The organism is Micrococcus sp. iso_239 (assembly GCF_056173395.1).
The window spans coordinates 2,369,460-2,541,901 of the sequence record NZ_CM149672.1 but is presented as its reverse complement, the minus strand read 5'-3'; the positions used below and the strand labels follow the sequence as shown (position 1 = coordinate 2,541,901).

159 protein-coding genes, 2 pseudogenes and 2 CRISPR repeat arrays (1 of these 163 only partly in view) are annotated in these 172,442 nt (G+C 72.5%); of the genes and pseudogenes, 100 read left to right on the top strand and 61 right to left on the bottom strand.

The genetic code is table 11. The features are described 5' to 3' along the window. The first annotated feature begins 342 nt into the window (after positions 1-342). The 8 genes from rpmH to AC0VX2_RS11840 all read left to right on the top strand — a co-directional run bounded on the left by rpmH (position 343) and on the right by AC0VX2_RS11840 (position 8,361). Positions 343-480, top strand: coding sequence for a 50S ribosomal protein L34 (gene rpmH, locus AC0VX2_RS11875; protein WP_002856443.1), 138 nt, complete (start codon positions 343-345; stop codon positions 478-480). Between the two features lie 28 nt (positions 481-508). Continuing rightward, complete coding sequence (gene rnpA / locus AC0VX2_RS11870; RefSeq protein WP_412959263.1) at positions 509-907, top strand: ribonuclease P protein component; 399 nt, start codon at positions 509-511, stop codon at positions 905-907. Continuing rightward, on the top strand, positions 908-1,276 hold the full coding sequence (gene yidD, locus AC0VX2_RS11865) for a membrane protein insertion efficiency factor YidD (protein ID WP_002856440.1): 369 nt from the start codon (positions 908-910) through the stop codon (positions 1,274-1,276). A 5-nt stretch (positions 1,277-1,281) separates the two neighbouring features. Further along, entirely contained in the window at positions 1,282-2,280 is a 999-nt protein-coding gene (gene yidC, locus AC0VX2_RS11860; protein WP_336638724.1) for a membrane protein insertase YidC, read from the top strand. A gap of 2 nt (positions 2,281-2,282) precedes the next feature. Next, positions 2,283-2,867: a Jag family protein gene (locus tag AC0VX2_RS11855; protein ID WP_271437979.1), complete on the top strand. Its 585-nt coding sequence runs from the start codon at positions 2,283-2,285 to the stop codon at positions 2,865-2,867. Further along, positions 2,860-3,585 carry a 16S rRNA (guanine(527)-N(7))-methyltransferase RsmG gene (gene rsmG / locus AC0VX2_RS11850; RefSeq protein WP_366365863.1) on the top strand — a complete coding sequence of 242 codons (726 nt, stop codon included), beginning with the start codon at positions 2,860-2,862 and terminating at the stop codon, positions 3,583-3,585. The genes AC0VX2_RS11855 and rsmG overlap by 8 nt, the downstream gene beginning before the upstream one ends. A gap of 74 nt (positions 3,586-3,659) precedes the next feature. Continuing rightward, on the top strand, positions 3,660-4,604 hold the full coding sequence (locus tag AC0VX2_RS11845; protein ID WP_049145027.1) for a ParA family protein: 945 nt from the start codon (positions 3,660-3,662) through the stop codon (positions 4,602-4,604). 2,380 nt (positions 4,605-6,984) lie between these two features. After that, positions 6,985-8,361 (top strand): ParB/RepB/Spo0J family partition protein, encoded by a 1,377-nt coding sequence (locus AC0VX2_RS11840; RefSeq protein ID WP_083325294.1) that lies wholly within the window; start codon positions 6,985-6,987, stop codon positions 8,359-8,361. A gap of 117 nt (positions 8,362-8,478) precedes the next feature. Here AC0VX2_RS11840 and trxA read toward each other — a convergent pair whose 3' ends face one another. From trxA to AC0VX2_RS11815, 5 genes are all read right to left on the bottom strand, one after another. Further along, on the bottom strand, positions 8,479-8,868 hold the full coding sequence (trxA, locus tag AC0VX2_RS11835; RefSeq protein ID WP_327036762.1) for a thioredoxin: 390 nt from the start codon (positions 8,866-8,868) through the stop codon (positions 8,479-8,481). Positions 8,869-8,899: 31 nt separating this feature from the next. Continuing rightward, a complete protein-coding gene (trxB, locus tag AC0VX2_RS11830; RefSeq protein WP_036337321.1) occupies positions 8,900-9,901 on the bottom strand; it encodes a thioredoxin-disulfide reductase in 1,002 nt (333 codons plus the stop codon). A gap of 147 nt (positions 9,902-10,048) precedes the next feature. Further along, positions 10,049-12,175, bottom strand: a complete 2,127-nt coding sequence (locus AC0VX2_RS11825; RefSeq protein ID WP_356964443.1) for a hypothetical protein — start codon at positions 12,173-12,175, stop codon at positions 10,049-10,051. Positions 12,176-12,240: 65 nt separating this feature from the next. Then, positions 12,241-14,085, bottom strand: a complete 1,845-nt coding sequence (gene murJ, locus AC0VX2_RS11820) for a murein biosynthesis integral membrane protein MurJ (RefSeq protein WP_101965676.1) — start codon at positions 14,083-14,085, stop codon at positions 12,241-12,243. A 46-nt stretch (positions 14,086-14,131) separates the two neighbouring features. Then, on the bottom strand, positions 14,132-14,743 hold the full coding sequence (locus AC0VX2_RS11815; protein WP_010079786.1) for an NUDIX hydrolase: 612 nt from the start codon (positions 14,741-14,743) through the stop codon (positions 14,132-14,134). 65 nt (positions 14,744-14,808) lie between these two features. Here AC0VX2_RS11815 and AC0VX2_RS11810 point away from each other — a divergent pair, with 65 nt between their 5' ends. The 3 genes from AC0VX2_RS11810 (at position 14,809) to AC0VX2_RS11800 (ending at position 18,894) form a co-directional block, all read left to right on the top strand. Continuing rightward, entirely contained in the window at positions 14,809-16,260 is a 1,452-nt protein-coding gene (locus AC0VX2_RS11810) for a CCA tRNA nucleotidyltransferase (RefSeq protein WP_475432593.1), read from the top strand. Between the two features lie 52 nt (positions 16,261-16,312). Further along, positions 16,313-16,612: a DUF7218 family protein gene (locus AC0VX2_RS11805; protein ID WP_144819836.1), complete on the top strand. Its 300-nt coding sequence runs from the start codon at positions 16,313-16,315 to the stop codon at positions 16,610-16,612. Between the two features lie 143 nt (positions 16,613-16,755). After that, a complete protein-coding gene (locus AC0VX2_RS11800) occupies positions 16,756-18,894 on the top strand; it encodes an acyltransferase family protein (protein WP_475432592.1) in 2,139 nt (712 codons plus the stop codon). 105 nt (positions 18,895-18,999) lie between these two features. Here AC0VX2_RS11800 and AC0VX2_RS11795 read toward each other — a convergent pair whose 3' ends face one another. After that, positions 19,000-20,085, bottom strand: a complete 1,086-nt coding sequence (locus tag AC0VX2_RS11795; RefSeq protein ID WP_010079791.1) for an inositol-3-phosphate synthase — start codon at positions 20,083-20,085, stop codon at positions 19,000-19,002. Positions 20,086-20,253: 168 nt separating this feature from the next. Between AC0VX2_RS11795 and AC0VX2_RS11790 the strand changes: the two genes are divergently transcribed. After that, positions 20,254-21,777 (top strand): glycosyltransferase family 87 protein, encoded by a 1,524-nt coding sequence (locus AC0VX2_RS11790; protein ID WP_363734826.1) that lies wholly within the window; start codon positions 20,254-20,256, stop codon positions 21,775-21,777. Here the strand turns inward: AC0VX2_RS11790 and AC0VX2_RS11785 are convergent. Continuing rightward, positions 21,768-22,106, bottom strand: coding sequence for a hypothetical protein (locus AC0VX2_RS11785; protein ID WP_228070598.1), 339 nt, complete (start codon positions 22,104-22,106; stop codon positions 21,768-21,770). The two genes, AC0VX2_RS11790 and AC0VX2_RS11785, sit on opposite strands and share 10 nt — an antisense overlap. A 106-nt stretch (positions 22,107-22,212) precedes the next feature. On the opposite strand from AC0VX2_RS11785, the gene AC0VX2_RS11780 reads away from it, so the two are divergent. Further along, positions 22,213-23,700, top strand: a complete 1,488-nt coding sequence (locus AC0VX2_RS11780; protein WP_363734824.1) for a M18 family aminopeptidase — start codon at positions 22,213-22,215, stop codon at positions 23,698-23,700. A 69-nt stretch (positions 23,701-23,769) separates the two neighbouring features. Here AC0VX2_RS11780 and AC0VX2_RS11775 read toward each other — a convergent pair whose 3' ends face one another. Continuing rightward, a complete protein-coding gene (locus AC0VX2_RS11775) occupies positions 23,770-24,339 on the bottom strand; it encodes a hypothetical protein (RefSeq protein WP_185194600.1) in 570 nt (189 codons plus the stop codon). A gap of 344 nt (positions 24,340-24,683) precedes the next feature. On the opposite strand from AC0VX2_RS11775, the gene rpsF reads away from it, so the two are divergent. The 5 genes from rpsF to AC0VX2_RS11750 all read left to right on the top strand — a co-directional run bounded on the left by rpsF (position 24,684) and on the right by AC0VX2_RS11750 (position 28,008). Then, complete coding sequence (rpsF, locus tag AC0VX2_RS11770) at positions 24,684-24,989, top strand: 30S ribosomal protein S6 (protein WP_185194599.1); 306 nt, start codon at positions 24,684-24,686, stop codon at positions 24,987-24,989. Between the two features lie 132 nt (positions 24,990-25,121). Next, the gene (locus AC0VX2_RS11765; protein WP_185194598.1) at positions 25,122-25,721 is read left to right on the top strand and encodes a single-stranded DNA-binding protein; all 600 of its coding nucleotides are present in this window, start codon (positions 25,122-25,124) and stop codon (positions 25,719-25,721) included. A 230-nt stretch (positions 25,722-25,951) separates the two neighbouring features. Continuing rightward, positions 25,952-26,191, top strand: a complete 240-nt coding sequence (rpsR, locus tag AC0VX2_RS11760) for a 30S ribosomal protein S18 (protein ID WP_002857788.1) — start codon at positions 25,952-25,954, stop codon at positions 26,189-26,191. Positions 26,192-26,219: 28 nt separating this feature from the next. Further along, positions 26,220-26,681 carry a 50S ribosomal protein L9 gene (gene rplI / locus AC0VX2_RS11755; RefSeq protein WP_095353501.1) on the top strand — a complete coding sequence of 154 codons (462 nt, stop codon included), beginning with the start codon at positions 26,220-26,222 and terminating at the stop codon, positions 26,679-26,681. Between the two features lie 103 nt (positions 26,682-26,784). Further along, positions 26,785-28,008: an MFS transporter gene (locus AC0VX2_RS11750; RefSeq protein ID WP_336643933.1), complete on the top strand. Its 1,224-nt coding sequence runs from the start codon at positions 26,785-26,787 to the stop codon at positions 28,006-28,008. Between the two features lie 40 nt (positions 28,009-28,048). Here AC0VX2_RS11750 and AC0VX2_RS11745 read toward each other — a convergent pair whose 3' ends face one another. Both AC0VX2_RS11745 and AC0VX2_RS11740 read right to left on the bottom strand, forming a co-directional pair. Next, positions 28,049-29,164 carry a succinylglutamate desuccinylase/aspartoacylase family protein gene (locus AC0VX2_RS11745; protein WP_185194596.1) on the bottom strand — a complete coding sequence of 372 codons (1,116 nt, stop codon included), beginning with the start codon at positions 29,162-29,164 and terminating at the stop codon, positions 28,049-28,051. Then, positions 29,161-29,694, bottom strand: a complete 534-nt coding sequence (locus tag AC0VX2_RS11740; RefSeq protein ID WP_251393485.1) for an ATP-dependent zinc protease family protein — start codon at positions 29,692-29,694, stop codon at positions 29,161-29,163. Before AC0VX2_RS11740 ends, AC0VX2_RS11745 begins: the two co-directional genes overlap by 4 nt. Before the next feature lie 27 nt (positions 29,695-29,721). On the opposite strand from AC0VX2_RS11740, the gene rimK reads away from it, so the two are divergent. Next, positions 29,722-30,957 (top strand): 30S ribosomal protein S6--L-glutamate ligase, encoded by a 1,236-nt coding sequence (rimK, locus tag AC0VX2_RS11735; protein ID WP_123243984.1) that lies wholly within the window; start codon positions 29,722-29,724, stop codon positions 30,955-30,957. 15 nt (positions 30,958-30,972) lie between these two features. On the opposite strand, the gene AC0VX2_RS11730 is transcribed toward rimK, so the two are convergent. Further along, positions 30,973-32,199, bottom strand: coding sequence for an acyl-CoA dehydrogenase family protein (locus AC0VX2_RS11730; protein WP_123243983.1), 1,227 nt, complete (start codon positions 32,197-32,199; stop codon positions 30,973-30,975). A 25-nt stretch (positions 32,200-32,224) separates the two neighbouring features. Next, on the bottom strand, positions 32,225-33,400 hold the full coding sequence (locus tag AC0VX2_RS11725) for a CaiB/BaiF CoA transferase family protein (RefSeq protein ID WP_123243982.1): 1,176 nt from the start codon (positions 33,398-33,400) through the stop codon (positions 32,225-32,227). 732 nt (positions 33,401-34,132) lie between these two features. Here AC0VX2_RS11725 and dnaB point away from each other — a divergent pair. The 5 genes from dnaB to AC0VX2_RS11700 all read left to right on the top strand — a co-directional run bounded on the left by dnaB (position 34,133) and on the right by AC0VX2_RS11700 (position 39,980). Continuing rightward, positions 34,133-35,521, top strand: coding sequence for a replicative DNA helicase (gene dnaB, locus AC0VX2_RS11720; protein WP_010079804.1), 1,389 nt, complete (start codon positions 34,133-34,135; stop codon positions 35,519-35,521). Between the two features lie 23 nt (positions 35,522-35,544). Further along, entirely contained in the window at positions 35,545-36,834 is a 1,290-nt protein-coding gene (locus AC0VX2_RS11715) for a hypothetical protein (protein WP_475432591.1), read from the top strand. Between the two features lie 92 nt (positions 36,835-36,926). Then, positions 36,927-38,213 carry an ISL3 family transposase gene (locus AC0VX2_RS11710; protein ID WP_355505385.1) on the top strand — a complete coding sequence of 429 codons (1,287 nt, stop codon included), beginning with the start codon at positions 36,927-36,929 and terminating at the stop codon, positions 38,211-38,213. Between the two features lie 335 nt (positions 38,214-38,548). Continuing rightward, a complete protein-coding gene (locus tag AC0VX2_RS11705) occupies positions 38,549-39,388 on the top strand; it encodes a GIY-YIG nuclease family protein (RefSeq protein WP_123243981.1) in 840 nt (279 codons plus the stop codon). Positions 39,389-39,443: 55 nt separating this feature from the next. Further along, the gene (locus AC0VX2_RS11700) at positions 39,444-39,980 is read left to right on the top strand and encodes a hypothetical protein (RefSeq protein WP_070708744.1); all 537 of its coding nucleotides are present in this window, start codon (positions 39,444-39,446) and stop codon (positions 39,978-39,980) included. A gap of 200 nt (positions 39,981-40,180) precedes the next feature. Here AC0VX2_RS11700 and glpK read toward each other — a convergent pair whose 3' ends face one another. The 3 genes from glpK to AC0VX2_RS11685 form a co-directional block, all read right to left on the bottom strand. Continuing rightward, a complete protein-coding gene (gene glpK / locus AC0VX2_RS11695) occupies positions 40,181-41,713 on the bottom strand; it encodes a glycerol kinase GlpK (protein ID WP_049145088.1) in 1,533 nt (510 codons plus the stop codon). A 94-nt stretch (positions 41,714-41,807) separates the two neighbouring features. After that, positions 41,808-42,530 carry an MIP/aquaporin family protein gene (locus tag AC0VX2_RS11690; protein ID WP_010079813.1) on the bottom strand — a complete coding sequence of 241 codons (723 nt, stop codon included), beginning with the start codon at positions 42,528-42,530 and terminating at the stop codon, positions 41,808-41,810. Continuing rightward, on the bottom strand, positions 42,508-44,283 hold the full coding sequence (locus tag AC0VX2_RS11685; protein ID WP_044659370.1) for a glycerol-3-phosphate dehydrogenase/oxidase: 1,776 nt from the start codon (positions 44,281-44,283) through the stop codon (positions 42,508-42,510). Before AC0VX2_RS11685 ends, AC0VX2_RS11690 begins: the two co-directional genes overlap by 23 nt. Positions 44,284-44,575: 292 nt before the next feature. Here AC0VX2_RS11685 and AC0VX2_RS11680 point away from each other — a divergent pair, with 292 nt between their 5' ends. Further along, positions 44,576-45,025, top strand: a complete 450-nt coding sequence (locus AC0VX2_RS11680; protein WP_070708974.1) for a hypothetical protein — start codon at positions 44,576-44,578, stop codon at positions 45,023-45,025. Between the two features lie 65 nt (positions 45,026-45,090). Here AC0VX2_RS11680 and AC0VX2_RS11675 read toward each other — a convergent pair whose 3' ends face one another. Then, complete coding sequence (locus AC0VX2_RS11675) at positions 45,091-46,233, bottom strand: GNAT family N-acetyltransferase (RefSeq protein ID WP_070708968.1); 1,143 nt, start codon at positions 46,231-46,233, stop codon at positions 45,091-45,093. A gap of 110 nt (positions 46,234-46,343) precedes the next feature. On the opposite strand from AC0VX2_RS11675, the pseudogene AC0VX2_RS11670 reads away from it, so the two are divergent. The 11 genes and pseudogenes from AC0VX2_RS11670 to AC0VX2_RS11620 form a co-directional block, all read left to right on the top strand. Then, positions 46,344-46,691, top strand: a pseudogene (locus AC0VX2_RS11670) (GNAT family N-acetyltransferase); the annotation flags it as partial. Next, entirely contained in the window at positions 46,688-47,908 is a 1,221-nt protein-coding gene (locus tag AC0VX2_RS11665; RefSeq protein WP_070708969.1) for a Fic family protein, read from the top strand. The pseudogene AC0VX2_RS11670 and the gene AC0VX2_RS11665, both read left to right, overlap by 4 nt. Before the next feature lie 329 nt (positions 47,909-48,237). Then, the gene (locus tag AC0VX2_RS11660; protein WP_020621622.1) at positions 48,238-48,498 is read left to right on the top strand and encodes an alpha/beta fold hydrolase; all 261 of its coding nucleotides are present in this window, start codon (positions 48,238-48,240) and stop codon (positions 48,496-48,498) included. Positions 48,499-48,521: 23 nt separating this feature from the next. Continuing rightward, positions 48,522-49,118: a DinB family protein gene (locus tag AC0VX2_RS11655; RefSeq protein WP_020621621.1), complete on the top strand. Its 597-nt coding sequence runs from the start codon at positions 48,522-48,524 to the stop codon at positions 49,116-49,118. A gap of 43 nt (positions 49,119-49,161) precedes the next feature. Further along, positions 49,162-50,028, top strand: a complete 867-nt coding sequence (locus AC0VX2_RS11650) for an 8-oxoguanine DNA glycosylase OGG fold protein (protein ID WP_145993066.1) — start codon at positions 49,162-49,164, stop codon at positions 50,026-50,028. A 39-nt stretch (positions 50,029-50,067) separates the two neighbouring features. Next, entirely contained in the window at positions 50,068-50,217 is a 150-nt protein-coding gene (locus AC0VX2_RS11645) for a hypothetical protein (RefSeq protein WP_216880094.1), read from the top strand. A 102-nt stretch (positions 50,218-50,319) separates the two neighbouring features. Continuing rightward, positions 50,320-51,327: a GIY-YIG nuclease family protein gene (locus tag AC0VX2_RS11640; RefSeq protein WP_070708970.1), complete on the top strand. Its 1,008-nt coding sequence runs from the start codon at positions 50,320-50,322 to the stop codon at positions 51,325-51,327. A 268-nt stretch (positions 51,328-51,595) separates the two neighbouring features. Beyond that, positions 51,596-52,303 carry a GntR family transcriptional regulator gene (locus AC0VX2_RS11635; protein WP_069941227.1) on the top strand — a complete coding sequence of 236 codons (708 nt, stop codon included), beginning with the start codon at positions 51,596-51,598 and terminating at the stop codon, positions 52,301-52,303. Further along, positions 52,300-52,662 carry a CidA/LrgA family protein gene (locus AC0VX2_RS11630; protein WP_036315546.1) on the top strand — a complete coding sequence of 121 codons (363 nt, stop codon included), beginning with the start codon at positions 52,300-52,302 and terminating at the stop codon, positions 52,660-52,662. The genes AC0VX2_RS11635 and AC0VX2_RS11630 overlap by 4 nt, the downstream gene beginning before the upstream one ends. Further along, positions 52,659-53,393 carry an LrgB family protein gene (locus tag AC0VX2_RS11625; protein ID WP_036315548.1) on the top strand — a complete coding sequence of 245 codons (735 nt, stop codon included), beginning with the start codon at positions 52,659-52,661 and terminating at the stop codon, positions 53,391-53,393. The genes AC0VX2_RS11630 and AC0VX2_RS11625 overlap by 4 nt, the downstream gene beginning before the upstream one ends. Positions 53,394-53,570: 177 nt before the next feature. Continuing rightward, a complete protein-coding gene (locus AC0VX2_RS11620) occupies positions 53,571-54,323 on the top strand; it encodes a metal-dependent hydrolase (RefSeq protein WP_036315551.1) in 753 nt (250 codons plus the stop codon). A 28-nt stretch (positions 54,324-54,351) separates the two neighbouring features. On the opposite strand, the gene AC0VX2_RS11615 is transcribed toward AC0VX2_RS11620, so the two are convergent. Then, positions 54,352-54,927 carry a DUF6226 family protein gene (locus AC0VX2_RS11615; RefSeq protein ID WP_051995268.1) on the bottom strand — a complete coding sequence of 192 codons (576 nt, stop codon included), beginning with the start codon at positions 54,925-54,927 and terminating at the stop codon, positions 54,352-54,354. 7 nt (positions 54,928-54,934) lie between these two features. Further along, positions 54,935-56,437 (bottom strand): long-chain-fatty-acid--CoA ligase, encoded by a 1,503-nt coding sequence (locus tag AC0VX2_RS11610; RefSeq protein WP_070708971.1) that lies wholly within the window; start codon positions 56,435-56,437, stop codon positions 54,935-54,937. Between the two features lie 265 nt (positions 56,438-56,702). Between AC0VX2_RS11610 and AC0VX2_RS11605 the strand changes: the two genes are divergently transcribed. Then, the gene (locus AC0VX2_RS11605) at positions 56,703-57,764 is read left to right on the top strand and encodes a zinc-binding dehydrogenase (RefSeq protein ID WP_020625207.1); all 1,062 of its coding nucleotides are present in this window, start codon (positions 56,703-56,705) and stop codon (positions 57,762-57,764) included. Positions 57,765-57,808: 44 nt separating this feature from the next. Here the strand turns inward: AC0VX2_RS11605 and AC0VX2_RS11600 are convergent, their stop codons facing one another. Next, on the bottom strand, positions 57,809-58,036 hold the full coding sequence (locus AC0VX2_RS11600) for a sulfurtransferase TusA family protein (protein WP_002855519.1): 228 nt from the start codon (positions 58,034-58,036) through the stop codon (positions 57,809-57,811). 52 nt (positions 58,037-58,088) lie between these two features. After that, complete coding sequence (locus AC0VX2_RS11595; RefSeq protein WP_020627049.1) at positions 58,089-59,216, bottom strand: YeeE/YedE family protein; 1,128 nt, start codon at positions 59,214-59,216, stop codon at positions 58,089-58,091. A 167-nt stretch (positions 59,217-59,383) separates the two neighbouring features. Between AC0VX2_RS11595 and AC0VX2_RS11590 the strand changes: the two genes are divergently transcribed. The 6 genes from AC0VX2_RS11590 to AC0VX2_RS11565 all read left to right on the top strand — a co-directional run bounded on the left by AC0VX2_RS11590 (position 59,384) and on the right by AC0VX2_RS11565 (position 64,040). Continuing rightward, positions 59,384-60,109 (top strand): transcriptional regulator, encoded by a 726-nt coding sequence (locus AC0VX2_RS11590; protein ID WP_396729881.1) that lies wholly within the window; start codon positions 59,384-59,386, stop codon positions 60,107-60,109. Between the two features lie 139 nt (positions 60,110-60,248). Then, on the top strand, positions 60,249-60,434 hold the full coding sequence (locus AC0VX2_RS11585) for a hypothetical protein (RefSeq protein ID WP_260840458.1): 186 nt from the start codon (positions 60,249-60,251) through the stop codon (positions 60,432-60,434). A 6-nt stretch (positions 60,435-60,440) separates the two neighbouring features. Beyond that, entirely contained in the window at positions 60,441-61,793 is a 1,353-nt protein-coding gene (locus tag AC0VX2_RS11580; protein WP_396729878.1) for an alanine/glycine:cation symporter family protein, read from the top strand. A 98-nt stretch (positions 61,794-61,891) separates the two neighbouring features. Next, complete coding sequence (locus AC0VX2_RS11575; protein ID WP_010079843.1) at positions 61,892-62,482, top strand: DinB family protein; 591 nt, start codon at positions 61,892-61,894, stop codon at positions 62,480-62,482. A gap of 11 nt (positions 62,483-62,493) precedes the next feature. Beyond that, positions 62,494-63,021, top strand: a complete 528-nt coding sequence (locus AC0VX2_RS11570) for a hypothetical protein (protein WP_020627046.1) — start codon at positions 62,494-62,496, stop codon at positions 63,019-63,021. A gap of 188 nt (positions 63,022-63,209) precedes the next feature. Next, positions 63,210-64,040: an alpha/beta fold hydrolase gene (locus AC0VX2_RS11565; protein WP_020627045.1), complete on the top strand. Its 831-nt coding sequence runs from the start codon at positions 63,210-63,212 to the stop codon at positions 64,038-64,040. 7 nt (positions 64,041-64,047) lie between these two features. On the opposite strand, the gene AC0VX2_RS11560 is transcribed toward AC0VX2_RS11565, so the two are convergent. Continuing rightward, the gene (locus AC0VX2_RS11560) at positions 64,048-64,785 is read right to left on the bottom strand and encodes a Pr6Pr family membrane protein (RefSeq protein ID WP_475432590.1); all 738 of its coding nucleotides are present in this window, start codon (positions 64,783-64,785) and stop codon (positions 64,048-64,050) included. Between the two features lie 104 nt (positions 64,786-64,889). On the opposite strand from AC0VX2_RS11560, the gene AC0VX2_RS11555 reads away from it, so the two are divergent. After that, entirely contained in the window at positions 64,890-65,339 is a 450-nt protein-coding gene (locus AC0VX2_RS11555) for an SRPBCC family protein (protein ID WP_020627043.1), read from the top strand. Between the two features lie 45 nt (positions 65,340-65,384). On the opposite strand, the gene AC0VX2_RS11550 is transcribed toward AC0VX2_RS11555, so the two are convergent. Then, positions 65,385-67,133 carry an ABC-F family ATP-binding cassette domain-containing protein gene (locus tag AC0VX2_RS11550; protein WP_020627042.1) on the bottom strand — a complete coding sequence of 583 codons (1,749 nt, stop codon included), beginning with the start codon at positions 67,131-67,133 and terminating at the stop codon, positions 65,385-65,387. A gap of 61 nt (positions 67,134-67,194) precedes the next feature. On the opposite strand from AC0VX2_RS11550, the gene AC0VX2_RS11545 reads away from it, so the two are divergent. The 9 genes from AC0VX2_RS11545 to cas2 all read left to right on the top strand — a co-directional run bounded on the left by AC0VX2_RS11545 (position 67,195) and on the right by cas2 (position 80,353). Then, positions 67,195-68,367 carry a cystathionine gamma-lyase gene (locus AC0VX2_RS11545; RefSeq protein ID WP_144819800.1) on the top strand — a complete coding sequence of 391 codons (1,173 nt, stop codon included), beginning with the start codon at positions 67,195-67,197 and terminating at the stop codon, positions 68,365-68,367. 81 nt (positions 68,368-68,448) lie between these two features. Further along, the gene (locus AC0VX2_RS11540; RefSeq protein WP_144819801.1) at positions 68,449-70,080 is read left to right on the top strand and encodes an amidohydrolase; all 1,632 of its coding nucleotides are present in this window, start codon (positions 68,449-68,451) and stop codon (positions 70,078-70,080) included. A gap of 233 nt (positions 70,081-70,313) precedes the next feature. Further along, complete coding sequence (locus tag AC0VX2_RS11535) at positions 70,314-71,234, top strand: SDR family oxidoreductase (RefSeq protein WP_101965897.1); 921 nt, start codon at positions 70,314-70,316, stop codon at positions 71,232-71,234. A gap of 556 nt (positions 71,235-71,790) precedes the next feature. After that, complete coding sequence (gene cas7g / locus AC0VX2_RS11530) at positions 71,791-73,035, top strand: type I-G CRISPR-associated RAMP protein Csb1/Cas7g (RefSeq protein ID WP_078025320.1); 1,245 nt, start codon at positions 71,791-71,793, stop codon at positions 73,033-73,035. A 2-nt stretch (positions 73,036-73,037) separates the two neighbouring features. Continuing rightward, entirely contained in the window at positions 73,038-74,603 is a 1,566-nt protein-coding gene (gene csb2 / locus AC0VX2_RS11525) for a type I-G CRISPR-associated protein Csb2 (RefSeq protein ID WP_144819802.1), read from the top strand. After that, positions 74,600-77,416, top strand: a complete 2,817-nt coding sequence (cas3g, locus tag AC0VX2_RS11520; protein WP_020627957.1) for a type I-G CRISPR-associated helicase/endonuclease Cas3g — start codon at positions 74,600-74,602, stop codon at positions 77,414-77,416. The genes csb2 and cas3g overlap by 4 nt, the downstream gene beginning before the upstream one ends. A gap of 2 nt (positions 77,417-77,418) precedes the next feature. After that, positions 77,419-78,432, top strand: coding sequence for a hypothetical protein (locus tag AC0VX2_RS11515; RefSeq protein WP_043282298.1), 1,014 nt, complete (start codon positions 77,419-77,421; stop codon positions 78,430-78,432). After that, on the top strand, positions 78,429-80,051 hold the full coding sequence (locus tag AC0VX2_RS11510) for a CRISPR-associated endonuclease Cas4/Cas1 (protein WP_041105070.1): 1,623 nt from the start codon (positions 78,429-78,431) through the stop codon (positions 80,049-80,051). Before AC0VX2_RS11515 ends, AC0VX2_RS11510 begins: the two co-directional genes overlap by 4 nt. Beyond that, entirely contained in the window at positions 79,961-80,353 is a 393-nt protein-coding gene (gene cas2 / locus AC0VX2_RS11505) for a CRISPR-associated endonuclease Cas2 (protein ID WP_230594528.1), read from the top strand. The genes AC0VX2_RS11510 and cas2 overlap by 91 nt, the downstream gene beginning before the upstream one ends. Before the next feature lie 193 nt (positions 80,354-80,546). Continuing rightward, positions 80,547-81,021: a CRISPR direct-repeat array (repeat unit 36 nt; unit sequence GTCTCCGCTCCTGTGGGGAGCGGACTTCGTTGAGGC). 182 nt (positions 81,022-81,203) lie between these two features. Here cas2 and istB read toward each other — a convergent pair. The 5 genes from istB to AC0VX2_RS11480 all read right to left on the bottom strand — a co-directional run bounded on the left by istB (position 81,204) and on the right by AC0VX2_RS11480 (position 88,275). After that, positions 81,204-81,989 carry an IS21-like element helper ATPase IstB gene (gene istB / locus AC0VX2_RS11500; protein WP_010078636.1) on the bottom strand — a complete coding sequence of 262 codons (786 nt, stop codon included), beginning with the start codon at positions 81,987-81,989 and terminating at the stop codon, positions 81,204-81,206. After that, complete coding sequence (locus AC0VX2_RS11495; RefSeq protein WP_031943827.1) at positions 81,986-83,509, bottom strand: IS21-like element ISMlu14 family transposase; 1,524 nt, start codon at positions 83,507-83,509, stop codon at positions 81,986-81,988. The genes istB and AC0VX2_RS11495 overlap by 4 nt, the downstream gene beginning before the upstream one ends. Before the next feature lie 274 nt (positions 83,510-83,783). Further along, positions 83,784-84,823: a CRISPR direct-repeat array (repeat unit 36 nt; unit sequence GTCTCCGCTCCTGTGGGGAGCGGACTTCGTTGAGGC). A gap of 476 nt (positions 84,824-85,299) precedes the next feature. Further along, positions 85,300-86,001: a ZIP family metal transporter gene (locus tag AC0VX2_RS11490; protein ID WP_036334456.1), complete on the bottom strand. Its 702-nt coding sequence runs from the start codon at positions 85,999-86,001 to the stop codon at positions 85,300-85,302. Positions 86,002-86,308: 307 nt separating this feature from the next. Beyond that, a complete protein-coding gene (locus tag AC0VX2_RS11485; RefSeq protein ID WP_144819769.1) occupies positions 86,309-87,292 on the bottom strand; it encodes a C-terminal binding protein in 984 nt (327 codons plus the stop codon). 11 nt (positions 87,293-87,303) lie between these two features. Then, positions 87,304-88,275 carry an Lrp/AsnC family transcriptional regulator gene (locus AC0VX2_RS11480; RefSeq protein ID WP_144819768.1) on the bottom strand — a complete coding sequence of 324 codons (972 nt, stop codon included), beginning with the start codon at positions 88,273-88,275 and terminating at the stop codon, positions 87,304-87,306. A 248-nt stretch (positions 88,276-88,523) separates the two neighbouring features. On the opposite strand from AC0VX2_RS11480, the gene AC0VX2_RS11475 reads away from it, so the two are divergent. From AC0VX2_RS11475 to AC0VX2_RS11455, 5 genes are all read left to right on the top strand, one after another. Next, on the top strand, positions 88,524-89,186 hold the full coding sequence (locus AC0VX2_RS11475) for an MFS transporter (protein WP_396729500.1): 663 nt from the start codon (positions 88,524-88,526) through the stop codon (positions 89,184-89,186). 75 nt (positions 89,187-89,261) lie between these two features. Next, positions 89,262-89,876 carry an MFS transporter gene (locus AC0VX2_RS11470; RefSeq protein ID WP_222119664.1) on the top strand — a complete coding sequence of 205 codons (615 nt, stop codon included), beginning with the start codon at positions 89,262-89,264 and terminating at the stop codon, positions 89,874-89,876. Positions 89,877-89,894: 18 nt separating this feature from the next. Beyond that, a complete protein-coding gene (locus tag AC0VX2_RS11465; RefSeq protein ID WP_101967780.1) occupies positions 89,895-91,583 on the top strand; it encodes an amidohydrolase in 1,689 nt (562 codons plus the stop codon). Between the two features lie 33 nt (positions 91,584-91,616). Then, entirely contained in the window at positions 91,617-93,284 is a 1,668-nt protein-coding gene (locus AC0VX2_RS11460; RefSeq protein WP_247298380.1) for a thiamine pyrophosphate-binding protein, read from the top strand. Then, a complete protein-coding gene (locus tag AC0VX2_RS11455; RefSeq protein WP_144819765.1) occupies positions 93,281-94,864 on the top strand; it encodes a zinc-binding metallopeptidase family protein in 1,584 nt (527 codons plus the stop codon). Before AC0VX2_RS11460 ends, AC0VX2_RS11455 begins: the two co-directional genes overlap by 4 nt. Before the next feature lie 186 nt (positions 94,865-95,050). Here the strand turns inward: AC0VX2_RS11455 and trpB are convergent, their stop codons facing one another. Then, positions 95,051-96,352 (bottom strand): tryptophan synthase subunit beta, encoded by a 1,302-nt coding sequence (gene trpB / locus AC0VX2_RS11450; protein ID WP_222115549.1) that lies wholly within the window; start codon positions 96,350-96,352, stop codon positions 95,051-95,053. Positions 96,353-96,600: 248 nt separating this feature from the next. Between trpB and AC0VX2_RS11445 the strand changes: the two genes are divergently transcribed. Together AC0VX2_RS11445 and AC0VX2_RS11440 are read left to right on the top strand one after the other, a co-directional pair. Beyond that, complete coding sequence (locus tag AC0VX2_RS11445) at positions 96,601-97,176, top strand: hypothetical protein (RefSeq protein ID WP_069941221.1); 576 nt, start codon at positions 96,601-96,603, stop codon at positions 97,174-97,176. Between the two features lie 245 nt (positions 97,177-97,421). Next, a complete protein-coding gene (locus tag AC0VX2_RS11440; protein ID WP_170080054.1) occupies positions 97,422-97,802 on the top strand; it encodes a hypothetical protein in 381 nt (126 codons plus the stop codon). Positions 97,803-98,430: 628 nt separating this feature from the next. Here the strand turns inward: AC0VX2_RS11440 and AC0VX2_RS11435 are convergent. After that, positions 98,431-98,607 (bottom strand): annotated as a pseudogene (locus tag AC0VX2_RS11435) (hypothetical protein); the annotation flags it as partial. Between the two features lie 41 nt (positions 98,608-98,648). On the opposite strand from AC0VX2_RS11435, the gene AC0VX2_RS11430 reads away from it, so the two are divergent. Together AC0VX2_RS11430 and AC0VX2_RS11425 are read left to right on the top strand one after the other, a co-directional pair. Continuing rightward, positions 98,649-99,212: a GNAT family N-acetyltransferase gene (locus tag AC0VX2_RS11430; RefSeq protein WP_101965895.1), complete on the top strand. Its 564-nt coding sequence runs from the start codon at positions 98,649-98,651 to the stop codon at positions 99,210-99,212. Between the two features lie 17 nt (positions 99,213-99,229). Further along, positions 99,230-100,261 carry a DMT family transporter gene (locus AC0VX2_RS11425; RefSeq protein ID WP_101965894.1) on the top strand — a complete coding sequence of 344 codons (1,032 nt, stop codon included), beginning with the start codon at positions 99,230-99,232 and terminating at the stop codon, positions 100,259-100,261. Between the two features lie 39 nt (positions 100,262-100,300). Here AC0VX2_RS11425 and AC0VX2_RS11420 read toward each other — a convergent pair whose 3' ends face one another. Continuing rightward, positions 100,301-101,536, bottom strand: coding sequence for an MFS transporter (locus tag AC0VX2_RS11420; RefSeq protein WP_101965893.1), 1,236 nt, complete (start codon positions 101,534-101,536; stop codon positions 100,301-100,303). Between the two features lie 24 nt (positions 101,537-101,560). Between AC0VX2_RS11420 and AC0VX2_RS11415 the strand changes: the two genes are divergently transcribed. Continuing rightward, a complete protein-coding gene (locus AC0VX2_RS11415; protein WP_101965892.1) occupies positions 101,561-102,070 on the top strand; it encodes a MarR family winged helix-turn-helix transcriptional regulator in 510 nt (169 codons plus the stop codon). Between the two features lie 15 nt (positions 102,071-102,085). Here AC0VX2_RS11415 and AC0VX2_RS11410 read toward each other — a convergent pair whose 3' ends face one another. Continuing rightward, complete coding sequence (locus AC0VX2_RS11410; protein WP_101965891.1) at positions 102,086-102,904, bottom strand: spermidine synthase; 819 nt, start codon at positions 102,902-102,904, stop codon at positions 102,086-102,088. Positions 102,905-102,939: 35 nt separating this feature from the next. Between AC0VX2_RS11410 and AC0VX2_RS11405 the strand changes: the two genes are divergently transcribed. Beyond that, on the top strand, positions 102,940-103,194 hold the full coding sequence (locus tag AC0VX2_RS11405) for a glutaredoxin family protein (protein ID WP_020624868.1): 255 nt from the start codon (positions 102,940-102,942) through the stop codon (positions 103,192-103,194). Positions 103,195-103,267: 73 nt separating this feature from the next. Beyond that, the gene (locus tag AC0VX2_RS11400; protein ID WP_060973835.1) at positions 103,268-103,747 is read left to right on the top strand and encodes an SRPBCC family protein; all 480 of its coding nucleotides are present in this window, start codon (positions 103,268-103,270) and stop codon (positions 103,745-103,747) included. A gap of 42 nt (positions 103,748-103,789) precedes the next feature. Here AC0VX2_RS11400 and AC0VX2_RS11395 read toward each other — a convergent pair whose 3' ends face one another. Both AC0VX2_RS11395 and AC0VX2_RS11390 read right to left on the bottom strand, forming a co-directional pair. After that, positions 103,790-104,869: an ABC transporter ATP-binding protein gene (locus AC0VX2_RS11395; RefSeq protein ID WP_020624545.1), complete on the bottom strand. Its 1,080-nt coding sequence runs from the start codon at positions 104,867-104,869 to the stop codon at positions 103,790-103,792. 83 nt (positions 104,870-104,952) lie between these two features. After that, positions 104,953-105,972, bottom strand: a complete 1,020-nt coding sequence (locus AC0VX2_RS11390; protein ID WP_020624544.1) for a LacI family DNA-binding transcriptional regulator — start codon at positions 105,970-105,972, stop codon at positions 104,953-104,955. 340 nt (positions 105,973-106,312) lie between these two features. Here AC0VX2_RS11390 and AC0VX2_RS11385 point away from each other — a divergent pair, with 340 nt between their 5' ends. The 3 genes from AC0VX2_RS11385 to AC0VX2_RS11375 all read left to right on the top strand — a co-directional run bounded on the left by AC0VX2_RS11385 (position 106,313) and on the right by AC0VX2_RS11375 (position 110,374). Further along, positions 106,313-107,635 carry a sugar ABC transporter substrate-binding protein gene (locus AC0VX2_RS11385; RefSeq protein ID WP_044659341.1) on the top strand — a complete coding sequence of 441 codons (1,323 nt, stop codon included), beginning with the start codon at positions 106,313-106,315 and terminating at the stop codon, positions 107,633-107,635. A gap of 118 nt (positions 107,636-107,753) precedes the next feature. Beyond that, on the top strand, positions 107,754-109,391 hold the full coding sequence (locus tag AC0VX2_RS11380; protein WP_020624872.1) for an ABC transporter permease subunit: 1,638 nt from the start codon (positions 107,754-107,756) through the stop codon (positions 109,389-109,391). 62 nt (positions 109,392-109,453) lie between these two features. Then, positions 109,454-110,374 carry a sugar ABC transporter permease gene (locus AC0VX2_RS11375; RefSeq protein WP_041104154.1) on the top strand — a complete coding sequence of 307 codons (921 nt, stop codon included), beginning with the start codon at positions 109,454-109,456 and terminating at the stop codon, positions 110,372-110,374. 40 nt (positions 110,375-110,414) lie between these two features. On the opposite strand, the gene AC0VX2_RS11370 is transcribed toward AC0VX2_RS11375, so the two are convergent. Beyond that, complete coding sequence (locus tag AC0VX2_RS11370; protein ID WP_020624874.1) at positions 110,415-111,713, bottom strand: fatty acid desaturase family protein; 1,299 nt, start codon at positions 111,711-111,713, stop codon at positions 110,415-110,417. A 67-nt stretch (positions 111,714-111,780) separates the two neighbouring features. Further along, positions 111,781-112,833, bottom strand: a complete 1,053-nt coding sequence (locus tag AC0VX2_RS11365; protein ID WP_020624875.1) for a ferredoxin reductase — start codon at positions 112,831-112,833, stop codon at positions 111,781-111,783. A 90-nt stretch (positions 112,834-112,923) separates the two neighbouring features. On the opposite strand from AC0VX2_RS11365, the gene AC0VX2_RS11360 reads away from it, so the two are divergent. The 4 genes from AC0VX2_RS11360 to AC0VX2_RS11345 all read left to right on the top strand — a co-directional run bounded on the left by AC0VX2_RS11360 (position 112,924) and on the right by AC0VX2_RS11345 (position 116,328). Beyond that, positions 112,924-114,153: a PucR family transcriptional regulator gene (locus AC0VX2_RS11360; protein ID WP_020624876.1), complete on the top strand. Its 1,230-nt coding sequence runs from the start codon at positions 112,924-112,926 to the stop codon at positions 114,151-114,153. A 99-nt stretch (positions 114,154-114,252) separates the two neighbouring features. Continuing rightward, positions 114,253-114,597, top strand: a complete 345-nt coding sequence (locus AC0VX2_RS11355) for a DUF8129 domain-containing protein (RefSeq protein ID WP_010079880.1) — start codon at positions 114,253-114,255, stop codon at positions 114,595-114,597. Between the two features lie 267 nt (positions 114,598-114,864). After that, positions 114,865-115,980, top strand: coding sequence for a type I restriction endonuclease (locus AC0VX2_RS11350; protein WP_036314529.1), 1,116 nt, complete (start codon positions 114,865-114,867; stop codon positions 115,978-115,980). A 135-nt stretch (positions 115,981-116,115) separates the two neighbouring features. Continuing rightward, complete coding sequence (locus tag AC0VX2_RS11345) at positions 116,116-116,328, top strand: hypothetical protein (protein WP_010079881.1); 213 nt, start codon at positions 116,116-116,118, stop codon at positions 116,326-116,328. 35 nt (positions 116,329-116,363) lie between these two features. Here the strand turns inward: AC0VX2_RS11345 and AC0VX2_RS11340 are convergent, their stop codons facing one another. Next, on the bottom strand, positions 116,364-116,909 hold the full coding sequence (locus AC0VX2_RS11340) for a GNAT family N-acetyltransferase (RefSeq protein ID WP_020624710.1): 546 nt from the start codon (positions 116,907-116,909) through the stop codon (positions 116,364-116,366). A gap of 72 nt (positions 116,910-116,981) precedes the next feature. Here AC0VX2_RS11340 and AC0VX2_RS11335 point away from each other — a divergent pair, with 72 nt between their 5' ends. Continuing rightward, positions 116,982-117,491, top strand: coding sequence for a GNAT family N-acetyltransferase (locus tag AC0VX2_RS11335; RefSeq protein WP_044659331.1), 510 nt, complete (start codon positions 116,982-116,984; stop codon positions 117,489-117,491). Here AC0VX2_RS11335 and AC0VX2_RS11330 read toward each other — a convergent pair. Further along, positions 117,481-118,170, bottom strand: a complete 690-nt coding sequence (locus AC0VX2_RS11330) for a M23 family metallopeptidase (protein ID WP_020624712.1) — start codon at positions 118,168-118,170, stop codon at positions 117,481-117,483. The genes AC0VX2_RS11335 and AC0VX2_RS11330 overlap by 11 nt on opposite strands. A gap of 12 nt (positions 118,171-118,182) precedes the next feature. Next, positions 118,183-119,445 (bottom strand): NAD(P)/FAD-dependent oxidoreductase, encoded by a 1,263-nt coding sequence (locus tag AC0VX2_RS11325; protein WP_020624713.1) that lies wholly within the window; start codon positions 119,443-119,445, stop codon positions 118,183-118,185. Positions 119,446-119,519: 74 nt separating this feature from the next. On the opposite strand from AC0VX2_RS11325, the gene AC0VX2_RS11320 reads away from it, so the two are divergent. After that, positions 119,520-120,287, top strand: a complete 768-nt coding sequence (locus tag AC0VX2_RS11320) for a sulfite exporter TauE/SafE family protein (RefSeq protein WP_020624714.1) — start codon at positions 119,520-119,522, stop codon at positions 120,285-120,287. Between the two features lie 21 nt (positions 120,288-120,308). Here the strand turns inward: AC0VX2_RS11320 and AC0VX2_RS11315 are convergent, their stop codons facing one another. Next, positions 120,309-120,917, bottom strand: coding sequence for a TetR/AcrR family transcriptional regulator (locus tag AC0VX2_RS11315; RefSeq protein ID WP_020624715.1), 609 nt, complete (start codon positions 120,915-120,917; stop codon positions 120,309-120,311). 72 nt (positions 120,918-120,989) lie between these two features. On the opposite strand from AC0VX2_RS11315, the gene AC0VX2_RS11310 reads away from it, so the two are divergent. From AC0VX2_RS11310 to AC0VX2_RS11300, 3 genes are read left to right on the top strand one after another with little or no spacing between them, the layout of a single operon-like run. Beyond that, positions 120,990-121,775: an ATP-binding cassette domain-containing protein gene (locus AC0VX2_RS11310; protein ID WP_043279211.1), complete on the top strand. Its 786-nt coding sequence runs from the start codon at positions 120,990-120,992 to the stop codon at positions 121,773-121,775. Continuing rightward, positions 121,775-124,234, top strand: a complete 2,460-nt coding sequence (locus AC0VX2_RS11305; RefSeq protein WP_020624717.1) for a YhgE/Pip family protein — start codon at positions 121,775-121,777, stop codon at positions 124,232-124,234. Before AC0VX2_RS11310 ends, AC0VX2_RS11305 begins: the two co-directional genes overlap by 1 nt. 6 nt (positions 124,235-124,240) lie before the next feature. Then, positions 124,241-124,801, top strand: a complete 561-nt coding sequence (locus tag AC0VX2_RS11300) for a GNAT family N-acetyltransferase (RefSeq protein ID WP_020624718.1) — start codon at positions 124,241-124,243, stop codon at positions 124,799-124,801. Positions 124,802-124,813: 12 nt separating this feature from the next. On the opposite strand, the gene AC0VX2_RS11295 is transcribed toward AC0VX2_RS11300, so the two are convergent. Together AC0VX2_RS11295 and AC0VX2_RS11290 are read right to left on the bottom strand one after the other, a co-directional pair. Beyond that, on the bottom strand, positions 124,814-125,344 hold the full coding sequence (locus AC0VX2_RS11295; protein ID WP_020624719.1) for an SgcJ/EcaC family oxidoreductase: 531 nt from the start codon (positions 125,342-125,344) through the stop codon (positions 124,814-124,816). A 29-nt stretch (positions 125,345-125,373) separates the two neighbouring features. Continuing rightward, the gene (locus AC0VX2_RS11290) at positions 125,374-125,514 is read right to left on the bottom strand and encodes a hypothetical protein (RefSeq protein ID WP_017488522.1); all 141 of its coding nucleotides are present in this window, start codon (positions 125,512-125,514) and stop codon (positions 125,374-125,376) included. A gap of 311 nt (positions 125,515-125,825) precedes the next feature. Between AC0VX2_RS11290 and AC0VX2_RS11285 the strand changes: the two genes are divergently transcribed. The 3 genes from AC0VX2_RS11285 to AC0VX2_RS11275 are packed head-to-tail and all read left to right on the top strand — an operon-like array spanning position 125,826 to position 127,989. After that, the gene (locus AC0VX2_RS11285; RefSeq protein WP_020624720.1) at positions 125,826-127,076 is read left to right on the top strand and encodes a polysaccharide deacetylase family protein; all 1,251 of its coding nucleotides are present in this window, start codon (positions 125,826-125,828) and stop codon (positions 127,074-127,076) included. Between the two features lie 10 nt (positions 127,077-127,086). Then, positions 127,087-127,641, top strand: a complete 555-nt coding sequence (locus AC0VX2_RS11280; protein WP_020624721.1) for a TIGR03086 family metal-binding protein — start codon at positions 127,087-127,089, stop codon at positions 127,639-127,641. Between the two features lie 39 nt (positions 127,642-127,680). Then, complete coding sequence (locus AC0VX2_RS11275; protein WP_036314546.1) at positions 127,681-127,989, top strand: hypothetical protein; 309 nt, start codon at positions 127,681-127,683, stop codon at positions 127,987-127,989. 17 nt (positions 127,990-128,006) lie between these two features. Here AC0VX2_RS11275 and AC0VX2_RS11270 read toward each other — a convergent pair whose 3' ends face one another. The 4 genes from AC0VX2_RS11270 to AC0VX2_RS11255 form a co-directional block, all read right to left on the bottom strand. Then, a complete protein-coding gene (locus tag AC0VX2_RS11270) occupies positions 128,007-128,804 on the bottom strand; it encodes a TVP38/TMEM64 family protein (RefSeq protein WP_020624722.1) in 798 nt (265 codons plus the stop codon). 162 nt (positions 128,805-128,966) lie between these two features. Beyond that, positions 128,967-129,809, bottom strand: coding sequence for a GTP pyrophosphokinase (locus AC0VX2_RS11265; protein WP_036314511.1), 843 nt, complete (start codon positions 129,807-129,809; stop codon positions 128,967-128,969). A gap of 65 nt (positions 129,810-129,874) precedes the next feature. Continuing rightward, entirely contained in the window at positions 129,875-130,330 is a 456-nt protein-coding gene (locus tag AC0VX2_RS11260) for an acyl-CoA thioesterase (RefSeq protein ID WP_060974353.1), read from the bottom strand. Next, positions 130,327-131,790, bottom strand: a complete 1,464-nt coding sequence (locus AC0VX2_RS11255; RefSeq protein WP_239074307.1) for an FAD-binding oxidoreductase — start codon at positions 131,788-131,790, stop codon at positions 130,327-130,329. Before AC0VX2_RS11255 ends, AC0VX2_RS11260 begins: the two co-directional genes overlap by 4 nt. 86 nt (positions 131,791-131,876) lie before the next feature. On the opposite strand from AC0VX2_RS11255, the gene AC0VX2_RS11250 reads away from it, so the two are divergent. The 3 genes from AC0VX2_RS11250 to AC0VX2_RS11240 all read left to right on the top strand — a co-directional run bounded on the left by AC0VX2_RS11250 (position 131,877) and on the right by AC0VX2_RS11240 (position 134,816). After that, a complete protein-coding gene (locus AC0VX2_RS11250) occupies positions 131,877-132,539 on the top strand; it encodes a GNAT family N-acetyltransferase (RefSeq protein ID WP_020622112.1) in 663 nt (220 codons plus the stop codon). A 1-nt stretch (position 132,540) separates the two neighbouring features. Next, positions 132,541-133,911, top strand: a complete 1,371-nt coding sequence (gene glsA, locus AC0VX2_RS11245) for a glutaminase A (RefSeq protein WP_020622111.1) — start codon at positions 132,541-132,543, stop codon at positions 133,909-133,911. A 125-nt stretch (positions 133,912-134,036) separates the two neighbouring features. Continuing rightward, positions 134,037-134,816, top strand: a complete 780-nt coding sequence (locus tag AC0VX2_RS11240; protein ID WP_100058928.1) for a Pr6Pr family membrane protein — start codon at positions 134,037-134,039, stop codon at positions 134,814-134,816. 123 nt (positions 134,817-134,939) lie between these two features. Here the strand turns inward: AC0VX2_RS11240 and AC0VX2_RS11235 are convergent, their stop codons facing one another. From AC0VX2_RS11235 to AC0VX2_RS11210, 6 genes are all read right to left on the bottom strand, one after another. Continuing rightward, a complete protein-coding gene (locus AC0VX2_RS11235; protein ID WP_041104097.1) occupies positions 134,940-135,605 on the bottom strand; it encodes an SDR family oxidoreductase in 666 nt (221 codons plus the stop codon). Positions 135,606-135,703: 98 nt separating this feature from the next. After that, the gene (locus AC0VX2_RS11230) at positions 135,704-136,759 is read right to left on the bottom strand and encodes a siderophore-interacting protein (protein ID WP_041104096.1); all 1,056 of its coding nucleotides are present in this window, start codon (positions 136,757-136,759) and stop codon (positions 135,704-135,706) included. After that, positions 136,756-137,625, bottom strand: coding sequence for an ABC transporter ATP-binding protein (locus AC0VX2_RS11225; protein WP_101965884.1), 870 nt, complete (start codon positions 137,623-137,625; stop codon positions 136,756-136,758). Before AC0VX2_RS11225 ends, AC0VX2_RS11230 begins: the two co-directional genes overlap by 4 nt. After that, complete coding sequence (locus tag AC0VX2_RS11220; RefSeq protein ID WP_078025656.1) at positions 137,622-138,692, bottom strand: FecCD family ABC transporter permease; 1,071 nt, start codon at positions 138,690-138,692, stop codon at positions 137,622-137,624. The genes AC0VX2_RS11225 and AC0VX2_RS11220 overlap by 4 nt, the downstream gene beginning before the upstream one ends. Then, complete coding sequence (locus tag AC0VX2_RS11215; protein WP_078025657.1) at positions 138,689-139,744, bottom strand: FecCD family ABC transporter permease; 1,056 nt, start codon at positions 139,742-139,744, stop codon at positions 138,689-138,691. Before AC0VX2_RS11215 ends, AC0VX2_RS11220 begins: the two co-directional genes overlap by 4 nt. A gap of 9 nt (positions 139,745-139,753) precedes the next feature. Then, on the bottom strand, positions 139,754-140,830 hold the full coding sequence (locus AC0VX2_RS11210) for an iron-siderophore ABC transporter substrate-binding protein (protein ID WP_101965883.1): 1,077 nt from the start codon (positions 140,828-140,830) through the stop codon (positions 139,754-139,756). A gap of 202 nt (positions 140,831-141,032) precedes the next feature. Here AC0VX2_RS11210 and AC0VX2_RS11205 point away from each other — a divergent pair, with 202 nt between their 5' ends. The 4 genes from AC0VX2_RS11205 (at position 141,033) to AC0VX2_RS11190 (ending at position 145,076) form a co-directional block, all read left to right on the top strand. Beyond that, positions 141,033-141,776 (top strand): ubiquinone/menaquinone biosynthesis methyltransferase, encoded by a 744-nt coding sequence (locus tag AC0VX2_RS11205; RefSeq protein ID WP_101965882.1) that lies wholly within the window; start codon positions 141,033-141,035, stop codon positions 141,774-141,776. Between the two features lie 331 nt (positions 141,777-142,107). Continuing rightward, positions 142,108-142,836, top strand: coding sequence for a response regulator transcription factor (locus AC0VX2_RS11200; RefSeq protein WP_029248286.1), 729 nt, complete (start codon positions 142,108-142,110; stop codon positions 142,834-142,836). A 94-nt stretch (positions 142,837-142,930) separates the two neighbouring features. Then, entirely contained in the window at positions 142,931-144,508 is a 1,578-nt protein-coding gene (locus AC0VX2_RS11195; RefSeq protein ID WP_240756365.1) for a HAMP domain-containing sensor histidine kinase, read from the top strand. A gap of 142 nt (positions 144,509-144,650) precedes the next feature. After that, a complete protein-coding gene (locus AC0VX2_RS11190) occupies positions 144,651-145,076 on the top strand; it encodes a WGxxGxxG family protein (RefSeq protein ID WP_101965881.1) in 426 nt (141 codons plus the stop codon). Positions 145,077-145,170: 94 nt separating this feature from the next. Here the strand turns inward: AC0VX2_RS11190 and AC0VX2_RS11185 are convergent, their stop codons facing one another. Then, the gene (locus tag AC0VX2_RS11185; RefSeq protein ID WP_101965880.1) at positions 145,171-146,094 is read right to left on the bottom strand and encodes an ArgP/LysG family DNA-binding transcriptional regulator; all 924 of its coding nucleotides are present in this window, start codon (positions 146,092-146,094) and stop codon (positions 145,171-145,173) included. Positions 146,095-146,163: 69 nt separating this feature from the next. Here AC0VX2_RS11185 and AC0VX2_RS11180 point away from each other — a divergent pair, with 69 nt between their 5' ends. The 5 genes from AC0VX2_RS11180 to AC0VX2_RS11160 all read left to right on the top strand — a co-directional run bounded on the left by AC0VX2_RS11180 (position 146,164) and on the right by AC0VX2_RS11160 (position 151,720). Next, entirely contained in the window at positions 146,164-147,000 is an 837-nt protein-coding gene (locus AC0VX2_RS11180) for a LysE/ArgO family amino acid transporter (protein WP_363798743.1), read from the top strand. A 25-nt stretch (positions 147,001-147,025) separates the two neighbouring features. Further along, positions 147,026-147,496 (top strand): NUDIX hydrolase, encoded by a 471-nt coding sequence (locus AC0VX2_RS11175; protein ID WP_145950888.1) that lies wholly within the window; start codon positions 147,026-147,028, stop codon positions 147,494-147,496. Between the two features lie 58 nt (positions 147,497-147,554). Beyond that, positions 147,555-149,417 (top strand): ABC transporter ATP-binding protein, encoded by a 1,863-nt coding sequence (locus AC0VX2_RS11170; protein WP_101965878.1) that lies wholly within the window; start codon positions 147,555-147,557, stop codon positions 149,415-149,417. 178 nt (positions 149,418-149,595) lie between these two features. Further along, positions 149,596-150,591, top strand: a complete 996-nt coding sequence (locus AC0VX2_RS11165) for a hypothetical protein (RefSeq protein ID WP_049147022.1) — start codon at positions 149,596-149,598, stop codon at positions 150,589-150,591. A 118-nt stretch (positions 150,592-150,709) separates the two neighbouring features. After that, positions 150,710-151,720, top strand: a complete 1,011-nt coding sequence (locus tag AC0VX2_RS11160) for a bile acid:sodium symporter family protein (RefSeq protein WP_020625623.1) — start codon at positions 150,710-150,712, stop codon at positions 151,718-151,720. Positions 151,721-151,878: 158 nt separating this feature from the next. Here the strand turns inward: AC0VX2_RS11160 and AC0VX2_RS11155 are convergent, their stop codons facing one another. Then, positions 151,879-154,413 (bottom strand): FtsX-like permease family protein, encoded by a 2,535-nt coding sequence (locus AC0VX2_RS11155; RefSeq protein ID WP_020625622.1) that lies wholly within the window; start codon positions 154,411-154,413, stop codon positions 151,879-151,881. Between the two features lie 2 nt (positions 154,414-154,415). Beyond that, positions 154,416-155,258 carry an ABC transporter ATP-binding protein gene (locus AC0VX2_RS11150; RefSeq protein ID WP_475432589.1) on the bottom strand — a complete coding sequence of 281 codons (843 nt, stop codon included), beginning with the start codon at positions 155,256-155,258 and terminating at the stop codon, positions 154,416-154,418. A gap of 165 nt (positions 155,259-155,423) precedes the next feature. Here AC0VX2_RS11150 and AC0VX2_RS11145 point away from each other — a divergent pair, with 165 nt between their 5' ends. Further along, positions 155,424-155,999, top strand: a complete 576-nt coding sequence (locus tag AC0VX2_RS11145) for a TetR/AcrR family transcriptional regulator (protein ID WP_020625620.1) — start codon at positions 155,424-155,426, stop codon at positions 155,997-155,999. 13 nt (positions 156,000-156,012) lie between these two features. Here AC0VX2_RS11145 and AC0VX2_RS11140 read toward each other — a convergent pair whose 3' ends face one another. The 3 genes from AC0VX2_RS11140 to AC0VX2_RS11130 all read right to left on the bottom strand — a co-directional run bounded on the left by AC0VX2_RS11140 (position 156,013) and on the right by AC0VX2_RS11130 (position 158,724). Further along, the gene (locus AC0VX2_RS11140; RefSeq protein WP_020625619.1) at positions 156,013-156,279 is read right to left on the bottom strand and encodes a hypothetical protein; all 267 of its coding nucleotides are present in this window, start codon (positions 156,277-156,279) and stop codon (positions 156,013-156,015) included. Between the two features lie 370 nt (positions 156,280-156,649). Continuing rightward, positions 156,650-157,342, bottom strand: coding sequence for a response regulator (locus tag AC0VX2_RS11135; protein WP_020625618.1), 693 nt, complete (start codon positions 157,340-157,342; stop codon positions 156,650-156,652). Positions 157,343-157,380: 38 nt separating this feature from the next. Further along, on the bottom strand, positions 157,381-158,724 hold the full coding sequence (locus AC0VX2_RS11130; RefSeq protein WP_063189408.1) for a sensor histidine kinase: 1,344 nt from the start codon (positions 158,722-158,724) through the stop codon (positions 157,381-157,383). A gap of 129 nt (positions 158,725-158,853) precedes the next feature. On the opposite strand from AC0VX2_RS11130, the gene AC0VX2_RS11125 reads away from it, so the two are divergent. Next, complete coding sequence (locus AC0VX2_RS11125) at positions 158,854-159,861, top strand: IS481 family transposase (RefSeq protein ID WP_136940067.1); 1,008 nt, start codon at positions 158,854-158,856, stop codon at positions 159,859-159,861. A gap of 51 nt (positions 159,862-159,912) precedes the next feature. On the opposite strand, the gene AC0VX2_RS11120 is transcribed toward AC0VX2_RS11125, so the two are convergent. After that, entirely contained in the window at positions 159,913-161,067 is a 1,155-nt protein-coding gene (locus tag AC0VX2_RS11120; RefSeq protein WP_144820120.1) for a nitronate monooxygenase, read from the bottom strand. A gap of 81 nt (positions 161,068-161,148) precedes the next feature. On the opposite strand from AC0VX2_RS11120, the gene AC0VX2_RS11115 reads away from it, so the two are divergent. The 3 genes from AC0VX2_RS11115 to AC0VX2_RS11105 all read left to right on the top strand — a co-directional run bounded on the left by AC0VX2_RS11115 (position 161,149) and on the right by AC0VX2_RS11105 (position 164,902). Further along, on the top strand, positions 161,149-162,603 hold the full coding sequence (locus AC0VX2_RS11115) for an L-lactate permease (protein ID WP_020623967.1): 1,455 nt from the start codon (positions 161,149-161,151) through the stop codon (positions 162,601-162,603). A 287-nt stretch (positions 162,604-162,890) separates the two neighbouring features. Continuing rightward, positions 162,891-163,556, top strand: a complete 666-nt coding sequence (locus AC0VX2_RS11110) for a response regulator transcription factor (protein WP_036382382.1) — start codon at positions 162,891-162,893, stop codon at positions 163,554-163,556. Continuing rightward, positions 163,553-164,902 carry a sensor histidine kinase gene (locus tag AC0VX2_RS11105; RefSeq protein ID WP_020623969.1) on the top strand — a complete coding sequence of 450 codons (1,350 nt, stop codon included), beginning with the start codon at positions 163,553-163,555 and terminating at the stop codon, positions 164,900-164,902. The genes AC0VX2_RS11110 and AC0VX2_RS11105 overlap by 4 nt, the downstream gene beginning before the upstream one ends. Before the next feature lie 128 nt (positions 164,903-165,030). Here the strand turns inward: AC0VX2_RS11105 and AC0VX2_RS11100 are convergent, their stop codons facing one another. After that, entirely contained in the window at positions 165,031-168,408 is a 3,378-nt protein-coding gene (locus AC0VX2_RS11100; RefSeq protein ID WP_020628176.1) for a beta-phosphoglucomutase family hydrolase, read from the bottom strand. Between the two features lie 286 nt (positions 168,409-168,694). Between AC0VX2_RS11100 and AC0VX2_RS11095 the strand changes: the two genes are divergently transcribed. Then, positions 168,695-169,285 (top strand): hypothetical protein, encoded by a 591-nt coding sequence (locus AC0VX2_RS11095; protein WP_036316210.1) that lies wholly within the window; start codon positions 168,695-168,697, stop codon positions 169,283-169,285. 16 nt (positions 169,286-169,301) lie between these two features. Here the strand turns inward: AC0VX2_RS11095 and rlmC are convergent, their stop codons facing one another. Together rlmC and AC0VX2_RS11085 are read right to left on the bottom strand one after the other, a co-directional pair. Beyond that, positions 169,302-170,513: a 23S rRNA (uracil(747)-C(5))-methyltransferase RlmC gene (gene rlmC / locus AC0VX2_RS11090; protein WP_043282587.1), complete on the bottom strand. Its 1,212-nt coding sequence runs from the start codon at positions 170,511-170,513 to the stop codon at positions 169,302-169,304. Positions 170,514-170,523: 10 nt separating this feature from the next. Then, positions 170,524-171,132, bottom strand: a complete 609-nt coding sequence (locus AC0VX2_RS11085; RefSeq protein ID WP_020628173.1) for a HEAT repeat domain-containing protein — start codon at positions 171,130-171,132, stop codon at positions 170,524-170,526. 120 nt (positions 171,133-171,252) lie between these two features. Here AC0VX2_RS11085 and AC0VX2_RS11080 point away from each other — a divergent pair, with 120 nt between their 5' ends. Then, positions 171,253-172,227 (top strand): acyl-CoA thioesterase, encoded by a 975-nt coding sequence (locus AC0VX2_RS11080; RefSeq protein ID WP_036316197.1) that lies wholly within the window; start codon positions 171,253-171,255, stop codon positions 172,225-172,227. A gap of 24 nt (positions 172,228-172,251) precedes the next feature. Further along, on the top strand, positions 172,252-172,442 hold the start of the coding sequence (locus AC0VX2_RS11075; protein ID WP_036339371.1) for a phospholipase D-like domain-containing protein. 1,078 nt of this gene lie beyond the right edge of the window; only the first 191 of its 1,269 coding nucleotides appear in the window; it begins with the start codon at positions 172,252-172,254; the stop codon falls past the right edge of the window.

Genomic DNA, 172,442 nt, shown 5'->3' with positions numbered 1-172,442 from the left:
GGAGGCTTCCTTTCCTGGGACAGACGTCCCCGAGGACGGGGGCGGCTGCGCGAGACGGACGACGGTGCTCGGAGTCTAACGGTTGTCCACAGGGTTGTGCACAGACGGTGGACAACCCCTATCATCCTGTGGACGACCGTCCCGGGCGCCCACGGGCGTCCGGGATCCGCGCGCACCCGTTTGACCCCTGCGTACCCCGGCCACTAGAGTCGTCTGGTCCCCCGGGTGTCGGTTGATCGTGCCCGCCGGGGATTTCATGTCAGAGCCTCACCGGTCCTTCCCCCTGGTCCACCTGCTCAGGTCGACGGTCGAAGGCACACAACACGTCGTGGAGAGATCACAGTGACCAAGCGCACGTTCCAGCCCAACAACCGCCGTCGTGCCCGCAAGCACGGCTTCCGTGCCCGCATGCGCACCCGCGCCGGCCGCGCCATCCTGTCCGCTCGCCGCGGCAAGAACCGCGCCGAGCTGTCCGCCTGAGGACCTCGGTCCAGGGACGGCGCGCCCCGTGCTGCCCCGTGACCGTCGCGTCCGCACGCCCGCGGAGTTCCGTCACCTCGGTCGCACCGGCACCCGCGCGGGTCGGCGCACCGTCGTGGTGAGCGTCGCCACGGACCCCGACCAGACCCGGTCCACGTCGCCGAGCGCCCCTCGGCCGCGGGCCGGGTTCGTCGTGTCCAAGGCCGTGGGGAACGCGGTGACCCGCAACCGGGTGAAGCGGCGGCTGCGCGCCGTCGTCGCGGATCAGATGCGCCTGCCTCCGCTGCGCGACCTGCCGGTTCTGGTGCAGGTCCGCGTGCTGCCGGCCGCCGCCGAGGCGGACTACGCGCTGCTGCGCCGCGAGACCGTCGGCGCGCTCGGCAAGGCCCTGAAGCCGCACCTGCCCGCCGCCTCGGAGCACGCGTAGATGACCGTCACGCCCTCGCCCTTCGTCGTGCTCGAGCCCTCCCGTGAGTGGGGGCCGCTGCGCGCGCTGCCGTCCGCCCTGCTGGCGGGCCTGCTCACGGTCTATCGGGCCGTGGTCTCCCCGCTGTACGGACCCGTGTGCCGGTTCTTCCCCAGCTGCTCCGCCTACGGGCTGGAGGCCGTGCACGTGCACGGCGCGGTGAAGGGGTCGTGGCTCGCCGCGCGGCGCATCGGCCGGTGCCATCCCTGGAACGACGGCGGCGTGGACCCGGTCCCGCCCGGGCACCGACGCTGGCCGCCGGGCCGGCAGCCGCGCATCCTCGCCCTGAACCACCCTCCCATCCCACCTGATCTCCCGCAGGAGGATTGACCCCCATGTTCGAAGCCATCCTCTCCCCGTTCCGCTGGCTGATGTCCTGGCTGCTCGGGGCGTTCCACAGCATCCTGGAGTTCGCGGGCCTGCCCGCGGACTCCGGCTGGACGTGGGCCCTGTCCATCCTCCTGCTGGTGGTGCTCATCCGCACCCTGCTGATCCCGCTGTTCGTCAAGCAGATCAAGGCGCAGCGCGCCATGCAGGCCATCCAGCCCGAGCTGCAGAAGCTGCAGGCCAAGTACAAGGGCAAGAAGGACCAGCTCTCCCGCCAGGCCATGGCCATGGAGCAGCAGGCGCTCATGAAGGAGCACAAGGCGAACCCGTTCGCCGCCTGCCTGCCGCTGCTGATCCAGATGCCGTTCTTCTTCGCGCTGTACCAGGTGCTGATCGGCGCCCGCGGCGCGGCCGAGCGCGGCGAGGCCATGGACGCCCTGTCCGCGGACCAGATCCGCTCCTTCGAGGGCTCCACGATCTTCGGCGCCCGCATGTCGGACACCTTCATGAACTCGCTCGGCGCGCCGGGCAGCACGCCCGTGATCGTCACGGCGATCGTGCTGATCCTGCTCATGTCGGGCTCGATGTTCTACATGCAGAAGATGCTCATGACGAAGAACATGACGCAGCAGGCCCTCACCGGCCCGATGATGCAGACGCAGCAGATCATGCTCTACGCCATGCCCCTGATCTTCGGCATCGGCGGCATCAACTTCCCGATCGGCGTGCTCCTGTACTGGACCTACTCCAACTTCTGGGCCGTCGGCCAGCAGTGGTGGATCATCCGCAACAACCCGACCCCGGGCTCCCTCGCCGAGAAGGAGCTCAACGAGCGCCGCGCCGCCAAGGGCCTGCCCCCCGTGGGCCAGAAGGTGTCGAACGCCGAGGCCACGCCTTCGTCCGCGCACACCCAGGCGGGCCGCGGCGGTGCCGTGCTGAACGGTGAGGTCGTCCGCCAGTCGGGTCAGCGTCTCCAGCCCCAGCGCAAGAACCGCAGGAGGAAGTGAGCATGTCCGCCGAGAACGTGACCCCGGCCCCCGAGGCCGAGGACGCCGTCGTCGAGACCCCCGCGGGCCAGGGCTCCCGCGTCGAGGAGCAGGACGGTGCCGCCGTCTCGGAGGCGGTGCGCCGTCTCGAGGAGGAGGGCGACGTCGCCGCGGACTACGTCGAGGAGCTGCTCGACATCGCGGACCTGGACGGGGACATCGACATCGAGGTCCGCGACGGGCGCACGTACGTGTCCGTCGTCTCCGAGGACCACGACGAGCGCCTGGACGGCCTCGTCGGCCCCGACGGCCGCACCCTGGAGGCCCTGCAGGAGCTCGTCCGGCTGGCCGTGCTCGCCGCCACCGGGCACCGCTCCCGGCTGATCCTGGACGTCTGCGGGCACCGGGAGCGCCGCAACGTCGCCCTGCGCACCGCCGCCCAGGCGGCCGCCGAGCGCGTCCGCGCCGGCGAGGGTTCCGTGCACCTCGAGCCCATGGGCGCGTACGAGCGCAAGATCGTCCACGACGTCGTCGCGGACGCCGGCCTGACCTCCGAGTCGGAGGGCGAGGGCGCCCGCCGGCACGTGGTCATCTCCGCCGATGACTGAGCAGGGTTCGGCCTACGAGCGGCGCCCCGGGCTGGATCCACAGGACCGGGGCGAGCGCCCCGCGCCCGTGGGGCAGCCAGCACCGCCGCTGACCGATGCGCTGCGGCCGGCCGCCGTCGAGCTGTTCGGCGAGGCACTCCCCCGGGCCGAGGCGTACGTGGCCCACCTGGCGGACACCGGCATCGAGTGGGGCCTGATCGGCCCGCGCGAGGCGCCCCGTCTCTGGGAGCGCCACGTCCTGAACTGCGCCGTGGTCGAGGAGCTCCTCCCGCAGGGCGCGCTCGTGGCCGACGTCGGCTCCGGCGCGGGCCTGCCCGGCCTGTGCCTCGCGCTCGCCCGCCCCGACTGCCAGTTCCTGCTCATCGAACCGCTCGAGCGACGCGTGGAGTGGCTGGACATGGTGGTCGCCGACCTCGGCCTGGAGAACGTGGACGTGATCCGTGGCCGCGCCGAGCAGGTCTCCGGGAACCTGGACGTCGACGTCGTGACCGCCCGCGCCGTGTCCGCGCTGAAGACCCTCGTGCCCCTGACCATGCCGATGCTGCAGGGCACCGGGGAGCTGCTGGCGATCAAGGGCCGCTCCGCGGCCGACGAGATCGCCGCCGCCCGCAAGGTCCTGCGCAAGTATGGTGGTGCCGAGCCCGAGATCCTCACGGTGGGCGAGGGCCTGCTGCCCGAGACCACCACCGTCGTGCGCATCAGCGCGCGTCCCCGCTGACCCCTCCCCCACCGGGACGGGACGGGCCGGGCGGCAGCAGATCCGCACACCCGCGACCCAGGAGGTAGAGCCGCATGGCGCAGGAGCAGGAGAGCCGGGGTGGGGCCTGGAGGGCCCTGCGCCAGAAGTGGACCGGCCGGACCGCCGAGAAGGGCGGCGCCGACGCCGAGGAGCCCGCGCGGCTTCAGCGGCGCCGTCTGACGCGCCCCGACCGCACCCGCGTGTTCACGACGTCCAACCAGAAGGGCGGCGTCGGCAAGACGACGACGACGGTCAACCTGGCCGCGGCCCTCGCCCGCGCGGGCATGCGGGTGATGGTGGTGGACATCGACCCGCAGGGCAATGCGTCCACCGCGCTGAACATCCCCCACACCGGAGACGTCGCCTCCGTGTACGACGTGCTCCTGGGCGAGATGGAGATCCAGGACGTCGTGCAGGACGCCCCGGACGTGGACGGCCTGCAGGTGGTGCCCGCGACGATCGACCTGGCCGGTGCCGAGATCGAGCTGGTCTCGCTGGTGGCCCGCGAACAGCGACTGTCTCGGGCGCTGGAGGCGTACACCGCCTGGCGCGAGGAGGACGGCCAGGAGCGGCTGGACTACGTGTTCATCGACTGCCCGCCATCCCTGGGCCTGCTGACGGTCAACGCGTTCGTGGCGGCTGAGGAGGTGCTCATCCCGATCCAGGCCGAGTACTACGCCCTCGAGGGCCTCTCCCAGCTGCTCAAGAACGTGCAGATGATCCAGAAACACCTGAACCCGCGCCTCCAGGTGAGCACCATCCTGCTGACGATGTTCGACGCGCGGACCAACCTCGCCGTGCAGGTGGCGGAGGAGGTCCGGACGCACTTCCCGGAGCAGCTGCTGAACACCGCGATCCCCCGCAACGTCCGCATCTCCGAGGCCCCCAGCTATCAGCAGACGGTGCTGACTTACGACCCGGCCTCAGCCGGCGCCGTGGCGTACCGGGAGGCGGCCGCGGAGATCGCCGGCCGCGGTGCGCCGGCCGTGAAGGGCTGACGCGCAGGCGGTCTGCTGCGGTCGTCGCCGGGCTGCGCTGCTGACGACGACGAAGCCCGCCGGAGGGAGTGATCCCCCGGCGGGTTTCGTCGTGAGTGATTGCGGCCCCCAAAGATGTGGGATGGTAAGACAAGCGGAATCGCTGGGCATGTCGAAAGTTCGTGTTTCACGTGAAACGACGGTCTCCGTGGGGCGAGCGTGGTGCCGCCTCGGCGGGACGACGGGGAGGGGTGTCCGTGGTCGACCGCCTCCGTCTGACACGCTCCCGTCTCCTCTCCTGGGCCGGCCCCTCCGCCGCGTCGGCCAGGCACACCTGTCGCAGGGCGTGGGGGCGGCCGCAGGCGGCGACACACGAGCTCACGGGGCGGGGTGTACGGCACGGTCGCGGGGCGGCGACGGAGGCTGTGCGGGCCGGCGGTGCACCCTGCGTTGAAGTGCTCCTCGGGAGCTGCGCGATGCGTGGGGAACGTCCTGGCCGCCGGGCGTGGCCGTGCAGGGCTCGGTCCGTCCCCGCTCCCCTCCCCCACGATCAGCCCTCCTCGCGGTCGGTGAAGTGCAGGGAATGGGGAGCGAGAGCGGAGCTCGAGCCGTGGTGTGGCCGAGGGGTGCGGGCCGGTCGGTCGTCAGCGTGTGCGAGAGCAGACGTCAGCGGCGTGGTGGAGTGCTGTGCTTCGTCTGAGTAGAACGGGCCGGATGGCGGCGCCTGATGGACAGTTCTGCTGTGCAGTCCTGTGTGCAGAGTAGGAGAGACTCCGGCGAGGTGGGGCGGCCGCAGGCCCCGATGTATACAAAGACAAGTATATGAGCTGGCAAGTTGCGGAGTCAGCCGTGTCTGCCCGCGATTGTTGATGTTGATATGTGGACAAGATCTGTGGACTAGGAGACGTCAAGGAAGCGCGGTCATGGATTCATCGGAGGTGTCGACGGACTCCGGTGAGTTCGCTGCTGCGTCCGACGCCGAGGCACGGGTCGGCGTGTGAACGGGAACGCGGGTGTGGTCCCCTTCCCCGGGGATCTTGCGGGGTCTCGGTCTGAGACGGGGTAATGCGCTGAGTCTTCGTGATCGTGTGACGAGGCGGGAGTCAGGGCGTCGAGTGATGGAGCGGTCGCCGGAGGTTTCACGTGAAACACCGGGTTCCCCTGGCGATCCCCGAGGGAAGCCACGCGCGCAAGGGCCGACGAGGTGAAGCCCCGGTTCCCCATGAGACGGCCCTTAGATCCTCGTGGACGGTCTGGGCTGCCATAATGAATGGATCCAGAACGTTGGATGGGAAACTTGTCTTGTCACGGTATTTGTCGTCCGGTGCTTGGCTTGAGCACGGAGCTGTACGCCCAACGGGAGAAAGTCGGTGCATGGTGCGCTGGCATGGGACTCGCCGTCCGGTGTTCCCTCCGAGTCTGCGCCGTGCGTTTCACGTGAAACAGAACGACCGCGTGTCTGTGCTCGACGCATCCGCGTTAGTACGTCAGCGTCGCGTGGAGTCTGAATGTCGAACGCACGTCACGCGCCCTGTGGACGCGTGCATTGGGGTGCACCCGCGGGTGGGCCGACTTCCGTGGCATGCGAGATCAGTCGACACCTCCAACGGAACGTTTCACGTGAAACGAGCCTCGGGTGAGGGGGCCGTGCCGCGACATCACCACTTCGGGCTATCCAAGGCACACGCGATCAGTGCCGCCCATGCGGTGACCGAGAACGACACAACAAGATAACACCGGTTCGTAAGGAGCAGTTACGTCAACGATCGGGGGCCCCGTCCGTGTTCTCTGCGGCACAGTCATTCGTGTTTCACGTGAAACACGGTCGGCGACGCAACGTTCGATTCGTGGGCTGCGCGGGTGTGAGGAAGCACTGAACACAAGGCGACGAGAAGTCCGAGCTCGGCCGTTCGGTGATTCAAGTGTCCACACCATACCGCAGGGGAGTGGAGCGTTGCTTCGCTACTGGTCCGCCATTTTCCAACCGATGACGCGCAATAAATATCCTGCGGCTAGCCAGCATATTTGAATACCGTACGCATTGGACGGTTGATCGGCCCCGGGACACCGAGAACACAAGCAGCTACAACTGTGATTCGTCAACTGCCGACTGGCCGGCTGAGGGATCGCGTTTCACGTGAAACGGGTGGACCTTACGAGAAACCACGAGAGAGTCCTGAGGGATTGCAGCCGCACCCTCCTGGAGCCCCCAACTCAGAGTGTTCCACGTGAAACACTCACTCTCGCGGCAGACGTCCACGCGCACGCCCCCGCCCCCTCGCGTGGCCACCAACAGTCGGGGCCAGTGCAACGTGCGGGGTCTCCTCGCGCCGCCCGGAATCATCGAGATCAGACCGCTCACCTACACTGATCGCAGACCCACTCACTGCAGGAGGACCCGTTGAAGACGAGCCGTCGAGGAGGCCTGGGGCGAGGCCTCGGCGCCCTGATCCAGAGCACTGTAGAAGTCCCGGAAGAGAACGCCGAGACATCCTCCTCCCCGAAGGACTCTCGGATGCCCGCGAAGAGTGGCCCGGAGGCCGCCGCGGCAGCGGAGAGCACGACGACATCGACGCGCAGCACCGCGACAACCAAGACGTCAGGGGAGTCCACTGAGCCGGACCCGTCGGGGCCGCAGCGAAAGACCACGGCCCGCCCACCGCAGGCCGCGAAATCAACTCCCGCGACTGGCCGGAACGCCTCGCCCGGCACTCAGACAGGGGCCACCTCGTCGAAGCGTGCCTCTCGACCCGCGCAGCGTCCCGTCGACGTCTTCTTCTCCGCCGACTCCGAGGACGCACCTGCGGCGCGATCCACCAAGGGGCGCCCGGCCATGCCGACGGTGAAGGCGCCCAGCAAGCGCGCCACCGCCGCGGCGTCGTCGAGGGAGGAACCGGTGGACACGACCGCGGAGTCCGTCGCGACCGTGGGGATCGTATCAGCGGACATCGCGGTCCTGCGGGAGATCCCGGTGGGGGACATCCACCCGAACCCGCGGCAGCCGCGTGAGGTGTTCGACGAGGACCACATGGCGGAACTGGTCACCTCGATCCGCGAAGTCGGCATCCTGCAGCCGATCGTCGTGCGCGAGGTGGACGGCCCCACCCCCTATGAGCTGATCATGGGCGAGCGCCGGTGGCGCGCCACCCAGAAGGCCGGCCTGGACACCATCCCGGCCATCGTCCGCCAGACCCCGGACCAGGACCTCCTGCGGGACGCTCTGCTGGAGAACCTGCACCGCTCCCAGCTGAACCCGCTCGAAGAGGCCGCCGCCTACCAGCAGCTGATGGAGGACTTCGCCTGCACGCAGGAGGAGCTGTCCCAGCGCATCGGCCGCTCCCGTCCGCAGATCTCCAACACGCTCCGACTGCTCAAGCTGCCGCCCCTCGTGCAGCGCCGCGTGGCCGCCGGCACGCTCTCGGCCGGCCATGCTCGCGCGCTGCTCGGTCTCACGGACCCGTCGGACATGGAGCGTCTGGCGCAGCGGATCCAGTCCGAGGGCTTGTCCGTCCGGGCCACGGAGGAGGCTGTCGCGCAGCTGCAGGGCGGGCTCCGGCCGGGCCGCACGCCGCAGCGCAGCACGGACGACGCCCGCCACGAGCGCCTGGACCACTACGCCAGCGCGCTCACCAGCCGCCTGGACACCGCCGTGAAGATCACCCTCGGCGCGCGCAAGGGACGCATCGCCATCGACTTCACCACCGTGGAGGACCTGAACCGCATCATGGACCTCATCCAGGGCGGTCAGGACGGCAAGGGGAAGGGCAAGAAGTCCTGATCCGGAGCTCCCGCGGACGGCGTCCACGGGCACCCGCCGCTGGTCCTGGAGATCGACGCACGACGGCCCCGCCACCCTCTCGGGTGACGGGGCCGTCGTGGTGAGTGGGGGAGGGGCTCAGCCGAGCAGGGCCGAGAACTCCTTCTCCAGCGCGGCCTTGGGCTTGGCGCCCACGGACTCGGCGACCTTCTCGCCGTTCTGGAAGCCCACGACGAGCGGGATGGAGGTGACGCCGTAGCGCGCGGCGATGGCCGGGTTCTCGTCCACGTTGAGCTTGGCGATCACGGCCTTGCCCTCGTGCTCCACGGCCATGTCCTCCAGGACAGGCCCGAGCATGCGGCACGGGCCGCACCACTCGGCCCAGAAGTCCACGAGGACGGGCAGCTCGGACTGGAGGACCTTCTGGTCGAAGTCGGCGTCGGTGACGGTGATGGTGCTCATGGCAGCCTCCTGGGGGTTGTTCTGTGTCTGACGGGGGTGGACAGGGGTGTTATCGACATGACTCATGACGCTCGGTCAGGGGTGATGAGTCAGTGGCTCATGCCGGAACCGCGTCCGACTCCGGGCCGGCCGGCGCGGCCTCCTCCACGTCGGCCACGGTCGCGAGGTAGTGCTCCACGTCCTGGGCGGCCACGCAGCCCGAGCCGGCGGCGGTGATGGCCTGGCGGTAGGTGTGGTCCGTGACGTCGCCGGCGGCGAAGACGCCCGGCTGGGAGGTCCGCGAGGACGGATGGTCGATGCGGATGGTGCCGTGCTCCGTGAGCTCCACCTGGCCCTGCACCAGGTCCGTGCGCGGGTCCTGGCCGATGGCCACGAACAGGCCGGTCACGTCCAGCGTGGACGCCTCGCCGGTGCGGGTGTCCCGCAGGCGGAGGGTGTTGACCTTGTCGTCACCCGTCACCTCCGTGACCTCGGTGTTCCAGCGGAACTCGATCTTCTCGTTCTCCATGGCACGGTGGGCCATCACCTTGGAGGCGCGCAGCTCGTCCTTGCGGACCAGCACGGTCACCTTGGACGCGAACTTCGTGAGGAACAGGGCCTCCTCCATGGCGGAGTCGCCGCCGCCCACGACCGCGATCTCCTGCTCGCGGAAGAAGAAGCCGTCGCACGTGGCGCACCAGCTGACGCCGTGGCCGGAGAGGCGCTCCTCGCCGGGAACGCCGAGCTTCCGGTAGGCGGAGCCGGTCGTGAGGATGACCGCGTGGGTGCGCAGCTGGGTGCCGTCGCCGAGTGTGAGCACCTTGGGGTTCGACGTCAGGTCGGCCTGCACGACGTCGTCGTAGACCACCTCCGTGTTGAACCGGCGGGCCTGGGCCTCGAGGTTCGCCATCAGCTCGGGCCCCTGCACACCCTCCGGGAAGCCCGGAAAGTTCTCCACCTCGGTGGTGTTCATCAGCTCGCCGCCCGCGGTCACCGCCCCGGCCACGAGGACGGGGGAGAGGTCGGCGCGGGCGGTGTAGATCGCCGCGGTGTATCCGGCGGGGCCGGATCCGACGATCACGACGTTGTGGACGCTCTGGTCCTGGGCGGTGGGGGCCACGGGTTCCTCCAGTGGATCGGGGTGGTGGACGCTCCTCCAGGACAACGGCGGAGCCACGGGCGGGTATTCCGCGGTGTCGGGCCGCGGTGCAGCGACGTCCGGCGACGGCGGCCGGAAGGTCCGGCGCGCCGTCGCCTGGGCGCGGGGTCAGCGGACGGCGATCTCGCCGAGGCGCAGGCCGAACGGGAGGTCCGACGTCGTGCCCTCCAGCTGGGGCAGCGAGGTGAGGCTGACGATCACGTACTCGGCCTCGGCCTCGGTGCCCTCGAACGGCACTGGGATGGAGACGGTGTCCTGGTCGAAGGTGCCGTTGCCGATCTCCTGGGCGTTCGCGCCCTCGGGGGAGTCGGCGATGTAGGCGAACCAGGCGCCACCGGTGGCCCCCGTGCTCTGCAGGGTCACCTCGTTCACCTCGGTGCGCTCCTCGAGCTGGACCACGAGGTTCATGCTCTCCACATAGCCGCCGAAGTTCGGCCGTGCGTAGGCGAAGGTGCGCCACACGGTGGTGGGGTCGCCGTCGATGAGGTTGCTCAGGTCCGCGTCGTGCTCGGCCTCGTGCTCCGGCAGGTCCGGCACCGAGCGCAGGGCCTGGACGGGCTGCGGGGCGGCCGCGGCGCTCTCGCTGGTCGGGGTGGGGGAGGGGCTGGTGCTCTCCGACGGCGACGGGGTGTCCGATGCGGACTCGGACGACGCAGACTCAGACTCGGACGACGCGGCCTGCGGGGCCGGCCCGCCGCGCAGGTTCTGGGCCAGCAGCACCCCGCCCACGACGAGTGCGGCGAGCAGGCCGACCACGAGGACCAGAGCCAGCGGACCGCCGCCGCGCGTGCGGCCGTTGCCGTCGCCCGGGTCGGCCACCGTGGCGCCGTCACCACTCCCGGTGGTGGCCGGGGCGGCCAGGACATCCGGAGCCGCGGCGGCGGACGTCGAACCGGCAGCCGCCGCGGTGGCCCCCGTTGCGGCCCCGGCAGCCACCGGCGCCGCCGTGCCGCGGGACTCCTCGTGGACGGGCGGCGCGGACTCGGCCGCGATCGTTCGGCGGGGGACGGGTCGCTGGCGCCGCACGGGGATCGCCTCGGTGTCCGGGGCGACCGGCTCCGGCGCGTCGGTCTTCTCGGCCGCCACGGGCTCGACGGGCTCGACGGGCTCGGTGGGCGGCGTGGCCCCGTCGGCATCGGCGTCGGTGGCCTGCGCGGCGGCGGCCCCCGCCGCGACAGCCGGGAGTGCGGCGGTGCCCGCCTGGGCCTCGCGCTTCTCAGCCTCGCGCTCCGCGGCCTCGCGTTCCTGGGCCGCGCGCTTCTCAGCCTCGCGCTCCGCGGCCTCCCGGGCGCGCTCCTCCTCGGCACGACGGCGGGCCTCGGCCCGGCGCTCGAGCTCGCGGCGCTCGGCCTCCTCCCGCTCCGCGGCCAGCCGGGCCTGCTCGGCCTCCCGCTCGCGCGCGGCCCGCTCCTCAGCCTCCTGCTCCGCCTGGCGACGGGCGCGCTCGGCCTCGGCGCGGCGCTCCTCCTCGGCACGCTCCTCCGCCTCCCGACGCTCGCGTTCTGCACGCTCGGCGGCCTCCTTGCGCTCCCGCTCGGCCCGCTCCGCGGCCTCCCGTTCGGCGCGTGCCTTCTCCTCGGCCTCCTTGCGCTCGCGTTCTGCACGCTCGGCGGCCTCCCGCTCCGCGCGCTCGCGCTCCTCCTGCTGCTTCCGGGTGGCGGCGTCCGCCGCGGCCAGGGCCGACGCCCCGGCGGCCGCCTTCGCCGCGGTGCCGTCGGAGGGACGGACCCGCTCGGCGAGGCGCTCGGAGAGGCGGTTCAGGAACCCGGGACGACGCTGGGCCTCGTCCTCGTCCGCGCGGAGCCGGCGGTCGAGGTCGGTGTAGTACGCCTCGTCGTCGTCGTAGGCGTGGGGGTCTCCGGTCCGCGACTCGCCGAACAGCTCGGAGCCGAGGCTGTCCGTCTGGAACGGCTCCACGTACAGCTCCTGCGGGTACGCCAGACCCAGCAGGACGTCCGGGTCGGGGTCCCCGCCGGCGATCAGGTACGTGCGGCCCTCGGACAGCCCCAGGTCGAGCACCTGCACGTCGTCGGTGCGCTCGCCCGTGGCCAGCTCCCGCGCGGACGAGGCCACCTGCGTGGCGTTCTCACGTGAGGCCACGAGCACGGTGACGCGGCGGTTGAGCACCTGGTCCGTGCCCAGGAACACCATGTCCTGGTCCGCGGACGTCACCACGTGCTGGGTGATGCGATAGCGGCCGCCCAGGACGGCGCCGACGGCGATGGGCTGGGGCACGGGCTCTTCTCCTGACGACGGGGTCGGAATCCGATGATACGTGGCGTGGCCGTCGCGGCCAGAGATCAGCCGACGCGCAGCAGACGACCCAGCGCCGGCACGCGGGCGACGAGCGGCCGGAGGGCGTCGTCCAGCTCGGGGAACCGCATGGCCCGCAGCACCATCAGGTACACCGGACCCATCGCCACGGCGGCCACCGCGCACGTGAGCAGCGCCGTCCCGATGGAGTTCCACGCGAACCCGCCGGTGTACCCGCCCAGCAGCCACACGACGACGACGCCCGCGGCCGCCGCGGCCAGCGCGGCCAGGCCGGTCTGGACGTGGGCACGCAGCACGGATGCGAGGCCGTAGTCCCCGAACCGGCGCACGGTGAGCACATGGGTCAGGACGAACTGGTACACGTACGAGACGGACGAGGCGACCGCGACCCACAGGGCCATGGACCACAGCGGCAGCAGCATCGCGCCCGCCCACGAGAGCAGCAGCATCAGGAGCGAGCCGCTGACCTGGACCACCATCGGCACCTTGGCGTCCTCGGCGGCGTAGAACACGCGCAGCAGGTAGAAGGAGCCCGAGCGGAACGGGATGGACAGCGCCAGCGCGAGCAGGACCGAGCCCACCGCGACGCCGGCCACCATCGCCGTCTCGGCCGTCGAGCCGAAGACGCGGCCCAGGGGGCCCGCCAGGACCACCACGCCGGCGAGGCAGAACATCAGCGGCACGGTGAACGCGCGCAGACCCTGCGCCGTCGTGCGCCGCACCGCGGACATGTCCTGGCGGCCCATGGCGCGGGCCAGCCGGTTGAAGAGCACGGTGGCCAGGGAGAGCACGAACACCGAATGGGGCAGCACGGCCATCAGCATCGCCATGTTGTACGCGGCCACACCGGGGATGGCCGCCTGCGCCATCTCGGCGCTCCAGGTCTCCGTGCCCGGGATGCGCAGCTCGCCGCGGTCGCGGGCCTCCGTGGCGGAGGTGACGTACCGCTGGCACAGCAGGAGCACCACGTTCGTGGCGACCATCGTGACCAGGGTGTACCCGGCGATCCGGCCGGTGTCCCGCAGGCCGATGCCCTTCCAGCCGAACCTCGGGCGCAGGCCCAGGCCGAGCCCGCGCAGCGGCAGGAAGAGGATCACGGCCTGCAGCACGACGCCCAGGGTGTGGCCGCCGGCCAGCACGACCGTCTGTGCGCTCGTCCACCCGGCGAGGTCGTCCCCGGCCCGGTACGCCCCGAACATGCCCAGGTACAGCACGATCGCGCCGATCGCGACGACGTTGTTCAGTACCGGCGCCCACATGTAGGCGCCGAAGCGCCCGTTGGCGTTGAGCACCTGCCCCACCAGCGCGTACATGCCGTAGAAGAACACCTGGGGCAGACACCACAGGGCGAACACGGTGGCCATCTCGAGCTTCTCCGGCGACCAGCCGCGGGTCAGGGCCGTCATGAGCGGGGCTGCCGCCAGCATGACCACCACCGTGCCGGCGAGCATCACGAGCGTGCCGAGCGTCATCAGGCGGGAGGTGTAGTCCGCGCCCCGGTCGGCGTCGCGGGCGTGCTTGATCAGCTGCGGCACGAGCACGACGTTGAACACGCCGCCCACCAGGAGCAGGTAGATCACGTTCGGCAGGGAGTTGGCGATCTCGAAGATGTCGGCCATGTCCGCGGACAGGCCGATCGCCACCGTCACCAGCGTCGCACGGACGAGGCCCAGCACGCGGGAGAGGAGCGTGCCGGAGGCCATGATCGCGGTGGACCGGCCGGCGCGGCGCTCGCCCTCGGGGGTCTCGTCCGCGGGGTCCACGGCGGCCGGATCCGTGGCGGGGGCGGGGTCCGTCGTCGTCGGCTCCTCGTCGGCGACGCCGGCGTGGGCGGGGTCCTGCGCTCGGCGCGGGGCGGGTCTGCTGCTCAAGGGTCACCCAATCGTGGTCGGAAGGCCCCGTGCCGGGGGCGGTGGATCAGGGGCGGGGGCCCCGGGCACCGCCCGGGGGGAAGTGCTGGTCGACCACCTGGCGGGCCAGGTCGACGATCCGGCGCTCGTTGGCGAAGGAGAGGCGGCGCGCGACGTCCTCGAGGCGCACCCACGCGACGTCCACGGCCTCGTGGTCCGGGTCGTTCTCCGTGGTCAGCTCGCCGCCCGTGGCGCGCAGCAGGAAGTGGTGCACGGTCTTGTGGACGCGGTGCCGGGCGACTGTGAACCAGTAGTCGATCGCGCCGAGCGGCTCGAGGATGTGGCCGGCGATCCCGGTCTCCTCCTCCACCTCGCGCACGGCCGCCTGCCGGTGGTCCTCCTCGCCCTCGGGATGGCCCTTGGGCAGGCACCACTCGAGCCGGCCACCGCGGTTGTAGCGGGCGATCACGGCCACCTCGAGGCCGCCGTCATGCTCGCGGACGATGACGCCGCCGGCGGAGACCTCCTCCACCGTGGGCAGGGAGGCGGCTGCGGCGGAACGGGGTCCCGCGGGGGCCGAGGTGACGGGGCGCAGAGGCGGCTGCGGCCGGCGACGCCACGCCCCCAGCGCGGAGGGCAGGGGGGCGCCCCGGTGCGCGGAGGGATCGGGGCGGGTCATGCCGTCAACTCTAGCCCGGCCCGCGCGGGCCCGTGCCGGGACCGTCTGGCACCCTTGTAGGCATCATGGATCTGACCACCGCCACCCACGCGCTGCCCCCCGGCTTCCCCGCGGACGCCACCCTGCCCGCCGTCGTCGTGGAGCTGGGGCGGAGGTTCGAGGCCGCCGGCCACGAGCTCTCCCTGGTGGGCGGCCCGGTCCGCGACCTCTTCCTGGGGCGGCCGTCGCTGGACCTCGACTTCACCACGGACGCCGACCCGGACGCGTCCGAGGCCGTCGGCGCCGGCTGGGCGGACGCCACGTGGGACGTGGGGCGGCGGTTCGGGACCATCGGCTTCCGCAAGGCCGGCTGGCAGCTCGAGGTCACCACCTACCGGGCCGAGCAGTACGACCCGGCCAGCCGCAAGCCGCAGGTGGCCTTCGGCGACAGCCTCGAGGACGACCTGCTGCGCCGCGACTTCACCGTCAACGCCATGGCCCTGCGCCTGCCCGCCCTCGAGCTCGTGGACCCCTTCGGTGGCATGCAGGACCTGCACGCCGGCGTGCTGCGCACCCCCGGCACCCCCGAGGACTCCTTCTCCGACGACCCGCTGCGCATGATGCGCGCCGCCCGCTTCGCCTCCCAGCTCGGCTTCGCCGTGGCCCCCGAGGTGGAGGAGGCCATGACCGCGATGGCCGAGCGGATCACGATCATCTCCGCCGAACGCGTCCGCGAGGAGCTCGTCAAGCTCGTCTGCGGGGCGCACCCGCGCGCCGGCCTCGACCTGCTCGTACGCACCGGCCTGGCCGACCACGTCCTGCCCGAGCTGCCCGCCCTGCAGCTCGAGTCGGACGAGCACCACCGGCACAAGGACGTCTACGCCCACTCCCTGACCGTGCTGGAGCAGGCCATGGAGCTGGAGGGCGAGTACTCGCCGTCGACCCCCGACCCCGTGCTGCGCCTGGCGGCGCTGCTGCACGACGTCGGCAAGCCGGCCACACGCCGCTTCGAGCAGGGCGGGGCCGTCACCTTCCGGCACCACGAGACCGTGGGCGCCAAGCTCGTCCGCAAGCGGCTGCGTGCCCTGAAGTTCGACAACGACACCATCAAGGCGGTGGCCCGTCTGGTGGAGCTGCACATGCGGTTCTACGGCTACGGCGACGCCGGCTGGACCAACTCCGCCGTCCGCCGGTACGCCCACGACGCCGGCGACCTGCTGCCCCGCCTGCACGCGCTGACCCGCTCGGACGTGACCACCCGCAACCGGCGCAAGGCCGAGCGGCTGGCCCACGCGTACGACGACCTCGAGCGGCGCATCGCCGAGATCGCCGAGGCCGAGGAGCTCGCCGCCGTGCGGCCGGATCTGGACGGGCAGCAGATCATGGCGCTGCTGGGGATCCGCCCGGGCCCGGTGGTGGGGCGGGCGTACACCCACCTGCTCGAGTGGCGCCTCGACGAGGGCCCGCACGAGCAGGCCGTGGCCGAGGCGGAGCTGCGGCGCTGGTGGGCCGAGCAGCCGGAGGCCCAGCAGGACTGAGGCGGCGCGGCGGACCTTCCACCCGTCGTCGGGCCGGGACCACACTGGCCGCATGGCTGAGAAGAAGACCGAGAAGAACGGCGCCCCCATGGGCCCCGGCACCTCCAGCATCAAGGACCCCGAGGTCTACGAGGCGCTGCGCCGCGAGGGCGCGAGCGAGGAGAAGGCCGCGCGGATCGCCAACGCGTCCGCCCGGGACGGCCGGGACGAGGTCGCCGAGCGCGGCGGCGAGGCCGGCTCCTACGAGGACTGGACCAAGGACGAGCTCGCGAAGCGGGCCCGCGAGCTCGACATCGAGGGCCGCTCCACCATGACCAAGGACGAGCTCATCGAGGCGCTGCGGAACCACTGACCGGCGCCCGCCCCCCGCTTCCGGGGCGGAAATCGGTGCTTTGGGAGTGGAATACCGCCGGAAACCGCCCCCAACGCGGTGGGGTGGGCGGGGATAGCCGGAGGCTTTGGCCCATCCAGGTCGGGATGGAATGATCGACCGCTGTGAGTTCCGACCAGCGCACCGCGCCCGTGCCCCGCCATGCCCTGTCGCCCCAGGACGGCGTGCCCGCCGTCAAGGTCGGCACGCGGGTCAGCCGCGGCCCCGGCCGGGTGACCGCCCTCGACGGGCTGCGGGGGATCGCGGTGCTCGCCGTGCTCGTCTTCCACGCCTGGCCCACCTTCCTGCGCGGCGGGTTCGTGGGCGTGGACATGTTCTTCGTGCTCTCCGGCTTCCTCATCACCACCGGCCTGGTCCGCGGTGTGGACGCGGGCCGGGGCGTGGCGCTGGGCACCTTCTGGATGAAGCGCGTCCGACGACTCATCCCGGCCATGCTGATGGCGCTCGTGGGCACCACCGCGCTCGCGTGGCTGGCGGTGGACGAGTTCCCCGCGGGCCTGGGTCGCCAATGGTTCGGCGCCCTGACCTACACCAGCAACTGGGTGATGATCCTGGAGGGCGGGGACTACTTCAACCGCGCCTCGCCGCCCCTGTTCGAGCACCTGTGGTCCCTGGCGATCGAGGAGCAGTTCTACATCCTCTGGCCCCTGCTCCTCTGGGGGCTGCTCCTGCTCACCTGGCCGCCGCGCAGCACGGTGAACTCGGGGCGGGTGGCGGACCGACGTCGCATCCTGGTGGTCGCGGTCGCGGCCGTGGCCTCCGCGGCGTGGATGGCCTGGGGCTCGTGGCACGGGTTCGAGCAGGCCCGCCTCTACTTCGGCACGGACACCCACGCCTTCGGCCTGCTGTTCGGCGCGTGCGTGGCGATCGGCCTGGCCCATGTGCCCCGGCCCGAGCACGGCGGCCCCGAGCCGCGGACCTCGGCCACGCGGGTGGCTGTCGCGTGGGGCGCCGTCGCGGTGCTCGCGGCGGGCTTCGCCCTGGTCGACGGCGGCCACGCGAGCACGTACCGCGGAGTGCTGGCGGGCCTGTCCGCCGTCGTCGCGTTCATCGTCTGGCACGTGGTGCAGGGCGACCGGCGCGACTCGCTCTCTCGCGCGCTGGGCAACGGGTTCCTGCGCTGGTGGGGGCGCCGCTCCTACGCCGCGTACCTGTGGCACTGGCCGCTGCTCGTGATCATGCGCGTGATGGTGCCCGTGGACGCCCCCGGGTGGGTCGAGCCCGTGGCCGCCGGCGCGATCCTGCTGCTGACCGCCCTGATCGCCGACCTGAGCACCCGGCTGATCGAGGAGCCCATCCTCCACGAGGGGTTCAGGGGTGCCTTCGGTCGCTGGGGCGCAGCCGCTCGGCGGGCGTTCACGGGCGGGGCCGGGCCGATCGGCCGGCTCGCGGCCGCCGCCACGGCGCTGGGGCTCGTGGCCGTCCCCGCGGCGGCCGTGGCCGCCGTGGTGCACTCGCCCGCGCAGACCCAGCTCGAGCAGGACATCGCCCAGGCGGAGGAGTCCCTCAAGGCCGCCCAGGCGGCGCAGCAGGCGGCCCGCGAGTCCCGCGCGGCGGAGCAGTCGAAGCGGGCCGAGGCGTCGGCCTCGGCCTCGCCCGGCTCGGCCGCCCCCGGGGACGCGGAGGGCTCCGCCGGTGCGACGTCCTCGCCCGGGTCGTCCGCCGAGCCGTCCGGGCTCGGGCTCGGCGACCCGGCCGTCACGCGCCCCACGTACTCCAAGGAGCAGCTCACCGCGGCCCTGCCGCCGTCCGAGCTCGGCCCGGACGTCACCCTGATCGGCGACTCCGTCTCGCTCTCGGCCGCGCCCACGCTCCTGGAGCAGCTGCCGGGGATGCTGCTGGAGGCGGAGGTGGGCTACCAGATCTGGGACGCCGCGGACGAGATCGAGAAGCTCAAGGCGGACGGCCAGCTGAGCGACGTCGTCGTGGTGGCCCTGGGCGCCAACGGCACCACCCATCGGGGCGACTGGGAGAAGATCCTGGCGGCCGTCGGCGAGGACCGGCTGCTCGTGCTCGTGGTGCCGCACGGCCCGATGGACTGGATCGCGGACGTGCAGGTGCAGATGGAGGCGCAGGCCAAGGCCCACCCGGACCGGATCGTCCTGGCGGACTGGGACGCCGCGGCGAAGCAGCACGTCACGGACTTCTCCGCCGACGGCGTGCACCCCCGCGCCGACGGCCAGGCCATGTACGCCCAGCTCGTCCGGCTCACCATCGAGGACCGGCTCGGCACGCGGCGCTGAGCGCGGTGGCCGGGGCGGCACGCGCCCCCACGACGACGCCGGCCCGTCACCTCCACGGGGAAGGTGACGGGCCGGCGTCGTGCGCGGTCCGCGGGACCGGGCGGGTCAGCGCTCGATGTCGCCGCGGATGAAGGCCTCCACGAGCTCGTGCGCCGCGTCGTCGTTGTGCTGCACGGGCGGGGACTTCATGAAGTAGGACGAGGCCGAGAGGATCGGGCCGCCGATGCCGCGGTCCAGGGCGATCTTCGCGGCGCGCACGGCGTCGATGATCACGCCGGCCGAGTTGGGGGAGTCCCACACCTCGAGCTTGTACTCGAGCGAGACCGGGGCGTCGCCGAAGTTGCGGCCCTCGAGGCGCACGAACGCCCACTTGCGGTCGTCGAGCCAGGCCACGTAGTCGGACGGGCCGATGTGCACGTCCTTCTCGCCCAGCTGCGCGGAGGTGTTGGAGGTGACGGCCTGCGTCTTGGAGATCTTCTTGGACTCCAGGCGCTCGCGCTCGAGCATGTTCTTGAAGTCCATGTTGCCGCCCACGTTGAGCTGGTAGGTGCGGTCCAGGGTGACGCCGCGGTCCTCGAACAGCTTGGCCATCACGCGGTGGGTGATGGTGGCGCCGATCTGGGACTTGATGTCGTCGCCCACGATCGGCACGCCCGCGGCGGTGAACTTCTCGGCCCACTCCGGGGTGCCGGCGATGAACACGGGCAGGGCGTTCACGAACGCGACGCCGGCGTCGATCGCGGCCTGGGCGTAGTGCTCTGTGGCCCGCTGCGAGCCGACGGGCAGGTAGCAGACCAGCACGTCCACCTCCGCGTCGCGGAGGGCCTGGGCCACGTCCACGGGCTCGGCCTCCGACTCCTCGATGGTCTCGGCGTAGTACTTGCCGAGGCCGTCCAGGGTGGGGCCGCGCTGGACGGTGACGTCCGCGTGGGGCACGTCCGCGATCTTGATGGTGTTGTTCTCGGAGGCGGTGATGGCCTCGGACAGGTCCAGGCCGACCTTCTTCGCGTCCACGTCGAACGCGGCCACGAACTCGAGGTCCGACACGTGGTAGTCGCCGAACTGCACGTGCATCAGGCCTGGGACCGTGTCCGTGGCCTTCGCCTCGCGGTAGTACTCCACACCCTGGATGAGGGATGTTGCGCAGTTGCCCACGCCGGCGATGGCGACGCGGATGGGATTGGTGGCCACGGTCTGGTTCTCTCCTCGACTGTCCGGAACGGGTGCGGGCACGCGGCGCGCGCAGGGGGGCCCACACCGTTCGGCGGGGCGCTCACCCGGGGATCAACCCCGCCAGTCTACGACCGACGACGGCGGCCCCGCCCGTCCGGTGTCCGGGCGGCTTCCTAGGATGGGGGCATGAGACCGGCCCCCGCGAATGCCGCGACCCCCAGCGAGCCGCCTACTCACGCCGCGGACGGCGCCCCGTGCGACGCCGTGGCCGACCCGGGTGCCCCCGCCGGGCGTTCCGCTGACAGCGCACCGTCCGGGACCCTGCCCGCCCCCGGCGAGCGCGGCGGACGCTTCCAGCTCGCCGGCGGCCTCGCGGCGAACGGCCCCGGACGGGGGACCGGCTCCTGGGCCGGGCCCGTGGCGCTGACGGGGCTGCTGGTGGCTCTGGCCGCCGTCGTGACCGTGCTGCAGAAGTCGCCGTGCCTGCTGCACGGCTGGGGCGCCCCGGACGTCTACTACGCGGGCTGCTATTCGGACTGGGCCGCGCTCTACGGCGGGCGCGGGTTCGCGGCGGGCCCGTGGGCGCCGTTCCGGGCGGGCTCCACGTTCGAGTACCCCGTGCTGATGTCCGTCGTGGGCTCGGTGGCGGCCTGGATCACGCAGGCGCTGCCGTTCTCGCCGGAGCAGGGCACGGTGGTGTTCTGGCTCGTGAACTTCGGGTTCGTGGTGGTGCTGTGGGCCGTCGTCGCGGTGCTGACCGTCCGGATGGCGGGGCGCCGGTGGACGGACGGGCTCATGGTGGCCGTGGCCCCGGGGATCGTGCTGGCCGGCACCATCAACTGGGACCTGTGGGCCGTGGCCCTGCTGGCGTGCGGCATGTACGCGTGGTCGCGCGGCCGGTCCCTGACGGCGGGGGTGCTCTTCGGCCTCGGCGCGGCCATGAAGCTGTATCCGCTGCTGATCCTGGGGCCGCTGCTGATCCTGGCGGTGCGCTCGCGGCGGTGGCGGCCGTTCCTGCTCGCGGCCGGGGGCACGGTGGCGGCGTGGGCGGCGGTCAACGTGCCGCTCATGGCGGTGAACTTCCAGGCGTGGTCCGTGTTCTTCACCTTCTCCGGCGAGCGCGGGCCGGGCCTGTCCAGCGTGTGGCACGCGTGGGACGTGACCGCCGCGCAGGCCGGGTGGGCGTTCGTGCCGGAGGGCTCCCTCACCCTGCTGGCCTACGGCACCTTCGCGGTGTGCTGCCTCGGGATCTTCGTGCTCGGCGTGCGGGTGCGGCACACCCCGCGGCTGGCCCAGCTGACGTTCCTGGTGGTGGCGGCGTTCGTGCTCACCAACAAGGTGTACTCACCGCAGTTCGTGGTCTGGCTGATCCCGCTCCTGGCGCTCGCCCTGCCGCGCTGGCGGGACTTCTGGGTGTGGCAGACGGTGGAGGCGCTGCACTTCTTCGCCGTGTGGATGTACCTGGCCAAGGGGGTGGCCGAGACCCCGCCGCAGCACTCCATGGACGACTCCGTCTACGTGGCCGCGATCCTCGCGCACATGCTCGCGGTGCTGTGGCTGTGCGGGCGCGTCGTGTGGGAGATGCTGCACCCGGCGGAGGACCTCGTGAAGCGCGACCACGGCGGCCACCCGGACACCGACCCGCTCGCCGGCGCGTACGCCGGCCCGGCCCGGGGGCGCTCAGGCCAGCCGGCCGCGGTTCAGGCGTAGTCCCAGCGGTGGATCGGGCAGTCCGGGGACGACGGCGGCGTGCTCGTCCCCGCCTCGGCGGCGCCGCCCTCGCGGGGTGGCGGGCAGACGCACTGCGCCCCGGAGGCGGCCGTGGCCGCCTTCATCTGTTCGCGCCAGATCACGTGGGGGTCGGTGGCCGGGTCCGCGGCCGCGCCGGGGTGCGCCGGACGCGCGGCGCCGTCGTCGTGGGCGTCGTGGGCGGGGGCGCGGGCCGCGTCCCCGTCCCGGGTGAAGCCCATCCGCACGATGGCCCAGCCGCCCACGGTCCACGCCACCAGGAGGAAGACCCCCACGGCGACGGCGATCATGATGTCCACGGCGGGCTCCTCCTGCGCTGACGGGCGGGCGATGCGGCCGGGGCCGCTTTCGGGCCAGGGTAGTCGGACGGATGGTGGGGCGCGGTACGGTCGGGGCATGACCCCCGTGACCCGTGACACCGCCGCCGAGCTGCCCGCCCACCTGCGGGACCTGGCCGAGTTCGTGACCGCCTCGCCCTCCAGCTACCACGCCGCGGAGGAGGTCGCACGCCGCCTGGAGGCCGTCGGCTTCACCCGTCTGGATGAGACGGCCGACTTCCCGGCGGCCCCGGGCGGCTACGTGGTGGTGCGCGACGGCGCGGCGGTGGCCTGGATCGTGCCGATGGGTGCCGGGGCGCTGGGCCGCCACGAGGGTGCTGAGGCGCGCGCGGCCGGGCCGGACGAGGCGGGGCAGAGCGCCGGCGTCGTGCCGGTGTTCCGCGTGCTCGGCGCACACACGGACTCGCCGGGGTTCAAGATCAAGCCGAACCCGGCCACCGTGACGGCCGACGGCTGGGTGCAGGCCGGCGTCGAGGTGTACGGCGGCCCGCTGCTGAACTCGTGGCTGGACCGTGAGCTGCGGTTCGCCGGGCGTCTCGCCCTCGACGACGGCACGCAGGTGCTCGCCGCGACCGGGCCCGTGGGGCGCATCCCGCAGCTGGCCATCCACCTGGACCGCGAGGTCAACGAGGGGCTGACGCTGAAGCGGCAGCGGCACACGAACCCCGTCGTGGGGGCGCTCGCCCCGCGCGGCGAGGGCGCCGGCGAGGCGGAGGCCGACGGTCTGGCCGCCCGCGTGCCCGGTGACGTACTGACCGCGCTCGCGGCCGCCGCCGGCGTGGACCCGGCCGCGGTGCGCGGGCACGACGTCGTGGTGGCCGACGCCCAGGCGCCCGGACTCTTCGGGCTGGCGGGCGAGTTCTTCGCGTCGGGCCGGCTGGACAACCTGAGCTCGGTGCACGCGGGCCTCGTGGCGCTCGAGGAGCTGGCGCGCGAGCACGGTGGCGCCGAGGGGGCGATCGCGTACGAGGGGACCGTCGCGGGCGGGGTGGCCGGTGAGGCGGCCGGCGCCCCGGTGATCCCGCTGCTCGCCGCGTTCGACCACGAGGAGCTGGGGTCGGCGTCGCGGTCCGGGGCGGCCGGGCCGCTGCTCGAGGAGGTCATGGGGCGCGTGCTCGAGGCGCTCGGCGTGGCCGGGCAGGGCCGAGCGCGGGCGATCGCGGGGTCCTGGCTGCTGTCCGCGGACGCCGGCCACCTGGTGCACCCGAACTACGCCGAGCGGCACGATCCCGTGAACCACCCGCGCGTGAACCACGGCCCGCTGCTGAAGATCAACGCCAACCAGCGCTACGCCACCGACGCGGGGGGAGAGGCCGCGTTCGCCCGCTGGTGCGGCGTGGCGGGGGTGCCGTTCCAGGAGTTCGTCTCGAACAACGACGTCCCCTGCGGCTCCACCATCGGCCCGATCTCGGCGACCCGCCTGGGCATCCGGACCGTGGACGTGGGCCTGGGCCTGCTGTCCATGCACTCGGCGCGCGAGATGTGCGGCGTGCGGGACGTGGAGCACCTGACGGCGGCCGTGCGGGAGTTCTTCCGCGGGGTGTGAGGCGCGGCGGGGGATGACGGCTGCCACGTGCGGCGTGCGCGGGGCTGCGTCAGCCGGCGGGGCCCGGGGTCACAGCGTCCGAAAGCCGCCGATCTGGACCAAGGTCTCGCCGTTCACGACGGCGGAGCCGCGCCCGTTGACCGACACGCCGGCGAGGGTCGTGCTGCAGTTGCTGTACCACCCGATGAGCGGCAGGGTGATGGTGCCAGAGACGGGGGCGGGTACCGGGGTGAGGAGCCTGCTGACGTAGCGGTAGTACTGGATGCCGTTGTAGGTGTACACGGCCGGCGTGGTGCCGGAGACCTCACGGGTCGGGGTGCTCCAGGACGGGGTGGAGCTCGTCCAGGTGAAGGTGGTGGGGTTCCTCCCAGTCTCCATCGCATCCACCATGTCCCTCTGCACCAGGACGGAGGCGGTCACATTCGTCACCGTGGAGCCGGCTTGCACATTGACGATCCGGTAGTAGGTATTGACGTTGTCCGTAGTGACGCTCAAGCGGGAACCCGAGCGGCATTCCGACACCGACGCGCCGGGCACGGCTGCCTGGGTGCCGCGGGTGACCAGGAACGAGCGGTCGATCCGCGGGGGAGGGCTGGCCGCCTCGGCGGGGGCAGCGGCGGCGGCGACGACGGTCGGCACCGCCCACGCGAGGCTGCTGGCGACTCGGCGGCGGGAGGGGACGGACTGGGACGGCTGGGGCGCTGCCGACGTGGACTCTGACATGGGATGCTCCGAAACGTGAGAGGGGTTTGACGCAGGATGTGTGTCCTCCTTCCAAGGTACGTCGTCGTCGACCGAGGGCAAGCCCCGGCCACCCCACTGCCCCCTAGGGGTGGCACCTCATCTGCGGAGGCGCAGTGCTGGTATTCTTGACGGGATCCCCTGCGTGCCGCCGAAGAGTGCGGATGCATGCGTAAGGGGAGAACGCAGAACCTCCTGCCGCGGAGAGACCGCGGCCGCAAGCCCAGAGGAGGTGGGTTCGCATGCGTGCTTATGAGCTGATGGTGCTGATCGACCCTGAGGTCGACGAGCGCACCGTGGAGCCGACCCTGAAGAAGTACCTCGAGGTCGTCACGAACGCCGGCGGCACCGTCGACAACATCAACGTGTGGGGTCGCCGCAAGACCGCCTACGAGATCCAGAAGAAGTCCGAGGCCATCTACGTGGTCGTCAACTTCCAGTCGGAGCCGGCCGCCACCCAGGAGCTGGACCGTCTGCTGAACCTCAACGAGACGATCCTGCGCACCAAGATCATTCGTCCGGAGGAGCAGAAGATCACCGCTGAGTGATCCTCGTACCGTGTCCGGAGGGTCTGAGAGCATCGGATCAGTCCCCGACGCCCCCACCGGAACCCCGCTGAGCAGTCCCGGATCCCCGGATCCGGTCACTGACCGGCAGAACCCCCGAAGACAGGAGTGACCATGGCAGGCGAGACCGTCATCACCGTGGTCGGCAACCTCACCGCCGACCCGGAGCTGCGCTTCACCCCGAACGGCGCGGCCGTCGCGAACTTCACCGTCGCGTCCACGCCCCGCACGTTCGACCGCCAGACCAACGAGTGGAAGGACGGCGAAGCGCTGTTCCTGCGCTGCTCGGTCTGGCGCGAGGCCGCGGAGAACGTGGCGGAGTCGCTGACCAAGGGCATGCGCGTGATCGTGCAGGGCCGCCTCAGGGCGCGCTCCTACGACGACCGGGACGGCAATCGTCGCACCAGCTGGGAGCTGGACGTGGACGAGGTCGGCCCGGCGCTGCGGTTCGCCACGGCCAAGGTCACCCGCGCCCAGCGCGGCGGCGGCGGCGGTGGCTTCGGCGGCGGCCAGCAGGGGGGCGGCTTCGGCGGCGCCCCGGCCGGCGGCGGCTTCGGGGGGAACAACGACGGCGGCTTCGGCGGCGCCCAGCAGGGCGGCGGCTGGGGCGGCCAGCAGCAGGGCGGCGGCCAGGCCGCACCGCAGGACCCCTGGTCCGGCGGCGGCGGTGGCGGCGGATGGGACACCCCGTCCTCCAACGAGCCCCCGTTCTGATCCTGCACTGACCGGGTGCGGCCCCCACAGCCGCGACGGACACGGAACACCACGGACCTCTCCGTCCGGGCGCACCTCGCCCGGAGGGCCGCCCCGGCGGCCCATCCCCCTCGCGACCCGGCACCGCCGGGCCGCACTGCACACGGCCCCGTGCCCCGCACGGGCCGCCGCGTGATCCCATCCCGCAGAACCGTTCTGCGGGCTCCAGAGAACTCTGAAGGAGCACCACGATGGCGAAGGCTGAACTCCGCAAGCCCAAACCGAAGTCCAACCCGCTCAAGGCCGCCAAGATCACCGAGATCGACTACAAGGACGTGGCCCTGCTGCGCAAGTTCATCTCCGACCGCGGGAAGATCCGTGCCCGTCGCGTGACCGGCGTGACCGTCCAGGAGCAGCGCAAGATCGCCCAGGCCGTCAAGAACGCCCGCGAGGTGGCCCTGCTGCCCTACGCCGGCGCCGGCCGCGGCTGATCGAGCGAGCGAAGGAAGGAACACCCAGATGGCAAAGCTCATCCTGACCCAGGAAGTGGCCGGTCTCGGCACCTCCGGTGACGTGGTCGAGGTCAAGAACGGGTACGCCCGCAACTACCTGCTCCCGCGCGGTTTCGCCACCGTGTGGACCAAGGGCGGGGAGAAGCAGGTCGAGTCCCTGCAGAAGGCCCGCGCGGCCCGCGCCGTGGCGAACCTGGAGGACGCGCAGGCCCAGGCCGCGCAGCTCCAGTCCGCCACCGTGAAGCTCGAGCGCACCGCCGGTGCGGAGGGTCGCCTGTTCGGCGCCGTCCAGACCGCCGACGTCGCCGAGGCGATCGAGGCCGCCGGCCTCGGCTCCGTGGACAAGCGCTCGATCACCCTGCCGGCGCACATCAAGTCCGTGGGCAACCACGAGGCCCAGGTCCGCCTGCACGAGGACGTCATCGCGACCGTCCAGCTGCAGGTCGTGGCCTCCAAGGCCAAGAAGTGATCAACCGCTTCTGAGCCCGTCGCGCCCGCGACGCGCACCCGAGGCCCCGGTCCGCTCTTCACGAGCGGGCCGGGGCCTCGTGCCGTGGGGGAACATGGAGATCATGCCCTCCGCCCCACCGCCCTCCGACCCCGCCGGCTCGACGGCGGCCCCGCGCCCGCCCCTGTGGACGCGCCCGTTCATCCTCGTCAGCGCCACCTACCTGTTCGTGGCGATGATCTTCTACACGCTCATGACCGCGATGGCGCTCTACGCCGTCACGTCCTTCGGCGCGTCGGACGCGGAGGCCGGCGTCGTGGTGGGGGCGTTCGTGCTGGGCGCGGTCCTCACCCGCATGACGACGACACCCGCCACCTTCGCGTGGGGGCGGCGGCGGGTCCTGCTCGTCGCCTTGGCCTGCTACGTCCTCACGACGGTGGCGTACCTCTGGGCGGACTCCCTGGCCGCGCTGACCGCGGTGCGGCTGCTCAACGGCATGTGCTTCGGCGCGGCCGGCACCGCGCTGGCCACGGCCGTGCAGCGGATCGTCCCGCCCGTGCGCCGCTCCGAGGGCACCGGCTGGTTCTCCACGTCGATGACGCTCGCGGGCGCCGTCGGGCCGATGGTGGCCCTGCAGCTGAGCACCACCCTCGGCTACGACGCCCTGTTCTGGGCGTGCATCGGCTTCACGGGCATGGCCCTGCTGATCGCCCTGTTCCTGCGCGTGCCCGAGCCGCCGCTGACGGGCCGGTTCCGGCTGCACCGGGCGGACGTGTTCTCCGCGGAGGTGGCGCCGGCGGCGGGCGTGGCCCTGGCCTCCGGGTTCATGTACGGCGGCATCCTCGCGTTCATGGCCACGTTCGCGCAGCAGCAGGGCTACCCGGCGATGGTGCCGAGCCTGTTCTTCCTGCTCTTCGCCGCGGGCACCATCGTGGGCCGCGCCGTCCTGGGCGTGCTGCACGACCGGCACGGGGACAACGCCGTCGTCTACCCGATCCTCGCGGGGATGGCGGTCTCCTACGCGGTGCTGGCGCTGTGGCGGGAGCCGGCGGGCATGCTCGCGGCCGGCGCCCTGCTGGGGCTGACCTACGGGCCCGTGGTGAGCGTGTTCCAGACCATCGCGATCAAGGTGGTCCGGCCCACCGAGATCGGCGTCGCCACGGGTACGTTCTTCCTGCTCCTGGACCTCGGCACCGGCCTCGGCCCCATGGTGCTCGGCGCGGTGGTGGCCGCCGTCGGGATCCCGGTGATGTACCTGCTCTCCGGCGGCGTCGGGATGGCGCTGCTGCTCTACTACCGGCTCGTGCACGGCGGCCGGGCCATCGCCCGCCGCCCGTCCCCGGCCTGAGCCGGGCGGCTCCGACGCGCGGACGGCGCCCCGCCGCTGCTCATGCGTCCCATCCTCCGATGTGCACGAGGGCGTCGCCGCGGTGCACCAGGGGTGCCTCGGTGCGGCCGATGACCACGCCGGTCAGCTCGGCCTTCACGTGCGCGAGGCGGCGGCCGAACGAGTTGTAGAGCGCGCCGATCCGGTCCCCGGCGTTCACGCGTTCGCCGAGGGAGACGTCCAGGTGCACGAGGCCGTCCGCGCGGGCGCGCACCCACGTGGACTGCCACACCAGGTAGGGGGCGTCCTGCTCACCGTCGACGACGTCGGGGTGCACGGCGGCGGTGTCCTCGCCGGTGGCGTCGGTCGCCTCGGGCACGTCCGTGGTCCGCTCCTCGGGGACCTCGCCGGGCAGCGGACCGGGGGCGTCGACGACGGCGTCCGGCCCGGGCTCGGTGAGCCCGACGTCCGCGGGATCCACCATGTCCAGGGCCGCGAGCACGCGCAGGACCCCGTCCACGCCGGGGGCGATCGCGTACTCGTCGAACCGCCAGGCCTCACCGGCCTCGTAGAGCAGCACGCGCGCGCCGGTCTCGCGGGCCGCGGCGCGCAGGGAGCCGTCCCGCAGGCGGGCGTGGAAGAGCACGGGCGCGCCGAACGCCTCGGCGAGCGCGCGGGTCTGGGGGTCCTCCAGGTCGCAGCGGATCTGCGGCAGGTTGGAGCGGCGGTCCGCACCGGTGTGCAGGTCGATGCCCACGGTGCAGCGGCCGATCACCTCGGTCATCATCAGGTGCGCGATGCGCGAGGCCAGCGAGCCCCGGGCAGAGCCGGGGAAGGAGCGGTTCAGGTCGCGGCGGTCGGGCAGGTAGCGGTCCCCGGCCATGACGCCGAGCACGTTGACGATGGGCACGGCCAGCAGGGTGCCGCGCAGGTGCGTGGGCTGCAGGCGCTCCAGGACGCGGCGGACGATCTCGACGCCGGCCACCTCGTCCCCGTGGATCGCGGCGGAGACCCACACGGTGGGCCCGTCCTCGCGGCCGTGCAGCACGTGCACGGGCAGGGTGACGTCCGCGCCGGTGACGAGCTGGGAGATCGGCAGGGACAGCTCGTGGCGGCGGCCTGCCGGGATCTCGACCCCGCCGAACGCGAAGGGGGCGCGGGCGGGGCGACGGCTCACGCGCGTCCCCGGTTCCGGCGGCGCACGCCGCGCGGCGGCTGCCCGCCCACGTACGAGGCGGCGGGGTCCACGAGGAGGCCGCCGGCGGCCAGCGCGGTGCGCCCCACGAGCATGCGGAAGCCCATCTCGTCCCGGTCGGTGAGCGTGACCTCGGCGTCCACGGTGCGCCCGGCCAGACGCAGCGGCATGAGCACCACGAACCGGTCCTGCACCTCGCCGTTGGAGGAGCGCACGGTGCGCACGTCCTCGACCGGCAGGTCCACGGTGCGGGCGTCCGCGGTGGACCCCTGCCACGGGTGGACCTCGAAGCGCACGCGGTCCTCGCCGTGGGGGCCGGTGTGCCGCTCGATCCGGAAGGCGTGGAGCGCCGAGGTGCGGGCACCGGTGTCGATCTTGGCCTTGATCCAGGGGGTGTGGGCGGCGGGCAGGCCGACCCATTCGCGCCAGCCCACCAGCCCCGGGCGAGCGGCGCCGTCGTCGGTGGGGGGCACGCCGTGGGGGGCAGGGGCCGTGTGCTTAGATTCAGACACGCCCCTCATCCTCCCAGGAAAGCGGTCATGAAGCTCGCCATCCTCTCCCGTTCCCTGCGCGCCTACTCGACGCAGCGACTCAAGACCGCGGCGCTCGAGCGCGGCCACCAGGTGAAGGTCCTGGACACCCTGCGCTTCGGGATCGACCTCAGCTCGGACGAGCCCGATCTGATGTTCCGTGGCCGCCCCCTCTCCGGCTATGACGCCGTGCTGCCGCGCATCGGCAACTCGGTGACCTACTTCGGCACCGCCGTGGTGCGCCAGTTCGAGCAGATGGACGTCTACACGCCCAACACGGCCGCCGGGATCATGAACTCGCGGGACAAGCTGCGGGCCACCCAGATCCTCTCCCGCCATGAGATCGACATGCCCGCCACCGTGTTCGTGCGCAACCGCGGCGAGGTGTCCACGGCGATCGACATGGTGGGCGGGGCGCCCGTGGTGATCAAGCTGCTCGAGGGCACCCAGGGCATCGGCGTGATCCTGGCGCCGACCAAGAAGGTGGCCGAGGCGATCATCGAGACGCTGCACGGCACCAACCAGCAGGTGCTCATCCAGCGGTTCGTGGAGGAGTCCAAGGGCACGGACATCCGCGCGCTCGTGGTGGGGGACCGCGTGGTGGCCGCGATGCGCCGCCGGGCCCAGGGGGACGAGTTCCGCTCCAACGTGCACCGCGGCGGCACCGTGGAGCGCGTCGAGCTCTCGCCCGAGTACGCGGAGACCGCCGTGCGGGCGGCCCACATCATGGGCCTGCGGGTGGCCGGCGTGGACATGCTCGAGGGCGAGCACGGCCCGCTGGTCATGGAGGTGAACTCCTCGCCGGGGCTGCAGGGCATCGAGGCCGCCACGGACCTGGACGTGGCCGGCGCGATCATCGACTACGTCGCGGACCAGGCCGGCTTCCCGGACATCGACGTGCGCCAGCGCCTGGCCGTGTCCACCGGGTACGGCGTCGGTGAGATCACCGTGCACGCCGGCTCCGGCTGGGTGGGCCAGTCCATCGAGGACTCCGGGCTGCTCGCGAAGGACCTGCAGGTGCTCACCCTGCACCGCGGCACCTGCGTGTTCCCCAACCCCGCGGACACCAAGGTCCTCGAGGAGGGCGACCGGCTGCTCTGCTTCGGCAAGACCGAGAACATGCGCGCCCTCATCCCCGCCCGCGCCCGCCGCCCCAAGCGCGTGCGGAAGCTGCCGGCCACTCCGATCCTCGCCTCCGTCGCCGAGGAGGCCCCGGCGCCCGAGGCGCCCGCCGACGACGCCTGAGCCCGGGCGCGGGGCTCAGCGGGCCGGGGCGAACGCGCCGATGCCCGTGAGGTGCCGGCCGAGCGTCAGCTGGTGGACCTCGTCCGTGCCCTCGTAGGTGCGCACGGACTCGAGGTTGTTCGCGTGCCGCAGCGGCGAGTGCTCCAGGGTGATGCCGTTGCCGCCGAGCATCTCGCGGGCCTCCCGGGCGATGCCGATGGCCACGCGGCAGTTGTCCAGCTTGCCGGCGGAGATCATGGCGGGGGTGAGCGGGCCGGCGTCCTTGGCGCGGCCGATCTGGTGCGCCAGCAGGTAGCCCTTGCCGATGGCCACGGCCATGTCCGCGAGCTTGGCCTGCGTCAGCTGGTGGGAGGCCAGCGGCACCCCGAACTGCTGCCGTTCCATCGCGTAGTCGAGGACGGCGTCGAAGGAGTCGCGGGCGGCGCCCATCGCGCCCCAGATGATCCCGTAGCGGGCCTCGTTGAGGCACTGGAAGGGGCCCTTGAGTCCGACGGCGGAGTCGGCCGGCAGCATCGCGGAGGCGGGCAGGCGCACGCTGTCGAGGTGGATCTCGCACTGCACCGAGGCCCGCATGGACAGCTTCTGGGTGATCGCCTCGGCGCGGAAGCCGGGGGTGTCCGTGGGGACCACGAAGCCGCGCACCCCGCGCCCGTCCCCGGGCTCGCCGGTCTGCGCCCAGATGATCGCGACGTCGGCCAGGGTGGCCAGCCCGATCCACCGCTTGACCCCGTCGAGCACCCAGTCGCCGCCGGGCTCCTGGCGGGCCGTCGTCGTCATGGAGGCCGGGTCCGAGCCGGCGCCCGGCTCGGTGAGGCCGAAGCAGCCGACCGCCTCGCCGGTGGTCATGCGCGGCAGCCACTGCGCCTTCTGCTCCTCGGAGCCGTGCTTGTGGATCGCGCCCATCGCGAGCGAGCCCTGCACCGAGACGAAGGTGCGCAGGCCGGAGTCGCCGGCCTCGAGCTCCTGGGCGGCGAGGCCGTACTCCACCGCCGAGCGGCCGGGCATGCCGTGGCCCTCGTAGGGCATGCCGAGCACGCCGAGGCGGCCCAGCTCGGGGACGATCTCGCGCGGGAACACGGCGTCGTCGTACCAGCGGGCGATGTGCGGGCGGATGTGCTCGTCCACGAAGCCGCGCACCTGCAGTGCGACGGCCTTCTCCTCGGCGGAGAACAGGGAGTCCAGGCCGACGACGTCGGCGCGGCCGAGGAACGAGTCGGCCTCGGCGTGGAACGGGATGGTCATGGCGGGGGTCCTCTCTGCGGGGTGGTCAGCGGGCGTCGAGCCAGGTGTTGACGGCCGCCGTGTCCGCACCGAGCGCGGGGGGCGCGTGGCGCGGGTGCGCGACGGGTGGGTCCCACTGCACCGGGTGGCGGAACTGCCGGCCGGCGGGGGCGCCGGAGCGGTCCTGGACCTCGACGGTCGGCTCGAGGCCGAGGGACTCGGCCAGCTCGACGCCCTCGGCGACGGTGGACACGAGGCCGACCGGGAGCCGCTCGGCCTGCAGCACGTCCCGCCAGTGGGCCGCCGTCTCGGCCGAGAGCGCGTCCTCCAGGGCGGCGCGCAGCTCCTCGCGGTACTCGACCCGGCCCGTGTTCGTGGTGAAGCGCGGGTCCTCGGCGAGCTCGGGGACGCCGAGGGCCGCGGCGAAGGTGCGGAACTGCGCGTCATTGCCGATGGCGACGGCGAGCGGCGCGTCCCGGCACGCCAGCAGCTGATAGGGGGCGATCGAGGGGTGGTCGTTGCCCATCCGCCGCGGGACGACGCCGGCGCCGAGCCAGGCCTGGCCCTGGTTGGCGAGCGCCCCCTGCAGCGAGGAGAGCAGGTTCAACCGCAGGTGGGCGCCCTCCCCGGTGTGCTCGCGGCGCAGCAGGGCCGCGAGCACGCCGGCGGTGAGGTCCTTGGCCGTGAGCACGTCCACCAGGGCGACGCCCGCCTTCATCGGGGCGTCCGGTTCGCCGGTGATGCTCATGAGCCCGCCCGCGGCCTGGACGATGAAGTCGTAGCCGGGCAGATCCCGGCCCTCGCGGTCGCCGAAGCCGGAGACGGCGGCGTAGACCACGGACGGGTTCTCCCGCGCGACGTCGTCGTAGCCCAGGCCGAGGCGCTCCATGGTGCCGGGCTTGAGGTTGTGGACCACGACGTCGGCCCGGGCGGCCAGGGCGGCGGCCCGCCGCTGGTCCTCGGGGTCCTTCAGGTCCCAGCCGACCGACTCCTTGTTGCGGTTCACGGACTCGAAGTAGGTGGCGCTCGTCGCCGAGCGGGGCGGGGCCCAGTCGCGGGTGTCGTCGCCGCGCTCGGGGTGCTCCACCTTGATGACGCGCGCCCCGAGGTCCGCCAGCGTCATGGTGGCGAGCGGGCCGGCGAGGACGCGGGAGAAGTCGGCGACGAGGACGCCGTCGAGGGGGAGCGAGGCCGGGGAGGGGGCGGTGGTGGCCGGGGGCACGGCGGACTCCTCACTGTGGCGGACGACACGACGACGGGTTCCACCCAAGCACCGTGCTCGCGTTCCGTCCAATGACTCTGGGGCGGGTCACTGACGTGCGTGAGTCATCGGCGCCGGGCGGTCCGGGGCGGCCGGGAGAGGTGGGCACGGGGAGGACCCGGGGCCGCGGGCAGACGCTGTCAACTTCGCCGTCCCCAGATCCGGGCACCTTGTCCACAGGAGTTGTCCACAGATGTGGAGGGTGTGGACGACGGTGTGGATAGGCCTGTACCAGGCGGTGTGATGAGGGCGCAAACGGGGGTGCTGTCAAGTTGGATCGACGGGGCCGAAAGGGGGGTGGAGAATCTTCCTCCACAGCCCTGGGGATCGCATCGTCCCAGGTCAGAGCCGGATTCTGGGGGTGGCCGAGCGGTTGTCCCCAGCGCGGTCCCCAGGCGATCCACACGACACGCCGCCGAATCCACACGTTGTCCACAAGGCCTGTGGGAAACGCGGTTGCCCAGCCTCCACGGCGCGCGTAGTGTCGCGTGGTATCCCCAACGCGAGGGCGGGTATTGGCCGCAGGTGACCACTGACAGGCGCGCATCCGCTCGGACCGTCGCCCCGGGGACCGTCGCACCGTCCGCCTGCAGGAGGGTGCGGCGGCACGGGCGGTGACAACAGAGGAATCAGGGCCGGGAAGACCGGCGAGGGCCGCCGTCGTGCGGGCTGTGGGAAGGGAGTCTCCGGACGTTGACTGAGAACTACGGAGACTCGGGCTCCTACGACGGCGGCCGTTCCTCTGAACGCTTCCTGCCGCCCCAGGACCTGGAGGCGGAGCGCTCGGTGCTGGGCGGCATGATGCTCTCCAAGGACGCGATCGCGGACGTGGTGGAGCTGCTGCGCGGCCACGACTTCTACCGGCCCAGCCACGAGATGATCTACGAGGCGATCATCGACCTCTACGGCCGCGGCGAGCCCGCGGACGCCGTCACGGTGGCGGACCTGCTGAACAAGCGCCAGGAGCTGAGCCGTGTGGGCGGCCCCGCCGTGCTGCACGAGCTCATCCAGTCCGTGCCCACCGCCGCCAACGCGAGCTTCTACGCGGAGATCGTGGCGGAGAAGGCCGTCCTGCGCCGCCTCGTCACCGCCGGCACCAAGATCACCCAGCTGGGATATCAGGGCGACGGCGAGGTAGAGGAGATCGTCAACGAGGCGCAGTCCGAGATCTACAAGGTCGCGGAGAACCGCCAGTCCGAGGACTACGTGCGCCTCGCGGAGATCATGGAGCACGCCGTCGACGAGATCGAGGCGGCCGGCAACCAGGGGGAGGGCCTGACGGGCGTCCCCACCGACTTCTACGACTTCGACGAGCTGACGCAGGGCCTGCACGGCGGACAGATGATCGTGATCGCGGCGCGCCCCGCCGTCGGCAAGTCCACGCTCGCGCTCGACTTCGCGCGGGCCGCGGCCATCCACCACAACATGGCCACCGTGTTCTTCAGCCTCGAGATGGGCAAGAACGAGATCGCCATGAGGCTCCTGAGCGCCGAGGCGACGATCGCGCTGCAGGACCTGCGCAAGGGCACCATCCGGGACGACCAGTGGTCCAAGATCGCGGCGACCGTGGGGCGGCTGAACGAGGCGCCGTTCTTCATCGACGACTCCCCGAACATGACGATGATGGAGATCCGCGCCAAGTGCCGGCGGCTCAAGCAGAAGAACAACCTCAAGATGGTGGTGCTGGACTACCTGCAGCTCATGAGCTCGGGCAAGAAGGTCGAGTCCCGTCAGCAGGAGGTGGCCGAGTTCTCCCGTGCCCTGAAACTGCTGGCCAAGGAGCTCGACGTACCGGTGATCGCGTTGAGCCAGTTGAACCGTGGGTCCGAGCAGCGCACGGACAAGCGGCCGCAGGTGTCCGACCTGCGTGAGTCCGGCTCGATCGAGCAGGACGCGGACATGGTGATCCTGCTGCACCGCGAGGACGTATACGACAAGGAGTCCCCGCGCGCCGGCGAGGCGGACCTGATCGTGGCCAAGCACCGCAACGGGCCGACGAAGACCATTGTGGTGGGGTTCCAGGGGCACTACAGTCGCTTCAGCAACCTCGCACAGGATGGCGGGGGTTCTGGCGGGTTTTAACCCCATTCAATGCGGAGGTTGAGATGTTGAAAGTCAGCGACGTATTTGTGCCAGGTAAATTGCCTAAGTACACCTACAACCCCCGAGAAAATTCCAAGATTGAAGATCAACTAAAAGATTACCTTGATGAGCTTGGGGCTATTCTCGCCATCTCTGGCCCCACAAAGACGGGTAAGACTGTTCTGGTGAGCCGTCTGGTCCAAAATCGTATTTGGATTGATGGTGGGCTGGTCGGGTCGATTGAGGATTTTTACAGACTTGTAGTTGATCGCGCGGGCGAATTTACGACCATCGAAGTGGCTGGCGCTGACGAATACACTGCCACCGATGAGACTTCTGGCGAGGCGAATCTGTTTGGGGCTGGAAAGTTTGCCGCTAAAGACGTTACTGGTCTCAACACGACAAACTCGAAGAGTGCTTCGGTCAATCGCCCCGCAAGTCAGGTTGCAACCGATGCGCTTCGTGTCTCTGGTCACGTTCTCGTGATAGATGACTTTCACTACATCGAGCCAGCCGTCCAGACGGCAATTATTCGATTTCTGAAGCCTCTAGTCATGAATGATGTTCCAGTTGTTCTGATGTCGACCTTCCATCGCGTTGGAGACGCGGTGCGAGCGGAGTCGGATATGAATGGAAGGCTGGCCACGATCAAAATTGACTTCTGGTCCACTGAAGAGTTGATGAAGATCGCCTCACTTGGATTCGAGAAACTTAACATCATTGATGATCCGGAAGTTTCAAGTATTCTAGCTGAGAATTCATTTGGAAGTCCCCAGCTAATGCAGACTTTCTGTCGCGAACTGTGCAAGTTCAATGGAATCAGGACGGAGCAGGAGCACCCCGTGGCACTCACTCCACCGGAGCAGTGGCGCACATTTTTCGAGGCGGCGATCGATGTTGAAGAGTCGGCCGCATGGTTCGAAACGTTCTTGGCAGGACCAAAGCTGCGCGGCAAGAAGAGAAACGTATATGACCTTGTGAATGGTCAGCGACACGACAAGTATGGTGTGATTCTCTCCGGATTTAATTCCGTACTTCCGCCCCTAACTTTTACAAGTGCGCGCTTAATGGAAGAGATTCAGGTGCTTGTGGCCGGTCAGGCCCCCCGGTCCAGTGACGTCTCTGCTGGTCTCTCCAATATCTCTAAAATGGCGTTTGGCGACTCAGAGGTCGTGGATGAGACCGATTTGAGCGAAGGTGTCGAGGAGGGTCTGACTACCTCAATTTCGCTGTCGTCCCTGGACCACGCTCCGGCGAGTTCCCCTCTAAATGCGGATTCAAGGTCTAACCTGGCTCTTCACGGTTCGTGGTGATGGGGAGCGTCGCGTCGCTGGCGTAAGACGGCTCGTGGTCCTGCTGTGATGGGTGTTGTCAAGACATCCACATTCCAGAGGACCACGAGCCTGTGCACGAGAGTACTGGTTCGCAGCGCGATGCTGCGAGCACGATCTTCAACCTGCCCAACTATCGCGTCATCGACGCGTTCGACCTGCCCGACGGGGACCGGCGGGTGGTGATCGCCTCGACCGTTCCGCCGGGCTGCCCCGCTTGCGGGGTGCTCGCGACGAAGGTCCACTCCCGCCGGGACCAGCAGATTCGGGACGTCCCGATTGCTGGGGCGATAGAGGTGGTGTGGGCCAAGCGGCGCTGGTTCTGCCTCGAGCCGGCCTGCACCAGGGGCACGTTCTGGGAGTCCACCGAGCAGGTCCCGCGATACGCACGCTCGACGACCCGGTTGCGGGAGCAGGTGGTCTCGGCCGTGATCACTTCCGGCAGAGCAGCCTCGGAGGTGGCCCGGGCCCACGGCGTCTCGTGGTGGCTGGTCCAGGCCGCCCTGGCGGCTGCTGCCGTCGTCCTGCCTGCCGTCGACGACGTCCCGGTGACGCGCCTGGGCATCGATGAGCACCGCTACCGCACGGTGCGCTGGTTCCGCACCGATCAGGGAGCCTGGAGACGGTTCGAACCGTGGATGACGACGCTGGTCAACCTGGCCACCGGGCAGGTGCTCGGCATAGTCGATGGCCGCAACTCCGCTGCGGTCGGTGACTGGCTCGGCCAGCGCTCAGAGCCTTGGCGGGAGCGGATCGAGATCGTCGCGATCGATCCGTCAGCCGCGTTCCGCAAGGCCTTGCGGGACTACCTGCCCCGGGCCGCGGTCTCGGTCGACAAGTTCCACCTCGTGAAACTGGGCAACGACATGGTCACCACGGTCCGTCAGCGCCTGTCCCGCACCCACCGTGGTCGTCGGGGCCGCAAGGACGATCCGGCCTGGGCCCACAGGATGCTGCTGCTGCGCGGCGCGGACACCCTCACCCCTCGCGCCTGGGAACGGCTTGAGCACGTTTTCCGCACCGATGACCCCACCGACGAGCTCTCGGCCGCCTGGGGCATCAAGGAACAGCTCCGGCGCCTGCTGACCACCGACACCCTCGCCCAGGCCTGGGACGAACGGATGCGGATGGGCTACTTCGCCCAGATCGCAAACATGCCCGAGGCGACCAAGCTCTACGACACCGTCGTGGCCTGGTGGGACGCGATCGAAGTCCTGATCGTCACCGGCGCGACCACCGCCCGCGTCGAGGCAGCGAACACCGGCATCAAGAACATCAAACGCACCGGCCGCGGATTCCGCAACGCCGAGAACTACCGGACCCGTATCCTGCTGACCAGCGCCGCGAGAACCGTAGCGTGAATACCCGCCACTGCAGGGTCATTCACCACGAACCGCGAAGAGCCTCTAACCTGCGGTTTGCGAACGCCAAGAAGCGTCCCGTTCTGGAATATCTGGAAAAGGGAAACACGAGCTCGGTCTATATTCTCGACCCGTTCTTCGCATTTTATGTTAAATGGCACGCGCCCCAGGCCCTCTCGGAACATGCTAAACTCCGCAACGTTGCGGCAGTTGATTCACTGGAACCTTGAACTATGTGGGATGAATATTGTTCGTTAGTTGCGTTGGGCGCAGGCTCCACGTAGGGCTCATCGCAGCGGAAGGGTGATCAGGGGTCCTCGGCAGAATGGGGTCCCATGGAGTCCACCCAGCCCTTCGTCTTCTCCCTCGGTGCGGTCCTCGCCGCCGCCGGCCTCGACCCGCACGACGTCCTGGCCATCCGCCACACCTACAAGGCGTCGGGGCTGCCATCGCGGGCGGCGGCCACGCCGGAGCGCGTGCTCGCCTACACGCGGGAGCAGCACCACGTGGGGAAGTTCCCGAAGGAGCCTGCCCGCCACTGGCTCATCTTCATGGGGGAGGGCGGGCGTCGTTCTCGCCTCACCGCCGTGTACGAGAACTGCGGGGAGGCCGTGGCTGAGCGCACGGAGCGGTACCGGTACTACGACGTTGTGCCGGTGCCGCTGCTGGCGTCCCTCGAGGAGCGCCTGGTGGTGGAGTGGTCCGCAGACCCCGTGAACTGGGCCAAGCGCGGCGTGGCTGCGGCCACTTTTCCCGTCCTCGAGATCGCCGATCCCACCACCGAGGCGTTCCCCGGCTTCGACCACGTGCTGTTCAGCTACGGGGACCTGCAGTCACTGGTGACCGAGACCCGCTACGCAGGCTGGCGCACCGCCCTGGAGGCCGTACGCGGGATCTACCTGATCGCCGACGAGACCGCGGGCCGGTGCTACGTCGGCAAGGCCGACGGTGAGCGTGGTGTGCTCGGACGGTGGGAGGCCTACGCCCGTGACGGGCATGGCGGAAACGTCGCCCTCCGGGATGCCCTGGAGCTCGACCCCGACCAGCCGGAGCGGTACATGTTCAGCTTGTTGCGCGTGTTCGGCTCCAATACCCCGCAGGCCCAGATCGACGCCGCGGAGAAGCACTACAAGGAGGCTCTGATGACGCGCCGGTTCGGACTGAACCGGAACTGAACGGACGTCGTTGTCCGGGGGGAGAGAGCGAAGGGCAGACGGGAGGGGGGATGGATTGCCCGCGCCGAGCCTTGCGGAGGAGGGCAAGTGCGCCATCCAGGCACAGCAGCCATCGCTGAGTTCCTCGAATGTGACTGCCCACGAGCACACGGGGCATCCGCAAGCCGCCCGCATTGATGTCGCCGCGCGGGCCGACGTCGTCGAGGCGGGCGGGCCAGGTCTGATGGGTGTGAACGGCCTCCCCGGAACCGGCAAGATGACGATGCTCCGGGACATCCTGGCGTCCAACGTCGTCGAACGAGCACGCCGATTGTCTGCGTGTGAGAACCCACTCGACGCCTTCACCGAACGCACCCATGAGTGGACCGGCGAGGGCAGGATGCGACGACGGGCGCGCGAACTCCGGCCCGAGGTGGCCGGCCTCGAAAAGGTGGTGGCCTCGGCGAACAACGCGGACGAGGAGAACCTCTCCGAGGAGATTCCACATCGGAGCGCCATCAAGGACGGCCGGAACGTGGATGCGGACTACTTCGCCTGCCTGGCCACCGCCGCCTTGGGCGGAAGCGGCGGGGGAAGAGGACGCCCTGGGTGAGGACAGCTTGACGTCGGAGCAGCCGGGCACCTCGGGCCTGGCCGCTGCACCGATGGCAACGGCACCGACCCCCGCCCCGCTCCGCGCGCAGGCGGCCGACGAGGGGGTAGTGCTGCTCGGGGTCCTTCTGGAGGGCCCGGACCGGCCCGGGGCGCACGGGGCGCACGGGGCCGGCCGGACCGACCTACGGACCGGACGGCTCAGCCCTGGGCCGACTCGACGTCCTCGTCGACCCAGTCGCGGGAGCGTTCCACGGCCTTCTTCCACAGCCGCAGGGCGCGCTCAACCTCCTCCTCGTCCGTGGTGGGCTCCCAGCGCTTGTCCTCTTCCCAGTTGGCCACGAGCTCGTCCTGGGACGCCCAGAACCCCACCGCCAGGCCTGCGGCGTAGGCGGCGCCGAGAGCGGTGGTCTCGATGACCTTGGGGCGCACGACGGGCACGCGCAGCAGGTCCGCCTGGAACTGCATGAGCAGCTCGTTGGCGACCATGCCACCGTCGACCTTCAGTTCGGTGAGGTCCACGCCGGAGTCCGCGTTCATGGCGTCCAGGACCTCGCGGCTCTGGAAGGCGGTAGCCTCGAGCGCCGCGCGGGCGATGTGCCCCTTGTTGACGTAACGGGTCATGCCCACCATGACGCCGCGGGCCGCGGCGTCCCAGTGCGGGGCGAAGAGGCCGGAGAACGCGGGGACGAAGTACACGCCGCCGTTGTCCTCCACGCCGGCGGCCAGGGTCTCGACCTCCGGGGCGCTGCCGATCATCCCGAGGTTGTCCCGCAGCCACTGGATCAGCGAGCCGGTGACGGCGATCGAGCCCTCCAGCGCGTACACCGGCTTCTGGTCGCCAATGCGGTACGCCACCGTGGTGAGCAGGCCGTTGTCCGAGTGCACCGGCTCCTCGCCGGTGTTGATCAGCATGAAGTTGCCGGTGCCGTACGTGTTCTTGGCCTGGCCGACCTCGAAGCACGCCTGGCCGAAGGTCGCCGCGTGCTGGTCGCCCAGGATGCCGGTGATCGGCGTCTCGCGCAGCAGCTGCTGGCCGGATACGGTGCCCACCTCGGCGGAGGAGCTGACGATCTCCGGAAGCATGGACATCGGGATGCCCATGTCCGCGCAGATCTCCTCGTTCCAGTCGAGGGTGTCCAGGTTCATCAGCATGGTGCGGGAGGCGTTGGTGACGTCGGTGACGTGCCGGCCGCCCTCGCCGCCGCCGGTGAGATTCCACACGAGCCACGAGTCCGTGGTGCCGAAGATGAGGTCGCCGTTCTCGGCGGCCTCCCGGGCACCGTCCACGTTCTCCAGAATCCAGGCCACCTTGGGGCCGGAGAAGTACGTGGCCAGGGGCAGCCCGACGCGCTCCTTGTAGCGGTCCGCGCCGACGTCGCCGGCCAGGCGCTCGCAGAGGTGGTCGGTGCGGGTGTCCTGCCACACGATGGCGTTGTACACCGGCTTGCCGGTGTTGCGGTCCCACACCACGGTGGTCTCACGCTGGTTCGTGATGCCCACGGCGGCGACGTCGTGTCGGGTCACCTCGGCGCGGGCCAGGGCCTCGCCGATGACCTCGCGGGTGTTCGTCCAGATCTCCACCGGGTCGTGCTCCACCCAGCCGGCGCGCGGGAAGATCTGCTCGTGTTCGCGCTGACCAGTGGACACGATGGCCCCACTGTGGTCGAAGAGGATCGCGCGCGTGGACGTGGTGCCCTGGTCGATGGCCATCACGTAGCGGGGGGTGGTCATGTCCTACTCCTTCGGAGGTGGTCACGGGGGTGTGGGGGTGGCGGGCACGTTCCCGCAGGGGAACGTGCCCGCCGGGGTTGGACGGGCAGACCGCTCAGACGAACAGAGGCGCGGCGAGGCCGGCCAGGACGGCGCCGACGAGCGGGCCGACGATCGGCACCCAGGCGTAGCCCCAGTCCGAGCCGCCCTTGTGCCGGATCGGCGCGACGGCGTGGAACAGGCGGGGGCCCAGGTCGCGCGCCGGGTTGATGGCGTACCCCGTGGGGCCGCCCAGGCTCGCGCCGATCGCGACGACGAGCAGGGCCACCGCGAGCGGGCCGAGCCCGGAGGGGGTGGAGCCGAAGAGCAGGATCACGAACACCAGGACGAACGTGGCGATCACCTCGGTGACCATGTTCCACAGCGGGTTGCGGATCTCGGGACCTGTGGCGAACGTGCCCAGGATCGCGCCCTGGTCCGTCTCCGCCTGGTAGTGGTCGCGGTAGGCCAGCCAGGCCAGGGCCGCGCCGAGGAAGGCGCCGATCAGCTGCGCCGCGAAGTACGCGAGCGTGGTGCCGAGGGTCACGGCGATGCCGGGGGCGTACTCCTCGGCGCCGCTGACGAGCAGGCCGACGGTCACGGCGGGGTTCAGGTGCGCACCGGTCGCGGCAGCGACGTAGACGCCCGCGAAGACGCCCAGCCCCCAGCCGAAGCTGATGAGCAGCCAGCCTCCGCCGTTGCCCTTGGTCTTCGTCAGGACGACGTTGGCGACGACGCCGACGCCGAGCAGGAGGAGGATGGCCGTGCCGGCGATCTCATGCAGGAAGATCGTGCCCATGGACGGGCTCCTTTCCGTGGACGGGGGCGGCGTCGGCAGCTGCGAGCGCGGCGGCGGCGGTGACGTCGTCGTGGGCGGTCTCGCCGCGGAGGCGGGCGGCGACGAGGTCCTTGTACGCCCGGATCTCACCGGCGATGCGCTCTTCATCCCAGCCCAGCTCGGGGGCCACGAGGGACGCGATCTCCGCGGCCGCCGCGACGCCGCGGTCACGGACCTCGGTGGACAGGCGCGTGCGGCGCTCGATGACGTCGTCCAGGTGGACGACGCCCTCGGCCCGGGCGGCGTGGACGATCTCGGCGCGCAGGTAGCGCGGCGCCTCGGCGAGAGGGACGCTCAGGGACGGGTCGGCGTCGATCAGGTCGAGCACGTGGCGCAGCACGGTGCCGTAGCGGAACAGGAGCCGGTCCACGCGGGCCTCGTCCAGGCCGTAGTCGGCGGCGATGCGGTCCGCCTCCGCCTCGATCTCCGAGTAGCCGAGGCCGCCGAGCACGGGGATGTGCTCGGTGAGGCTGGGACGGGTCGGGTGGGTCTCGCGCACCACGAAGTCCACGACGTCCTCGGCCATGGCCCGGTACGTGGTCCACTTGCCGCCGGCCACGGCGGTGAGGCCGGGGGCCACCTCGGTGACGGTGTGCTCACGGGAGATCTTGGTGGAGCCGCCGTCGGATCCGGTGACCGGCTGCAGGAGCGGGCGCAGGCCGGCGTACGTGGCGATCACGTCGTCTCGCGTGAGGTCCTCCTTCAGCACCGCGTTGGCGTGCTCGAGGATGTAGTCGATGTCGTCCGCGGTGGTGGCCGGATGGGCCACGTCCTCCGCCCACGGGGTGTCCGTGGTGCCGATCACCCAGTACTCGTCCCACGGGATGAGGAACAGCACGGACTTCTCCGTCTTGGTGATCACGCCGGTGGCGGCGTCGGCGCGGATGCGGTCGCGCGGGACGGTGATGTGGGCGCCCTTGGAGGCGAGCACCTCGAGGCCGCCGTCGGCCCCGGCCAGCTCCTGCTGCTCCTGGGTCCACACGCCCCCGGCCAGGATGACGGCGCGCGCGTGCACGTCGAACTCCTCGCCGGAGGTCTCCTCGCGGACACGCACGCCCTGCACACGGCCGTCGTCGCCGCGCAGGTAGCCGGTGACGGCGGTGTAGTTGGCGGCCACGGCGCCGTGGTCCACGGCGGATCGCACGAGCATCATGGCCAGGCGGGCGTCGTCGAACTGGGCGTCGGCGTACTCCACCGCGCCGACGATCTTCTCGTCGTCGAGGGAGGGGAAGGTCGCGGCCATGGAGCGGCGGCTGAGATGGCGGTGCGCGCCCATCGCGCGGCGGCGGCCGAGCGACTGCATGGCGTCGTACATGGTGACGCCGGCGCCGATGAAGCCGCGGTCGATCACCTTGTGGAAGAACGGGAAGACGAAGCGCAGGGGACGCACCAGGTGGGGCGCGGTCTGGGTGAGCAGCAGGTCGCGCTCCCGCAGCGCCTCGTACACCAGCTTGACGTCCAGCATCTCGAGGTAGCGCAGGCCACCGTGCATGAGGCGGGAGGAGCGGGACGAGGTCCCGGAGGCCCAGTCGCGGGCCTCGACGATGCCCACGTCGAGGCCGCGGGTGGCCGCGTCGAACGCGGCGCCCACGCCGGTGGAGCCGCCGCCCACGACCAGGATGTCGAGGGGGGCCTCCGGGCTGGTGGCCCGGAGGCGGGCGAGGTGGTCCTCCCGCGTGGCGGCGGAGAGGGGGACGGTTCGCAGGGTCGGCATGGGGGGTTGCTCCTTTATCAGTGGAAGCACAGTGTAGTGGCGTGGCTCACGATACCCAGTATCAGCACGAGCCGAGGTCCATGATGTCACTCCCGGGCCGCGGGTATGCACGCGTCGGGTACGGTCTCGCGGAACCCGAGCCGCTCGAACAGCGGCACGTCGGCGCGCGTGGAGGTGGCTCGTCCCACACGCTCCTCGGGCTGTGGCACCTCACCCTGTTCCGCTGGAACGAGGGCGGAGCGCCTCGGGTGACGCGTGCCCTCGGGTGAGGCCCCGCCCCTACACTCCGACCATGGACATCACCGTCGGCGCCGTCGGCCGCGCCTCGCTCTCGGACTGGGAGCAGGAATGCTGCGGTGACTCGATCGCCGTGGGGGAAGTCCACGAGCTGATCCTGCTGCCCTCCCGGGGAGTGAGTCAGGCTGGGCCCCTGGCCTCTGCAGGCTGGGTCGTCACCCATCACGACGACGGCAGCCCCGCCGGGTCGATCCCGTTGCGTCGTGTGCGGGCCGTGGTGAGGGCGGCACACGAGGTGTGGCCCTCGGGGCGGCTCGCCGAGATCGACCGCGTCCCCGGCCACGCTGACCTGACGATCCTTGAGCCAGAGGAGGCCACCGGCCTCGGCTTGGGGGAGGTCGTCTACGTCGGCGCCTACGAGCCGGTGCTCCCCGAGACTCCCCGCCCTGACGAGTGGCCTCTCGACCTGGAGATCCTCGAGGACCTCGGTCCGCACACCTGGTGAGCCTCGCGAGTCCACCCCCTCACGGTCTCGAGCTGCATGGGGTGAGCGTAGAAGTCCGTTCGTCGTCATAGATGGCCCCTCACCCCCCGGTCGCTCGCGAGCATCGCGTAGACGAGGGTGTCCGTCCACTCGCCCTTGCTCCACAGGTCCTGCCGGTGGTGTGCCTCTCGACGCATCCCGAGCATCTCGGCCAGTCGGGCGGACGCCGTGTTGCGGGCATCCATCTGTGCCACTACCCGGTGCAGGCCAGACGTCTCGAACCCCAGGTCCAGCAGCGCAGCCGCGGCCTCCCGGGCGAAGCCTTGACCGGCATGTCGCGGATCCAGTGCCCAGCCGATCTCCGCGACACCGCGCTCGCGGTCCGTCAGCCACAGGATCACGTCACCCACGGGGACGCCCGCGTGCTCCACCACCAGGGACACCGCCCCGGACGGGCCGCCGAGGTCGTCCCACGTGATCCGCTTGGCCAGCTTCGCCCGCGCGGTCGCCTCGTCCCAGGGCTCGTCCAGCAGGTGGCGCACCACCTCGGGCTGCGTGTACATCTCCTGCAACCAGCCGAAGTCGTCCTCCCGGTGCGGCCGCAGCGTCAGCCGCGCGGTGGGCAACGGCCAGTCAGGGGCGCGGCCGCCCGCAGCCGCGCCCTCCTTGCGCCCCGCCGGAGGCGGGGCGTCGACGTCGGCGGGGACCGGCGTCGTCGTGCCGGACGCCCAGTCCTGGCGCAACATTGCGTAGGCCACGGACGCGAACGGCTCGCCGCCGTCCACGGGCCAGCCGCGCCGGTAGTGCGCCTCCTTGACCCAGCCGGCCCGGCGGAAGGTGCGCAGCATGGGGACGTTGTCCTCGCGGGTCTGGCCCTCGAAGCGGTCCACCGCGGGCATCGTCTCGAAGACGCGCCGGGTGAGCGCGGTGAGGATCTGCGCGCCGAGCCCGCGCCCGCGGAACCGCTCCGCCACGCGCAGGTCGAACAAGGGGGTGGGGTCCGTGAGGTCCTCCAGGCGCACCACGCCGACGCGGCCGTGCTCGGGATGCTCGATCCAGAAGGTGCGGTGGTCCTCATCCTCCCAGGCGCCGCCATCGACGGCCTTCTCCGCCTCCGGCCGGGTGACGCGCGGGCGCGTGTGGAACGGCCACGCGTTCTCGGTGAGCAGGGCGACGAGCGCGTCCCGGTCGGCGCCTGCCGGGTCGAGCGGAGTGAAGGTGACGTCCATGGGGCCGAGAGTAGGGGAGGGGACGTCACCGCCGCCCGTTGCCGTGACCCCATGGCCACGCCCCTCCTCGACCTCGCGGCGCACCGCGCGAGGAAGCCCGGGACGCGCAGGCCGAGATCGGCTGGACCATAGCCCAGGCCCACGCCGGCCGGGGCCGCGCCACCGAGCTGGCCTGTGCCCTGTTGGACCTCGCCTTCGCAGGCCTCGGCGTCCGACCCGTGGAGGCTCACGCCTTCGCGGACAACGCGCCCATCCTGCGCGTGATGGAGAAGGTCGGCCTGCGCCACGAGGGCACCTTCAAGGAGGAGTCACTGCACCGCACCCGCGGCTGGGTGGACGGCGTCACTTACGCGATGCTCGCCTCGGAGCATCGGGCCCGGGGCAGACGGCTTTCCACCTCACGACGCCCAGAAGTACGCAACTCTCTAGACATAACGTTGCGTAAGGTGGCGGCATGAGCAACGATCCGCGCCCGACCCCGTGGGCCGTCGGCTGGGAAGAGCGCCCCTGGGCCGCGGGCCCGGATGACGCCGGGCTGCGCTCCCGCAGCGCTCGCGTGCGCGCCTCGGGCCCGTATCGAGCCGCGCTCCCGGCCCGCATCGCCCGACTCGGGCTCGACCTGCCCTCCGATCTGGCGACCGAGGTCGAGGAGGCGACGGCCGCCGTCGTGCGCTTCGACGCCGAGATCAGCCACGCCCTCCCGGGGCTCACCGGCGAGATCGCCCCGATCGACGCGGTGCTCCTGCGCACTGAGCCCGCGTCCTCCTCGCAGATCGAGCACATCACCGCGGGCGCGCGAGCCCTCGCCCTGGCGACTCTCGGCGAACGCACCCGCCCGAACGCAACGCTCGTGGCGGCGAACGTGAGGGCCATGGGCGCTGCTTCCCGGCTGGCCGCCGACCTCGACGAGCCCGCCCTGCTGGCCGCCCATCGTGCCCTCATGGACGGTCAGGAGCATGCCCGGCCGGGCGCCTACCGCGATGCGCAGGGGTGGATCGGGGGCGGGGCGCCCACGCCGCACACGGCGCAGTTCGTCCCGCCCCACCCGGAGCGCCTGCGTGCCGGGATGGACGATCTCTTCGCCTACCTGCGACGCACGGACGTACCCGCCCTCGTGCAGGCCGCCATCGCGCACGCCCAGTTCGAGACCATCCACCCGTTCGCGGACGGCAACGGCCGCACCGGGCGCGTCCTCGTGCACGCCGTGTTGCACCGGGCCGGCGCGATCACCCGTATGGGGGTGCCCCTCTCCGCGGGACTCCTCACGGACACGGCCGGATACTTCGACGCCCTCACCGCCTACCGCGACGGCGACCCCGCGCCCATCGTGCGCCGCTTCGCACAGGCCGCCCTGGCCGCCGTCGGCAACGGCCGAGAGCTCGTCGCGGACCTGGACGAGGCCCTGACCGGCTGGCGCGAGCGGCTCACCGCCCGGCGGGACGCGGCGGTCTGGCGGGCGCTCGCGGTGATCATCGCGCAACCCGCCGTGACCGTGGACCACCTGGCCCAGGTGCTGGGTGTCTCGCGCCCGGCCACCCAGCGGGCCGTGGACCAGCTTGTCGAGGCCGGTGTGCTGCAGCCGGTCTCCAGCCAGCGTCGGAACCGGGTGTGGCTGGCCACCGAGGTGCTCGCCTGTCTGGACGAGTTCGCCGCGCGTGCGGGCCGGCGGGGTTGACGGGGGCGGTCTACAGGGTTGACCAGCCTCAGTGCCGTATGGAGTGCCCCGGCCATGGTCAGGCGAACACACGAGGTGAGGCCCGCGGGATGACTCGCGGTCCGTCAGCCACAGGATCACGTCCCCACGGGCATGCCCACGTTCCCCACCACCAGAGACACCGATCCGCCAGGGCCAGCCGAGGTCGTCCTCCCGGTGTGGGCGCAGCGTCAGGCGCGCGGTGCGCAACGGCCAGTCACAGGCGCGCGGTGCGCAACGGCCAGTCAGGGGCGGGGCCGCCCGCAACCGCGCCCTCCCCGCGCTCCACCCGGGACGTCGACGTCGGCTGGGTGCCACGCTTCGACGTCGACGTGCTGGAGGCCGCCCTGCGGCCCGTCCACGAGCGGCCCCGGTGGGAGGAATGGGGGCAGATCGCCGCGCCAACCCTGCTGATCACCGGGGAGAACGGGTACGTGCCCGCCGGAGAGCTGGACGAGATGCGGCGTCGGCGCCCGGATGTGCGGCACGTGCAGGTGCCCGGCGCGGGGCACGACGTGCACCTGGACGCGCCGGAGCGGGTGGCGGAGCTCGTGCGGGGGTTCGCGGCCTGATTGCTCTGGGGCAGGATCACCTCATGGACCACAAGCAGATCCTCCACGACGGGCTGCGCCGCCAGCGTGCGGCCCTCCTGCAGAAGCTCGAGGGCCTCAGCGAGCGCGACGCCCGCCTGCCGCGCACTCCCACCGGCACCAACCTGCTGGGACTGGTCAAGCACGCCGCCGTCGTCGAGCTGGAGTACTTCGGCGAGACGTTCGACCGCCCCGCGGAGGTGCAGCTGCCCTGGGCGGCGGCGGGGCAGTCGGAGGAGGACAACGTGGACATGTTCGCCGCCGAGGGGGAGTCCCTCGAGGACGTCCTCGAGTTCGCCCGCCGCTGCTTCGCACACGCGGACGCGACCATCACGGCCCTCGGCGCCGACGCCCACGGGCGGGTGGCGTGGTGGCCCGACGACAAGGCGGAGGTCACGCTCGCGCAGATCATCGCGCACGTCGCCCTGGACGAGGCCCGGCACGCCGGCCACGCGGACATCCTGCGGGAGCAGATCGACGGGCAGGCCGGCCTGCGCGCCCCGGGGAACAACCTGCCCGTGTGGGGCGCCGACCGCTGGGCCGCCCACGTGGACCGTCTGACCGCCATCGCGGAGGGGAGCGGCGGGCCGGGCCGGAACTGAAGGCACATGCCTCCCGTTCCGCCGCTGGGCCTACGCTGTGGCCATGACGAGTATCCCCGCTGCCGCCGTACCCCCTGCCCTCCAGCGCTCATTCGATGCGTGGGCTGCCGCCGGCAGGCCCGCCGACGAGCCCACGCGTTGGTCCTTCGATCACTGGACGGCCCACGTGCCCGACCTGCCCGCCTGCCTCGAGCGCGAGCCGCTGACCCGCGCCGTCGTCACCGGTTACGCCGCGAAGGTGACCGCCGAGGACCGCGCCGTGCAGCGGGACGCCTTCATCGCCGCGATGGTGTGGGGATACGGACGGGTCGGCTACGGCCCCTCCCGGGTGGAGCGCATCATGGCGCAGCCCGGGTTTGAGGAGCAGCTCGCCGACGTCACCCGCATCACCCTCGAGCAGGGCGGGCCCGCGGCCTTCGAGCACATCCGGCAGCAGCGCAAGAGCGGGGTCGGCTGCCTCAAGCACCTCGGCGCGGCCTTCGGCACCAAGTACCTCTACTTCCTCACCAAGGCCCACCGGGAGTCCGACATCGCCCCCGTCCTCGACTCCGTGGTGCGCGCCTGGTTCGCCGAGCATGTGAAGGACGTCGACGTCCGGATCGGCGGCGGTTGGACCTGCCCCCGCAAGTACGCCACGTACGTGGAGACCATGCAGGCGTGGGGTGAGGAACTCAAGATCCCGGCCGACGACGTCGAGCGGCTCATCTTCCTCCAGCAGCAGGACTCCACCCAGGAGCCCTGGCGGGAGAGCTGGAGTTCCGCCGCCGCGGACCCGGAGGCCGGCGAGCTGCTCGAGGCCCTCCGCCTCGCGCTGGCCGACCTGGGCGCCGGGGACGACGCCGAACCCCACCTGCAGGCGCTGGAGGATGTCATCGCCGACGCGGAGGACCGGGCGCCCGACGAGGCGTGAAGCCCCGCCCGCCTGTGCGCGGTTGGCGTCGGGATGAACGTGTCCGCTGAGCAGCTGATCGGCGACGAGTCCGGTGTGCACCGCGGCCTGTACCTGCGTGTCGTGGACCACGTCCCGTGGCTGCGCGGCTTCGCATGCGACGACCTCCACGTCTTCGACCCCGAGGACCGGTGGATCCTGGCGCGGTGAGGGGTCAGCGATCTATCGCCAGGGCGCCTACCGTGTCCAAGGCCCTCCGTAGGCTCGAGGCGTAGCCGGGGTGGATGTCCCGGACGAAGAGAGGACATTGGCATGACCACCAAGGTGGGGTTCATCGAGGCCGCTTCCCATGCTCTGCAGAACGGTCCCCAGCTGTTCGCACGCGTCGAGGACGGCGGTGTGGTCATCGGCGGGGGTGGCGGCGAGGTCGTGCCGGATTCGACCGGGCTGTACGCGGTTGTCGCGCAGGATCCAGACGCGGTGCGAGCCGAGCTGCGATTGGACACGTCTGTCAGTCGAAGCGATGTGCTTTACATCGGCAAGGCCGAGGGCAGCCTGCGGGCCCGCCTGGAACGCAAGCATTTCGCGGGCGGCGGCACCGCGCACTCCACTCTGCGCCGCACTCTGGCCGCACTCCTGGTGGATCGGCTGGACCTGGAGCCGGTCGCCGTCGCTTCCGCGGGTCGATTCTCCCTCACCCCGGAGAGCGGCGAGCAGCTGACCACCTGGATGCGCCGTCACCTCGCCGTCCGCGTGTGGCAGACACCCGCCGGGTTCGCGGAAGTGACACCGCTCGGGGGCATTGAGAAGCCTGTGATCGACGCGCACACCCCGCCGTTGAACCTCACCTACGGCGGCACCAGCCCCGAAGCACAGCTGCTCCGCCAGCGCATCCGGAAGGCCCGCACGGGCCTGGCGGAGCAGGCGAAGCGCGGTGTGGACGTGGTGGAAGTCCATTCGTCGGCGCGCGCGACCGTCGGCTACTTGTTCCGCCGCCGCCCCAGCCAGTACGGGCTGCGGGGAAGCGTCGGTCTCTGGGAGGAGCTCGCTGAACGGCTCGACGACACCCCCATGCCCACCAGTGAGTATGAACTCGGCCGGCTCCTGCGCGATGCGCTCAATCGCTCCCTTGAGGGGGCCGAGCCTTACGACGAGGACAAGGTCAACGTGGAGCGGTTCAACCGCGGAGGCATGAGTCAGGGCCTCGTCCATCTGCCCTGGTGGGAGGACCAGGCCATCCCCCTCCTCCTCGACCGCTGGGGAGCCTGGGCGGACACCCAGGGTCTCCTCGGCCCGGAGGACTACATCGGGAGCTGGTGACCCGACAGTGTGTGGTGCCTGCCGCCGTCCTCGATGGCCTCCTTCGCCACCGGCCGGGTGACGTGGGGCGCACAGGGAAGGGCCACGCGTTGCCGGTGAGCAGCGCAATGAGCTCCGCGCGGTCCGCGCCGGCGGGGTCGAGACGGGTGATGGCGACGGTCATGGGGCGAGGGTGGGCGCCGGCATCATGGGCGCCTCCCCACCCGGACCCCTTCCGAGTCCGACACAATGCATACATCCATGCATGCATCCGATTATTCTGGCCCGCATGTCTCCACTCTCCGACCCCTTATGGGGCAGTCGTGCCACGGCTGCCGGCCGCCTGGCCCACGACGTCGCCTGGCGCATCGTCCGCGGTGAGATCGCCGCGGGGGAGATGCTCACCGAGGTCCAGCTCTCCACGGAGGCCGGCATCTCCCGGACGCCGGCCCGGGAGGCCCTCCTCCAGCTCGAGCGCTGGGGCCTGGTGCGGCTCCTCCCCAAGAAGGGCGCGGCCGTGCAGGCCCTCACGCCGCAGACCGTGGCCGACCTCACGGCCCTGCGCGGCCTCCTCGAGTCCACCGCCCTCGCCACGGTCGTCGCGCGGCCCGACGCCGTCGGGCCCCTCGTCGCCACGCTCACCGCCAACCTGGAGCAGCAGCGCGCCGCCCTGGACGCCGGCGACCTCGCGGCGTTCTCCGCGCTGGACGTGCGGTTCCACCGGGACGTGATCGCCACGTGCGGCAACGCCGCCTTCGACGAGGTCGTGCGCACCTTCGCCCCCCGCCTGGCACGCCTGATCCACGCCGCCACCGGCGGATCCGTCGACGCCGCCCGCCGCCTCCTCGATGGGCACGCCGAGATCTGCGCCCAGCTGGCCGCCGGGCGCGCCGCAGACGCCCAGCGCGCCCTGCAGGCGCACCTCGACGCCGCGGGGAGCGGCGTCGTCCCCGGCCTGCCGCCCGTGGGCCCGTCCGAGGCAGGTGAACCCCGATGATCGAGGGCCTGCTGATCCTGCTGCTCTGCCAGCTGGCGGGCACGCTCGTGGCCGACACGCTGCACCTGCCGATCCCCGGGGCCGTGCTGGGCATGCTCCTGCTGCTCGGCCTGCTCGCGTGGCGCCGGCCGGCCGAGGACGCGCCGGTGATGACGGCGAGCCATCACCTGCTCCAGCACCTGCCGCTGCTGTTCGTCCCGGCGGGCGTCGGCGTCGTCGCGGTGCTGGGCCTCATCGAGGAACACCGGGCGCTGATGCTGGTCGGCTTCGTGGTGCCCTGGCTGCTGGGGCTGGTGGTCACCGCCGGCGTCGCCGCCCCGCTCGCCCGCCGCCTCACGGACAAGGAGGACGCACAGTGAACGCCGCCGAACTGACCGACTCCCTCGCCGAGGCCTGGGACGCGCTCCTGCACACACCGCTGTTCGGCATCGCGCTGACCCTCGCCGTTGCTGTGCTCTCCCGCCGCCTGTGGCTCGCCGCCCGGCAGACCGCCCTGCTCACGCCCGTGCTCGTGACGATCGTGCTGGTGGCCGCGTTCCTGGCCCTGACCGGCATCGACTACGAGACCTACATGATCGGCGGCAGCTACCTCACCTTCCTGCTGGGCCCCGCCACCGTGGCCCTCGCCGTCCCCCTGTACCGGGCCGGCCCTGACATCCGGAAGCTGCTGCTGCCGGTCGCCGTCGGGGTCACCGTCGGCTCGCTGACCGCCATGGTGAGCGCCGTGCTGATCGTGCGGGCAATGGGCGGGGACGCCGCGCTGGCCGCCACGTTCGCCCCCAAGTCCGCGACGACGCCGATCGCCATGGCGGTGGCCGACGCCGGCGGCGGGATCGTCTCCCTCGCCGCCGTGCTCCCCGTGCTCACCGGCGTGCTCGGCGCCGTGCTGGCCCCCTGGGTGCTCGACCGGCTGCGCGTGCGCGACCCCCGCGTGCGCGGCCTGGCCATCGGCGTGAGCTCCCACGGCATCGGCACCGCCCGCGCCCTCGCCGAAGGCCCGAAGACCGGTGCGTTCTCCGCCCTCGCCATGGCCTGCTCCGGTGTGCTCACCGCCCTGCTGGCCCCGCTGGTGCTGGCGATGACGGGGTGAGGGGCCGGGCGGCCGCCCCCGGCCGGGCAGCCGCCTCGACCCGCTCCAGCCGCGGCGGCGTCCTTACCGTGTCCGCCCCGCCTGCCACCCTGGTCCTCTTCCTTCCCCGCGGGCCGCCCGCCGGCCCTCGCTGGCGCGGTGACGCGGCCCGGTCCTGCGAACGAGAGGACCCCACCCATGATGGGCCCGTCCCACGCGGCCACCGGCGCCGCGGCCTGGCTGGCGCTCACGCACTGGCAGTCGCCGATCGCCGTGCTGCACCTGCCCGCCGAACTCCAGCTGCTCGGCGCCGTGACCACCGCCGGCGCGGCCATGATCAGCGACTGGGACCACCCCCGCGCCACCGTCGTCCACGCCCTGCCGCCCCTGACCGAGTGGATGAGCCGCGGCATCCGCCACGTGGCCGGCGGGCATCGGCGCGGCACACACTCGCTGGTGGGGGTCGCGGCGTTCACCGCCATCGCGACGGCGGCCGCCTCCATCCAGGTGCCGATCGCGGGGCACGTCTACACGCCGGGGCAGGGGGTCATCGCCGCGTTCCTGGCGGCCGTGGCTGCCAAGGCCCTCCGACTGCTCCCGAACCGGGGATGGAGGGCCGCGTGGGCGCTCGGCATCCTGGTCGCGGTGTCGGCGACCGTCCTCAGCGACGGGCTGTGGTGGATCCCCGCCTCCGTGGCCGTCGGCGTGAGCGTGCACATCCTCGGCGACGCCCTCACCAACAACGGGGTGGCCCTGCTCTGGCCGCTCAGCCCGGAGCCCCCCGCGCGCCTGTGGTGGTGGCAGTCCTCCGGACGGTTCCGGCTCCCCCTGCTCGGCCGGACCGGGTCCTGGCGGGAGTGGGCGCTCGTCTCGGTGGTCACTGCGTTCACCGTGGTGCGGGCCGTGCGGCTCATCCCGCTCGCCGCTCGGGGGGTGGCGGCACTGTTCTGAGCGGCGGCACCCGGCCACCGCCGCCCCCTCACGCCTCCGGGAGCCACCCCGCCCGCACGGTCGCCTCGGTCCCACGCGGCAGCCTCGGACGGCCGCCGGCGGCCAGGTCCCGGCAGGCGTCCGTGAGCGCCTCGAACGGCCATCCCGGGACCCGGCCCAGCCCCTCGGCCGTGCCGTCCTCGCGCCAGTGCACGTGCCAGTCCCGGCGCCGCAGCCCATGACGGCCCCGCAGGCTCACCCCCGTCCCGACCGCGCGCACGACCGCCTGGTCCACGGCCTCGAGCAGCTCATCCGACCCGGGGTCGCAGGCGTCGCATCCGCAGTCCGGGAGCACCGCGTGCACCTGCCCCGGGGCCCCGACCGCCACCCGGATCACCGGCAGGACGCCGCCGTCGTCGTCCTGGGGCACGTCCGTCTCCAGCAGCCACCAGGGGGAGGCGCCGTCGACGTCGGCCGGCGGCGCCACCCGCAGCGCCCGGTCCACGGGGACCGCCAGGTCTGCGCGCCCGGCCTCGTCGAACGGGATGCCACGCACCGGGTCCGGGGCGACCGCGGCGCCCGCCTCCGCAAGCACCTCGGCCCACACGAGGGCCCGGGCGGTCATCCCGAGATCACTCCGTCGGCGTCAGTTCCCGCTTGAGGATCTTGCCGGTGGCGGTCTTGGGCAGCCCGTCCCGCACGGTCACGGTGCGCGGGTACTTGTAGGGCGCCACCTGGGACTTCACGTGCTGGATCAGCTCCTCCTCCGTGGCGTGCGCACCGGGGGCGAGCACCACGTGCGCGGCGACCTCCTGGCCGAGCTCCGGGTGGGGCACCCCCACCACGGCGGCCTCCGCGACGGCCGGGTGCTCGTAGAGCACCTCCTCGATCTCGCGCGGGTACACGTTGAGCCCGCCGCGCAGGATCATGTCCTTCGTGCGGTCCACGATGTAGTAGTTGCCCGCGGCATCGCGCCGGGCGAGGTCGCCGGAGCGGAACGAGCCGTCCTCGGTGATGGCCTGGGCGGTGGCCTCCGGCTTGCCCCAGTAGCCCTTCATCACGTTCTCCCCGCGGATCCACACCTCGCCCAGGGTCTCCTCATCGCCCTCGGGCACGACGGCCCCGTCCGGCGTCACCAGCTGCATCTCGCACCCTCGGACGGCGCGTCCGATCGAGCCCGGATGGTGCTCCTCGCCCGGGTGGTTGAAGCACGCCACCGGGGAGGTCTCGGACAGGCCGTAGCCCTCCAGGATCTCGCAGTCGAAGGTGGCCTCGAAGCGGCGCAGCAGCTCCACGGGCATGGCGGATCCGCCGGAGACGCCCAGGCGCAGGCTGGCCAGGTCCTCCGGATGGTCCTTGGCCGCGGCCAGCACGGCCCCGTACATGGTGGGCACGCCGATGAACACGTCCACCGCGCACTCCCGGACGGTCTGCGCGGCCACGGCGGGATCGAAGCGGGGGATCAACGCCAGGCTGGCGCCCGTCGTCACGGGCGCCATGAGCGCGCACGTGAGGCCGAAGACGTGGAACAGCGGCAGGCAGCCGAGCACGGTCTCCCCGTGCTGGAGCTGGATCAGCGTCTCCGCCGCGGTGTCCGCGTTGGTGCCCATGTTCCGGTGGGTCAGCTGGGCGCCCTTGGGGCGGCCGGTGGTGCCGGAGGTGTAGAGGATGACGGCGTCGTCCTCGAGGTCCCGCTCGACGGTCTCGGTCACCGGGCCGGGGCTCTCCGCGAGGTGCGGGGCGAGGCCGTCTTCGCCGAGGGTGCGCAGCGGCACACCGCGCTCGCGGGCGCCCTCCACGGCTTCCTCGGACGGCACGGACCACAGCATCGACGCGCCCGAGTCCTCCAGGTAGTACTCGATCTCGCGGCGCTTGAACAGCGGGTTCATGGGGACGACGACGGCGCCCAGCTGCAGGGCCGCGAAGAACACCACCGGGAACGCCGGGATGTTCGGCGCCATGAGCGCCACGCGGTCCCCGGGGCCGATGCCCTCCTGCCGCATGAGCCCGGCCAGGCGCTGGGACTGGTCCTGGAGCTCCGCGTACGTCATGCGGTTCTCGCCGAGGATCAGGGCGGTGGAGTGCGGATGCTCGGCGGCGGTGCGCTCGAGGCGGGCGGGCAGGGTGAGGGTCACGACGGGCCTCCGGGGGGAGTCGGATGTGATGGGAACCACAGCGTAACGCCCGGGGTCGCTCGTTCGCTGTGAGCCGAGCGGGGTGTGTCGGCCGACCTCACGCCAGCGACATCACCGCGGTTCTGCCCGGCGGTGATGTCGCTGGCGCGCGGTCATCCACCGGCCCCGCCTGCGACGTCGATGTGTCGTCTCCACGGCCCAGGGGCGCAAGACTGGTCCCCGCACACCGCCGCCCGGACCGCCGGGCCAGACCGGAGGACAGACCATGACCGCACAGACCCCCGCCACCCCTGCCATCCCCGCGACGATGAAGGCGGTCGTCATGCGTGCGCCGGGCGACGTCGTCGTGGAGGAGGTGGACACTCCGCGCGTCGCCCAGCCCACGGACGTGGTCCTGAAGCTGGCCGCCGCGTGCGTGTGCGGCTCTGACCTGTGGCCCTACCGCGGCCACAACAAGGTCGACCACCGGCGCATGGGCCACGAGTACGTCGGCACGATCGTGGAGAAGGGCGAGGACGTCGCCACCCTCGAGGTCGGCGACTTCGTGATCGGCTCGTTCATGCTCTCGGACAACACGTGCGAGATCTGCCAGGCCGGCTACCAGTCCCGCTGCGTCAACGCCGGCGAGTACACGGGCAGCCAGGCGCAGTACATGCGTGTCGAGCTCGCGGACGGCTCCCTCGTGAAGGTGCCCGGGGGTGAGCCCTCGGACCCGGACCGCCTGGCCGACTACCTCGCCGCCTCGGATGTGCTCGGCACCGGCTGGTACGCCGCCGTCGCCGCGCAGGCCGGCCCCGGCAAGACCATCGCCGTGGTCGGCGACGGCGCCGTCGGCCTGTGCGCCGTCCTGGCCGCCAAGACCCTCGGCGCGGAGAAGGTCATCGTGTTCTCCCGCCATGAGGATCGGGCCGCGCTCGCCCGGGAGTTCGGCGCGGACGTCGTGATCGCCGAGCGTGGCGAGGAGGGCGCCGCCCAGGTGCGCGAGCTCACCGGCGGCTACGGAGCGCACGGGGTGTGCGAGGCCGTCGGCACGCAGGGCTCCATGGACCAGGCCCTGGCCTCGGTGCGCCCCGGCGGGTACGTCGGGTTTGTGGGCGTCTCCCACGACCAGACCCTCGACGGCTCCGATCTCTTCGGCCGTGAGATCCACCTCGAGGGCGGGCCCGCGCCCGTCCGCCGCTTCCTGCCCGAGCTGATCGAGCGCATCCAGTCCGGGGAGATCCAGCCCGGCCGCGTGTTCACCGCGCGCATGCCGCTCGACGACGCCGCCGAGGCGTACCGGGCCATGGACGAGCGCCGCGAGATCAAGGTGCTGCTGGAGGTCTGAGGCCCTCCGCGGCGGGCGGAGGTGCCGAGAGGCTCCGCCGCCCCTCAGCCCTTCTTCACGGTGATCGTCCACTCTGCGGCGCCGCGCTTCACGAAGTCGGTGACCTCGTGGCCGTTCTCCGCGGCCCAGCGGGGCAGGGAGTCGGTGGCCTGGGTGCAGTCGAAGTCGATCACGAGCTCGTCCCCGGAGGGGATCTGCTGCATCGCCTGGTTGGCCTCCACGAGCGGGAAGGGGCAGACCTGGCCGTCGGTCTCGAGCAGGTGCTTCGCCATGGTGTTCTCTCCTTGGTGTCGGTGGTCAGAGGTCGTGCGCGGGCGGGCCGGCTCAGCCGATCGGCGTGAGCTTCACGGGGCGGGCCGTCCCGGCGTCCGCCGCCGCGCCCTCGGCCGAGGCGAGGCCGGAGCCGGGGGCGGGGACCGGCGTCGTGCCCTTGCCGCGGTGGTTGAGGATGAAGAGCTTGGCCGCCAGGCCGGTGCCGAGCACCATGAACACGAGCGCGGTCCAGCCCTGGAAGCTGAAGGTCGCGGTGTTCACCATCGCGTTGCCGATGGTGCAGCCGCCGGCCCACGCCGCGCCCCAGCCCATGCCGAGGCCGCCGATGATCGAGCGGACGGTGGTCTGCGCGTCGGGCACGCGGACGCGGAACTCGCCGGAGGCCTTCGCGGCGATGAACGAGCCGATCAGCAGGCCCGTCACCATCAGCACGCCCCAGTCCACGAGCTCGAGTTCGCCCGTGCCGAGGAACGCGCCGATGTTCGCGGACGGGCCGGTGATGCCCAGGCCGGACTCGCGGCCGGTCGCCCAGGAGAGCGGCCACGCGAGGATCGCCAGCACGCCGATGATCGCCGCGGTGACGAACGGGTGCCACGCCTTCTCGGTGAGCACGTGCGCGAGGCCGGTCTTGGCGGCGGGCAGGCGGAAGCGGGTCATGGCCGCCTCGCGACGCAGGTGATGACGCACGGCCAGGCCGACGCCGGCCACGAGCAGCGCCACGAACACCCACGGGGACAGCCCCGTGAGCTGCTGGAACGAGCCCGTCTGCGTCTCCACGGAGCGGACGGCCTCGGTGGTGCCGGCCAGCGGTCCCTTGCGGAACGCGGTGGCGCCCACGATGTAGAAGATCAGTGCGAACCACGAGCCCACGAGGCCCTCGCCCGCGCGGTAGTACGTGCCGGTGGCGCAGCCGCCCGCGAGCACGATCGAGAAGCCGAAGATCAGGCCGCCGATGATCGTGCCCAGCCACGGGAACGTCTCCGCCTCCAGGGTGATCACGCCCAGGGCGTCGAGGGCGAACACGCCCACCGACTGGACGGCCACGATCACCATGAACGCGGTGAGCCATCGGGTGGACCGGATAGTGAACAGGTCGCGGAAAGCGCCCGTGACGCAGAAGCGTCCGCGCTGGAACACGAAGCCCAGGACGAGGCCGAGGAGGAGTCCGGTGATGATCATGCCTGCCATGAGACAGGGTGCGGCCGGTCCCGCGCGCCGGGCAGGACGTGCGGGGTAACAGTCGCAGGGCTGTGCCGGAGACGACGCGCGGGGGCGCCGTGGGCGACGCTTGACCCTCCCCTTGGGGGAACGCCCACGCTGGGATCACCTGAGAGAAAGGTCGCCCCATGAGCCCCCCGATGACCGTCGGCGAGTTCGCCCTCGCCACCGGACTGAGCGCGAAGGCGCACGCGGCCGAGCTGCGACGCCGCCGCGACCTCGAGGACCGCGCGCTCGCGCTCGCGGTCGCCGGTGTCTACGCGGCCCCGGATCCTGACGACGACGGCGCCCCCGCCCGTCCCGGCCCCGTGGCGGAGCGCACGGTCGGGCCGACGCCGTGGGCCGGCGTCGTGCAGCGGGTGGCCCTGGACGAGGCTGGTGAGGAGGCGACCACCGAGCGCGCGAACGACGCCTTCGCGACGCTGTTCCAGGCGCTCGCGGAGGCGGGGTCGGCACCGGCCGGGCCGCCGTGGACGGCACTGCGTCCGGTGCCGGGCACCGCCGACGTCGTGGAGACCGTCCTGGCCGTCCCGCTGAGCGGCCCGGCTCCCACGGGCCTCAGGGTCGGCGGGCACGAGGTGGTGACCGGGGCGCTGCCGCGCCGCGTGGAGCGGTACGTGGACGTGCGGGCCGATGCGGGCGAGGTCGACCTGCTCGACGACGCCCCCGGCGGCGCGCTGCCCCATCCGGACCTGCTGGGACTGATGGACGCGTTCGACGTGGAGGATGCCGGCGCCGCGCCGGAGATCCGCCAGATCCTCGCGGACCCGGACGCCGGCCACGTCGAGCTGGCGATGACGGTGCGGGAGGAGGCGGTGACGGTGCAGGAGGAGGCGGGAGCGGGGCAGGGGTGAGCCGGGGCGGGGGCGGCACGGCGTGTCTGGCCGGCCGACCCTGCCGGTCCCACACAGACCCCCCGGGGGCTCAGGGGTGCCGGAGGTGGCCCGAATGTGATGGAGTGCACGGATTCTGTCCACGACCTGGGAAGTGACCATGGAGCAGTTCGTCACCGCCGCCAACTCGATCATGTGGAGCCTGCCCATGGTCGTCGGGCTCCTCGCCCTGGGCCTGTACTTCACGATCCGCATGGCGGCTCCCCAGGTGCGGCTGCTCAGGGACATGGTGGGCCAGCTGGTCAGGGGAGGATCGTCGTCGGCGGGGATCAGCTCGTTCCAGTAGTTCGCCATGGCCCTGGGCGGACGCATCGGCGTCGGCAACATCGCGGGCGTCGCGGCCGCGATCTACCTGGGCGGCCCGGGCGCGCTGTTCTGGATGTGGGTGACGGCGATCCTCGGCGCCCCCGTGGCGCTCGTGGAGAGCTCGCTGGCGCAGCTCTACAAGCACAAGGTCCGCGGCGAGTACCGCGGCGGGCCCGCGTACTACATCCTTGAGGGGCTCGGCCGGAACTGGCGGTGGCTGGCGGTCGCCTACGCCGCGGCCACCGTGTTCGCGACGGTCTTCACCGGCCCGCAGATCCAGGCCAACGCCGTCACCGCCGCCACGACCGAGGCGTGGGGCTGGGATCCGCTGTGGGTGGGTCTCGGGATGGCCGTGCTGTTCTGCGTGATCGTGTTCGGCGGCATGCACCGCCTGGGCCGCACGGTGGGCCTCGTGGTCCCGTTCATGGCCGGCGCGTACATCCTGGTGGGGCTCGTCGTCGTCGCGGTGATGTGGCAGGAGGTCCCGGCCATGTTCTCCCTGATCTTCACCAGCGCCTTCGCCGCCGACTCCGTCTACGCCGGCATGCTCGGCGCCGCCATCGCGTGGGGCGTGCGCCGCGCCGTGTACTCCACCGAGATCGGCACCGGCTCGGGCGCCCAGGCCTCCGCCGCCGCCCACGTCTCCCACCCGGTGAAGCAGGGCCTGGCCCAGGCGTTCTCCGCCTATGTGGACACCCTGTTCGTGTGCACCATGACCGGCCTGGTGATCCTGTCCACCAACAGCTTCAACGTGCTCGGCACGGGTGAGGGCCCCCCGATCGTGGAGCATCTGCCCGGCGTCGAGGAGGGCCCGGCCTGGGTGCAGATCGGCATCGACGTCGTCCTGCCGTCCTTCGGTCCGTCCTTCGTGGCCGTGGCGGTGTTCCTGTTCGCCTTCACCACGCTGCTGTCCTTCGCGTTCTACGCCGAGACGAACCTCGCGTACCTGATCCCGAACAAGAAGGCGCAGCGCATCTGCATCGCGGCCGCCCGCCTGCTGCTGGCCGCCTCCATGGTCATCGGCTCCGTGCAGACCTCCGCGTTCGTGTGGTCCCTTGCGGACTTCGGTGTGGGCCTGTACACGTGGGTGAACATCCTCGCGCTCGTGCTCCTGAGCCCCGTGGCCATCCGCCTGCTCAAGGACTACGACCGCCAGCGCCGCGCCGGCCAGGACCCCGTCCTGGACCCGGCCGCCATCGGCGTCCGCAACGCCCACCTGTGGGAACAGATCCACGCCGCCTACGAGCGCACCGGGGACGTGGACGAGGCCATGGACCACGTCGCGGACACCGCCCCGGACACCCGGGCCATCACCGTGGTCCCGCGCCGGGAGGGCTGAGGACCGACGACGGCGGCCCGGGGCGCCGGACGTCCGCGACGACGTCGGGCCACGGGCCAGGGCCGTCCGCGCGGCCTGAATCCCGGCAGGCTCACCCCATGGACCACAAGGAGATCCTCCATCAGGGGCTGCGCCGGCAGCGCGACGCCCTCTTCGCGAAGCTGGACGGCCTGCCCGAGCGGGAGGTCCGCCTGCCCCGCACCCCCACCGGCACCAACCTGCTGGGCCTGCTCAAGCACGCGGCCACGTGCGAGCTCGAGTACTTCGGCGAGGTCTTCGGCCGCCCCGCCGGCATCCCCCTGCCCTGGGACGCGCCGGGGGTGGGCGAGGAGGACGGCGCGGACCTGTTCGCCGCCGAGGACGAGACCCTCGAGGACGTCCTCGACTACGCGCGGCGATGCTTCGCGCACGCGGACGCGACCATCGAGGCCCTCGTCCTCGACGCGCGGGGGCGGGTCCCCTGGTGGCCCGCGCACCTGGCCGAGGTGACTCTGGCGCAGATCCTCTCCCACGTGGCCCTCGACGCGGCCCGCCATGCCGGCCACGCCGACATCCTGCGCGAGGGGATCGACGGGCAGGCCGGCCTGCGCGGCCCCGGGGACAACCTGCCCGGCTGGGACGCCGAGCGGTGGGCCGCGCACGTGCGGCGGCTCGAGGGGATCGCCCGGGGTGCGGGCCCGGTGCGCTAGCGTCCGCGGTGATGACTCCCCGCTCGCTCGCCGGTCTGGCCCTCACCGTCGCCGCCCTGATGTCCGCCTTCGTGCTGATGGCGCCGACGGCGCCGGGGCTGTTCGTCGGCGTGCTCACGGTGGGGACCTTCGGGTTCGGCCCGTTCTACGGGGAGCCCTCGCGGCAGCTCGTGGACCGGCCGTGGAGGCGGGACACGCGCTGGCGCGATCTCGCCCGCCGGGTCCGCACCGACTGGCTCTCCCGGCAGCTGGGCGCCGTCGGCTGGAACGCGGCCATCAGCCGCCGCATCACCGGCCGGGCCGACCTGCGGCGCATCCGCACCGCCGCCGTGGGCTCCCTCGTCAGCCACGCCGCCTCCGCGGGTCTGCACGCGGTGGCGGGCGTGGCGCTGGCGGCCGTCGGGCATTTGGTCTGGGGCGTGGTCGCGGTGGCCCTGGGGCTCGTGGTGCACGCCTGGCCGGCCCTGCTGCAGGTCTCCGTGCTCGGGCGCATCGACGGACTCCAGACGCAGATCCGCGGGGACCAGCTGCTCTGGTGACCGGCCGGCACCGGGCGGCCCGGCCGAGCACTTTGTGGGCCGAATCCGACGGATGAGCCCCTGAATCGGGCACGGGAGCGTCGCATTCGGCCCGCAAAGCGGTGGGGAGGGGGCAGCGGGGAGAGGGTGGCGAGGAGAGGGCGGCGGGGAGAGGGCGGCACCGCGCGCTCAGCCCTACGCTCGGACCCATGACCGAGCACACATCCGAGCACACCCCCGAGAACCCCCACGTCGTCCGCCGCGGCTCCGGCGTCCCGCTGATCGCGGTGCACGGCAACAGCGTGGACCACCGGCTGCTGCTGCCGCTCGACGACGCCCTCGCCGAGGCCGGGGAGGTCGAGCGGATCTACGTGGACCTGCCGGGCTTCGGCCGGACCTCGGCCCTCCAGGACGACGGCGGCCTCCCCGAGCTCGCCGCCTGGCTCGTGGACTGGATCCGCGCGGAGGTCGGCGAGCGGCCGTTCGCGGTGCTCGGCAACTCCCTCGGCGGCCTGCTCGCCCGGCACGTGGCGGCCGAGTTCGGCGCGCAGGTGTTGGGGCTGGGGCTGCTCGCGCCCGTCGTCGACCCGGACGAGGACCGGCGCACCCGCACCGACCTGGTGGTGCGCGAGCGCGACGACGCCTTCATGTCTACCCTCGACCCCGACGACGCCGCCCCGTTCCTCGAGATGTCCCCGCGGCTGACGCGGGACACGTGGGAGCGGTTCCGCGAGCACGCGCTGCCGGGCGTCCGCGCCGTGGACGAGGAGGCGCTGAAGCGCCTGTCCGCGCGCTACGTCCTGGACGCCGTGCCGGAGGAGGCCGCGCCGCCGTTCGAGGGGCCCGCCCTGATCCTCACCGGCCGGGAGGACCACCTCGTCGGCTACCGGGACCAGGCCGCGCTCCTGGAGCATTACCCGCGCGCCACCTACGCGGCGCTCGACGCCGCCGGCCACAACGTGCACCTGGACCAGCCGGAGGTCGCCGAGGCGCTCGTCCGCGCGTGGGCGGTGCAGGTGGGCCGCGCGGCGTCGGACTGAGGCGGGGTCAGGGGGAGGGACGGGCCTCCACCCGGGCCTCCGCCTCGGCGCCCGCCCCCACCCCGACGCCGGCCCGCGCCAGCAGGCCGTCGGCCACCCGCAGCAGGGCGGCGACCGCCACGAAGAACACGAGGATCGCCACCACGTAGACGGCGACGCCGTCGTAGCCCAGCCGCGGGACGTCCAGGATCGTGTACGGGTACCAGTCCAGCCACGGCCCGCGCAGCAGCGTGAACGCCAGCCAGGCGAGCGGGATGAGCGTGGACAACCACACCACCCGCCACGTGATCTGCCGCCGCGGCCCGAAGACCGCCCACAGCACCGGGGTGAGGATCGGCGTGACGATGTGCTGCAGGGTGTCGTTGAACCGCTCGACGGCGGTCATCGGGTCGGCGTCCCGCAGCAGCACGTTGAACACCACGCCCGTGATCACGATGCACACCACCCCCGTCACCCGCAGCACCCGGAACAGCGTGCCCGGCCGGTGCAGGCGCAGCGCCAGCAGCAGGGACGTCAGCCCCACCAGGAAGTTCGAGAGGAACGTGGAGTACGTGGGCTGGTTGAGCATGTGCTCCCAGCCGCCCTCGAGCACGCCCGCGTAGCCCGCGTCGGCCGGCAGGTCCGAGGACTTCCACGAGCCGATCCACAGTGAGAGCAGGTTGCCGCCCAGGGACAGGGCCGCGGCGACGGCGAAGGCAGGCCGCGCCGTCGTCGTCCAGCGGCCGGAGGGGGTGGGGAGGGTCATGCGCCCATCCTGCCGGAGCGCGACGCCGCCCCCGGTGCACTGGCCGAGCCGCTCGGGCCGGCGGGCGTGTCCCGGCCGGCGGTCCGGACCCTACGCTCGGCACCATGATCCGGACCCCCTGGACCCGCACCCCCGCCGGCGCGAGGCGCGCGCGCCGCCCCCGACAGTTCCGCCGCGTGACGACGACCGGGCCCGCCGCCGTGGACGTGGCCTGGGCCCGCTACGCCGACCTGCGCCTGTGGCCGCGGTGGGCTCCGCAGATCCGCGCCGTGGAGGCGCCACGGCGCCGGCTGCGGGCCGGGCTTCGCGGCGTGGTCCACGCGCCCCTGGGGCTGCGCGTCCCGTTCGTGGTCGAGGAGGTCGACGACGACGCCCGCACCTGGCGGTGGACGGTGCGGGTGGCCGGGACGGCGGTCTCCATGACGCACGACCTCACCGCCACCCCCCGCGGCACCCGGGCGGGGCTGACGGTCCACGGGCCCGCCGTCGTCGCCCTGGCCTACCGACTGCCGGCCCGCGTGGCGCTGCGGCGGCTGTGCCGGGCGCACCTCTGAGGGCGGACCGCCGGGCCGGGCCTGTGGCCAGGGGCCCCGCCCGCCTCACACCGCCGCGGCGTCGGTCCGCAGCTCGACGCGCGGCCAGTCGGCGAGGTCGGCGAGCATCTGCCGGTCGTGGGTCACCACGACGACGGCCTGCTCCGTGACCTGCAGGGCCTCGGTCATCTCGTCCACGAGCGCGGGGGAGAGGTGGTTCGTCGGCTCGTCCAGCAGCAGCACGTGGGGGCGCTCGATGAGCACCATCGCCAGGTGCAGACGGGCCTGCTGCCCCTGGGACAGGCGTCCGACCGGGGTGTCCGCGGCCTCGGCGGTGAGCAGCCCGAGCGAGGGCAGCGTGGGGGCCGGCAGGGGACGGCCCAGGTCGTCGACGCCGGCCTCGTCCGCGCCGACGCGGCGCACGTGCTCCTCGAACACGGCGGCGGCGGTGCGCTCCTCGTCCCACGCGGGGGTCTCCTGCGCCACGAGGCGCACGCGCACGTCGGCGCCCACGGTCACCAAGCCGCTCGTGGGCTCCAGGTCCCCGGCGAGCACGCGCAGCAGCGTGGACTTCCCGGCCCCGTTCGGGCCCGTCACCAGCACGCGGCCGCCCGGCACGAGGGCCGCGCCCATCGGCTGCTCGAGCCGCCCGGCCACGCGCACGGCGTCCGCGGTGAGCAGGACGTCGTCGCCCGCCGTGCCCGGCCCGCCCGCCGTGCCCGCCGCCGCGTCCGCGCCGTCCCGCGGGTCGCCGTCGGGCATGTCCGCGAACGGCCAGTCCAGGCGCAGGGGCGGCTCGGGCACGGTGATCCGGTGCGCCTCCAGCTCGTCGAAGCGCCGGTTGAACATCTGCACGATCCCCGCCGACCGGCTCGAGCGCTGGTGCTTGCCGGTGCCCTTCGGGGGCCGCCACGAGCCCTGCATCTGCTCCCGCGCGTCCTCCACGGCCAGCTCCAGCCGCTCGCGCTCGGCGTTCTGCTCGGCGTACTCCTGCTCCCAGGCGGCCCGGGCGCGGCGGCGCCCCTTCGCCCAGCCGGCGTACCCGCCGGAGTACCGCCGCGGCCGCCCGTCCTGGCTGGGATCCAGGTCCACGATGTCGGTGCACACGGCGCGCAGCAGGGCGCGGTCGTGGCTGACGACGGCGACCCCGCCCGGGTGCTCCACCAGCCGGCGGGTGAGGAAGTCCAGGGCGACGTCGTCCAGGTGGTTGGTCGGCTCGTCCAGCAGCAGCAGGTCCGGCCGGGAGCCGAGGGTGACGGCCAGGCGCACCCGGTGGCGCTGGCCGACCGAGAGCGATGTGAGGGGGTGCTCGCGGTCCGTGCACGCGTGCAGCCCCTCGAGGTCCATGTCCACGCGCCGGCCGGCGTCCCAGGCGTCGTAGAGGTGGGCCCGCTCCAGCGCGGTGGAGTACCGGTGTCCGGCGCCGGCGTCGTCGGGGGCCTCGGCCAGGGCGGCCGCGGCGGCGTCCAGGGCCTCGAGTGCGGCGTGCGGGCCCGTGAGGGCGTCGCGGACCAGGTCGCCCACCGTGCGGGAGCGCCCGTCGGCCCGCGCCCGCAGCGCCTGCGGGACGAACGCGAGCGTGCCCGCCCGCGTCACGCGGCCGACGTCGGGCGTGATCCGGCCCGTGAGCACGTGGAGCAGCGTGGTCTTGCCGCGCCCGTTCTCACCCACGATCCCGAGCCGCGAGCCGGCGTTGATCCGCACCGTGGCGTCCGTGAGCACGCGGTGCCCGCCGAGCGAGACGGTCAGGTGCTCGCCGCGCAGGTGGGCGGCGGGCCCGGCGGGCAGGGCGGGGGAGGGAGGGCCGGAGGTCATGTCCGCCAGTCTAGGGAGGGGGCGCGCTGCCGCGTCCGGGGTCGGGACTACGCTCGGGGCCATGTCCGCCGCCCCGCCGCCGCCCGCCTTCGGCACCGTCCTGCACCACCGCGCCCACGGGATGGCCCCGGGGGAGTCCATCTCCCCGCCGCTGGTCCACGCGAGCGCGTTCCACCTGCCCGGCGCGGACCCGGACGGCGCCCCCACCGCCCCCGGCGCGGACGTGCCTTTCCAGTACGCGCGCTGGGCCACGCCCACCTGGTCCGCGCTCGAGGCCGCCCTGGGCGCGCTGGAGGACGCCGACGTCGCCGTGGTCCCCTCCGGCATGGCCGCGATCGCCGCCGTCCTGCTGCCCCTGCTGCACCCGGGGGACCGCGCCCTCCTGCCCGCGGACGGCTACGGGCCCACCCGCGCCCTCGCCGCCGAGCACCTCACGCCCCGAGGCGTGCACGTGGACCTGGTCGCCACCCAGGGGCTCGCCCATGCGGACCTGAGCGGCTACGACCTGGTGCTCGTGGAGACCCCCTCCAACCCGGGGCTGCGCGTGGCGGACCTGGCGGACGTCGCCGCCCGCGCCCACGCGAACGGCCGCCGGGACGGCGCGGGGGCCCTCGTGGTGGTGGACAACACGCTGCTGACCCCCCTGGGGCAGCGCCCGCTGGAGCTGGGGGCGGACGTGGTCGTGGCCTCGGACACGAAGGCCGTCAACGGGCACACGGACGCCCTCGGCGGGCACGTGGCCAGCCGGGACCCGCAGGTGATGGCGCGCGTGCGCGACTGGCGCACCCTGGCCGGCGGGATCCTCGGCACCCACGAGGCCTGGCTGATCCACCGCGGTCTGGAGACCCTCGAGGTCCGCTTCGCCCGCATGTGCGCGTCGGCGCAGGCGGTCGCGGAGCTGGCCGCGGGCCACCCGGCGGTGCGCGCCGTGGTCTACCCGGGGCTGGCGGACCACCCGGACGCGGAGGTCGTGGCGCGTCAGATGACGGCGGCGGGCGGCCTCGTCGGGCTGCGGTTCGCGGACGCGGCGGCGGCCGAGCGGTTCATCGCCGCGGCGCAGTACGTGGTGCCGCAGACCAGCTTCGGCGGCACGCACACGGCGGCCGAGCGCCGCGCCCGCTGGGGCGACGACGTCCCGGCCGGCTTCGTGCGCCTGTCCGTGGGCGTCGAGCCGACGGCGGAGCTGCTCACCGATCTCACCAGGGCGCTGGACGCGGCGGCCGGACCCGCCTGAGCCCGGCCCTGCCCGCCTGAGCCCGGCCCGGCTACGCTCGCGAATCAGCCCCCGCCGCCCCGCCCCAGGAGGCCCCGCCCCATGCAGCTCGACCTGATCGTGGAGAACGCCCGCCTCATCACCGGCGACCCCGCCCGCCCGTCGGCCTCGCGGCTGGGGGTGTGGCGGGGCGTCGTCGTCGGGGTGGACGAGGAGATGGACGGCCTCGCGACGCGCGAACGTCTCGACGCGCGGGGGCGCACCGTCCTCGCCGGGTTCAACGACGCCCACGCGCACAGCGTCTGGTTCGGCCAGTCCCGACTGGACGTGGACCTCGAGGGCGCGCGCACCGCGGAGGAGGTCCACCGCCGGGTCCGCGCCCGCGCCGCCGAGCTCGACCCCGGCGCCTGGGTGACGTGCACCGGCTTCGACCCCGGCCACCTCACCGGACCCCAGCCGGACCGCGACAGCCTCGATGCCGCCGCCTCCGGGCGCCCCGTGCTCATCCGCCACAACACGGGCCACGCCGTCACGGTGTCCGGGGCGGTGCTGGTCCTGGCCGGCGTGGGGGAGCAGGTGCTGCAGCAGCCCGAGGGCGGGCGGATCCTCACGGACGCCGAGGGCCGGCCCACCGGTCTGTTGGAGGAGACCGCCATGAGCCTGGCGACCCGGCTGTTGCAGCCGGAGTCCCACGAGCACATCGGCGCGTGCCTGGCGCGGGCCTCGCAGGAGTACGCGGCCGAGGGCATCACCTCGGTGACGGATGCGGGGGTGGCCGGTGGGTGGATCGGGCACAGCCCGCTCGAGTTCGGCGCGTATCAGCGCGCCCGGGACGCGGGGCTGCTGCGCACCCGCTTCCAGACGATGGTCACCCTGGATGCGCTGCACCCGGTGGACGGCCATCCCGACGACGGCACGCACCTCACCCTCGACGCCGGCGTGCGCACGGGGGTGGGCGATGAGTGGCTGCAGATCGGGCCGGCGAAGGTGTTCACAGACGGGTCGATGCTCGGGCAGACCGCCGCGATGACCGAGGACTACTGCGGGCACGGCCACGGCCGCGGCTACCTGCAGCAGGACGCGGGGGAGATGCGCCGGGCGTGCCTCGGTGCGGCGGCCGCCGGCTGGGCGCTGGCCCTGCACGCGATCGGCGACGCCGCCCTTGACTTCGCCCTCGACGTGATCGCCGAGGCGCGGGGCCGGTTCGGGCGCCCCGTGATGCCGCACCGCGTGGAGCACGGCGGGGTAGTCCGCGACGATCAGGTGGCCCGCATGGCCGAGCTGGAGGTCGTGATGGCCACCCAGCCGAACTTCATCAGCGCGTTCGGCGGGTCGGTGCGGGAGCGGATCGGGCCGGAGCGGGCCGCGCTCTCGTACCCGGCCGGGCGGCTGCTGCGCGCGGGCCTGGTGCTGCCCGGCAGCTCGGACCGTCCCGTGGCCGGCGGCCGCCCGCTGGAGGTCATCCAGGACTTCGTGCTGCGCCGCACCGAGACCGGCGAGCAGTACGGCCCGGACGCGGAGCGGCTCACGGTGGCCGAGGCCCTGCACGCCTACACGGTCGGCTCCGCGGAGGCGACCGGCTGGGGCGGCCGCAAGGGACGGCTCGTCGCGGGCCAGCTCGCGGACTTCACGGTGCTCAGCGAGGACCCGCGCGCGGTGCCGAGCGATCAGATCGCGGCGATCGACGTCGTCGCCACCGCCGTGGGTGGGGAGTTCGTGCACGGCGGGCTGTGACGCCCGGCCCCGGCCCCGACGCCCCGCGACACCCGCCCCCCGCGACGAGCCCTGCGATATGGCCCCTACCCGCCCGGTTTAGGGGCCATATCGCAGGGCTCGTCGTCCAGGGGAGCGGGTGGGGCACGTCCGGTGACCCGGCGGTCAGCCGTGGCTCTGCTGGGGGGCTGCTCCCTACGCTCGGAGGACGGCGCGCAGACCGCGCGCCGCCCCGAGACCATGAGGAGCACCCCGTGGCGCACGACGACGCGAACACCACCACCACCGACCAGCTCACCCTGCAGGACCCCACGAAGCGCTACCCCGTGATCAGCCCGCCGGAGCAGTCGTTGCCCGGCACCGGCCTGGACGCGGAGATGACGCCGAAGGCCGACCTGGGTGAGAAGTCCTACCGCGGCACCGGCCGTCTCGAGGGCCGCAAGGCGCTCATCACCGGCGGCGACTCCGGCATCGGCGCGGCCACCGCGATCGCGTTCGCGCGCGAGGGCGCCGACGTCGTGATCACCTACCTGCCCGAGGAGGAGAAGGACGCCCAGCACGTCCTCGAGGTCCTGCAGGCGGAGGGGCGCACCGCCGCCGGGATCCCCGGCGACCTGCGGGACAAGACGTTCTGCGCCGATCTCGTGGCCCAGGCGGTCGAGAAGCTCGGCGGGCTGGACGTGCTGGTGAACAACGGCGGCAAGCAGGTGGCGCAGGACTCGATCGAGGACATCGACGACGAGCAGCTCGAGGCCACCTTCGACATCAACATCCTGGCCCAGTTCCGCCTGGTCAAGGCCGCCCTGCCGCACCTGAAGCCGGGTTCCACGATCATCAACACCACCTCCGTGGTCGCCTACATGGCCCCGGAGCAGCTGGTGGACTACTCCTCCACGAAGGCCGCCATCAACACCTTCACGAAGGCCCTGGGCCAGCAGCTGGCACCGAAGGGCATCCGCGTGAACGCCGTGGCGCCCGGTCCGATCTGGACCCCGCTGCAGCCCTCCGGCGGCCAGAAGCCGGAGGCCCTGCCCGAGTTCGGCCAGTCCACTCCGCTGGGCCGCGCCGGGCAGCCCACCGAGCTCGCCCCGGCGTACGTGTTCCTGGCCTCGCCGGAGTCCTCCTATGTGGTGGGTGCGACCATTCCGGTCACCGGCGGCATGCCGACGCCGTGAGGTGAGGCCTGTCAGGCGGGGCGTGTACCCCGCGATAGACAAGGTGACGGTCGTGGTCGCCTCCGGACACCGGAAGCGACCACGACCGTCACCTTGTCTGTGGGGTGGGGCTGCAGGCTCCACAGCCTTGTGCGGAATCACCTGATGGAGCCCGGCGGTGTCGCGCGGAGCCGGCTCAGCGAAGACGCGGAGATCCCGCGTGGTGTGCGTCTGGGCGCAGTTCTCAGGCACAGACCTAGCCTCAACGAAGGGGGTGGGTGACTCCGCGCGACGAAGACGACCCTACGTGAGGACGCGCGTGCTGGGGAGGCGTCCCCATGGCGCGCGGGGCAGGCGGGCCAGGGGATGTACCCCTACTAGCTGATAGTAAGTATGTGAATGAGAACTTGCTAAGAGGGTTCCATTATTGACCCTGTGCGCCCGCTCTGTCAGCATCTGTGTCATGCCTCACCGAGGCTTCCGACCGCTCGATCTTCGCGCGGGAGGCGGACACGTTAAGCGGGGGCAGCGCCCGAGCGAATGGGGCGGCCCCGAGACCAGGACGAAAGGCCGCGTCATGTCTGACTTCGACACCCTGTCCCTCGAGGACCTCCTCGCCGCGTGTGCTCCCGGGGGGAGCACCTCACTCTTGTCGGAGACCCCGCTCCGGCCCGCCGGCGGCCCCGGGGCGGTGATCGCGCCGGCCAAGGTGATCGAGGGCCGGGGTGAGCCCACCTACGCCTACGAGCGTCGGATGGAACTCGACGAGGCCGGTCAGCCGCGACCGGTGTGGACCGTCGTCGTGGACAGCAAGCAGTCGGTCTCCAACCGGGACGAGGACGCCATCATCTCCGCTCGGCGGGATCAGGGGACACCGGAGGGAGAGGCGCTGCGCAAGGTGCCGACCATCGAGGTGCGTTACGGAGAGGCTGTCGAGTCGGATCTCTCCCTGCCTCATCGTGCGTTCGACGGACACATCCGGGCGGCCACCCTTGACGGTGCTCCCGTGACGCAGACCGAGGCCTACCGTGCACTGCGGGACGCCACGAAGCTCGACGCCCGGGCTCTGCTGGACGCCGCACCGACGGCCTTGGTCCTCGGCGCATGGGACTCCACTCGGAAGTCGCATCAGGGCCGCTACCAGTCCTGCATGACGGGTGAGATCATCGGCGTTCTGGCCGACCAGGACCAGGAGGGCGGGGCGCCGCGGACCAATCGGCGCGCAGCTGGCCGTGTGGACCCCGTCGCGGCGAGCGTCAAGCCATCGGCCAAGGACGTCGAGGCACTGGTCAAGGCGCAGGCGGGTGAACTGAGCGCCAAACTGCAGGACAAGGTGCTCGCCGAGGCCAAGAAGAAGGGGGAGACCGGATCGTCCATGTCCACGCTCGGCCTGGGCCACATCCCGCCGGTCCTCGGCGAACTGGGCGGTGTCGCGTGCCGTTCCATCATGCGACGACGCCTCCTGTCCTTTTCCGCGCTCCGTCAGCTCCGCTTCGGCGGCACGACGGAGCAGGACGTGGCGTGCCGCGCCCTGCTCGCGGCCTACGCCCTGCTCGGCATGGCCCTCTCGGACCGCGAGCTGCATCTGCGTGCGAACTGCCATCTGGTCGAATCCGATGAGCCGACCGTGACCCTCGACCTCCGGTACGGCAAGTCCCGGGCGCTCGCCCCCATCACGGACGAGGTGGCCGTCCAGGTGTTCGAAGCGGCGCTGGCGCATGCGAAGTCGGTCGCCGGTGTCGAGTGGAACGGGCAGACCATCCAACTGGTGGGCGACCCGGCGATCCTGGGCGCCGCCAGCACCGACGACGTCGAGGTGTGACCATGGGCGGACTCGTCATCAGCGCGGACTTCCCGCTGGGCGTCTACACGGGCCACGGGCCGGACGGCGGCGCAGAGCGATTCCCTGATGTCGCGAGGCTCTTCTCGGCCCTCGTGCAGGCGGCCGCTGCGGGGACTCTTTCGACGGGGGATCCTGAGGCTCCGTTCACGGCAGAGTCGTTGGCCGCCCTGGACTGGCTCGAGGAGCATCCGCCGGATGCGTTGGTCCTGCCTGGTCACACGCCCGTGGCACCTGGCGTGCGACGCTTCGCGTACCGGAAGGAGGGGGTCTTCCTCAAGGAGGTCGGCAAGACCAACTACAAAGTGACCGGCCGGCCTGTCTCGGACGGAACTGCGCTCGGCGGCCCCGTGCAGTGGGTCTGGGATGACGGGCCCAGCGGGACGGACACACAGGTCTGCTCAACTCTGGAACAACTCTGCGCGGACGTGCCCCATCTCGGAGAGGCGTCGTCGCCCGTACGTCTGACGGTGCACGAGGGGGAGGGCCTTCCGGCGCCCACGCATCGACGTGACCGGAATGCAAGTCTGCGTGCGGTCCCCGGTGCGGTGCGGCAGGCGATGCCGAGTCCCGGACGGAGGGCAGAGCTCGACCGTGCCCACGCGGCAACGACGCTGGGGCGGAAGCCCTCGGCTAGCGGCGACAAGCACACGACGTCGGCGGTGCCGCATGCCACCCTGCCGCCGCGCGACCACCTCCGGAGCGGGATCTTCGCGCCGGTCGAGCACCACGAACCTGACGTTCCCTGGACCCAGGTGCTGGCGGTCCCCGTCATCGGGGCCAACTCCACTGTCCCTGAAGAGCGGTACGTGAGTGTCTGCGTCGCCCTGCACCGCGCGCTCGTGTCGCGCCTGGGACCCGACGCCCCGCCGGAGATCACCGGCCGTTATGCGCCGTCCGATGCCCCACCGGCCAACCGTGTCGCACTCCACCTGGTGCCGGGGGACCTTCCGGCCCTGCCGTTCTCGGACGGACGGGATCGATTCCTCGTCCTCGTGCCGCGAGGGATGCCCGGGCCCGCCCTGGGGATGCTGGCATCAGCCGTGGCCGGCGTCCGCCGTGTCGTCACCTCAGAGCACCAGCTGACCGTCGCCCCCGAGGAGATCGAGGTGTATGACGGGGCGCAATTCTGGAAGGCCCCGCCCGAGGGTGCGGTGCGGACGTGGGACGCCCAGCCGGCCGTGGTCGTAGAACGACGGCTCAAGTCGAAGCCCCCGATCCGGGACGTCGACCTGGCTGCCGCATGGTCTCTGGGCAATGTGCTCCGCGACCTCGAACCGGCGTTCACGACGAAGGACCCTGTTGCTCGACACGCAGCGGTCGTGGAGAGCGGAGCGCGGCTTCGGGGCAGGGCGTTCCGCACGCTCACGCCGACGGCGTACGTCCACCGTACGGACCGCCGCAGCCCCATCGAGCCGTTCCGCCTCACGCTCACTCTCAGTACCGTCGTGCCTGATCGGGCCATCCTCGCGCTCGGTCAGAGCCGTCATCTGGGCTGCGGACTGCTGGTGCCCACGGACATTCCCGGATCGACCCAGGAGCGGTCATGAACGTCAATGACAAGGCGGCCTTGACCGTCGCCATCGATGAGTTCGACGAGTTCTTCGCCGCCGTGAACCATGGCCGTGAGCCCTACGCCTGGCAGCGTGCTCTGCTGAGGCAGGTCGTGACGACGGGACGCTGGCCTGACGCCGTCGTTGCGCCCACGGGCGCTGGCAAATCGAGCGTCTTGGAGGTGCACGTCTTCGCGGTGGCCATGACCCACGCACCCGGGTGGGAAGGGGCCCGGGCCCCTCGTCGCCTCTGGCACGTGGTGGGGCGCCGAGCGCTCGTTGACGACATGGCCTCCCGGGCCGAGGGTGTGTTCGACCAGCTCGCCGAGATCACGGACGTCCCGGGTGAGGCGCCATTGAGCCGAGTCGCAGCTGCCCTGAGGCGCATCTCGCCGGCCGGGCAACCGGGCTCGGTGACAACGCTCCGCGGCGGGATCGCACCGGAGCGCGGATGGCAGGACGACCCGGTCTCCTGCCAGGTGATCTGTGCGACGCCGGACATGGCCGGCAGCCGGCTCCTGTTCCGGGGCTATGGCTCCACCGCAGGAATGCGTCCCCGCGAGGCGGGGCTGATCGCATACGACTCCGTGCTGATCCTGGACGAGGCCCATCTCAACCGGCAGCTGCTCACCACGGCTCGTCGTGTCGCGTCGCTCGCCGGTGAGTCACCTCTCGCCGCTCACGTGCCAGTACTGCAGGTCGTCGAGACGACGGCCACTCCGGCGGGACTCGCGCCGGCCCAGACTTCTATTGGCATCGAGCTTTCGGACATCCGCACGGGTGCCGTGGGGGAGGCGCTCCTGCGCCGTCTGGATCGTCCGAAGCCAGTCCATCTGCACCTGGACGGCCCCTGGCTCGTCGGGGGCACAGCGCGTGAAACGACGCAGGGAGCGCAGGAGATCGCCCGCATGGCGGCGGACGCCGTGCAGGCGGGACACACCCCCGTGGGGGTCGTCATGAACCGCGTCGCGTCGGCCCTGGCCGTGCACCGTGCCCTCCTCGGTCTCAATGGCGGCCTGGATGTCGCGCTCGTCGTGGGGCCGCGCCGCCGCTGGGAGCAGGCCCTCGAACGATCCCGGACCCCGGATGTCTACGTGGCGACCCAGGCGATCGAAGTCGGCCTCGACCTGGACTTCGGGTTCCTCATCACGGACATCGCGTCGGGATCGGCGCTCGCGCAGCGGGCGGGGCGACTCAACCGCACCGGGGCCCGGGAGTCCGCGCCCGTGCATGTGCTCTGCCCGTCCGCCGATCCCACGGCCAAGACGGCGGCTCCTTACGAAGTGCAGGACATCACCGACGCGCTCGAGTGGCTCCGGGACCGCGCAGAGGATCCGAAGGGGGTGAGTCCCGCTGCTCTCCTGGAGCACCCGGCCCCGTCCACCGCCCCGGCCAGGCCCGTCCTCAGTGAGATCGAAGCCGCGCGCGCGGCCCTGTTCAGCCGCACGTCCGAGGCACTGGCCGTCGAACCGGACTTGACGCTGTGGCTGAGGGACTCACTAGACGCGGAAACGGACGTCGCCGTCGTGGGCCGCCGGCTTCCCCGTCTCGGCGAAGACGCTGGAGAGGACTGGTCAGGGTTGGACCAGGCGGAGTCCGCGGCGTTGCTGACGACTGCCCCACCTCAGCCGCATGAGGCCTATCCGGTCACGCTCTCCCGGCTACGCCTGTTGCTCGCCGGGGGCCGACGCGGGCGGGCCACGCCCGCGTTCGTCCGTCGTGGACGCCAGTGGACGCTCGTGGATCCGGAGGCCTCGGGTCACGGGATCGTCCCGGGAGATGTCGTCTGCGTCCCCCACGACTGGGCTGCCACACACCATCACGTCCTGGTCGAGGATGGCCAGGAGCCTGTCGGCGACGTCCTCGACCCGCGGTCTCCGGACGGAACGATGCTCTCGCTCGAGCCGGTAAAGGCCAGTCGGCGCAGGGTGGTGTTCATGACCGGCGTCGCCTCGCCTGGCGTGCAGGACCACCTTCGATGTTCCCTGTTGGAGATCTGCGCGGGCCTGCAGGAGGCGGACGTTCCGCTGACCCTCCCCAGCGTGCTGGATGCGCTGGATGACCGGGGACAGTCCGCGTGGCTCACCGCCTATCTCGGCCAGTGGGCGGACCCGGATCTGGCCGCGCGATTCGACGTGAAGGTCCACGTGGGTGGCCGGGCTCCCGACTCGCCGCAGCAGGCGGCATGGGTGGTGTTCGAGCTGCTGGACGCGGCCGATCCTGACGACGCCCAGCTCTCTGCGACAACCGGGCGCAGCCCTGTGTCCCTCGCCGATCACCAGAGGGACGTGGCAGACCGGGCCGGCGAGTTCGCCCAAATTCTCGGCCTGCCTGAGAGTCTGAAGCGGACGTTGACCGTGGCGGGGGCACACCACGACGACGGCAAGAGCGACGAGCGTTACCAAGCCTGGCTGACCCAGGGTGTGGCTGGCGCGGACGAGCCGATGGCGAAGAGTCTGCTGAGCGCCCTGCCTTTCCGTCAGTCACGGTTCCTCCCCGCTGGCTGGCGGCACGAGCAACTGTCCGCCGCGATGCTCCGCGCGCATGCGGACGGGGCGGATGCCCTGGCCGTGCGTCTGGTGGGAACGAGCCACGGGCATGGGCGCGGCACGTTCCTGATGGGGGCGGAGAGTCTTGTCCACCCGGAGGCAGCCCCTCACGTCCGCATGGCCGCGGAGGAACTGTTCGACGTCGGAGTCTGGGACGCACTGGTCCTGTCCGTGGAGCAGACGTGGGGGCTATGGGCTGTGGCCTGGCTCGAGGCGGTACTGCGGGCCGCCGACGTGACGATCTCCAAGGAAGGACGATGAACATGGCCCGCACGACTGAGCCCGTGACGCTGACAGGCACGTGGGACGTGCTGCTGTCCCATACGGCGCTGCTCGGCGCCGCGATGGTCGTGGAGGAGGAACTGGGAGCCGGTGCCGTGCGGCTGCGGTGGACCGACGAGCCGGACTCTCGACCGCAGTTGTGTGGGGCAGGGCTTGATGCCGCGGCCCTTGGCGGCCTCATCCACCGGCATGCGACCCGGCATGTCCAAGACCCGAGGGGCTGGCTGTACTCCACGGACGCAGTGGCCGGATCGTTGTTCTCGGCCCGGACCAAGATGCCGGCGTCCGAGCACGCGTGGGTCGACCTGCTGCACGATCGCACAGAGGCGGCGCGGCCATTGCGCGGGCTCGACTCGGCTCTCGTGGTGGGCTTGGGGGAGCGGGCCTGGTGGCACAGGACGAGCAAATCGTTCCGGCCCGACCATGGCGCGGCCGCCTGGGAGATGCGCACCAGGAACAAGGGCATGGAGTTCATCGCGCATTCACTCCTCCCCACGGGAAGGGCCGTGGCTGGCCGAGCGGTGGAGGCAGTGACCTCGGGCCTTCTCGGGACCACGGTGGAGGACGAACCGGGCAAGAACAAGCCGGATTCCCGCACGGCGACGGGCATGGCCCCCCTGGGGCCGGTGGATGCCGCGCGTGCCTGGGTGGGGCTGTGGGCGCTCGCGGCCTTGCCCGTCTGGGCGGACAGCCGCGGGCGGTCCGTTTCGTCCGCTCATATCCCAGCCCGCAGGGAGTCGTTGGCGCGGCTATTGATGCCGGTGCCGACATCCTGGGTGACGGTGGCGCGGATGCAGGCCGCCTTGCGCTCGCGATACCTGCTCGTGGCGGGGGAAGACGCGACAGGGCCCAGCTTGGGCTCAGCCGAGACGACGGCGGCTCAGGCGATCCTGGAGGAGTGGGGGTTCGCTCAGATCCTGAGCTTCCCCGTGAACGTCACCGGCAGTGCGTCGGCCCCGGAGCGGCGCACTCTCGCGGCGAGGGCGCTGAGATGACTGAGCACGACACGGGGGAGCCGTATGCTGACTCGCTGCCATTCAGTCTGGTCGCGCACTGGAGTTTCTGCCCGCGTCGGGCATGGCTCGAGGCCATGGACGAGAAAGCGCCGAAGGTGGCGCAGATCCAGCAGGGAGTGGCGGACCATGCGCGGGTGGACGTGCCCACCACACGTGAGGCTCAGACGATGCGCGGCATCGACGTGCGCGACCCGTCTCTCGGCGTCCACGGGCGAGTCGACCGGGTCGAGCGACTCCCGTCGGGGCGTCTACGCGTCGTCGAGCACAAAGCCACCCCAGTGAAGCGAGCTGCCCGAATCAGCGACACCAATCGTCTGCAGCTGGTACTGCAGACGATGGCGCTCGAATCCCAGGGGAACACGGTGGAGGACGCCGAGGTGTACTTCACCACCCATCATCGGCGGGTCCCGATCGAGATCTCGGCTGCGGACCGAAAGGCCGCCCGTGATGCGGTGGCATCGGCTCGGTCCGTGGTCAACGGGAAGACCGCTCCGGCACCGTTACTGGACGACCCGAGGTGCATGCGGTGCTCCCATGCCTCCGTCTGCCTCCCTGAGGAACGGCAGGAAGCAGAAGTGCTGTCCCGAATCGTCCCGCCGGACCCTGCCGGTGAGACCCTGCACCTCACTGTGCCGGGGAGTCGAGCGAGCATGTCGGCCGGGCGGATCACGGTGGTGAAGGGCGATGAGCGGCTGGCCAGCATCCCTTTGGAGCGGGTGTCGGCCGTCGTGGTGCACGGCAACGTCGACCTCTCAGGAGCGTTGCTGCGGGAGCTGATGTGGCGAGGCCTCCCCTGTGTCTGGTGCACGGGGGCGGGGCGCGTCGTCGGGTGGACCAATGGAGTCAAGCCGCCGAATGGCGGCGCACGCTTCTGTCAGTTCGCGGCATCGGCCGAAGGCCGAGTGGACATCGCTCGCGAGTTCGTGGTGGCCAAGGTCGCGAACCAGGCCACGATCCTCCGGCGTTTCGGAGGCATGCCAGCTGTGGTCAAGCGTCTTCGATCGGCGACGCGACTGGCGAGCACGGCGACGTCCACCGGCCAGTTGTTCGGAATCGAGGGCCGGGCTGCCGCAGAGTATTTCGCAGGATTCCCGGGGCTACTGGCGCCAGGTGTGGACGCGGGCGTGGCTGAGTCCTTCCCCGGTCGGGTCGGGCGAGGGGCCACCGACCCGTTGAACATCGCCTTGAACTACGGGTATGGGATGCTCCTATCCGAGGTGATCCGTGCGGTCCTGGCCTGCGGCCTGGACCCGCATGCCGGGGTGCTGCACTCCAGCGGACGGAACAAGCCGGCCCTGGCGCTGGACCTGATGGAGGAGTTCCGTCCGCCCGTGGTCGATTCCGCCATCTTGGCCGCGTTCAACAATGGCGAGTTGGGGCGGCTGTCTTTCACTCATGTGCTCGGTGGCGCGCGGCTCACCCAGACCGGCCGGCGCAAAGTGATTGCGGCGGTGGAACGGCGCCTCGGGACGGAGTTCAAGCACCCCGTCTTCGGATACAGAGTGACGTGGCGCCGCGCGATAGAGGTCCAGGCGAGGATGTTCCTCGGCGTCCTGGACGGCTCGCAGGAGGTCTACAAGGGGGTGCGAGTCCGTTGAGTGCCCGGGATCGTCTCCGGAGGAGGCTCATCGCCTATGACATTCCTGACGACCGCCGCAGATCCCGGGCGGCCCGCGTCCTCGAAGGGTTCGGAGATCGAGTCCAATATTCAGTCTTCGTGGTGGATGCCTTGCCCGCCCAGTTCGTCTCCCTGCAAGCAGCCCTCGAAGCGGTGCTGGATCCGGGCGAGGACAGCGTGCTGGTCTGCGACCTCGGCCTGACGGCCACGCTTGGCGCAGAGCAGTTCAGCTTTCTGGGTCGATCACGCGAGATCTCTGTGGATGGGCCCATCATCATCTGAAGCGAGCCAGGGACCTTCGCGAAGGCTCCGTCGATGTCCGGAATCCGGCGAGCCGTCGCATCAGAAAAGGGCTTGTCAGCCCACGGTTCATGGGTCGAGGCCGATAAGCATGGCGCTCCACGGACGCCTCTTGAGCCCAGGGCTCGCCGACGGTCGCGTCTGCCCATGTCAAAGGGCTGTAATCTGAGGTGCTGTCTCCGCTCCTGTGGGGAGCGGACTTCGTTGAGGCTCCGTGGCGGGACCATGTATGCGATCTGGCGGACGTCTCCGCTCCTGTGGGGAGCGGACTTCGTTGAGGCGGCATCCGCACCGTGTCCTCCCTCCTCGCGACCGGGCAGTCTCCGCTCCTGTGGGGAGCGGACTTCGTTGAGGCTGCAGCCCGTCATGGGACAGGCTCGGCGGGTACGTGCCGGTCTCCGCTCCTGTGGGGAGCGGACTTCGTTGAGGCCAGCCAGCCGGGAGCGTCTGGCCCACCCGTGAACCGGTGTCTCCGCTCCTGTGGGGAGCGGACTTCGTTGAGGCGCCGCGGACCGCACCGAGGTCGATGACGCGACCGCCGGGTCTCCGCTCCTGTGGGGAGCGGACTTCGTTGAGGCGACGCCGAGCCCTTCATGGCGTCGTAGACGCGCTGGGTCTCCGCTCCTGTGGGGAGCGGACTTCGTTGAGGCCAGGGCAAGCACGAGGCCCCGGACCCCCGCCACCACGGTCTCCGCTCCTGTGGGGTGTCAAGGGCCATTGAGTTCTGCCCATAGGCGGCCAGTGTTTCTTCCCGCTGGTGGCCATCAGAACTGCCCACTGGTGGCCAGCTGGTTTGCCCGTTTGGGTGGTGGTGCTGGCCACCGTGATGGGATCAGTTCAGTGGCATGACTCCCTTCCCGGCCATTGCCTGGGTCATCCGTACGGAGTCTCCGGTGGTCTGGCACACGTGGGCGTGGTGCAGGAGCCGGTCCACGGTGGCGGTGGCCAGGGTCTTGGGCATCAGCTCGTCGAAGCCGGCCGGGTGCAGGTTCGAGCTGATCGCTACGGAGCGTTTCTCGTAGGCGGCGTCCACGATGCGGTAGAGGCCCTCGGCGGCATCGTCGGCGACCGGCAGCAGGCCGATGTCGTCGATGACGATCAGGTCGGCGCGCAGGATTCGGGCGACGGCTTTGGTGATGGTGTCATCGGGCCGGTGGGCCCGGATCATCGCCCCGAGGTCCTCCAGGGTGAACCAGGCCACCCGCTTGCCCTCCTCCACGGCCTGCTGGCCCAGGGCCTCGAGGAAGAAGGTCTTGCCGGTGCCGGAGGGCCCGCAGACCACGAGGTTCTCTCTGCGCGAGAGCCATTCCAGGGTGCGCAGGGACTGCTGGGTCGGGGCCGGGATCGAGGAGGCGCCCGGATCCCAGGTCGTGAAGGTCTTGCCGGTGGGGAACCCGGCGGCCTTGCGCCGGGCGGCGAGCATGGATCGGGCCCGACCGGTGGTCTCCTCGACCAGCAGGGCCTTGAGGACCTCGGCCGGCTCCCAGCGTTGGGCCCGGGCGGTGGCCAGTACCTCGGCGGCGATACCGCGGGCGTGGGGCATCTTCAGCTGCCGCAACAGCGCCTCCAAATCGGCCGGCAGCGCCGGTGCGGCGGTGTTCGGGGTGTGGATGCTCACCGGGCTGCCCCCTCGGTGTTGGAGGTACCGAGGCCGGCCCAGCCGGCGGTGCCCTGGGTCAGGGACCGTTCCTCGGTGGCGGTGTGCATCCCGGTGCGGTGGCCGGCGGCGGTGAGCAGGGAGGCCAGGTCGCCGTGGGCGAAGCGCTGGTGCACCGCGGCCACCCCGAGGGCGCGGTCGACCTGGTCGGTGCCGGCGAGCTTGGCCAGGGTGACGGCCTCGGCCATCTTCTGACCGATCCGGCTGGTGCCGGCCGCGGCGGCCTCCACCAGCCAGGTCCTCGCTCCGGCCCCGATGGCCAGGAACTCGGCCTCCGCCGCCGAACGGGGCACCGGGGTGTAGTCCCCGGGCACCTTGTCCGTCTCGTGGCCGGGGAAGTGCGCGTCGTCGATGGCCGGGGACCCGGGCCGGGCCACCCGGTGCCGGGCGACCTCCACCGGCCCCTGCGCACCGGCGTGCATGATCACCACCATCGAGTCCGGTCCGGTGCCGTGATGGCGCACGAACACCTCGGCCCCGAGCAGGTGCGCGGGCACCGAGTACTGGGCGTTTTCGAAGGAGACCATCGGCGTGTTCTCCGGCACCTTCCGTCCCACCCCGTAGGCCACGGTGTGCGCCGTGGCGGGGATCCGATGCAACGCGCTGGTCTCCTCGGCGAGCATGTGGTCCGGGCGGCGCCGGGTCACCCGGTGCTCCCGGGAGTTCACCATGGCCATGAACCCCGCGCAGGCGGCCTCGAGCTCAGCGAACGAGGCGTACTGGTCCCGCAGGTTGGTGTCCTTCGGGACCAGGTCGGCCTTGGCCAGCTTCACCGCGTTCTCCACCCCGCCCTTGGCGGCCGGATCCGCTGGCTGGCAGGTCAGCACCTCCACGCCGTAATGCCGAGCGAACGCCACGGTGGCCTGGTTACGCACCGGCACCCCGGCCACATGAGAGACCGTCACTGTCTTCTCGTTATCCGTCAGCACATAGGTCGGCGCGCCCCCGATCAGCCGGAAGCACCGGTCCAGGGCGGCGAACACACTCGGAGCCGTCCTATCACGCAGGGCGATGACGATCCGGTAGCGGGACCAGGCCAGCCAGGCCACGAACAGCACCGTCTTGGCCCCGTCGATCGCCGGCCCATCGCCGAAGTCGTACTGCAGCCATGCGCCCGGCTCGGTGATCCAGGGCCGGTGCACCCGGCGCTTCCCGGCCCGCCAGGCGGCCTTCACCTCGGCCACCGCCCGCCGGGTGGAGCGCTCAGAGCCGGTGTAGCCCATTGCGGTGAGCTTGGCGTGCACGACATCGGCGCGGATCCTGCCCGTGGAGGCCTCGACCCATTCCTCGATCTTGGGCAGCCAGACATCGGTGACCTTCGGGCGGCTGGCTCCGGATCCAGGGGTCTGGCCGGCGTCGCGGGCCCGCACCAGCCGGGCCACGGTGTGATGGGAGCAACCGGCCAGCTCGGCGGCGCCCCGCAATGACTTGGTCAGGTCATAGGCACTGAGTATTTTCATGGTTTCTGCGGCATCCTTCATTCAGGGCCTCTTCCTCGCTGGATTCGATTCGACACCGATATCCAACCCGGGGAGGAGGCCCCCGCCGGCTCACGACGCGGCGGGCAACGAGCAACGCGGGCAAACCAGATGGCCAGCACCGGGCAGTTCCCGTGGCCATCACTGGGCAGTCCTCATGGCCGTCAGCGGGTCATTCCCTGGCCACCTATGGGCAGCTTTTCATGGCCGCTTACAGTGGGGAGCGGACTTCGTTGAGGCCCGAAGCGGCGTTGGCCCCGATCGTCGTGGGCAGGGAGTCTCCGCTCCTGTGGGGAGCGGACTTCGTTGAGGCTCAGCGGCGGGGCCGCGGGCGGGTGTGCTGTTCAGGTCTCCGCTCCTGTGGGGAGCGGACTTCGTTGAGGCCTGGGGCCGGGCGTCACGTCGCTGCCGGAGGTCATGTCTCCGCTCCTGTGGGGAGCGGACTTCGTTGAGGCTTCACCGCGAACGAGGACGGCGGCGGGGTGCGGCGTCTCCGCTCCTGTGGGGAGCGGACTTCGTTGAGGCTCCAGCAGGTCCAGCTGCTGAATCTCCGGGACGTCGTCTCCGCTCCTGTGGGGAGCGGACTTCGTTGAGGCTTCACCAGCCCCTACGGCTGGCGTGACTGCGTGTCCGGCGGTCTCTGCTCCTGTGGGGAGCGGACTTCGTTGAGGCCTCGCCGGCACCGGCCCGCTGCGCTACGCCGAGGACGTCTCCGCTCCTGTGGGGAGCGGACTTCGTTGAGGCCGTAGTCAGACGGATACCGGATGTCACGGATTGAAGAGTCTCCGCTCCTGTGGGGAGCGGACTTCGTTGAGGCGACGACTGCCGCGAGGACCTCGAGACCACGCGCGCAGGTCTCCGCTCCTGTGGGGAGCGGACTTCGTTGAGGCCCGCAGGCGCGGCCCCAGGCATTGCCTCTTCCTGGTCTCCGCTCCTGTGGGGAGCGGACTTCGTTGAGGCGGCAACGGCGGCATCGACTGGCAGCCCGCGGTCTGGGTCTCCGCTCCTGTGGGGAGCGGACTTCGTTGAGGCCTCGAGGCGGGCCGCATCCTCGGCGAGGACGTGGGTCTCCGCTCCTGTGGGGAGCGGACTTCGTTGAGGCTCGAACATCGAGCAGGACTGGCTCGGATTCATCCGGTCTCCGCTCCTTTGGGGAGCGGACTTCGTTGAGGCTGGCACGAGTACCACGGCGAGCGGTACCTGCGCCGCGTCTCCGCTCCTTTGGGGAGCGGACTTCGTTGAGGCAGCCGGTCCGTCCCCTCGCCCACCTCGTGGGCCCCGGTCTCCGCTCCTTTGGGGAGCGGACTTCGTTGAGGCGTGAGGATGTAGCCGGGGTCGTCATCCTGCTTGCCGTCTCCGCTCCTTCGGGAACGGACTTCGTTAGCGATCCAGGTCCGAGGCGGGGTAGGGCTCAGACCGTGTTCCTCCCTGGTCAATTCGCTCGACTCTGTCGAGGGCGAGGCGCCTCGACGGGGTCGAATCACGCACGTGACGTCCGCGCCCGTCGTCACGCGTTCGCGAGGTCTTGGGCGTGGCTCCATGGAGTGAGCATCAGTAGCGAATCTGTTGGCTCGCAGCCAAGGCTGAAGGCGAGTCGGGGAAAGGCCATGCCCTGGGCCAATGCCCGGCGCATGGCGTCACGTGCTGTCCCGCGTTGAAGTTCATCCGGCATCTCCCCTACCCGCATGCGCGACCGGCGCGCAGCCAGCTGCAGCAAAATTTCGGCGACGAGCGCGGTCTATATCAACGCGGCCGTCTAGCCCGCGGGAAGCAGTCGGCCCCGTCTCGCCCCCTCACACCACCAGGGACAGGAACGCGCCGAGCGCGAAGCCGACCACGGTGAGGAGCCCGGCCCTCTCCCCGCCCTTCTCGCGGGCCTCGGGGATCATCGTGTCGATCAGCATGACCAGCAGGGCGCCGGCCGCGAAGCCCTGGATGCCGCCGGTCAGGGCGGGGGAGGCGACGTCGGCGATCAGCCCGCCGCCCCACGTCGCCAGAGCGCAGACCACCGCCACGAGCGACCACTGGATCAGCAGGTGGCGCCGCGTCTTGCCGCCGTCGAGGGAGTCGGCCGTGGCGGCGATGGACTCGGGCAGGTTGGACATGAAGATCGCCACGAGCAGCGCGAGGGACACGCCCTCGCCCGCGGCCAGCCCGATGCCCAGCACGATCTGTTCCGGGATGCCGTCCAGCAGCGCGCCCACGGTCAGCGCCGCGCCCGAGGACGAGCCGCCGGACCTCGCGGCGGAGCGCTCCACTGCACGATCTCCGAGGAAGTAGGCGGCCGCGCCGAGCGTCAGCCCGATGCCGACGGCGGCAGGTCCGGCCGCCTGCACGCCCGCCTCCGCGAGCTCGAAGGACACGGACGCGATCAGGGCGCCGGCGCCGAAGGCGAGCACGAGTCCGATCGTGCCCATGTGCCAGCGGCGCAGGGTCGCCAGGACGGCGCCCACGAGCAGGGAGGACGCGGCGACTGCGCCCCACATCAGGGTCATCACGGCAGCCAGGCTACGCGCTGACCGGGGACGACGCCGGGCCGCCGCCTCAGCTCAGCGCACGACCTCGTCCGCCTCGCCCGTGAGACCGAGCTTCTCGGCCACGTAGTCCACGTCCTTGTCCCCGCGGCCGGAGAGGTTGACGAGGATCCGCTCGTCCCGAGTTCGAAGCGAGGTGCTGCGCTACCCAGCACGACAACCAGGCCCTGGTTTAAATCACATGACGAGTGCCTTCACCACGCCCAGAGCGGCTCAGGATCCGGTATCGCCCGTCCCCGCCTGCGGAGACGCAATATCCATGAGGTTCTCAGGTGAGGGGGGAGAGTTCCCTGACGGGTGTTTCGGGGCGGCCGGTCTTGCTCCAGGCCAGCACATTGCGGGCCTGGATCATGGGGTACTCGACGAACGTGCGATCGGAGAGAAAGCCGATGTGTGGAGTGACGACGACCCGGGGGTGACGCACCAACGGGTGGTCCGGTCCGGCAGGCTCCTCCGAGAGCACGTCGAGGGCGGCACCGCGCACGCGACCTGATCTCAGACTGCGCAGCAGGGCGTCTTCATCAATCAATTCCCCCCTGGAGACATTGACCACGACGGCCTGGTCCGGGAGCAGATCCAGCATGGCTTCGTCGAGGAAGTGGCGGGTGTCTTGGGTCAGTGGCATGTGCAACGAGAGCACGTCTGCTTGGGCGAGAACCTCTTCCACACCAGCAAGTTCAATGCCGGCCGCTCTCTCCTTGTCCGTCAGCTCTGTGACTAAGGGATCGTAGGCCAGAACTTTGTCGAACACTGCGGCAGCCAGTGCACCGAACGCCCTGCCAATCTTGCCGTAACCCAGTACACCCACACGGGTTTCGTGCAGGCCCTTGGGAAGGGCCGAGGACAGCAGGCTCCACTGACCCTGGCGCACGCCCGATCCGAAGGAGGAAACCTGCCGACAGAGGTTCAACGCCAGGGCCAAGGCGTGGGCCGCTACCTCTCGAGTGGCGACACCGGGGACGTTGGCCACCCAGACTCGCGAGTCAGTGGCGGCGTCGACATCGACGTTGTCTACGCCCATCGACAGCAAGGCGATGATCTTGAGCCTGGGCAGCGCGCGGATGAGATCTGCGTCGATGCGTGCGTAACCGACCATCAGGGCGTCGGCGTCCTGAGCGCCCTCGAGTATCTCTCGGCTGTCTCTGGTCCCCAGCACGCGCACGGTCCAGCCATGGCTTTCCAGCAGTTGACGTCCGGGGGTGATATCGAGTTCGTCGTAATCGGTGTACACGGCAATGGGTGATGCCTTCATGCGTGATCCTTTCAACGGGTTGGGTGATTCGCCGCGGCTGGTTTCCCGCTCGGCAGCGGAGGGTGAGATTCCGCATTGACGCCGGAGGTGAAATAGGTCCGCCGTGCGTAGTCCTCCTTGACGGAGCGCAGGTGAAACCAGGAGTGGAGTTCCGCAACGCCCCTGAGTTCCCTGATCGAGTCCAGGGCTCGGTCGATGTCCCGCGGCGTGGACCCGCGCACGGTGACGAGGGCGTCGAAGCGGCCCACGGTGGCCGCGGCGAACTCCACGTCCGTGGACTCAGCAATGCGGTGCAATGTGTCCAGGGTGTCCCCTCGCAAACTCAGCCCGACACCGGCGGTGACGATTCCTCCGCTGTATCCACGCTGTTGAACCACGAAGATTTGAGCGATGCCAGCCTCCAGTATGCGATGGGCCCGGTTACGCACCACCGAGGGTGATCTATCCACTCGCTCAGAGAGCTCTTTCCAACTCAACCGCCCGTTTTGTTCCAGATGGGCCAGGAGTTGACGGTCGATGTCATCGATATCCATGGTCTCGAAGGAGCGGTGCTCGATGTTGCCCTTGACAATGTCGGTATAAATCGCGGTGTTAACGCGGATGACCTGGGGGTTACCACGTAACCGCGTCAGTAGGTGCTGCATCTCTACCTGGTCGTGTACTCGTACTTCGGCGATGAAGTCGAACTCGCCGGCCGTGACCGAGACCAGAACGCACTCCTCCCAGGCCGCAACCATGGCAGCGATGTCCTGCACGGGCCCGCTGGTGGACACCGAAAGGTGGCCGATGAAGTCCAACCCCATGAATGCCGGATGCACCGTCGCGACTACCCGCACCACCTGGGAGGCCAGCAACCGCCGCAGTCGTTGCGCCACCACGGAGCGTGGCATGAGCAGTCGGTCTGCCAGCTTGACCGCGCTGGCGCGTGGATCCTCCCGGAGGGCACTGATGAGCTGCTCGTCGAGCTTGTCGAACGGGTCCATGACATCCTCAGAACAATCGGTACGGGCTTCGATCAGAGCTGATGCTAAACCCCCACATCTCCCACTGAACCGTCGTCGCAGTGCATTCAAGGGCCAACAGAACAGTGGAATCGGTTCGAGTCTGCAGTAGATCTGGTTCGCCAAGTGATGAATCTCACTATACGCTGTCGGTCACCTCACATCCCCAACGCAAGTGCCTACCCCAGGCGGTGGGCGCCCGTGCGGCTCAGAAGTCAGGCGGTCTACGCATGAGCACCTCACCGAACCCCAGGCAGCAGTTCACCCACAAGAAGGCGGTACGCGCCGGGATGGCCTCGTTCATGGGGACGACCATTGAGTTCTACGACTTTTATGTCTACGCCACGGCCGCTGCCATTGTCTTCGGTCCCTTGTTCTTCCCGGACGCCGATCCCATCCTCGGGGTGCCCTACTCCTTCGCTACTTATGCCGTCGGATTCTTCTTCCGCCCCCTGGGAGCCGTCCTCTTTGGCCACATCGGTGACCGTCATGGTCGCCGGGTCTCGCTGGTGCTGACCCTCGTGCTGATGGGGGTGGCCACCACCCTGGTTGGGCTGCTGCCGACGTATGAAACGGCGGGCGCCCTCGCCCCGGTGTTGCTGATCATCCTGCGCGCCATGCAGGGCCTGGCGGTCGGTGGGGAATGGGGCGGGGCCGTGCTGATGTCCACGGAGAGCGCCCCGGAGAAGTTCAAGGGCTTCTATGGGGCCTTTCCCCAGCTCGGCAACCCGATGGGGGCCCTGCTGGCCTCGCTGATCTTCTCGGCGCTGACCGTCAATGGCAATGAGTTCCTGCTGAACGGTGGTTGGCGGATCCCGTTCTTGCTCTCGGTGGTGCTGATCGGCATCGGGTTCTGGGTCCGTTACCGCGTGGAGGAAACACCGGTCTTCTAGGAGGAGGCCGCTGTCGATCCGGCCGCCCATCGTGAACTGCCGCTGAAGCTGGCCATCCGGCGCAATTGGAAGGCAATGCTGCTGGGCATGGGCTTGATCCCGGTGTCCACCGGCGGGTACTACATCGTCACCACCTTCGCCACCTCGTACGGCACCGAGCCAGCCTTCGGCATCGGCATCTCCGAGCACTTGATGCTCAACATCCTGTCCGTGGCAGCCCTGGGCGAGCTCGTCTCGACGTTGTTCATCGGAGTCATGGCCGACCGTATTGGCCGCAAGAAGACGATGGTCGCTGCACTGGTGCTGACCTCCGTGCTGGTGATGCCGATGTTCCTCAGCATGTCCCCGGAGAATCCGCTGCTGATGTTCGTACTGTTCACGGCCTTCCGGATCGCGATGAACGGCACTTGGGCTCCCCTGGCGTCGATCATGTCCCAGATGTTTGACGCCGAATCGCGGCAGAGTGCGCTTTCCGTCTCCTACGGCTTGGGCAACGCGATTTGGGCTGGTCTGTCACCCGTCGTGGCCACGGCCCTGTTCGCAGCGACTGGGACCATCTGGTCGGTGATCCTGCTGTACATGGGCATGGCCACGCTGAGCATGGTGTGCCTGGTGCTCGCCCCCCAGATCCGCGACAACGTCTTCGACGTCGACCACGAGACCCCGGCCGCTGCGACCGTCGCGCGCTGAGACACGAAAGGACACGGCTTGCGCAAGATCAACACCTTGGACGCTCCCCCCACCGACTACCGCCCCACCCTGGTCACCGCCTCTACTATCCACGCTGTCGACCCTGCGTTCGCCGACACGCGGCCGACCGCGTTGTTGCTGGCCGGCGATCGCATCGTGGCAGTGGGTACTGAACAGCACTGCCGCGAGGTCAATGAGGGCAAGGGGCTGCCCGCCCCCCGAGTCCTGGATTTCGGCGCGAGCACGCTGATTCCGGGTTTCATCGATCCCCATGCTCATCCTTTGATGCACGGGCAGATGAAGACCTGGGTAGACTGCGGGCCCGCCCAAGCGGCATCGATACCGGAGATCGTCCAGCAGCTGCGCCGGCGCGCTGATCAGGCCGCCGGCAACGGGCCGATCCGCGGCTACGGCTATGAACACCGCAACCTCGTCGAGCGGCGCCACCCCACTCGGCATGAACTGGACCAGGTTGCCACGGACCGTGAGGTGTATCTGATGAACGCCTCCGGCCATGGCGGCGTGGTCAACACCTTCACCCTGAACAAGTACGGCATCACCCGGGACACCCCCAATCCCCCGGGCGGGGAGTTCTTCCGCGACGAGGCCGGGGAGCTGACCGGCGAGCTCTCCGATGCCGCCTGCAACATCCTCACCGGAGTGGAGGGCGTCAAGGTCGGCAACCACGGTCCTAACCTGCACCTGGGCGACAGTCTCGAAGACCACATCCAACAACTGGCGCTGGCCCAGCAGTCCTTCGCTGCCGGAGGCGTGACCACTGTCGGCGACGCTCAGGTCACACGTCGTGAGTTCGACATGTACCTGCACCTGGCCGAGCGGGGGGAACTGAAAATCCGCTACGCCATGTACCTGCTGTCCTCCCTCCTGGAGGAGGGACTCGAGATCGGCATGCGCGGGGCCTTCGGCAACAGCATGCTCTCCTTCGCGGGGTTCAAGTTCTACGCAGACGGCACCCTGGGTGGGTGGACCGCCTACTTCCCGGACGGGTACGTGGGCGACCCTTGCCGCACCGGCATGCTCTACCACGAGCCGGCCGAGTACGCCGAGCTCGTCGGCAGAGCCCATCGCGCCGGGCTGCAAACCGCCACTCATGCACAGTCGCCCGATGCGATCGAGATGGTGATCAGCACGATCGAGCAGGTTCAGAGGGATCACCCGCGCGAGGACTGTCGGCACCGCATCGAACACTGTGGACTGCCCACCCCCGAGCAAATCACCCGGATGGCCGCCGCCGGCATCCTGCCGGTGAACCAACCTCAGCACTATTACAACTGGGGATCCGGTGTCACCGACGCGATTGGCACCCCAGGGGAGAGGTTCAACCCGCTCGGGGAATTCGTCGACGCCGGTGTCCCGGTCACGCTCAGCTCAGACGCCCCCGTTGCCGATCCGTTGCCACTGCAGGCCGTCCAAACTGCGGTCACCCGAACTACTGCCCGTGGCGACCGGCTCGGTCCGGACACGTTACGAATCAGCGCCGAGCGCGCCCTGCAGGCCCACACCCTCGCCGGTGCGCGCGTCCTGGGGCGGGAAAGTGATCTGGGCAGCCTCACCCCGGGCAAGCGCGCTGACTTCGTGGTGCTCGGCGCTGACCCACTGGCCGTGGACGCCGCGACCATCCAGGACATCCCGGTGTTGTCGACGTGGGTGGGCGGGGTTTCCGTCTACATCGCGGACAACGCCTGAGCAAGTAGAGCGCCCAAGGAACCAAGGAACATCATGATTAACTCCGCCACGACCGACAGTGCCATGACAGAGACCACGTGCCAGAACAATGTGGCCCTCGCCGTACTGACCACCCTGCGCAACTACGGAATCGACACTGTCTTCGGCATCCCCGGAACGCACAATCTGGAGCTGTACCGGGCCCTGCCCCGGCTGGGCATTCGCGCGGTGACGAACCGTCATGAGCAAGGCAGTGGGTACGGAGCTGACGGCTGGTCACTGCAGACCGGCCTTCCCGGTGTGGTGATCACGACCTCAGGGCCGGGTTTGCTGAACGCGTTGTCTTCTGTGGCCACCGCATATGCTGAGTCCCGACCGATGATCGTGCTCACCCCCGGACCCTCGCTCGGGGAAGAGTTCGCGGACATGGGTGCCCTGCATGAGACCAAGGACTCTCAAGCCGCAGCTGAGGCCGTCGCCGAGTGGTCCCGCCGGGTGTCCAGCGCTCCGGAGGCGGTGCGGGCCGTGCACGAGGCCTTCGAGCTGTTCCGCACTGGTCGGCCCCGTCCGGTGGTCATCGAGATCCCCCTCGATGTCCTCGAGGCCCCCATTGACCTCGGCCAGCTCGACTTGGGGGCGCGTCCATTGCCCGCTGCCCGGCGCGCACCTGAGGACCAGGTCCAGGAGGCGGCGCGCCTGCTCAGCTCGGCCACCAGCCCTGTGATCGTCTACGGCGGCGGGTCCCTGGGCGCCGGACACCGATTGGTCACGCTTGCGGAACTGGCCGACGCCCCCGTGGTGACCACGCTCAACGGGCGCGCTGCCATCCCTGAGACGCACCCGTTGTCCCTGGGCGCCGCGCTCAGGTTGAAGACAGCCCAGGCCGTGGTGAATGCCGCGGACGTGCTGATCGTGGTCGGGTCCAAGGTCGGCGAGGCGGAACTGTGGTGGGGGCCCCTGTCGCCCTCGGGCGTGGTGGTGCGCATCGACCGCCTGCAGTCCCAGCTGCACAAGAATCTTCCAGCCCAAGTGGGCATTGCCGCAGACGCCGAGGCTGTTGTCGACCAACTCATAGAGGCGTTGACGCCGCTTGATCGAAAGGAGCGGAGAGTTAGTGGCGCCCGGCGCGCCGCCGAGGTGCGCACGGCCATTGAGGCCGAGTCCAGGGACTGGAGTCCGGCCGTGGTCGCAGTCTCCGAAGCCATCGCTGCGGCACTGCCGGATGATGTCATCCTCGGGGCGGACTCATCACAGATCTGCTACTACGGCACGGCGAACCATATTCCGCTGGCTCGGCGGAACTCCTACCTGTACATGGCAACCTACGCCACGCTGGGGTATGGGCTGCCGGCCTCGATAGGGGCGGGCATCGCCGACGATTCCCGCCCGGTCGTTTGCGTCGTCGGAGACGGCGCGCTCATGTTCTCCATTCAGGAGCTCGTCACCGCTGTCGAACAGCGGCTTGACCTCGTTGTCGTCGTGGTAGACAACGGCGGATATAAGGAGATCGAGGAGAACGAGGCTTCCGTCGGCATCGCCCCGATCGGGGTCCGCCTCACCCAGCCCGATTGGGCCGCGCTAGCTCAGGCATTCGGGGCCACGGGTCGTCGTATCGCGAGTCCCGGGGAACTCGAACCAGCCGTGGCCGCGGCGGTCTCCGCTGGCGGCGTTCAGCTCGTGCACGTGCCGCTGGCCCTGTTCTCTGAGGAGGCCACCCGATGAGCATCCTCACATTCCAGGCCAAGCAGACCGCCCGGCAGTGGATCGACGATCACTTCACCGAGCTCTCCACCTGGCATCAGCACATCTGGAACCTGGCCGAGCCAGCTTGGCGTGAGTTCGAATCCGCCGCCTGGTATGTGGACCTGTTGACCTCTTACGGGTTCACCGTGGAGTCCGGCTCGGCGGGTATGCCCACCGCGTTCTGCGCGGAATGGACCCACGGCGAGGGGCCCACGCTGTTGACCTATGCCGAGTACGACGCGGTCCCGGGGAACTGCCAAGCACCCGACACCCGGGCCGCCGCCCGGGAGGGGCTGGACACACATGCGCCTGGGCACACGGACCCGCATTCGGTGCTTGGGATCTCTACCCTCGCCGGGCTCTTGGCCACCCAGCACGCCATGCGCCAGCACGACATCCCCGGCACGCTGCGGTACACAGGTGAACCGGCCGAGAAGATGCACGGGTCCAAGGTCGTTCACGGGCTGCGCGGCTACTACGAAAACGTGGACGCGATCGTCAGCTTCCATCCCTTCTACATGCTGCCTCTGTGCAACACGGCCCGCTGGGACACCCAGTGCGGTGCGTATTACTCGAAGGTATACGAGTTCGTCTGCGAGGAGCCCGAGACCTGGCAGACGAGTGGTAGCCCGGAGTCCCCCATCCCCGCCTCGCACTCGGCCGCCCGTGCCCCCGGGGCCAACGTTGCCCTGATGCAGATGTATTCGGCCTCCCGGATCATGCAGGACGCCATGCTGCCCAGCTTCGGCGGCTGGAGTCTCTCGGACGCCATCCTGGCCTCAGGCCAGGCCACCGCCGACAACCTGCCCGCCCGTGTGGCCCGCATCCAATACTCATGGCGCACACCGGACATCGACATGGCCGAGCACATCCTGCAGGTGCTCGACCGCAACGCCGAGCATGCCGCCGCGATGGCACACTGCCGGGTCGACGAGACGTGGGTGGCCCGGTCTCGGCCCGGGCTGACCAATCACGCGCTCGCCCAGGCCCTGTACGCCAATCTCGAAGAAGTCGGTGCCCCCCAGTACGGTCCGGATGCGGTTGCCGTTGCGCAGTCCATCCAGCGCGAACTGGGCCTGGCGCCGATGGACCGGCCCTTCCTGGAGGAATGCCAATCGCTCATCACCCCGCAGGACGCCGAACGGGGCCTGCGCGAGCACCTGGCACCCTGGCAGTTGAACTGGACCAGCGACGACTACGTGGAGATGACCCACTATGCCCCGACCGTGCGCTTCTACATCTCGCGTCCGGCCCTGAAGCAGGCCCAGGGGGAAGCTCCCTACCCGGCTTGGGTGATGAACGCCCTGGGCGGCATCCCGGCCACCATCGATCCGACCATCGACGTGGCGGGCAAGACCATCAGCGGGACCTTCATCGATCTGCTGACCGACCCTTCTCTGTTGAGTGACGCCGCCGAGGAGTTCGCCCGCCGCAAGGCAGGGCGAGGTTGCGCACCGCTACTGCCGGCCAGCTTCGAACCGCCCATCAATGTCCTGTGGCCCGAGTACGTCCGGGACCGGGAGGGGCAGCGTCGGTGGCTTGGCACTGCGGACGTGTGAGCTTCCACCCGTACCCGTCGTGCAGTCCGGGCTGACCCGTCGACTAGAGGGTCACCATGTCTAGACCACGCGACGGCGCATGCCGCGTGAGGCTGGCTGTCGCCGAGACATGCACCAGCGTCTCGTTGGCACCTCGCGGGCGGCGGCGTCATGGCGCCAGGCTAGCCATGACGCCGCCGCCCCAGCTCACCGCACGACCTCGTCCGCCTCGCCCGTGAGACCGAGCTTCTCGGCCACGTAGTCCACGTCCTTGTCCCCGCGGCCGGAGAGGTTGACGAGGATCCGCTCGTCCCGGCCCATCTGCGGGGCGAGGCGGATCGCGCGCGCCACGGCGTGCGCGGACTCGAGCGCGGGGATGACGCCCTCGAGCCGCGTGAGCCGCTGGAACGCGTCGAGCACGGCCGCGTCGTCCTCGGCCACGTACCGGACACGGCCGACGCGCGCGAAGTGGGCGTGCTGTGGGCCGACGCCCGGGTAGTCCAGGCCCGAGGCGATCGAGTGCACGGGGTCCGGGGTGCCGTCGTCGTCGGCGAGGACGAGGGTGGCCATGCCGTGGAGAACGCCGTCGCGGCCCTGGGTCATGGTCATCGCGTGCTCGCCCTTGGCCGAGGAGCGTCCGCCGGGCTCGACGCCCACGAGCGCGACGTCGGCGTCGTCGAGGAACGCGGTGAACGCGCCGATCGCGTTGGAGCCGCCGCCCACCGCGGCGACGACGGCGCTGGGCAGCGCCCCGAACCGCTCCTGGAACTGGGCGCGGGCCTCGCGGCCGACCACGGACTGGAAGTCGCGGATCATCGTGGGGAACGGGTGCGGGCCCACCACGGAGCCGATCGCGAACAGGTACTTCTCCGGGTTCGCCGCGTACACCTCGAACGCCGAGTCCACGGCCTCCTTCAGGGAGCGGCCCTCGCGCTCCACCGAGACGACCTTCGTGCCGAGCAGGCGCATGCGCACCACGTTGGGGTGCTGCTTGGCCACGTCGATCGCGCCCATGTGGATCTCGCAGTCGAGGCCGACCATCGCGGCCGCCGTCGCCAGGGCCACGCCGTGCTGGCCGGCGCCGGTCTCCGCGATCAGGCTGCGCTTGCCCATGCGCTTGGCGAGCAGCGCCTCGCCGATCGTGTGGTTGATCTTGTGGGCGCCCGTGTGGTTCAGGTCCTCGCGCTTGAGCACGATCCGTGCGCCGCCGAGCTCGTCGGAGAGGCGGTCCAGCGGGGTCAGGGGGGAGGGGCGCCCGACGGCGTCGCGCAGCAGGCGTCGGTATTCGGCGTAGAACTCGGGGTCCTGGCGCGCCTCGGCGTACGCGCGGGCGACCTCGGCCATGGGGCCGGCCAGCTGCGGGGGCAGGTGGGCGCCGCCGTACTGGCCGAACATGCCGTCCGCGGAGACGTCCAGGTCCGGGGTGGTGACGAGGTCGCAGGCCTCGGCGAGGGTGCGGGGCTCGGGGGCGCCTCTCAGGGCGTTGTCCTCGGGGTTGCGGTGGGTCATCGGGGGTCCTCCTGGGATGGGGCCCGCCGGAGCCGCTCATGACCGAGTCGCCCGGCAGGCGAGCGGCTCGTCGTGTCAGATGCGCATGACCGGGGCCGCCCTCAGGCGGTCCACCACTGCTGCGCGTGCATCTGCATGGGGCCAGCGTACTGCACGTCGGGGGAGGCGTGAGTCTCACCATGTGGCTGCAAATCTCAGAATATGGACGCCGCTCCCCGTCTCAGTGAATCGCGATTCACCCTGGATCCATGACCATCACCGCCGTCGACACCCCGTCCCTGACCGCCGAGGCCGCCGCTGTGCTCGCCGCCACTCCGGGCATGCGGTACGCCGAGTTCCTCACCGCCGCCCCCGCAGTGCCCGGCATCGTGGCCGTGGTGGCCGAGGAGTCAGCCCGTGCCGCCCTGGGCCTCACCCCCGCCGCCGGTGACGTCCTCGCCGTCGACGTGGCCGACGAGAGCCTGCAGTGCCGCGAGGTGCGCGCCGCCTTTCAGTCCGGTCGTACCGGCGTCTCACCGCTGCGCCAGGCGTTCGCCGCCCTGCTGGCGGGCGAGCTCGGCCTGGATGTGGAGCGCACCAGCCCGGGTGCGGCGGGGGTGGGCTTCGCCCTCACCCCGGAGTCCGAGGAGACGCTCACGGCGTGGATGCGGGAGCACCTGACGCTGCGCGCCTGGGTCGCCCAGGACGCCTCCGCCCTCGAGGGGGTCGCCCGAGAGGTGGCCGCCGATCTCGCCCCGGCCCTGCAGCCGGGCGCTCTGGAGGCCCCTGTGGCGCAGCGGGTCGCGGCCATGAGGGCCTCCGCCCGCCGGTCCGCCACGCTCTGAGCCGGCTGGTCGCCTCGGCCTCAAGGGAGTGGGCTCGGGGGCTGGAGTGCCCCTTTCTCGTTTAGAGTTCCTTACGCGTTCATCGCTTCCCGTTTCTTCTTCGAGAATGGACCACTATGACTCAGCCCGCGTCTATCCCAGAGGGATCTTCCGACACCTCGGCGGAGCCTGCGACTGCCCCTCATCAGTGGGGGCACGGCTTCCAGCCCGGGGGAGCCCCCGGGTCGGCGTCGAAGAAGGGAAAGGTGAAGAAGTCCCGCGGGGGGAAGTTGCGGGTGAATTGGCCGGTTGCTCGTTTCTGGTGGGCCTTGGCTATGCTCGTCGGGTTCTTTCTATCCTTCATCGCGACTGTTCCCAGTGGGGCTGCGGGGGACTGGTCAAAGGATTTGAGCGCTGCCGAGATGAAGTATTCCTTTCAGGCGAATGAGGCGAACGGCGCGCCCCAGCAGGCCGTATTGAACGGCTGGCACACGAATGACCTCTTGGGCATCCAAGCCAAGATCGCCGGGGACCAGCGCGATCAGTCCCATCGTCTTACGGCACTTGTCTTCTTCCTGGGGCTTGGTCTCCTGGGGGACCTGGTACTGCGTAATGCAGAGGCCTTTCGGGAAAGCAAGGGGAGCTGAAGCTCAGCTCTGCTCACCATGGCAGGGCGTCCTGATCCCTGGCGGTTCCAACAGGAGGCGGCGTGCGAGCACCCCTTGGCCACCCGAAGGGCACCTCCAGGACATAGAACGCAGAGGGGAGAGTCGGATGCATAGCGTCCTCCCTCACTGTCGCCCAATGAGCTCCCACGGGGCAAAGGTGACTGAGTTGTAGGCCCTTCCCTTGTTCCTTTGCGAAGTTCACAGATGCAATGGGGATGTTTTTCGGGACTGGTAAGGCCCGGGGCGTGCGGGCAAGGGCTCGTCAGTCCGCGGCGCTGAGCATCAGTGCGATGTTCCGCCGGGCTCGCAGGGTTTCGCGCGCATCGGCGGCGGGGGAGCGTCGGGGCGCTCGGTCTCGTCATACTGCAAGGGGCCGTCCTTGAGCCGGCCGATGGCCTTCTCGGGCTTTCTCGCAGTACTCGCCGGCTGGGCCCAGATGTTGAGGGAGGAGAAAGCCCTGCAGCATGAGGGTCTTGGTCGCCGCCCACCTTGTCGAAGTAGACGTCGATGCCGTCCGGGGCCGCCTCCGTGCGCGGATCCGCCACGCCGAGGCAGGCGGGGTCGGGCACGGAGGCGCCCACGGCGATGTCCGAGGCACGGGATTCGGTCACGGTGCGGACCCCGCCGCCGTCGAGGGGGCGTCCACCTCGAATGGGGCCACGTCGGACGCGACGTCGTTCATGTGGCCACCCATGCACGGGCCCACAGACATGACGGTGCTGGTGACGAGCACCTGACCCTCCTCCAGCTCCGCGAGGGTCATGGTCTCGAGTCGGAAGTCCTCCGGGGTGGGGGACGCCCCGAGGCCGCTGACAGGATGGGTGCATGAAGCACGAGATCGTCCTCACCCGCGGGGACCTCACCCTGCGCCCCCTCTCACCCACCGACGGCCCCGCCCTGCGCGAGCTCGTCGACGCGGCCATGTGGGCGGGGAACAGTGCGCCCCTGCCGGTGGACGGCGCGGCCATGTCCGCGCACCTCGCCGAGCTGATCGAGCGGGAGGGCGCCTTCGCGTTCGCCGTCGAGCAGGGCGGGGAGCTGGTGGGGCGCACGAGCCTCTACGACCTGGTGCCGGGGCTGCGGGTGGAGGTGGGGCACACGGTCTACGCCCGTCGGGTGTGGGGCACCTCCGTGAACCCCGGCTGCAAGCTGCTGCTGTTCGGGCACGCGTTCGAGGAATGGGCGCTGGAGCGGGTGGCCCTGCGCTGCGACCACCGCAACGCCCGTTCACACGCCGCCATCGCCCGCCTGGGGGCGACGTTCGAGGGCACTCTGCGCCGCTTCCGCCCGGCGGCGGACGGCACGATCGCCGACGTCGACTACTTCAGCGTGGTGCGCGAGGAGTGGCCCGCGGTGCGCGCCGGGCTCGAGGCGCGCCTGACCGCCTAGGAGTGTACAACGGGGGGATGCCACCCGAATCCTCTGTCCCGTCCGCCGAGCGCGGGCCCTCCCGCCCCCGCCCGGCCGCCGTCGCCGCCCGCCCGGAGGCCCCTTCCCCGCGGGCGACCGCCCTGCTGTTCGCGCTCGCGGTGGCCGCCGGCTCCGTGATGCCGTTGCAGGGCCGCATCAACTCCCGCCTCGCCCACCTGACGGGCGACCCCGTCCTCGCCGCGCTGTGCTCCTTCGCGGCGGGCCTGGCCGTCATGGTGCTCGTGAGCGTGCTGACGCCGCGGGGTCGCCGGGGCCTGGCCCGCATCCGCCCGGCCCTGGCCGCGGGGTCCGTGCGCCCGTGGTACGCGGTGGCGGGCATGATCGGCGGGCTCCTGGTGCTCACCCAGTCCGCGACGATCGGTCCCCTCGGCGTGGCCGTGTTCACGGTCGCCGTGGTCACCGGGCAGGTGGTCGGCGGGATGGTCGTGGACCGGCTCGGGCTCAGCCCCGCCGGGGTGCAGCGCCTGACGCCGCGGCGCCTCACGGGGGCGGCGCTCGCCCTGGCCGCGGTCGCCCTCGTGGTGTGGCCCTCGCTCGGCGAGGCCGGCGGCGGGCCCGGCTGGGCGCTGCTGGCCCTGCTGCCCCTGCTGGCAGGCCTGGCCACCGCCGGGCAGCAGGTGTTCAACGCCCGTCAGACCACGGCCTACGGCACCGCCATCCCGGCGACCCTGGTCAACTTCACCGCCGGCGTCCTCTTCCTCGGGATCGTGTGGGGCGGGATCGCCCTGGCCTCCGGCCACGGCATGCCCGCGCTGCCGCACGACTGGCGGCTCTACCTCGGCGGCCCGCTGGGGTGCGTGTTCATCGGGGTGGGGGCCATGGTCGTCCCGCGCCTGGGCGTCTTCGCCGCCACCCTCGGCCTGGTCTCGGGCAACCTCCTGGGCTCCCTCGTGGTGGACCTGGTGGCCCCCACCGACGGATCCACGGTCACCACGACGACGGTGCTGGGCACCCTGGGCGCCCTCGCCGCCGTCGCGCTCGCGTCCTGGCCGGCGCGGCGCCGATAGCGCCGCCCGCGGCGGCAGGCCGCCGTCACCGCTCGGGACTCAGGCGCGGGCCACGGTCCCCCGCCGCCCGTGCCGGCGACCGTGCATCACGAAGTAGTACCCGGCGGCGATCACCAGCACACCCGCCAGGGCCGCGTACATGGCGCCGTAGCCGGCCGAGGCCACGAGCCCGCCGAGGAGCACGGGGCCCAGGCCCAGCCCCACGTCCGCGAACAGCATGAGGGTGGAGATGCCGGCGCCGAGCTGGTGGGAGGGCACCGCGTTCACGGCGATCGCCTGGGCCGCGGGCATGAGCGTGCCGTAGCCGAGGCCGCTCAGCGCCCCGGCCAGCACCACCTGCCAGTCGCGCGTGGCGAAGGCCAGCACCAGGAGCGCGGCTGTGAAGCAGAGGAGGGCGGGGTAGACGACGGCGTCGTCCCCCCGGCGGTCCTGCAGGGTGCCCAGGGTGAGGCGCATGACGAGCATCGCCGCGGCGTAGGCCAGGAAGAAGAGGCCGGCGCCGGCCGTGAGCCCGCGCTCCACCGAGTAGGCGTTCAGGTAGGTGAGGATCCCGGCGTAGCTCAGGCCCACCAGCAGCATGAAGCCGCCGATCGGCAGGACCGCCGGGTGCAGCACGGAGCGCAGGCGGAAGCCCACCGCGGGGGCGGGGTGCTCCAGGGGGACCTCGCCGGCGGCGCGCTCACCGTCGACGCCCGCCGCGGCGGGCGCCTCGCGCACCAGCAGGCCCAGCACGAGGCTGACCACCGTGATCCCCAGAGTCGCCCGGAACAGCCACGCGTAGCCGATGGAGCCGGCGAGGAAGAGCCCCAGGGCGGGGCCGATCGCGGTGGCCAGGGTGGTGCCCAGCGCGAGGTGGCCGGTGGCCTCCGCGCGTCGCCCGTCGGGGATGGCCGCCTGGGCCAGGGCCATGACGGCGGTGCTGGCGAAGGCGTAGCTGGCGCCGTGGAGCATGCGCACCGCCACGAGGGCCGGCAGCGAGGAGGCGACGAGGTAGAGCGTGCAGGACAGCGCGACGGCGACCAGGGCCACCACCAGGACGCGGCGCTTGCCGAAGCGGTCCACCACGTGGCCGGTGACCACGCGGCTGACGGTGGCGCCGATGACGAAGGCGCTCGAGGCCAGCCCCGCCCCGGCGTCCGAGGCGGCGAACTGCCGGACCGCGTACACGGCCATGGTGGTGACGAGGGCGTAGAACGCGAGGAACTGGAGGAAGGAGACCACCCAGGCGAGGACGAAGGTGGGGGAGGCGATGCGTTCCTGCTCGGCGATTTGCATGATGCAAAAGGTAGCATCGTTTGCATGATGCAATCATCTGAGGGGGCGTGGGCCGACCCGGTCCGCGGGATCATGTACGAGCACATGCTCCTGCTGCGGGTGGCCACGCAGGGGGTGGCCCCCTACGGCCGGTCGAGCGCGCTGGAGCGCAGCGCCACCGTGCTGCTCGCCCGCCTGGACGCGGGCGGGGCCATGAGCGTCGCCGAGCTGGCCGAGGCCTTCGACCTCGACGTCTCCACCGTCCACCGGCAGGTGGCCGCCGCCATGAAGGCCGGCCTCGTCGAGCGGGTGGCGGACCCCGACGGCGGCTCCGCCCGGCTGCACCGTCCCACGGAGGAGGGACGCGCCCGCCTCGCCGCGGAGCTGAGCTCCCGCGCGGACAACGTGGCGCAGATCGTCTCCTCCTGGCCAGCCGAGGACGTCGTCGAGTTCAGCAGGCTCCTGCGTCGTTTCAACGAGGGGGCGGAGGAGCGCCGGGGCCACCCGTGGCCCCGGCCGCAGACGGGCCCCGGTGCGGAGGACCCCCGGCCCTGAGCGCCGCGCCCGCCCTCAGGCGCGACGGATGCGGTCGGCCAGCGCGGCCGACTCCGCCGGGTCCAGCACGGCCGCCGGATGCGGCCCCGCCGCGGCGAGGCGCTCCGTGCAGCCGGCCTCTCCCAGCGGCGCCCCCGCGGCCAGCACGACGTTGCCCCAGTCCAGGCGCTCCAGCATCCCCTGGTCCGCGAGCGTCCACGGGCCGGCCACCCCGGCCTCGGCGGCCGCCTCCTCGAGGGCGCCCAGCTCGGCGCCCAGGAAGTGCAGGCCGGCGTCGTCGCCGATGTTCACCAGCAGCACCCCGCCCGCCGTCAGCAGCTCGAGCAGCTCCCCGTAGAACACGGCGCCGCGCAGGTGCTCGGCGCCCTCCTCGCCGGTGCCGATGTCCAGCACGACGGCGTCGAACCGCTCCCCGTCCATCGCGAGGTCGACGGCGGCCAGGCGCGCGTCCGCGACCACGGAGACGAGGTCCGTGCCCGCCGGCAGGGGCAGTTCGGCGAGCACGAAGGACACGAGCTCCCGGTCCAGGTCGACCACCGTCTGCTCCGAGCCGGGTCGGGTCGCCTGGAGGTAGCGCGGCAGGGTCAGCGCGCCCGCGCCGAGGTGCAGGACCCGCACCGGCGCGCCCGTCGGGGCGACGCCGTCGAGCACGTGGGCCATGCGGCGCAGGTACTCGTAGCGGATGCGAGCGGGGTCGGCCAGGTCCACGTGGGACTGGACGGCCCCGCCGATCTCCAGGACGAACCCGCCGAACTCGTCGGGGGCGATGCGGGCGTCCACGCCCGACGTGGACAGGTGGACGGTGCGGCCGGAGGGGGAGGGCTGGGCGGGCATGCCCCCAGCATCCCACCCCTCAGTACGCTGGACGGATGAGTCAGAACGTCCTCACCGTCTACGGCGCCGACTGGTGCCGAGACTGCCTGCGCACCAAGCGCCAGCTCGATGAGCTCGGCGTCGCCTACGACTATGTGGACCTCGTCGCCGACCCGGCCCAGGCCGATGCCGCCGAGCGGATCTCCGGCCGGAAGAACATCCCCGTGGTCGTGTTCCCCGACGGCGACCACCAGGTGGAGCCGACCAACGAGGAGACCGCGGCCAAGCTCACCGCGCTGGGCCTGATCTGAGGTCGGGGGCCGCTCCCGGCGCGAGCCCCGCCGGCGCTCTCGGCGGGTGCGCATCGGGGTCTACGCTCTCCCCATGGAGCACTTCGACGAGACCGCCCTGCCCGCCCCCGAGGACCGCGTCGTGTCCGCGACCCGTCACGTCGACGCGCCGGCCGGCGTCGTCTTCGAGCTGATCGCGGACCCCTCCCGCCAGCCCGAGTGGGACGGCAACGACAACCTGGCCGAGGCCGCCCCCGGGCAGCGGGTGACCGCCGTCGGGGACGTGTTCGTCATGACCCTGCAGAAGGGCGTGGACCGCGCGAACCACGTGGTCGAGTTCGAGGAGGGCCGCCGCATCGCCTGGAAGCCCTCCGAGGTCGGCGGGGAGCCGTTCGGCCAGCTGTGGCGGTGGGAGGTCGAGGGCGACGACGAGGGCGGCTGCCGCGTCACCCACACCTATGACTGGACCGCCCTCACCGACCCGAAGCGCATCCAGAAGGCGCTGCGGACCGGCGAAGAGCAGCTGCGCGCGTCGATCGACCGGCTCGCGGACCTCGCCGAGCGCCAGGGCTGAGGGCAGGCGACGCCCGCCGCCGTCGCGCCCCCCGCGCCGCCGTCAGCGGTTGAGTCGCTCGCCGGTCTCGGCGTGGAACAGGTGCACGCGCTCCGGGTCCGGGACCACGTGCACCACGGACCCCTTCTCCGGCGCTGTGTAGCCCACCGTCCGCAGGGTGATGAGCCGCTCCTCGCCGCCGATCGTCGCGTGACCGTACACGTATGCGTCCGCGCCGAGCTCCTCCACGGTGTCCACCTCCACGGGCAGGCCGGCGGCGTCGTCGCTGACCACCAGGTTCTCGGGGCGCACGCCGAGGTCCACCGCCGTGCCGGCGTCGGCCAGATCCTCCCGCGGCACGGGGATGACCGTCTCGCCCCAGTGCACGCCCTCGTGCGTGGCGGGCATGCGGAAGATGTTCATGGCGGGGGAGCCGATGAACCCGGCGACGAACACGTTCATCGGGCGCTCGTAGAGGTTGCGCGGCGTGTCCACCTGCTGTAGGCGGCCCTCCTTGAGGACCGCCACCCGGTCGCCCATGGTCATGGCCTCGGTCTGGTCATGGGTCACGTACACGGTGGTGGTGCCCAGACGGCGGGTCAGGTTGGCGATCTGGGCGCGGGTCTGCACGCGCAGCTTCGCGTCCAGGTTGGAGAGCGGCTCGTCCATGAGGAACACCTGCGGGTCGCGCACGATCGCCCGGCCCATGGCCACGCGCTGACGCTGGCCCCCGGAGAGGGCCTTCGGCTTGCGGTCCAGGTACTCGGTCAGGTCCAGCAGCTTCGCGGCGTCCTCGACGCGGCGGCGCCGCTCGTCCGCGGGGACGCCGGCGATCTTCAGGGCGAAGCCCATGTTGTCCGCCACGGTCATGTGCGGGTACAGGGCGTAGTTCTGGAACACCATCGCGATGTCCCGGTCCTTGGGGTCCACATCGGTGACGTCCCGGTCGCCGATCAGGATGCTGCCGTGGGAGAGCTCCTCGAGGCCGGCGAGCATGCGCAGGGAGGTGGACTTGCCGCAGCCGGAGGGGCCCACGAGCACGAGGAACTCGCCGTCGGCGATCTCCAGGTCGAGGGAGTCGACGGCGGGGCGGGGGGAGCCGGGGTACTGGCGGCTGGCGGAGCGGAAGGTCACGGAGGCCATGGTGGGGTTCCTTTCACGGGCAGGTACGTGCCCGACGATCCAAGGTGAAGGAGAGGGGTGGGTGGGGGGTCGGGGCTGACGGTCTACGGCGGCGCGGTGCTCGCCCTCGGCCGCAGGGCCAGGTGGTGCATGATCCGGTGGGGGTGGGCGGCGCCGTCGAGGGCGCCGAGCGCCAGGCGGACGGCGCGGCGGCCCTGCTCGAGCGGGTTCTGGTCCACGGTGCTGATGCCCAGGCGGGCGGCCTCGGGGTGGCCGTCCAGGCCCATCACGGACACGTCCTCGGGCACGCGCAGCCCCAGGGAGTGGGCTGCCATCCACGTGCCCATGGCCATCTCGTCCGAGATGCACATGACCGCCGTCGGCCGGCGCCGCGGGTCGGCGAGGAGGGCGCGCGCCTGGTGGTAGGTGCCGCCGATGGTGAAGTCCGCGGGCACCATCCAGTCGGCCGGCGTGCGCACCCCGGTGGCGGCGAGGGCGTGCAGGAACCCGCGGGTGCGCTCGGTGCTGACCTGGAACTCGATGTCCTCGTCTACGCGGCCCACGTAGGCGATGTCCCGGTGTCCGAGCTCCAGCAGGTGCTCGGTGGCCATCCGTGCGGCGCGGGCGTGGTCCACCTGGACGGCGGTGAACCAGTCCGGCAGGGTCTCACCCGCCGGCAGGCGGCCGCCGACGGCGATCACGGGCAGGCCGAGGCGTTCGAGTCCGGCGAGCTCGAACATGCTCAGCCGGAACGAGAGGGTGATCAGGGCGTCCAGCCGCCGTCGGGGCAGCAGGTCTGAGATGACCGTGGACCGACGCTCCGGGTCCTGGCCGACGTCGTAGAGCGTCAGGTCGTACCCGTGCCGCACGAGCTCGTCCGCGGCGCCCTCGAGCACGGCGGCGAAGAACCACCGGTGGACGGAGGGGGTCACCAGCCCGATGTTGCGGGTGCGGCCCGAGGCGAGCGAAGAAGCGGCGGAGTCCGCCACGTAGCCGAGCGTGGCGACGGCCTCCTGGACTCGGGTGCGCGTGGCGGCCGCCACGGGGCCGGAGCCGGTGAGGGCGCGGGAGGCGGTGGCGGTGGAGACCCCGGCCATGCGGGCGACGTCCTTGATGCCGACCATCGGCGGTCCTCCTCCCGGTTCATGGGGTTCTGCGGCGGGGCGGGTGCACGACGGCGGCGGGCCGGGGGTCGATGCGTGGCACCAGAGTACGGCACGGCAGGCGCGGTGGTGGAAGCGCTTCCATTCCGGTTTCAGCCGGTCTTGACCTCCGCCCCCACTCCCGCATGCCCGTGTTCATGCGGGAGCGCACCTCTGTGTGGCATATCACAGTGGAAGCGTTTACACTCCTGGGGACTGACTCCTTCAGCCGCCGGGGGCAGGCGCCGTCTCACCGCGGGGCCCACGTCGGCGACGCAACGGCCGGCGCATGCCGCGGGCCACCCCTCGTGAAAGGCACATCATGCAGTCGACGACGACCGGCGGCCTCTTCCGCCGCCCGCTCAGCCTGACCCTCACCGCGGCGTTCTCCGCCCTCGCGCTCACCGCGTGCGGCGGCGGCTCCTCCGCCCCGGCGTCCTCCTCCCCGGCCGGCGCCACCGAGCAGGGCACGGCCACCGCGTCCCCGAGCCAGGACCTCTCCGAGGCCGGCGCCAGCACCATCACCATGTGGGTGGACCAGAACCGCCAGGAGCCGCTGCAGGCCGTGGCGGAGGACTTCAAGGAGGACACCGGGATCACGGTGGAGCTCGTGGTCAAGGACAACTCCACGATGAAGGACGACTTCATCACCCAGAACCCCACGGGCGAGGGCCCGGACGTGATCGTCGGCGCCCACGACTGGATCGGCTCGCTCGTGCAGAACGGCACCATCGAGCCCCTTGAGCTGGGCGAGAGAGCCGGCGACTTCGTGGAGTCCTCCGTGCAGGCCGTCACCTATGAGGGTCAGACCTGGGGCGTGCCGTACTCCGTGGAGAACATCGCCATCCTGCGCAACACCGAGCTGGCCGAGTCCACCCCGGCCTCCTTCGACGAGATGATCGCGGAGGGCCGGAAGGCCGTCGACGCCGGCGAGGCCGAGTACCCGTTCGTGGTGGGCCTGGACGCCGTCAACGGCGACCCGTACCACTTGTACCCGTTCCAGACCTCCATGGGCGCCCCCGTGTTCAAGCAGGCCGAGGACGGCTCGTACGACACCGGCTCGCTGGCCATGGGCGGGCCCGAGGGTGAGGCCTTCGCCGAGAAGCTGGCCGAGTACGGCGAGTCCGGGGTGCTGAACCCGAACATGACCGCGGACATCGCCAAGGAGCAGTTCAACTCCGGCAACGCGGCCTACTTCATCACCGGCCCGTGGAACATCGAGGAGGCCGAGGCGGCCGGCGTCGACTTCGAGGTCGAGGCCATCCCGTCCATGGGCGACCAGCCGGCGCAGCCGTTCGTGGGCGTCAACGCCTTCTTCGTCTCCTCAGAGTCCGAGAACCAGCTGGCCGCGAATGAGTTCGTGGTCAACTACCTCTCCACCGAGGCGGCCCAGGACGCGCTCTTCGCCGAGGGCAAGCGTCCCCCGGCGCTGACCGCCTCCTTCGACAAGGCGGCCTCGGACGAGACCGTGAAGGCGTTCGGCGAGATCGGCGAGAACGGCGTCCCCATGCCGGCGGCCCCCGAGATGGGCGCGGTGTTCGAGTTCTGGGGCGGCGCCGAGATGAGCATCATCAAGGGCGAGGGCGACCCGGTCCAGACCTGGCAGAAGATGATCTCCGACATCGAGGGCCGCATCGGCCAGTGATCCGGCGCGGTCCACCTCCGGCGTCCCCGCGGGGACGCCGGAGGCGGACCGTGGCCCTGCGCCCTCGGGGCGCGCATCCCCCCCTTCCACGGCAGGCCCTCGGGCCGGATGAGGAACCATGAGCCCGTCTTCCACCGCGTCGGACCGGTCCGACGCCGCCACCGCCGCCCTCGACGACGCCGCGCGCCGCACCGGCCCGGGCCGCCGTCGTCGTGCGGACGCCCGGGGTACCGAGGGCCTCGGCGGCACGCTGGCCAAGATCGTCCTGCTGGGCCTCGTGGACGCCTTCGCGGCGTTCCTGCTGTTCCAGCTCGCGGCCGCGGGGGACTGGGTGGTGTTCGCGCTGACCCTGGCGGTCACGATCGGCATCAACTGGATCTACCTGCGCCGCGGCGGCCTGCCGGCCAAGTACCTCGCCCCCGGCCTGTTCTTCCTGATGCTGTTCCAGGTGTTCGTGGTGGTCTACTCCTCCTACGTCGCCTTCACGAACTACGGCGCCGGGCACAACTCGGACAAGGCCGCGGCGATCGAGATCATCCAGCGCTCCTCCTCCATCCGCGTGCCGGACTCCCCGGTGTACGACATCACGGTGCTGGAGGAGGGCGGCGACCTCTACCTGCTGACCCTGCGGGACGGGGAGCCCGTCCTCGGCGGCGCGGACCAGGCGCTGGAGCCGGTCGAGGCCCAGATGCAGGACGGGGAGCCGGTGGGGGTGGAGGGGTACACCACCCTGCGGTTCGGCGACCTGCTGCAGCGTCAGGACCAGGTCGCCCGCCTGAAGGTCCCGCTGAGCGACGACGCCGCGGACGGCACCCTGGAGACGCGCGACGGCTCCCGCGGGTACGTGTACGCGCCGCGTCTGGAGTACGACGAGGCCCGGGACACCTTCACGGACCTCGAGAGCGGCGTGGAGTACCGGGACAACGGCGAGGGCCAGTTCCAGGCGGACGACGGCAGCACGCTGCAGACCGGCTGGCGGGTGTTCGTCGGCCTGGACAACTTCACGCGCGCGTTCACCGACCCCGAGCTGCGCGACCCGCTCCTGCGGGTCACCGTGTGGACCTTCGCCTTCGCGTTCCTGAGCGTGGCCACGACGTTCGCCGTCGGGCTGCTGCTGGCGATCGCCTTCAACCGTTCGGACATGCGCGGCAAGAAGGTCTACCGGGTGATGATGATCCTGCCGTACGCGTTCCCGGCGTTCCTGTCCGGCCTCGTGTGGGCCGGCCTGCTCAACCCGGAGTTCGGCTTCGTCAACACCGTGTTCTTCGGCGGCGCGGACATCCCGTGGCTCACCGACCCGTGGCTGGCCCGGCTGTCGGTGCTCGTGGTGAACCTGTGGCTGGGCTTCCCCTACATGTTCCTGGTGACCACGGGCGCCCTGCAGTCCCTGCCCGAGGACGTGGACGAGGCCGCCCGCATGGACGGCGCCGGCCCGTGGCGCATCTTCCGCTCCATCAAGCTGCCCCTGCTGCTGGTCTCGGTGGCGCCGCTGCTGATCTCCTCGTTCGCGTTCAACTTCAACAACTTCAACATCATCTACATGCTGACCGGCGGCGGACCGCGGTTCCCCGACGCGGGCTCGAACATCGGCGCCACAGACCTGCTGATCACGGTCGTCTACAAGACGGCGTTCAGCGGGGTGGGGCGCGACTACGGCCTGGCCTCCGCCCTGTCCATCGTGATCTTCCTGATCGTGGCGACCATCTCGGCGATCAGCTTCCGGCAGACCAAGGCGCTCGAGGAGATCGACAAGTGAGCATCCCCCAGGATTCCGGACGGCCCCGGCCGGACGCCCCGACCTCGCCCCTCGCCGCCGCCCTGGCGCAGCAGGAGACGGACCCGCTGCGCTGGGAGGAGGACCCGGCCCCGCCACGACGCCGCCGCTCGTTCGGCCGCTGGATGCGGGAGCTGGGCTGGCGTCACGCGGTGGGCGTGCTGGCCAGCGCGTTCGCACTGTTCCCGCTGCTGTACGTGCTGTCCGCGTCGCTCGACCCGACTGGCACGATGGCGAGCTCGAACCGGCTGTTCTCCTCGTTCAGCGGGCAGAACTACGTGGACCTGTTCAGCGACCCGAACCGGCCCTTCGGCCGCTGGTTCCTCAACACGATGGTGATCGGCGTCATCACGTCCGTGATGACGGTGTTCCTCGGTGCCCTGGCCGCCTACGCGTTCTCCCGGATGCGGTTCACGGGCCGCCGCGTGGGGCTGCTGACGCTGCTGCTGGTGCAGATGTTCCCGCAGCTGCTCGCGGTGGTGGCGATCTTCCTGCTGCTGACCTACATCGGCAACCTGGTGCCCGTCCTGGGCATCGGCTCGCAGCTCGGCCTCATCCTCGTGTATCTGGGCGGCGCGCTCGGGGTGAACACGTACCTGATGTACGGGTTCTTCAACACCATCCCGCCGTCGCTGGACGAGGCTGCCAAGCTCGACGGTGCCTCGCACGCGCGGATCTTCTTCTCGATCATCCTGCGCCTGGTGACCCCCATCCTCGCGGTGGTGGCCCTGCTGTCCTTCATCACCACGGTCTCGGAGTTCGTGATCGCCTCCGTAGTGCTCACGGACCCGTCCGCGCAGACGCTCGCGGTGGGCCTCTACGGCTACGTCTCGGAGACCCGCTCCGAGAACTGGGGCGTGTTCGCGGCCGGCGCCGTGCTGGCGGCCCTGCCCGTGATGGCGCTGTTCCTGTTCCTGCAGCGGTACATCGTCTCCGGCCTCACGGCCGGCGGCGTGAAGGGCTGAGCCGACGACGGCGGTGGGAGGGGCGCCCGCCCCTCCCGCCTCACGGCAACGCCAGCCGGAACACCTTCTTCCACGCGGAGCCCACCTGCCGCAGCAGCGGGCCGGTCGTGTACGGCAGGCCGTAGCGGGCGCAGATCTCACGGACCTGGGGCGCCACCTCGGCGTACCGGCTGGACGGCAGGTCCGGGAACAGGTGGTGCTCCACCTGGTGGGAGAGGTTGCCGGTCATGAAGTGCATCAGCTTCGAACCGGAGATGTTCGCGGAGCCGATCATCTGCCGCACGTACCAGTCGCCGCGGGTCTCACCGTCCACCATCTCCTCGGAGAACGTCTCCGCCCCCTCCGGGAAGTGCCCGCAGAAGATGACCGAGTGCGCCCAGATGTTGCGCAGGCCGTTGGCCAGCAGCGTGCCCGCGAGCGTGGCCTTGCCCGAGCCGGTCAGCACCTCGGCGACGGCTGGCGTGGCCACGTAGTCCTTGGCGAACTGCCGGGCCGCCTTGACGCCCACGGAGCGCAGATCCGTCATCAGCTCCTCGCGGGACTTCTCCCCGCTCTGCACGCGGTCCAGCTCGAGGTCGTAGAGGGCGATGCCCCACTCGAAGATCGGGGCCAGCCCCGCGTTGATCACGGGGTTGAGCAGGTGCCGCGGCTGCCACGGCTCGGACTCGTCCATGCGCAGCACGTTGTAGCCCACGTCCCGGTCCTTGCCGACGACGTTGGTCCAGCGGTGGTGCAGGTCGTTGTGGGTGTTCTGCCAGGCCCGCGACGGCGTCACGAAGTCCCACTCCCACGTGGTGGAGTGGATGTCCGGGTCGCGCATCCAGTCCCACTGGCCGTGGAGCACGTTGTGCCCGATCTCCATGTTCTCCACGATCTTCGCGACCGTGAGCATGGCCGTGCCCGCCACGAACGCGGCGGGGTGTCGTGCGTTGAGCAGGAGGGCGCGGCCGCCGAGCTCGAGCCGGCGCTGCCAGCGGATGACGCGGCGGATGTAGGCCGCGTCGGAGGTGCCGCGGCGGGCGAGCACGTCGTCGCGGATCGCGTCCAGCTCCCGGCCCAGCTCGGCCACCTGCGCGTCCGTCAGGTGGGCGGCGCCGGGCGGGCGCACCGCCGGGCTCCCGACGACGCCCGGCAGTCCCGGCGTCGTGGCGGCGGCGGTGGAGCGGGACGTGGCGGCACGGGACTCGGCGGTGTGGGGAGCCCAGCTCGTGGTGTCGGGGCGGTCCTGCGGCAGGACCCGGGCGGCGCGGCCGCGCACGGTGGTGCCGGGGATGGCCAGGGCCAGATCGTCCGGGGCGGTGGCGCCGGTGCGGCTGGGGGTGGTGGGTGTCTGGGTCATGCGGTGCTCCTGGGGACGGGAGGCGGGGGATGGTCGGGGAGGCCCGGGTCTCGGCCGGGTGTCAGGTTCAGAGGTCGAGGCTCAGCGGGCCGGCGGCGGCGCTCACGCAGGTCTGGATCAGCTCGCCGGGCTCGCCGTGGACTTCGCCGGAGCGCAGGTCGGTGACCTGGCCGGAGCGCAGGGGGGTCAGGCAGGCGTGGCAGATGCCCATGCGGCAGCCGGACGGGGCGGCGACGCCGGCCTCCTCGGCCACGATCAGCAGCGGCACGTCACCGGGAGCGTCGGCCTCGGCGTCGGCGTGCTCGAACACCACGCGGCCGCCCGCGCCGGCCACGCCCGCCGCGAAGTCCGCACGGAAGCGCTCGATGCGCAGGTCCTCGCCGGCCTCGCGCCGCCAGAGGTCCTCGGCGTCGTCGAGGAACTCGGCGGGGCCGCACGCGTAGGCGGCCCGGTCGCGCCAGTCGGGGCACAGGTCCTCGAGCTCGGCGGGGGAGGACAGGTCCAGGCGGCCCTCGTCCGCGGTGTGGCGGTGCACCACGCGCAGGCCCGGGAACTGGTCGGCCAGCTCGGCGAGCTCCTCGCGGAACAGGGCGTCCTCGGGGGTGCGGGAGGAGTGGATGAGCACGACGTCGGCGTCCGCGCGGGCCGGCACGAGCGTGCGGATCATGGACATCACCGGGGTCAGGCCCGAGCCGGCCGTGAGCATCAGCAGGGCGCGCGGCTCGTCCGGGAGGGTGAAGTCGCCCTCGGGGACGTCGAGGAACAGGACGTCGCCGGGCTTCGTGCGGCGCACGAGCGTGCCGGAGACGAGGCCGATGTCGGACACCGTGATCTCGGGGTCGGCGCCCGCGGGAGCGGAGAGCGAGTAGGAGCGCCACTGGCGCACGCCGTCCACGTCCACCCCGATGCGGGCCCACTGGCCGGCGTCGTGGGCCCGCCAGCCCGGGCCCGGGCGGAAGGCGATGGTGGCGGTGCCGGGCGTCTCGCGCGTCACGGAGGTGACCACGCCGCGCAGCTGCCGCGAGGAGTGCACGGGGTCGAGCAGGCTGAGGACGTCCTGCGGGGCGAGCGGGTGCAGGAGCGTCGACGCCAGACGGGAGAACAGAGACGGGCCGACCATGGCTCCAGTCTATGGCTCGGCATGCCGCAGTTCTTCGTCTTCAGCGTACGATCTGGGCCATCACTTCATCGCGAGGAGACAAGATTGAGTGTGACGCAGACCACCCCCGCCCCCGACTGGCGCCCGCCCTGGCAGTCCCTCCCCGACGACCTCGCGGAGCGCCTGGCCCCGGCGATCCCCGGGATCATGGAGCGCATCATCGAGACGGTCCCGGACCAGATCCCCGCCTACGCGGCGGCGCGCGACGGCCACTACGGCAAGAACCTCACCGCCGGCGTGACCACCGCCCTCGAGCAGCTGATGAGCCTGCCCGGCACCACCCGCCCGGCCCTGAACAGCGAGTCCCGCGTCCTCATGGCCCGCCTGGGGGCCGGCGAGTTCCGCGAGGGGCGCTCCATGGACGCCCTGCTCGGCGCGTACCGCACCTCCGCGCGGATCGTGTTCCGCGAGCTCTCCGCCGAGTGCGCGCGCCTGGGCCTGGAGATGTCCGTGGTGATCGAGCTGGGCGAGTCCATCTGGGCGTACATCGACGAGCTCTCCTCCGTCAGCGCCCAGGCGTACGCGGAGGCGCAGTCCGCCCAGGCGGGCGTGCTCGAGCTGCACCGCGCCGCCCTCGCCACCGCCCTGGTCCGGGGCGGGACCGAGGAGAAGGAGGTGCAACGGCTGGCCGCGCTCGCGGACTGGCGGCTGCCGCGCCGGCTGGCGGTGGTGGTGCTGCCCGCGGACGCCGGCGTCGCCGTCCGGGAGAGGCTGGGCCGGGCCGGGCTCGTGGTGGAGCGGGACTCGGAGGTGGTCGCCGTGATCGACGCGACGCCCTCCCAGGGCCGCCGCGAGCGCATGCTGCGCCTGCTGGCGGGGACGGCCGCCGTCGTCGGGCCGGCCGTGGACTGGCCGCTCGTGCCCCACTCCTACCGGGTGGCCCGCACGCTGGCCGTCCAGGAGGCGGCGGGCCGGACGGCGGAGCCCGCGCAGGGGGAGGACGACGACGGCGCCCCGTCCCCGATCCTCGCCGCGGACCACCTGGCGCGCGTGGTGCTGGGGGCCGAGCCGCGCGTCGTGACGCAGCTGGCCGAACGCGTGCTGGCGCCCCTGGACGAGGTGAGCGAGGCGAAGCGGGCGGTGCTGGAGGAGACCCTGCTCGCCTGGCTCACGCACTGGGGCCAGCGGGCGCCGATCGCCGCGGAGCTCGGCGTGCACCCCCAGACCGTGGGGTACCGGGTGGGCCGGCTGCGCGAGCTGTTCGGGGAGGCCCTCGAGGACCCCGACGCGCGGTTCGACCTGGAGATCGTGCTGCGGGCGCGGCGGGACGGGGTCGGGTGAGCGGGGCGGCAGGGGGTGCCGTCTGACGGGGGCCTTCACTAGCGTGGGTGGACCACGCATCCCGACGAGGGACCCCGACGAGAGAAGAGGGACAGTGCCATGACGAACGCCCCGAACCGCGACGAGCTCCCCCTGCCGGACTACGACCACATCCCCAACGGCACGCTGCCGACCCGGATCACCGGCCTCGACGAGTCGCAGGTGGAGCAGCTGCTCGCCTACGAGCGCGCCCACGGCGACCGCCTGCCCGTGGTGCAGGTCCTCGAGACGCGGCTCGAGGCGCTGCGCTCCGGCGCCCAGCCCTCCGGCGATCAGGTGCCGGACACCCCGGAGGTCGGCGGCTCCCGCACCGGCTCGCCCGTGACCCCGGAGACGAGCGGCCCGCCCGTGGAGCCCCTGAGCCGCGGCATCCCGGCCGACCCGCAGCACCCCGGCAACCGCTGAGCCGGCCGGGCGTCGCCTGACAGGGCGGCCCCCCGCGGAACGCGGCCACGACGCCCCGTCTCCTTCCTGTGAGAGGCGACGCGTCGTGGCCGCCTCGCGTTCCGGGCGATCCCGCGGTCCGGCCACGGAGCGCCTGCGAGGGTCCCCGTAGCGTGTTTGTGAGCTGGGTTATATTTCGACACAGCTGCGGCGGGCCTTCGGGCGCTGACGTGCGAGGCTGCCGGATTCCCGGCTGTCCGGCTCCTACTCACGGATGGGTGAAACGGCATGACTGAATTCGAGGACAAGCTTGCGCAAGTGGCTCGGCGAGCCCGCGACTACGCAAGCTCCCTGGACACGGAAGAGGCGACGAAGAACGCGCTCGTCATGCCATTCATCTCGCAGGTGTTGGGCTACGACGTGTTCGATCCCCAGGAGGTCGTCCCGGAGTTCGTCGCAGATCTGGGCCTGAAGAAGGGGGAGAAGATCGACTACGCCATCATGCGGGAGGGGAAGGTCAACATCCTCGTGGAGGCCAAGAAGGTCGGCTCGGAGCTGTCCCTGGCGCACGCGAGCCAGCTGGTGCGCTACTTCCACACCAGTGAAGCGCGGATCGGCGTGCTCACCAACGGGCGGGTGTGGAACTTCTACACGGACCTCGACAAGGCCAACATCCTCGACGAGCGTCCGTTCCTCGTCCTCGATCTTCTGGACATCGACCCGGTCACCGTGCCGAAGCTCGAGCAGCTGGCGAAGGGATCCTTCGATCTCGACTCGGTCATCGCCGCAGCCGAGGAGCTGAAGTACGTATCGGCCATCAAGCGCGAGATTTCTGCCGAGATGGCTGCGCCGAGCGATGAGTTGGTGAAGGTCCTCGCCAAGCGCGTGTACTCCGGGTACATGAACGCCAAGGCGGTGGAGACCTTCACCCGGCTCACCGAGGAGGCTGCGCGCCAGTACATCAACGATCGCGTCAACGCGCGGCTGAAGACTGCCCTGGGCGACCAGGTCGCTCCGGTACTGGCGGCTCCCGCTGAGCCCGTGGCCACCGGCGATCAGACGGTCCTGTCCGACGAGGAGAACGGTCAGGAGGGCCAGCTCAAGCCGGGCGTGGTGACGACCGAAGAGGAGATCGAGGGTTTCCGCATCATCAAGGCGATTCTCGCCGGAATCGTGCCGATGAACCGCGTCTACATGCGCGACGCAGCCTCGTACTGCAGCGTCATCCTGGACGACAACAATCGGAAGCCGATCGCGCGCCTTCACTTCGACGGGAAGGTGAAATATCTGGTGCTGTTCGATGCGGACAAGAACAGGACGCGGGCCGACCTCGAGAACTTGGAGGACATCTACGAATCCGCCGAGGCACTGCGGAGCGTCGTCAGCTCCTACGTCGGGGCCTGAGCGGACTCTGACCCGCCTACTGACCGGATCCGGCCCGCGGGCGGGCAGGACTGTGCCCCGCCGCCGTCGATGCGCCACCCTGGTGCGCACGCCCCGGTGGGACAGACCCGCCGGGCGCCGACCCGAGAGGACGTCATGACCCATCACGAGCGCGACGACCGCCAGGCCCTGGCCGCCGGCGAGACCTACCTGATCCACGTGCTGGAGACCTCCGACCCGCCCGGCAACCCGGACCACTACCGGATCACGGACGCGGTCGAGGCCCACCACGCGTCCACCGGCTCCTACGACGTCGAGGCCGGCGGCCTGGACGCCGCCCGCGAGCTGCTCGCCCGCCACGCCAAGTGAGCGACCGGGGCTGAGACGTCCGGCCGGGCCGCGCCTCACGCGCCCGGCCGGAGCCTCATCCCCAGCACGGTGCGCGCCTCGAGCCCCAGAGCCGCGCGGGCCTCGGGCGCGCCGGTGCGGTCCTCGCCCACCACGGTCATCCCGATCCGCTCGGCCACCCGGCGCGAGGCCGTGTTCTCCGGGTGGATGATCGCCACGAGCTCGTGGTGCCCCAGCACGTCCCGGGCGTGGTCCCGGCAGGCGGCGGCCGCTTCGGTGGCGTAGCCGCGCCCCCACAGGTCGGCCCGCACGTGGTAGCCGACCTCCAGGCGAGGCTCCCCGTTGACCTCCTGCCACGTCAGGCCGCAGTCGCCCACGAAGCCGGGCCCGCCGTCGTCGTGGGTCTCGATGATCCACAGCCCGTGCCCGTCCTGCGCGTACCGGCGCCGGTTGCCCGCGATCCACGCCGCCGCCTCCGCGCGCGTGCGCGGGGCGGGGTAGAAGCGCATCACCACGGGATCGGCGAGGAGGCCGGCCAGGTGGTCGAGGTCGGCGTCGGCCATCTCGCGGAAGCGCAGACGGGCGGTGGGGGCGGGCGGCATGCGCCCAGGCTAGCGGCGGGCGGATGCGCCCCGCCTCTTGTCTGCGCGGGGCCGGGCTGGTCGACTGTGCCCATGCCGCATTCCCTCTCCCTGCGCCCGTTGCGGGTGGATGACGCCGAGGCCATGGCCGCGGTCCTCGCCGACCCGGACCTGTACACGTACACCGGCGGGACGCCGCCGGGCGAGGAGGAGCTGCGGCAGCGGTACGCGATCCTCGCGCGCGGTCGCTCCGAGGACGGCGCGGAGGACTGGGCCAACTGGATCGTGGTGCTGGAGCCGGAGGGCCGGCCGGTCGGCTACGTCCAGGCCACCATCCCCGTGGACGGGGGACCCACGCAGATCGCCTGGCTGATCGGCACGCCGTGGCAGGGCCGCGGGCTGGCGAAGGAGGCCGCCGGCCTCCTCAAGGGCGAGCTGCGGGACCGGGGGGTGCGGCGCCTCGTGGCGGATGTCCACCCCGAGCACACGGCCTCCCAGCGGGTCGCCCAGGCGATCGGCCTGGCGCCGACGGACGAGGTCGTGGACGGGGAGGTCCGCTGGGCCGGGTCCGTGGACGACGGCGGCGGCCCGGTCACCGGCTGAGGCCGCGGCGCCGCTCCGGGTAGGAGCCGCCGAGCTCCACGCCCCGCTCGGCCAGGTAGGCCTCCGGGTCCACCGGCTCGCCGTCCACGCGCAGCTCCAGGTGCAGGTGCACGCCGGTGGCGGCGCCGGTCTGCCCGACGCCGGCCAGGTGGTCCCCGGCGGAGACGCGCTGGCCCGCGTCCACCACGGTGGAGTCCGGGGCGGCGTGCAGGTAGCGCCACACGTGGCCGTCCCCGGCGTCCACGGCGAGCAGGTTGCCGCCCGCGTCCCCGCCGGCCTCCACGAATAGGACTCGGCCGTCGGACACCGAGTGGAAGGGCGTGCCCTCCGGCACCCCGCCGAGGTCCACGCCGTCGTGGCGGGTCAGGGCCTCCTCGGACACCCCCGAGGGCACCACGCCCTCGCCGAACGGGTTGGGGCGGGGCCCGAAGCGGGAGGTCACGCGGCCCTGCACGGGCTCGGCGTACCCCTGCGTGTTCACCGTGGGCGGGGCGGGGGTGAAGCCGCCGTTCCAGCGCCGCCGCTCGGCGCCCGCGCCGGCGTCGTCCCGGCCGGCCGGACCGAACGCGAGGACCAGCGCCAGGACGGTCGCGATCAGGGCCAGCGCCCCCACTGCGGCCAGCACGCCCCCGGCCACACCGCTGCCCGGGGAGCCGGCGCCGGGGGTCGGGGTGGTCATCCCCTCAGTCTGTCATGCAGGGTCGGGACGGCCCCGGCCTTCGCCCACGGCATCCCGGCCCGCCACCAGCTCCCGCCCGCGCTCGTAGTCCTCGTCCGCGTTGTAGGTCAGCACGCCCACCACGCGGTCCTGCGCGTCCGTGTACCAGAGAGTGAACCCGCCGGTGCGCTCCACCATGCGGGCCTGCTCGTGGCCGTCGCCCCACGCGGCGTGCTTGAGCGTGTGCTCGCCGATGGTGCTCCAGAACCCGGGCACGGCCTCCCACCGCCGCAGGGACTCCGGGTCCGCCGTCGCCGCGTGGGCCAGCACGGAGGCCTGGCCGGCGCCGCCCGGCACGCCGACCTCGGTGCGGGCCGCGTTGTGCCCGGCGACCTCGCCCATGCCGAGGGCGTCGCCCCAGTGCTCCACGGGGATCGGCCGGCCGGCCACGGCGTGGTGGGCGCGGGCCACGTCCCCGGCCACCCACACGCCCGGCGCCGCCGCCAGGTGCTCGTCCGCCACGATCCGCCCCTCGTGCATGGTCAGCTCGGAGTCCTCGAGCCACCCGCCCCCCGGCTCGACCCCCACCGCGGCGAGGATCAGGTCCGGGGCGAGCGTGGCGCCGTCGTCGAGGTGGACGGTGCGCGGGGCGCGCACCTGCCCCACCCGCACGCCGGTGCGCAGCTCGACGCCGGCGCCGATCAGCCACTGCGCGATCCGATCGCCCGCCTCGCGGCCGAGCCGCTTCTGCTGCGGCACCTCGTCCGGGGTGACCAGCGTGGTGGCCACCCCGCGCAGGGCCAGGGAGGCGGCCGCCTCGCAGCCGATGAACCCCGAGCCGATCACGACGGCGGAGCGCGCGTGCCCGGCGGAGGCCACCAGGCGGCGGGCGTGGTCGAGAGAGCGCAGCAGGTGCACCTCGGCGTCGTCGTCCGCGACGGGCAGGGGCTTCGGGTGCGCGCCGAGGGCGAGGATCAGGCGCTCGAAGCGGACCGGCTCCTCGCCGACCCGCAGCGTCCGCGCGGCGAGGTCCGCGCCGGTGACGGTGGTGCCGCGGCGCAGCTCGACGCCGTCCGGCAGCTCCTCCCCGGCGATCGGCGTGCCCTCGGGGGCCGCCATGCCGCGCAGCAGCTCCTTGGACAGCGGCGGACGCTCATAGGGGTGGTCCACGTCCGAGGTGAGCATGAGGACGGGGCCGGGTCCCCCGGCGTCGAGGTAGGCGCGGGCGGCGCTGGCGCCGGCGGGGCCGCTGCCCACGATCACGAGCGGGTACGGGGTGGAGCTGTGCTGGGCCATACGGCCAGCATGCGCACCCGTCACGGGCGGGCGCCAGGGCCGACGGGCACCCCCGGCTCCGGCATACTGCCCGCATGGACCCCTCCCTGGTGTGGCTGCCGGCCGTCGTCGCGCTGGCCGCGATCACCCTGGGCGGCACGCTCCAGCGGGTGAGCGGAATGGGTGTGGGCATGATCGCCGCACCCACGCTGTCCCTGCTCCTGGGCCCGGTGGCGGGGGTGACGCTGTCCAACGTGGCCGCCTCGGTGTCCGCGGTGCTGCTGTTCGCGATGCTGCACCGGCATGTGGACTGGCCGCGCTTCGTCCGCCTCGCGCCGTTGCTCGTGACCGGCTCGTTCGCGGGGGCGTGGGCCGTGCGGGTCCTGGACGCCCACGCACTCGAGATCCTCCTGGGGTCCTCCGTGCTGGTGGCCGTGGCCGCCGTCCTGGGCCTGCAGCAGCGCTTCACCGCCCAGGGGGACGGGGCCGTGTTCGCCTCCGGCGCCGTCGCCGGGTTCATGAACACCACCGCGGGCATCGCCGGGCCGGCGCTCGCGGTCTACGCGGTGGCGAGCCGGTGGGACCAGCGCTCGTGGGCGGCCACCCTCCAGCCCGTGTTCCTGCTGGCCAATCTCACCTCGCTGGTCACCAAGTCGCTGTTCGGCGCGGCCGTGCCCGCGGGGCTGCACGTGCCGTGGCCGGTGTGGGTCGCCGTGGTGGTGGGCGGCCCGCTGGGTGTCCTGCCCGGTTCGGTGGTGGCCCGCCGGGTGGACCCCGCGAAGGCGCGCGTCCTCGCGATCTGCCTGGCCGGCGTCGGGGGCACGCTGGCGCTGGTGCGCGGTGTGGCCGGCACCCTGGGCTGAGGCGGGGCCGGCGCGCAGGCGTCAGGGCAGGAGGGAGCGCACGGCCGCGGCCAGCGTGTCCCGCACGTCGTCCACCGTCAGGTCCTCCGGGGCCAGGTGCCGCTCGACCGACAGCGTGTGCACGAGCATCAGGAGCATGGCCGCAGTGTGTGTGACCTGCTCGTCCGGGACGTCGGCCAGCACGCGGTGCTCGCGCAGCAGGCCGGCCAGGAAGTCCCGCCGCCGGACGGTCAGCGTCCGGTAGGCTCTCCCCACGGCGGGCTCGCGCAGGCCCACGGCCTGGAACTCGTGGAGGAGCAGGGGCCAGGAGCCCGTGGTCTCGAGCACGACGTCGGCCAGGGCCTCCGCCACGCGGGCCACCAGGTCCTCGCGCGGCAGGTCGGGGTCGTCCAGGGCGTCGGCGACGCCGTCCATGGCTCGGGTGGTCGCCCGCTCGAACTGGACGGTGCAGGCGGCGGCGAAGAGGTCCGGCTTCCCCGCGAAACCGGAATAGACGGCGCCCTTCGTGTAGCCGGCCTCCGCCGCGATGCGGGCGAGGGAGGAGCGCGCGTAACCCTCCCGTCCGAACACCCGAGCCGCGTGGTCGAGGATGGCCGCGCGGACATCCTCGCGGCGGGGTCGGGTCGCCATGTTGCCCTCTCGATGCCGATGGTATTGAATACCGATGGTATTGAATCCGCCTCGACTCGGCAAAGAGGGCCCATGTCTTCCACTCCCACCGACGCCGATCACCATGGCCCCGGGCCCGCCCCCGACCCGGCGCACCTCGACGACCTCCCGCCCGCCACCCTCGTGGCGCGCGGTCTGACCCTGCGCGGCAGTCGCGGGCCGGTGTTCGGCTCCCTCGACCTCGTGCTGCCCCCGCAGACCCACCTGGCCGTGCTCGGAACCCAGGGCTCGGGCCGCTCGGCCCTGCTGCTCGCCCTCACGGGGCGCCTGCAGGGCGTGCGGGGCGAGCTCGTGCTCACCGGCGGCCCCGTGGACGTCGCACTGGACGGGCCGGAGCGGCCCGCCGCCCGCGCGTACCGGCCCCCGATCGACGCCGCGCGCCACCCGCACGCCCTGCGCGCCCGCACCGCCGTCGCCCACACCACCGACGTGGTGGAGCTCGAGCCGGCGCTGACCGCGGCCGAGGTCGTGGACGAGCGCTGTCTCACCGACGGCGTGCGCCGCCGCGCCGGCCGCGCACGCTTCGCCCTCCTCGCCGACGCGGTGAGGCTGACCGTGGCGCCGGAGGCCGTCGTCGGGGAGCTGTCCGCGCCCGATCGCGCGCTGCTGGCCGCCGTCGTCGCCTGCCTGCGCCCGGCCCGCCTCGTCACCTTCGACGACGTGGACGCCACCCTGACCCTCGATCAGCTGGTCGCGCTCCACGCGGCCCTGGACGTCCTCAAGGACCACGGCCACCCGTTCGCGGTGAGCGCCGTGGCCTCCGCGCCCGTGCCGCGCGACGCCGTCGTCCTCACCCTGCCCCCCGTCCGGGAGAACTGATGCTGTTCCGCTACGAGCTGCGACGCTTCCGCCGTGGCCTGCCCCTGCTCGCCCTGCTGTTCATCTTCCTCGTCCCCGCCATCTACGGCGCCCTCTACCTGTCCGCGAACTGGGACCCCTACGGGGCCATGGACCGTCTGCCGGTGGCGATCGTCAACGAGGACGAACCCGTCCAGCGCGGCGACACCACGCTGCGCACCGGCGCGGACATGACCGAACGCCTCAAGGACGACCGCGCCTTCGACTGGCGCGAGACCACGCGCGAGGAGGCCGAGGAGGGACTGCGGGAGGGCCGGTACTACCTCGTCCTGGAGATCCCCGCCGAGCTCAGTCGTGACCTCGTCAGCCCCGAGGGCGGCGGGACACCGCGGCAGGCGCAGATCACCCTGCGCCGAGACGACGCCAACGGCTTCGTGATCGGCTCCGTCACGAACGCGAGCCAGGCCAAGGTCGAGGCCGCCGTGAACCGGTCCGCGATCGAGGCGTACTTCGAGGCCGTCTTCTCCAGCCTCGGCGAGCTGCGGTCGGGCATGGTGGACGCCGCCGACGGCGCCGCGCAGCTGGCCGACGGCACGGCCTCCGCGGAGGACGGCGCGAGCCAGCTGGAGGACGGGATCGTCCAGGCCCACGACGGCTCGGGCAAGCTGGCCGAGGGCGCGGGCCAGCTCGCCACGGGTGCGGGTGACCTCGCGGACGGCGCCGCCCAGGCCGACGACGGCGCCCAGCGACTCGCCGAGGGCGCCGCATCCGCGCAGGACGGGGCCGGCCGCCTGGCCGACGGGCTCGACCAGGCGCGCGAGGGATCCCAGGCCCTCGCCGACGGAGCCGGGCAGCTCGCCGAGAACGCCCCCGCCCTGCGTCAGGGCGCCACGGACCTCTCCGACGGGCTGGCCCAACTGCAGACCGGATCGGCCGAGCTCACCGACGGCGCCACGCAGGTGGCCGACGGCACCCAGCAGCTCTACGACACGGTGATCCCCGGCCTGGACCAGGTGATCGAGCGGCAGGACGCGGTGGCCGCCGACGTCGCCGCGGTGGACGAGGACGTCCAGCGGGTCGCCGAGGTGGCCGGCACGGCCGAGGACGGCGCGGGCGCCCGCATCGCCGACGCGCAGGCCGCCCTGGCCGAGCTCGCCGAAGAGGACCCGACGCTCGCCGAGTCCGAGCAGTACGCCGCGCTCCAGGAGGCGCTCACCGGCGCGGACGAGCGGGTGACCGCCGTCGCCGGCCGCGCCGAGGAGGCCGCCGCGACCTCCGCGGCCGCCAACGAGCGCGTCCAGGGCTTCGTCGAGGACGACGTCGCCGCCTCCGCCAAGGCGGATCTGACGGACCTCAACGACGGCGCCCACGCCGTGGCCGCGGGCGCGGAGAAGCTGCAGGGCGGGATCGGTGAGGCGAAGGACGGGGCCGACTCCCTCGCCGACGGCGCCGGGAAGTTCGCGGACGGCCTCGAGCAGCTGGGCTCCGGCGCGACCGAGCTCGACGGCGGCCTGGCCCAGCTCCAGGACGGCGCCGGGGAGCTGCAGTCCGGCCTCGGCGAGCTGACGGACGGGGCGACCACCCTCGCCGAGGGCAACGCCGCGCTCCACGACGGGGCGCTGACCCTGCAGGACGGTGCGGGGCAGCTGGAGTCCGGCGCCACCGAGCTCGACGGCGGCCTGGCCCAGCTCCAGGACGGCGCCGGGGAGCTGCGCGCCGGCCTCGGCACCCTCGACGACGGCGCCCACGAGCTCGCCTCCGGGCTCTCCGACGGCGTCGACCGCGTCCCCGCCCTGACCGAGGACGAGCGGGACGAGGCCGCCCTGGTGATGTCCCGGCCGGTGGAGGCCGTGATGCAGGTGGACAACTCCGCGGAGGTCTACGGCCGCGGCATGGCGCCGATGTTCTTCTCCATCGCGCTGTGGGTGTTCGGCATCGCCGCGTTCAACATCATGCGGCCCATCAGCGGGCGGCTGCTGGCCGGGCGCCGCAACCCGGTGGCGATCGCGCTGGCCGCGTGGCTGCCCGTGGGCATCGTGGCCGTGGGCGGCGGCCTGCTCATGCTGGCCGCCACGCTGCCGCTGGGCCTGGCCCCCGTGCACCCGGTGCGGGCCGTGGCCCTGACGGTGCTCGTGGCCGTGGTGTTCTCCCTCATCGCGCACCTGATGCAGACGGCGCTCGGCACCCCCGGTTCGGCGCTGCTGCTGGTCCTGCTGGTCCTGCAGCTGGCCTCCACCGGCGGCACCTACCCGGCCGAGGTGCTGCCCGGCTTCTTCCAGGCGCTGCACCCGTTCATGCCGATGAGCTACTCCATCGAGGCGTTCCGCAACGCGATCTCCGGCGGTCCGGACCAGCGCTTCTGGGTGCCGGTGGTCGTGCTGATGGGCATCGGGGCGGCGGCGCTCGCCCTGGACGTGCTCGTGGTGCGGCGCCGGCGTCGGTTCCGCATGAAGGACCTGCACCCCGCGCTGCAGGCCTGAGCGGGGATGACTTCCGCACCCCGCGCCGCCGTCGTCCGTCCGGCCCGCCCCGAGGACGCGCCCGCGATCGCCGCGATCGCCGCGGCCACCTTCCCGGACGCCTCCCCGGCCTCGCTGCCGCGTGCCGCGGTGGAGGCGCACATCGCGTTGCACCTGAGTGAGGCCGCCGTGGCCGCGTGGATCGCGGACCCGGAGCGGATCGTGCTCGTGGGCGCCGCGGCCGACGCCCCGGAGACCCTGCTCGGCTACGCCATGTACGAGACCGCCGCGGCCCCCGAGGCACCCGTCACGGAGCGGCTCGGCGACGTGCCGGCCGGCCACCTCTCGAAGCTGTACGTGCTCGCCGAGGGGCGCGGCACCGGGCTGGCCGAGGCCCTCGTGCACGACGGCGTCGAGCGGCTGCGGCGGCTGGGGTTCCGGCACGTGTGGCTCGGCACGAACGCGCAGAACGCACGGGCCAACCGGTTCTACGAGCGCCTCGGCTTCGAGACGGTCGGGGCGCGGCAGTTCGTGGTCGGCGGGGAGCGGGTCGAGGACGACTGGGTGCGGCTGCTGACGGTGGCGTGAGCCGGTCGCCGCTCAGCAGGCCTCCGGGCCGTCCGGGTCCTCGTCGGGGTCGAACCACGCGGACGGGTGATAGTGCACCGCGGCGAGCCCCTCGTCGTCGGCCAGGTGGGTCTGGGCCCCGGGCACGGAATCCGTGTTCTGCCCGGCCACCGCCTCCCACGCCCCGGTCTCGGTGCGGCGCACCACGAGCAACAGGACGCCGGTGCGCTCGCCGGCCTCGTCGCCGTCGGGCGCGGTCTGCCCCGTCATGGTCCACGGCGCGTGCACCACTGCCACGTCCCCGAGCTCCCGCACCCGCACGCGCCCGAGCTCGAGCCGCGAGTGCGGGAACATCCAGCGGAAGCCGAGCGCGTGGTTCACCCGGATCTGCCGACGCCGCCTCCACCACACGCCCACCACGTTCACGAAGTCCGCGTCCTCGGCGAACAGCTCGGCGAGCGCGTCGGCGTCGGCGGCGTTCCAGGCGGCCGCGAAGGCTTCGGCCACCGCGGCGGGGCCGGTCGGTCGGGCCGCGACGTCGGCGGTGGGGTCCGCGGGGGACATGGCTGCTCCTGGATCGGGGAAGGGCGGGTTCAGCGGGCGGGTCCGTAGGCCAGCGTCAGCACGACGGCGGCGAACAGCACCGCCATCACGGCCAGGACCGTGAGCACGGCGCGCAGGGCCGCACGCGTGCGCGGGTCGGCCGGGGGCGGTGCATCCGGACGTCGGGTCACGCTCGCCAGTGTGGCACGCGGCACGGCGCGAGGGGCGCGTGCGTCGGCGCGCGTCGAAGGCGCCTCCCAGCCGGGGCTCAGTCGACGCTGAAGCTGCGGATGTGGTTGCTGAACACGAAGCGGTCGAACACGGTCCGCGCCGAGCTCGGGTCGTCCGCGTGACCACTCTGGGCCGTCTACGGCGGATCGAGCCCCGCCGCCGGCCGGCCTCCCATGCCCGGCCGGTTCCCACCTCCGCCCGCCCGCCCGGCAGGGGTGGTCCCGGGCCGGGCGGCCTTGGGATGATGGGTGCCCCCGGAGAAAGGTGCCCGATGCCCCCGCCCGTGCCGCAGCCAACCCGCCGACAGATGCTCCTGGCCGGTTCCGCCCTGCTCGGATCGGGACTGCTGGCCGCCTGCGGGCAGGACGGGGAGGACGCGGCGTCGTCGTCCGTGCCGACCTCGTCCGCGCCCACCTCCGCCGCCCCCGCTGGTCCGCCGCCCGCCGGCGAACCGGTGGCCTGGTCGGACGTGGCCCGGGTTCCGCACCTGTTCTTCCACTCCCTCGTGGTGGACCCGGCCCGCGCCTTCGACGGCGACGACAAGGCCGGCGGCTATCTGGACTTCATGGTCACGGTGGACGAGTTCGACGCCGTCATCCGGCAGGTCTACGAGCGCGGTTACGTGCTGGTCTCCCCGCACGAGCTGTACGAGGTGGGGGAGGACGACGTCGTGCGCCCGAAGACCCTCATGGTCCCCGAGGGCCGGACCCCGCTGATCCTCTCCCTGGACGACTGCTCGTACTACCTCTACATGGACGGCGACGGCTTCGCGGACCGCCTGATCGTGGCCGAGGACGGCCGCGTCCGCAACGAGTACACGGACGCCGAGGGCACCACGCACGTCGGGGCGTTCGACGTCGTCCCGCGCCTGGACGACTTCCTCGCCGAGCACCCGGACTTCAGCCTCAACGGCGCCCGCGGCGTGCTGGCCATGACCGGCTACGACGGCGTGTTCGGCTACCGCACCTCGGCCCGCGAGTTCGGGGACAGCCCCACGTTCGACGCCGACGTCGCGGCCGCCACCGAGGTCGCCGACGCGCTCAAGGACAGCGGCTGGGAGTTCGCCTCCCACACGTGGGGCCACCGGACGGTGCCGAAGCTGACCATGGAGGAGCTCGAGTTCGACATGGGGCACTGGCACGAGGAGGTCGAGCCGATCCTCGGCCCCACGGACATGCTCATCTACCCGTTCGGCGCGGACGTCACCGGCCCCGGCACGTACACGGAGGACAACGAGCGGTACCGCTACTTCCGCGAGCTCGGCTACCGCTCCTTCTTCCTCGTGGACGGCACCTCCAAGGCGTGGGGCCAGCTCGAGCCCGGCTACTACCGCGGCTCGCGCATCAACGTGGACGGCATCAGCCTCGCCGCGGCCGTCTCGGGCGAGCGGCCCGTGCTGGAGGAGTTCTTCGACCCCCGGTCCGTCCTGGACCCGGCCCGCCCCGAGTCCATCCGCGGCCCGAAGAAGCCGAGCCCGGCGCCGTCGTCGCCCGCCGCGGCCCCGAGAACCCCGCGACCCTGAGGAGAGCACCATGTCCATCCCCGCCACCGAGGTCGAGGCCCGCTGGAACGCGGCCGCCGAGCCGTTCACCGCCGTCGTCCGGGAGGTGCGGGACTGGGACGCCGCCACCCCGTGCGAGGGCTGGGACGCGCTGGACCTGCTGGACCACGTGATCGCCGGCCAGCGCGACTTCGCCGCCCGCCAGGGCCGTGAGGTGCCCCTCTTCGACGGCTCCCGCCAGCAGATGGCCACCCAGTGGGCCAAGCACGCCGCCGCCATGTCCGCCCTCGCCGGTGACGAGGAGTTCATCCTGCGGCCCATGAAGACCGCGCTCGGGGAGATGCCCGTGGGTGAGGCGTTGATCCGCTTCCACGCGTTCGACGTGATCGTGCACCGTTGGGACCTGGCCCGCTCGCAGGGCGTGGACGCGCGGTTCACGGACGCGGAGATCGACTGCGTGGAGGAGTCGCTGGAACTGTTCGGCGACGCCGCCTACACGCCCGGCATCCTGGGCGAGCCCGTCCCCGTGGCCGACGACGCCGACCGGCAGACCCGCCTGCTCGGTCGCCTGGGCCGTCGGGGCTGAGACCAGGGCAGGACCCGTCCCCGCACCCCAGGAGGCACCGTGAGCGAGTCCACCGGTTTCAGCGCCGCGGAGCAGGCCGCGATCGCCGAGCGCGCGCAGGAGCTGCGCGCCCAGCGCGGCGGCAGGAAGAAGGCCGACGCCCTGCAGGACCTGCTGGTGAAGATCGAGGAGATGCCCGAGCAGGACCGCGCCATGGCGGTGGGGGTGCACCGGATCGTCACGGAGGCGGCCCCGGAGCTCGAACCCCGCACCTGGTACGGCATGCCCGCCTACGCGCGCGGCACGGACGTGCTCGTGTTCCTGCAGGTCAGCAGCAAGTTCGGCGTGCGGTACACAACCCTCGGCTGACGTCCGGCGCAGAGTGGTCACGACACGCCGCGTCGCGCACGCGGAGACGGCGTGTCCTGACCACTCCGCGGGCTTTCCGGCCCCTCCGAGCCCGCCGGCCCCTCCGCGGCCCGGGCTGCCCGTCGCCAGCGCCGCACCGCCCACAGGGTCAGACCGCCCACGGCGAGCCAGCCCACCCCGAGCAGCACGCCGTTCACGACGCCCGGGCGCACCGCGAACGCCCCCATCGCCACGAGGGAGAGCTGCCCGGGGATCACGCCGACCGCGGTGGAGCCGGCGAAGATCCCCAGCGGCACGGCGAGCGCGCCCGCCCCGTAGTTCACGGGCCAGTACGGCAGCCCCGGGGCGACGCGCAGGGCCAGCAGGGCGAGGAACCCGGTGTCCTCGAGCCGCCGCTCCACGGTCTCGGCGTGGCGGCCGAGCCCGCGCAGGACCACCTCGCGTCCGACCGCGCGCGCGATGCCGTACGCCCCGAGCGAGCCCAGCAGGGCTCCGACGACGGACAGCACCGTCCCCTCGATCGCGCCGAAGAGCACACCGGCGGTGACCGCCATGATCGTCACGGGGATGGGGGTGAGCGCCACGGCCGCGTACAGCACGGTGAACGCCAGCCAGCTCCACCAGCCGAAGCCGTCCAGCTGGGCGCGCAGCTCGTCCACGCCGGGCAGGCGCACGGTGAGTGCCAGCCACACGAACGCCGCCACCACGAGGACGAGGGCGGCGGTGCGCAGGATCGACACCCCGCGGTGCCCTGTGCGGGCGGGCAGGGTGGAGGCGGCGCCGGAGTCGCGCGGCGGCACGGCGGTGGAGGGCATCGGCTCAGGCTACCGGCAGCCGCTCCCTCCGCATGTCCTCCCTGGCCTGCGGTCACGCCCTGCTCTGCTTTGCTGGATCACACGCGTGTGACTCATCCACACCTGTGGACAACTCTGTGGAGAACCCTGTGCACGCGGCCCGCCGGGTGTGGACGGAGGGGCTCAGACGGTGGACGCGCCGGGCGCGTCGTCACCCGGCCGCGCCTCGCCCGGCCCCGCCGCCGGCTCGTCCTCGAAGACGGGACCGCCGTCGTCCTCCCAGGCCGCGGCGGCGTCGTCGTCCCTGTCGGTCTCCTGCACCTGGTCGTGCAGGCGCTCCATGCGGGTGTCCAGGTCCGCAGCCACGCGGGCGGCGGCCACGAGCTCGGTCGCGATGTCCGGGGGCACGCCGCCGTCGAACTTGTAGTTGATCTTGTGCTCGAGCGTGGCCCAGAAGTCCATGGCGCTCGTGCGGAACTGCATCTCCACGGTCACCGGGATCGTGCCGGTGGACAGGTGGATCGGCACCTGCACGAGGCAGTGCAGGCTGCGGTAGCCCGAGGGCTTGGGCCGGGAGATGTAGTCCTCCACCTCGAGCACCCGGATGTCCGGCTGCTGCGTGAACTGGCGGAACACGCGGTACACGTCCCGGGCGAAGCTGACGATCACGCGCGCCCCGGCGATGTCCGTGACGTTGGTGCGCAGCGCGTCCAGGTCCAGGGACAGCCCGCGGGCGGAGGCCTTGCGCAGGATCGACTCCGGCGACTTCACCCGCGTGACGATGTGCTCGATGGGGTTGTAGTCGTGCAGGTGCGTGAACTCGTCCCGCAGCACCTCGAGCCGCGCCTCCACCTGGAGCAGGGCCGAGCGGTACTCGAGGTCGAAGCGCTCGACGTCTCGGCGCAGCCGCTCCAGCGCCCCTGACGCCGCGGGGGTGAGCTGCGTCAACTCGGACACGGGGGTGCCGCGCAGCGCCTCGACGTCCGCCGAGGGCGCGGGCGCGTCCGGGGAAGGGTCCTGCTCCATGGCCTCAGAGCCTACGGCGGGATCCTGCGAGACGGCAGGCCGTCCACAGGCCCGACGGCGGCCCGTCAGTCCTCGGCGGGGATCAGCACGCGCTCGAAGGCGGCGCGCTCCTCGTCGGAGACGGCCACGGGCCGCCCGGCCGCCGGGTCCACCTGCACGAACACGGCGTCGCACAGCACGCAGCGCCGCCCGTCCTGCCACAGCTCGTGGCGCAGCGTGAAGGACGTCCGGCCGATCCGCAGGATCCACACCCGCGCCGTCACCTCGGGCCCGGCGTAGACCACGGGCGCCTCGTACTGGACCTCCATGGACCGCACGACGCGCTGGACGTCCGGGGACGCCGTCGTCGTGGCCCACGCGGCCAGGGCGCGCACGCGCGCCTCCTCGGCGAGGGTGAGCAGGCGGGCGTTGTTGACGTGGCCGTAGCGGTCTTCGTCGGACCAGCGCAGCTGCAGCCCGACCTCGAACGGGGTCGGCGTGCCGGCGTCGGCGGGGGTCTCGGGGGTGGTCGGCTGCGTCACGGGGTGAACACCTTTCCTGGGTTGAGGATGCCGTGCGGGTCGAACACGGCCTTGATGCGCTGCTGGAGGTCGTGCTGGGCGTCGCCGAGCTCGTCTCGCAGGAACGCGCGCTTGAGCAGGCCCACGCCGTGTTCGCCGGTGAGCGTGCCGCCGAGTTCCAGGCCCGCGCGGAACAGCTCGCCGGCGGCCTCCCACACGTCCGCCGGGATCGACGCGGCGTCCTCGGCCGCGCCGCCCACCTGCGCCGCCGCGCCGAACAGCAGGATCGGGTGCAGGTTGCCGTCCCCGGCGTGGGCCGTGGTGGGGATGGCGACGCCGGTGCGTGCCTCGATCTCACGGATCCGCGCGAACATCTCGGCCATGCGGCTGCGCGGGACGGCCACGTCCTCCACGAGCGGGGTGCCGAGGCGCTCGAGCGCGGGGAACGCGGTGCGGCGCAGGGCCATGAGGGCCTCCCCCTCGGCGGGGTCCACGGTCACGGTGACGTCCCCGCCGTGGGCGCGCATGAGGGCGGCCATGGCCTCCCCGTCCGCCTCGGCGCCGGCGCCGTCGGCCTGCACCAGCAGGAACGCGCCGGATTCGGGCAGGGCGGCCCCGCGCTCGGGCCCCGCGTGCGCGCGCACCGCGGCGAGCGTCGCCTCGTCCATCAGCTCCATCAGGGCGGGCACGTGACCGGCCCCGGTGATCGCCTCGGCCGCGGCGGCGCCCGCGACGACGTCCGGGAAGAACCCGCCGAGCGTCACGGGCACGCCGCGCACGGCCGGCCGCAGCGCCAGCGTCGCGCCCACGATCACGCCGAGCGTGCCCTCCGAGCCGATCATCAGCGCGACCAGGTCGTAGCCGGTCACCCCCTTGACGGTGCGGTGGCCCAGCCGCAGCAGGGTGCCGTCCGCGAGCACCACGTCCAGGCCCAGCACCGCCTCGCGCGTGACGCCGTACTTGGCGCACAGCAGCCCGCCGGCGTTCATCGCGATGTTGCCGCCCACCGTGGAGATGTCCTTCGACGCGGGATCCGGGGCCCACCACAGCCCGTGCTCGGCGAGCGCGGCGTTCAGCGCCCCGTTGAGGATCCCCGGCTCGACGACGGCCACGCGGTCCGCGGGGGAGACCTCCAGGATCCGGTCCATCGCGGTCATGTCCAGGACGATCTCGCCCGCCCCCGCGACGGCGCCGCCGGCCAACCCCGTGCCCGCTCCGCGGGTGACCAGCGGGGTGCGGGTCCCGTGCGCGATCCGGCACGCGGCCTGCACGTCCTCCACCGTCCGCGCGCGGACCACGGCCAGCGGCGCGGCGGGGGAGCGATGCCCCGAGCGGTCCGCCCGGGCGGCCTCGAGTGCGGCGGCGGAGACGTCCACGCGGCCGGGCAGCTCCGCCTGCAGGCGGGCGACGACGTCGGCGGGCGGGGCGTCCGCGGCAGGCGGGGCGGCGCGGGTCGGGTCGAGGGGTGCGGAGGAGTCCATGTCCACCAGTGTCGCCGATCACACGGGGTGGAACGTGCGTCGGCCGGTCCGATGACGCGCCCGGCCCCGTCCCTAGACTGGCGACCATGACCTCCCCGGACCCCGCTGCGCCGCGCCCCCGCGTCCACGTGCTCACCCTGCGCCCGGGTGGAGCCCGCGAGGACACCGCCCGCCGCGTGGGCGCCGTCCTCGCCGAGGCCTTCGCCACGGACCCGTACACGCTCGGGCTCGTGCCCGAGGACCGGCGCGAGGCCCGCCTCGAGCGCAAGTTCACCGCCGCCGTGCGCCACGGGCTGCGCGCGGGGGCCGACGGCGCCCCGCTCGGCGCCGTGGACGTCGCCGTGGACGCCGACGATGGCACGCTGCTCGGCGCCGCCGTGTGGACCTCCCCCGCCGCCCCCCGCGGGGTCGACGTGCCGGGCCTGCTGGCGGGGCTGCCCACCGCGGTCGCCGTCCACGGCCGCCACACCCTCGCCCTGAAGCGGATCCAGGCCGCCTGCGAGCGTGCCCGCCCGGCAGGCCGGCACTGGTACCTTGAGGAGGTCGGCACCGTCCCGTCCGCCCGCGGGCGCGGGGCGGCGAGTGCGCTGGTGCGCCACGGCCAGCGCCGCGCGTCGGGTCTGCCCGTGCACCTCGAGGCGTCCGTGCCCGCCACCGTCCCGTTCTATGAGCGGCTCGGCTTCCGTGCGACCGGCCACGTGCCCGTGCCCGGGGGCGAGCCCCTGACCTGCCTGCGCTGGGAGGCCTGAGATGAGACACCCGATCCCCGACTACCTGGCGAGCCTGATCACCGAGCTCGGCGCCGTGAACCCGGGAGAGACGGCCCAGTACATCCCCGTGCTCGCGGAGGCGGACCCGGACCGCCTCGGCATCGCGCTGGCCACCCCCACCGGGCGGCTGCACTCCGCGGGGGACGCGGACGTGGAGTTCACCATCCAGTCCGCGTCCAAGCCGTTCACGTACGCGGCCGCGCTCGTGGACCGGGGCTTCGCCGCCGTGGACCGACAGGTGGGGCTGAACCCCTCGGGCGAGGCCTTCAACGAGCTCTCCCTCGAGGCGGAGTCGCACCGCCCGGACAACGCCATGATCAACGCGGGCGCGCTCGCGGTGCACCAGCTGCTGGTGGGGCCGGAGGCGAGCCGGAAGGAGCGGCTGGACCGGGCCGTGGAGATCATGTCCCTGCTCGCCGGGCGTCGGCTCGCGGTGGACCGGGAGACGTACGAGTCCGAGATGGCGGTCTCGGACCGCAACCTCTCCCTGGGGCACATGCTCCGCAGCTACGGGGTGCTGCAGGACTCGGCCGAGGAGATCGTGGCCGGGTACGTGGCGCAGTGCGCCGTGCTCGTCACCGCCAAGGACCTCGCCGTGATGGGCGCGTGTCTGGCCACCGGGGGCATCCATCCGATGACGGGTGAGCGCGTGCTGCCGTCCATCGTGGCGCGGCGCGTGGTGTCCGTGATGACCTCCTCCGGCATGTACGACGCCGCCGGGCAGTGGCTCGCCGACGTCGGGATCCCGGCCAAGTCCGGGGTGGCCGGCGGTGTGCTCGGCGCGCTGCCGGGCCGCGTGGGGATCGGCGTGTTCTCGCCGCGCCTGGACGAGGTGGGCAACTCGGCGCGCGGCGTGCTGGCGTGCCGCCGCCTCTCCGAGGACTTCCGGCTGCACCTCATGGACGGCGACAGCCTGGGCGGAACCGCCGTGCGCTTCGTGGAACGCGAGGGTGACCGCGTGTTCCTGCACCTGCAGGGCGTGATCCGGTTCGGCGGCGCCGAGGCGGTGCTGGACGCGCTCACGGACCTGCGCACCGGTGCGGAGAAGCCCGGCACCGGCTGGGACGCCGCCGTCTACCCGCGGTGGCAGGAGGCCGCGGCGGACAGCGCGGCGCTCGCGGCCGCGACCGGCGGCGGGGCGGTGTACGAGGCCGCCGCCGTGGCCGCCCGAGATGAGAACGACGGGCCCATCCGCACCGTGGTGCTCAACCTCACGCGGGTGGACCGGATCGACGACGTCGGCCGGCGGCTGATCGCCGAGGGCGTGCGCCGGCTGCAGGCGGACGGCGTGCGCGTGGAGGTCGAGGATCCGGAGCGCATCCTGCCGCTGGAGGAGGCCGGCGCCCACTGAGGCGGCGGGGCGGGCAGGAGGGGGGGCGTGGCGGTGCTCTCCGTCTCGCTCCCTTTCGTTCAACTGCTGTTCATGTGACAATGGGCGGTCTCATCCCTTGACCCCGCTGTTCGAGGACGACCCCCATGCCCCTTTCCACCCTCCGCGTCAGCCTGCCCTCCCTCCGCCGCACCCGCCCCGCCCCGCAGGGGGTCCGTGGGCGGATCGCGCACGCCGTCGTGTCCCGGCTGCAGCCGCGTCCCGTGCCGCCGGTGGACCGTCGGACCCGCCTGGCGTGGCAGGTCTCGGGGGCACTGCCGCTGATCGGGTGCCTGACCTCGTTCCCCATCGGGATGTCCAAGGACTCCATGGTGATCCCGGGCGTCGGCTATCAGGGCGGGTTCCCCGCGGGCTGGTCCCACGCCCTCAACCAGCCGGCGTACTTCACGTGGCTGTCCAACGCGCTGGTCGCGGGCACGTCGCTGACGCTGGCCGCGCGTCGTGAGGCGCCCACGTCGGACGCGTTCTGGGCCGTGCGCACCGCCGGACTCGGCTCGGTGATGGTCACGGGGATCGTCTACAACGCGGTGCTGCGCGGCCGCGAGCAGGACACCTTCCTCTACCGGTTCAACGACGCGCTGCAGCACATCGTCAACCCCGTGCTCGCCCCGGCGGTGTGGGCGCTGTGCGACCCCCGCGGGCAGATCACGCCGCGGCGCGCCGGGCTGGCCTCGGTCATCCCGCTGATGTGGGCGGCGGCGACCATGGCGCGCGGGCCCCGCATCGACTGGTACCCGTACCCGTTCCTGGACGTGCCGCGGCTCGGCCGACGCAGCGTGGGCGTCGTGCTCGCCGGGATCCTGGCCGGCTTCACCGGGCTCATGGGCGTGCTCGGCACCGTGGACCGCCGCCTCGGCCCGGCCTGAGCGAGGGCGGTCCCCGGCGCTTTCGAACGTGAGAGAGGGCCTATCTCACGTTCGAAAGCCCCCATTCGCCCCCTTTCACGTTCGAAAGCGCGGGTGGGAGGGGCCGACGACGGCGGCGGCGCGTCAGTCGCCGCGGACGGCCTCGGCCACGGGCACGTCGCCGTCCACGAAGTCGATCTTCCGGCCCACCGTGCCCGGCTCGCTGAGCACGGCCACGATCGCCCGGGCGACGTTGCCGCGGCTGGCCCCACGCTGCGGGGCATCGGAGTCGGAGAGGTCCGGGTCCACGGTGATGCGGCCGGACGGCTCCTCGTCGGTCAGGGCGCCGGGACCGAGGATGGTCCAGGCCAGCCCGGAGTCCCGCAGCGCCTCGTCCGCCTCGGCCTTGGCCTGCGCGTAGGTGTAGAAGGGGTCGTCCTCGGGCACGTCGTGGTGCAGGGACGCGCCGAGGTAGGACACCATCACGTAGCGCCGCACGCCCGCGGCCTCGGCGGCGCGCATGCTGGCGACGGCGGCGTCGTGGTCCACGGCCCGGGTGCGCTGGGCGTCCCCGCCGCCCGCGCCCGCGGAGAACACGACGTTGTCCGCGTCGCGCAGCGCGTGGAGCAGCTCCTCCTGGTCCGCCTTCTCGATGTCCAGGACGAGCGGTTCGGCGCCGGCGGCGCGGACGTCCTCGGCGTGATCGGGGTTGCGGATGATCGAGACGACGTCGTGGCCGGCCTCCGCCAGCAGAGGTGCGGCGAGCAGGGCCACCTTGCCGTGGCCGCCGATGATCACGGTGCGGGTCATGGGAATCTCTCCTTCGGTTCGATCGGGTGCTGAACTCCCACAGTAGGGAGAGCCCGACGCCGGTGCGAGGGCGGAGCGGCGCTCCACCACCCCACTCCTCAGCTCTCCGCCTGGCCCTCCCGCCAGTAGCCCATGAAGGAGACGTGCTTCTTCGGCACGCCGCCGGGGCCCACGCTGAGCCGGCGCAGGGCGCGCACCATCGCGGACTCCCCGGCGAGGAACACGTAGGCCTCGGGCCGTTCGTCGGCCTCGAGGGCGGCGACGGTCCACTCGCGCTCGACGGAGGCCGCGGGCGGCGCGACCGGCCCGCCGGCGTCGTCGGGGTCCACGCCCAGCAGGGCGGCGAGGCGGGCGTGCGCCCAGGACCCCGACGGCGCCCCCGGCGCCCGGCGGCCCACGTGCAGGCGCACGCGGCCCCGGTCCGTCAGCTCCGTCACGGCCCGCCAGTCCCACGGCTCGGGGACGGCCAGGCGCTCGGCGATGAGGTCGGCGGCCTGCCCGTCGTGGGGCAGCTCGAGCACGAGGTCCGCCTCGCCGTCGAACCCGCCGAACGGGTCCGCGAGCTCCTCCGCCACGGACACCAGGGCGGGGACGGCGGTCTCGTCGCCCACGGCCAGCACACGGTGCGCCCCCGTCTGCCGCCAGCCGGACCACGCCGGCGCCTCCGCCGAGGGCACCAGCACGTTCACCGCGTCCCCCGCCTGGACGGCGCGCGCCCAGCGCAGGCCCGGCCCCTGATGCGGGTCGGCGGGGTCGTCCGGGTCGCCGTGCAGCACCACGTCCACGGTCAGCGAGGGCACCTGCCGCCCGTCGAGCCGCACGAGCCCGGCCGAGCGCACCGTGTACGTGCGCATCCAGCCGCGCTCCTCCTCGGGGATGGCCAGGAACCCGGCGCGGAACCCGGCGGACAGGTCCGGGTCCGCCGACGTCCCGCCCGGCGGGGGGATCAGCAGCTTCACATAGGCGTCCCGGCGCGGCCGCGCGCCCCGGTACAGGGCGTGCAGGTCGGCGACGCCGGGCGGCAGCAGTCCCAGCAGGTCCCCGCTGGCGGCCTCCAGGTCCGGGCCCGCCAGCACGATCCGCCGGAACCCGCGGCACGGCTGCTCCACGGACACCACGCGCGTGTGCGCCACGATCATGCCGTCGGCGCTCATCGGCGGTCCCCGTCCCCCCGCGGCAGCACCACGGGGTGGCCCAGCAGCGGGTCGGCCACCACGTCCGCGTCCAGGCCGAACACCTCGGCCAGCACCTCCGGCACGATCACCTCGCCCGGCGTGCCCTGCGCCACCACCCGGCCCGCGGCCATCGCCACGATGTGGTCCGCACTGCGCGCCGCCAGGTTCAGCTCGTGCAGCACCGCGACGACGGTCGCCCGGCCCTCGCCACGCGGGTCCGGGAGCGTGCGCACCAGGTCGAGCACCTCCACCTGATGGCTGAGGTCGAGGTAGCTCGTGGGCTCGTCGAGGAGCACCACCGGGGTCTGCTGGGCGAGCACGAGGGCGAGCCACGCCCGCTGCCGCTGCCCGCCGGAGAGCGTGCCGGCCTCGCGCTCGGCGAGCTCCACGAGGTCGGTGCTCTCGAGCGCCGCGGCGACCGCGGCGTCGTCGCCGGCGGCCCGGCCGCCCAGGAGCCCGCGGTGCGGGTGACGGCCGCGCGCCACGAGCTGCGCCACCGTCATGCCCTCGGGCGCCACGGGATGCTGGGGCAGCAGCGCCACGGTGCGGGCGTAGTCGCGCGCGGACACGCGGGCGGCGTCCCGACCGAGCACCTCGATGCTCCCGGCGCGCGGGGCGAGCTGGCGGGTCAGGCCGCGCAGCAGCGTGGACTTGCCGCAGCCGTTGGCGCCGATGATCGCGGTGACGCGCCCGGCGGGCACGTCCAGGTCGAGGTCCGCGACGATCGGCGGCGCCGAGGCCGGGCCGTAGCCGAGCGTCAGGCCGCGCAGGCGGATCGCGACGTCGTCGGCGGCCCCGGCGCGCGGTGCGGCGGGGGACGGGACGGTGAGCGGGGGAGCGGTCATGCGGAGCGCACGCCTCCTGGGGTCCGGCCCTGGCACAGCAGCAGCCAGAGCATGAGCGGGGCGCCGGCGGCGCCGGTGAGCACACCGGTGGGCAGGGCGGCGCCGGTGAGCAGGGGGACGGCCTCACCGGCCACGAGGTCCGCGAGCAGCACGAGCGCGGCGCCCGTGAGCGCCGCCGCGGGCAGGGAGGGCAGGCCACGGGTGAGCCCGCGCGCCACCGGGGTGGCCAGCAGCGCCACGAACGCCAGCGGCCCCACGACGGCGGTCGCCACGGCGGCCAGCACCGCGCCGAGCCCCAGCGCCGCGGCCGAGGTGGGACGCGGCCGGGCGCCGAGGGCGTGCGCGAGGTCCGGGCCGACGTCGGCGGGGGCCAGCCGCGCGTGGAGCACCCCCGCCAGCGGCAGGGCGACCACGAGCACGCCCGCGAGCAGCGCGATGCGGCCCCACGTGACCCCGTTGAGCGAGCCGGCGATCCAGACGGTGGCCGACTGCAGGTCGTGCTGGGCCAGCGAGAGCATGGCCCCGGCCACCACGGCCTGGCCCGCCGCCGCCACCGCGATGCCGGCCACGACGAACCGCTCGCCCCCCACCGAGCGGGCCGTGGCGAACACGGCGACCACCGCCGCGAGGCCACCGATCAGTGCCGTGGCGGCGCGCATCAGGTCCGATCCTCCGCCGGTCTGCCCGGCGGTCGCCAGCATCCCCAGCACGACCGCCGCCGCGGCGCCCTGGGTGACGCCCAGGATGTCCGGCGAGGCCAGGGGGTTGCGCAGCGTGCGCCGGTAGAGCGCGCCGGCCGCGCCCAGGGCGGCGCCGGTGAGCACTGCGGCCACGGCGCGGGGCAGCTTCTCCTCCAGCACGATGAAGCTCGCTCCCGGGATCGTCTCCCCGCCCAGGATCCGCACGAGGTCCGGGACGGTCACCTGGTACGTGCCCCACACCACGCGCAGCAGGGCGAGGACCAGCACGGCCACGGCGAGGCCCGCGCAGGCCCCTCCGAGGCGGCGCCGGTCGGCGCGGCGCAGGCGGGCGACGACGTCGTCCGGGGCGGTGCACTGGAGGCTCATGCGGCCACCCCCGGGCGGCGCAGCAGCGCCAGCAGCACGGGCACGCCGAGCAGGACGGTGGTCACCCCGAGGTGGATCTCCCCGGGCGCCACGACGAGCCGCCCGGCGAGGTCCGCGAGGATCACGAGGACGGCGCCCCACAGGGCGCAGCCGACCATCAGGGCCCGCGTGCTCGGCGGCCGCAGACGGCGCAGCGCGTGGGGCACGAGCAGTCCCACGAACCCGACCGGCCCGGCCAGCGCCACCGCCGCGGCCGTGAGCAGCACGACCGCGCCCAGCAGCACCGCGCGCACCCGCTCCGGGCGCCCGCCCAGGCCGTGCGCGAGGTCGTCGCCGAGGGCGAGGGCGTCGAGCCCGGGGGCCACGGCGACGGCGGCGAGCAGCCCGACGGCGATGACGGGTGCCAGGGCGAGCGCCTCGCCGAGGTCGGCGCGGGCCACCGTGCCCACGGCCCAGAACCGCAGTCGGTCCTGGACCGTGGGGGAGAGCACGAGCAGGGCCGTGGTGCCGGCGGTGGCGCCGGCGGTGAGCGCCGCGCCGGCCAGCACGAGCGCCATGGGGGAGGGGGCGCCGGGCGTCCGGCCACTCCGTGTGGCGGCCGCCGCCACCGCGTAGCCGAGCGCGGCCGCGACCAGCGTCCCGACGGCGGCCAGCGCCAGCACTCCGAACGTGGACCCGGCGACGCCGAGCGCCATGCCCGCCGCCACGGCCAGCCCCGCGCCGGCGGAGAGCCCGAGCAGCCCCGGGTCGCCGAGCGGGTTGCGGGTGGCCCCCTGCAGGGCGGCGCCGGCCACGGCCAGCGCCGCCCCCACGAGCGCCCCCGTCACCACGCGGGGCACGCGGGAGGCCACGGCCGCCGCCTCGATGCCCTCCGGCACGGGGTGCCCGGTGAGGATCGCGCCCAGGGTGTCGAGCGCCGTCGTCGCCGGCACGGTGCGCGCGCCGAGGGCGACGCCGGCCACGAGCGCCGCCAGCAGCAGCGCCGCGGGCAGGGCGCCCATCAGCACGCCCGCGCGGACGCGGGCCGGGGAGGCCAGGGCCGTGGACGGCATGGGGAGGGATCAGCCCTGCGCGGTCTTCGCGGCCTCGGCGATCGGCGGGACGACCTTCTCGAGCGCGAACGGGATGGACAGCGGGGAGATCGCGGAGACGGAGAGGACCTCCTGCTCGTCCGTCTGCAGGACGAGGGCGCCGGCCTTCACGGCCGGGATCGAGCCCAGCAGGGGGTCGGACTCGATGGCCTCGCGGACCGAGTCCTGGGCGGCCCAGGAGACGAACACGTCCGACTCCAGCTCGTCCGCGCGCTCGGGCGACCACGTGAAGAAGAACGCCTGGTCCTCCGGGGAGTTCTCCGTCACCACCGGCGCCTGCTCCATGCCGAGCAGCTCGAGGAACTTCGGGCGGTTGTCCACGTCCGTGTAGATGCTGATCTGGTCCGCGGCGGCGGGGTCGATGGTGCCGTAGACGAAGGACGCGCCCTGGAGGCCCGCGTGCTTCTCGCCGGCGTCCTTGATCTGCTGCTCGAGGTCCGCGATGAGCTCCTCCGCCTCCTGCTCCTTGCCGAGCACGCGGCCGATGACCTCCGTGGACTGCTGCCACGAGGTGCCGTAGGCGGGGACGTCCTTCGGGTAGGCCACTGTGGGGGCGATCTTCGAGAGGCGGTCGTAGTCCTCCTGCGTGATGCCGGAGTAGACGGCGAGGATGACGTCCGGCTTCACGGCGGCGATCGCCTCGGCGTCGATGCCGGAGGCCTCGGACCACTGCACGGGCTTCTGGGCGCCCTCGGTCTCGGCGAGCTTCGCGTCGAACCAGTCGGTGGACTTCTCCGCGTTCCCCCCGAACTCCACGGCGGCCATGCCCACCGGCACCACCCCGAGGGCGAGGGCCACGTCCTGGTTCACCCAGGACACGGTGGCCACGCGGGTCGGGCGCTGCGGGATCTCGGTGGTGCCGTAGACGTGCTCGATGCTGCGGGGGAACGCGGCGTCCCCGCCCGCGGCGTCCGACGACGACGCACCGGCCGACGAGGACGAGGCCGAGCCTCCGGCCGGGCCGGTGGAGCACGCGGCGAGCAGGAGGGTGAGCCCGACTCCCCCGCTGGCGAGGAGGGAGCGGCGGGACAGGGGGGACGGTGCCATGGTGGTGGCCTTTCACGGTCGCGACGCGCGGGCGCCGGGCGGAGGGGGTCGGGTCTGCGGTCGGAGGATGCGTCGGCCCTGCCGGGCCGGTATTAGCAAACACCGACGTGAGGTAACTCTGGAAGATTAGGGCAACCTAACTCCCCTGTGCAATCCCGGTGAGGGGCGTCGTCGGGGGAGGTGGGCGGGATACGGTGGCCTGGTGAGCCAGAACCCCCTCCCCGCCCCGCGCGGCGACGCGCAGCGCGGCGCCGCCGACCACCACGACCGGGTCTCCGCGATGTTCGACGCCATCGCCGGCCGCTACGACCTGATGAACGCCGTCATGACATGGGGTCAGGAGCCGCGCCTGGTGCGCCGCACGGTGGCGCGGGCCAACATCCCCGCGCAGGCCCGCGTGCTCGACCTGGCCACCGGCACCGGGGACCTCGCGTTCGAGGTGCTCAAGCAGCACCCCGACGCGCAGGTGGTGGGCGCCGACATCGCCGCCGAGATGATGGAGGTCGGCCGTGCCCGCGCGGGCGGGGACCGCATCGAGTGGGTCGTCGCGGACGCGACAGACCTGCCGTTCGAGTCCGGCTCGTTCGACGCCGTGACCCACGGCTACCTGCTGCGCAACGTCGCGGACATCCCGGCGACTCTCGCCGAGCAGTTCCGCGTGCTGCGCCCCGGCGGCTGGGTCGCGGCCCTCGAGACGTCGCCGGCGCCGGACAACGTGCTCAAGCCGTTCTCCTCCTTCTACATCCACCGGGTGATGCCGCAGCTCGCGAAGCTGATCGCCGACCGGCCCGAGGCCTACGCGTACCTGTCCTCCTCGACGAAGGCGTTCCACACGCCGGACGAGGTCGCGGACCTCTTCGCCGGGGCCGGCTTCGTGAACATCGGCCACGAGACCCACATGTTCGACACCCTGGCCACGCACTGGGCCATGAAGCCGGTCGACTGACGCCGGCCACGCGGCGCGGCGTCAGCACAGGGCGGCCCCGGTGGCGCCGCCGGATGTGTCAGGGCTGTGACGAGTCACGCTGATGTCCGCGTTCCGAGAAGACTCTGGGCCGACCCGGCTGGTCCGCGTAGCATGGGGCCCCGTCGAGGGGGATCCGCGCACCCCCCGGCCCCGGTCGCCGCCCGTCCGTCATCCCCCGGAACGGCGTCGCCCCTCCGTCGCGAGGCGCTCGTCCCCGCAGTCCGCGACGTCCGCGTGGGCACCGTGAACCGTCTCCCGAACGTAGAGGAACCTTGTGAGTCCCATCCAGAGCACCACCGGCCCGTCATCCATGGCGGAGCTGAAGAAGGTCCTGCCCGAGCTCTCGCATCCGGACGGCGCACCGGTGCGGGTGCTCGTCGTGGACGACGAGCCGATGATCGCCGACCTGCTCTCCATGGGCTTCACCCTCTGCGGCTGGGAGGTGATCGTGGCCCACGACGGCGCGACCGCCGTCGAGCTGGGCACCGCGGGCCGTCCGGACCTGGCGATCCTGGACGTCATGCTGCCGGACATGGACGGCCTGGACGTCCTGGAGCGCCTGCGCGCCCACTGGTCGGAGATGCCCGCCATGTTCCTCACCGCCAAGGACGCGACGGAGGACCGCGTGGCGGGCCTGGCCGCCGGCGGCGACGACTACGTGACCAAGCCCTTCTCCATGGAGGAGGTGCTCATCCGCGCGCACCGGCTCGTGCAGCGCTCCGGCGTGGTCTCGGGCGGCTCCGAGGTGCTCGTGGTCGGCGACCTGGTGATGAACACCCGCACTCACGAGGTGACCCGCGGCGGCGACGAGATCGAGCTGACCGCCACGCAGTACAACCTGCTGAAGTTCCTCATGGCCAACGTCCGCACGGTGCTCTCCAAGGAGCGCATCCTGCAGGACGTCTGGGGCTACGACTTCGGCGGCCGCGCGAACATCGTCGAGCTGTACATCTCCTACCTGCGGAAGAAGATCGACGCGGATCGGGATCCGATGATCCACACCATCCGCGGCGCCGGGTATGTCATCCGGCCTGCCTGAGACCGCCGCGGTCCCTTCGGGGCACGGCAGCACCCGCCGCAGGCGGCCCACGTCGCTGGCCCGCCGCATCGGCGCCGGCGTCCTTCTGATCCTGGTGGCCACCATCCTGGCCTACTCGTTCTTCGCGACCGGCATCACGAAGGCCCTGCTGACCGAATCCGCCTCTCGGGATGCCTCCGAAGCCTGGATCCGCGCCTCGGAGCAGCTGACGGTCCCCTCGCCGGGCGGAGGGGACGACGTCGGCCCCGGGGAGGGGTACCTGCGCGCGCCAGGCACCCTCGGCCAGCCCGAGGGCACGGTGGTCGCGCTCGTCCCGCTCTCCGGTCTGGAGGAGCATCGGCAGGACGCCCTCACCGGGCACCGGGTCGGTGACGCCGGGCAGTCCGTGCCGCTCACGGCGCGGGAGGCCCACGACCTTCTGCGCGCCGTCCGGGACCGGCCGGGTGGGCCGATGCTGGACGCCGTCGTCGGTGACGTCTCCTATCGCGTCCAGGCCCAACTGCTGAGCGCGCCGGGCCCCTGGGTGGCCGCGGACCAGGTGCTCGTGGTGGGGGCGCCGACGGGCGCCATGTCCGACGTCGCGCGCCAGGCGCTGGTCGCGGTCGCCGTCGGACTGTCCGTCACCGTCCTCACCACCGCGATCCTGGTGACCCTGTGGCTGCGTCGGGGCCTGGCCCCGCTGCGCGAGGTCGCCGCCGTCGCCGAGCGGGTCGCCCAGGTGGACATGGCCCGCGCCGGGCTCGATCCGGAGGACTCACGCATGCCGCCTCGGCTCCTGCAGGGGCCGGACGAGGTGGCCGTCGTCGCCCAGGCGCTCGACCGGTTCACCGGCTCGGTCGAGGCGGCCCTGGAGCAGCGCCGCGTGCAGGAGCAGCAGATGCGCCGGTTCATGGCGGACGCCTCCCACGAGCTGCGCACGCCGCTCGCCTCGGTGCGCGGCTACGCCGAGATGATCGCGATGACGGAGGAGCTCTCCGCGACTGGCCGGCGGTCGCTCGACCGGGTGCTGTTCCAGGCCGACCGCATGGCCGCCCTCGTGGACGACATGCTCCTGCTCGAACGGCTCGAGTCCGTCTCCCGCGGCCGGGCCATGGGCCTGGCGCCCTCCGGGGAGGTGGCGCTGGCCGAACAGGTGGACCTGTCCGAGGTGGTCCTCGAGGGCGTGATGGACGCCCGCGCCGCGTGGCCGGACCACACGTGGGTGGTGGACCTGCCCGCAGGGGTGGAGCCGGGCACCCAGCGGTGCGTCACCGGCGACCGGTCGCAGCTGGCCCGCGTGGTCGGCAACCTGCTCTCCAACGCGGCCAAGCACACCCCCGTCGGGACCACCGTCACGGCCTCCGTGCGGCAGGACCAGCCCCGGCCCGGTTTCATGCTCGTCAGCGTCCACGACGACGGCGGCGGCATCCCGGCCGACCGACACGCCACCCTCTTCCACCGCTTCGTCCGGGGCCCCGGGAAGGGCCGGACGAGCGCCCCGGGCACGGAGCCGTCCACGGGTCTGGGTCTGGCCATCGTGCGCTCGATCGCGCGCAGCCATGGCGGAGACGTGACCGTGGCGTCCGAGGGCGGGTGGACGCGCTTCGACGTCGTCGTGCCCTGCGCCCCGGGGCGCGCCGGGCCGGGGGCTGCGGGCTCCTGCTGCGGCCCCGCCCGGGCCGGCCTGCCCTGACCCCGGGTCGGCGACCGTTGACGGACCCCCACCCTCCTGTGCGTACGGTGCTTGTGCATGACCCAGAAAGGGTCGTCCGGGACTTCCGGCCGATCCTTCCCGACGCCGGTCGGCGCAAGCCGCCGGTGAGAGGAGCACGATCATGACCGACATCCGCCGCACCGCCACCGCCCTGACCCTCGGCGCCGCCGTCGTCACCGGCCTCGGAGCCCCCGCCGCCGTCGCTCAGACCACGGCCCCGGCCACCGAGACCGCCACCACGGCGCCGGCCTCCCCGTCGCCCGTTCCCCAGCAGGAGGAGAAGGACGACAACGGCAACTGGGGTCTGTGGGGCCTGGCCGGTCTGCTGGGCCTGGCGGGCCTGGCCGGCCGCCGCAAGCGTGAGGTGCACGCCGAGCCCGTGCGGAGCGACCACCACGTGGCCGGCGCGCACCGTGACCATGACGTGCACCGCGTGGACGACCGTGCCGGCGACGTGCGCACCGAGGGCGTGGACGCCCGCCGCCGCGAGGCCGAGGGCACCCTGGGCGATGCCACCCGCCGTCCGGGCACCGGCGACGGCCGTTGACCCGACCCCGGCCGCGTCGAGCGGCCCGTGACCGCGACCCCCGCCCCTGAGGCGGGGGTCGCGGCGTGTCGGGGGCGGGTCTCGAATGCGCTCCTCAGTCCGCGGCGTCCCCCGCCGAGGGCGCGGCGCGCAGCACCGCGTCCGTGAGGCGGTCCAGGGCCGCGGTCCCGGCCGTCCAGCGCTGCCAGTGCAGGTGCACGTCGGCCGCGCCGAGGGCCACGATCGGCTCGAGGTCGGGGTGCCGGCCCTCGAGCACGCCCGGCGGGATCTGCGCCGAAGGGAGCATGCCCCAGCCCAGCCCGAGCTCCACCGCCCGCAGATACGCGTGCACGGAGGGCACGAGGTGGGTCGGCGGGTCGGCCACGGGCCGGCCGCGGGTGACGCGGCGCAGCACCGTGTGCTGCAGGCCGTCGCGGGGGCCGTAGTCCACGATCGGCAGCGAGCCGAAGTCCACCCGGCCCCGCGCGTCGCGGTGCAGCTCCAGCAGGAAGGACGCGCACACCGCGTGATAGCGCATCGTGCCCAGCGGGGTGGAGGTGCACCCGGCCACGGGCGTGGGGTCGTCCGTCACGGCCGCCACGACCGCGCCGTCCCGCAGCAGGACGGCGGTGTGCTCCTGATCCTCGGACTGCATCTGCAGGACGACGTCGTCCCACGTCGCCGCCTCGCGCAGCACGGGCTCCCACCACGTGTCGAGGGAGTCTGCGTTGAGCGCCACGCGCAGCGGCACGCGGCCGCCGTCGCCCCGGCCGAGCGCGGCGAGCGCCTCGTCCTCGAGTGCGAGGGTCTGCCGGGCGAGACGGAGCAGGCGCTCTCCGGCCGCGGTCGGCCGGACGGGGACGGTGCGGGCCAGGAGCACCTGGCCCACCTGCCGCTCGAGGGCCTTGATCCGCTGCGAGAAGGCCGAGCCGGAGATCCGCAGGGAGTCCGCGGCGGCGTCGAAGGTGCCGTGGTCGACGGCCGCGACGAGGGCGCGCAGGTGGTCGGAGTTCATGCGGTCCAGGGTAGGGGTGGTCATGAAGGATGTCTTCAGATCTTGAAGAAGATCGCGATGGCACGGACGTGGGACGACTCCTATCCTCGCTCGGTGACCATCTTCGCCACCGGATTCCTGACCTACCTCGCCCTCATCGTCGCCATCGGCGCGCAGACCCTGTTCCTGCTGCGCCAGATCGTCCGACGCGACCGCGTGTGGACCGTCCTGACCGTGTGCTTCGTGGCCGATGTGGCGCTGCTCGTGCTCGGCGCCGGCGGCGTGGGCGTGGTGGCCGAGCGCTGGCCGTGGCTCGTGCCCGCGTTGACCGTGGCCGGCGTGGTCTACCTCCTCGGGTTCGCCGCGGGTGCGCTGCGCTCCGCCTGGCGCGGGGACCGGACCCTCACCACCGCGGCCGTGGACGCCGCGGGGAGCGGGCACGGCCCCGACCGCATCGACCTCGCGGTCCTCACCGGTGAGCTGCCGCTGATCGACCCGGCGACCGGCCGCCTGGCCGAGCGCGACCGCGAGCCGGCCAGGGCCGGCGTCGGGCAGCACGACGACGGCGCGCCCGGCTTCGGCGCCCCCTCAGGCGGCGGGTCGGTGACGGTGCGGCAGCGCGTGCAGCCGCGCCGCGTGGCGCTGGACCGCCCGCAGACGCCGCTGCCGCGGATCATCCTGCTGGCGCTGTCCGTCTCCCTGGTGAACCCGCACGCCATCCTCGACACCGTGGTCATGATGGGCACCTTCGCGCAGACGTTCGGAGCGGCGAAGTGGGCGTACGTGGGCGGCGCGGTGGCGGCCTCGCTCGTGTGGTTCACCGCGCTCGGCTGGGGCGGCGCCAAGCTCGCCCCGTCCATGGACTCGGCGCGGACGTGGCGGATCGTGGACGCCGTGGTGGGCGTGCTCATGCTGGGAATCGCCGTGAAGGTGGGGCTCACGCTCCTCTGAGCCGCGCGGGGAGGATGATGGGGGCATGAGTCCTTCCCCCTCCGACTCCGCCCGCACCCCGACCGTCACGGCCGGGGAGGTCATCCGCGTCTCCGCCGTCGTGCTGGCCCGCCCGGACCGCCGCGTGCTGACCGTCCGCAAGGCCGGCACCGCCATATTCATGTTCCCCGGCGGCAAGCACCTGCCCGGCGAGGACCCCGTGGACACCGCCGTCCGCGAGGTGGCCGAGGAGACCGGGCTTCGCCTGCGCCCGGACGAGCTGACCCGCCTGGGCGCGTGGGACACCGCCGCGGCCAACGAGCCCGGCGCCGCCCTGCACTCGGAGGTGTTCGCGCTGTGGCGGCCCGTCGCCCGGCACGAGGTCCCCGAGCCGACGGACGAGATCGTCGAGCTGCACTGGATGGACCCCGCCGCCCCGGCCGCACCGGGCGGGCACGGCGTGGCCCCGCTGCTGCACCCCGTGCTGGCCGCCGTCGCCGCAGCGCCCCCGTTCTGACGTCCGCGCGGGCCGGCCGGCCCGCGCTGATGTCCGCCCCGGCCACTAGCCTGGCCGGGTGACGTCGCTGCTCCGCATCCTGCGCTTCGCGCCCCAGCTCCACCGCCTCTACCTCGGCATCGCCGTCAGCTCCGTGCTGGCCGCGGTGCTGGCCCTGGCCACCCCGTTCCTGATCGGTGCGGCCACGGACCGGATCGTCGCCGCCGTCGCGGGGGAGACCGACGTGGCCGAGGCCGTCACCGCGGTGACCTGGCTGGCGGTCGCGTTCCTCGCCGTCGAGGTGGCGACCACCCTGGTGGTGAGCGTGGGCGGCTACTGGGGCGACGTGATGGCCGCGCGCATGCGCACCATCCTCTCCACGCGGTACTTCGAGCAGCTGCTGCACCTGCCCCAGCGGTACTTCGACACCGCGATCACCGGGCGGGTCGTCAACCGGTTGAACCGCACCATCAACGAGATCACCCAGTTCCTGCAGTTCTTCGCGAACAACGCGTTCACCATGCTCGTCACCACCGCCGCGGTGCTCGTGATCACGGCGTTCTACTGGTGGCCGCTGGCGATCCTGCTGGCCGTCGTCTTCCCCGTGTACATGTGGCTCACCGCGCGGACGTCCGCGAAGTGGCAGGTGTGGGAGGGGGAGAAGAACACGGAGGTGGACGTCGCCTCGGGGCGGTTCGCCGAGGTGGTCTCCCAGATGTCCGTGGTGCGGGCCTACAACCGGCAGGACCACGAGCTCACCGGGTTCCGCGACCGGTTCCTGCGGACCGTGGAGATCACCCGGCAGCAGTCCCGGTTCTGGCACGGCATGGACGCCGGGCGCCGGCTCGCCCTGAACGTGGCCTTCGGCGCGATGTACCTGATCGTGTTCGTCCGCACCGCGCAGGGCCTGTTCTCCGTGGGCGACATGGTGATCCTCCTGCAGCTGATGAACATGGCCCGGCAGCCGATCTTCTCCATGAGCTTCCTCGTGGACTCCGCCCAGCGCGCCGTCGCCGGGTCGAAGGACTACTTCGAGGTGCTCGCCGAGGAGCGCGAGCGGGCCGGCGGGGCGGCGCTCGCGGCGGCGAGCGCGGAGGAGCCCCGCGCGCCGGCGGAGCCGCGGGCCGACGTCGTGCCGGGTGCGCCGGACGTCCCCGCGGACGTGCCGGCCGTGCGCTTCGACGAGGTCTCCTTCGCCTACGACGCCGACGCCTCCCGCCCCGTGCTGGACCGCGTGTCCTTCGACATCCCGCGGGGTGCCAGGGTGGCGCTCGTGGGCGAGTCGGGCGGCGGGAAGTCGACCATCGCGCACCTGCTGCTGGGTCTGTACCCGGTGACGAGCGGACGCATCGAGGTGTTCGGACAGGACGTCGCCGGGCTGGACCTGGCCGCGCTGCGCGGGCGGATCGCCACCGTGTTCCAGGAGCCGAGCCTGTTCTCCGGGACGGTGCGCGAGAACATCGCCTACGCGGACCCCGACGCCTCCGACGAGCGCGTCCGGGCCGCCGCCAAGGCCGCGTACGCGCACCGGTTCGTGGCGGCGTTCGACGACGGCTACGAACAGGTGATCGGCGAGCGCGGGCTGCGGCTGTCCGGCGGGCAGAAGCAGCGGATCGCGGTGGCGCGGGCCGTGCTGAAGGACGCGCCGATCCTTGTGCTGGACGAGGCCACCTCCGCACTGGACACGAAGTCAGAACGGCTCGTGCAGGCGGCCCTCGAGGACCTGATGGTGGGGCGGTCGAGCCTGATCGTGGCGCACCGGCTGAGCACGATCGCGTCCGTGGACCGGATCGTCACGCTGCGCGGCGGGCAGGTGCAGGAGATCGGGACCCCGGCCGAGCTGGCCGCGTCCGGCGGGATCTACGCGCAGCTGCTCGAGCTGCAGAGGGCCGGCACCCAGGAGGCCCGGAAGATGCTGAAGGAGTACGGGCTGAGCGGGTGATCCCGGAATCTTCTGCGGATCCGACCCTTCCGAGCGCTGCGCGGCGGCCCAGAAGGGTCAGATGTGCAACGGATTCCCAGCGCGCGGCAGGACGTCCACGACGACGTCGGCCCGACGCCTCCGCAGGGCCTGTGGACAACCGGGCCCGCCGACGTCGGGAGCGAGCAGGATCGGGGCCATGCGCGTGCCCGGACCCTTCCCCGCCCACCTCCAGGACGCCCCGTTCACGCGGGCGCAGGCGCTGGCCGCCGGGGTGTCCGGGTCGCGGCTGCGCAGCCGGGACGTCGAACGCGTCGCGCACGGCCACTACCGCTGGATCGGCCCCGTCACCGGGGCGACGCCGCCCGCGCGTCCCCTCGCCACCGAGCTGTCCCGGCTGCAGGACCTGGCGGCGATGCGTCCCGACGTCGTGGTGACCGGAGAGTCCGTGGCCCGGTTGCTGGGCTGGCCCCTCCCGGACGACGTGAAGGCCCGGGTGCGTCCTACCGTCCTGCGGTCCCGCACCCGCCGGGTGCTACGGGAGCCCGGCGTGCGCACCCGGCTCGTGGACCTGGACCGCGTCCTCGTGCGGAGGGACCGGCTGCACGGGCTGCGATGGACCTCGCACGCCGACACCTGGTTCCACCTGGCCACCGTCCTGGACCGAGACGCGCTCGTGGCGGTCGGAGATCGGCTGGCACGGGAGGACGAACGGCGGGGGAAGGTCGCGCTGGCCACCCGCCGGGAGCTCGGCGCCGCGCTCGAGCGGCACACCGGCGAGGCCGGGATCGTGCGGGCGCGGGAGGCGCTCGCGCTCGTGCGCACCGGTTCCGACTCCCCGGCCGAGACCGAACTGCGCCTGGCGCTGATGGCCGCGGGGCTGCCCGAGCCGGACCTGCAGATCGAGCTCTGGGACCCGGACTACTCGCTGTGGCACCCCGCCAGCGCGGACCTCGGCTACCGGCGGTGGCGGATCGCGATCCACTACGAGGGCAAGACCCACGACGGCGCCGCGCAGGTCGGCAAGGACACCCGCCGGGACGCGGTGTTCCTGCGTCAGGGCTGGCTCAACATCCGGGTGGCGGGGACGGACCGGTGGCGGGGATTCGTCGAGACGGCGGCGCTGGTGCGGGCCGCGATCGCGGAGCGTGGCGGTCTCGACGCCGGTGGCGCGGAGGATCGTCTGCGGAACTGACCCTTCTGGGGCGGGAGCGGACGTCCAGAAGGGTCAGGGGCGCAGAAGATTCCGGAAGGCCGACGACGGCGCCGCGTCACGCGACGACGCACCGCGGCCCCGCTCTTACCATGACGGGATGACCGCACCGGATCCCGCCCCCACCGACGCCCGCCGCGCGGAAGACCGCTCCGCCCGCATCGCCGTCACCGTCTTCCCGCTGCTGGTGCTCGCCGCCGCGCTCGTGGGCTTCCTCGCCCCGACCGCCGCGAAGACGCTGCTGCCCCAGGTCAACCTGTTCCTCGGGATCATCATGTTCGGCATGGGCCTGACGCTGACCCTTCCGGACTTCGGCCTCGTCGCCCGCCGGCCGCTGCCCGTGCTGCTGGGCGTGGTGGCGCAGTACGCGATCATGCCGCTGCTGGGGCTCGGCGTCGCCGTCGTGCTCCAGCTGCCGCCCGAGCTCGCGGCGGGCGTGATCCTCGTGGGCTCGGCCCCGGGCGGCACGTCCTCGAACGTGGTCAGCTACCTCGCCCGCGCCGACACCGCCCTCTCCGTGGCCATGACCTCCGTGTCCACGCTCCTGGCCCCGCTGCTCACGCCGCTGCTCACCCTGTGGCTGGCCGGCCAGTACATGGCCGTCGACGGCGGCGCCATGGCCAAGTCCATCGTGAACATCGTGCTCCTGCCGGTCCTAGGCGGACTCGTCGTGCGCCTGCTGCTGCGCCGCGTCGTCGACCGCGTGCTGCCCGCCCTGCCGTGGGTCTCGGTGGTGTTCATCGCGCTGGTGGTGGCCGCCGTCGTCGGCAACAGCGCCTCCCGCGTGCTGTCGGCGGGCCTGCTGGTGTTCGCAGCGGTGGTGCTGCACAACGGGCTCGGCTACCTGCTCGGCTACGGCGCGGCGAAGCTGTTCCGGCTGCCCACGCCCGTGGCGCGCACGGTCTCGATCGAGGTCGGCATGCAGAACTCGGGCCTGGCCGCGGGCCTCGCCGCGCAGTACATCTCGCCGGCGGCAGCCCTGCCGGGCGCCGTGTTCTCGATCTGGCACAACCTCTCCGGGGCCGTGCTCGCGATGGCCTACCGCCGTTCCGACGGCCGCAGGGCCGCGGGCGCCCCCGGCTCGGCCCCGGCGAATCGTCTGCGGAACTGACCCTTCTGAGGCGGGATCAGACCCCCCAGAAGGGTCAGTTCCGCAGACGATTCCGGACGGTCGACGACGACGCCGGCCGCCGGGCAGCGCGCGAGTGAGGGCCGTGGCGTGGCCCGGCTCACACCGTGGCCCGCCCGCTCACACCGCGCCCCGCTCGCTCACACCGCGGCCAGGCCCGCCACGGGGCTCAGCCGGGCCGCCCGACGCGCGGGCAGCAGCGACGCCGCCAGGCCGGCCAGCGCCGCCACGGCCACCACCAGCCCGAGCTCGAGCCACGGCACGGCCGGGCGCACCGCGGTCCCGGCGCCCGCGGTCGCGGAGAGGTCGGCGAGGACCAGCTGCGCCCCCGCCCAGCCGTAGCACACCCCGAGGGCGCAGCCCAGCACGGCGGCCACGGCCGCGATCAGCACGGCCTCGATCGCGATCGCCCCGCGCAGTCCGCCTCGCGTCAGGCCGAGGGCCCGCAGCAGCGCGTTCTCGCGCGTCCGCTCGATTACGGACAGGCTCAGCGTGTTCGCCACGCCGATCAGCGCGATCAGCACGGACACCGCCAGCAGCGCCACCACGATCCCGAGCATCGCGTCGATGATCCGGGCGTAGAGCGCGCGCTCGCCGGCCCCGCCGTCGATCACGGCCGCCCCGGCGCCCGCGGCCCGGGTCACGTCCTCGCTCAGGCCCTGCAGGCGGTCGACGGGGACACCGGGGTCGAGCGCGATGAGCAGCTGGCCCGGCACGGCGGCGTCCGCGGTCCCGTCCCACCCGGCCTCGCGCAGCGGCTCGGCCGCCACGTACACGCCGGAGCTCAGCGAGCCGGCGCGCACCGGGACGAACGTCCGCGCGGCCCCCGCCACCTCAGCGCGGACCTGATCCGTGTCGACCCAGTCGGGCACGAGCGCCGTGCCGGGGTCGCCGAGGCCGGTCACGGCCTCGGGCAGGCGCGCGACGACGGCGCGCAGGTCCGCGGCCGGCGTCGCCAGCACGGGGGACCCGTTCTCCGTGGCGCCCACCGGGGTGGCCAGGGCCACCGCCTGCACGTCCGCCGTCGCGGCGACGGCCTCGGCCGCGTGGGCCGGGTCCGCGTCGGCGGGCAGCTGCACCACGAGGTCCACCGGGTAGGCGGTGTCCAGGGCGAGGGCCGTCTGCTCCTGGGCGGTGCGCCCGCCGGTGAGGAACAGCGCCACGAGGGTGGTGCCCACGAGCAGGGCCGCGGCGGTGGCAGCGGTCCGGGACCGGTGGCGCACCGCGTTCAGCCCGGCCAGGTGCCCGGGGACGCCGGCCGGACGCGCCAGCACGGCCGCCCCCCGCACCGCGGCGGGCACGAACAGCCGTGCCAGCAGGAGCACGCCCACGAAGGACAGCGCGCCGCCGCCGATCGCTGAGACCGGCTCCCGGACGGACACACCCCCCAGCATGAGCGCGGTGCCGCCGACGGCCAGCACCAGCCCGATCGCCGTGCGGACCCGGCCGCCGCGCGATCCGGCGGTCACCTCGTCCTTGGGCCGCAGGGCCTCGAGCGGGGCGACGCGCGTCGCGGCCACCGCGGGGGCCAGCGCGGCCAGGACCGTCACCGCCACACCCACGGCCACCGAGACGGCGAGCCCGGCCGGGTGCAGACCGAACGTGAGGAACGGCAGGTCCAGCATCTCGCGGGCGGCCGCGGCCACGCCGGCCACGATCGCCACGGCGAGCCCGGCGCCCAGCACGGAGCCCACCACGCCCACGACGGCGGCCTCGGTCAGCACGGAGGCCCGCACCTGGGCCGTTGTCGCGCCGATGGTGCGCAGCAGCGCGAGGTCACGGGTGCGCTGGGCCACGAGCACCTGGAAGGTGTTCGCGATGACCAGCGCGGTCACCAGCAGGGCCAGCGCCGCGAAGCCGCCGAGCACCCAGCCCAGCAGGTCGGTGCCGCCGCTCAGCTGCGTCACCGCCGAGCGCACGGCCTCGTCCGGGGTCGCGACGTCGACGTCCACCCCGGCCGCGGTGGCCTCGGCGCGGGCGGCCTCGGCGACGGCGGGGACGTCCGCTCCGTCGGCCAGGCGCAGCAGCAGGTGGGGGGTGAACCCGGCCTCCCCGTCCTGGCCCTGCACCGCGGTCAGCGCCGCGGGTGAGGCCCACACCTGTGCCTGCCCGGAGAGCATCGGGTCGGGGGAGGGCTGGGTCAGGCCCGTGACCACCGCGTCCACCGGCGTGGTGGCCGGGGCGGGCCCGGACTCGCTCGCCAGCGTGACGACGTCGCCCACGGCCACTCCGTGCCGGTCCGCGGTCTGCGTGTCGAGGGTGACGCCGCGGGCGTCGTCGGCGGCGGGCAGGGCGCCGGCGGTCACGGTCAGGCCCGCCAGGGCCGGGTCGCGGGGCAGGGGCATTACCGTGGTGCCGAACTCGGCGTCCGCGGCGCGGGCCGTCGCCCACGCCATCCGCAGGGCGTACGCCTCCTCGACGCCGTCCAGGCGGGCCAGCGGGCCGGGCTCGGCGGAGGTGCCGGCGAGGTCGGAGATGTCCTTGGACCCGCCCGGCAGGACCACGAGGTCGGCGTCGGCGTAGGTGCTGCCGAGCGTGGCGCGCAGGGTGGCCTGCGCCGTCGAGGAGACGAGGAAGGAGGCCGCGAGGAACAGGGTGCCGATCAGGATGGCCAGCACCAGGGAGACGTAGCGGCGCGGCTGGGTGCGCAGCTGGGAGAGGGCGACGGTCCACACGGTCAGCGCACCCCGCCCTCGGCCGGGGCGGACAGGGCGGTCAGGGCCGCGGTGACGGACTCGACGGTGGGGTCCACGAGCTCACCGGCCAGGCGGCCGTCCGCGAGCAGCACGACGCGGTCGGCGGCGGAGGCGGCCACGGGGTCGTGGGTGACCATGATGACGGTCTGGCCCATCTCCCGCGCGGACCGGCGCAGCAGGCCGAGCACCTCGGTGGAGGTGGCGGTGTCCAGGTTGCCGGTGGGCTCGTCCCCGAACACGACGTCCGGTCGGGTGAGCAGGGCGCGGGCGACGGCGACGCGCTGCTGCTGACCGCCCGAGAGCTCGTGCGGGCGGTGGCCCAGCCGGTCCGCGAGGCCCAGTGCCCGGGTGATCTCGTCCAGCCAGGCGCGGTCCGGGGTGCGGCCGGCCAGCTCGAGCGGCAGCACGATGTTCTGTTCGGCCGTGAGCGTGGGCACGAGGTTGAAGGCCTGGAACACGAAGCCCACGCGGTCGCGATGCAGCCGGGTCAGGGCGGTGTCGTCCAGCCCGGTGATCTCGGTGCCGCCGATCCTCACGGAGCCCGAGGTCGGCGCGTCCAGCCCGGCCAGGCAGTGCATGAGCGTCGACTTGCCCGAGCCCGAGGGCCCCATGATCGCGGTGAACGCGCCCGAGGCGAAGTCCACGTCCACCCCGCGCAGGGCGTGCACCTGCGCGTCACCGCGCCCGTAGGCGCGGGTGAGGCCGCGGGCGCAGACGGCGGGCGCCGTCGTCGTGGTGGCGGACGACGACGGCGTGCCCGGCCCCGGCGCGACGGGGCCGGCGGTCGTGGGGGAGGCGGGGTGTGCGGAGGAAGCGGTGTCCATGGCGGCCACTCTCCCGCCCGGACCCGGCGGAGCGGATCGGAGGAGGGGACCACCTCCGTCGGCGGCGGGTCATGCCTGGGGATGAGGCGGGCCACCGGGGCGTGGGCCCGAGGGCGTCAAGTCCCCGCCGCCGGGCGGTGCGGGGTGGAGTGGGATGATGGGGACATGAGAGCCAACGCCCGCGCCAACCGCCAGGACCTGCTGGCGGCCGCCGGCCGTCTCATCGCCACCCAGGGGGCGGCGATGTCCCTGCGCGGGGTGGCGCAGGAGGCCGGGGTCGGCGTGGGGACGCTGTACCGGCACTTCCCCACGCGTCGGGATCTGCTGGACGCCGTGCTCGAGGACGTCGTGGCCCGCACCGGGGGGATCCTGCAGGCCTTCCTCGACGGGGTGGGCGGGGACGGGCACGGCGGTGGGACCGAGGCGCGGTGGCGGAGGCTCGCGGAGGACCTGGGGGCCGTGAACCTGGCCTCGCTCGCGGCGGCCCGGGACGACTTCGACCCCGCCGACCGGCCGCCCGAGGCCCTCATCGCCGAGGCCGAGCGTGTGATCCTCGAGCTCGCGGACCAGGTGGTGGCCGAGGCGCGGCGGGCCGGGCTCGTGGGCCCGGACGTGACCGGGGCGGACTACCTGTTCGGCCTGCTCATGGTCACCCGGTCGCCGGAGTGCGCGCTGCTGGGCCACGGCCCGGACCAGCGGGGCTGGCTGCTGGACACGTACCTGCGCGGCCTGCGGCCCTGAGGGCGCGGCCGGGTCAGTCGCCCGGGGCGTCGTCCTCCAGGACGGGGCGGGCGGTGGCCCACGCGACGGCGCCGGCGAGCAGGCCGGCGCCCGCGGTGAGCGCCAGGCGGAGCAGCCCCTCGACCCCCGTGAACAGGCTCAGGCCCAGCATCACGACGGCGGCCGTCACCAGCGCCACGAAGAAGGCCACGCATTCACTGTCCCGCTGCGCCTGCTCGGCGGCTGGGTCGGAGGCGCGGGACGTCGTCGGGGTGGGGTGGTCCAGGATGCTGCCGGTCATGGTGCCTCTCCTCCAGTGCGCGTCGGGCCGGGGCGGCCATCGGCGCGTGCACCCCGGCGGCGGACCCGCTGCGGGGCCTGCGTCCAGCATCGCGGAGGGGGTGGGCGCACCGGCAGGGCCATGAGGATGAACCTCGGGGCGTCCGACTCATACCCAGGTATGACCTGTGATTGTGCTGGCAGGCGCCTGGGGAGTGGCTCAGGGAAGGGCCCCGCCGCCCCGGCCGACCGCCCCGGCCGACCGTCGAGGCCGGCCGTTGAGGCCCGCAGACACGCCGCTACGACGACGGCGTAGCGGCGTGTCTGCGGGCCTCGACGAGGGGTGGGGCAGGGGCTAGGGCGGGGGCTGCAGGGCGTGCCGGAACGGCGGGTCAGAACTGCACGAGGCCCGCGCGGTGGGCGATGAGCACGGCCTGCACGCGGTCGCGGGCGCCGAGCTTGGCCAGCACCCGGCCGACGTGCGTCTTCACCGTGGCCTCGGAGAGCACGAGCTCGGCGGCGATCTCCAGATTCGCGGCGCCCTGCGCCATGAGCACCAGCACCTCGTGCTCGCGCGGGGTCAGCGACGCCACGGCCGCCTGCTGCTCCTCGCACTCGGCGCTGCGGACCTGGTCCGAGCGCAGACGCGGGGCCATGTGCGTCAGGAGCCGGCGCGTCGTGGACGGGGCGATCACGGCGTCGCCCCGGTGCACCGTGCGGATCGCGGCGAGCAGCTCCTCGGGCGGGGCGTCCTTGAGCAGGAAGCCGCTGGCGCCCGCCTCGATCGCGTCGAAGGCGTACTCGTCCAGGTCGAAGGTGGTCAGCACCACGACGCGCGGGGCGTCCGGCCGGCGCAGCAGCGCGCGGGTGGCCTCGATGCCGTCCATCTCCGGCATGCGCACGTCCATCAGCACGACGTCGGCGCCCGCCACGGACACCGACGCCACCGCCTCGCGCCCGCTGCCCGCCTCCGCCACGACCGTCAGGTCCGGCTGCGAGTCCACGAGCATGGCCAGCCCGGACCGGATCAACGCCTGGTCGTCCACCAGGGCCACGCGGACGGGGGCGGTCTCCTCGGAGCTCATGGGGTCATCCTCTCAAGTCGGGCGGGGGCGGCCACCCCTCACACCGCCGAGTACGGCAGGTGGGCGGACACGCGGTACCCGGCCCCGACGCGCGGCCCCGTCTCGAGCGTCCCGCCGAACAGGGCCGTCCGCTCGGCGGCCCCCCGCAGACCCTGGCCGCTGCCCCGGGTGGCGGGGTCGGCGGCGGCGCCGCAGCCGTCGTCGTCGATCTGCAGGTCCAGGCCGTGCGCCGTCCAGGCGAGCGTGACGAAGGCGTCCGCGTCCGGCCCGCCGTGGCGCAGCGTGTTGGTGAGCGCCTCCTGCACGATCCGGTACGCCGCCAGCTCCCCACCCGCCGGCAGCGTGCGGCGGGGTGTGCCGGTCTCCAGCAGGGACACCTCGAGCCCGGACAGGCGCATCGTCTCCACGAGGGCGGGCAGGTCCGCGAGTCGCGGCTGGGGCCGGCGGCCCGGGGGCAGGCGGGTGCCGCGGCCGTCGGGGGAGGCGACGACGTCGGCGGCGGGTCGCCGGGCGTCGTCGTCGGTCACGCCGGGCACCCCGGCCACGGTCTCGCCGGTCTCGCGGAGCACGCCGAGCAGCTGGCGCATGTCCGCGAGCGCGGAACGGCCGGTCTGGCCGATGGTCTCGAGCGCGGTGACCGCGAGCGCGGGCTTGGCGGCGGCGGCGTACCGGGCGCCGTCGGCCTGGGAGATGATCACCTGCAGGGAGTGGGCGACGATGTCGTGCATCTCCCGGGCGATGTGGCTGCGCTCGTCGGCGGCGGCGAGCTCGCGCTCCTGCCGGGACTGCACCTCGAGGCGGTGGGCGCGGTCCTCGAGGGCGCGCACGGCGAGGCGGCGGTTGCGCACGACGTCGCCGAACGCCCACGCGGTGAGCACCACGAGCCCGCAGCCGATCGCCATGATGACCATGGCCAGCGGCTCCGCGGGGGAGCGGACGGTGAGGCCGTCGGGGGTGACGAACTGCGCCGGGAACAGCCACACCTTCACCCCGTTGGCCACGCCGCCGACCAGCCCCAGGAGGAGCCCGGCCACGGAGACGCTCCGGGGCGCGTTCGCGGCGAGGTTGTAGACGGTGAGCGGCACCATCAGCAGGGACAGGCTGAACTCGGGCCCGGCGAGCAGGTGCAGGACGGCCGCGGCCGTCACGACGGCGGCCGAGGCCACCGGGCGCACCCGACGCACGGCCCACGGCAGGACCATGCCGGCCCCGGCCAGGAGGGAGACGGCCGTCTGCCGGCCCTGGGGGTCCGGGGCGACCATCGGCCCGAGCGCGATCCACGGCAGCGCCACGAGCACGGTGAACAGTGCCGCGGCGGCCATCACGTCGGTGCGCACGGGGTGCAGGCGCGTCCACTGGTCGAGGCGGCGCAGGGGGTTCACGCGGGCCAGCCTAGGTGTTGTGGGTCATGAGGTTCTTGACACGAGGCACGGGCTGAGATGAGACGAGCGGGCTCCGCCCCGCAGGATGGGAATTGCGACATCCACTCATCCGCGGAAGGAAGCCCGCTCGTGACTCACGCTAACGCACCTCTGACCCCCACCGGCCGGCTGCGCATGGTCCACCGCCACCTGAACGACGGGATCCCGCAGTCCCACGTGGCCGCGGAGTTCCGCGTCAGTCGGCCCACGGTGGCCACCTGGGTCGCCCGCTACCGTGCCGAAGGCGAGGCAGGACTGCAAGACCGGTCGAGCCGGCCCCATCGCTCACCTGCCCGGCTCGACCCCGCGATCGTGGCCGAGCTGGAGGCCCTGCGCCGGGCCGAGAAGTGGTCCGCCCGGCGCATCCATCACCACCTCGCCTCCGAAGGCCACCAGGTGTGCCTGCGCACCGTGGGGAGGTGGCTGCACCGACTCGGGATCTCCCGCCTACGGGACCTGACCCCAGCCGGAGAAGACCTCCGCCAACGACCCCAGAAGATCACCGCCCGCGGCCCGGGGCACATGGTGCACCTGGACGTGAAGAAAATCGGGCGCATCCCTGAAGGGGGAGGCTGGCGCGCCCACGGAAGAGACAGTGAGGCAGGGCGTGCTTCCAAGCGGGGGTCTGGCCAGCGGGTCGGCTACACCTACCTGCACTCGGCGATCGACGGGTACACCCGCCTGGCGTACACCGAGGCGTTGGAGGACGAGAAGGCGGTGACCACGATCGGGTTCTTCTGCCGGGCGAGGGCGTTCTTCGCCGCCCACGGCATCACCGTGGACCGGGTGATCACGGACAACGGCAACAACTACCGGGCCGTGGACTTCACCCGGAAGGTGGTCTCGCTCGGGGGCCGGCATCACCGGATCCGCCCCTACACCCCGCGTCACAACGGGAAGGTCGAACGTTACAACCGGCTGATGGTCGATGAGGTCCTCTACGCCCGCCCCTACACCTCAGAGCGGGCTCGGCGTGAGGCCCTTCAGGTGTGGGTGAATCACTACAACTACCATCGGCCGCATACCTCCTGCGGAGATGCTCCACCGGCCTCGTTGGCCCCGGTGCGTGTCAACAACGTCATGCCCTCCTACACCTAGGCCGCAGGCGGAGGGGCCGGCGTCAGCCCGCGGGATGATCCGGGGCGGTCCTCAGGGCGTGAGGGAGGCGAGGACGTCGGCGGCCGGCGCCTCACGGACCCGGTGCGCCTCGGTGCCGGCCCACAGGTGGACGCGTTCGAGGTCGCCGACGGCCGCGGCGGCGGCGCGCAGCCCCTTCGTCAGGACGTTGACCTCGGGGTACGCGGCGGGGGCGTCCGGGTGCTCCGCCATGAACGCGGTGGCCAGCGACCGCGCCCACCGCCCCGTGTAGGCGCGGGTCAGGGCGGTGCGGGCCCGGCCGTCGTCGGCGGAGAAGCGTGTCCCGGCCGCACACGCCGCGACGGCGGCCCGGTGCGCCGCCGAGGTGCCCGCCTCCGGGGTGAGGAGGAACGCGGTGCCGGCCGCGACGGCGTCCGCGCCGGCGGTGAGCAGGGCGCGCACGTCCTCGGCGGTGCCCACGCCGCCCGCGGCCACCACGGGCATGGCGCTCGCGGCCCCCGTCCCGACGACGTCGCGCACCGCCGCCAGCACCGTCGGCAGCTCGGCGCGGGTCGGCTCCGCGGCCGGGTCCGACGTGCCCCGGTGCCCGCCGGCGCGGTGGCCCTGCACCACGAGGAACGCGGCCCCGTGGTCGAGGGCGGCCCGCGCCTCGGTCGCGTCCGTCACGGTGGCTCCGGCCGGGATACCCGCGGCGGCCAGCCGGGCGAACACGTCGGCGGCCGGCAGGCCGAACGTGAAGGAGACCAGCGGCCACGCCTGCTCCTCGGCGGCGGTGAGCAGGGCGTCGAAGTCGGCCCGTTCGGCGTCCGGGTCCGGGACGACGTCCGCGGCGGTGGGCAGGCCGGCGGCGCCGTCGGCCGTCAGGCCCGCCCGGTACGCGGCGACGGCCGCCGTCCGCGCCGACCGTGCCGCCTCCGTGCGCGCCGCGTCCGGGATGGCCGTGTTCACCGCGTCCGGCACGAACAGGTTCACGCCCCAGCGGTCCGGCCCCTCCGCGCCCAGCAGCGCGCGCAGCGCGTCCACCTGCGCGCGCATCTGCGCGGCCGTCCGCATGCCGCCGGCGAGGAACCCGCCGCCGCCTGCGCCGACGACGGCGGCGACCAGCTCCGGGGTCGAGGGGCCGCCGGCCATCGGGGCCACCGCCACGGGCACGGGCGGGATCAGGCGGGCGCGGGTGACGTCGTCGGGGTGGGATGGCTGCGTCATGACCCCCAGAGTAAGGGGAGGGGTGTCGGCCCCACCCCGCGCCTACAGTGGGGCGCAGTACACGAGGAGAGGGGGTGCGCCGTGGAGGTGTTGCTGGCGCTCTCACCCATCCTGCTCACCCTCGTGCTGCTGCTCACCCGGCTGCCCGCGTGGGTGGCCCCGGCCGCCGGGACGGCCGTGGCCGTGCTGCTGGCCCTCACGGTCTTCGGCGTGGCCCCGGGCGACCTGGGCGGCGCGATCGGCGCCGGCGTGCCCACGCTGCTCGAGATCCTGGCGATCATCGCCGGCGGCATCACCCTGTCCCGCGTCATGGAGTACTCGGGCGGACACGAGCGCCTGGCCGCGTGGCTGTCGGCGGGCAACGGCCCCACGATCGCGACCGCGCTGCTCATGGTGCACGGCGTCATCCCGTTCCTCGAGACGGTAACCGGGTTCGGCGTCTCCCTGATCGTGGGCGTTCCGCTGCTGGTGGGCCTGGGCTACACGGCGTTCCGGTCCGCGCTGATCTCCGTCCTCGCGCTCACCATCGGGCCGTGGGGGTCCATGGCGCCGGGCACGCTCATGGGCGCGCGCCTGTTCGGCCTGGACTTCCGGGAGATCGGGGTCACCGCCGCGGTGTTCAACCTGCCGGCCTGCCTGGTGGCGGGCGTGGCCACGGTGCTGCTGCTGCGCGGGGCGCGCGGCATGCGAGTCGACGCCGGCCCGGCCCCCACGCTGCCCTGGCTCGGCATCGCCGTGCTCTCCGGGGTCGCCCAGTGGGCGCTGATCCTGGGGGCGAACCTCGTGGTCGGCACCGCGCCGGCGGGCGCCGTCGCCACGTTCGTGCTCACCGTGGCCTGGCTGCTCGTGATCCGCGGCGGCCGGCTGCTGCCCGGGCCGGGGCGGGACGTGGTGCCGTATCTGACCCTCATGGCCGGTACCGTGCTGGGCACCACCGTGAAGGGCGCCCTCGGACTCGAGGGGGCGGCGGCCCTGGTGGGGACGCCGGCGCTGTGGGCGTTCGTGGCGGTGGGCGTGGGCGTGCAGCTGCTCCGCCTCGATGACGCTGCCCGCCGCCGCGTCCCCCGCGAGGCCGGGAAGCTGTGGGTGGGCACCGCCATCCCCAACGCGCTCTACGTGGCGTTCGGGCTCATCCTCTCCGCCGGCGGGGTCTCGCAGGCGCTCGCGGGTGCGCTCAGCGGGATGGGGGAGTCCTACCTGGTGGCGATGCCGTTCCTCGGCGCGTTCGCCGGCTTCATCACGGCCTCGAACACCGGGGCCATGGCCCTGATCGGCCCCCTGCAGATGGACACGGGTGCCGCGCTGGGCGTCCCCCCGCCCTGGTCCAACGGCCTGCACAACGCGGCGGCCGGCTGGGGCATCGTCGCCGGGCCCGCTCGCATCCAGGTGGCCCACGGCATGGCCGCGGGGGCGCAGTCGCCGCAGATGCCCGGCTGGACCGTGACGCGGCGGAACCTGTTCGTGGTGCTGCTGCCGGCCATGCTCGCCGGGATCCTCGGCATGGCCGTGATGGGCTGGTTCCTGCTGCCGCGGTGACGCGCGGGGGGTGGAGCGGGGCCCGGGTGGGGCGGCCCGGTTCCGTGGGCGGAAGCGGCAGGCCAGAGCGTTCCGTGGGCAGAAGTGCCCTCTCTTCTGCCCACGGAGGCGACGGGGTTGTGGGTTCTGCCCACGGAGGCGACGGGGTTGTGGGTTCTGCCCACGGAGGCGCCGGGACTGCGGTGGCCGGCCGGGCGCGGGAGCCGGCCCGGTCCGCCCCGAGGCGGGGGCCGACGTCGACCTTCGGCGGACGCGCGGCGGCCTGTGCGCCGCCTAGGCTGGACGCCATGATCCGAGTAGTCGTGGCCGACGACCAGGCGTTGATGCGCACCGCCCTCGAGCACTTCGTGGCCCAGGCCGAGGACCTCGAGGTGGTCGGCTCCGCCGAGGACGGGGTCCAGGCCCTCGAGGCGGCCCGCACGCTGGCCCCCGACGTCGTGCTGATGGACATGCAGATGCCCCGCATGGACGGCGTCGAGGCCACCGCGCGCATCTCCGCCGAGGCCCCGGGCGTGCGCGTCCTGGCGATCACCACCTTCTCCTCCGAGCAGTACCTCGTGCCCGCCCTGCGCGCCGGCGCCGCAGGCTACCTCGTGAAGGACGCACCGCCGGCCGAGGTCGTGGACGCCATCCGCCGCGTCCACGCCGGGGACGCCGTGTTCTCCGCCCGCGTGGCCGCGGACCTGGTGGAGGCCGTCACCGCGGCCCCCGAGCACGCCGACCCCTGCCCGGCCGAGCCCCTCGCCCCGCACGAGCGCCTCACCGAGCGCGAGCTGGACGTGGTCCGCGAGCTCGCCAAGGGCGCCTCCAACGCGGAGATCGCCGGCGCCCTGTTCCTCGCGGAGGCCACGGTGAAGTCCCACATCGGCAAGGTCCTGGACAAGTGGCAGGTCCGTGACCGCGTGCAGATCCTCATCCGCGCCGCCCGCGCGGGCCTCGTGGACATCGGATGAGCATCGCGGCGCCCGCCCCGGCTCGGACGACGACGGCGACGTCGCGCCCGCCCGCCGAGTCTCCCCTGGACTCCCGCCTGCCCGCGATCCTGCGCACGGAACCCGTCTCCCGGCACATGCGGATCGTCCTCTACGTGATCGTCGGGCTCATGGTGCTGGGGGAGATCCTCACCCTGGTGCTGGGGCCCACGGTGGCCGCCGGGCTGAGCGCTGACCCCGAACTCGCGGGCATCCTCGAGGAGGACGGCGGGCTGACGGGTGAGGGGCGGGAGCCGCTCCTGCGCTGGGTCCTGTTCTTGGCGAGCGTGCTGGTCACGCTGCTGTTCGGGTGGCAGCCCACCCTCGCGGCGGTGTTCGTGCTGCTCGGGAGCACGTTCGGTCTGGTGGGCCTCGTGGAGGCGGACCACGCGCACCTCACCCCGCAGGCGTTCAGTGGCGGGGTCGTCCTGGGCGCGGCCATGGTGACGCGGTACTCGCACCGGGTGTTCGTCTGGTTCGCCCTGGGCGCCCTCATCCTGCTCACCGTCGCGGGCGAGGTCCTCACCGACGGCACGTGGGCGGACGAGGACAGCCTCAAGGGCGTCATGGTCATCACGCTCATCGTCGCGCTGTGCGTGGCGGTGCCGGCCTTCATGATCCGCCGATCCCGGCATCGGGCCCGGGACCGCGAGGCGGCCCTGCGCCGGGCCGAGGAGGCCGCCGCCTGCGCCGCGGAGGCGGAGCGGCAGCGGATCGCGGCGGAGCTGCACGACGTCGTCGCGCACGGGCTCACCGTGATCTCGATGCAGGCCGCCATGCTGCCCACCCAGAGGGACCCGGACAAACGGGCCGCCGCGGAGAAGGCCATCGAGGAGGCCGCCCGGCAGTCCCTCGTGGACCTGCGCCGCATGCTCACCGCGCTGCGCGGCTCCTCCCGCAACGCGCAGACGGCGGAGGGGGACGCCGTCGTGGACCTGCCGGCCCGCCTCGACGAGTTCGAGGCCCAGCTGCACGCGGCCGGGTTCGCGGTCGAGCGCTCGCTGACCGAGCTGGACGAGCTGCCGCGCTCCCTGGAGCTGACCGTGCTGCGTGTGGTGCAGGAGTCGGTGACGAACATCCTCAAGCACGCCCCGCGCCGCGGCACGGTGCGCCTGACCTCGCAGCTCGAGGGCGCGGACCGCCTCGTGCTGTGCATCGCCAGCCCCATGGACGAGGGCGAGCCCCGCCGCGACCGCGTGGTGGTCGCGATGGCCAGCGGCTTCGGCCTGGCCGGCATGCGCGAGCGCGTGGCCGTGTTCGGCGGCACCCTCACGGCCGGCCCGCTGGGCGGCTGCTGGGTGGTCCGCGCCGAGCTGCCGCTGCGCTAAGCCGGGGCGGCAGCCGCGTCCTCCCGCGTCCTCCCGCGTCCGGGGGCGAAAGTGGGCGGTATCCGCGCGGGATACCGCCCACTTTCGCCCCCAAAGGGACGGGGTGGGGTGGCCGACGACGGCGGCCCTCAGCCCAGCGGGACCGTCAGCTTCTCGCCGGGGGACAGGGTGTGCTCGCGGCCGGCGATGATCATCGGCACGTCGTGCCACATGCCCTCGCCCGCGGCCACCGTCACCTCCCGCTGGGTCATCTGGATGACCACGGGCTGCTGGCGGAACCGGATGGTGAACCGGGCGCCGGGCAGCTGGGCGGGCATGCGGGGGTGCAGCCGGACGACGTCGTCGCGCGTCTCGAGGCCCGCGTAGCAGCGGATCACCGTGTCCACGGTGCCCGCCATCAGGCCCAGGTGGATGCCCTCCTTGGTGGTGCCGCCCTGCGTGTCCGAGAGGTCCGACTCGAGGGCCTCCGTGAACAGGTCCCACGAGCGGTCCGGGTCCGTGCGGGCCGCCACCCACGCGTGCACCAGGCGGGAGAGCGTGGAACCGTGCGTCGAGCGGGCCTCGTAGTACGTGACCATCCGCTCGAACGCCTCCTGCGGCAGCTCGTAGCCCATGCGGCGCAGGATCCGGTCCAGCTCCTCGGAGGAGAACAGGTAGCCGAGCATGAGGGTGTCGGCCTGCTTGGAGAGCTTGTACCGGTTGGTGGCGTCGCCCTCGGCCTGCAGGATCAGGTCCATGCGGCCGATGTTCCCGTACTTGGCGCGGTAGGCCTCCCAGTCGAACTCGAGCAGGTCCTGGTAGCCCTCGAACTGGGCGAGGATGCCGGCCTCCTCGCCCTCCTCGAAGAACGGCACGGTCAGGCGGGTGCTGACCTCCTCCCAGCGCTCGATCTCCTCCTCGGAGATCTCCATGAGCTCGGGCAGGCCGTCGTCGATCGTGTCCAGCCAGCGGACCAGGCGGGCGGTCTCCGCGAGCACCCACGAGGTCAGCACGTTCGTGTACGCGTTGTTGCGCAGGCCGGAGCCGGGGGTCTCGGGATAGCCGTCGTGGAACTCGTCCGGGCCCATGACGCCGTGGATCTCGTAGCGGTCCGTGACGGCGTTGTGCAGGGTCATGGACATGAAGAACCGGGAGATCTCCACGAGCATCTCCGCGCCGTAGTCCGAGATGAAGGACGTGTCCTTCGTGATCTCGATGTACCGCAGCACCGAGTAGGCGATGTCCAGGGAGACGTGCCGCTGGTTGTGGGAGTTGTCCGGCATCCACATGCGCGAGCGCGGGTTCCACAGCTCGGTGGGCGTCTCCTCGGAGCCGTCCGCCCCGGACTGCCACGGGTACATGGCACCGGCCCAGCCCTCGGCCTGGGCGTTGGCGCGGGCCTCGTTGAGACGCCGGTAGCGGTACATCAGCAGGCCCCGGGTGATCTCGGGGCGGCGCAGCGTGAGCATCGGGTAGACGTAGATCTCGTCCCAGAAGATGTGGCCGCGGTAGCCCTCGCCGTGCAGGCCGCGTGCCCCCACGGAGGCGTCCAGGTCCCGGCGGCGGCCGTAGGCCGTCTGGAGCACGTGGAACGTGTGCAGGTTCAGGGCGAGCTGCTGGCGCAGCGACGCGCCGTCCTTGCCCATCGGGACCGCGGACCCCACCGGGGCCGAGTGGCCGGCGTCGACGACGGGCGGCGCGTATTCGCCGCCGGCCTCCGCCGCCGTGGAGCGGCGCTGATGCCGGTACGGCTCGGCCAGGTCGATGCGCACGGAGAACCGGTCCCAGTTGGTGCCCCAGCGCTGCTCGTGCAGGGTCAGCAGGTTGCGGAAGTTCTGGGCGCGCTGGACGTCCTTCACCGCCGACTCCCACACGGAGGCGTTGGCGTGGTCGTGGCTCGTGGCGACGGCGGCGATCTTCTCCAGCACGAGCGGCACGCCCTCGTCCACGTGGAGGAGGATGTCCTGGCCGACCACCAGGTCCGAGCCGTCCACGGGGCGGCGGATGGGCTCGTGGTGGCCCACCGGCGCCACCTGGCGGGTGCGGGTGGCCACGGCCACGTGGATGCCGGACTGGTTGGTGGCGGTCTCGAGCAGGACGGTCTCGCCGTCGATCTCCCGGGCCTGGACCGGCTCGAGGTGCTGGTTGGCGAGGGTGCGGTCGTCGGAGACGTTGAGGTTGGCCACGCGGCCCTCGATCTTCGAGCGCACCGTGAGGTCCCCGGACCAGTTCTCCGCCACCACGGTCAGCTCGATCGCGGCGAGGTGCCGGTTGGCCAGCGAGGTGAACTGCCGGGTGTGGACCGTGGTGCGCCGGCCCTGCTCGTCCTCGAAGGTCATGGTGCGGGAGAGCACGCCGCGGCGCAGGTCCATCTCCTGGCCGTACTCCACGAGGTTCTCCTCGCCCGGCAGCAGCGGGCGGCCGTGGCGCGGGGTCACCACGAGCGGGGTCCAGTCCTGGATGTTGACCATGTGCTCGGTCTCCACGACCCGGCCCTGGACCATCGAGGTCAGCCGGTTGAACACCCCGGCCATGTAGGTGCCGGGGTAGTGGACGGAGGAGATGCGCGTGCCGGGCACAGCGCCGCGGGTGCCCCAGTACCCGTTGGCCAGGGTGCACAGCACCTCGCGTGTGCCCTCGGAGGCCGGGTCGAAGCGGTCCCAGCGCAGCACCCACGCGGGGTCGAACGGGGTGGTGGTGCGGTCCTCCAGATGCAGGGTCCCGTAGTCCTGGACCACCAGGTGGGCGCCGGCCTCCTTGAGCCGGCCCTTGCCGAGATCGGGCTCGCGGTCCACGCCGATCACGAGGCCGAAGCGGCCGTCCGCGGCGGCCTTCACACCGGAGACGGCGTCCTCGAGGACCATCGCGTCCGCGACGTCGACGCCCAGCTCCCGGGCGGCCTCCCAGAACATCGCCGGGTCCGGCTTGCCCGGCAGCCCGCGCTCGAGGGCGGTGTTCCCGTCCACGATCACGGGGAAGAAGTCCAGCACGCCGCCGGCCGTGAGCACGGCGCGGGAGTTCTTGGAGCTGGTGACCAGTGCGACCGGCACGCCCTTGGCCCGCAGCCGCTCGAGCAGGTCCTGGGCCTCCGGGAACACGCGGACGCCGTCGCGTTCGAGGACCTGCTCGAAGTAGCCCTGCTTGCGCTCGGCGAGGGCGAGGACCGTCAGCTCCGGGGCCGCGTCCGCCTCGGGGGCGTCGGCCTCCGGGACGTGCAGGCCGCGGGAGGCGAAGAACGTGCGGACCCCGTCCTCGCGGGGGCGTCCGTCCACGTGGTGCAGGTAGTCGGCGGCGGCGTCGAAGGGACGCAGCACGTCCGGGTCCGCGGCGACGACGGCGGCGTTGGCGGGCAGCGCGCCCACGGCGGGCAGCGCCCCGTCGAAGAGCTCCTTCCACGCCTGCGCGTGCACGCCGGCGGTGTCCGTGATGACCCCGTCCATGTCGAAGATGACGGCGCGGTAGCGGCGGAGCCGGTGACGGCGGGCGTTCAGGTCCTGCGGAGCGGCGGGGGTGAGCGTCTGCGACATGGGAACCAGCCTACGGGCGGGGAAGTGGGGCCGCACGGGGAGTGCCGCGGCGATGTTCACCGCAGCGAGCGCGCCGTCGTTCCGGCCGACCGCACCGCAGCGACATCACAGCGGTTCTCAGCTGCGGTGATGTCGCTGCGGCGCGGTGGGTTCCGGGAATAGGGTCGTGCCGACGGGGCGGACGTGTGCCCCCGCGCGCCGGAAGCGTGGCCCGGGAACGAGCAGGACACACTCGGCGGAGATGGCCGGGGGGCGAAGGGCTCATGAACTGGATGATGAGCAAGTGATGGATGCGAAGCCGACGCGGTTGCGGAAGAAGGCGACGCGGGAGGAGATCCTGGCGAGTCTGCCGGTGCAGGCGCGGGTGCGTCCGGCGCGGTGGTTGCTCCTGTGGCTGATCGTCGTGGTGTGCATCGCGGTGTTCGTGTGGGTGATCTTCCGGCCGCCGGAGGATGTCTCGGCCGGGTTCGGGGTGTGGCGTGTGGCGTCGTTCATCGGGTTGGCGCTGGCGTTGGCGGTGCTTCCCGCCGCGACGATGGGTCTGTTCCGGCCTCGGCATGTCACGTTCGATGAGCGACGGGTGTGGACGCGGGACTGGTCCGTGGACTGGGCGGACGTGAAGGAAGTCCGTGCTGTGGCGCCAGAGTCGGAGCACACGATGAAGGTGGCGCTCAAGGTGGACGAGCGGCTGTGGAACGAGGGTGGTCTGCGCAAGGCCAACCGGTGGGACTCGGGACGGCCGTTGCAGGGTGGCGGGTTGACCCGTGCGCAACCGCTCGTGCTCACGCAACCCGCGCTCGCGCCGTCGGCTCTGACGCTGCTGCAGGTCTTCGTCGAGTTGAAGAAGCGGAACCGTCGGGCGGGGAGCCCGCGGTGACGCGCCCCGGCTTCCGTCACCGCCGGGTCAGCAGCGTGAGCACCTCCGCGTGCCGGGTCTGGGGGAACATGTCGAACACCTGCACCCGCGCCACCCGATAGCTCGGCATCCGGGCCAGGTCCTGCGCGAGCGTCGCCGGGTTGCAGCTGGAGTACAGGACGGTGGGCACACCCGAGTCCTCCAGCGCGTCCGCCAGCTCGGCGCCGATGCCCCGCCGGGGCGGATTCACGACGACGGCGTCCGGGCGGGGCCGCCGTTTCTTGAACGAAAGCGCCTCCGGAGCCCGCCGTTTCTCGAACGAAAGCGCGGAGGTGGCGTCGCCGGCGGAGAAGCGCGCCCGGTCGGCCAGGCCGAGCTCCGCGGCCGTCTCCCGGGCCGCGGCCACCGCCTCGGCGGAGGACTCCATGCCCCACACGTCGCGCACGCCGGCCCGGGCCAGGTGGAACGCGAACCCGCCCACCCCGCAGTACAGGTCCCACGCCGACGCCGGCAGGCCGGCCTCGGCGACCCACGCCGCCGCCGTCGCGTACAGCCCCTCGGTCACCGCGGTGTTCGTCTGGAAGAACCCCTGCGGGCGCAGCCGCAGGCCCACCCTGTTGAGCCGCATGGTGAGCGTCGGCCCGCCGGCGAGCACGATCTCCTCGTCGCCCTCGGGCAGGGCCACGTGCTCCGGCAGCAGGTTCGCGCTCACCACGGCGGCGGGTGTCCCGCGCGCCGCGAGGTCGTCCAGCAGCCCCGGCACCGCCGCGCGCAGCGCGTCCAGCCGGTCGGCGGAGCGCAGCACGAACCGGACCATCGCCTCCCGGTCGGGGGAGAGCGTCACGATCACGTTCTTCAGCTCGCCCGTGCGGGCGGCGACGTCGTAGGGCTCCAGCCCGGCCGCCGTCACCGCCGCCGCGCACGCGTCGAACACGCCTTCCATGCCGGCCTCGTACAGGCCGCAGTCGCGCAGGTCCACGCCGGCGCCGTCGTGATGGCGGGGGTGCTGGCGCGGGTCCAGGATGCCCAGCCGCGGCGCCGCCGCCGACCCCGTCACCACGAGCTTCGCCTTGTTCCGGAACCCCGCCTCCGCGGAGGCGAACGGCTCAGCCACGACCGTGTCCGCATCGAGCGCGTCCGCCAGCGCGGCCAGGACCGCGGCCTGCTTGTCCGCGAGCTGCCGGGCGTACGGCACGCCCATCAGCGGGCAGGAACGGCACTCGCCGACATCGAAGTGGGGGCACTGCACGGGCGTCGCCTCAGCCCTCGAGGCTGACCCGCAGGCCGGGCCGGTCCAGGCGGATCGCGAGCTGCTCGAGGGCCAGCTCGGCGGCCGCGGCCAGGTCCGCGTCCACGTCCATCACCATGCCGGTGAGCACGGGCAGGGCGGACTCGAGGTCCTCGGGGCGGGCGAGGGCACCCAGTGCGGACGCGGCCGACGCGCGGACCTCCGGGTCCGGGTCGGCACAGCCGGCCCGCACCGCGTCCACGAGGGTGCGGTCGACGGCGGCATCGCGGCGCAGCGAGCCGGCGCGGGAGGCGAGCACGAGGTGGGCCGCCGAGCGGACGTCCGCCTCGGGGGCGGTGAGCGCCCCGGTCAGGGCGGGCAGCGCGCTGCGGTGCCACGCGTGCATCAGGGCCAGGGCGCCGGTCGCGGCGGGGCTGAGGTCGCCGTCGTCGCCGGTGAGGGCGCGGGCGGCGCCCGAGGTGACGTCATCGGGAGTGGCCGCGCCGGTCATCAGGCGCACCGCCAGCCCGGCGACGGCGGCCTCCCCGCGCTCGGCGACGGCGGCCTCGGTGCGGCGGCGCAGGCGGTCGTGCGGAGTCTGGGGCTCCGCGGGCAGGGGGAGACGGTCGAAGGCGGTCATGGGTCCATTGTCCCCCGTGCGCGGACCCGCCTGGGGCGCGGCCGGGAGGTTCCCCGCAGACTCCTGGACGGGGCGTGACCGGCCGCACAGGGCCCGGACTCGGGTGATACGTTCGACGGCATGAGACCCCCCGGAGCCCTCGCCCTCGAATTCCGGGCGGACAGCTTCGATCATCCCACCGGCCTGGTGGACGCCGGCACCGTCATCTCCTGGATCGAGAAGGCCGGCTACGCCGTCGCGGCGAGTTGGGCCGGGACGTTCGTGCGTGCCCGCTACATGGGGCACACCCAGTTCCGGCACCCCGTGCCGGTGGACCGCCGTGCCGTGGTGCAGGCGCGCGTGGTCCACACGGACGGCGCCGAGGTGCACGTCCAGACCCGCCTGCTGCTGCCGGAGATCCGCGACGACGACGGCGACCCCGTGGTCGCCACCTCGTCCCTCGTGGTCTACGCCGCGGAGGAGGGCGGGGTGCCCGTGACCGTGCCGGTCTGGGAGCCCTCGACCCCCGGCCAGATCGAGCGCGACGAACAGGCCCGCCGCTCCACCGTGGCCCGCCGCGCCGTCGAGCGCGGCATGGCCCGACTGCCGTTCCCCGCGCCCGGGGAGGCCCCCGAGGAGATGAGCACCCTCGCGTTCCTGGCCCCCAACGCGGAGGCCACCGTGGGCGGCACCATCAACGCGGGCGCGATCCTGCGCTGGGTGGACGAGGCGGCCGCCGTCTGCGCCGCCCGCTGGACCGGACATGAATCCGTGGTCGCGGTGTTCGGCGGCGGTGTGCGCTTCGTGCGGAACATCCACGTGGGCGACCTCGTGCGCGTGGAGGCCCTCCTGGTGAACACCACGGAGCGGTCCATGCATGTGGCGCTGCGCGTCTACGCGAGCCGACGCACCGGGGCGGAGTCCCGCCTGGTGGCGCACTCGATCGCCGTCATGGTGGACGTCTCCGCGGAGGACCAGGCCCAGCGGGTGCGGCAGTACATCCCCGAGAGCGAGAGCGCCCGGAGGCTGCAGGAGACGGCGATCGAACTCGTGCGCATGCGCTCCGAGGTGAGCGCGGCCTGGACCGAGATGCGCCGCTCGACCGATCCGCGCTGACGGGGCCCTGAGTAGACTGAGCGAATGCGTCGACCGTCCCTGCCGTCCCTGTCCCGCCTGCCGGTCCGTCGTCTCCTCCGGGGAGCGGCCGTGGCCGCGGGCGTCGGTCTCGTGGGACTGCCGCTGACGGTCGCCGCCGGGCTCACCGGCGTGGACATGGTCAAGCGCGGCGGCCGAGTGCGCCGACCCGCGCCGAACCCCGGCGTGTTCGACGC

What these genes read in the sequence shown, in the direction of transcription:
- AC0VX2_RS11335 (WP_044659331.1), top strand. Translation starts at nt 116,982, where the DNA reads ATGCCGCATTCCCTCTCCCTGCGCCCGTTGCGGGTGGATGACGCCGAG.
- AC0VX2_RS11590 (WP_396729881.1), top strand. Translation starts at nt 59,384, where the DNA reads ATGAGCCCCCCGATGACCGTCGGCGAGTTCGCCCTCGCCACCGGACTG.
- AC0VX2_RS11405 (WP_020624868.1), top strand. Translation starts at nt 102,940, where the DNA reads ATGAGTCAGAACGTCCTCACCGTCTACGGCGCCGACTGGTGCCGAGAC.
- AC0VX2_RS11515 (WP_043282298.1), top strand. Translation starts at nt 77,419, where the DNA reads ATGGCCCGCACGACTGAGCCCGTGACGCTGACAGGCACGTGGGACGTG.
- AC0VX2_RS11085 (WP_020628173.1), bottom strand. Translation starts at nt 171,132, where the DNA reads ATGACCGCCTTCGACCGTCTCCCCCTGCCCGCGGAGCCCCAGACTCCG.
- glsA (WP_020622111.1), top strand. Translation starts at nt 132,541, where the DNA reads ATGAGACACCCGATCCCCGACTACCTGGCGAGCCTGATCACCGAGCTC.
- AC0VX2_RS11690 (WP_010079813.1), bottom strand. Translation starts at nt 42,530, where the DNA reads ATGGGCACGATCTTCCTGCATGAGATCGCCGGCACGGCCATCCTCCTC.
- rimK (WP_123243984.1), top strand. Translation starts at nt 29,722, where the DNA reads ATGAAGCTCGCCATCCTCTCCCGTTCCCTGCGCGCCTACTCGACGCAG.
- AC0VX2_RS11685 (WP_044659370.1), bottom strand. Translation starts at nt 44,283, where the DNA reads ATGCCGACCCTGCGAACCGTCCCCCTCTCCGCCGCCACGCGGGAGGAC.
- AC0VX2_RS11805 (WP_144819836.1), top strand. Translation starts at nt 16,313, where the DNA reads ATGGCTGAGAAGAAGACCGAGAAGAACGGCGCCCCCATGGGCCCCGGC.
- AC0VX2_RS11140 (WP_020625619.1), bottom strand. Translation starts at nt 156,279, where the DNA reads ATGACCGGCAGCATCCTGGACCACCCCACCCCGACGACGTCCCGCGCC.
- AC0VX2_RS11555 (WP_020627043.1), top strand. Translation starts at nt 64,890, where the DNA reads ATGATCCGGACCCCCTGGACCCGCACCCCCGCCGGCGCGAGGCGCGCG.
- AC0VX2_RS11570 (WP_020627046.1), top strand. Translation starts at nt 62,494, where the DNA reads ATGACTCCCCGCTCGCTCGCCGGTCTGGCCCTCACCGTCGCCGCCCTG.
- AC0VX2_RS11350 (WP_036314529.1), top strand. Translation starts at nt 114,865, where the DNA reads ATGACTGAATTCGAGGACAAGCTTGCGCAAGTGGCTCGGCGAGCCCGC.
- AC0VX2_RS11560 (WP_475432590.1), bottom strand. Translation starts at nt 64,785, where the DNA reads ATGACCCTCCCCACCCCCTCCGGCCGCTGGACGACGACGGCGCGGCCT.
- AC0VX2_RS11265 (WP_036314511.1), bottom strand. Translation starts at nt 129,809, where the DNA reads ATGGAGCAGGACCCTTCCCCGGACGCGCCCGCGCCCTCGGCGGACGTC.
- AC0VX2_RS11200 (WP_029248286.1), top strand. Translation starts at nt 142,108, where the DNA reads ATGGCGGAGCTGAAGAAGGTCCTGCCCGAGCTCTCGCATCCGGACGGC.
- cas7g (WP_078025320.1), top strand. Translation starts at nt 71,791, where the DNA reads ATGTCTGACTTCGACACCCTGTCCCTCGAGGACCTCCTCGCCGCGTGT.
- AC0VX2_RS11750 (WP_336643933.1), top strand. Translation starts at nt 26,785, where the DNA reads ATGCCCTCCGCCCCACCGCCCTCCGACCCCGCCGGCTCGACGGCGGCC.
- AC0VX2_RS11190 (WP_101965881.1), top strand. Translation starts at nt 144,651, where the DNA reads ATGACCGACATCCGCCGCACCGCCACCGCCCTGACCCTCGGCGCCGCC.
- AC0VX2_RS11355 (WP_010079880.1), top strand. Translation starts at nt 114,253, where the DNA reads ATGACGAACGCCCCGAACCGCGACGAGCTCCCCCTGCCGGACTACGAC.
- AC0VX2_RS11425 (WP_101965894.1), top strand. Translation starts at nt 99,230, where the DNA reads ATGCCACCCGAATCCTCTGTCCCGTCCGCCGAGCGCGGGCCCTCCCGC.
- AC0VX2_RS11460 (WP_247298380.1), top strand. Translation starts at nt 91,617, where the DNA reads ATGATTAACTCCGCCACGACCGACAGTGCCATGACAGAGACCACGTGC.
- AC0VX2_RS11415 (WP_101965892.1), top strand. Translation starts at nt 101,561, where the DNA reads ATGATGCAATCATCTGAGGGGGCGTGGGCCGACCCGGTCCGCGGGATC.
- AC0VX2_RS11595 (WP_020627049.1), bottom strand. Translation starts at nt 59,216, where the DNA reads ATGATCATCACCGGACTCCTCCTCGGCCTCGTCCTGGGCTTCGTGTTC.
- AC0VX2_RS11270 (WP_020624722.1), bottom strand. Translation starts at nt 128,804, where the DNA reads ATGCCCTCCACCGCCGTGCCGCCGCGCGACTCCGGCGCCGCCTCCACC.
- AC0VX2_RS11490 (WP_036334456.1), bottom strand. Translation starts at nt 86,001, where the DNA reads ATGACCCTGATGTGGGGCGCAGTCGCCGCGTCCTCCCTGCTCGTGGGC.
- AC0VX2_RS11605 (WP_020625207.1), top strand. Translation starts at nt 56,703, where the DNA reads ATGACCGCACAGACCCCCGCCACCCCTGCCATCCCCGCGACGATGAAG.
- AC0VX2_RS11120 (WP_144820120.1), bottom strand. Translation starts at nt 161,067, where the DNA reads ATGACGCAGCCATCCCACCCCGACGACGTCACCCGCGCCCGCCTGATC.
- AC0VX2_RS11370 (WP_020624874.1), bottom strand. Translation starts at nt 111,713, where the DNA reads ATGACCCAGACACCCACCACCCCCAGCCGCACCGGCGCCACCGCCCCG.
- AC0VX2_RS11635 (WP_069941227.1), top strand. Translation starts at nt 51,596, where the DNA reads ATGTCTCCACTCTCCGACCCCTTATGGGGCAGTCGTGCCACGGCTGCC.
- AC0VX2_RS11780 (WP_363734824.1), top strand. Translation starts at nt 22,213, where the DNA reads ATGACCCCCGTGACCCGTGACACCGCCGCCGAGCTGCCCGCCCACCTG.
- AC0VX2_RS11630 (WP_036315546.1), top strand. Translation starts at nt 52,300, where the DNA reads ATGATCGAGGGCCTGCTGATCCTGCTGCTCTGCCAGCTGGCGGGCACG.
- AC0VX2_RS11540 (WP_144819801.1), top strand. Translation starts at nt 68,449, where the DNA reads ATGCAGCTCGACCTGATCGTGGAGAACGCCCGCCTCATCACCGGCGAC.
- AC0VX2_RS11210 (WP_101965883.1), bottom strand. Translation starts at nt 140,830, where the DNA reads ATGGCACCGTCCCCCCTGTCCCGCCGCTCCCTCCTCGCCAGCGGGGGA.
- AC0VX2_RS11160 (WP_020625623.1), top strand. Translation starts at nt 150,710, where the DNA reads ATGACCGCACCGGATCCCGCCCCCACCGACGCCCGCCGCGCGGAAGAC.
- AC0VX2_RS11765 (WP_185194598.1), top strand. Translation starts at nt 25,122, where the DNA reads ATGGCAGGCGAGACCGTCATCACCGTGGTCGGCAACCTCACCGCCGAC.
- trxA (WP_327036762.1), bottom strand. Translation starts at nt 8,868, where the DNA reads ATGAGTCATGTCGATAACACCCCTGTCCACCCCCGTCAGACACAGAAC.
- rpsF (WP_185194599.1), top strand. Translation starts at nt 24,684, where the DNA reads ATGCGTGCTTATGAGCTGATGGTGCTGATCGACCCTGAGGTCGACGAG.
- AC0VX2_RS11380 (WP_020624872.1), top strand. Translation starts at nt 107,754, where the DNA reads ATGAGCCCGTCTTCCACCGCGTCGGACCGGTCCGACGCCGCCACCGCC.
- AC0VX2_RS11470 (WP_222119664.1), top strand. Translation starts at nt 89,262, where the DNA reads ATGCTGCTGGGCATGGGCTTGATCCCGGTGTCCACCGGCGGGTACTAC.
- AC0VX2_RS11230 (WP_041104096.1), bottom strand. Translation starts at nt 136,759, where the DNA reads ATGAGCGCCGACGGCATGATCGTGGCGCACACGCGCGTGGTGTCCGTG.
- AC0VX2_RS11620 (WP_036315551.1), top strand. Translation starts at nt 53,571, where the DNA reads ATGATGGGCCCGTCCCACGCGGCCACCGGCGCCGCGGCCTGGCTGGCG.
- AC0VX2_RS11080 (WP_036316197.1), top strand. Translation starts at nt 171,253, where the DNA reads ATGAGACCCCCCGGAGCCCTCGCCCTCGAATTCCGGGCGGACAGCTTC.
- AC0VX2_RS11150 (WP_475432589.1), bottom strand. Translation starts at nt 155,258, where the DNA reads ATGGACACCGCTTCCTCCGCACACCCCGCCTCCCCCACGACCGCCGGC.
- AC0VX2_RS11430 (WP_101965895.1), top strand. Translation starts at nt 98,649, where the DNA reads ATGAAGCACGAGATCGTCCTCACCCGCGGGGACCTCACCCTGCGCCCC.
- rpsR (WP_002857788.1), top strand. Translation starts at nt 25,952, where the DNA reads ATGGCGAAGGCTGAACTCCGCAAGCCCAAACCGAAGTCCAACCCGCTC.
- AC0VX2_RS11420 (WP_101965893.1), bottom strand. Translation starts at nt 101,536, where the DNA reads ATGCAAATCGCCGAGCAGGAACGCATCGCCTCCCCCACCTTCGTCCTC.
- csb2 (WP_144819802.1), top strand. Translation starts at nt 73,038, where the DNA reads ATGGGCGGACTCGTCATCAGCGCGGACTTCCCGCTGGGCGTCTACACG.
- AC0VX2_RS11320 (WP_020624714.1), top strand. Translation starts at nt 119,520, where the DNA reads ATGGACCCCTCCCTGGTGTGGCTGCCGGCCGTCGTCGCGCTGGCCGCG.
- AC0VX2_RS11100 (WP_020628176.1), bottom strand. Translation starts at nt 168,408, where the DNA reads ATGTCGCAGACGCTCACCCCCGCCGCTCCGCAGGACCTGAACGCCCGC.
- AC0VX2_RS11395 (WP_020624545.1), bottom strand. Translation starts at nt 104,869, where the DNA reads ATGGCCTCCGTGACCTTCCGCTCCGCCAGCCGCCAGTACCCCGGCTCC.
- AC0VX2_RS11565 (WP_020627045.1), top strand. Translation starts at nt 63,210, where the DNA reads ATGACCGAGCACACATCCGAGCACACCCCCGAGAACCCCCACGTCGTC.
- AC0VX2_RS11345 (WP_010079881.1), top strand. Translation starts at nt 116,116, where the DNA reads ATGACCCATCACGAGCGCGACGACCGCCAGGCCCTGGCCGCCGGCGAG.
- glpK (WP_049145088.1), bottom strand. Translation starts at nt 41,713, where the DNA reads ATGACCACCCCCCGCTACGTGATGGCCATCGACCAGGGCACCACGTCC.
- yidC (WP_336638724.1), top strand. Translation starts at nt 1,282, where the DNA reads ATGTTCGAAGCCATCCTCTCCCCGTTCCGCTGGCTGATGTCCTGGCTG.
- AC0VX2_RS11225 (WP_101965884.1), bottom strand. Translation starts at nt 137,625, where the DNA reads ATGACCGCTCCCCCGCTCACCGTCCCGTCCCCCGCCGCACCGCGCGCC.
- AC0VX2_RS11730 (WP_123243983.1), bottom strand. Translation starts at nt 32,199, where the DNA reads ATGACCATCCCGTTCCACGCCGAGGCCGACTCGTTCCTCGGCCGCGCC.
- AC0VX2_RS11315 (WP_020624715.1), bottom strand. Translation starts at nt 120,917, where the DNA reads ATGGCGACCCGACCCCGCCGCGAGGATGTCCGCGCGGCCATCCTCGAC.
- AC0VX2_RS11165 (WP_049147022.1), top strand. Translation starts at nt 149,596, where the DNA reads ATGCGCGTGCCCGGACCCTTCCCCGCCCACCTCCAGGACGCCCCGTTC.
- AC0VX2_RS11485 (WP_144819769.1), bottom strand. Translation starts at nt 87,292, where the DNA reads ATGAAGGCATCACCCATTGCCGTGTACACCGATTACGACGAACTCGAT.
- AC0VX2_RS11410 (WP_101965891.1), bottom strand. Translation starts at nt 102,904, where the DNA reads ATGCCCGCCCAGCCCTCCCCCTCCGGCCGCACCGTCCACCTGTCCACG.
- AC0VX2_RS11105 (WP_020623969.1), top strand. Translation starts at nt 163,553, where the DNA reads ATGAGCATCGCGGCGCCCGCCCCGGCTCGGACGACGACGGCGACGTCG.
- AC0VX2_RS11305 (WP_020624717.1), top strand. Translation starts at nt 121,775, where the DNA reads ATGCTGTTCCGCTACGAGCTGCGACGCTTCCGCCGTGGCCTGCCCCTG.
- AC0VX2_RS11300 (WP_020624718.1), top strand. Translation starts at nt 124,241, where the DNA reads ATGACTTCCGCACCCCGCGCCGCCGTCGTCCGTCCGGCCCGCCCCGAG.
- AC0VX2_RS11310 (WP_043279211.1), top strand. Translation starts at nt 120,990, where the DNA reads ATGTCTTCCACTCCCACCGACGCCGATCACCATGGCCCCGGGCCCGCC.
- rplI (WP_095353501.1), top strand. Translation starts at nt 26,220, where the DNA reads ATGGCAAAGCTCATCCTGACCCAGGAAGTGGCCGGTCTCGGCACCTCC.
- AC0VX2_RS11845 (WP_049145027.1), top strand. Translation starts at nt 3,660, where the DNA reads ATGGCGCAGGAGCAGGAGAGCCGGGGTGGGGCCTGGAGGGCCCTGCGC.
- AC0VX2_RS11640 (WP_070708970.1), top strand. Translation starts at nt 50,320, where the DNA reads ATGACCACCAAGGTGGGGTTCATCGAGGCCGCTTCCCATGCTCTGCAG.
- AC0VX2_RS11495 (WP_031943827.1), bottom strand. Translation starts at nt 83,509, where the DNA reads ATGAAGGATGCCGCAGAAACCATGAAAATACTCAGTGCCTATGACCTG.
- AC0VX2_RS11145 (WP_020625620.1), top strand. Translation starts at nt 155,424, where the DNA reads ATGAGAGCCAACGCCCGCGCCAACCGCCAGGACCTGCTGGCGGCCGCC.
- rsmG (WP_366365863.1), top strand. Translation starts at nt 2,860, where the DNA reads ATGACTGAGCAGGGTTCGGCCTACGAGCGGCGCCCCGGGCTGGATCCA.
- AC0VX2_RS11675 (WP_070708968.1), bottom strand. Translation starts at nt 46,233, where the DNA reads ATGGACGTCACCTTCACTCCGCTCGACCCGGCAGGCGCCGACCGGGAC.
- yidD (WP_002856440.1), top strand. Translation starts at nt 908, where the DNA reads ATGACCGTCACGCCCTCGCCCTTCGTCGTGCTCGAGCCCTCCCGTGAG.
- AC0VX2_RS11095 (WP_036316210.1), top strand. Translation starts at nt 168,695, where the DNA reads ATGGATGCGAAGCCGACGCGGTTGCGGAAGAAGGCGACGCGGGAGGAG.
- AC0VX2_RS11365 (WP_020624875.1), bottom strand. Translation starts at nt 112,833, where the DNA reads ATGGTCGGCCCGTCTCTGTTCTCCCGTCTGGCGTCGACGCTCCTGCAC.
- AC0VX2_RS11810 (WP_475432593.1), top strand. Translation starts at nt 14,809, where the DNA reads ATGGATCTGACCACCGCCACCCACGCGCTGCCCCCCGGCTTCCCCGCG.
- AC0VX2_RS11255 (WP_239074307.1), bottom strand. Translation starts at nt 131,790, where the DNA reads ATGGACTCCTCCGCACCCCTCGACCCGACCCGCGCCGCCCCGCCTGCC.
- AC0VX2_RS11285 (WP_020624720.1), top strand. Translation starts at nt 125,826, where the DNA reads ATGCCCCCGCCCGTGCCGCAGCCAACCCGCCGACAGATGCTCCTGGCC.
- AC0VX2_RS11330 (WP_020624712.1), bottom strand. Translation starts at nt 118,170, where the DNA reads ATGACCACCCCGACCCCCGGCGCCGGCTCCCCGGGCAGCGGTGTGGCC.
- AC0VX2_RS11705 (WP_123243981.1), top strand. Translation starts at nt 38,549, where the DNA reads ATGGAGTCCACCCAGCCCTTCGTCTTCTCCCTCGGTGCGGTCCTCGCC.
- AC0VX2_RS11815 (WP_010079786.1), bottom strand. Translation starts at nt 14,743, where the DNA reads ATGACCCGCCCCGATCCCTCCGCGCACCGGGGCGCCCCCCTGCCCTCC.
- AC0VX2_RS11575 (WP_010079843.1), top strand. Translation starts at nt 61,892, where the DNA reads ATGGACCACAAGGAGATCCTCCATCAGGGGCTGCGCCGGCAGCGCGAC.
- AC0VX2_RS11785 (WP_228070598.1), bottom strand. Translation starts at nt 22,106, where the DNA reads ATGATCGCCGTCGCCGTGGGGGTCTTCCTCCTGGTGGCGTGGACCGTG.
- AC0VX2_RS11110 (WP_036382382.1), top strand. Translation starts at nt 162,891, where the DNA reads ATGATCCGAGTAGTCGTGGCCGACGACCAGGCGTTGATGCGCACCGCC.
- AC0VX2_RS11580 (WP_396729878.1), top strand. Translation starts at nt 60,441, where the DNA reads ATGGCCCTGGGCGGACGCATCGGCGTCGGCAACATCGCGGGCGTCGCG.
- AC0VX2_RS11715 (WP_475432591.1), top strand. Translation starts at nt 35,545, where the DNA reads ATGTTGAAAGTCAGCGACGTATTTGTGCCAGGTAAATTGCCTAAGTAC.
- AC0VX2_RS11325 (WP_020624713.1), bottom strand. Translation starts at nt 119,445, where the DNA reads ATGGCCCAGCACAGCTCCACCCCGTACCCGCTCGTGATCGTGGGCAGC.
- AC0VX2_RS11475 (WP_396729500.1), top strand. Translation starts at nt 88,524, where the DNA reads ATGAGCACCTCACCGAACCCCAGGCAGCAGTTCACCCACAAGAAGGCG.
- AC0VX2_RS11600 (WP_002855519.1), bottom strand. Translation starts at nt 58,036, where the DNA reads ATGGCGAAGCACCTGCTCGAGACCGACGGCCAGGTCTGCCCCTTCCCG.
- AC0VX2_RS11855 (WP_271437979.1), top strand. Translation starts at nt 2,283, where the DNA reads ATGTCCGCCGAGAACGTGACCCCGGCCCCCGAGGCCGAGGACGCCGTC.
- AC0VX2_RS11585 (WP_260840458.1), top strand. Translation starts at nt 60,249, where the DNA reads ATGGAGCAGTTCGTCACCGCCGCCAACTCGATCATGTGGAGCCTGCCC.
- AC0VX2_RS11510 (WP_041105070.1), top strand. Translation starts at nt 78,429, where the DNA reads ATGACTGAGCACGACACGGGGGAGCCGTATGCTGACTCGCTGCCATTC.
- AC0VX2_RS11280 (WP_020624721.1), top strand. Translation starts at nt 127,087, where the DNA reads ATGTCCATCCCCGCCACCGAGGTCGAGGCCCGCTGGAACGCGGCCGCC.
- AC0VX2_RS11615 (WP_051995268.1), bottom strand. Translation starts at nt 54,927, where the DNA reads ATGACCGCCCGGGCCCTCGTGTGGGCCGAGGTGCTTGCGGAGGCGGGC.
- AC0VX2_RS11665 (WP_070708969.1), top strand. Translation starts at nt 46,688, where the DNA reads ATGAGCAACGATCCGCGCCCGACCCCGTGGGCCGTCGGCTGGGAAGAG.
- AC0VX2_RS11400 (WP_060973835.1), top strand. Translation starts at nt 103,268, where the DNA reads ATGGAGCACTTCGACGAGACCGCCCTGCCCGCCCCCGAGGACCGCGTC.
- AC0VX2_RS11455 (WP_144819765.1), top strand. Translation starts at nt 93,281, where the DNA reads ATGAGCATCCTCACATTCCAGGCCAAGCAGACCGCCCGGCAGTGGATC.
- AC0VX2_RS11680 (WP_070708974.1), top strand. Translation starts at nt 44,576, where the DNA reads ATGGACATCACCGTCGGCGCCGTCGGCCGCGCCTCGCTCTCGGACTGG.
- AC0VX2_RS11545 (WP_144819800.1), top strand. Translation starts at nt 67,195, where the DNA reads ATGTCCGCCGCCCCGCCGCCGCCCGCCTTCGGCACCGTCCTGCACCAC.
- AC0VX2_RS11480 (WP_144819768.1), bottom strand. Translation starts at nt 88,275, where the DNA reads ATGGACCCGTTCGACAAGCTCGACGAGCAGCTCATCAGTGCCCTCCGG.
- AC0VX2_RS11135 (WP_020625618.1), bottom strand. Translation starts at nt 157,342, where the DNA reads ATGAGCTCCGAGGAGACCGCCCCCGTCCGCGTGGCCCTGGTGGACGAC.
- AC0VX2_RS11175 (WP_145950888.1), top strand. Translation starts at nt 147,026, where the DNA reads ATGAGTCCTTCCCCCTCCGACTCCGCCCGCACCCCGACCGTCACGGCC.
- AC0VX2_RS11185 (WP_101965880.1), bottom strand. Translation starts at nt 146,094, where the DNA reads ATGACCACCCCTACCCTGGACCGCATGAACTCCGACCACCTGCGCGCC.
- AC0VX2_RS11295 (WP_020624719.1), bottom strand. Translation starts at nt 125,344, where the DNA reads ATGTCCCCCGCGGACCCCACCGCCGACGTCGCGGCCCGACCGACCGGC.
- AC0VX2_RS11235 (WP_041104097.1), bottom strand. Translation starts at nt 135,605, where the DNA reads ATGACCCGCACCGTGATCATCGGCGGCCACGGCAAGGTGGCCCTGCTC.
- AC0VX2_RS11385 (WP_044659341.1), top strand. Translation starts at nt 106,313, where the DNA reads ATGCAGTCGACGACGACCGGCGGCCTCTTCCGCCGCCCGCTCAGCCTG.
- AC0VX2_RS11655 (WP_020621621.1), top strand. Translation starts at nt 48,522, where the DNA reads ATGGACCACAAGCAGATCCTCCACGACGGGCTGCGCCGCCAGCGTGCG.
- AC0VX2_RS11445 (WP_069941221.1), top strand. Translation starts at nt 96,601, where the DNA reads ATGACCATCACCGCCGTCGACACCCCGTCCCTGACCGCCGAGGCCGCC.
- AC0VX2_RS11215 (WP_078025657.1), bottom strand. Translation starts at nt 139,744, where the DNA reads ATGCCGTCCACGGCCCTGGCCTCCCCGGCCCGCGTCCGCGCGGGCGTG.
- AC0VX2_RS11390 (WP_020624544.1), bottom strand. Translation starts at nt 105,972, where the DNA reads ATGGTCGGCATCAAGGACGTCGCCCGCATGGCCGGGGTCTCCACCGCC.
- AC0VX2_RS11340 (WP_020624710.1), bottom strand. Translation starts at nt 116,909, where the DNA reads ATGCCGCCCGCCCCCACCGCCCGTCTGCGCTTCCGCGAGATGGCCGAC.
- cas3g (WP_020627957.1), top strand. Translation starts at nt 74,600, where the DNA reads ATGAACGTCAATGACAAGGCGGCCTTGACCGTCGCCATCGATGAGTTC.
- AC0VX2_RS11240 (WP_100058928.1), top strand. Translation starts at nt 134,037, where the DNA reads ATGCCCCTTTCCACCCTCCGCGTCAGCCTGCCCTCCCTCCGCCGCACC.
- AC0VX2_RS11250 (WP_020622112.1), top strand. Translation starts at nt 131,877, where the DNA reads ATGACCTCCCCGGACCCCGCTGCGCCGCGCCCCCGCGTCCACGTGCTC.
- trpB (WP_222115549.1), bottom strand. Translation starts at nt 96,352, where the DNA reads ATGACCCACCGCAACCCCGAGGACAACGCCCTGAGAGGCGCCCCCGAG.
- AC0VX2_RS11220 (WP_078025656.1), bottom strand. Translation starts at nt 138,692, where the DNA reads ATGAGCCTCCAGTGCACCGCCCCGGACGACGTCGTCGCCCGCCTGCGC.
- AC0VX2_RS11550 (WP_020627042.1), bottom strand. Translation starts at nt 67,133, where the DNA reads ATGACCTCCGGCCCTCCCTCCCCCGCCCTGCCCGCCGGGCCCGCCGCC.
- AC0VX2_RS11650 (WP_145993066.1), top strand. Translation starts at nt 49,162, where the DNA reads ATGACGAGTATCCCCGCTGCCGCCGTACCCCCTGCCCTCCAGCGCTCA.
- AC0VX2_RS11790 (WP_363734826.1), top strand. Translation starts at nt 20,254, where the DNA reads ATGAGACCGGCCCCCGCGAATGCCGCGACCCCCAGCGAGCCGCCTACT.